General features: G+C 48.7%; 148 protein-coding genes, 9 tRNA genes, 1 rRNA gene and 2 riboswitches. Of the genes, 25 read left to right on the top strand and 133 right to left on the bottom strand.

The genetic code is table 11. From position 1 onward, the window contains the following. Positions 1-324 precede the first annotated feature (324 nt). On the bottom strand, positions 325-1,197 hold the full coding sequence (locus tag QQK89_RS03760; RefSeq protein WP_284237096.1) for a nucleotidyltransferase-like protein: 873 nt from the start codon (positions 1,195-1,197) through the stop codon (positions 325-327). A gap of 162 nt (positions 1,198-1,359) precedes the next feature. Between QQK89_RS03760 and QQK89_RS03755 the strand changes: the two genes are divergently transcribed. Next, positions 1,360-1,701 (top strand): YgzB family protein, encoded by a 342-nt coding sequence (locus QQK89_RS03755; RefSeq protein ID WP_284237104.1) that lies wholly within the window; start codon positions 1,360-1,362, stop codon positions 1,699-1,701. A 74-nt stretch (positions 1,702-1,775) separates the two neighbouring features. Here the strand turns inward: QQK89_RS03755 and QQK89_RS03750 are convergent, their stop codons facing one another. The 24 genes from QQK89_RS03750 to QQK89_RS03635 form a co-directional block, all read right to left on the bottom strand. Next, positions 1,776-3,488, bottom strand: coding sequence for a glycosyl hydrolase family 18 protein (locus QQK89_RS03750; RefSeq protein WP_284237103.1), 1,713 nt, complete (start codon positions 3,486-3,488; stop codon positions 1,776-1,778). A 237-nt stretch (positions 3,489-3,725) separates the two neighbouring features. Next, positions 3,726-4,166 carry a peroxide-responsive transcriptional repressor PerR gene (perR, locus tag QQK89_RS03745; RefSeq protein ID WP_284237095.1) on the bottom strand — a complete coding sequence of 147 codons (441 nt, stop codon included), beginning with the start codon at positions 4,164-4,166 and terminating at the stop codon, positions 3,726-3,728. A 75-nt stretch (positions 4,167-4,241) separates the two neighbouring features. Beyond that, entirely contained in the window at positions 4,242-6,065 is a 1,824-nt protein-coding gene (locus QQK89_RS03740; protein WP_284237094.1) for a DUF4097 family beta strand repeat-containing protein, read from the bottom strand. After that, the gene (locus QQK89_RS03735) at positions 6,047-6,754 is read right to left on the bottom strand and encodes an MgtC/SapB family protein (RefSeq protein WP_284237093.1); all 708 of its coding nucleotides are present in this window, start codon (positions 6,752-6,754) and stop codon (positions 6,047-6,049) included. The genes QQK89_RS03740 and QQK89_RS03735 overlap by 19 nt, the downstream gene beginning before the upstream one ends. Positions 6,755-6,868: 114 nt before the next feature. Continuing rightward, on the bottom strand, positions 6,869-8,311 hold the full coding sequence (gatB, locus tag QQK89_RS03730) for an Asp-tRNA(Asn)/Glu-tRNA(Gln) amidotransferase subunit GatB (RefSeq protein WP_284237092.1): 1,443 nt from the start codon (positions 8,309-8,311) through the stop codon (positions 6,869-6,871). Positions 8,312-8,325: 14 nt separating this feature from the next. After that, entirely contained in the window at positions 8,326-9,786 is a 1,461-nt protein-coding gene (gatA, locus tag QQK89_RS03725; RefSeq protein WP_284237091.1) for an Asp-tRNA(Asn)/Glu-tRNA(Gln) amidotransferase subunit GatA, read from the bottom strand. 32 nt (positions 9,787-9,818) lie between these two features. Beyond that, positions 9,819-10,106, bottom strand: a complete 288-nt coding sequence (gene gatC, locus QQK89_RS03720) for an Asp-tRNA(Asn)/Glu-tRNA(Gln) amidotransferase subunit GatC (RefSeq protein WP_284237090.1) — start codon at positions 10,104-10,106, stop codon at positions 9,819-9,821. Between the two features lie 144 nt (positions 10,107-10,250). Continuing rightward, on the bottom strand, positions 10,251-10,631 hold the full coding sequence (locus tag QQK89_RS03715; protein WP_284237089.1) for an ATPase: 381 nt from the start codon (positions 10,629-10,631) through the stop codon (positions 10,251-10,253). A 72-nt stretch (positions 10,632-10,703) separates the two neighbouring features. After that, positions 10,704-12,143: a PH domain-containing protein gene (locus QQK89_RS03710; RefSeq protein ID WP_284237088.1), complete on the bottom strand. Its 1,440-nt coding sequence runs from the start codon at positions 12,141-12,143 to the stop codon at positions 10,704-10,706. Beyond that, positions 12,136-12,615, bottom strand: coding sequence for a PH domain-containing protein (locus tag QQK89_RS03705; protein WP_284237087.1), 480 nt, complete (start codon positions 12,613-12,615; stop codon positions 12,136-12,138). The genes QQK89_RS03710 and QQK89_RS03705 overlap by 8 nt, the downstream gene beginning before the upstream one ends. A gap of 36 nt (positions 12,616-12,651) precedes the next feature. After that, positions 12,652-13,878: a M24 family metallopeptidase gene (locus QQK89_RS03700; protein WP_284237086.1), complete on the bottom strand. Its 1,227-nt coding sequence runs from the start codon at positions 13,876-13,878 to the stop codon at positions 12,652-12,654. A 134-nt stretch (positions 13,879-14,012) separates the two neighbouring features. Beyond that, the gene (locus tag QQK89_RS03695) at positions 14,013-14,498 is read right to left on the bottom strand and encodes a hypothetical protein (protein ID WP_284237085.1); all 486 of its coding nucleotides are present in this window, start codon (positions 14,496-14,498) and stop codon (positions 14,013-14,015) included. A gap of 21 nt (positions 14,499-14,519) precedes the next feature. Next, positions 14,520-14,945, bottom strand: a complete 426-nt coding sequence (locus QQK89_RS03690; protein ID WP_284237084.1) for a hypothetical protein — start codon at positions 14,943-14,945, stop codon at positions 14,520-14,522. Continuing rightward, on the bottom strand, positions 14,942-15,088 hold the full coding sequence (locus QQK89_RS03685) for a hypothetical protein (RefSeq protein WP_167282609.1): 147 nt from the start codon (positions 15,086-15,088) through the stop codon (positions 14,942-14,944). Before QQK89_RS03685 ends, QQK89_RS03690 begins: the two co-directional genes overlap by 4 nt. A gap of 12 nt (positions 15,089-15,100) precedes the next feature. Continuing rightward, positions 15,101-15,262 (bottom strand): hypothetical protein, encoded by a 162-nt coding sequence (locus QQK89_RS03680; RefSeq protein WP_284237083.1) that lies wholly within the window; start codon positions 15,260-15,262, stop codon positions 15,101-15,103. 47 nt (positions 15,263-15,309) lie between these two features. Next, positions 15,310-16,176 (bottom strand): hypothetical protein, encoded by an 867-nt coding sequence (locus QQK89_RS03675; protein ID WP_284237082.1) that lies wholly within the window; start codon positions 16,174-16,176, stop codon positions 15,310-15,312. Between the two features lie 16 nt (positions 16,177-16,192). Then, positions 16,193-17,137, bottom strand: coding sequence for a type II secretion system F family protein (locus tag QQK89_RS03670; RefSeq protein WP_284237081.1), 945 nt, complete (start codon positions 17,135-17,137; stop codon positions 16,193-16,195). After that, the gene (locus tag QQK89_RS03665; protein ID WP_284237080.1) at positions 17,125-18,486 is read right to left on the bottom strand and encodes an ATPase, T2SS/T4P/T4SS family; all 1,362 of its coding nucleotides are present in this window, start codon (positions 18,484-18,486) and stop codon (positions 17,125-17,127) included. Before QQK89_RS03665 ends, QQK89_RS03670 begins: the two co-directional genes overlap by 13 nt. Further along, positions 18,483-19,331 (bottom strand): hypothetical protein, encoded by an 849-nt coding sequence (locus QQK89_RS03660; RefSeq protein WP_284237079.1) that lies wholly within the window; start codon positions 19,329-19,331, stop codon positions 18,483-18,485. The genes QQK89_RS03665 and QQK89_RS03660 overlap by 4 nt, the downstream gene beginning before the upstream one ends. Then, the gene (locus QQK89_RS03655) at positions 19,328-20,044 is read right to left on the bottom strand and encodes an SAF domain-containing protein (RefSeq protein ID WP_284237078.1); all 717 of its coding nucleotides are present in this window, start codon (positions 20,042-20,044) and stop codon (positions 19,328-19,330) included. The genes QQK89_RS03660 and QQK89_RS03655 overlap by 4 nt, the downstream gene beginning before the upstream one ends. A 246-nt stretch (positions 20,045-20,290) precedes the next feature. Continuing rightward, on the bottom strand, positions 20,291-20,641 hold the full coding sequence (locus QQK89_RS03650) for a type II toxin-antitoxin system PemK/MazF family toxin (RefSeq protein WP_015842701.1): 351 nt from the start codon (positions 20,639-20,641) through the stop codon (positions 20,291-20,293). A 3-nt stretch (positions 20,642-20,644) separates the two neighbouring features. Continuing rightward, a complete protein-coding gene (locus QQK89_RS03645) occupies positions 20,645-20,926 on the bottom strand; it encodes a CopG family ribbon-helix-helix protein (protein ID WP_041613299.1) in 282 nt (93 codons plus the stop codon). A 217-nt stretch (positions 20,927-21,143) separates the two neighbouring features. Further along, the gene (gene alr / locus QQK89_RS03640) at positions 21,144-22,328 is read right to left on the bottom strand and encodes an alanine racemase (RefSeq protein WP_284237076.1); all 1,185 of its coding nucleotides are present in this window, start codon (positions 22,326-22,328) and stop codon (positions 21,144-21,146) included. A gap of 154 nt (positions 22,329-22,482) precedes the next feature. Further along, positions 22,483-23,709: a LolA family protein gene (locus tag QQK89_RS03635; RefSeq protein WP_284237075.1), complete on the bottom strand. Its 1,227-nt coding sequence runs from the start codon at positions 23,707-23,709 to the stop codon at positions 22,483-22,485. 227 nt (positions 23,710-23,936) lie between these two features. On the opposite strand from QQK89_RS03635, the gene QQK89_RS03630 reads away from it, so the two are divergent. After that, entirely contained in the window at positions 23,937-24,665 is a 729-nt protein-coding gene (locus tag QQK89_RS03630) for a YqaA family protein (RefSeq protein ID WP_284237074.1), read from the top strand. Positions 24,666-24,798: 133 nt separating this feature from the next. On the opposite strand, the gene pyk is transcribed toward QQK89_RS03630, so the two are convergent. Continuing rightward, entirely contained in the window at positions 24,799-26,220 is a 1,422-nt protein-coding gene (pyk, locus tag QQK89_RS03625) for a pyruvate kinase (protein ID WP_284237073.1), read from the bottom strand. Between the two features lie 139 nt (positions 26,221-26,359). Between pyk and QQK89_RS03620 the strand changes: the two genes are divergently transcribed. Continuing rightward, positions 26,360-27,139, top strand: a complete 780-nt coding sequence (locus QQK89_RS03620; RefSeq protein ID WP_284237072.1) for a helix-turn-helix transcriptional regulator — start codon at positions 26,360-26,362, stop codon at positions 27,137-27,139. A 365-nt stretch (positions 27,140-27,504) separates the two neighbouring features. Here QQK89_RS03620 and QQK89_RS03615 read toward each other — a convergent pair whose 3' ends face one another. The 4 genes from QQK89_RS03615 to QQK89_RS03595 all read right to left on the bottom strand — a co-directional run bounded on the left by QQK89_RS03615 (position 27,505) and on the right by QQK89_RS03595 (position 32,681). Further along, positions 27,505-29,982, bottom strand: a complete 2,478-nt coding sequence (locus QQK89_RS03615) for a bifunctional diguanylate cyclase/phosphodiesterase (RefSeq protein ID WP_284237071.1) — start codon at positions 29,980-29,982, stop codon at positions 27,505-27,507. A 252-nt stretch (positions 29,983-30,234) separates the two neighbouring features. Then, entirely contained in the window at positions 30,235-30,714 is a 480-nt protein-coding gene (locus tag QQK89_RS03610) for a hypothetical protein (RefSeq protein ID WP_284237070.1), read from the bottom strand. A 109-nt stretch (positions 30,715-30,823) separates the two neighbouring features. Continuing rightward, on the bottom strand, positions 30,824-31,810 hold the full coding sequence (locus QQK89_RS03605) for a CobW family GTP-binding protein (RefSeq protein ID WP_284237069.1): 987 nt from the start codon (positions 31,808-31,810) through the stop codon (positions 30,824-30,826). Between the two features lie 391 nt (positions 31,811-32,201). Continuing rightward, the gene (locus QQK89_RS03595) at positions 32,202-32,681 is read right to left on the bottom strand and encodes a GAF domain-containing protein (RefSeq protein WP_284237066.1); all 480 of its coding nucleotides are present in this window, start codon (positions 32,679-32,681) and stop codon (positions 32,202-32,204) included. A gap of 107 nt (positions 32,682-32,788) precedes the next feature. Between QQK89_RS03595 and QQK89_RS03590 the strand changes: the two genes are divergently transcribed. Together QQK89_RS03590 and QQK89_RS03585 are read left to right on the top strand one after the other, a co-directional pair. After that, on the top strand, positions 32,789-33,289 hold the full coding sequence (locus QQK89_RS03590) for a CAP domain-containing protein (protein ID WP_284237065.1): 501 nt from the start codon (positions 32,789-32,791) through the stop codon (positions 33,287-33,289). Positions 33,290-33,432: 143 nt separating this feature from the next. Then, the gene (locus QQK89_RS03585) at positions 33,433-34,698 is read left to right on the top strand and encodes an alkaline phosphatase (RefSeq protein WP_284237064.1); all 1,266 of its coding nucleotides are present in this window, start codon (positions 33,433-33,435) and stop codon (positions 34,696-34,698) included. A 75-nt stretch (positions 34,699-34,773) separates the two neighbouring features. Here the strand turns inward: QQK89_RS03585 and QQK89_RS03580 are convergent, their stop codons facing one another. From QQK89_RS03580 to QQK89_RS03535, 11 genes are all read right to left on the bottom strand, one after another. Further along, positions 34,774-35,496 (bottom strand): amino acid ABC transporter ATP-binding protein, encoded by a 723-nt coding sequence (locus QQK89_RS03580; protein ID WP_284237063.1) that lies wholly within the window; start codon positions 35,494-35,496, stop codon positions 34,774-34,776. Next, complete coding sequence (locus QQK89_RS03575) at positions 35,489-36,160, bottom strand: amino acid ABC transporter permease (RefSeq protein ID WP_284237062.1); 672 nt, start codon at positions 36,158-36,160, stop codon at positions 35,489-35,491. Before QQK89_RS03575 ends, QQK89_RS03580 begins: the two co-directional genes overlap by 8 nt. A gap of 71 nt (positions 36,161-36,231) precedes the next feature. Beyond that, entirely contained in the window at positions 36,232-37,098 is an 867-nt protein-coding gene (locus tag QQK89_RS03570; protein ID WP_284237061.1) for an ABC transporter substrate-binding protein, read from the bottom strand. Positions 37,099-37,288: 190 nt separating this feature from the next. Further along, positions 37,289-37,990 (bottom strand): response regulator, encoded by a 702-nt coding sequence (locus QQK89_RS03565; protein WP_284237060.1) that lies wholly within the window; start codon positions 37,988-37,990, stop codon positions 37,289-37,291. Continuing rightward, a complete protein-coding gene (locus QQK89_RS03560; protein ID WP_284237059.1) occupies positions 37,987-39,489 on the bottom strand; it encodes an ATP-binding protein in 1,503 nt (500 codons plus the stop codon). The genes QQK89_RS03565 and QQK89_RS03560 overlap by 4 nt, the downstream gene beginning before the upstream one ends. A gap of 18 nt (positions 39,490-39,507) precedes the next feature. Continuing rightward, positions 39,508-41,814 (bottom strand): histidine kinase, encoded by a 2,307-nt coding sequence (locus QQK89_RS03555; protein WP_284237058.1) that lies wholly within the window; start codon positions 41,812-41,814, stop codon positions 39,508-39,510. A 94-nt stretch (positions 41,815-41,908) separates the two neighbouring features. Beyond that, positions 41,909-42,481 (bottom strand): potassium-transporting ATPase subunit KdpC, encoded by a 573-nt coding sequence (gene kdpC, locus QQK89_RS03550; RefSeq protein WP_284237057.1) that lies wholly within the window; start codon positions 42,479-42,481, stop codon positions 41,909-41,911. 24 nt (positions 42,482-42,505) lie between these two features. After that, on the bottom strand, positions 42,506-44,533 hold the full coding sequence (kdpB, locus tag QQK89_RS03545; protein WP_284237056.1) for a potassium-transporting ATPase subunit KdpB: 2,028 nt from the start codon (positions 44,531-44,533) through the stop codon (positions 42,506-42,508). Positions 44,534-44,560: 27 nt separating this feature from the next. After that, positions 44,561-46,231, bottom strand: coding sequence for a potassium-transporting ATPase subunit KdpA (gene kdpA / locus QQK89_RS03540; protein ID WP_434481620.1), 1,671 nt, complete (start codon positions 46,229-46,231; stop codon positions 44,561-44,563). 31 nt (positions 46,232-46,262) lie between these two features. Beyond that, entirely contained in the window at positions 46,263-46,343 is an 81-nt protein-coding gene (gene kdpF / locus QQK89_RS29615; RefSeq protein ID WP_349816707.1) for a K(+)-transporting ATPase subunit F, read from the bottom strand. A gap of 129 nt (positions 46,344-46,472) precedes the next feature. Next, positions 46,473-46,892, bottom strand: a complete 420-nt coding sequence (locus QQK89_RS03535) for a hypothetical protein (protein ID WP_284237055.1) — start codon at positions 46,890-46,892, stop codon at positions 46,473-46,475. A 348-nt stretch (positions 46,893-47,240) separates the two neighbouring features. Between QQK89_RS03535 and QQK89_RS03530 the strand changes: the two genes are divergently transcribed. Further along, positions 47,241-47,702, top strand: coding sequence for a hypothetical protein (locus QQK89_RS03530; RefSeq protein WP_284237054.1), 462 nt, complete (start codon positions 47,241-47,243; stop codon positions 47,700-47,702). Positions 47,703-47,763: 61 nt separating this feature from the next. Here the strand turns inward: QQK89_RS03530 and QQK89_RS03525 are convergent, their stop codons facing one another. Continuing rightward, a complete protein-coding gene (locus QQK89_RS03525; RefSeq protein ID WP_284237053.1) occupies positions 47,764-49,035 on the bottom strand; it encodes a nucleobase:cation symporter-2 family protein in 1,272 nt (423 codons plus the stop codon). Between the two features lie 2 nt (positions 49,036-49,037). Continuing rightward, positions 49,038-49,640, bottom strand: a complete 603-nt coding sequence (locus QQK89_RS03520; protein ID WP_284237052.1) for a xanthine phosphoribosyltransferase — start codon at positions 49,638-49,640, stop codon at positions 49,038-49,040. A gap of 120 nt (positions 49,641-49,760) precedes the next feature. After that, positions 49,761-49,864, bottom strand: a riboswitch (purine riboswitch). Positions 49,865-50,007: 143 nt separating this feature from the next. On the opposite strand from QQK89_RS03520, the gene QQK89_RS03515 reads away from it, so the two are divergent. Continuing rightward, positions 50,008-50,292, top strand: coding sequence for a hypothetical protein (locus QQK89_RS03515; protein WP_284237051.1), 285 nt, complete (start codon positions 50,008-50,010; stop codon positions 50,290-50,292). A gap of 49 nt (positions 50,293-50,341) precedes the next feature. Here QQK89_RS03515 and QQK89_RS03510 read toward each other — a convergent pair whose 3' ends face one another. The 16 genes from QQK89_RS03510 to QQK89_RS03435 form a co-directional block, all read right to left on the bottom strand. Next, positions 50,342-51,106 (bottom strand): hypothetical protein, encoded by a 765-nt coding sequence (locus QQK89_RS03510; RefSeq protein WP_284237050.1) that lies wholly within the window; start codon positions 51,104-51,106, stop codon positions 50,342-50,344. Between the two features lie 3 nt (positions 51,107-51,109). Beyond that, positions 51,110-52,765, bottom strand: a complete 1,656-nt coding sequence (locus QQK89_RS03505; RefSeq protein ID WP_284237049.1) for a GNAT family N-acetyltransferase — start codon at positions 52,763-52,765, stop codon at positions 51,110-51,112. An 11-nt stretch (positions 52,766-52,776) separates the two neighbouring features. Then, positions 52,777-54,099, bottom strand: coding sequence for a sugar transferase (locus tag QQK89_RS03500; RefSeq protein WP_284237048.1), 1,323 nt, complete (start codon positions 54,097-54,099; stop codon positions 52,777-52,779). A 19-nt stretch (positions 54,100-54,118) separates the two neighbouring features. Beyond that, positions 54,119-55,000, bottom strand: a complete 882-nt coding sequence (locus QQK89_RS03495) for a glycosyltransferase family 2 protein (RefSeq protein ID WP_284237047.1) — start codon at positions 54,998-55,000, stop codon at positions 54,119-54,121. A 2-nt stretch (positions 55,001-55,002) separates the two neighbouring features. After that, entirely contained in the window at positions 55,003-56,292 is a 1,290-nt protein-coding gene (locus QQK89_RS03490; RefSeq protein WP_284237046.1) for an oligosaccharide flippase family protein, read from the bottom strand. Positions 56,293-56,325: 33 nt separating this feature from the next. Beyond that, positions 56,326-57,459, bottom strand: a complete 1,134-nt coding sequence (locus QQK89_RS03485) for a glycosyltransferase family 4 protein (RefSeq protein ID WP_284237044.1) — start codon at positions 57,457-57,459, stop codon at positions 56,326-56,328. Further along, the gene (locus QQK89_RS03480; protein ID WP_284237043.1) at positions 57,434-58,645 is read right to left on the bottom strand and encodes an O-antigen ligase family protein; all 1,212 of its coding nucleotides are present in this window, start codon (positions 58,643-58,645) and stop codon (positions 57,434-57,436) included. Before QQK89_RS03480 ends, QQK89_RS03485 begins: the two co-directional genes overlap by 26 nt. 27 nt (positions 58,646-58,672) lie before the next feature. Continuing rightward, entirely contained in the window at positions 58,673-59,401 is a 729-nt protein-coding gene (locus tag QQK89_RS03475) for a tyrosine-protein phosphatase (protein WP_284237101.1), read from the bottom strand. Between the two features lies 1 nt (position 59,402). Further along, on the bottom strand, positions 59,403-60,068 hold the full coding sequence (locus tag QQK89_RS03470; protein WP_284237042.1) for a CpsD/CapB family tyrosine-protein kinase: 666 nt from the start codon (positions 60,066-60,068) through the stop codon (positions 59,403-59,405). 7 nt (positions 60,069-60,075) lie between these two features. After that, on the bottom strand, positions 60,076-60,819 hold the full coding sequence (locus QQK89_RS03465; RefSeq protein WP_284237041.1) for a YveK family protein: 744 nt from the start codon (positions 60,817-60,819) through the stop codon (positions 60,076-60,078). A 16-nt stretch (positions 60,820-60,835) separates the two neighbouring features. Next, positions 60,836-61,855 carry a polysaccharide deacetylase family protein gene (locus tag QQK89_RS03460; protein WP_284237040.1) on the bottom strand — a complete coding sequence of 340 codons (1,020 nt, stop codon included), beginning with the start codon at positions 61,853-61,855 and terminating at the stop codon, positions 60,836-60,838. A gap of 51 nt (positions 61,856-61,906) precedes the next feature. Continuing rightward, positions 61,907-62,863, bottom strand: a complete 957-nt coding sequence (locus tag QQK89_RS03455; protein WP_284237039.1) for an NAD-dependent epimerase/dehydratase family protein — start codon at positions 62,861-62,863, stop codon at positions 61,907-61,909. A gap of 380 nt (positions 62,864-63,243) precedes the next feature. Further along, entirely contained in the window at positions 63,244-65,514 is a 2,271-nt protein-coding gene (locus QQK89_RS03450) for a right-handed parallel beta-helix repeat-containing protein (protein WP_284237038.1), read from the bottom strand. A 154-nt stretch (positions 65,515-65,668) separates the two neighbouring features. Beyond that, positions 65,669-71,455: an S-layer homology domain-containing protein gene (locus QQK89_RS03445; RefSeq protein ID WP_284237037.1), complete on the bottom strand. Its 5,787-nt coding sequence runs from the start codon at positions 71,453-71,455 to the stop codon at positions 65,669-65,671. A 145-nt stretch (positions 71,456-71,600) separates the two neighbouring features. Further along, positions 71,601-71,787, bottom strand: a riboswitch (cobalamin riboswitch). A 175-nt stretch (positions 71,788-71,962) separates the two neighbouring features. After that, entirely contained in the window at positions 71,963-72,925 is a 963-nt protein-coding gene (locus QQK89_RS03440; protein ID WP_284237036.1) for a DUF5107 domain-containing protein, read from the bottom strand. A 10-nt stretch (positions 72,926-72,935) separates the two neighbouring features. Then, positions 72,936-76,265, bottom strand: coding sequence for a DUF5107 domain-containing protein (locus tag QQK89_RS03435; RefSeq protein ID WP_284237035.1), 3,330 nt, complete (start codon positions 76,263-76,265; stop codon positions 72,936-72,938). Between the two features lie 142 nt (positions 76,266-76,407). Here QQK89_RS03435 and QQK89_RS03430 point away from each other — a divergent pair, with 142 nt between their 5' ends. After that, entirely contained in the window at positions 76,408-77,289 is an 882-nt protein-coding gene (locus QQK89_RS03430; protein WP_284237034.1) for an AraC family transcriptional regulator, read from the top strand. Positions 77,290-77,389: 100 nt separating this feature from the next. Here QQK89_RS03430 and QQK89_RS03425 read toward each other — a convergent pair whose 3' ends face one another. The 5 genes from QQK89_RS03425 to QQK89_RS03405 form a co-directional block, all read right to left on the bottom strand. Further along, positions 77,390-79,510, bottom strand: a complete 2,121-nt coding sequence (locus tag QQK89_RS03425) for an alpha-galactosidase (protein WP_434481619.1) — start codon at positions 79,508-79,510, stop codon at positions 77,390-77,392. Positions 79,511-79,697: 187 nt separating this feature from the next. Next, complete coding sequence (locus QQK89_RS03420) at positions 79,698-82,793, bottom strand: discoidin domain-containing protein (RefSeq protein ID WP_284237033.1); 3,096 nt, start codon at positions 82,791-82,793, stop codon at positions 79,698-79,700. A gap of 136 nt (positions 82,794-82,929) precedes the next feature. Continuing rightward, complete coding sequence (locus tag QQK89_RS03415; RefSeq protein ID WP_284237032.1) at positions 82,930-84,576, bottom strand: ABC transporter substrate-binding protein; 1,647 nt, start codon at positions 84,574-84,576, stop codon at positions 82,930-82,932. A gap of 157 nt (positions 84,577-84,733) precedes the next feature. Next, positions 84,734-86,470: a sensor histidine kinase gene (locus tag QQK89_RS03410; RefSeq protein WP_284237031.1), complete on the bottom strand. Its 1,737-nt coding sequence runs from the start codon at positions 86,468-86,470 to the stop codon at positions 84,734-84,736. Further along, positions 86,445-87,962, bottom strand: a complete 1,518-nt coding sequence (locus tag QQK89_RS03405; protein WP_284237030.1) for a response regulator — start codon at positions 87,960-87,962, stop codon at positions 86,445-86,447. The genes QQK89_RS03410 and QQK89_RS03405 overlap by 26 nt, the downstream gene beginning before the upstream one ends. A 121-nt stretch (positions 87,963-88,083) precedes the next feature. Here QQK89_RS03405 and QQK89_RS03400 point away from each other — a divergent pair, with 121 nt between their 5' ends. Together QQK89_RS03400 and QQK89_RS03395 are read left to right on the top strand one after the other, a co-directional pair. Beyond that, a complete protein-coding gene (locus tag QQK89_RS03400) occupies positions 88,084-89,052 on the top strand; it encodes an ABC transporter permease (protein ID WP_284237029.1) in 969 nt (322 codons plus the stop codon). 19 nt (positions 89,053-89,071) lie between these two features. Continuing rightward, positions 89,072-89,965: a carbohydrate ABC transporter permease gene (locus QQK89_RS03395; protein ID WP_284237028.1), complete on the top strand. Its 894-nt coding sequence runs from the start codon at positions 89,072-89,074 to the stop codon at positions 89,963-89,965. Positions 89,966-90,305: 340 nt separating this feature from the next. Here QQK89_RS03395 and QQK89_RS03390 read toward each other — a convergent pair whose 3' ends face one another. The 8 genes from QQK89_RS03390 to QQK89_RS03355 form a co-directional block, all read right to left on the bottom strand. Then, positions 90,306-92,375, bottom strand: a complete 2,070-nt coding sequence (locus QQK89_RS03390; protein WP_284237027.1) for a glycoside hydrolase family 65 — start codon at positions 92,373-92,375, stop codon at positions 90,306-90,308. Next, entirely contained in the window at positions 92,362-94,407 is a 2,046-nt protein-coding gene (locus QQK89_RS03385; protein WP_284237026.1) for a beta-galactosidase, read from the bottom strand. Before QQK89_RS03385 ends, QQK89_RS03390 begins: the two co-directional genes overlap by 14 nt. Positions 94,408-94,441: 34 nt before the next feature. After that, positions 94,442-95,986: a glycoside hydrolase family 43 protein gene (locus QQK89_RS03380; protein ID WP_284237025.1), complete on the bottom strand. Its 1,545-nt coding sequence runs from the start codon at positions 95,984-95,986 to the stop codon at positions 94,442-94,444. A gap of 83 nt (positions 95,987-96,069) precedes the next feature. Next, positions 96,070-97,659 carry an ABC transporter substrate-binding protein gene (locus QQK89_RS03375; protein ID WP_284237024.1) on the bottom strand — a complete coding sequence of 530 codons (1,590 nt, stop codon included), beginning with the start codon at positions 97,657-97,659 and terminating at the stop codon, positions 96,070-96,072. Positions 97,660-97,726: 67 nt separating this feature from the next. Next, on the bottom strand, positions 97,727-98,596 hold the full coding sequence (locus tag QQK89_RS03370) for a carbohydrate ABC transporter permease (protein WP_284237023.1): 870 nt from the start codon (positions 98,594-98,596) through the stop codon (positions 97,727-97,729). Positions 98,597-98,598: 2 nt separating this feature from the next. After that, entirely contained in the window at positions 98,599-99,504 is a 906-nt protein-coding gene (locus tag QQK89_RS03365; RefSeq protein WP_284237022.1) for an ABC transporter permease, read from the bottom strand. Positions 99,505-99,669: 165 nt separating this feature from the next. Further along, complete coding sequence (locus QQK89_RS03360) at positions 99,670-101,244, bottom strand: response regulator (RefSeq protein WP_284237021.1); 1,575 nt, start codon at positions 101,242-101,244, stop codon at positions 99,670-99,672. Positions 101,245-101,284: 40 nt separating this feature from the next. Next, positions 101,285-103,090 carry a cache domain-containing sensor histidine kinase gene (locus QQK89_RS03355; protein WP_284237020.1) on the bottom strand — a complete coding sequence of 602 codons (1,806 nt, stop codon included), beginning with the start codon at positions 103,088-103,090 and terminating at the stop codon, positions 101,285-101,287. A 448-nt stretch (positions 103,091-103,538) separates the two neighbouring features. Here QQK89_RS03355 and QQK89_RS03350 point away from each other — a divergent pair, with 448 nt between their 5' ends. Beyond that, positions 103,539-105,215 carry a hypothetical protein gene (locus tag QQK89_RS03350; RefSeq protein WP_284237019.1) on the top strand — a complete coding sequence of 559 codons (1,677 nt, stop codon included), beginning with the start codon at positions 103,539-103,541 and terminating at the stop codon, positions 105,213-105,215. Positions 105,216-105,445: 230 nt separating this feature from the next. Here the strand turns inward: QQK89_RS03350 and QQK89_RS03345 are convergent, their stop codons facing one another. From QQK89_RS03345 to QQK89_RS03325, 5 genes are all read right to left on the bottom strand, one after another. Next, on the bottom strand, positions 105,446-105,946 hold the full coding sequence (locus tag QQK89_RS03345; protein WP_284237018.1) for a hypothetical protein: 501 nt from the start codon (positions 105,944-105,946) through the stop codon (positions 105,446-105,448). Positions 105,947-106,100: 154 nt separating this feature from the next. Continuing rightward, positions 106,101-107,735, bottom strand: coding sequence for a chaperonin GroEL (gene groL / locus QQK89_RS03340; protein WP_284237017.1), 1,635 nt, complete (start codon positions 107,733-107,735; stop codon positions 106,101-106,103). Between the two features lie 66 nt (positions 107,736-107,801). Continuing rightward, on the bottom strand, positions 107,802-108,083 hold the full coding sequence (groES, locus tag QQK89_RS03335; protein ID WP_284237016.1) for a co-chaperone GroES: 282 nt from the start codon (positions 108,081-108,083) through the stop codon (positions 107,802-107,804). Positions 108,084-108,328: 245 nt separating this feature from the next. Next, entirely contained in the window at positions 108,329-108,919 is a 591-nt protein-coding gene (locus QQK89_RS03330; protein ID WP_284237015.1) for a TetR family transcriptional regulator, read from the bottom strand. 26 nt (positions 108,920-108,945) lie between these two features. Further along, positions 108,946-110,118: a YhgE/Pip domain-containing protein gene (locus tag QQK89_RS03325; RefSeq protein ID WP_284237014.1), complete on the bottom strand. Its 1,173-nt coding sequence runs from the start codon at positions 110,116-110,118 to the stop codon at positions 108,946-108,948. 181 nt (positions 110,119-110,299) lie between these two features. Here QQK89_RS03325 and QQK89_RS03320 point away from each other — a divergent pair, with 181 nt between their 5' ends. Continuing rightward, the gene (locus tag QQK89_RS03320; RefSeq protein WP_284237013.1) at positions 110,300-111,103 is read left to right on the top strand and encodes an SDR family oxidoreductase; all 804 of its coding nucleotides are present in this window, start codon (positions 110,300-110,302) and stop codon (positions 111,101-111,103) included. 33 nt (positions 111,104-111,136) lie between these two features. After that, on the top strand, positions 111,137-112,882 hold the full coding sequence (locus QQK89_RS03315; RefSeq protein ID WP_284237012.1) for an alpha-glycosidase: 1,746 nt from the start codon (positions 111,137-111,139) through the stop codon (positions 112,880-112,882). An 85-nt stretch (positions 112,883-112,967) separates the two neighbouring features. Here QQK89_RS03315 and glgA read toward each other — a convergent pair whose 3' ends face one another. Then, positions 112,968-114,398: a glycogen synthase GlgA gene (glgA, locus tag QQK89_RS03310; RefSeq protein ID WP_284237011.1), complete on the bottom strand. Its 1,431-nt coding sequence runs from the start codon at positions 114,396-114,398 to the stop codon at positions 112,968-112,970. Positions 114,399-114,419: 21 nt separating this feature from the next. Continuing rightward, complete coding sequence (gene glgB / locus QQK89_RS03305) at positions 114,420-116,453, bottom strand: 1,4-alpha-glucan branching protein GlgB (RefSeq protein ID WP_284237010.1); 2,034 nt, start codon at positions 116,451-116,453, stop codon at positions 114,420-114,422. Positions 116,454-116,716: 263 nt separating this feature from the next. Here glgB and QQK89_RS03300 point away from each other — a divergent pair, with 263 nt between their 5' ends. Continuing rightward, the gene (locus tag QQK89_RS03300) at positions 116,717-117,955 is read left to right on the top strand and encodes a sugar phosphate nucleotidyltransferase (RefSeq protein WP_284237009.1); all 1,239 of its coding nucleotides are present in this window, start codon (positions 116,717-116,719) and stop codon (positions 117,953-117,955) included. A gap of 52 nt (positions 117,956-118,007) precedes the next feature. Here QQK89_RS03300 and tatC read toward each other — a convergent pair whose 3' ends face one another. The 6 genes from tatC to QQK89_RS03270 all read right to left on the bottom strand — a co-directional run bounded on the left by tatC (position 118,008) and on the right by QQK89_RS03270 (position 121,758). Continuing rightward, positions 118,008-118,751, bottom strand: a complete 744-nt coding sequence (gene tatC / locus QQK89_RS03295; RefSeq protein ID WP_284237099.1) for a twin-arginine translocase subunit TatC — start codon at positions 118,749-118,751, stop codon at positions 118,008-118,010. Positions 118,752-118,856: 105 nt separating this feature from the next. Next, positions 118,857-119,078, bottom strand: coding sequence for a twin-arginine translocase TatA/TatE family subunit (locus QQK89_RS03290; protein WP_284237008.1), 222 nt, complete (start codon positions 119,076-119,078; stop codon positions 118,857-118,859). Between the two features lie 41 nt (positions 119,079-119,119). Further along, on the bottom strand, positions 119,120-120,139 hold the full coding sequence (locus QQK89_RS03285) for a molybdopterin-binding protein (protein WP_284237007.1): 1,020 nt from the start codon (positions 120,137-120,139) through the stop codon (positions 119,120-119,122). Next, positions 120,136-120,627, bottom strand: a complete 492-nt coding sequence (locus QQK89_RS03280) for a MogA/MoaB family molybdenum cofactor biosynthesis protein (RefSeq protein WP_284237006.1) — start codon at positions 120,625-120,627, stop codon at positions 120,136-120,138. The genes QQK89_RS03285 and QQK89_RS03280 overlap by 4 nt, the downstream gene beginning before the upstream one ends. A gap of 33 nt (positions 120,628-120,660) precedes the next feature. Then, a complete protein-coding gene (moaC, locus tag QQK89_RS03275) occupies positions 120,661-121,131 on the bottom strand; it encodes a cyclic pyranopterin monophosphate synthase MoaC (protein WP_284237005.1) in 471 nt (156 codons plus the stop codon). Continuing rightward, positions 121,132-121,758, bottom strand: a complete 627-nt coding sequence (locus QQK89_RS03270; RefSeq protein ID WP_284237004.1) for a 5-formyltetrahydrofolate cyclo-ligase — start codon at positions 121,756-121,758, stop codon at positions 121,132-121,134. 195 nt (positions 121,759-121,953) lie between these two features. Here QQK89_RS03270 and QQK89_RS03265 point away from each other — a divergent pair, with 195 nt between their 5' ends. Next, positions 121,954-123,885 carry an ABC-F family ATP-binding cassette domain-containing protein gene (locus QQK89_RS03265; protein WP_284237003.1) on the top strand — a complete coding sequence of 644 codons (1,932 nt, stop codon included), beginning with the start codon at positions 121,954-121,956 and terminating at the stop codon, positions 123,883-123,885. A 291-nt stretch (positions 123,886-124,176) separates the two neighbouring features. Here QQK89_RS03265 and QQK89_RS03260 read toward each other — a convergent pair whose 3' ends face one another. From QQK89_RS03260 to yyaC, 20 genes are all read right to left on the bottom strand, one after another. Next, on the bottom strand, positions 124,177-124,833 hold the full coding sequence (locus tag QQK89_RS03260; protein WP_251657210.1) for a response regulator: 657 nt from the start codon (positions 124,831-124,833) through the stop codon (positions 124,177-124,179). Continuing rightward, positions 124,811-127,204 carry an ATP-binding protein gene (locus QQK89_RS03255; protein ID WP_284237002.1) on the bottom strand — a complete coding sequence of 798 codons (2,394 nt, stop codon included), beginning with the start codon at positions 127,202-127,204 and terminating at the stop codon, positions 124,811-124,813. Before QQK89_RS03255 ends, QQK89_RS03260 begins: the two co-directional genes overlap by 23 nt. Before the next feature lie 47 nt (positions 127,205-127,251). Next, the gene (gene comX / locus QQK89_RS03250) at positions 127,252-127,425 is read right to left on the bottom strand and encodes a competence pheromone ComX (protein ID WP_175533060.1); all 174 of its coding nucleotides are present in this window, start codon (positions 127,423-127,425) and stop codon (positions 127,252-127,254) included. Positions 127,426-127,550: 125 nt separating this feature from the next. After that, positions 127,551-128,471, bottom strand: a complete 921-nt coding sequence (locus QQK89_RS03245) for a polyprenyl synthetase family protein (RefSeq protein WP_284237001.1) — start codon at positions 128,469-128,471, stop codon at positions 127,551-127,553. Positions 128,472-128,501: 30 nt separating this feature from the next. Then, on the bottom strand, positions 128,502-128,720 hold the full coding sequence (locus tag QQK89_RS03240) for a hypothetical protein (protein ID WP_284237000.1): 219 nt from the start codon (positions 128,718-128,720) through the stop codon (positions 128,502-128,504). A gap of 47 nt (positions 128,721-128,767) precedes the next feature. Then, positions 128,768-129,496 carry an ABC transporter ATP-binding protein gene (locus QQK89_RS03235; RefSeq protein WP_284236998.1) on the bottom strand — a complete coding sequence of 243 codons (729 nt, stop codon included), beginning with the start codon at positions 129,494-129,496 and terminating at the stop codon, positions 128,768-128,770. A gap of 587 nt (positions 129,497-130,083) precedes the next feature. After that, positions 130,084-131,625, bottom strand: a complete 1,542-nt coding sequence (locus QQK89_RS03230) for a 2-isopropylmalate synthase (RefSeq protein WP_284236997.1) — start codon at positions 131,623-131,625, stop codon at positions 130,084-130,086. Positions 131,626-132,509: 884 nt separating this feature from the next. After that, on the bottom strand, positions 132,510-133,556 hold the full coding sequence (tsaD, locus tag QQK89_RS03225) for a tRNA (adenosine(37)-N6)-threonylcarbamoyltransferase complex transferase subunit TsaD (RefSeq protein ID WP_284236996.1): 1,047 nt from the start codon (positions 133,554-133,556) through the stop codon (positions 132,510-132,512). After that, the gene (gene rimI / locus QQK89_RS03220) at positions 133,550-134,038 is read right to left on the bottom strand and encodes a ribosomal protein S18-alanine N-acetyltransferase (RefSeq protein WP_284236995.1); all 489 of its coding nucleotides are present in this window, start codon (positions 134,036-134,038) and stop codon (positions 133,550-133,552) included. Before rimI ends, tsaD begins: the two co-directional genes overlap by 7 nt. Next, a complete protein-coding gene (gene tsaB, locus QQK89_RS03215) occupies positions 134,038-134,853 on the bottom strand; it encodes a tRNA (adenosine(37)-N6)-threonylcarbamoyltransferase complex dimerization subunit type 1 TsaB (protein ID WP_284236994.1) in 816 nt (271 codons plus the stop codon). The genes rimI and tsaB overlap by 1 nt, the downstream gene beginning before the upstream one ends. Next, the gene (gene tsaE / locus QQK89_RS03210) at positions 134,840-135,340 is read right to left on the bottom strand and encodes a tRNA (adenosine(37)-N6)-threonylcarbamoyltransferase complex ATPase subunit type 1 TsaE (RefSeq protein ID WP_284237098.1); all 501 of its coding nucleotides are present in this window, start codon (positions 135,338-135,340) and stop codon (positions 134,840-134,842) included. Before tsaE ends, tsaB begins: the two co-directional genes overlap by 14 nt. Before the next feature lie 16 nt (positions 135,341-135,356). After that, on the bottom strand, positions 135,357-136,403 hold the full coding sequence (gene thiL, locus QQK89_RS03205) for a thiamine-phosphate kinase (protein ID WP_284236993.1): 1,047 nt from the start codon (positions 136,401-136,403) through the stop codon (positions 135,357-135,359). Between the two features lie 21 nt (positions 136,404-136,424). Beyond that, entirely contained in the window at positions 136,425-137,297 is an 873-nt protein-coding gene (locus QQK89_RS03200; RefSeq protein WP_284236992.1) for a YitT family protein, read from the bottom strand. 189 nt (positions 137,298-137,486) lie between these two features. Beyond that, a complete protein-coding gene (locus tag QQK89_RS03195) occupies positions 137,487-137,846 on the bottom strand; it encodes a hypothetical protein (protein ID WP_284236991.1) in 360 nt (119 codons plus the stop codon). A gap of 88 nt (positions 137,847-137,934) precedes the next feature. Further along, positions 137,935-139,020, bottom strand: coding sequence for an HD-GYP domain-containing protein (locus QQK89_RS03190; protein ID WP_284236990.1), 1,086 nt, complete (start codon positions 139,018-139,020; stop codon positions 137,935-137,937). 143 nt (positions 139,021-139,163) lie between these two features. Beyond that, positions 139,164-140,837, bottom strand: a complete 1,674-nt coding sequence (locus tag QQK89_RS03185; protein WP_284237097.1) for a histidine kinase N-terminal 7TM domain-containing diguanylate cyclase — start codon at positions 140,835-140,837, stop codon at positions 139,164-139,166. A gap of 97 nt (positions 140,838-140,934) precedes the next feature. Next, complete coding sequence (locus QQK89_RS03180; RefSeq protein WP_284236989.1) at positions 140,935-142,122, bottom strand: class I SAM-dependent methyltransferase; 1,188 nt, start codon at positions 142,120-142,122, stop codon at positions 140,935-140,937. A gap of 32 nt (positions 142,123-142,154) precedes the next feature. After that, complete coding sequence (locus QQK89_RS03175; protein WP_284236988.1) at positions 142,155-142,796, bottom strand: DUF6483 family protein; 642 nt, start codon at positions 142,794-142,796, stop codon at positions 142,155-142,157. A gap of 21 nt (positions 142,797-142,817) precedes the next feature. Further along, complete coding sequence (locus tag QQK89_RS03170) at positions 142,818-143,645, bottom strand: alpha/beta fold hydrolase (protein ID WP_284236987.1); 828 nt, start codon at positions 143,643-143,645, stop codon at positions 142,818-142,820. Continuing rightward, entirely contained in the window at positions 143,642-144,217 is a 576-nt protein-coding gene (yyaC, locus tag QQK89_RS03165; RefSeq protein ID WP_284236986.1) for a spore protease YyaC, read from the bottom strand. The genes QQK89_RS03170 and yyaC overlap by 4 nt, the downstream gene beginning before the upstream one ends. A gap of 154 nt (positions 144,218-144,371) precedes the next feature. On the opposite strand from yyaC, the gene QQK89_RS03160 reads away from it, so the two are divergent. Then, positions 144,372-144,599: a DUF1128 domain-containing protein gene (locus QQK89_RS03160; RefSeq protein WP_284236985.1), complete on the top strand. Its 228-nt coding sequence runs from the start codon at positions 144,372-144,374 to the stop codon at positions 144,597-144,599. A gap of 229 nt (positions 144,600-144,828) precedes the next feature. Here the strand turns inward: QQK89_RS03160 and QQK89_RS03155 are convergent, their stop codons facing one another. The 4 genes from QQK89_RS03155 to QQK89_RS03140 form a co-directional block, all read right to left on the bottom strand. Then, positions 144,829-145,293 (bottom strand): hypothetical protein, encoded by a 465-nt coding sequence (locus tag QQK89_RS03155; protein WP_284236984.1) that lies wholly within the window; start codon positions 145,291-145,293, stop codon positions 144,829-144,831. Between the two features lie 247 nt (positions 145,294-145,540). Then, positions 145,541-147,130 (bottom strand): UDP-glucose--hexose-1-phosphate uridylyltransferase, encoded by a 1,590-nt coding sequence (locus tag QQK89_RS03150; protein ID WP_284236983.1) that lies wholly within the window; start codon positions 147,128-147,130, stop codon positions 145,541-145,543. Positions 147,131-147,166: 36 nt separating this feature from the next. Next, positions 147,167-148,156 carry a UDP-glucose 4-epimerase GalE gene (gene galE, locus QQK89_RS03145; RefSeq protein ID WP_284236982.1) on the bottom strand — a complete coding sequence of 330 codons (990 nt, stop codon included), beginning with the start codon at positions 148,154-148,156 and terminating at the stop codon, positions 147,167-147,169. Positions 148,157-148,186: 30 nt separating this feature from the next. After that, positions 148,187-149,359, bottom strand: a complete 1,173-nt coding sequence (locus tag QQK89_RS03140; RefSeq protein ID WP_284236981.1) for a galactokinase — start codon at positions 149,357-149,359, stop codon at positions 148,187-148,189. Between the two features lie 189 nt (positions 149,360-149,548). On the opposite strand from QQK89_RS03140, the gene QQK89_RS03135 reads away from it, so the two are divergent. After that, positions 149,549-150,412 carry an AraC family transcriptional regulator gene (locus tag QQK89_RS03135; RefSeq protein ID WP_284236980.1) on the top strand — a complete coding sequence of 288 codons (864 nt, stop codon included), beginning with the start codon at positions 149,549-149,551 and terminating at the stop codon, positions 150,410-150,412. A 55-nt stretch (positions 150,413-150,467) separates the two neighbouring features. Continuing rightward, the gene (locus QQK89_RS03130) at positions 150,468-151,700 is read left to right on the top strand and encodes an NAD(P)/FAD-dependent oxidoreductase (RefSeq protein ID WP_284236979.1); all 1,233 of its coding nucleotides are present in this window, start codon (positions 150,468-150,470) and stop codon (positions 151,698-151,700) included. A 60-nt stretch (positions 151,701-151,760) separates the two neighbouring features. Here QQK89_RS03130 and QQK89_RS03125 read toward each other — a convergent pair whose 3' ends face one another. Continuing rightward, entirely contained in the window at positions 151,761-152,321 is a 561-nt protein-coding gene (locus QQK89_RS03125) for a general stress protein (protein ID WP_284236978.1), read from the bottom strand. A gap of 161 nt (positions 152,322-152,482) precedes the next feature. Between QQK89_RS03125 and QQK89_RS03120 the strand changes: the two genes are divergently transcribed. Together QQK89_RS03120 and QQK89_RS03115 are read left to right on the top strand one after the other, a co-directional pair. Then, positions 152,483-153,634, top strand: coding sequence for a magnesium transporter CorA family protein (locus QQK89_RS03120; RefSeq protein WP_284236977.1), 1,152 nt, complete (start codon positions 152,483-152,485; stop codon positions 153,632-153,634). Positions 153,635-153,752: 118 nt separating this feature from the next. Further along, the gene (locus QQK89_RS03115) at positions 153,753-154,598 is read left to right on the top strand and encodes a lipase family protein (protein ID WP_284236976.1); all 846 of its coding nucleotides are present in this window, start codon (positions 153,753-153,755) and stop codon (positions 154,596-154,598) included. Between the two features lie 76 nt (positions 154,599-154,674). Here the strand turns inward: QQK89_RS03115 and QQK89_RS03110 are convergent, their stop codons facing one another. From QQK89_RS03110 to efeO, 6 genes are all read right to left on the bottom strand, one after another. Next, entirely contained in the window at positions 154,675-155,379 is a 705-nt protein-coding gene (locus QQK89_RS03110) for a hypothetical protein (protein ID WP_284236975.1), read from the bottom strand. A gap of 70 nt (positions 155,380-155,449) precedes the next feature. Next, positions 155,450-156,826, bottom strand: coding sequence for a glycoside hydrolase family 26 protein (locus QQK89_RS03105; protein WP_284236974.1), 1,377 nt, complete (start codon positions 156,824-156,826; stop codon positions 155,450-155,452). 213 nt (positions 156,827-157,039) lie between these two features. Continuing rightward, positions 157,040-157,261: a hypothetical protein gene (locus tag QQK89_RS03100; protein WP_284236973.1), complete on the bottom strand. Its 222-nt coding sequence runs from the start codon at positions 157,259-157,261 to the stop codon at positions 157,040-157,042. A gap of 43 nt (positions 157,262-157,304) precedes the next feature. Beyond that, positions 157,305-159,125, bottom strand: coding sequence for an FTR1 family iron permease (locus QQK89_RS03095; protein ID WP_284236972.1), 1,821 nt, complete (start codon positions 159,123-159,125; stop codon positions 157,305-157,307). 18 nt (positions 159,126-159,143) lie between these two features. Continuing rightward, a complete protein-coding gene (gene efeB / locus QQK89_RS03090; protein WP_284236971.1) occupies positions 159,144-160,430 on the bottom strand; it encodes an iron uptake transporter deferrochelatase/peroxidase subunit in 1,287 nt (428 codons plus the stop codon). A 4-nt stretch (positions 160,431-160,434) separates the two neighbouring features. Continuing rightward, positions 160,435-161,289: an iron uptake system protein EfeO gene (gene efeO / locus QQK89_RS03085; RefSeq protein WP_284236970.1), complete on the bottom strand. Its 855-nt coding sequence runs from the start codon at positions 161,287-161,289 to the stop codon at positions 160,435-160,437. A gap of 241 nt (positions 161,290-161,530) precedes the next feature. Between efeO and QQK89_RS03080 the strand changes: the two genes are divergently transcribed. Next, complete coding sequence (locus tag QQK89_RS03080; protein WP_284236968.1) at positions 161,531-162,403, top strand: SDR family oxidoreductase; 873 nt, start codon at positions 161,531-161,533, stop codon at positions 162,401-162,403. Positions 162,404-162,427: 24 nt separating this feature from the next. Here QQK89_RS03080 and QQK89_RS03075 read toward each other — a convergent pair whose 3' ends face one another. Next, positions 162,428-162,994, bottom strand: coding sequence for a hypothetical protein (locus QQK89_RS03075; protein ID WP_284236966.1), 567 nt, complete (start codon positions 162,992-162,994; stop codon positions 162,428-162,430). 327 nt (positions 162,995-163,321) lie between these two features. On the opposite strand from QQK89_RS03075, the gene QQK89_RS03070 reads away from it, so the two are divergent. From QQK89_RS03070 to QQK89_RS03060, 3 genes are all read left to right on the top strand, one after another. Next, positions 163,322-164,023 (top strand): hypothetical protein, encoded by a 702-nt coding sequence (locus QQK89_RS03070; protein WP_284236964.1) that lies wholly within the window; start codon positions 163,322-163,324, stop codon positions 164,021-164,023. After that, the gene (locus tag QQK89_RS03065) at positions 164,007-164,963 is read left to right on the top strand and encodes a hypothetical protein (protein WP_284236962.1); all 957 of its coding nucleotides are present in this window, start codon (positions 164,007-164,009) and stop codon (positions 164,961-164,963) included. Before QQK89_RS03070 ends, QQK89_RS03065 begins: the two co-directional genes overlap by 17 nt. A 74-nt stretch (positions 164,964-165,037) precedes the next feature. Continuing rightward, positions 165,038-165,274 carry an NHLP leader peptide family RiPP precursor gene (locus QQK89_RS03060; protein ID WP_284236961.1) on the top strand — a complete coding sequence of 79 codons (237 nt, stop codon included), beginning with the start codon at positions 165,038-165,040 and terminating at the stop codon, positions 165,272-165,274. Between the two features lie 48 nt (positions 165,275-165,322). Here QQK89_RS03060 and QQK89_RS03055 read toward each other — a convergent pair whose 3' ends face one another. The 5 genes from QQK89_RS03055 to QQK89_RS03035 all read right to left on the bottom strand — a co-directional run bounded on the left by QQK89_RS03055 (position 165,323) and on the right by QQK89_RS03035 (position 170,552). Beyond that, complete coding sequence (locus tag QQK89_RS03055) at positions 165,323-167,203, bottom strand: sensor histidine kinase (protein WP_284236960.1); 1,881 nt, start codon at positions 167,201-167,203, stop codon at positions 165,323-165,325. Between the two features lie 139 nt (positions 167,204-167,342). Continuing rightward, positions 167,343-168,077 (bottom strand): metallophosphoesterase, encoded by a 735-nt coding sequence (locus QQK89_RS03050; protein ID WP_284236959.1) that lies wholly within the window; start codon positions 168,075-168,077, stop codon positions 167,343-167,345. A gap of 118 nt (positions 168,078-168,195) precedes the next feature. Next, entirely contained in the window at positions 168,196-168,819 is a 624-nt protein-coding gene (locus tag QQK89_RS03045; protein ID WP_284236958.1) for a ribonuclease H-like YkuK family protein, read from the bottom strand. Positions 168,820-168,996: 177 nt separating this feature from the next. Further along, complete coding sequence (locus QQK89_RS03040; protein ID WP_284236957.1) at positions 168,997-169,275, bottom strand: YqkE family protein; 279 nt, start codon at positions 169,273-169,275, stop codon at positions 168,997-168,999. Between the two features lie 38 nt (positions 169,276-169,313). Continuing rightward, the gene (locus tag QQK89_RS03035; protein WP_284236956.1) at positions 169,314-170,552 is read right to left on the bottom strand and encodes an aminopeptidase; all 1,239 of its coding nucleotides are present in this window, start codon (positions 170,550-170,552) and stop codon (positions 169,314-169,316) included. 185 nt (positions 170,553-170,737) lie between these two features. Between QQK89_RS03035 and QQK89_RS03030 the strand changes: the two genes are divergently transcribed. Continuing rightward, the gene (locus QQK89_RS03030) at positions 170,738-171,235 is read left to right on the top strand and encodes an SEC-C metal-binding domain-containing protein (protein ID WP_284236955.1); all 498 of its coding nucleotides are present in this window, start codon (positions 170,738-170,740) and stop codon (positions 171,233-171,235) included. A 56-nt stretch (positions 171,236-171,291) separates the two neighbouring features. On the opposite strand, the gene QQK89_RS03025 is transcribed toward QQK89_RS03030, so the two are convergent. The 11 genes from QQK89_RS03025 to QQK89_RS02975 form a co-directional block, all read right to left on the bottom strand. After that, positions 171,292-172,281 (bottom strand): Gfo/Idh/MocA family protein, encoded by a 990-nt coding sequence (locus tag QQK89_RS03025; protein WP_284236954.1) that lies wholly within the window; start codon positions 172,279-172,281, stop codon positions 171,292-171,294. A gap of 99 nt (positions 172,282-172,380) precedes the next feature. Beyond that, positions 172,381-172,457 (bottom strand) — tRNA-Pro (locus QQK89_RS03020). A 20-nt stretch (positions 172,458-172,477) separates the two neighbouring features. Next, positions 172,478-172,554 (bottom strand) — tRNA-Arg (locus tag QQK89_RS03015). 11 nt (positions 172,555-172,565) lie between these two features. Further along, positions 172,566-172,640, bottom strand: a tRNA-Gly gene (locus tag QQK89_RS03010). A gap of 3 nt (positions 172,641-172,643) precedes the next feature. Then, positions 172,644-172,730: transfer RNA gene (locus QQK89_RS03005), tRNA-Leu, on the bottom strand. Between the two features lie 21 nt (positions 172,731-172,751). Further along, a tRNA-Thr gene (locus tag QQK89_RS03000) sits at positions 172,752-172,827 on the bottom strand. An 18-nt stretch (positions 172,828-172,845) separates the two neighbouring features. Then, positions 172,846-172,922 (bottom strand) — tRNA-Asp (locus QQK89_RS02995). Positions 172,923-172,954: 32 nt separating this feature from the next. After that, positions 172,955-173,031: transfer RNA gene (locus QQK89_RS02990), tRNA-Met, on the bottom strand. Between the two features lie 17 nt (positions 173,032-173,048). Beyond that, positions 173,049-173,124 (bottom strand) — tRNA-Val (locus QQK89_RS02985). A 77-nt stretch (positions 173,125-173,201) separates the two neighbouring features. Then, positions 173,202-173,276: transfer RNA gene (locus QQK89_RS02980), tRNA-Glu, on the bottom strand. Between the two features lie 58 nt (positions 173,277-173,334). Beyond that, positions 173,335-173,536: ribosomal RNA gene (locus QQK89_RS02975) — 23S ribosomal RNA — on the bottom strand; the annotation flags it as partial.

Here is a 173,536-nt window from a genome sequence, read left to right as displayed (position 1 = left end):
TTGACTTGCTCAAACTTTGTTTTATCGCTTTTCCGTTATTTCTAACGGGGCAGTTTCGCTCGTTGTTCAGTTTTCAAAGAACAATTTCTTTTCTCGTTCATCGCCTTGTTTCTCAGCGGCGACTTTTATAATATATCACGTTTGCCTACTCAATTGCAAGTACTTTTTTTCGTCTTTCGACATTTTTTTCAATGTCGTTTTCGACTTCATTTTGTCTTGCCTCAAAAGCGGCGTGTATTAATGTACCACAGGGCTTAAAGTTAAGTCAACTCTTTTTCAAAAATAAAATACCCGCGCAAATTGGCGGGTATTTTAACGAGAGCGTTAAATGGCAGTTAGCAAATATTTGAGTTCCAAAACATCGGGATCTCCGTTAATTGGCATGACTGCAACTTCACGTACGTAAGCGCGTTTGACCAGATTCTGAACAACAAGGGAAAGATCAATATGCAATTCCTGAATAGAAGGATAATTCTGCAGTTCGCATATGGTCCAAGGTTCCTGCCTGCTGCTGATTACTTCTAACAACAAGGAACAGCAAGACTTCATTTTGTTCATTACGGTAAACTCGCTAGCAAGCATTACAAGACGGACGCGCTGCTCCAAGGATTCCGGACTTGCCGTTAATTCCTCATACAGCTTATACACACCCGGATGGACTCGGCGAATCTGTCTCCATACCGAAAGCTCCGGATGAAAGCCTTCTTCTATAAGTACAATGTGTGCCCAGTGATGAAGTGCTGCCATGACATGACTGTGCGCATCCAAAATATGATTGTCCTCTAAATCTTGCTTCGCTTGCAGGTAGGTGCGCAAGAATCCGGAAAACTCGGCGAAACGCTTCTGTTCCCGTACCATATCCGGAAATACCATCAATTGCTCACGAATATTCGCCAAGTAATTGTCGCGCTCCATCCATATCTCCCCCTGAACCATCCATTGGATCTTGCTGCCGCTTCCGCTGCCCGCAATCCACTGCTCCAAACAATCTGTGTCAATCGTCTTGACTTTAATCCGCTTACCATTCAAACATACATGCTCTGTTGATTCGTTTGCCCCACTCTTACGCACAACTAAAACCAAAACGTCCAATCCTTCAATCATCGGATTAAATGGATACGGATTCTCGATTGCTACCAGGCCAACTACATCCGGCTGCGAACGATACGTTTCAATAAAATACGGTTTGGTATCCACTTCTGCCTCCGTATAGCTAATCCAATTGGATTAAGCTATAATAATTATCTGTATAGTATTATCTTTTTCGACAAACTGTGGCGGTTTCCTGCTTCCAAATTAAGAAAACCGTTTACGTTACATACTTCAGTCGTCATGGAGAGGAATGGAATAGTGAATAAGATTTTTTTCAAATCGGCAAAAATCAATGAATTCCGTTTGTGGGGCCTCGTCTTTACTCTGGTTGGCATGGGAGTCATGATCATTGGAACGGGCGGAATCGTCTGGTGGGGCAGCGCTGGCAAAATCTTCGCCGCGATCTTTATGGTCATCGGTATGATCTCCCTACTCGTTAGCTGCGTAGTGTATTTCTGGGCTGGCATGATGTCCACAAGCGCCACTATGCTCGAATGTCCGGAATGTCACCGTCCGACGAAAATGCTTGGCAAAACTGACCGCTGCATGTATTGCAAAACGATGCTCACGCTTGATCCCGCGCAAGCCACTCACGAGCCTTCCGTTTAATAACAAACAAAGAAGCAGCCCCGGTGATGATGACCGGGGCTGCTTCTTTGTTTATCTCTACTATAATTAATTCATTATGATGGCCTTTTGTTAATCGCATCATCAATCACTGACCATATGGAGGAGGTCTGGAATGACCTGTTCCATGTGGCCACTCCTGCTAGTCCAAGATCATGCATAAGCTTCACTCGGGATTGAATGGATTTGCCATCCTCAATCCAAATCCGGTTAAGCGCGCCATTGTCCTCATACTCCACGTAATTTTGTCCTGAAGACTGATCAAAGCTAGCCGTAAGTTTCTTAGTTGAGATGATTTCTTTAATCTTGTCCATGCCTACCGCCTTGGAGGTCACTTCCCCATCCTTCTCCGTCCAGATCCGCGTATACAACGGCATACTTAATATGATTTTGTTCGGAGGCACGCCGTCTTCTTCAATAATTCGTTTAACCGCACTGGCTGTCCACCCTAAAGAGGCAACTGACCCCGCTTCCGGACTCGACGCCCAATGTTCGTCGTACGCCATCACCATCATGTAATCAACCGTTTGGCCAAGAGCTTTGCGATCCAAGAACAGGGACCACAACTCACTGTTGGATTTTGGCGTTACATCAATTGAAACAACAAGCCCTTCTTCGTGCATGAGCGGCGTAAGCTCTCGGACGAACTGCACAAGATTCGCTTTATCTGACGTGCGGACATTTTCGAAATCGATATTAATGCCTTGCAAGTCATACGTTTCGGCAAAAGCGAGAAGTTGACGAATCATTTTGAATCTAGTCTCCGCCTTGGCCAATGCCTCTGTCGTTTGCTCCGGTTCAAACCCATTGCTAAATAGCGCCCAAACCTGCATGCCTTGTTTATGAGCCCAGCGTACGTAAGCCGGATCTGCATTGCCTTTAATCGTCCCTTTCCCATCCTGAAGCTCGAACCAAGTAGGGCTTGCGACGTTGACTCCCTTGAGGTCGCCAATCGAATTAGTATCCGGATTTCTGTCGTATACGGCTTCCCAAGTCAAATTGATTTTGCTGCCGAGCACCTTCCAAGGGATAAAGGCCTCTTCTTTTGAGGCATCAGGAATTTTCTCTATGTTAGCAAGCTCCACACTCGACTTTTGCATATAACCAAGTTGCCCTTGTGGACCTTGTACGTATAACCAACCGTCTTCTTCTCCCCAAATTCGTACTAGCTCGCCTTGCGGCACTTTCTCGACGATCGGCGAATGAATCGATGTTTTCGTTCTAATGGCGCTTCCCTTTGACTTCAAAGCCTTCGCCGGCTGAATAGATTCTCCTGACTGAAGTAAAATAACGATGCCGGAATCGGCCTTGTATTCAGCCTTCAAGCCATACAGCTCTTCAAGCGGTGATATAGGGATATATACGGCATCATCTTTAGTTTGCGCCGCGATATGCAATTCATATGGCTTCTGATTCAGCTGAGCTGTCAATGCATCCGTCTTCATCTGCAGCACCTTATTGGCCGTCGTCAAAACAATAGAGCCGCTCTCCGGCTCATAATAAACGGGCTCGCCTGGCCCTAGTACCTTTTGCAAAGCCGATACGGGAACCATGACCTCGTCATTGCGAAGTACGGCTCCTTGATCCATGACTTCGCCCTTATAGGTGATCGGATGTTCCATTTTATAATCAGGAACCGTCATTTGCTGATTCGGGATAAACTTCAAATATATAAACCAAACGCCCATAGCAGCTGCAATAAAAAGCAGGAACAGCAGCGTATACCATGCTGCCCCGCCCTTCCGGCGACGTGGCGTTCTGGTGTACATCGTATTCAATTGTCCACTCTCCTAAAAAAAATTATCACACAAACAGCCAGACATGGGGCTATCTGTGATGATTCTTGCTTCGAAAGCATAAGCCTAAAGAATTATCACACAAACAGCCCGAACAAGGGCTTGTCTGCTTTTGAAAGCACAGGGTTCCCCTTAAAATAAAAGGCGTGCAAATCCGCGAATGACCGCTTCTATGCACGCCTTATCCTTCAAACTATAATCTCTGCCGGTTTAAGCCTTTACAGCAGCTGCCTCGCAACAGCTGGAGCACAAACCGTAAATCTCCATACGATGTCCTTCGACCATAAAACCGGTTTTATGGGAAGCGGCTCTCTCCACTTCCAAAAGCGGCGGATGTTCAAAGTCAACGATCTGACCGCAGCTTTTGCAAATCGCATGGTAATGATCGGATAGATCCGCATCAAATCGGCTGGAATCGTCACCGTAGGTTAATTCGCGAACTAAACCCGCTTCGACAAATAACCGTAAGTTATTATATATCGTAGCCACGCTCATACTCGGAAAGTTCGGCGACAGCGATTTGTAAATCTCATCGGCTGTCGGATGTGACATGGACCCCATCAAATAACTCAATATGGCGTGACGTTGCGGGGTCATACGGACGCCATTCATTTTTAACTGTTCAATCGCTTCGTTAACGCTGGCTCCCATTCCCCTCACGCCTTTCATCTAGTAGATAAAACTATTGTACGTTCATTCAAAATGGTTTGTCAATGAAAGCGCTCGTCAATTGGTCTCATTCCACTGTATGTAAATACTGTTAGTCGCATTCACCTGAATTCGGTAATTGCCTGAGCCAATTGTTCCCCGCACCGTCTTCTTGCTGACCGTAAGCGGCAAATCAGTCGTAATACTGCCAAACGTCACCGAACCAAATACCGAATAATCGCCAACCTGAGGGATACGCAGCTTAATTTCTCCGACCGTGCTGTCCAGATCCCAATCCCCGCCGACCGTTTTGCTCGCAAGTTCAATATTGCCATTCAGCGTAGATGCTTTGACTTCGCCAGACACTTCTTTGACGGCGACCTTGCCATTTTTGGTATCCGCTTCAACGCTGCCTGTGATCGAGCTTAAAGTCATGGCTCCGTTCCAGGTTTCCGCGGTCAGGTTGCCCCTAAGCGTGGTTGCCGTAACAGCACCGTTTTTCGTTGACAGTTCCGCATTGCCGGTTACGTTCTGAAGCTTGATTCCTCCGTTGAGACCATGGATGACAATTGGCCCTTCTATCTTTTGAACGATAATGTCACCATTGTCACTCTTCAGCTGAAGGCCGCCAGGCACGGCTAATTCGCCAGCTGAGATTGGTCCGTTATTAACATCAACGGCTATTGCCAATTGAGGAACAGTTTCCGTTTCGGATTCCGTTAGCGGGGTTTCAGCTTGGTCAGCGCCATCTATGTTTGGAGGACTGGTGCTGACTATCGGATCTGTGGTTGTTATCGCATGCTGCGGTACGGTAATGACCACGTTCATCCGAGGCTTGCGGCTCCCATTGGTGCCGTATGGCTCTCCCTTGGCCGTAATCGTCATGGAGTCCGCATCCGAGACTCTCTCGACGACGGACTTGTCCGCTATTTGCTGCGCCTCCTGCTGGTCTGTGATATCTACCCAAACTTCGGTATCGATTATGAGCTGATTGGTATCGCCGCCTCGGACGGTTACTTTACCGTTCGTATTGGCTATTTTGAGCTTGGTTATAGCCGCAGCATCAAAAGGAACCGTGTCCGTATCCTTCACAAACTTAAAGCCTTTTTCCTCGCCGTAATCAGGAGAACCGTTCAAATCGACATATTGATCAATCCAACGAAACGGCAGCTCTGCGTATTGCGTCACGGTGAACGCAACGAGGGAAATGACAATGGCAATAATAGCGCCTATAAAATCAAATCGGAGTTTTCTCGCTGCTTTCCGATAAATAATGCTGTAAATCACAATCTCCGCGCCAAGCAGAATAAATACGGCAGGCCACCACTTGCCAATCAAAGCAACGTCATTACGTCCCTGTACCTGATCCCAAAGCAGCAGTCCCCCGATAATAATGATAAAAATAGCGGACGTAATACGCCCTAATCGAAACATAGACTGATCTCCCTTCAATCGCGAGAACAATAAAATACACGACACCGCCATCAAAAATGGACCAACCGACATCTCAGCCAATTCATCCATCCATGGAGTCAACGCCATCGGCGGATCTATAAGAACAAACAATAACCCGCCCGCCGCCATAAGCAATAGTCCGATTAGCGGGGACAACTGATCCGTAGAACCCTCTTCCGCATAATCCCTTGTCTGCAGAGCATCAAACACGCTGACAAAGTAATAGACGGGCAGAGCTATTCCCAAATAAACGATAAACAGAAGATGTCTTGCCGCATTCGCGTCTGCCAGCCTGATGATCGCCGCTATGTCAAGAACTAGACCTGCGGTCAGGAGCAGCCCTCTCTGATAACGTCCCGTATATAAATGTCCGGCTCCTGGGAGCACAAATGCGAGTAATAGGGTAAGAAGTCTGCTCTTTGGCCGAACTAATCCGAACTCACGCAATGCACACCCTCCATCTGCTTGATTTGTTCCAGTAAAGCCAACAATGATTCATTCTTTGGCAACTGTACCGTCAAACGGAGCATAAGTTGCAAACCGTTCTCCAGCATCTGGCTTTCTTCGAGCGTTACTTTGCGAATAACGATCTGTTTCTCCGTCAGCAGCGTATTTAACGTCCGGACGATGGTGGATTGCTCATCCGCCTGAACGATTAATTGATGTTCCCTCTTCGTGCTTATATAGCGCTTCTCCAGTTTGTTAAATGCCCATAAGATAAGAAGCACCAATACCGTTGTTGTTACAGCAGCAAAATAAAATCCGGCGCCAACCGCAAGTCCAATTGCCGAAACGACCCACAAGGAAGCCGCCGTTGTTAGTCCTGTAATGGATTTGCCCGTGAACAAAATCGTTCCCGCTCCAAGAAAGCCTACCCCGGTAATAACGGCAGCCGCCAACCGGGCAGGATCCACCCTAACGTTCGTCTCATTCACAAAGGAGGAGAAACCGTATATCGATAAGAGCATTAGCAAACAAGAACCTATACATACCAAAATGTTCGTTCGCAGTCCTGCGGCATGATTCGATTGCTCTCGTTCAAAGCCGATTAGACCTCCAAGCAGCATAGCCAGCAGCAGCCTCAATCCCAAATGAAAATCATTTAAATACCACGGATTTGCAAGATCATGACCCATGAGGCAGCACAACCTTTCGTATCATAATTGTACCATATTAGTATGCATGAGCCTTATATGAAAAGACGCCGCTCATCGCATAGGATGAGCGGCGTCCATCAAACAGATCGGCAGTTAAGCTTTCAGACGTTCAAGCAGAAGCTTATTCACAAGAGCCGGATTCGCTTTGCCTTTTGTCTCTTTCATAATCTGGCCGACCAGGAATCCGATCGCTTTGTCTTTACCTGCTTTGAAGTCTTCGACCGATTGCGGATTGGCTTGGATGATCTGATCAACTACAGCTACAAGCGCGCCTTCGTCGCTGATTTGGACAAGACCTTGCTCTTCTACGATTTGCTGCGGCAGCTTGCCGGATTCCAGCATCGCTTTGAAGACGGTCTTGGCGATCTTGCTGCTGATCGTCCCTTTCTCAAGCAGACCAATCATCTCTCCAAGACCTTGACTCGTAATTTTCACTTCAGCGAGTTCAAGGTTGTTCGCATTCAAATAACCGAGAAGATCACCCATGATCCAGTTGGATACCGCTTTAGCATCCTTCGTATAGTTCAGGCTTTCCTCAAAGAAGTCGGCAAGTTTCTTCGAAGCCGTGATGACTTCCGCATCATAGGACGGAAGGCCGTAATCGCTAGTATAGCGGGCTTTGCGCGCATCCGGAAGCTCCGGAATCGAAGCGCGAACGCGGTCCTTCCATTCTTGGCTGATGTTCAGGTTAACGAGGTCAGGATCCGGGAAGTAACGGTAGTCATGCGATTCTTCCTTGCCGCGCATCGAGAAGGTCTTGCCTTGCGTATCGTCCCAGCGGCGTGTCTCTTGAACGACTTTACCGCCATCGTTGAGAATTTCCGCTTGACGGATTTGTTCATATTCCAGACCGCGTTGTACGCCGCGGAAGGAGTTCATGTTCTTAAGCTCGGCGCGCGTGCCAAACTTCTCTTGGCCGTATGGACGAAGACTGATGTTAGCGTCGCAACGCAGACTGCCCTCTTCCATCTTCACGTCGGATACTTCGCAGTACAGCATAATGGCTTTCAGCTTCTCGAGGTAAGCTTTCGCTTCTTCCGGCGTACGAATATCCGGTTCGGAAACGATCTCGACAAGCGGCGTGCCTACGCGGTTAAAGTCAACAAGCGATGCATAACCGCCGTCTACGTGCGTGAGCTTGCCCGCATCTTCCTCCAGATGGAGGCGAGTAATGCCAATCCGTTTGGTCTCGCCGTTTACTTCGATATCAATCCAGCCGTTCTCGCCGATTGGCTGGTCGAACTGCGAGATCTGATACGCCTTTGGCGAATCCGGATAGAAATAGTTTTTACGGTCGAATTTGCTGACGTCTGCGATTTGACAGTTCAGAGCCATTGCCGCTTTCATCGCATATTCAACCGCTTGTTTGTTCAAGACAGGCAAAACGCCAGGGTGTCCAAGACATACCGGGCATGTATGAGTATTAGCCGGAGCTCCAAAAGCCGTAGAGCAGCCACAGAAAATTTTACTGTTCGTATGCAGCTCCACGTGTACTTCGAGACCAACTACCGTTTCGTATTGAGTAGCTTCAGACATCGTTATTTCTCCCTTCACCCTAGCTGCGGCCGCGATTTGTGGAATTCGGTTTGCTGCTCAAACGCATGAGCCGCACGCAGCACAGTTGATTCATCAAATGCCTTGCCGATGATTTGCAGGCCGATTGGCATGCCATCCGCCGTACCGCAAGGAACGCTGATTGCCGGGATGCCCGCAAGGCTTACCGGAATCGTGCAAATATCGTTCAGATACATCGTCAGCGGGTCGCCAACTTGGTCGCCAATCTTAAAAGCGGTAGTCGGAGCAGTAGGCCCGATGATGATATCGTATTGGTTGAAGACATTGTCGAAGTCCTGCTTAATAAGCGTGCGGACCTTCTGCGCCTTCAGGTAATAGGCATCGTAGTAACCGGAGCTAAGCGCATAAGTACCCAGCATGATCCGGCGTTTCACTTCCGGCCCGAAGCCCTGGCTGCGCGATTTGCGGTACAAATCAATCAGATTGTCCGGGTTGTCCGCGCGAACGCCGTAACGAACGCCGTCAAAACGAGCCAGGTTGGACGAAGCTTCCGAAGAAGCAAGCAGGTAGTAAGTTGCAATCGCATACTCTGTATGCGGAAGCGATACTTCCTCCCAAGTTGCGCCCATGCTCTCGAAGGTTTTCAGCGCTTGCATAACCGCTTCCTTCACCTGCGGATCAATGCCTTCACCCAAATACTCTCTAGGCACGCCGATGCGAAGGCCTTTCACGTCGCCTGTTAGAGCGCTGGTGTAGTCCGGAATATTTACGTTTGCCGATGTCGAGTCTTTCTCATCGTAGCCGGCAATTGCCTGCAGAACATATGCGGAATCTTCAACGTTTTTCGTAAGTGGTCCGATCTGGTCAAGGGAAGATGCGAATGCAACTAGCCCAAACCGCGAAACAAGGCCGTAAGTTGGCTTCAGACCAACAATACCGCAATAAGCAGCCGGCTGACGGATTGAACCGCCCGTATCGGAACCAAGCGAGAAGTATACTTGTCCCGCGGCAACCGAAGCCGCCGAACCGCCGCTCGAACCGCCTGGAACGTATTCCGGATTCCAAGGATTCCGCGTTGGATAATAGCTGGAGTTCTCGTTCGAGCCGCCCATTGCGAACTCGTCCATGTTCAGCTTGCCGATGGTAACGGATTGCGCCGACTTGAGCTTGGAAACGGTAGTCGCGTCATAGATCGGATTATAGTTGCTCAGGAATTGGCTCGCGCAAGTCGTAAGCAGCCCTTCCGTTACAATGTTGTCCTTCACGCCTGCCGGCAGACCAAACAGAAGTCCCCGTTCGCCGCCCTCCTGAAGTTGCTTGTCCAGGTTATCCGCTTCGCGGCGGGCATTCTCTTCATTTAATGTAAGGAAAGCTTTAATGGTTTCATCTGTTTCCGTAATTCGGCGGTAAGAAGCATTCACCAAATCGGAAACCGTCAATTCTTTGTTATTGAGCTTGCTATGTACATCCTGTAGGCGTAAATCAAACAGTGACAACAGCAGTTCCTCCCTTCAAATACCTGTAGGTTCTATTCCAATACAGCCGGTACTTTAATCTGGCCGTCTTCTTCATCCGGCGCGTTAAGCAGCACTTTCTCAATCGGAAGCGATTCGCGGGTAATATCTTCCCGCATTACGTTCGTAATTGGAAGCACATGGCTTGTCGGCTCAACATTGTCCGTATCCAGACTGTTCAGCTTTTCCGCATATTTCAAAATCGCATTCAGCTGGCCAGTAAATTGTTCTTTCTCTTCATTCGAAAGTTCAAGCCGCGCCAAATTCGCAACATGCTCTACATCTTTAATCGTAATGCTCATCGATGCTTCGTCCTCCCTTGTAAACCTTGTACTCATTCCTCCTATTATAGCTTATAATCGCCATTTCACAAAGTGTTCAGGCATGCAAAATGAAAACGGAGCCTATCCCCCGCAAGGGATCAGCTCCGCCTAAGATGATTGCCGTTATATCCACGCCTTCAAATTTACCTGGCGAATAAAGTCTTCCGTCGTTTGGCTCTCGCTGGCCGCATTGTCCTGCTCTTCGGGCATTTCCTCGCCCTTCACAATCCGATTGAACAACTCTTCGTTAAACGTAGCAAGCGCATAATCGATAAGAGCTTCACGCTCAATTCGATCAGCCTCCTCCTGCAGCAGCACTTCCTCCAGTTCAACATCCTCGTCAGGAACAAGGAAATTGCGGTTGGCCGCAGGTACTCTTACCACATAGTCGAATACATTATCCGCATTGCGGTCATAAGCGATTATATAACCATACTCCCCAAGAGGGAGATTCTGCTCGAATTGGTCAGCGATTATAACGACCTTTGCCCCTAAACTCAGCATTGTCTTCACTCCTGTCTATCAAGTCGCTGTGTTTCTCTATTATCCTACTAAAAAATAATAGCGGTGTCCAATTCACATGGAAGGATTCCGGCTGTACCAGCGCCAAACCTTCTCGACATCCGATTGCTCCAGACATCCTACTTGATAAGCTTGCTGACTGCCGAGCACATGCGCCGATACGGACAGCAGTTGCCTGCGCGCTTGCCCTCTCGTCCGTCTGGCGGTCATGGATACAATTTGCGGCCTGCGCATGTAATAAGTAATACGCGCGAGATTCCTTTTGCGGAAGATGAGTTGGCCATTTTCCAGCGTTAGACCCGCCGCCGCCAGACAACTCTTGCTCCAAGCTGCGGCAAGGGGAAGCAAAGCAAGCGACCATAATCCGCGGTTATGGAAAAAATAGATAAGAACAGCAGAAATGAGACTAGCCGCAAGCAGTCCCTTCCACACGTAATCAAAATAAGCGCGCTTTGGGGCGGCTGATTGAATTTCGGCCACCGTAAATTGAGGCACGAAGCTAGCCATGACGGAAGGAATCGATGAGACGCGCGTAAAGGGATGCAGCATCAACCGTTCCATTTTATCAGAGGCAACGACTTGCAGTTGTAGCTGCGCAAAGCCGATCCATTGGTGAATAAGACCTTCCTGCACAATAACCGCTTGCACTTTGCTAGCTTCGAAATGATGAACCTTCCGCTCCAGCAGCCCGTAAGAAATCGTAATCTGGTCCTCTTGTTTGTCTGCAGCGAATCCGGTGAACTTAATGACATACAGGATAAGAGAAAGCAGCCAAGCAAGCACTAACCCGCATACGGCAATGATTGCGATAAACGTATAACTTGCATCAACGCTCGTAGACTCTTGATACAATCTGCTATATAGATTAGGCGCCAGCTCATTAATGAAATCATCTGCTAGTGAAACCGTGCCGGCGATAAAAGCAACAACCAGCCCAAAGTTAAGCGAGGTGGCTGCAGCAAGCAGCAGCTGGCCCGCATTGAGCTTCAGGTACGGCGTGTGCTTGTTTTTCTTCTCTGGCCTTTCCATATCTGCATGCGGGGTAAGCGGCGTAAGCATCAGCTTCTGCAATTGTCTCGCTTCGGCATCCGTTAAAGCAGCCAAAATCCCTTCCGCTTTCTTATTGCCGCCGGGCGTTTCGATCTTAACTTGCGTAACGCCAAACAATCTTTGGAGCAGCGGCTGCTCCAAATTAACGGAGTGAATCCTGCCGAAATAAATCGTCTTCTCGTCCCGGAACCAAACTCCTTTGCGGATAACGATCCGGTCCTCTTCCACGGTAAAATTAAATTTGCGCCAGCCCAGTAAACCAAGAAACAGCAGCAGGGTCACAGCCGCTAATATACCAAGATAGATATAGCCATTTACCCCCGACCAGTTCACGCCTTGGAGCAAGGTGATGATGATCAGCGGCAATAAGCCTTTTACCGTGTTGAAAAGAGGGAATAGCATGTAAATGGGATGCAGCCTGCGCGGTTTGTTTCTTCTAATCATCCAGATCATCTACTTTCGCAAGCTGACCGATTCGCCTCTTCAAAAAATGGGCTTCGCTTTGCTTCAGCCCGCTGATCCGGTGTGTCGTTGCCGCAGTAACAACAGCGACGCTGGCAAGCTCGTATTTGCGCATAATCGGGCCGCTTTCGAGTTCGACATGTTGAACCCGCACCATTGGAACCAGCACATTGCGAATGACGATCAAACCGGATTTGATCTCCAGCTCTTCGTCAAACAACTCATATTGGAAGCGGCGGTATTTCAGCTCGGGGAATAACCAGATGAACAGCAATGCCGATACGCTAACTGCAGCCAGACCGATAATGCCGGGTATATATGTCCAATGCTTCCAGGCGGCAAAGGTTATATAAGCAAAAACAAGCACGTATAGCACAAGATGCGCAATGAGCGAGGATAGCCGGTATACCGTAATGTAATCTCTATGAAGCCTTTTTGATAAGAGACGATCCATACCCGTAAAGCCCCCTTCGTTTCGTTTACCATCTGCTTATGGCAATTTGATTAACCCTTCTCTGGTAAACGTTAGAGCCCGAGGGCGCCCATCAGTAATTAAGTAGCTGTTCTCTATGCCAACCACGCCTTCGCATGGAAATGTAAATTTTGGTTCGACCGCAATAACCATGCCCGCTTCAAGCGGAACATCAAAACCTTTGGCAAGCACGGGCCATTCATCGATTTCGAGGCCGATTCCATGACCAAGGAACCTCGCTTGATCCGCGCCATACCCCATAAAATGAGCGGAAAGCCCCGCTTCTCCCGCTTGTTCAAGCGCTCTACCATATAAATTCGAGCAGATCGAACCTTCCACCATCCCTTGCTCTGCCTCCCGAATAATCGCTTCGGAAACCGCATAGGCATGAGATAATTTCTCCGGCAATTCGCCTATGACAGCCGTGCGGGTCTGGTCGATCACATAACCGTCTATGCAGCAGCCGATATCCATCAGTATCGGTTCGTTGCGTTCAATAGCCCGGCGGCTGACGCTTTGCGGGGACGTCGCCCCAAGCCCAAGTCCTCCTGCGGGACCATCGAAATAAGTCGGAACGGCGGCCGCCGAGCCAGCGATAAACATGCCGGTGGCAATCTCCTGATTATAACCGCGCATGCGCATAAGGCCGATGTGACCGCGTTTGCGCAGTTCAAATTCAACATGCGCCATCCATTCCAGTTCGGTTACGCCAGGCTTCAAGTAATTAAGCGCTTCGCGCAGCGATTCGTCTACAACAGCCGCCGCTGCCTCGAACCGGCTGATCTCGAAAGGGGATTTGATCATGCGTTGTCTTCTGATTATAGCGGAGCCGTCAATTAGAGAGCCGGCACCCGCTGCCTGCAGCAGCTCAGACAGCTTCAAATAGGTTAGGGCAGGCATCACATCCAGATCTGCCGCAATAACAGCTTTACGATCTGCCCGGCCTGTAAATACAAGAGGGAATTGCTTCGCCAGCGATTCCCCGAACATCCGAAAAGCGCCTAGTTCTTTGACCGCGACGCCACTCTCCAGTCTAGCTCGCTCAAGACTCCTTTTGACAAAGAAAACCGGTTCCCCATGCGACGGAATAAAAGCATATCCGTTTTGCATGGAGCCGGTGTAATAATAAAGATCTATATTTTGCGTCAGAAGAAATCCGTCCACATTGGCAGCCCGCATGGATTCCTGTAGCTTATGGATTCGATCCTTCACAACTTCCTCGGCAATATCCTTCTTAATGTCCATTCAAAGCCCCACTCCTAACTTCCATATTCCCCCTTTATTACATCAATTTTATGATGGATCGTCAACAGGAAGCGATTGGATACGCTTCGTCCCACCTCCAAAAGTTTTGATTTACAACTATTTCGCTGCATGGGTTATCTAACCGTCAGCTCGGAAATGCCTTTTATGTCCCACTCGATTGGTCCTAGCAGCGTAAATGCCCGAGGGTATACGACATGGATAATTAGAACAACGCCAGGTCTCTCCAGAGTGGCTTCATATTCATATTGCGGATTCCGGTATGTATATGGAAAGGAGCGATCATTATTAATGACTTCGAAAGCAAGCACGGTTACCCTCTCCCTGACCGGCGAGTTAGGTAGAGGATTCCCATCGGCATCAAGCTGCAGGTTCGCCTGCAAATATGCAGCCGCCGCTGCCTCGGCAGCAGCCGGATCAATGCGCAAAACGCCGTCTGCCATGGCGATAGGATCAAGCTGCTGCGAAGCAGCATGGGCCGCACGGTTCAGAGCATGTTTGGACTGGTACAGCAGCTTCATCGCCATTTCCTCATCTGTCTGCAAAAAATGGACCGATACCCATACCGTCATCATTAATACAATCAACATCAACTTATACATAGGAACCCCTCGCTTGCAATCTTACGGCATGAATTCGCTCATCTTCATTCCAAACGTCCGCATTCGGCTGTCCGGAGAGACCGGAGCGAGCCCGATTAACCGGTCGATCTGAAATAAATCCTCGTACGGATAACTCATTCTTAACATCATTCCCGTCCCTCTCGGCAACGGGGAAGCCGGATCTGATGCCGGAAGACCGTTATCCGCCGTTACTTCGAACTGAACCCGTTCAGGACGCATCCCAAATGCCGCAAGCCGACCCTTCGACTGCTCCATCATGGCATCATCAATGTAGCCATAACTCCCGCTTGCGCCAACCTCCAGCAAATAGTCCGTCTCCTGTTGCAGCACGGCTTGCCTTGCGATAAGCACATGCTTATAGATCGGAGAAAACATCATCCAGCACACCATAGCGGCAAACAGCACAAACACTAATATATTTCTCATGGGCTCATCTGCCGGATATAGGCGCCGATGGCAGACCCCGAACGCTCTACTTGCCGCTTCGTGCCGTCGTCGCCCCCGGTAATCCCCGTGTATAGCAAAATGACGGTCACCAGAAGGAGCATCGAAATAAGCAAGCTTCTCAACCCTGCTCCCCCTTAATTGGAACCTACACCTAACATAGAACTGATTTTCGTATTGGCCGAGTCCCCCTGCGACTCAATTTGTTTGCTCGTTCCGTTTGTTCCATCGGCAATAATGTTATTAAACAAAACGATCACCACAACAAGCAGCATGACGGTCATAAGAATATTGCGCATCCTCATTCACCTCCTTCGCAGCGCGTGCACCATTAGCCATTCTCTATCTATCCTAAGGATTCAAATAGCTTGCGCCCCTCCTGCACCCACGGATAAATAAAAATTTGAAAAGTATACAAAATCGGAATCCCCGCTATGACAAACAGGAAATAGGACGTAGATTCCTTCCGGCTTTCTTTGGCTAACTCAATCTTTTCCTTATAGTCCTGAATCCGCTCCCGCAACAGCTTATAATATTCCTGGCTTTCATGCAGCCGCAAAGAATCGATAGTCTCGACAAAGCTCATGCCGTCATCCGTGCCGACCCGGTGCTTGAATCTGCGCAGCGCCTGTTCGGCATCGTGATACCATTCGGCAAGCAGACGTTCCAAGTCGCCACGCAGCGTCCGGGTAAACGGAATACAACGGGTCAGCTTCGTATGAATGTGCAAAGACGACTCCGACAAATAGAGCAACTGGTTGCTCATCGCATAAATCTCTTTCGTAATCCGTTGAGACCGGAATCTTCGGAAGGAACGCAGCCATGGCAAATCCCAATTCAGGATCACAAATGCCGATAGCAGCACCGAATAAACAAGCCATGCCCCTTGCCGTATCGATAATGCCGTGTACAGCGCCGCGGCAAGGGGCAGGAATACGAGCACTACCCTCCTCGCTGCCAAATACCATGCCGCATCTGCCGTTACCCCGCAGCCCGCGAGAAGAGCGGCGCGTTCCGCATAGGAATCCTGATCGCGTGATAACCGAAGCAATCTCATCCATTTATCCGGCAATTCATTGTTCCGCCAGTTCAAGGCATCCAGATGGAACCATCGCGGCCGCCTTCTCGGCATGGACTGAAGAATCATATAGACGCCAAGGAAGCTGAACAGAAATTGTCCGGCAATGATAAAGAGACGCAAGAAAAACTCCATTGACGCAAAGCCCCCTCTACATCTTTTTGCGTGACAGCCAAAGCCCCATTAAAAAAGAAGCAAAAATCAGCACGATGGCATTCAAGAGCATGTCCCGGCCCTGCGGATCAATGAGGTAGTAGTAATACGAATTATCCCGGTTGTACCTTACATTAATGCCGATATAGAATGCCAGGAACAGGATCGGAGTGAAATTGGCAATTCGAATTTCCAACAGTTTGTTCCGTTCCTGCTCATTTGCCCGGCGCGCCTTGCGCATATCGGCCAACAGTTCTTTCAGACTGTCCGCGATTGGCGATCCTTCAGCCAAAGCCACCCGCATAATGTTCACGAAATAATCCCCCCATACATGTCCAAGTGCGGCTGAAAAAATTCGGAGACTTGCTTCGTCATCCCCTCGAACCGACAGATTCCGGTATAACTGCTCAAACACCGACTGCATCAGCCCGAGCAGCCTTCTCTCTTCCACCGTCCGCTGTAAAGCGGCCCGTACCTGACGGCCTCCCGTTACCAGATAACATTGATAAAACAGCTCGATAGCCGGCAAAAAATCCATCTGCAGCTGCATTTGCCTCTGTACAAGCATCGCCCGCAATATCGTGTATGGGAGACAACCAACCACGGCCCCGAACAGCAATGTCCCCTTGATGCTCTGGAAAAAAAGTCCCCCGACTGCAACGCCCGCCAACAGAAGAAGCAATGATCCCAGAATAAGTCCGGCTGGCTTTAACTTAAGCTGCAGCGTCTCGAGCAGCTCCGACAAATGGCGATATACCCGTTCAAAGCGTTGCAGCTTTTCCGCTAGCCGGTAGCTCAACCGGTTCCTTGCAACATAAGCTAGCCGATCCTTTCTCACTTGACGGTCGGTCCAGGCATGCAGCAAGCTGGTCAGAGAGATAAACCATAGACTAAAGAGCAGCAACGCTGCCGCCGCAATAGACAGCTTAATCAATGATGCCATCTCCCTCCCGATAGACGTGCCATTGCTTTAGGGGAAGGCTTCACCGGATAGACCCATTGCCCGCTGGTTTCATCAAATCTTGCCAAGTCCCGTACCGTTACCTCGTTATTGGACCAGCCAAGCTCGCCGATTCGCTCAATGACGCGCCTGCCGGCTACATACCGCATTTCAATGCCGATCTGGGTGACGTATTCGGCAATCCGTTTCGTCAAACGTTCCGGGTTCATGCCTCGTCCATCCAGCATACACATATCGGCGATCGCTTCAGGCACATCCTCCAGCATGTTGGCATGTACCGTTGTCATGCTGCCGGAATGCCCCCGCGTGCAGGCTCGCACATAAATATTCGCGTCCATATCCCGAATCTCCGCATGAACGATACGCTTCGGAGATTGGCGAAGCGCAAGCTTGAACGCCTGCTCCGCCCGGTGCTGCGGATCATCTTCGTCAGCTTCGTATTCAACCGTGTTTTTATTCGGAAAATCCCGCCCCAGCATCATTTCGAAACGTCCCTCAATCGTTACGATTCTCTCCTCATCCGGCAATTCGGCGATCAAGGCTTTCATGAGATGCGTCTTGCCCGAATTGGTCGGACCAATAATAACCAGATTGAACCGGGCATCCAGGATATCGAGAAGCATGTCTTTCATTGTCCGATTTAACGTGCAATACGGGTCCTCGCACAAAGTCTCCAGACTAAACCGGCGAACCGTAAAAAAACGAATCGTAAGGGTTGGCTGCGCCGTAAAGCCAAAGCCCGTCATCGTTACTCGCGAACCGTCCCGCAGCATGACCTCGGCCCATCGCTTCCGCGGATTGATGCGGTCGTTGTTGTACAGGACCAAGTTCTGTTGAATGCGCTCCACATCGCGATCATGGTCGAACCGGAAGGCGGACGGCTTCGCTTGGCCGTCCCTTACTTCATAAATCCGTGAACCAACCACCTGGATTTCCTCCAGGCCTTCTTTATGGACAAGCACCAGCTCAAGCACATTTAGTCCGATAACCTCTGCGAACAAAGCTTCGGCAAGCGTCGCGTAAGGATGTTTGTAACCGTCGAGCTGATGGATGCGAAGCCGAATCAGCCGATCGGCTATAATAGCCAACACTTGTTCACGTTCAGACGCAAACCCAAGCACCGCCCGGTTCAAGGTCTCGCTATATTGCCTTCTTTCTTCCTCGGTGAGTCCCCTCGGAGCGGCCAGATACGACCTTATCTCATCGGCAAGACGTCCGAAATCCGCGCCGCGGCTTGCGGAAAGGCCTTGATCTAATGGCTCGTGTGTCGAAGCTTGGTCCAGTCTTAGCCGCGCAGAATAATCCGACGGTGAAAATTGGCCTGGCCTCAAGAGCTTGCTCCGTTACGGTGGGCCAGCAGCTTGCGGTACCAGGGCTGAACGGCTATCGTTGGCGTAATGCGCCTGATTTGATGCCGATCCATAAGCTGCTCTGCGCTCTCTTGCATCGCCGTCTTCCCTGCCGGATCTTCCTTCAGCCAGTGATCGTAATGACCGCTGTCCAGCTGCGCATAAAAAGAATGCCCATACCGTATTTCCCCGAGCTTCGCAGTACCCATTTCTTTGCAAATGTCCTTCATTCGATATCCTCCTGTGCTCCATGGCGGGTAGATGACAACGGTGTCGTATTGTTCCGTTGATAGTCCAAACAGCGGTGATACTTGTGAAATCCATCTCTTCCCGTCTTCTTGAAAATGAGACAACGCATCCGTCGTGACGATAATACGCGAGTCTGACTCGCGCAGGGCACAAATCGTAGCCGCATTATCCCAATATGCTCCAACATCGATGACAACGATCGAAAAAGTCTGTCCGGCAATCCGGATCAGATGCTCGACCTCCTCCGGCGTAAAAAATTCAGCTTGATCACGCAGCATATTGCCGAATAAAACATGCAAATTAGGCATTCCTCTAACCGTCTGCACCGCACGCGACAGCTTATCCGGCGTTAACGAACCGGACGCAAGTTCCGGTCTAAGCTTGTCCAGCGTAACTGCCGGCTCGGCTATCCCCAAATAACGGTGAAGCTTCGCGCTTTTGAGATGCAGACATAAGTAACCGACCTGCCTGCCGCTTGCTTCCGCGATCCGAAAGGCCGTCGCAAAAGCAGTTGCGGTCGTTCCTATATTCGGTGTCGTTCCTACAAAGGCGATGAACGGTGCCGATATCGCATTCACGAATGATCCTCCTCTTCCAGCTGCAGCGATTCCGGACTATAGGCGATCACCAGCTGATGAAGGCCGTCCTTGCAATAACCGTCGATCGCAAGCCACTGCGACTCCGTCAAATTCAAGTTGATATATTCAATCATGCCGTTCGCATCGCGGCGCGAAGCGTACATCCGTTCCTTATCCCCCTCTGCAAGGGATAACAGATTCGGATCCTTCATATTATCGATTTCTACGTTGCTCGATGATTTGACCGAGGCCACCGTTACAAGTGGCTCAAACATCCTTTTTGACGACTCGCTTCCGCCAGATAGATAAATGGATACTTTATCGCCGGCTCTTATTCCGTTAGAGATTGATCGAATATAATCCCGCGGGATTTGAAAAGTTGCTTCCGCCCGAGACGGAAGCAGATGGAACCGATCGATTTTCCAACCTAGAATCGGTTCGTTTGTCCCGAGCGGAACAACGGTCTCCATGCCTACCGCCTGCCCGATATCGATAATCATCTCCTTCTCGTAACCTTCGCGTGAAATTCGCTTATACGTCATATCCGCTTCCGACAGCCGCCTGCCTGCCTCAATGAATTGCTTGGCTACAACAACTTCCACCGTCTCCTCGCGGGTGACTTGCAGCTTCTGTAACTGGAACAAACCATATACAAGCAAACCAGACAACATAGCAGCGAGTAAGCCAATTCCCGCATTCCTTCTCCTGTTCAACGTCTCCCCCCTCTCCCGTCCACCGGCGAAAAAAAAAGAACGCAGCAGTAGCCTTATTAAGGCTAACCTGCTAGCGTTCTTCGCTAAGCCGTGCACATATTTGTAATTTACATCCAATTGACCATATAATAGCAAAACCACTAAATAGTTGTCTATATATTTTTTCAAATTGCGCAAAATTTCGCTATAATGCGACGACAAGCAAACAAAAAAACAAGGACGACGGCGCCCTTGTTTTTCTTGTGGTTAAAAATCAATTAATCCAACGCTAATCAGCAGAGCATCGTCCACTTTACGCATCGTTTCATCGTCCAGATGGGTGATCTTGTCGGTTAAACGCTGCTTGTCAATCGTCCGAATCTGCTCAAGCAGCACGACGGAGTCTCTGTCGAAGCCGTGCGCCGCCGCTTCCATCTCAACGTGCGTAGGCAATTTGGCTTTCTGGATTTGCGCCGTAATGGCCGCGACGATGACCGTCGGACTAAAGCGGTTGCCAATGTCATTCTGAATGACAAGCACTGGTCTTACTCCGCCCTGTTCTGATCCGACGACCGGTGACAAATCCGCAAAAAACACATCTCCGCGTTTTACGATCAACCTCTACACCCCGCTTACGAGACGGCCTAACGTATGATCGGCTTCTTCCTCCGCTTGAAAAGCTTCGGAGGCCATGTTCAAGTTGATCTTCGCCATTTCCAGATAACCACGCTGCATGGACTCGCGGATCTGCCGTTTTTTACGTTCCACAAGATACAGCTTCATTGCCTGACGAATAAACTCGCTGCGATTGGAGTTTTCCTTGGCGACGATTCCGTCGACCTCCTCCAGCAATTGATCCGGCAAGCTGATCATGATCCTCTTGGTGTTCTGCATATTGGCCACCGAACTAGCACCCCCAAAACTTTTCCAAAACCATTAATATTCATTATTGCATAAATACGCCGGTACTATACTTTAACATAGCTATGTTACGCGTATATCAAATATGCTGCATGATTTAGCTGCATTTCCGAGCATATCCCAATTTGCTTTAACTAATTCGCGATCGACAGCAGAAATCCTCTATTTTTCGCGAAAAGTTGATAATAGTAAATAATTCCTACCCTAAAACGAGCGGATTCGATACCGCGATTACCTGTCCGTCTCTTACGTAGACACGGGGTACGCGGGCCGCAACCATGCAGGTCACTTCGTAATTAATCGTTCCGAGCTGCGAAGCGAGCTCTCCGGCCGTAATCTCCTGCTGGCCTTGACGTCCGATCAGCACAACCTCTTCACCCGGCTCAACGGCCGTTTCCGCGGAGGCCGCGTCCAGAGCAATCATGCATTGGTCCATGCAGATCGTACCGAGTACAGGCACTTTAACTCCTCTGACAAGCACGTTTGCCTTGCCGGTCAGCATTCTGCTGAAGCCATCGGCATAACCGATCGGAAGCGTACCGATCTTCTCTTCCTGCTTAGTCACATAACGAGTGCCATAGCTGATCCCCCATCCCGGAGGCGCATCCTTCACCATAACCACTTCCGTCTTAAGCGACAGGACAGGATCAAGCTTGATCTTCTCCCTGCTCACTTCATCGGAAGGATATAAGCCGTACATGCTGATGCCAAGACGGACCATGTCGCCGCCATATTCCGGCGTATCAATACCGGCTGCGCTATTGGCCGCATGAATAATACGGATCGGAAGCTTGTGGCTTCGAATATATTCAGCTACTTCGTAGAAGCGTTCATACTGCTGACCGGTGTAGCTTTTGTCCGTTTCGTCCGCTTTGGCGTAATGGGTAAACAAGCCTTCTACCTCAAGCTGCGACGCAGCGAGCGCTTTGTGAATAAAAGCGATGGCTTGCTCCTTGCCAATGATGCCAAGACGGCCCATACCGGTGTCAATCTTAATATGAACTTTCAGCTTCTTGCCATCCGCATGAGCAGGAAGCGCTGCCGCTGCTTCCAACGTATCTGCGCGGAATAACGCAATCGTTATATCCTCGTCGCGGGCAATCTCAAGAGCATCTGCCGGTACAAATCCCAGTACCAGAATCGGTGTCGCAATACCCGCCTGCCGAAGCTGCAACGCTTCGTCCAGAAATGCGACGCCCAAATAATCAACGCCGAACCGCTCTGCCTCGCGAGCGACTTCCACCGCGCCATGCCCGTACGCGTTCGCCTTGACCGAAGCCATGAGCAAGCGCCCTTCGGGCATAGCGCTGCGGAACGCACGCAGGTTGCGGTTCAGCGCATCAAGCGAAATTTCTACCCGTGTCGGGCGATAATACGATACCAAGTCGGTTCACCTTCTCCTCATTCGGCAGCCACGAGCAATCCCGAGCAACTTTAAACATCAATAGGATTAATGTTATACGCTGTCGCTTGGGCTGTCAATGAAATGGCGTCCGTAATCGGATAGTACCTCTTGGAAAAACTCTCTTACAGGCACATTATTTGCTGGCATCCGCTTCAACGGATTGGGCAATGCGGATCATTTCGGTCTCCGGAAGCGTCGCGCTGGTCAAACGAAGCTGGTTGCCGTCCACAATCCAAGTTAATGTCTTCTGGTCGTCTCCGCCAGACAGTTCGCCAATCGTAAATCCGAGATCCAGGAAAGTGCCGCCCGTATACGATGCAGCCATGTCTTTTGGTTGTGTCTGGATCAGCGAGAAGTCGTAGGCGCCTGTATAGCGGGTTACAACGCCTGGCAATCCGCCGAATTGGACATCCATTGTATCTTTTAAGGTTACGCCATTTGGAAGTGCTGTCGGTACCATGACCTGCATAATGTTGGCTGCATCCGCTTCCGGATTAGCCGCGGTATCGTCGGCATCCTCTTCATCTTCCGAAGTTGCGTTTTTGTCGCCATCCTTGGTCGCTTGATCTTTGCCGTTTGTTTGGCTGTTATCTTTCGAATCCGTGGATTTATCCGGCGTTACGGCATCTTTGCTGCCTTCTTCCGTAGTTGCGTTTGTGCTGCCATCCACAGCGGAGTCATCCGGATTCGCAATCGTTGGCTCATCGCTTGTTCCGCCGCTCGAAGGCGACGACTTCATATTAGCTTCCGTCTGGAATGTCGCTGCGTCGAATTTCGGTCCGAACTCAAAGTTCGAGAAGTCGACTTGAACCATCAGAGCGTTGTTCGCATCATTGACTTCCACATGAGTCGGCTTGTAGTCCGATTTGTTGAGCCAAATTTTTTGTCTAGCAAGCGTACCGTTGTTGTAGTTAGCCATTACGTCAAAAACATAAGATTTATCGTCAACCGCGAACTGGCGCGAGTTGTCTGTCACAATGCTCTGAATGAGCGTTTGATAGAGATAGACTTGCCCTTGATTTTGCGGCCAATCGCTTTGGAAACGGAACACTTTGTTCAGGCGAGGCGTAAGGACAAACACGCCGTCATCATTGCGCAATACAATTTGTGTAATATCCTTCTCTGCATTCGTCAATTTAATGCGGTAATAATGGGGCTTCTGGTAAGAAACTTCAACATTATAGGTTAACTCCTGCTGACCGGTGTGAAGCTTCATAGTGCCTGTCCCTTGGTAGCTCTCCATGCTGTTTACGACTTTGTCGAGCTCCTTGACAACGGACTCGGCGTCCTTCTTCCCGCATGCGCTTAGTACGAGTGAAAACACTAACAAGATTGCCGCTGCCCATGTCATGCGACGCATTACAATCATCCCCTCTTCACATTGTTTTTCCGACTGGTAACATGTCTATGAGGGAACTTGGACAATTATGCGGACTAGTTTGACAAGCTGGGGCTTGTATTTATTTCTTTCATCATCTAAATAGGCGCGCTATAAATATTTAGCAGTAAAAAAAGTGAAACCTAAGTCCTAAACTATCGTATAATTAACTACGGCTTTCCATGCGTAGAGAGGTGTGTGCCATTTTCATGCTCCATGACGTTGTAGACTTCCTAATGAAATTTGGCCCCTGGGGTTTGTTCGTTCATTCTATGATTGATGCAATCATCTTTCCAATACCCGCCTTATTCCTCCAGGTTCCATTAAGCCTAGTAAATCCGCATGATGCATTGATGCTGGCTACCGTAGGATATATCGGTTGTTTGATAGGCACCCCAATCGGCTATTTAATCGGCAAATTGTTAGGCAACTCCATCCTATATCGCATTCTTAAGAAGGAATGGATTGAATCTGCCACAAACATGTTTAAGAAAAACGGCGATACTGCCGTATTAATTGGTTCTTTCACCCCTATTCCGTTCAAAGTATTTACGATTCTATCAGGCGCTCTTAACTTTCCGCTCTGGCGTCTCCTTGCTTATGCGGCAATAGGCAGAGCAGCAAAGTTTTATCTGGTTGGCGGACTGATCTACTTCTACGGTCAAGCGGCCGAAAAGATGGTTCACAACGCATCGTATTATTTGTTCGCCGGCGCCGTCCCTTTAATCGTCTTATTCCTGTTCTTCCGGAGAAGAAACCGCAAGAAAAAAGCGGCTAAAGCAGCGGCTGCGGCAGAAGCTGCGGCAGCGGTTAGCAGCGAAAACGATGGAACCGTACAAGAGCATGCGGCAGTTGCTGCCGCTGAAGAAGAAACATCAGCTTCAACAACGAAACCAAGCGATGTCAACATCTCCACAACTCCCGTCAGCCATACTTAAGCGGACATTCAAAAGCCCTTTCCCAATTGTTTGGGAAGGGGCTTTGTCAGCTATGCCGGCTTCAAATAATCAAATAAACGCCCCTCGGAGTCATCTGGCTGAGATGATCCAAGGGGCGTACTTCGACGCTATATTAGACGCCGTATTGCGCGATTTTCACAAGATTGGTAGCGCCCGCTTTGCCTGTAGGCGTACCTGCCGTAATGACAACATAGTCGCCTTTCTCAAGCAGGCCCGTGCTGCCGCCGTTCGTTAATGCCGATTCGAAAATATCGTCGGTCGAATTAGGCTTGCCGCCTTTAACCGGGATTACTCCCCACATCACTGCCAGGCGAGGCAACACTTTCTCATCCGAAGCTACCGCGATAATCGGCGATTTCGGGCGGTATTTCGAAACCATGCGTGCTGTAAAGCCGCTCTCCGTTGGCGTTACGATCGCTTTCGCGTTCAGCTCCAGAGAAGAACTCACGACCGCTTGGCTGATTACTTCCGTAATCGTTGTTGGCTGAACGTCTCTGCGCTGTTGGAACTCGTCGAAATAATTCAGCATGGATTCGGCCTTAACCGCGATGGAAGCCATCATGTTCACCGATTCTATCGGATATTTGCCTGCAGCCGTTTCGCCGGAAAGCATAATCGCGTCCGTTCCTTGGAGCACGGCGTTCGCCACGTCGCTTACTTCCGCGCGGGACGGACGAGGGTTCACCTGCATGGAATCGAGCATTTGCGTCGCAACAATAACGACTTTGCCCGCCGTATTACATTTCGAAATCATTTCGCGCTGAATCATAGGCACGTCCCAAGCCGGAACTTCTACGCCAAGGTCGCCGCGGGCAACCATGATGCCATCGGAAGCTTCGATAATCGAATCCAGGTTATTAACGCCTTCTTCATTCTCGATCTTCGAAATAATCTGGATATGTCCTGCGCCGTTCTCATGCAGCAATTCGCGAATTTGCAAAATATCTTCCGCTCTTCTTACAAAGGATGGAGCGATAATATCGATTTGCTGTTCAATGCCAAACAGGATGTGGCGGATATCGCGATCGGTTACGCCAGGAAGAGTCGTGCGGATACCCGGCAGATTGACGCCTTTTCTCGCTTTGATGACGCCGCCGTTCAGAATAACGCATTCGATTTCCGTGCCGTTAACTTCCGCAACTTCCAACTCAATCAAGCCGTCGTCCAGCAAAATTTTATTGCCCGGATTTACCACTTGCGGCAGCTCAGCATAATTGACGTGAATCCGTTCACCGGTGCCGATTATTTCTTCCGTCGTCAAAGTCAGTTTCTCTCCTACCTTCAGCAGGTAAGAAGCTTCTTCCAGCTTGCCGATCCGAACTTCCGGGCCTTTAATATCAAGCAAAATCGCGACAACACTATTCGTAGCCGCAGCAGCTTCCCGAATGCGCGCAATACGTGCCGCATGATCCTCCAGCTCTCCGTGTGCCATATTCAAACGGGCAACGTTCATTCCCGCTTTAATCATGTCGATTAATACCTCTGTCGATTCGCAAGCTGGTCCCATGGTACATACAATTTTTGTTTTGCGCATAATGTCTCTGATTCCTCCTGATTGTACGAGTCTGTTGAACATGAATAGCCTTATTGTAGCTCCTTTCTTCCCAACCGACCATGAAATATAGTACTCTTATAGAAATATAGTACGATAATTAGAGAGGAGAAGAGGCACCATGCTGCGGCTCATGCAAGTAAGACAAGACCGGGGAACCGACTGGTTTGACAACGGGGATCGGCCAGAAGGCGCGTCCACACTCGTGTTGGCAAGCTACGGCAAGGCGGTATACTGGATCGAGAATGAGAAAATCATTCTAGAAAAAGGCGATTTATTGTACATCCCCGCAAGCAAAGCCTATTATGGCAAATGTGTGCCAACCGTATTTCATGAGAAATACGTTATTGAATTCACTGCGGACACTCCGCCTCTCCCGCTTCTGCAAAATAACGAATGGGTGAAATCCAGAGCCGGCGCCTATGAACTCATCCTTGAACGGATCAAGACGATGCACACGGAATGGACGGAGAAGCACCTGTACGCCGAGGTGTTAGGTCTTGCTATCCTGTATGAATGTCTGGCTCTATGGAACCGGGAGCTGAATGAGGGACCGGCTACCTCTCTTGCCCATCAGCAGGTAGAGAGAATGAAAAACTATATCATGAATTACTATCAGCAGAAGATTACAAAAGAGGAGCTTGGCGAGCACATTCATAAAAGCCCAAACTATGCCGCTACGTTATTCCGGCGGGTGACAGGACAAACCATCAGCGAATATGTCCATAAAGCGCGGGTTAAAAAAGCCATTTACCTGCTTATTGACTCCACCCTTACGGTAGGAGAAATTTCTGAAGCCGTCGGCTATCGCGACTTGTCTTACTTCCAGCGTATATTCAAACGCGAAACCGGCAAAACGCCAACCGCCTATATGAAGGACCGTCCAACGCCAATCCCATAAAAAAGGATTTCTTCAGCAAATTATGGGCAATCGAAAGCCACCCGACTTCGAGGTTAACTTTCGGTAAGCATCGAAGCAGGAACCTGCGGAAGGTGGGTGGTACCTCCATTTTAACAAGGGGGGCTTCTTTTATTTGAGCATTTTATGAACAGGTTAAGGGTAGACGGAGCATTAAATGATTCTGGAGAAGCGTCAGCGTTCGCTTTTGTGAAGGGATGCCAACCATACCTCGTTGATTCAAGGAATCCCTGAGCAATGGCGATCGGAAGAACATTTAATGCGCAGGCTGCTGTTTAACTTAGATAAAAAAGGGTGTCCTTCCGCCATTTTCATGACTTATGGGACACCCCTCTTGTTCATATCCGTTATTCACCTGAAGCTTTGGAAGTACGGAATAGCTCTGCGAACCGATCCGGAGCAACTGGCGGACTAAACAGATAACCTTGCATCAGATCGCACTTATGCTCTTTAATAATTTGCAATTCTTCCGTCGTCTCGACGCCTTCGGTGACGACCTTCATGTTAAGGTTATGGGCAATCACGACAAGCGATTTGAAAATCTTCTGCTTGCGGATATCCGTCACGATTCCCCGAATAAAAGATTTGTCGAGCTTCAAATAATGAATCGGGATATTCTGCAAATAACTTAGCGAGGAGTAACCGGTACCGAAATCATCCAAGGAAAGTTTAAGCCCAAGCGACTGAAGTTCGTGCAGGATTTGCAGCGTTTGCTCCGGATTTTCCATAAAAATCGATTCGGTAAGCTCAAGCTCAATCTGCTCAGGACGAACGCCGGCTTCGGCGATAATCGACTGGATGCTGGCAACAATGTCTCTTTGCTGGAACTGGATCATCGACATGTTCACGCTGACCAGAATCGAATCCATCCCCATTTGCTCCCATACTTTCACTTGCCGGCATGCAGTCTTAAGTACCCATTCCCCAAGCAAAATAATAAACCCGGTCTTCTCCGCTATCGGAATAAATTCAAGCGGGGAAACCATGCCAAACTCCGGATGTTTCCAGCGCAAAAGCGCCTCAACGCCATGAATCCGGCCCGTTCCGATCTCCAGCTTCGGCTGATAATGGAGCATGAACTGATTCGACTCCAGCGCCTCAAACATGCTGCTCTCGAGTACAATCTCTTTCGTTGGCACATTGTTCATCATCGGTAAATACAGCTTGTATGTATTCCGCCGCTTCTTCGCGACATACAAAGCAATATCGGCTTCCTTCACAAGCCTGTCGCCCGTCTCCCTTGTCCATTCCTGCCGCGTGCTTATCCCGATGCTTGCCGTCAAATACATAAGCCGCCCTCTCATCTTGATTGGTTCGGCAATGACGCTTAGAATCCGCGTGGCAATCGCAGACGCTTCCTCCGAATGGCCGATCTCGTCAAGCAGGACCATAAATTCATCACCGCCAAAGCGGTATACTTGGCCAGCATGGCCGGTCGCTTCGACAATCCGCTTGCCAAGCTGCTTAAGAAGCAAATCCCCCATCGTATAATCGAGTGTTTCATTAATAATCTTAAACCGATCCACGTCAATATACAGCAAAGTGACATGCCCCTTGCTTCCCGCTTTCGTCCCCATATACCGCGTATAGCCATACCGGTTGGGAAGCCCCGTCACAAGATCATGCGTAGCCTGATGCTGAATCAAATGCTCTGCTTCCGCGCGGAATTCGACCATCCGGTTAAAATGATGGGCCATCGTCTCAAACTCGTCATTGGTCCGGATATCCAGCCTTAGCTTCTCATGTCCAACGGCAGAGGTCGCTTGAATGACTTTGTTAATATTCTCGAGTACAATCTTCCGCAGCAGGAGCAAAGCCAATAAAGACATGATCAGGAGCATAGCGACGCCGATCAGAATCGAACTCCACAGGGAAGAGTAGAACTGCGTAAGCATGTTGCTCTTCGGGATAACCATTTCGAAATGCCAGGTAGAATCCTGAATGGCGATCGGAATGAGCATACGAAGCATTTGCCCCGGCGCATAACGATCGAGCGTATATTGAATGGTCGTAAAGTTTTGTTTGTAATCGCTGATGGAACCTCCGCCTGGCCACATTTCATAAGGCTTCCTAACCAGATCCGGATAGGCGCCGTTTGCAAGGTATGCGTTATTAGAGGTAATGATGCTGGCATGTCCGTTCAAAGGACGGATTTTACGGATTTTGTCCTGCACGGTCTGGAGTGAAATATCGCCGCCAACAATGCCGAGAAACCGTCCGTTATCATCGATTAAGGGTAAAATAAAGGACGTTACAATAATCTCCTTGCCGTCCAGCTCGTATGGATAGGGATCCAGCAAAGTAAACTTTCCCGATTGCTTGGCAATCCGGTAAAAGTCCCCATCATTGTCTTGCTTGTTATAATCAACGGTCGCAATCGTCTTCAAACCGTCATTGTGACGCAGGACATAAGGAATAAACCGGCCGGTATCGTCATCATAACTGCCGGCGCTCCTGTGCTCCGCATCCTTATGGTCAAACGCATCCGGCTCCCATACCGTGTATGCGCCAATCAGATCGGGATTATGCCGGACGACCGATTCCAGCATATGTACGGCATAAGAACGGTTTTGCACGGAATCCGTCCGCATTTGAAGCAACGCGTCCTTGACGGTTGTTAATGAAGCCAGACTTTTATTAATAGATTGGGTGAATTCGTCGATATAGGATATAGATTGTTTTTGCGCTAGCAGCTCGCCATTTTGCAGGCTACTATCGTAGAGCTTGTTCAAGTAGAAAGTAACCATTAAAGAATAAGACAACAGCATTAGTGCTCCCAATGCGGTAATAAGTTTCTGTGCGATGCTGAGCCTTATGTTCCTCAAAGCGCTACCCCCTCTGACTTAAGACCTACGTTTCTTTGTTTTTCCAAATTATGATATGGTTCTAGTATACTTGACAAATAAAGATAAATACAACGAAAACCTAGCTAATTATATGACAAAATAATCAATCATTCGACATATTCTTGTCGAATGATGTTGTTTTCCACTACAAAAGAAATAAAAGAGGCTGCCAGGGCAACCAATCGCTCCTGCGCAACCTCTTTTCTTCTAATGCTATGGTCCCGGTGTCGTTTAGCCCTGCTTAACGTCCCGTTGTGGTTCCTGAGACAGATCGCCTTTATGGTGCATACGGTGAAGCTTATGAAGCTCCTCGCGAAGCTGCTCCGCCGTTTTCCCCTCTGTTGCGATGCCGTTTTCTTTTGCTTTCTCGCGCAGATGCTCCAAAATTTTCGCTTTATGCTCCGTTTTGAAAGCTTCCCATTTCGCTTTATCTTTTTGCTTCGCTGCTTCCAGCTCTTTCTTCAGCTGGTCCGCCGACTTGCCATCCGTCTTAATGCCGAAATAATCGGCCATATAACGGAGCTTCTCCATCCGGTGCTCTTCTCTGTTCTTGCCGAGCATCCCGTCATGATGATGACCATGCTTGCCGCCATCCTCCATGCGGTTATCTTGAGCTGCAGGTGCCTTCTCCTCCGGCTGCGCCGCGTAGACCGGAGCCGATAGCAGCAGCATAGTCGCTGCGAATGCACCGATGATCCATTTTCTATTCATGCCTTGCCACACCTTCCTATCCAATTCGTGATGCAGAGCTTTATTGCTCCTCATGGATTATTTTTCCCAAGCATTCGAATGGATAGACATGCAGATGTCGGCAGATCGGCTATTCTGTCGAATGAAGCACTCCTTGCTCAAGCTTCCGGAGCTCCTCCTGCAAACTCTCCTTCGAGAAATGCTCCCCGATAAACACGGCAACATCATTCACTTCGCCTTGCGGCGTTATTCGGATAAAATCGGTCTCCCGGTAAGCGTATTGGAAAAGAAACCGGCTTGCCGTATCCGAGAACGTCACGATTCCTTTCGCCCGGTACACATCGTCCGGCAGCCGCTTCAGAAATTCTTCGAATGCCTCGCTGTCAACCGCTCCGTTCATGTAATAGGTCATCACCATCACATGGTCGTGCGTATGGTGATGACCATCATGATGGGCCTGTCCGCTGTCTTCCTTATGGACAACGGATAGCTGGGCGGCATCTTCCGCATTGCGGTCAAGGAACGACCAGTCGTCTATTTCGCAGCGGATGGTTGCCTTTATAGGGGCGATTTCATTCATTTCCCTAATCAGCTGCTGCGCTTCTACCAACTCGCCAAGCTCCAGCTTGTCCGCCTTGTTAAGCAGCAGTCTTGTCGCGCACCGGATTTGTTCGCGCATCAGCTTATACGTTTTGCCTATGCCGCTTCGGCTGCGCTGCAAGAGCTCCGGACCGTCCACGACCGTAATGACGCCCTGCAGCTCAATCCGGCAGTACATAGCCGCTTCCGTCACGCCGTCCATAATCTCCATCGGATTAGCCGCGCCAGTTGATTCAATAACAATAATATCGGGTTGATGCGTATCGACCAGTGTCTTGATCTCCAGGCTAAGGTCGCTTCGGATGGTGCAGCAGATACAGCCGCTCAGCATTTCCGACATCGGAACATCCTCGCCGACCATCTGGCCATCCAGGTTAATATCGCCAAGTTCATTCATAATGACCGCCGCTTTAAGTCCTTGCGCTTGCCAGCGGTTAAGCAATCCGGTCAACAAGGTTGTTTTACCGCTGCCAAGAAAACCGGACAGCAAATAAATCGGTACAATCGTTTTGTTCATTTGTGCAATCCCTTCCTTCTGTCATTCTTTTCATTATATCGCAAAACAAAAGAAACTGCCCTCGGCCATTGGGATGGCGAGGGCAGCTTCTTTTATTTAAGAACTTATAACCATACGGATCTGATTATGATAACTAGCAGTATGAAGAGGACAAGAACGAATCCAAAAGAACTGCCGCCACCACCATACGGGTATCCACAACCAGTACCAGCACCTGCAACAGGACTTACTCCGTAGCTCATTTGTTCATCTCCTTTAACTAATGTACAGTATCCTATGATCATTAACCCAATTGAGTATAGGCATTAACCAAAATTGTGCGTTTGCTCATTTTTGGCTGGAGGATGCACATGGTTAAAGGAAATGAGCATGTATCCTTTTTACAATCGTTCTACAGATATTCGCCCAAACGCTCGTTAAACGAAGTCAGATAACGCAGATCCGTCTCGTCGAACCGGCTGAAGGAAGGACTGTCAATATCGAGCACGCCAATGATCTGGCCGCCGCTATAGAGCGGAATAACAAGTTCGGAATTCGAAGCGCTGTCACAAGCAATATGTCCGGGGAATTGATGAACGTCCTCCACCAGAACAGCTTCTTCCCGCGCAACTGCCGTTCCGCATACCCCTCTGCCTACCTTGATCCGCGTACAAGCCGGCTTTCCTTGGAAAGGACCAAGCACCAGCTCGCCTTCTTCCAATAAATAAAAACCAACCCAATTAATATCGTCCAGAAACTGTCCGAGAAGGGCCGACGCATTCGCCAAATTGGCGATCCGGCTGCGCTCGTCCTCTACCAGTCCCGTCAACTGTTTAATAAGAAGCGTATAATTCTCTTCTCTTGTGCCCGTATATAAGCTTTCATTAAACATAAAACTCACTCCTACTCTATCAACCTGACCAACCATCCAAACCTTACTTGATCGTATGAATAGAATATCATATTCCAGCGGCATGAGCGATTAGGGGGATAATTTGGGTGACGAAGAAGAAAACCACCGTAAATAAGAAGACGATTACGAAAAACGCAGGCGCGAAATCTACGGGAGCCAAAAGTACGAAAGCAGATCTTCTCTATCCTTTGCAAGAAAGCTTTGAAGATGAAGTATTTGCCCTTGTCAATCAAGAGAGAGAAGCAGCCGGCTTGCCTCCTCTTGCGAGATTGGAAGTACTCTTCGAAGCAGCCGAAGCAAAAGCGCAAGATATGCGCGATAATAATTACTTCGACCATATATCCCCTACGTACGGCACGCCGGGGCAAATGTTGACGCAATTTGGCGTGGAATGGACGGCTTACGGCGAGAATATCGCCGCGGGGCAGCGGACGCCGGCCTTGGTAATGGAAGCATGGATGAACAGTCCGGGCCACCGGGCCAATATTTTATCGCCTAAATTCACGCATATGGGAGTCGGTTATGCCCCCGGGACAACGGATAGCCGATACCGGACTTATTGGGTACAGGAGTTTGTAAGACTTTAGGTCTGTTTTCGAGAAAACCTCTATCTTTATTCCTAGTTATGTCATTTTTTTACACAAGCTTCACTTGTTCGATACATTCTCCTAATAGAAGCTCTGTAAGATGCAATTGAACCAGAGAGATTCAAATAGGAGGAGATGTTAGAATGAAAGGCGCAAAAGTTTGGAAAACGGCATTATTCGGCACCGCTGCTGCCGCCCTTGTTGTTACAGGTTATGCGGGTGTTCAGAAGAGTAATCAAGCAGATGCAGCTACGCAAAAAGCAAAAAACGTTGTATTGTTCGTAGGAGACGGCATGGGCACTGCTCAACGCGACGCTATTCGCCTTGCCACGGTAGGCGAGAGCGGCCAGCTGGCGATGGATGCCATGCCTTATGTCGGCCTTATTCATACAAGCTCCACGACGGCCATTACGGATTCGGCTGCTTCTGCTACCGCTTACGCAAGCGGGGTTAAAACGTACAACGGCGCAGTTGGCGTTGACGCTAACAAAAAGAACGTAAAAACGATCATGGAATATGCCAAGGATAAAGGCATGTCTACCGGCCTTGTCACAACAAGCCAAATTACCGATGCAACGCCGGCCGCTTTTGCTTCCCATGTTCTCGACCGTTCCAAACAAAGCGACATCGCCCTGCAATATTTGACAAAGTCCAAAGTGGATGTTCTGCTCGGCGGCGGCGAAGACTTCTGGTATCCGGCCGGCAAAGCCGGTGCTTTCAAGGATGAGACGCCTGCTGACCCGTCCGAGAAAAGCAAAGGGACGCAAGGCGATCTGGTAGCAAAAGCTAAGTCGCTTGGCTATACGTACGTAACGAACAAAACGGACATGACCAAAGCAAAAGGCAAAGTGCTTGGCCTGTTCGCTAACGAAGAAATGTTCCAGCAAAAGCCGGAAGGCCAAGGCGACGTATACAATCCAATCGTCTCCTTGCCCGATATGACCAAAAAAGCGCTGGACACTCTCTCCGCAAACAAAAAAGGCTTCTTCCTGATGGTTGAAGAAGAAGCCACGGATGAAATGGCCCATAACAATAACGCCAAGCTGACGATCAAAGCCGGCCAGGAATTGGACAAGTCCGTCAAAGTAGCGAAAGACTTTGCGAAGCAACATCCGGACACGCTGGTGCTTGTCCTTGCCGACCATGAGACAGGCGGCTTCTCGGTAGAAGAGGTTGATGCAACGGACGAGTCCACGGACGGTCAAACAATCTCCGGAGAAGACGGCCCGTTTGCGATCGCGAACTCCAAGATGAGCTTTATCGTTGACTGGACAACTTCCGGCCATACTGGCGTAGACGTACCGGTAACGGCAACAGGCGCCGGTTCGGAGCTGTTCACCGGCATTTATGAGAACACTTCAATCTTCAACAAGCTTGCGCAAGCGCTTGGCATCACGGTTAAGAAATAAGCTATACGGGTATAAAAAAGAGGCTTCCATGGCCAATCAGCCATTGGAAGCCTCTTTGCTGTATGGTGCGGTTCCTTACAGCACTTTGCTGAGGAACTCTTTCGTTCTAGGATGCTGCGGGTTGCCGAATATTTCGCGAGGAGCTCCTTGCTCCACGATCTGACCGCCGTCGATAAAGAACAACCGGTCGCCAACTTCGCGGGCAAAGCCCATCTCGTGGGTTACGATGACCATCGTCATCCCTTCCTTCGCGAGCGACTTCATAACATCCAATACCTCGCCGACCATTTCCGGGTCAAGCGCCGAGGTCGGCTCGTCGAACAACATGACGTGAGGACGCATCGCAAGCGCGCGAGCGATCGCTACACGCTGCTTCTGTCCGCCGGACAAACGATTCGGATAAGCATCCCGCTTATCCTCCAGACCTACGCGGCGGAGCAGCTCGAGGCCAATTTTCTCCGCTTCTTCCTTCGATTTCTTCTGCACTTTGATCGGAGCAAGCGTGATGTTCTGCAGCACCGTCTTGTGCGGGAACAGGTTGAACTGCTGGAACACCATGCCCATGCTTTGACGCAGCCCGTTAATGTTTACGTTACGGTCCGTAAGGCGTTTGCCTTCGTATTCGATTACGCCGTCCGTTGGCGTCTCGAGCAAATTCAGACAACGAAGGAACGTGCTTTTTCCGGATCCGCTTGGCCCGATGACAACAACAACCTCGCCTTGGGCGATCTCCGCATCAATGCCGGTCAGAATGTTTGCTTTGCCGAATGATTTTTTAAGTCCCGTTACTTTAATCACTTGTATTCAACCTCCGCTCGCCAATGCCAAGCAGCTTGGACATCGTAAAGATCAAGACGAAATAGATAAGCGCCGACACGAGCATCGGCTCCAGGGAAATAAAGGTTGCCCCGCGAATCGCGTTCGCTTGATAAGTCAATTCGCCATATCCGATAACGGACAGGATCGAAGACTCTTTAACAACAACAACAAACTCATTGCCAAGCGCCGGCAATACGTTCTTGAAAGCTTGAGGAAGAATAATTTGGCGCATCGCCAAACCTTTCGACATCCCAAGCGACCGTGCCGCTTCCATTTGTCCCTTATCAACCGCTTGGATGCCGGCTCTCATAATTTCCGCGATATACGCGCCGCTGTTCACGGTAAGCGTCAGATAGGCTGCCGTAAAGATTCCGATATCAAAGCCGAGAAATATCGGAAGTCCGTAATAGAACAGGAATAACTGGACGAGAAGCGGTGTCCCGCGAATAATTTCAACAAATACCGAACCGACAAAACGGAAAATCCATAGCCCGGAAAGGCGAAGAAGCGATACAAGGGTACCCAATACAAGACCGCTAAGCACGGCAAGCAAAGCTACCTCGAGCGTCTTCTTAATGCCTGTCCAGTAGTATGAACCATAGTCGTTCAGAAAAGAAAAATCAAAATGGTAAGCTAACTCCATGTTGTTCAACCCTGCCTTTTCTATTTAAAAAGGGAAATAGCGGCTTTATCCCCTATTTCCCCAACACGTTCTTATTGCTCTGCGACTTGCGTCATTTCCGAAACCCATTGATCAATCTTCTTGTCCGCGATCAGATGGTCAAGCGTTTTTTGAATTGCAGCCAGAAGATCGGCTTCGCCTTTGTTAACCGCAACCGCAGAACCGCCAGCTTCATACTCAGGAGCAATAGCCGTCAACGCAAGATCCTTGTTCGTGTTTGCATAACCTTGAGCTACGGGAGCTTCGGCAATGAGAGCATCTACTTTTTTCGATTTCAGCTCAAGAACAAGATCCGTTGTTTTGCCCAACGACTTCAGCTTGGCGCCTTTGATGCCTTGTCCGATTTTCTCTTGCGTAGAACCCATTTGAACGCCAATCGCTTTGCCTTCCAGGTCAGCCATTGTCATAAACTTGTCTTTATCTGCAGCGCGCACAAGAACAGCTTGTTTCGCGTCATAATAAATTTTGGAGAAGTCTACCGCTTTCGAACGCTCTTCGTCCGGAGTCATGCCCGCGATCACGAAGTCGATCTTGCCCAGCTTCAGCTCTGCGAGCAGGTTGCCGAAGTCCATATCTTTAATTTCAAGTTCAACGCCAAGATCCTTTGCGACCTCTTTCGCAATCTCGATGTCAAAGCCTACGATTGTATCTTTACCGTCAACGTTCTTATGGAACTCGTACGGTGCATATTCGGCGCTTGTGCCAAGAACGATTTTGCCGGCTTTTTTAATGTCCGCCAGCTTGCCTGTCGCTTCTGCCGCACCGTTATCCGCGGAAGCAGCCGGGCTCTCGGAAGCGTTTGAAGAAGAGTTATTTCCTTTGTTGTTCCCGCCGCATGCCGCCAGCGTGAACACAACAACTAAAGTCAAAATAAGAACTAAACTTTTTTTCAACGTCATGTCATTCCACTCCTGATGTGTGTTGATAATTAGAAAACCAGTTGATTATAATTCATATTTACGTATAAAGATACAGGTTTTTTCTCCCAAAATTTTCAGTTTCTCTGCTCTTCCCTCCATTCCTAAAAACAGCCTTCTATGGAAGGATACCCAATTTCATGTCAATCCTACCCCGGTTCTTGCCATTAAGTTATTCTTGGGCGACAAACCGGTAACCGATCCCGGGTTCCGTTGTAATATACTTCGGACTTGTAGGATCTTCTTCCAGCTTTTTGCGCAAATGGCCGACGTATACCCGCAAGTATTGGCCGCCGGATTCCGTAAGATGACTTCCCCAAACTTGCTGCAATAATTGTTTCTGGGTTAATACTTTCCCCGCATTCGAAGCAAGCAGTTTAAGCAGATCGTACTCCGTAGGGGTCAACTTGATCCGCTCGCCATTCAGCTCTACGTTTCTCTGTGCCAGATCGATGAGCAAGTTCCCGAATTGCAAAACCGGTTCGCTTGTCGTCTTGGTTACATGCCGAAGCGCAACCCGAATTCGGGCAACGAGCTCCCCCATGCCAAATGGTTTGGTGACGTAATCATCCGCGCCGCTGTCGAGCGCCAATATTTTATCCTCTTCGCGTTCCTTGGCCGTCAGTACGATAATCGGAATGCCGGACCACTCGCGCACGCGCTCTAGAACGTCCATTCCCGACATATCCGGCAAGCCCAAATCGAGTACGATCAGTTCAGGATGCTCAACCGAAGCTTTCATAATCCCTTCTCCCCCGCTCCCCGCTTCATGAACTTCAAAATGATGGGCTTGCAACGCAACTTTCAGAAGCTTCCGAATTTGGGGCTCGTCGTCAATAATAAGAATTCGGGCTCCTTTCTCAGGCGTAATCATATCGTCTTCCAGTCCTCCTCTGCTTCATTTAACGGGAGTGAAATCGTAATAATCGTCCCTCTCTCCGGGTTGGGCTTAGCCGAAATGGTTCCCCCGTGCAATTCCACAATGCCTTTGCAGATCGCAAGCCCGAGGCCCGTTCCCGGAACGTGTTTGGTTTGGTCCGCACGATAAAATTTATCAAAAATTCGTTCCCCATCCGTTTCTTCGAGACCTATTCCCGCGTCGGCAACGGAGAGCGATACGGTCGCTCCTCCTACTTGCGCTTCAATAATAATCTCGCTGAAATCCGGCGAATACTTAATCGAATTGCTCACCACGTTCACCAATACCTGCTCGAGCAACACTTCATCGCCTAGAATCAACGGCATTTGCTCCGGTAGCCGTACGCGTATTTTGCGATGCTGCTGGTAATCCTTCACCTGCTTCAGCACGACTCCAATGATATCTTCCACATCACACCATCTCTTGCGAAGGCGCAACATCCCGCTCTCCAATTGAACCATGCCAAGGAGATTGGAAACGAGGCGATTCATGCGAAGCGCTCCATCCCTGATCGTGATCAGCAGATCATGTTTATCCTCCGGCGAAAAAAGTCCGTCTTCTTCAATCATCGCGGTAGCGGAGCCTATAACCGTGGCCAGCGGCGTCCGCAGTTCATGCGACACGGAATCGAGAATCGCCGTGCGAAGTCTTTCCGATTCTGCCGTCAAATGGGCAAGTTTGGCTTCTTCGCTTAGCTTGACTCGGGCAATTGCGCTTGCGGCAAGTCCCCCCAGCGCCTCCAGCCACCGAAGCGTCTCATCGGATAGTTCGCTGTCTTCGAGAATGACCGCGAGTACGCCGTACGTTCGATCTTCCGCTTGCAGCGGGATGTACAGCCCTTGCGATTCTCTAAGAACATCGGTCCCGCGGCCGGCCATCTTCCCGTTCCGGTACACCCATTCCGAGATAACCATCTCGCTCTGCCCCAGCTTGGAAGACTCGGGGGAGTGCGCGGCAATCTCCAATTCATTCTTCTGGTTAGGCAAGCAAAATGCAGTCTGCGCATGCACCGTCCGCGACACTTTCAAAGAAACATTCTCCAGCAGCAAATGGAGATCCGTTATAGCCCCGATCTCCTTGCTTATCTCATATAACGAAGCGGTATAGGCTTCGCGTTGTCTCGCGAATTGGAGCTGTTGCTTTAATTGGGCAGCCAAGCTCGCGGTAAGGGCAGCAACAATCAGAAAGATAACGAATGAAAACAAGTAACGAATATCCTCAACGGAAAAACTTATAAACGGCGGCACGAAAAAGAAGTCAAACGCCAAAACACCAATGCCGGCAGCATAAAACGAAGGCCATTTGCCTCCGTACATCGCGCTTAGGATAACGGGCAGCAAAAAGATAAGAGCGATATTGACCAGATCCGGCGTCATCCAGCTGATGCTTTTTAATATAATAACGAGAACTACCGTCGACGCGGTAATCCAAAGATACGCCTGCTTTTGCTTCAACCTCTGCACATCCTGTCCTTAATCAGCCACAACCAAAACATCCAAATGCCGGACAAGTCGGATCAAGTCCTTCACGATCGAGCCCTGCCGCCACTCCTTCCATAAGGATGCTCTGGATTGACCGATAATCATTTGCGTCGCTTGGCATTCCTTCGCCTTCGCAACCAGAACGCTAGGAATATCCTTCCGCCTTAGCGCCGATTGAACCTCGAATATGCCTCCGAGCCGCTCCGTAAGTTTCCGAAGGGTCTCCAGCTGCTTCATCTGTTCCTCGGCTCCCCGCAAGCTTTCCGTCTGAACGCAGGTGACATACCAACAAGCCTTAAGGCGGTAAGCGATTCGAAACCCTCTTCGGATCAGCCTTTCCGCCTGATGCGTATTGTTCACGCAGACAAAGATGACTTCCTTGCGTCGCCACGGCCCTCTTAATGAAGTGCTGCGCTGCCAAGCTTCTAGTCTCTCATCCACGTCATCGGCAATTTCACGGAGCGCAAGCTCCCGTAACGCAATCAAATTCCCGGTCTTGAAAAAGTTGCTCAGCGCTTGAGGGACTTTGTCCATCGCGTATATCTTCCCTGCCCTCATGCGTTCCTGAAGCGATTGGGACGTAACATCGATCAGCTGAACCTCATCGGCCAATCGCAAAATATGATCCGGCACCGTTTCCCTAACCCGTACGCCGGTAATTTGCTCTACGGCATCGTTTAAGCTTTCCAAATGCTGAACGTTAACCGTTGTTATAACCGAAATCCCCGCTGCCAAGAGCCGCAAAATATCCTCGTAACGTTTCTTGTTCAAACTTCCGGGCACGTTGTTGTGAGCCAATTCGTCTACTAATACAACTTCGGGATTGCGGCGGATGATTTCATCGGTATCCATTTCTTCAAGGATGTTCCCCCGATAGTCAATTTGCCTTCTTGGCAATACTTCCAAGTCGCCGGTTTGCGACTGCGTGTCTTTGCGTCCATGCGTCTCAAGCAAGCCGACAAACACATCGATCCCTTTGCGCAGCAGGTCGTTGCCTTCCCGCAGCATCGTGTAAGTTTTCCCTACCCCCGGGGCAGCGCCGATATAGATTTTGAACTGCCCGCGCCGAATTTGTTTTATTTTGTTCTCCAGCTCATCCGAACTTAAGCGGCGGAACAAATCCGCCTCTTCCTCGGGCCTGGCTATCTTCGCGGGCAGAATTCGTTCGCCTTCATGTTCCGCGCGGTCCGCGACGATAAAGATGTCAACCTTACGAGTCAACTTCAGCATATCATGAACGATTGATCCCTGCCAAAACTCCTGCCAAACCGTTTGCTTGGAATGGCCTAACACGATTCGGGTAACGTTGTTCTTCAGTGCATAGCTGACAAGGGCGGCCGGCAAAGCTTTTCTCGAACGTAACGGAAGCTCCTCGAATTCTGCGCGAATATGCTCAACAAGCTTAATGATGGAACGTTTAAAAGCTGCCGCTTCTTTGCCAAGCTCATGATTCGGCTTCACAAACGTTACGACAACCAAGTCGCCGTTTAACCGTTTGGCAATCTGCTGCCCGCGGCGTACATAGATGGAGCCGTTCCAATGGTATTGCGTGGAGACCAGAATCCGCTCCGCTACTCCCGAGGAACCAAGCAAACCTAATTCTTCCCGGTATTTCACGAGCGAATCGTTTACGCCTTCCGCCACAAGCCGAAGAGACAACTCGCGCAAAATGGCCAAATTGCCTCTTTCCAGTACCTTTTTGTTATGGCCTTGCAAATTCCCCTCTGCCACCCGGTTGATCAGCGTTTCGGGCGTCACGTCAATAAGCACGACTTCATCGGCAAGCTCCAATGTATCTCCGGGAACCGTCTCCGGCACTTCAATGCCCGTAAGTTTGCTCGCTACCGCCCGGACATCCTCCAGCTCATACACATTGGCAGTAACAATAATGCCGATTCCTTTATTCAGCAGAAACTTGATATCCTCCAGCCGCGTGCCGAATTGGCCGTTATGCCGGTTCCGGTGAGCCAATCCGTCAACGAGCACCACCTCCGGATTTCTCGCGAGTATGGCCTCCAGATTCAAATCCTTCTTCTCCACGCCTTCCTCCCGCCAATGGATGCTCGGAATCCGTTCCAAATCTCCGATCTGCTCAAGCGTCTCCGGACGCTGCATCGTAGATACGGCGCAGATGACAACATCGATCCCTTGCGCCTTCAGGGAATGGCCTTCCCGCAGCATATGATACGTTTTCCCTGATCCGCTAACGGCGCCGATATAAACCTTCAACCTACCGAAATGAAGTTTGGAAATAGACTTTAAAATTTGTTCCGGCGTTTTTCGATGAAAGCTTTCCATAGCTGTCCCCGCTTCCTTAAGTGATCAAAGTGAATGGAATGGCTTGAAAACGGAAGATCCCCGCCCGTAAAGCTTGACAGGCAGGGAGGTCCAACTATTTGGCGATCCGCTCATGCAAAGCGAGGTTCAACTGCAGAACATTGACGACCGGCTCGCCCAGAAAACCAAGCTCCCTTGGTTTGGTGTTGTCTTCAACCAGCGCTTGCAGCTCCTGTGCAGGAATGCCGGTCAACTTGCTGATTCTAGGAATTTGGGTGCTCGCCGCCTTCGGACTGATATTCGGATCAAGGCCCGATCCCGAGTTCGTGATAAGGTCAATCGGGAGCTCGCTTACGGGAACATCCGGATTATCCTTCTTCCATTGTTCAACCGCCTCTGCCGTGCGTTTAATCATATCCTCGTTCGATGGCGCATAGTTTGGCGTTCCGGAGCCCTCCGCATTATAGTCAATACTCGATACTCTGCCTTGGAAATCGTTCAAATCCTTAAAGTTCTGGCCGATTAATTCGGAACCGATAATTTCTCCGTCGTCTCCTTTAATGAGACTGCCACTTGCTTGATGCGGCATCATCGCTTGGGCGATCCCCGTCACCGCAAGATTGTATAAAAGTCCGCATACCAGCATCAGAACCAAGCTCGTGCGGATGATTGTCGCTAACATTCTCATTGTATTCAGCAACCTTTCTTCTATTTAAACCCATAAATGAACAAGAAGATCAATTAATTTGATGCCGATAAAAGGTACGACCACGCCTCCCAAGCCGTAAATAAGAAGATTTTGTCTCAACAAATGCGAGGAGCTCATCGGCTTATAGGCAACGCCTTTCATCGCAAGCGGAATAAGGAGCGGAATAATGAGAGCATTAAAGATGAGCGCGGACAAAATCGCCGACATCGGCGAACCCAGCCTCATCACGTTCAAAGCATCCATCTGAGGAATCGCGAGCATAAACATCGCCGGAATGATTGCGAAATATTTGGCGATATCGTTAGCAATGCTGAATGTCGTAAGCGCGCCCCTTGTCATGAGCAGCTGCTTGCCGATTGACACTACTTCAATGATTTTTGAAGGATCGGAGTCCAGATCAACCATGTTCGCAGCTTCTTTCGCCGCCACCGTACCGCTATTCATCGCAATCCCGACGTCTGCCTGCGCAAGGGCTGGGGCATCATTGGTTCCGTCGCCGGTCATCGCCACTAATTTGCCTTCCGCTTGCTCTTTGCGGATTACCGCAATCTTATCCTCCGGTTTGCTCTCGGCAATAAAATCGTCAACGCCCGCTTCAAAAGCAATCGTTGCGGCGGTAAGCGGATTGTCGCCCGTACACATAATCGTCTTGATGCCCATCCGGCGCATTTGCTCGAAACGTTCTTTCATCCCGGGTTTTACGGTATCTTTCAAATAAATAACGCCATAGATGCGGTTATCCACCGCAACGGCCAGCGGCGTTCCGCCTTGCTTGGCGACCGCATCGCCTTTGGGGCTCAAATCCGAAGGAATAACGCCGCCTTGTGCCTCGACCCATCTTTTTACGGCATCTACCGCGCCTTTGCGAACTTTGCGGCCGTCTTTCAAATCGATTCCGCTCATGCGGGTCTCGGCTTTGAATTCGATGAACTCTCCGCCTTCAGCTATAGACTCTTCATAGGACAAACCTTGTTTTTTCATCAGCTCAAGCACGGAACGCCCTTCCGGAGTCTCGTCCTTCATGGAACTTACGGCCGCCCATTCCGCAACGGAACCGACGGTTTCCTTGCCGACCGGAATGAATTCGCTTGCCATCCGGTTACCGTAGGTGATAGTCCCGGTTTTGTCCAGGATAATCGTATTAATATCGCCGGCTGCTTCAACCGCCTTACCCGACATCGCCAGCACGTTAAATTGCGTAACCCTGTCCATGCCCGCTATGCCGATCGCGGATAACAAACCGCCGATTGTTGTAGGAATCAAACAGACAAGCAAGGCGATTAATACCGGCACCTCAATTTCCACGTTCAAATAATTGCCGAAAAACGGGAGCGTTACAACAACGATCAGAAAAATAATAGTCAAGCTCATCAGTACCGTATTAAGCGCGATCTCGTTAGGCGTCTTTTGCCGTTTGGCGCCTTCGACCAACGCGATCATTTTATCCAGGAAAGACTCGCCCGGATCGCTTGTAATTCTAACTCTAATGCTATCGCTGATGACGCGCGTGCCCCCCGTCACCGAGCTGAAATCGCCGCCGGCCTCTTTGATTACCGGAGCCGATTCCCCCGTAATCGCGGACTCGTCGACCGAAGCCAGCCCTTCGATCACTTCGCCGTCGCCTGGAATCATCTCGCCTTGCGAGACAATGACGATATCTCCTTTGCGGAGTTCCGTAGAAGGCACTTGCTTGATACCCGTGCCGGTCCATTTGTTAGCCGTAATATCGGTTTTCGACTTCTTGAGCGAGTCGGCCTGCGCTTTGCCTCTTCCTTCGGCCAACGCCTCCGCAAAATTCGCAAATAAGATGGTAATAAGCAAAATGAGCGCAACGATTAGGTTAAACCATACCGGAACCTCGCCCCCAAAGGCATGGGGATCAAAGCATAGATATAAGGTGATGATAAAACCTACTTCGACTACAAACATGATCGGGTTACGGATCATCACCCGGGGATCCAGCTTGAGAAAAGCTTCTTTGACCGCATTGCGTACAATCGTTCCATCCATCATGGATTTTCTCTGACTCATGACAAGCTCCTCCAATTCCCTCTATGCTTAAGGCTTTAAGGTCAAATATTCAGCGATAGGTCCAAGTACAACAGCCGGGAAGAACGTCAATGCCCCAACGATAATGACCGAACCAAGGAATACGGCGCCAAACAATCCCGTATCCGTACGGAATGTCCCGGTCGTCTCGGGAACCGTCTTCTTCGCGAGCAAAGAGCCAGCTACCGCTAACAAGGTGACCATGGAGAAGAAACGGCCGAGATACATGACGATACCGGTAGATATATTCCAAAACGTCGTATTGTCGCCTAATCCTTCAAATCCGGAGCCGTTATTGGCAGCAGATGAAGTGAACTCGTACAAGGCTTGCGTCAAGCCATGGAAACCGGGATTGGAGATGGTCTCCGGATATACCGCCAGAGCAATGGCTGTCGGAGCAAGAATGAGCAGCGGTTGGATCAGCATCGTGACGGCAATCAGCTTCATTTCTTTGCCTTCGATCTTTTTGCCCAAAAACTCCGGCGTCCTGCCGACCATTAATCCGGATAAGAAAACGCCGATAATCGCGTACATTAATACGTTCATGAATCCTGCGCCGATCCCGCCAAACACGGTGTTCAGCATCATGTTGCCGATCGTTATCAAACCGCCGATTGGCGTTAGCGTATCGTGCATCGTATTGACCGCGCCTGTCTCCGAAGCCGTTGTAACAACTGAATACAAGGAAGATTGCGCGACGCCAAACCGTACTTCCTTCCCTTCCATGGAGCCTTGGTGATGATCGATGCCAAGCGCGTTCAGCACCGGATTACCCGCATATTCGGAAGTAAGGGAAATACCAAGCGTGACGATAAACATCATCAGCATCGATACGAACAAGATCCGTCCTTGCTTGGCATTGCCCGCCATTTTGCCATACGTAAAAGGAAGTGCCGTCGTCACCAGCATCATCAAAATCATTTGCAGCATATTGCTGATGTTGTCCGGATTCTCAAACGGATGCGCCGAGTTGACGCCAAAAAATCCGCCTCCGTTATTCCCCAGCTCTTTGATAGACAAGAAAGAGCCAACGGGTCCGCGCGCAATAATCTGCTCTGCGCCTTCAACGGTCTTCGCCACAACCGATGGCTCCAGCGTCTGCGGTACGCCAACCGCAATAAAGACAAAGGCTGCTACAAAGGCGATCGGCAGCAAAATCCGCGTGATGGAACGAATGAGATCCACAAAGAAATTGCCAAGCGGCCTGCCTGTTAAACCGCGGATAAAAGCAATCGCTATCGCAAGCGAAGTAGCAGGAGCCGTAAACATCATAAATACGATGGCAATCATTTGAGAAAGATAAGACAAACCGCTTTCCCCGCTGTAATGCTGCAGGTTGGTGTTGGCCATGAAGCTAATCGCCGTATTAAAAGCGAGTGTAGGCTCCATGTTGGCGACATGGCTTGGATTAAGCGGCAGATACGCCTGAATTCGGAATATCAGATACACCAGCCCGATCATGACGGCATTGGTCAGCACAAGCGAACCCGCGTATTGCTTCCAGTTCTGATTGTCTTGGCGTATTCCCCCAGCCTTGTATATAAGTCTTTCGACGGGACCAAACACCTTGTCTAATCCGGTTCGTTCATATTTAAAGGCTTTGGCAACATAGAGTCCTGTTGGCCGCGCCAGCAGGATGACGATAAGTACGGGCACAATAATGGCTAAAAAGTTAATCATGCGTTAAACCTTCCCTTCTGAGGATCAGCTGTCAAAATTTTTCCGGATTGATCAGAACATAAGCTAAGTAAACAAACATAGCCGCAACAATTGCTGCAAGAACCCAAATCATGGTTTCCCACTTCCTTCATCTATAACATGGCCCGCCCAGGCCGAAAGTCCGACCATTAATACCGTCATAAAAACAACCAATGCCACCATCCCAACATCCCACATATCCATTTCTCCTTTAATAGAAACTTTACTGTTTAATTGAATCAAGCGAATCGGAAACCAAAAACGACAAATTGTCGCTTTTCGAATAAATAACTTCATTTGCTCCCAACCCTTTGTAGATCCCTCTTGGATTCATCCTCCCCGTAATCACAATCAATCGCTTAGATGACCAGCCGCGGCAAATTTGAATGTACCGGCAGCATAACGGCAGCGTGTTCTCAAAAAGATAAATGTTGCCGATCGGGAAATCGGGAATCATCCATGGTTCACGCGATTTGGTGTCGAGGAGTATAAATTGCTCTACACCCAATAAAGCCAGACGGTTCTTCTCTTCTGCGTTATTCACCAATGCGGCAAACGGAATTCCTTTGAGCAGCAGCAATTTGATAAAGTTCTCGCCTGCTGCAGTTGGGGCGGAGACAAGGGTAACCTCCCGATGATTCATGCGATCCGTTTCACTCCCCCGTACCTGCTTCGTTATAGGGTTATGATAATACGACCCCGCATAAAAAAAGGGTAAAGATCTCGCTATGAAGCATAAAAAAAACATAAAAATCGCTTTCGGTTAAATAGAGAGCCGTTGGCATTTTTTTCAGAAGAGGAGTAAATAGAAGAAACATAGGCGCAAATGGATGAAATGGTTGTTTTGCGTGGTTTAAATACTTGGATTATAGCCGGAGGACCGGTATTTCGGATTTTTCCCGCGAAGATGCCGGTTTACGAAGGAGATTGCGAGGCGTAACATACTTCTCAGCAACTTCTGGTTGCCAAATAAAAGAGGAGTGTGTCTTTCATGCTGAAATATACCGATCCTGAACTTCAAAAAGCGGCAAGCCTAACCATAAACGATAGCATCCGGTTGATTGAAATTTACCGGTTTGACAATAAACAAATCCAAAAACAAACGCCGTGGATCGATAGCGACTGCGTCTGCGGCGTGTTGAAACTATCGTGCAACGGATACCATGGTTGGGCTGAATATTTATTGCACGGCGTACATAAAGAGTTCGACTTGATCCGCTGGGCTAACGTATTTATTCAATTAAAAGGAATTTCTATATCCGAGGCGGTAGTAAGGGTTAAAGGCATGGAGGAAGAGTGGGGAGCAGAACGGCAAGCTCTTATCGAGACGGCGGTCCTGGATCTGGAATGGAACATTCAACATCCCTTTGCGGTCAAACGGCAAAATAGGGAGGATGCACAGCGGGAACGCGCCCAGTTGATCGAGCAATCCCAGTCTTATTTCTCGTTTTAAAATAAAAAAAGGATGTAACCCTGCTGCGTAAGGTTACATCCTTTTTTAGGTATTAAGATTTTTAAGATTCCGAGCTGTTTTTGCTCGTCAATAGCAGGTTCATAAGAATAGCCGTAACAGAGCCCGTTACGATGCCGTTCTGAAGCAGCATTTTCGCAAAATCCGGCAACTGGTCGAATACTTGGGGTACCGCCGAAGAGCCAAGGCCAACGGCAATGCTGCAAGCAACAATTAGAAGGTTCCGTTCTTCGCGCAAGTTAACTTCGGACAAGATCGAAATTCCGGACGCCGCAACGGAGCCGAACATAACGAGCATCGCTCCTCCGAGCACTCCATTCGGAATGACGGTCGTAATAGCGGCAAGCTTCGGCAGAAGGCCAAGAACAACCATGATACCGCCCGCCGCGACAATAACGTCACGGGTTTTGACGCGAGTCAGCGTGATTAACCCGACGTTTTGCGAAAAAGCCGTATATGGAAAAGCGTTAAATAAACCGCCAAGCATAATCGCCGCGCCTTCCGAACGCAAGCCGTTAATGATCTGCTTCTGTTCCACCTTCTGATCCGTGGCGCGACCGACAGCCAAGTAGACGCCCGTCGATTCCACCATGCTTACAATGTTGACGATAATCATCGTAAAGACGGCGGTTAAACTAAATTGCGGCGTGCCGAAGTAGAAAGGCTGAACAATGTTGAACCAGGACGCCTCCGTTACGGGCGTAAAGCTGACGATTCCCATTGCGTATCCTATAACGGTACCAACGGCAAGACCCACTAAGACGGAGATGGACCGCAAGAAACCTCTCGCGAACCGATTCACGAGCAAGATGACAACAAGCGTGCAAAGCGCCAATAGGAGATTGCGCGGCATTCCGAAATCCGCGCTGCCTTGACCGCCGGCAACGTTATTCATCGCAACGGGAATCAAAGACAATCCAATGATGGTAACAACCGAACCCGTAACGATAACGGGGAAAAACTTCAACAGCTTCCCGTATAGCGGCGCTGCCAATACGACAAACAAACCGGATAAAATAATGGCCCCATAGGCGGTGGCCAAATTCGATGCGGATGCAATCGCAATAATCGGCCCCACTGCCGTAAACGTACAGCCGAGAATAACCGGCAGTCTGCTACCGAAATATTTAGTGCCGAGTACCTGCAGGATCGTTGCCAGACCGCAAGTGAACAAATCGGCTGCGATCAGATACGCCATCTGCGCGCTGTTCAAATGGAGCGCTCCTCCAACGATTAACGGTACAACAACCGCACCTGCGTACATCGCCAAGACATGCTGAAATCCTAAAGTAATTGCTCTACGTTTGCCCAGCATCTCTATACCGTCTCCTCTACCAGCTCTTTGACAGGTTCCGCAAATTCGATTTCCCCCGGCGCCATTCTGGTAATGGTCGCAAGCGACTGCACGCTAACGTTCATTTGCTCCAGCAAACCCCGTCCTTCTTGGAATCCCTTTTCAATCACGCAGCTAACGCCAACCAGCTCAGCTCCGGATTCATTCACGATCTGAACCAAACCAACAAGCGCTGCGCCGGTTGCCAGAAAATCGTCCACGATCAGAACCTTATCGCCTGGTCCAAGGTAACTTTTCGATACGGTCACCTGATACGTTTCTTGTTTGGTAAAAGAATGAACAGACGCGGAATAAGCCTGCTCCGATTGCGTAATCGCCTTTTTCTTCTTGGCATAAACAAACGGAACGTTCAGCGCAATGCCGGCGGCCATTGCAAATTGAATGCCGCTTGCTTCGATCGTAAGCACCTTGGTAATCGGCTTGTCCGCAAACCGCCCCGCCAATTCCTTGCCAATCTCCAGCGCCAGCGCCGTGTCCACCTGATGATTCAGGAAGGAGTCCACCTTCAGCACCGTGTCAGACAATATCAATCCTTGTTCGCGAATTCGATCTTCCAGCATTCTCATCTCTCTATACCGCTCCCTCTAGTTGAATAAAAAAAAGGACAAGCCGCTTGAGCCGATGCTCAAGAATGACCTGTCCCTACGATAACGCTATTCGTGTACGCTAAACTACATTTATCCCTTGTAACAAAGCGAATCACTCATAGTCGGATAGTTGCAATGGTTATCCGGTAGAAACTTATGGGCCATATTCCCAAGATTATATGAGTCTGTCTTTTAGAAAAAGCATTTCTAATATTACAAGGAAGGGAAGATAGATGACAAGAGGAAAAAACTTACATGGAAGCCGCGCAAAATAAAAACTTCATCCTTAAGTCAAAATAACGAGTATAATAAACTTTACCCAATCCGATAATGAGGTGCTTCTTGTATGTCCATTAGTTTCACGTCGTCGATTATTAGCCGTTTGAAAAGAGAGATAACCGAAATCGAACAACAAATTTCAACCCATAAAAACAAAATTTCCAAAATCTCCGCTAAAGTCAAACAACTGCAAAAAAATCCGCAAGACCACACGGACTTAATTTCCACCCAAATCAAAAAACTGACCGCGCAAGCCGAGCAACTCACGGACAAACAGGCCGAACTCACCAAGCAGCTTTCCGTAAAAAATGCCGAGCTCAGACTTCAGACTTCCAAGTCCAGCCTTAAATAACAAAGCGGCCGAAGGTTGTATCCGTTCGGCCGCTTTTATTAACTTCATCTTATTTCCTTGCCAGCCTCCACTTCCGAGCTTGAAGCGCTGCCCTTCCGAGCAGTGTATTGGGTACATAACCGGAATACTCGGTAACGATCTCCCCACCGAATTCAAGCTTGAAATTCCTTACATTGGGATCATCGGTCAAGCCGCCGGAATCTAGTATTTGATAGCCATTATTTTTAAACCAAAGGATATCTTCCCACTGGAGCAAGCGATGCGCTTTGCTGACTAATCGCTTATATTCATTGTCATCCGACTGTCTGAAATGAGACGCCGAATATAAGGCCATCGCTCTGCTTCCATCAGCCGTGTACACCCTGTAGCATAATGGTTGTTGCTGTTGATCTACCGTTTTTGTAATGATTAATGCTTTTTTGTCCCTTACAAGCTTCAAAGTTTCCAGGTTAAATGCGTTACAAGGATACGTCTTTTTTGCTTCCGCTAACTGATTATAGAAATCCCGAAACCGGAAAATCTCTTCATCCGCCGGTTCCGTTTGGATAACAACTTGAATGTCGGGATCATTTTCCGCCTGCCTGATTTGTTTTCTTGTAGATTTGGAGATATTCATGAATAATTCATCCGCGCTTTTAGTCAAATCCTTATGCAAGGTCTCAATGGGATTTAAACCTTTTAGGGGGACGGATGATTGCGTGATGCCGACAAGATCGGCAGAAGAATACATTGAAACGCTTCTTTCTCTTGGAAAATAGATTTGCGCAATATTAATGCCCCATAATTTTCTACTCACGGTTAACACGCAGATCACTCCTCAATTGATTTGAAAATCCCTCTTTTTAAAAAAGCTGAATCCAAAAAACGTTTGTTTCATGATCCTGTGAACCTTTGAAAAGCCTTGATCATCAAAAAGCTTTTTATCTTTGCTCTTACTAGAGGCGGCTACATAAATGGAATTGAGTTTCTTATTTTTCTTGAATAGTTCCGCAATGGCATTTACGTCAAATTCAGCCCAATCATAAACAAAAAGTGAATTTTCAGAAATCGGATTGGCGAAATCAACGTGGTCTATCCGAACCTCAGCTTCATTAACCCAATAGTAATTGGCTAACTGCCCGTTATGAATCAAACAATAACCCTGCTCTTTTTTGAACAGCCGCTTAACGATTTGGTCCATGTTCTCTTGAAAAACAGACGGGTACTCATAGAGTTCTTTTACGGTTAACATTTGGAAGTTCCCGCTCTTTGATTGTTTTTCAAACATCTCCCGATCCATTTGATAGATCTCATACACATAATTTTGGAACAGGAACCCTTTTATTGCCTTTCCTATTCTCTTCAAAGAAGTGGCATCCATTCCATATAAATAACTTTTGAGCCGGCCTAACGTATTTCTCTTAAAATGAACCAGTCTTCTGTTCATCTTCATATTGTGAATGAGAGTATCTTTGAAGACGATATACCAGAAAATAAGACGGGATAACATTCCTTTCCCTGGCATCATTACTTTGTTCGACTGATCCATTCCCGTATTCCAATCTAACTTATAGGATTCATAACCAATACTTAAATCAAAGTTCTGAACTTGGTTGGAGTACCGGTCCTTTATCGCTTCCTTTAATAAGATCCTCCCGGGACTAAACACTCCAAAATCATCATCATGGGCAAGGACGTACAAGACGTAACGGTCTCTGCACACAAAGCCATAAAAAAAGGCAACTAATTGCTCTTCGATATATAGTCCGTCTAATTTGGTTTCGATTACTTCGTTCTTAAGAGTAGATAAGCTTTTATAAAATTCATGCGTTTGGCCTTTCGTAAAGCCGCTTGTATCCATTTTGGCGTGCCAGCGCTTTTCATGCAGGTGAAACATCGCTTCAAGCTGTTCTTTGTCCACGGAACGGAAATCGACATGGCCCAGCTTTTTTAATCGTTTTTCCTTACGGTCCCCCCCATGCCTCTTCATTCTTTTCTCAATATAATCATTAAAATTGTCCATACTTAAATCAATATACGGAGCAACGGTTTGTGAGCCATGAAAGGAAATCCGGTGATCCGTGCAGTAACGTTTGATCGCATCGGCCGTCCCCGTGCTATCCAGTAATCCGTGAAGAATAAAGACCGATCTCTTCAGACGAAGCAATTCGCCCATTACCAGCTGGATAGCCTGTACCTCCCACTCTTTCTGTACAACGATATCCATGTAATTCGCCTGGCCGAAACCAACAAAATAGATGAAATTGTTAAATAATCGCTTCTTTTTAATAAACGGGAAGAAAGCAATTATTTCTTGCTCATGCCAAACGGCGTAGATCAGAATATCATAAGACTCATGAAAGCAAAGCAGCCATTGGCGGATCCATTCAAATTCGATAAAAGGGTTATTGTTCTGATTCCGTTGCAGGATGTTGTCCCAATCATCCCGATAATTCATTAACTCTTCTATACTAGTAATTTTCTTGATATTCAAGGTTATCCCACCTACATCCAAATCTGATTCTTGTCTATACGGTCAATTTTCTCACCATTCTTAATGCCACTCGCTTGCTCTTTATGCAGAACGGTATGAACGGTCTGGATCATAATTTTGATGTCCATCAACAAGGAGTACTTCTGAATGTACATAAGATCAAACCTTAACTTCTCTTCAGGCATGGAAACGTAATTGCCCATGACCTGTGCCAAGCCTGTAATTCCGGGCCGCACTGCAAATCTGTAGCTGTAATTAGGATTGTCCGCTTCAAATTGCGTGACAAAAAATTGTCTTTCCGGCCGAGGCCCGATCAAACTCATGTCTCCGGCTAAGACATTCAATAGCTGCGGGATTTCGTCCAGTCTCGAGGCTCTCATGAATCTCCCTAATTTCGTAATCCGCGGGTCCCTCTCGAGAGCTAATACGGGACCCGTATATTTCTCCGCATCTGCTACCATGCTTCGGAATTTATAGACTTGTATAGGCACCTGGTCTTTTCCAAGACGTTCTTGTTTGAACAATGCGGGACCTTTGGAAGTCAGCGGGATAAGCAGCCAGAGCAGCAGGAAGAAGGGACTTAACACAACAAGCAACAGACCTGCTGCCATAAGGTCAATGATCCGTTTGGCTACACGCTGAGGTCCGTTTAGTCCCAATGGACGAAGTGCCAGAAGCATGACATCATCCATTTGCCTGATTCGCGAACTCCATATAAATAAATCAGTGGAATCCGGCACAATTCTAACTTCCTTGCCTTCGCTCATGGCCATCTTAATAATTCCGTTTTTGTTTGTAACCGCAGAAGGAATCATGACGATATCCACATCGGAAAGTTTGGAAAGCAGCTGATCCAACTTATCGAGCGGAAGAATATGTTTAATCCGGTACCACTGGCTTTGCCAAAGTTTTTCTATCATTAAAGAGGAGACTTGCTCTTTTGCCTCGATCAATAATATTTGCTTTTGCCCATGGAGTTTGCGTTGCCAAAATTGGAACAGGGAATGGGAGACTGCTATCGTCACGATAAGGAATAAACCTGTCTTCCACCAATTCTGAATATAGATGTTGCCCGTTTGAAGATAGGCTGCTATTCCTGCAATAACAAGCATAGATACCACCGCTAAAACGGTGCTGATCACAATTCCCCCCGCTTTCTGCTCCAATCGCTGCTCGTATAGTCCAAACAATTGAAAGAGAGCAGCCGATAGGATAATTAAACTCAAATAAACCAAAAATCCCCCCGTATCAAAAAAGTCTGGAATAAAAGCTAGAAATCCCGCAGTAACCAGAATAAGATCAAATGCATAACTTGCGAATTTTAAAAGTCTCATAGGATATACGGTCTCCCCTTTAAGCTCTGGTTTCCTTATTGATCGGAAGTTCTACGCGATGTACAGTCGCTAGTGTACTTAATGCCGCCATCCGATCCTTGTCGGGCATAGCTTCTAGTTTCTTTTTCCATTTCAGATGATCGGTGCCAGAAAGATGCAACAACCGATAGATTAGACCTTTTAGATGGGATTTGGCGATTAATGTCCTAACCTTCCACTTCCCAATAATGGACGGTCCATAATTTCTATATATTTTTCGATCGGTTTTATAGGTTAATAGATAGTTTCGCAAATTCATCGTACTGTTTCTTCTATAATATAGAAGAGGAATTTCAATTCTCGAGAATGTGGAATGACCCACCGTTCTTACCCATAACTCATGGTCTTCCGACCTGACATAAATTTCATCATACGGATTATTACGAAACCACTCGCTATGGCCAAGTACGGATGGATGGCTCATAAGCGATTTCGTCAGTACGTTCCTATGGTCGGTATCAATCGGACGCAGCGCGCTCCAGCCTTGCACATCATTATTCTCGTCGATGATATAAACGGCTGTTCCAACTACATCCACTTCTTGATTTTGTTCCATATAATCGACTTGCCGTTCAATTCGTTCCGGGTGCATCACATCGTCTGCATCCATTCTCGCCAGGTATTTGCCCCTGGCCAGCTTGGCCATTTGGTTTAATCGATACGGCAGCCCCTTATTGTCGCCATCACTCAAAATCTTGACTCTAGGGTCTTCGATGGATCTGGCAATGGTTAGAGAATCATCACTTGATCCGTCGTCTAGCAGAATTAACTCCCAATCGTTATACGTTTGAGCAAACACAGACTTTATAGCATCCATAAGAGTGGATCCCGCATTATAGAATGGAATTCCTATCGTTACCATCATCATATGGCTCCCTCTACGACTGTTTTTGGATTTGATTCTGCTGCGCTTTTCTTCAATTTCAGAATGGCATAAGCGACTACTCCAAATCCTCCTATTGCTTGCACCGTTAACGCCGCAAGGATCGCCCAAGCAGCACCCGCTAGACCGTGATGCGGAATCCATGCGATAGAAGCAATTAAGCTTGTTATGTTGACCAGCGCAAATAGCGGTATTTGTATATAAAACAACCTGGCGGCATTCATTCCGTATCCCAGAAATGATGTTGTGAATGTAAGCAAGGTTGCAACTGTCAGCCAAATGAAAACCGTATTCTCAGCCGCGATCTCTTGACTAAAAATAATGGACAACAACGGTTTGCCTGCAAATATCGCTATAATAACTCCAAGGCTGCTAATTCCAATACCGGTTAGAATTAAACGTTGAATTAATTTCGCAAAATTCATGTATTCTTGTTCGGAATAACATACCGTCATTCGATAGAAGGCTGCTTCCCCCATAGCGTTAATAATGACAGTAGAGGCGATTATGACATAAGAAAGGGAAGCGAATATGCCCAGTTGCTGTTCACCTAGCTTATTTTCAATAACATATTGCGGGATATTGGAGTTCAGCGACATGAGCAGCATGATGATGCCCAATGGAAAACTGGTTTTTAAGAGAGAATAAACTTTTACGCGCTCAACAACCGGTTTAATAAATTCAAACGTCTTAGCCTTTCTAAGATCGTAAAAATATAAAATGACAAACCAGCCAATAACCATTCCCACCAATGCAATAACCAAGTCATGAGTACTTATATAAAGGACAGAAAAACTAATCACTGTAATCAAACCCTTAAGGACTCTCGAATACGTGATATACTCCAGTCTTTCTTTCTTCTGATATAATCCAAATACGATATCGCTGATCGCATCAATGAATTTGGATATGCTGATCAGAATAATGACCATGGTCAATGTTTCCCCGTAATTGCCGACGAGAGCCAAGACCGTTGTAATGACAAAAGCTATAATTGTCGTTAGAATCCGCAAGCCCAAAAAATGGCCAAATGTATAGTCACGGGTTGTATTTGAGATGTAAAGCGACCGAAGCTGTAAAAAAGACAACAAATAAACAGGGGTTGTGATGGCCAAACCGAAAGCATATTGACCTACATCAACGGAGTTTCCAAACTTAGACATGATAAAAATAATAAAGAACTGTGAAATTGCAAAAAATACATTCCCTATCAGCATCTTTAGCGTATTTAGCATAAGAGATATTTTATTATTGCGTAGAAATGTAAACAATCTGCGCTCATCACCTCTCGCTGGACTTAACCGTTAGGCTTCCGACAATCTCTTCTTCACTCTGTTTTTATGCAGAGTTATGGCATCCCTATAGATGGCCATGTTGGAATCAATCATCTTAGAAATTTCAAACTTTTGTTCATACAGCTCTCTTGAGGCTTTTCCCATCTCCCGGCGCAGTTCAGGCCTTTGGAGCAAATGCAACAATTGCAACCGCAGTTGTTCAACGTTTCCTTTATCGGTTAGGAACCCATTGCACCCTTCTATCACGGTTTCGGGCACTCCGCCAACTTTGGAAGCAATTACGGGCAAGCCCGCTCGCATCGCTTCTAATATACTTAAAGGAAGCCCTTCCCAATCCGAAATTAAAATAAAAATATCAGATTCGGCTAACAGCTGGTGAACGTCCTTACGTTCTCCCAATAGACGGATTCTTGAAGTTAAATTCAGATCTACTACCTGTTTGCTTATAGCTTCCCGCAATGGACCATCGCCAACAATGTCTAGCTCCCACCGTTCATCCGCAAGCCCAGACAAAGCTTCGATTAGAAATCTATGATTTTTAGGTTCATCCAATCTGGCAACCATGATGAGACGAGGCGAAGATTCTCCCTCTGTTCTTCTGATCGGTTGAATATCCGGAATGCCATTATGTACCGTTGTCGCCTTGTTAACGGGAATGACACCATCACGTACGCACAAGTTAAAATCATAGTGAGATACCGTGATGATCTTCGAAGCAAGTTTTCCGGCCGCTTTTTCAGCCCACTTATAAACCATTCTTTTCCGCTCGGAGACGCCTTCCGTAAATGCCCAGCCATGCGCCGTAAATACGCACGGAATTCCGGTTAACTTGGCTGCTAGCCGCCCGAGCCATCCTGCCTTGGAGGAGTGGGTCGCCACTAAGTCTGGTTTAAGCTTCCTTAATACCGCAACCATCTCTAGCAATGCCATTGCATCCGAGTGAGGACGAATGGACCGAATGAGATGTTTTAGAGGTTGGGTTCGGATTCCAAGCGCTTCGGCTTCCGTTAGAAAATGTCCGTTGCCGCCTGCTAATAAATGCACGTCATGGCCTCGTTTGAGCAACTCTACGCATAAGTCGCGGACATGGATTTGGGCACCGCCTATAGAATCAGATCTAGTAATGATCTGTACGATTCTCATGTTTCAATCCTCCTTCCGTGATCCATGGCAGGGCAAGCAGCAACCAAAAATGCCGCCAGTGTAAAGTATCAACGAAGAAGCTATTAAACAGCACCCCTAATAGCGATGCGGTTACGATGATGTTATAGGAACGATATCTCAGTTCTTTATTGAAAATATTTTTTATAGATTTTACGGTAGTCAATGCAATAAACAATAGGAAAGTCGTCATTCCTGCAACGCCGTATTCTGCCAAAATCCGTACATATAAACTGTGAATGGAATAGTTGAAGAAATATTCGGATTGTCCGGGTCCAATGCCGATAGGTCTCTGCATAACTTCTTTCAGAGCCATAATCTGCGTTCCGAATCTGTCATTGTCATAATTCTGATAACTGAGTCGGTTAGATAACAAATCCATCACACTGGACTGGTTGATAAACCAAAATAAAGCGGGCAAGAGGAGGGCGAGGAGTATAGACCAGGTTGACCACCTTTGTTTACGGGTACTTGATGGCAACATCAAATACAAAAAGATTGCAATCAAGTAATTCCCCCAGGCTGCTCTTGAGAAACTTAGCAAGATTCCGATTGTTATAACACTAAAAACAATTAGCCATAACTGCTTCGCGCGACCGCTATTTTTCTCAAATCCATAAAGCGCAAATAACGCTGCAGGAACGAGAAAGGGTCCAAAAACATTAGGGTCCTTGAAAAAACCCATTACTCGGCCAAACATTAACAAGGAATCGCTATTAGGAAGCAATCCAAAGTAGGCAAATATACCCGGGATCGTTGTTATTAACGCGGCTGCGACGTACCCATTAAAAATAACCTTTAATGCTTTCTCCTGGAATCTCACAACTAGTCCAGCTATTCCGAGCCATAGAACGGTCAGATATACCGTAATGAGAACAAACTGGATGGAGCTTCCTTCATTGTCGGTTACCCCTGCCATAGCAATAAAATTCGTGTCCAGGAACAAACCAACGAGTAGGATCGGAAGAATAAGATTCTTAGGGATCACAATGATATTGGACATGAATCCTATCGCTATCGTTAAGATGATTAGCAGATCGAAGGGAGACGGTTCAAAGAAAACAATAGAAGAGCTTGCCATTGTAAATCCCAATAATTTGAAGTAAAACGCAGGCTCTTCTCTCCCTAGCATTCTCCCTGCCATTCTTGCTTTTAATTCAGCGAGCATTGCTAGTCATCCCTTCTTCCATAAAGTTCAAATCAATTGTCCCATTTCTTCGCCCGAAAGAATGACGCTAGCATTATGCTGATACCGCTGCACCGTGTTCATGCTGGTCCAACTCTTCAATATTTGATAACCTTCGGAGAGTTGGATCTTCCGCCCCCGGGAACGATGTCCATCCGATGCCAACAGATGCACAAGACCCTTCTGAACCATCGCTTTTGCGGTTTGACAAGCTTTTTTCCCCATATCACCCATAAGGCTTCCCGCCGTTATCTGAGCAAAACATCCCATCTCAATCCAAGTTTTCAGATGAACCATGTTTTTTTGAAGAGCTAAATTTCTCTCCGGATGCGCAATAATAGGGGTATAGCCGCTTGCTAACAACTCGCTCAAGATTTCTTCCGTAAAAATGGGAATATTCGATGGCGGAAGCTCCAGGAGGAGATATTTCCTTGAGTTATTAAGCCCCATGATTTCATTGGATTGCAACAAACTTACGATATCCGTGTGCATATGCACTTCCATGCCTGGATGGACTTTGACCGGTATACCGTACTGTACTAAAGCTTCTTGAAGCCGTTTTACGGACTCCAATACTTGAGTAGCAGGATTATGATAAATACCGTTCAGACTATGAGGAGTAGCGATTAGATCCGTAATCCCGTCACGAAACGCGTTTTGAGCCATTGAAACAGCTTCTGTCATGGAGGTTGCGCCGTCGTCAACGAAGGGCAAAATATGGCAATGAATATCGATCATATCATTGGTAATAGAGAAGTTTTTTCGATTTGTCTTGATTGAGAACCGCGCCATAAATGTTGGCACCGATTAAATCCAGTTGATTTTTTGCTTTTTTCACATGCTCTTGGAGCGTTTTCCCGGCATGGATAACCAGAACGACGCCATCCGCGTATTTCGCCAGTATTTTCCCGTCGGTAACCGGAAGAAGCGGCGGGCTATCTACAATGACCAAATCGTAGAGACTGCTAACATGCATCATGAAATCCTTCATCTCGTCCATTTCAAGCAGTTCGGCGGGACTATCCTGCGACATACCGCTCGTAAGTATAAACAGATTAGGTTGAACGGTTTCCAGAACGACTTCTTCCAGTTCTTTTCTCTTCATTAAGATGTCCGTCAGGCCAACTTCGTTGCTCTCGCCAAAAATTTTATGAATGTTAGGCTTTCGCAAATCGCAGTCTACCAATAATACGCTTTTGCCGGATTGGGCAAACGCCACAGCTAAATTGGAAACCGTGGTGCTCTTTCCCTCTTCAGGCAAAGAACTTGTAACGAGAATAACTTTAGCGTCCTCTTTCATCTGAATATATTGGAGATTGGTACGCAATGCTTTGTAGCTTTCGGAGACGGGGGATTTAGGGTCATCTAAGCAAAATAACTGACTTCTTCTCCTTGATCTTCTCATGTACGACCTAACCTCCTATCACTTCTGTAGCTTTCGTATTATGGGAACCCGTCCGTTTAATATTGATAGAACTATTGCTCGCGGTTGATTTGTATTTGCTAATCGATCCTAACACCGTCAGCCCTAATACCTGCTCCACCGTTTCTTCCGTCTTAAACGTCTTGTCGATCATTTCGAGGAACAAGGCAACGCCTATGCCGATACAAATGGATAAAGCTAAGGCTACCCCCATAATAAAGTAGGGACTTGGCGAAATCGTTCCTTGTACATATTCGGTATTCGCTTCATCAAGTATCGAAATATTTTCGATTTTCATTATGGTTGGAAGAATGTTGCGGAAGGATTGGGCAAATGCGTTAGCAATCATAGCAGCCCTCTCAGGATCGGAGTCGGTAACGGAAATAGCCGTGACAAGGGAGTTTTTTACGCCTTCCGTTTGAACGCTTTGCAGTAAATGATCGACGTTCATCTTTAAATTCAATTGCTGAATAACATCTAGAGCAATCTTCTTGCTCTTAATAATTTCTCCATACGTAGAGATGAGCTTTTCATTGGTAATAACATCATTGTAATCAATGCTATTGCCTAGATTTTGCGGCTGAACCAATAGTGTGGTTGTTCCTTCGTATTGGGGGGAGAGGGCAAAATAGCTAATCCCTCCGGACACTAAGAGTGAGATGAGCGCAAAAAGAATCAGCATTCGCACTCGCTTTTTTAGGATCTCCAATATATCCATTTTTTCAATTTCCATTAGAATCCTATCTCCTTTATCCGTAAGTCAAACTATTGTTGTACTTATATTGCTCAGCTAAATCCGCTGCTTCCCGCATACTGAGCGATTGCATGCCATATTCTTTTTTGCAATGGCTCACACAGGCCAGAACGTCTCTTAGTTGTGCTAAATTATCTTCTATTTCTCCCCCAAAATTATGGGGATGCCACCAAAGATGATAAATACGGCTCGACCTTGCGGCTTCCTTAATAGATCTGGTCATTCTGGCTACTTTCAATTTCTCGAAGATAGCACCTTGCTTCATATAAGGCCTAAAAAACCGGCTTGCAGGAATGTTGCAAAGGCCCGATGGCTCTACCACATCCTCCCAACGGATTAGGTGATTTCCCGTCAAGTTTAAATAACTGTCCGCCAATCGGTATGCTTTATCGCGGTAAGCTTGCTCGCTCCCGCTTCGCGGACGATAAATCCGATGTTGTTCGTTGCCTCGGAAGCACTGAACCCCGTGTTTAATCAGGAGCTCGTCATATTCCGGATTATGCTGGTTGCGAGGAAACACGATCGACTTCAGCTGAATCCCTTGCTTTTGAGCGATTTGAATGGCACTAATCAGATCAGCTTCAAAAGCCTGGCTGTTCTGCCCCTTCTCAAGACAGTAGTAATGCGAATAGGTATGGGTTGCAATCTCTTGACGCGGGGTATTACGGATCTGCTTAATTAATAAAGGAGCATAATGTAACGGATCATCCCCTTCCCCTTCGCCCATTTCCTCTTGGTAGGGATTCAAAGCATTGTTCAAATACTGCGGCTTTATCGTAGGAGCATACTGAAGAAATTCGCTCCGGGATCGTGCAAACAACATACCTACCGTAGCCCAGGTAGCTGAAATCTCGTATTCCTCAAACAGTTCAAGCATTCTTGGAATAACGATCTTTTCATTTCGCATGCGCTCTGCATACGGGCTGTCCTTGGTAATTATATCCCTCATTCCCCAAAGTAGTTCAAAGTCTATGGAGATTACGAAAGCTCCAAAATCGGGAACACGGCTCAACAAGAGTCACCTCATTTTTTCAACTGATCTCAATGGCTATCCGTTGCCATTCTTTTAAGTATGCGCTGCGGATTTAGCCATTTGCTTCATTTGGGACAAACGGTGGGAATACGTCTTCCATAGCCCTTCTTCAAGCCTTACTTTGGGCTCCCAGCCTAGTTGGATAATGGCCTGTTGATTATCAAGGCAGCTATGCATAATGTCTCCTGCGCGGGCAGGACGGTACTCGACTCTTGTTTTCACCTCGCAGCAATCCTGCAAGCTGGACACAAGCCTATTGATACTGGAAGGCTGCGAGGTGCCTATATTCACAATGACGTTATGCTCTGACAGAATGGCAGCGATATTGGCATCCGCAATATCTTCTACGAAGATGAAATCTCTCGTTTGTTCCCCGTCTCCAAAAATGATCAGCTTCTCTCCGCGCAGCAGACGGTCAACAAAAACGGCAACTACACCGCCTTCTCCGTCACTTGCCTGACGGGGACCATACACATTGGCGTACCGTAAAATACCGTATTTCAATCCGTACAGCTTGGCATATGTGCTTATATACAACTCAGGTACATATTTGGACACCCCATAACCGGACATCGGATGTTTGGGGTGGGATTCATTAATCAAAACCTCTTCAGGCGTGCCATAAATAGCAGCGGATGAAGCATAGACAAACTTTTGAACCCCGTACTTTACAGCCAGTTCAAGTATCCGAATAGTGGACAAGATATTGGCTGAAGCATCTTCAAGAGGTTCGTTAATAGAGTACTGGACATCCGTTTGCGCAGCCTGATGAACAATCACATCCGGTTGTTCCTTTGCTATAATCATCTCCATCTCATGCGATCGGATATCGGCATGATAGAATTTGGCGCCAATCGGAATGTTCTCAACTTCCCCTTTAGACAAATTATCAACGACAATCGTTTCCCAACCTTTCAAGAGACAACGATCAACAATATGGGAACCAATAAAACCAGCACCACCGGTAACAATGACTTTTTTAGGATGCATAGGAATTCAATCCTCTCTACATTTATAATTCCAATAATGAAACAGCGGCAGTGCCTGAATTCTTAATCGGACCTATGCTCAGCTGCACACAACATTAGATACAATATGTATCTACATAGTCAAAAAATGACTCAATCGCATCGGTTTGACCGGAATCAAACGAGAAGCAATTGTTAGGGGAAGCACCTTTCCTTCCTCCTTTAACCGATATCATAGATACACTTCGTATCCGATTTATACTTCTAAATTTAAGCTACATTTTGTAACAAGTCAATAAAAATTTCTATGAACACAAATGTAAAAAAGAAGCTTTCCATAAGTTTAGACAACTCGTGGAAAGCTTCTTTTTCAATTTTTTTCAGGCACATTGGACATACCGCTTACGTGATCAGGTAGTTATCCCATCTTGCCGCAGCTGCAGGTGAACCGCCGGTCAATAGCCTTACCCCCGTAACTCCGTTCGTTCCAAATATAGTCTGATTAGCTGAAGAGAGAGTATGCGAAATCTTTTGCGCGCCATCTACGCTAATCATTATTGTACTTGCGGTAACCGATACAGAAATGCGATAAGTCGTTTTGCTCGCCGTTGTTGCGCTTGCTGACGCTAATACTACATTGTTGTTCGCAATCAATGCCTCGAGCCTTAAGAAGCCGGACTGCAAATAGATTTTCATATGGTTATTGCTATCAACATATCGAATCATCAATTGAGGTACGGAGTAGTTGGTATTGTTGTCGAGCGTGCCAAGAACGTCCGCCGTAAGCGTGTAGTCACCTGTTACGGCAGGCAAGGTTAACTTTTCAGTATTTCCATTGCTTGCAGAGTAAAGCTGGTTGTTTGATATTCCCCATTTGCCGTTTTGCGCAACCCATGTTCCGCCAACTGTCGCTGCTCCTGCCGAGGTTGTAGAGTTTGCGCGGGTAAAAGTGTCGTACGCTTTCCCCGCAAACGCCCATGTCACCACTCCCCCATCGGATACGCTTGGCTTGAAAGGGATGCCTGACGGGGAATAAATCGTGCTGTTGGAAGTGCTGACACCGCTTTTACCCACGGCTTGCCAATCCGCTGAAGCCGCTCCTGAACCCGTAGCTACATAAGCCAGTTTTGAAGCTGTGTCCACATAAGTCTGGCCAATAAAATCACTGTTTACGGCTGGTTGTCCGCTCCCCTGCCTCCAAACGGCCCCAGCTTGATTCATGCCGGTTGAACCGTTCGCAGACAGCTGCGCCGGTGTTGTGCCTGTTTTGAAATAATTGGCTTCAGTTACTGGACTTGTGCAATTTTCTACCTGCAAAAGCCTTGACGTTGTTGCTGTATTTAGAAAACGATTGTATCGGATCATCACGTTCTGGCTGTAATAGAACCCTACGACCGCGTTACCGATAAACGTGTTATGCTCAACCACTAGATTATCCAGGATCGACGAAGCGACATTTGCCGTCCGGCACTCCATAATATTGCCCGTTAAAGTTCCAATGCTGCTGGAAGCCGATCCGTCCGATTTAAATCCTTGATTATAGTTGCGAATGCTGTTGTTGGCGATATGGATATGGCTATCGCCGCCATAGGAAACTTTGCCGATCCCATTCGTTGCGGTTGTGCCCGCCGTATCAATAAGCTGGTTTGCTGTTAGCCGAATGTTGCTAACGCCGCCATCAATGAGGATGCCGTGGCGTTTGGGGGAAATGATGTTGTTGCTGCTGAACGTAATGCCTTGGCTGTTCCAAACCCAAGCCGCCGCACCGTTGGTAGCGTTATCCGTTAGATCCAAACTTGTTGAATCTACCGTGTTTCCAACAAAGGAGATCTGCTCGTTTAATCCTTCTGCTGTACCCGAGCAGATCAACGCCGAACACCAGTTATTTGAAACGGTTCCATAAGAGCTGTTTTCGATGCGAATTTTTCCTTTTACCGCGTTGCTGGAAAATGTAAAGTTGCTCGATCCCCAAATATAAACGTCTTTAATGACGTTATTCCCGGTTATCGTTACGCGGCCCCCGCCATTGACTGGATTGTTGTAAGCAATCGCTCCGGCAATATTGCCGACTACATTAACATCATTAACTCCGAGTTCTTCTGCTTCAATATCTAGCTGGCCATCCATGACGTTTCCAATCATGCTGATTTGATCGCCCATAACAAGAGCGATAGACTGCCGGCCCGCATTAGAAATATAGCAATCCCGTATCATGATATTTTTCGATAAATAAGCCGGGTTCGCCATAGATCCGCCTGCTATCCATATCCCGTCTCCGCAAGTGTTTTTAATAGTAACGTTCTCAACGGTAATGTTGGCTGTTTCGCTATCCAAGCCTATACCGTGCATTTGATTGTCGGCCAAACCGATTGCGCCGCGATTACCGTCGATGGTAAGGTTGGAGATTTTGACGTTGCTGCAACGAATTAGCCGGATAACCATGTCCCAATCCACCGATGAAGGATGCAGCTTTAACACGCTGCCGGCACCCGCTCCAATGAGAGAGATATTAGACGGAATGGATATGTTTTTTACAACGTACGACCCTTTCGGAACATAAACCTGCCCAGCTCCTGCATTAATCGCAGCTTGGAACGCCGCCGTATCGTCTGACACTCCATCCCCAATCGCTCCGAAGTCCGTCACAACGGACGTATTCTTGTCAACTGCCAACTCCACCAACTCCTTGATAGAATTAATTTCTATTAATCTATTATATGTTGGGATACGGATACGGTGAGAGAGGATTTATGAATGAGAAAAAGAGACATCCCATAAGTTCGACGAACTTGTGAGATGCCTCTTTGGCTGTGTTTGCGTTAATATCTTAACCTTCCATGTGTAGATAAGCCCTCATGATAACAACAAACGCCATCTCTCTGGTTGCTGTACCTTTAGGATTGAATTGACCGTTGTAGCCTTCCATAATGCTTGAAGCTAAGAGTGAATCTACTTCAACTTGAGCCCATGGGGCGATCTGATCATGATCCTTGTAGAATGAATTGGCTACGTTTGATCCGCCCTTCAGCGCTCTTGCAATCATTACCGCCATTTCTTCTCTCGTAATCGTATCCTGAGGCTTGAATTGATCGTTATACCCTGTAATAATTCCTGCCGCATAAGCGGCATTTACATACGGATAGAACCATTTTGACGATTCAACATCATGGAAAGGGCTAATCTTATCGGTCTGCAGATTAAATACCTCAACCAAGAGCTTGGCAAATTCCGCTCTCGTTACCTCTTTTTTCGGATCCAACCTTCCGTTAAAACCTTCAATGAATCCTTTTTTTGTCGCTTGCAGAACAAGATCCTTTGCCCAGGAAGAAACATCTCCGCTATCCTTATAATAGTCTGCGAGTGTCTTAGCCCCATTCTCCGTTTCTTCCGTGCCTGGCTCTTCCCCTCCTCCGGGAACAACCTGTCCAAGATCGGCACCAAGATCTGTCGTATAACGCCACTGCACGACATCGCCTTGTTTCAGCTTATAGTTGCTTGCTCCATAATTCGGATAGACCCCGTTTACATTATACATCCAGCCGCTATTGTCGCCGTGATCGAATTCTCCGTCGCCGGCTATAGATTCCACATAGACACTGTTATATTTATTGGAGTAAGAGTATTCATATAGGATGCCGCGTTTATCTAGTTCTCGTTTAAATACATCCCAAGCGGTCTCGCCAGGCGTAAATTCTACCGTTGTTGGAGACAGAACATAACCTTTATTAATCGTCAGCTTGTCTATCGACAGCAGAGCGGTTGATTTGCCAGGCTCCGGTCCAACCACGCCTCCGTCGTCTTTGTTTTTAACCGAATAAACGGCAAAGTCCGTAAAATGATTCGTTTTGACGATAAGATCATTGCCATCTTCATACGCATATTCAGATGCGCCGCTCGCCAAACCCGCTTCATTGCTAGCAAACTTGTGAATAGCGATTGGTTGGCCATTGCGAATATAAACAACATGATTGCCCTTCATGCCTGCAAAGGTGATCGCAACAAAACCGTTCGTAAAGTTAATCGATTCCTCCCCGCCGACCGTAAAGTATTCCGTAATTGCATCTATTTGCTGATTTACGTCAATCAAACCCATTAAGCTTGTCTTAAATGCAACATCCTCTTTATTATTAGGCGAGATTAACTCAAGCTGTTTAGAGGAGCCGCTGCCATCCATAACTATTCCTTGAGGGAAGCTCAGAGAGACATGGCCTCTTGTAATCGACAACTGCGGTAGCGCTGCATTTGACGGCAATTCTATGAAGGTTTGCGACGTCGCTGGTACTGGCAGATCAATAGAAACATCCTTAGCCTGATCGGATTCATTCACGCGAATGGTGTAGTTACTTCCATCGTTAGGAATAACAAGCGAAGGTTCTTCAGCCGGAAGCGGTACGGTTATATTCGGCTTTGCGTCCTTAATGTCCACATCCGTCATATCATACAGGCTGGTTTTTCCCTGTAGGAAGCGATTGTACGCAACAAGCGCATAAGTCCCCTGGTCTGTCGCCATTCCATCCACATGACCGCCTTTTGGATGGACAAACCCTCCTGTTGGCGCAGCAAACGATAGTAAATTGTCGATCGCGGAATTCCCGTTCTTCATAAATCGCTTGTCCGTATGCGGATCAATCCCAAGACTCGTTAAGGCAACGATGACTTGCGCGACGCTTTGAACATTCTCATTGCCGGCGCTCGAGTAACCTCCGGATCCGTTCTGAGCCGCGGAAAGCCAGTTAAGAGCACGGTCTACAGCTGCCTTAACCTCTTCCTTGTTCTCATAATAAGGAGCCAGTGCTTGAATCGCCATCGCTGTCATATCAGGATCGGCCGTACCGGACAAGCTCCAGCCTCCACCCGCTACTTCTTTGCCAAGAATATAAGCAATGAGCTTGTCACGCGTTGTCTGATTCGCCGTAGTCTCTACTGTCGGGATATCATATTGATGACTGTCAAACGCGATTAACGCAAAGATTGGTCCGTTAATGCCTTGCTTGATGACATAATTAAAATCGGCTAAGGCCGCACTCATGTCATAGCCGGCTACATCCCGTATGTCTTGACCAATTGCCGTAAGAGCCAGAATAAGTCTGGAATGCTCCGTCCCCTTATTTCTATCCAATAATCCTTCCGGCTTGCTTGAGGTTTCGGGCATTAAGCCTTTAACTTCACGAACCATGTTGTAATAATACTTCGCGAAGTAGTTCTCCGGAACATCATAACCCGCGCGTGCAAGGGAAAGGACGCTCCATTCTCCCCCAGATGTGCCAAAGGTGGGATTGCTTACGTTTTCCGCTAGATATGCCAGCTGCTTGTCTAGTAATTCCTTAATAGGAAGCCAACGTCCCTGCTGTTTTGCACTGCTAAATAATGAATAGGATTGCTCCAGCGCGAGCACCTTGGCATTTACGGCCTCCTGGCTGGCGCTTTCATCGGCAACTAAAGCTTGCGCTTCCTCAATTAATGCCGAATACTGGCTGAATACTTCCTCCGTCACCCAATACTCGCTTTGCGGAATATCATTTCCGTCCGTACTTGCCTGAACAGAAGCCAATAGTTCCTTAGCGTCGTCAACAGCGAAGAGCAGTGTGGTCTTGTCTGCGGCTTTGGGCTCCGTCCCCTGAACAATAACAATTTCCGGAAAAATACTATAATAGCCTTCTTTGGCCGTTGCCGTGAAATTAGGGTTAGCTCCTGTAAGCGGATCAATCTCACGGTGAGCACCAATCGGGCTACCGAAAAAGCCTAATTTTATTCGCCCGTCCTTAAGACTATAGCTGCCTTCCAAATCCGCAGGCACCTGAAATACATTCAAGCTTTTGGCAAGGCTGTATTGACTTGCACCTGAAGTAACCAGTGCTTGCTCCGGCCCTGCACTAAAAATAATCTGTCCATTAAAATTATAGATGCCTGATAGCTTGTTGGCTGGGAATGATAGCTGATTGAAGCTTACTTTGACCTGATCTCCCGGACCAACCTTCTCACCGGGACGAGTCACATTGTCAATCGTTACAGTCAGCGGTCTAGCCGTCATCACCTGGTATTCAGCCAGACCGTCCTTTTCGACCTTCACGATGTTTCTGCCTTCCGTCAGCAGCACGCTGAAGGACCCGTCCGAGTTGCGCATGACATTCCTGGTAGAGAAGTTGCCGTCTCCGTAAGATGCCGTCCCCAATGCATGATCAATCTCCGGCCGAAGCACGCTCACTTCACTGCCGGCGGTAGGCGTAAACGTAAAGACCGCTCCCGGCTGCGTATCCAGGTAATACACACTGTCAATATCTGAATCAAATGCGCCATTCTGTAGATTATTGACACTATTGCCTGTCTTGCCTTCATTAGCCTTCTGATTACGTTCCTTGTTGCTCTCAATGCCGGTCGTGATCCCCGTCTCTCCTTGACCTACGGTAACCACAAACAAACCTACATTTTCCGGCCAAATGGCGCTAAATGCATTATTGGCTTCTTTAATATAGGTCGACCCATTCACCTTTAGCGCATCATAGGTTACTTTAACTATGGCCGTTCCATTCGCTTTTGCCCGAATTGTTGAATAGCCTCCAGGTTGCCCTTCAACAATGTCAATTACATTATCACCCGTTATGATTTCATAATGATAATCCGGTTCGAAGAAGTAGTTGTTTATGCCCTCGATTAATGCCTGCCAGCTCCGTAAAGGCATTAGCTTAAACTCTTCGCCAGGCGCTGCCAGCTTCAGATGATTTTGTTCATTAATATTGAGATAAATGTTGCCTTCCAAATAAGTATTCCGGTTTAAAATGGCATTGGGAGGAAGTACGTTTAATTGCTCCTGGGTAATCTCCATCGAGGCATTGGCTTCTGTCGCTTTGAACGTCCCGGTGTTGGTCAGCTTGCCTTCCTGACTTACCCGATAGTTGTATTCCTGGTTATTAACCAGCTTATAGTTAAACTTTTGTTTGCCGTCCACAACTGTTGTCGCCACTGGCTCTATCTCGGTAAAAGCAATAAAATGCTTAGTTTTACTTCCTACAAATAACGACGCGCCTTCCGGTACAGTAAAGCTAATTTCACGCGATAACGGAACACTTGCGCTAATCGTTTGTGCGGAGGACGATAAGGTAACCGTAACGCTATTGGCTAGCTCAATGTATCCTTCAGCCGTACGCGCTTCGCTTGGGGAGAAAGAATAATAATACGTATGCCCCGTAGCAACAAGTACAGGAGCTTGACCAGTGGCCGTTATGGCTCCAACTGTCAGTGAAGTGTCGTTTGGACTATCCTGCCCCACCTTGACCATATAGTCTTGGTTCACGATCCATCCCGAATTGCTCGCCTTCAAATTTAATTGGCGAAGTTCAAAGATTTGATCCTGTTGCGTCGTAACGGTCACCTTGCCGCCGCCAACACCATTTCCGTTAGCATCAAAGCCTCTATAGCTATAGTCGCCTGCAGGCAGCGCGGTATTATAGATGTTATATGTCCCTGCTTCGGCCGCGCCGATGTCTACACGCTGATCTTTCGCATTATAGAGCTCTAGCGTGGCGGTTTTTGGCGCTACCTTAAACGACACATTAAACTTAGCGCTTTCTTCAAGCAAACCTTTTTGTTTCGCTTCATTTAAGATCGTTATCGCCTGATTAAGTGCCAGTACCTTGGCATCTACGGCTTCTTGAGAAGCAGTGGAATCCGCAATTAATTGTTGGGCGGACACGATAACTTCTGTCAGTGCATGAAGAACCGTATCGTCTACCCAGTACTCGGTTGTTCTGACATCCGAACCGTCTGTACTCGCTTTCACGGAATCTTTGGTTAACTCCGCTTGTTGAATAGCTGCTTCTAATTCAGACTTATCCAACTCCTTGTTATCATCCATAGCTTTCGATAGATCTGCTAAAGCCGTATTAACGACAGACTGATCGCTCCCCAAGTCCGTAAGGGCATCATAGGCGTGATCGTAAGCAGCTTGCACCACAGTATCAGCTAAAATATCGGATTTATTTGGACTGCTGTTAATCTCAGCCACTTTCTCCGTTAAGGCATCCTTGTTCGCAGTTTGGATAAGGGCGTTACCGCCATCTTCGTTGCTACCCAAATCTCGTCCTAATCCATAGACGGTATATTGCCAGCGAATAACATCTCCATCCATCACATAAGCGTCCGATGACCCTACATTCGGAAACGAATTATTTACCGCATACATCCAGCCAGATTCTTGAGTATAGTCAAATTCGCTTAACCAATCCGCATTCGCCCTTGAACCGATCTTTCCGGCTCCACCTATGGCTTGCTGGATGTAGGCAGGTATTTCGACTTGTCCGGCATCAGGATCATATACGCCCGACAGGTAGAATCTGTTGTCTACGCTGCCTACACTGCGGTAACTTCCTTCCCCCAAAACCTCAGTTACAACATCGGATACCCTGTCTCCCTCATGATAAGGGACACGAACCGGATCCAAGATGTAGCCTTGTCCAAGCGTAAATTTCTCAACCGTTATCGTGACATACCCATTTGTACTTTCAACCTTAGAAGTTGCTTCAGCAGCCCATACAGCTGATGGACTGAATAAGGTCATGAGCATCATAATGGCGAGACATGCTGCTATGTACTTTTTTTCTATCTTCCGCTTCAACATGATAAATCTATCTCCTCTTTAGCTTCATTTTGCCGAACAAAAAAACACCTCTCACAAGTTAAGGTGAAAGGTGTTCTACAGACGCAAACAGCCATGCTTAAAAAAAAGCATAGTAACCCCCTCTCTTTTCATCCGCGTGAAACGATGGAAATAACGATAAATGGCATGTATCCTGGCTAGGCTTCATCGTATGGCTAACTCCTTCCCGTATATTTAATACAGTGGAAACACGTTAGCATACTCAGCGTTACAGTGGCGGGACCGCGTCAGATTTGCACTGATCTTCCATATTAAGCTGTGTATAACACAGCACCATTAATCTCTTTGATATGAAATTATAGTTGTGGCATTCCTTGAAGAATAACCCATTCGTCTACTAAGCGCAAGCGTTATTTACTAGATCTTTGACAACTTCGCTTCAAATAGAAAACTGACAATTTCGAGTAAAAAAGCTTCGCTTAAGTTATTACAACTCATGCGAAGCTTCTTATGTCTATAACGTTAAAACTAATTTCCTTTGATTCTACTAATCCCCAGCTCCACGCGAAGCGCCCATCTGTTTGTGCCTCCGGGCAGAACTTGTTTCACCTTGCCAAGCTCATGCGCGCGGTGAACGCTGTCCATATAGCCGGTTGCCGGCTCCACGGCGAACGTATAATCGCCGAAAGCTCCGTAATGCGCCCAGATCGCCAGGTACGGCACCTCGCCCGGAGCGAACCGGTACATCATACTTTCGCCCGACATGGGATCGGTTAATCGAACATTACCTTCTTGCAGCTTTCCGGTGAAATAATACTTCTCGCCTGCGTTCTTGTCTTTCTCCTCCAAGATAGACAAATCGACCGTTTCGCCATTTCGTCCTTCCGCTAATGGAAATCTATTTAGATCGGAAAGGCGGCCTAGTCTCTCGCCATGCGAATAGGCGATTTCGATCTCATTCAAGGAAGGCGGCACCTCTAACTTCATCCCTGCCCGGATGTTTAACAATGGATGGGCTGCCCACAAATAAGAGAACAAGTGCCGAGTCGGATTTTCCACCTCATATTCTAGCAGCAATTCACTGCCTGAGAGAGAAATCCTTTTTCCGAAGCGATATGGGATTTGCCTGCCTTCGACTTGCAAGAATAGACTCTCGCCCTCTATGGCATAAGTCCACGGCATGCACCAAACCTCGCCATGATCGGGAAACCGCTTATCCTGCCACGGCTCATCCGGACAAGAACAAGCCTCAATCGTCGGAAACATTTCGTCCCAGCCGCCTTGATCTCCGTCATCCCAATTCATTCCATTACGAAGGGCCGTCCAGGGACGCTCCGTTCGGTGAATCCATTCGGTTCCCGTTCGCTTGTTGACAAGCGAGATTATTTTCCCGCCACGCTCGGGAACGAGGCGCACGCAAATAAACGCATTTTCTCCCTGCAGCACCTCATAGCCCTGTTCCTCCGTCTTGCTCCACTTTGTTATGCTCATAAGTCCTCCCTTATCCTTTATGGATAAGAGCTCCCAGGTGACTTGGCTCGGATTGCAGCACTTCATCCAACCGCATGCTTGCTTCCGCAATACGGCCAAGTCCAAGAAGCCCAAGTCCCATCATATAGAGGCAATGAATTCGATTGCGTTTGTTCAGATCGTCCTCGAATACGAGGAAGTCAGGCAGCGAAACCGCGAAGTAATCGATCTTCACTTCATCGAACAGATGCTTCTCGGCATAGTCGATCAGCTTGTTGAATCTGCGCTTCGCTTCCTTCTCGTTGCCAAGTTGCAGCCAAGCCATACCCTGGTAGAAGATCATATCCGGCGGCTGGTCATTGTAATACATGGCGCTTGCGGGTTCTTCCAATCCTTGTGAAGCAATCGCCCAATGGAAGGCCGCTTGTTCGGCGTCTTTAAGCTCATTATACGCACAACCCAGACCATAATAAATGTTGTTTTCCTGCGCGCCGTCAAGCTTGCCCTCGCCCAGATTCTCCGGATATTTGAGTGCTCGGTTAAACAGAGTGATTGCTTCTTGGCCGTTTCCTTGTTGCAGGGCACGCTTGCCAAGCTCCACGAGTGCAAGTACATATTGACCTGTCACCTTGCCTTCGCCGCCTTCCCACGGATGGAATTGACGGGTGAGAATGGCTTCCAGCGCTTCTTCATGCCGCTCGAGAATATTAAGGAGCGATACGAATTCAATGTATAGATCATCCCGTTTGTCTACAAGCTGCTTATGCTGCTCTAAGCGCGACAAGCGTTCCTGTACGGACATGCCGATTTTCTTGTACAGCTGATCCAGTTCATAGAAGACGCGCGCGTCTGTCTCATTGTTGGCAAAAGCCTTCTCCAACGATTGGCGCGCAGCCTCCGGATTGTTCTGCTTATTGAAGTAAGCGAGCGCCAGATTACGGTGGACGGTAGGGAATTGATCCTGCAGTTCCGCTGAAGCCTCCCAATGCCGGATCGCTTCTTCATTCCGTTTCTTATCGTAGAGCAGATTGCCCAGATAATAGTGTGCTTTATCGTCAGACGGGTTGTTATTTATCGCGCTTGTTAGAATTTGAAGCTCAAACAGGCTGTTCGGGAAGCAGTAATCCGGTGGCGCGGCTTGACCCGCTTGACGCTCAGCGTTAGCCTCTTCGCTTCTGCCTTCCTGCTCGTAGACATAGGCAAGCGCATAATGGACCATCGGGTACACTCGCTGACCGCTCAGCTGCTCCAGCACTTCTCCCGCCTCTTGATAGAGACCGGCTCCAGCGTAATCGGCTGCCAGATTCATATAATTATGAACATCGCCACGCAGCAAACCGAGCACTTTACTCAGCGCCTCGGCATATTCTTGTCCTCTGCCGAGCTCTCTTAAGATCAGACCGCGCTCATAAGCCGCTCCGAAGTCGGCAACGTCAAGCTTGAGAGTCTCTTCTGCAAAAGCTAGCGCATCCGCCAATCGCCCGGTCTTGCGCAGCAGCGCCGTCTTCAGATGTCTGGCTTTGTAGTTGCGGCTGTTGCGGATCAATGAACGCTCCGCAAGCTCTAATGCTTCAAGCTTATCCGGCGCAATTTGAGCTAGGGAGAAATAGCCGCTATCCTGCCATTGCGCCGACCATACCGACTTGTAAAACGCAGCGAATGCTTCCTTGTTCTTCTCCTGAAGTTTAAGCGCCACGCCAAGTTGGTAATAGGCCTCGCTGTCATAAGGATTCGGATTGCGCCAGGTAAGCGATGCAATCGCCGTGCGGAAATGAACTTCCGCTGCCTGGAATTGTCCTCTGCGCAGCAACAACGTTCCATAAGCGACATTAATCCGAATGTCCGCGTTATCCCGTTTGAGCCCTTCGAGGTAATACGCTTCCGGTTCAAATGTAGCATGCCGGTATTGCTCCAGATGAAGGCCGGCCAAATAAAGCTGCTCGTTTGTCTTCAACTCCTCCGGCAGAGGAAGTGGTTTCGCCGCATCCGGAACCTGCTCAATCGACGGCTCAGCCGGTCTGTAGGAAATAAGGCAACGGCCAGCCGAATCGTAGACGGTAACTTTCAGGTTATGCGGCTGATCGTCCTCATCAAGAGTAAGGATCGTCTTGTACGTCGATTCAGGAGAGAGTTGAACCGTCTCCTTCATATAAGTACGTTTTTTCCCCTTCAGCTCAATTACCGCTTCTTCAAAGACGGAAGTGGCGTAAGCCATGACAACCGCTGTGCGAGCCGATTCATCAACCTCGAGATTTACGGCTGCGTCTATGGATGCGTTTTTCACGACGCCGATGTTTTTATATGGCATAAAATATTGCTTGAACGTCTTCTCCTCATAAGGCTGGAGCCATGTAAAGTCGGGCTGGTTATCCGTAAACACGCCGGTCATCAACTCGATGTACGGACCGTCCTCATCCGTCAGATTGCGGTCCCATGCCTGGCCGAATTCTCCGTTGCCCCATGTCCATTGCTTTTTACCGGGCGATACATGGTGGTTTGCCACATGCAGCAACCCGGCTTGAACGCCATGGTCGTAACCGCCGACAAAGTTGTAATCCGACTTGTATGCCATATACGAGGTTGGTACGGGAATATTCTTGTAACGGGAAATATCGACGCCTTCGGAATAATCCATTTTGTAATAAGTGCCCGTCGCAATCGGGAACCGGGACACGTCGCGCTTGCCGTGATCGAATACGGCCGTTACATCCGGAGGGAATACGGACTGCGTATGATCATTAACCGCAACCGCGGGATTCGCCCACCACAGGAACGTTTGCGGTTCAGGCGTACGGTTGTACAGCTGAGCCGAAATTTCCAGATACGCTTTGCCCGGATACAGGGTAAAGCCCGTTGTCACTTTCGTTCCGTACATCCGGTCGATCTCGCTGACCCATACGGTAGCGCTGCCGTCTTCATTTTGCGTAAACAGATGCTCAACGGGTCCATAGGTATTCGGACGATGATGCTGCGGCCAGTTGAACTCAATACCGCCGGAAATCCAAGGTCCGGCCAAGCCAACCAGCGCGGGCTTAATGACGCGGTTGTAATAAACGAAATCGTAATTGTTTGTTTTATCCAAAGCGCGGTAGATCCGGCCGCCAATCTCCGGCATGACTTCAATTCGAACATATTCATTCTCAAGAATAACCATCCGGTACGGCTTTGCTTGCTTCTCGTCTAGAATTTTATCAATAACAGGATGCGGATATACGCGTCCCGAACTTCCTTGATATACGCGTTTCTCGAGGAACATTGGATTTTTATCCGGTTCACCGGTTTCATAAGTCGGAATTTCTACAGTTTCTTCCCACACGCGAACGGCTGTTTCAGCGGATGATGCGGCTTGCTGTATATTCATTGATTACTCCTCCTTTGACTACTTACCTCCAATTTACAGCCGATTGGCATGAATTCCAATTGACGAAACTCGGCTATTGATGGATGATATTCTTATTGCTTCGAAATGGAATGCAGCTTGCCTTATAAAGGAGAAGTAACGAATGGAAGAGACCCGAAAAAAAGATGGTTTTGAATCCGAGAAGCTGTTTATTCAGCCTGACTATATAGTAGACGAGCTTACCGCCAATGAACTGACCAGCACGCTGTATGTCAGCGATATCGGTTGTTTTCCCAGAGCCCAATATCATTACCGGGAGAGAATGAAAGGCTGCGATTCCCATATTCTTATTTACTGCGCCGAGGGGGAAGGCTGGCTTGAAATCGGAAGCAAGATGACTATTTCGCCGCGGCAGCTTGTTGTCATCCCGGCGGGAACCCCACACCGGTACGGTGCTTCCGAGGACAAGCCATGGACGATTTATTGGATGCACTTGCACGGAAGGCATGTATTGGAGTTTATTCAAACCTATGGCATGGATACCGGTCTGTTCCTTCCTGCCGCTACCCATGCCAAATGGTTGGAGGATTTTCAGCAATGCTTCTCCCTTCTGTCTGACAAGCCCTACTCCATGCCTGCCCAGATTCACGTCTCCCAGACCATCAGACATCTACTGAGCCACGTAGGCTTAAGTACGGGAGGAACGATTCAAGACAAAAAAAGAGAGGATTACATGGAGCTGGCGATGCGGTACATGACCAGCCGTCTGACCGACTCCATCACCCTCCCGCAATTAGCCAAACATACCGGATTATCCAAACAGCATCTTATCTACTTGTTTAATAAAGAAACTGGCTGCCCGCCTATCGAGTTTTTCCTTCGTTTGAAGATGCAGCGCGCCGGAGAGATGTTGGCACTTACTAGCCTAAACATCAAAGAAATCTGTACCGAGTTTGGCATATCCGATCCCTATTACTTCTCTCGGTTATTCAAGAAATACATGGGCGTATCGCCTACTCAATTTCGTAATACCCCGAAGGGGTAGGAAAAAGGAAAAAGGAAAAAGGGTGCTCCGCAGCAAGACGTTTCGTCTGCCGCGGGGCACCCTTCTGTGCGGTATGCGATTGCCAGATAAGAGAATCGGATTATTGTTGCTCCCGAATATGGTACATCAAGCTGTCGAAATCGCCCTTCAGCGGAAGCTCTACGCCGATCCGCATAAGCGCAAGTCCGCTATGCGAACCTTCGATACCGTCAATGATATAGCGCTTGTCCGGATTCAGGCCTTGCAAGAGCAAGCGAGGGAAACGGTCTCCAAGTTTCTGCGAGTGCAAGAATGCAAACAACACGCTCTCTTCTTCTCCGCTATCGCCAACGCCGACGTATTGCACCGCCTCCACGCCTTTGTGCTTCAGCATGCTTAACCGATATTGCCGGCCTTCCTGCACGAGCGGGCGAACCGTCTTATACTGCGCGACCAGATTGGCCGCTTCCTCAAGCTGTTCCTCGCTCCAATGGTTCAGGTTGGCGCCGATGCCAAGCGTACCGGTCATTGCGCTGTGGAATCGATAAGGAATCGAGGTAACGCGTTTGTTCATGCCGCTAACTTCTTCCGTCACCCAGCAAGTCATCAGCTTAGGCGCGTAAACATACGAGAAACCTTCTTGGATGCTTAACCGGTCGAAAGCGTCCGTGTTGTCGCTCGGCCAAGCCTGGTCGGCGTAACGCAGCATGCCGAAGTCGATGCGCGAGCCGCCGCCCGCGCAAGTCTCGAATGCGACATGCGGGAATTTCTCGCGCAGCTCCGACCAGATCTCGTACAAGCTGCGCACATGGCGTACCCACAGCTCCTTCTGCCGGTTCAGCGGATGATTCTGCATGCCCGGCTCGGTTATCGTCCGGTTCATATCCCATTTGACGAACGAAATGTCATGCCGTTCAAGCAGATCCGACATAAAGTTTATAATGTAGCTCTTCACTTCGGGCATGGATATATTAAGGACAAGCTGATTGCGCAGCTCCGTCCTCGAACGGGTCGGGAAATGGTACACCCAATCCGGATGCTGACGGTATAAGTCGCTATCCGGGTTAACGGCTTCCGGCTCGACCCAGATCCCAAACTCCATGCCGTAACTCCGCACCTTGTCGATCAGCTCGCCAAGCCCGTTCGGGAATTTCTCGGGATTGACAGTCCAGTCCCCAAGACCCGCGCGATCATGGTTGCGCTGTCCGAACCAGCCGTCGTCGATGACGAACAGCTCTACCCCAAGCTTGGCCGCACGTTCGGCGAGAGCAGACTGATCCTGAACATTAACGTCGAAGTAGGTCGCTTCCCACGAATTGTATAGCACCTTGCGCAGTTCCCGGCCCGGAGCTACAACTTCGTACTGATACTTGTGCAGCAAACGGCTCATGGAGCCGAAGCCGCCGGAGACGTATCCCCCGGTGAACGTAGGCGTCTCAAAGCTTTCGCCCGGAGCTAGCGTCCATTCGCTGTCAAAGTCGTTAATGCCGCCCGTTACCCGGACAAGGTCAAACGCCGTCTTCTCCGCGACGATTTTCCAGTTGCCGCTCCAGGCAAGAGCTCCGAACCATACCTCACCGGATTCCTCCGCCGCTCTTCCGTTGTCGATTGCAAACCAAGGGTTCGCGTGTCCGTCTGTGAAGCCGCGCCGGGACTCGAGCACCTTCTTGCCTTCCGACAGCACGGTCTCCCTGAGCTGGAATTCGCCGGCCCACTTGCCCGTTACATGCGTCAGGCGGTAGTCCTCAAGCATTGGCATTGTCCAAGCGGCGGATTGAGCGCTCTCCAGCACAACATCGTGGTCCCCGGTATTGGCAATCGTGACATGCCGCTCAATCAGATCGAGCCCCGGCATGATCGCGTAGGTCAGGCGTACTTCGATCGGATACGTCTCGTCTTTCAGCGTAATGGTCAATATCTCTTTCTTGCCTGTCTCCTCTATTCGATAGCCGTCATAGACAAGGCGCAAATCGCGTACGCCATCATGCAAGCGAACCTTAAGCGACGGTTCCATATACGACAGTCCGCCCCAGAAGGCGTATTCTTCCGCTTCACGGTCTAGTGCGGCGTCGAACGAGCTGTGCGAACGGGAGCCCATAAGAGGGGCGCAATCGGCAGCATCGATAGGGGCTCCCCAATACAAATGCTGCAGAATGCCCTTGTCATTGATGCCGAATACGTAAGAACTGTTCTCCGTTGAAAGCGAGAATAGCTTCAAATTAGAATCCATTTGTATAGTCAAGAGAATCACCTCGTGTATTTGTTTGATGCGCTAATCGTACGGAAAATCTAGGCTTGAAGCAATTAACGATATGCGGATAATGATGGACGATATGCGGAATGGACAAATCGGGCAATGCAAGCGGCGGCCGATGCAAGGCATCGACCNNGGGCCCCCCCCCCCGCCCCCCCCCCCCCCCGGCAACGCTCTAGTTCCCGTTGCCGCTCGTATATACCGTAAAGATTAAGTCGCGCTTTCCGTTATTTTCGGTCGTCCACGTCTTGCCGCCGTCCAACGACAGACGTTCATAACCGTCCGCGTAAGAATTGGCATCGTTGTAGGCGAAGCCGTAATTGTTATTCGTCGATTCGGTCATGGCCGATTTCGGCGACCGCAGAATCAAACCGTATTTTTTCGTCGTATCGAGATTGGTCAGCCGCGGATAGATCGAATACGGGCTTACGCTTCCCGGGATGTTATAAGGCGGCAGCGACGCGGTGAAAAGCGTCTCCTTCGGATTGTCCTGTTCATCAAGGACCACGATGTCGAAGAAGTAGGCGTCGGCAGGAACGGTGTTCACGTAGCTCTCATAAATATACAGGTCCAGCTTCGGCAAGCTGCTGTCGTTCAGCTTGAACACCTGCATCCGCTGTACGCCGGCGCGAATGTCCGAATAGCTGTCGTATGGCGAATTGCTGTTGTCCTGGTCGATCACCGGTCCGCCGTTTCCTTCGACGTAATAGGCCTCGATTTCTTCTACGGACGGGATGAAGTAGCTTGTTTTCATGTACAGCCTTATTTTGGACGTCGTCACCGTATCGAAGTTGATGACCTTGTTGTCGCCGACCGTAAACCCCTTCGTCAGATCGGCGTATTTCGTGCCATCCCAATATTGAAGCGCATAGTTGGCAATTTGGAAGTAATCGCCCTTATGTTCCTTGATTACAACGCGGTTGACCTTAGTCTCGCCGCCGAGATCGATTTCCGCCCACTGGTCATTCTGCTGCCCGCTAGCGGCGCTCCATCTGGTGGACAGCAAGCCGTCCGTCAATTTATCCGCCTCGTACCCCGGATCGCTCCAAGTTGACGATACCGTCGCCTTCTTGCCAAGGGCGAGATTAACCGGCCCTTTACCGTTGGCGTTGCCCGGGCCGCCATTCGACACTTTAATAATAGCTGTTCCGCTGCGCGGCAGCGTATAGGTGAACTTCCCGGACGCCTTGCCCAGCGAATTGCCCGAGTATAACTCCTTCATCGTATACTTGGCGTTCGCATTCAAGCCAAGATCGGAGAAGTTAACCGTTATTGGCTGCTCTTCCTTCGTGTTCCAATTCGACAGGCCGACAAATACGTCGCCGTTGCCCGCGGTCAAATAAACAACGGAAGGAGGACGCTCCCCTTTGTGGTACACGTTTGGCAGATCGACCGGCTTTGCGGCTTTTCCACCCTGAACGAGCGCGAGCAGCTCCTTATTCTCGAGGACGGCCATTCGCTCCTCCGTCAGGAACGGGAAATTGTCGCCCGCGAGCCAGTGTCCGCCGCCCATCGCTACGGTCGTTGCCAGCAGCTTGCCTTCGCTTTGGCTGTATTTGTACCAGAAGCCTTGGGCGAAATTTTCCGGCATGATCATGTCCGCGTCATTATACTCGTACAAAGTGCCGTTCGTCCACCAAGACGCGGCCGTATTAAACGCCTGCCGTTCGATGCCGGAATAGCCGTTTACGCCAATCGTCGTGTCGCATGCCGAACGTCTGCCATGGGCGAAAGCGGCCGGAAGCAGCGGCGCAATGGATTCGTTAATATAAATCGGACGGCCGGCGGCAAGTACCGCGTCGCGGATAATGCCCATGCCGATCCGGTAAGCCTGAACGCCGTTTACCGAAGGATCGTACCGTTTCCCGTCATACATGCCCATATCGATAAAATCCAGCTTCAAATAGTCGAAGCCCCAATCGATATACTTCTGGATCGCGTTCTTCAGCGCCACCTTGGCCGCGGGATGCGTAATGTCCATCGCGTAAGTGCCAAGGTAGGTTCGGATGAGATTCCCGTTCTCGTCCCTCAGCACAATATCCCGGTGAGTATATTCCGTGCCCGGGATAGGCAGGTCAAGCCAACCGTCATAAATGGTGAACGGCGTCTGGTAACCGCCGACCTTAAGGCCCTTGCCGTGCACGTAATCCGCGAAAGCCTTCATCCCGTCATCGAACGGCATATCCGAGACCGGCTGGAAGCCGCCGTCCAGGTTGAAATATTCGTACCCAAGCGACTTCAGATGCTCTGCCATGTAGTCGACCTGCGGATACATCGCCTCCGCCGATGCGTAATTGTAGTGGGAATAATAAGTGTTATAGCCCATTGGTACGGAGCCTTTCCATTCCATCCGCGGCTCGCCGATGTTATACACGGAGCCATACTCCTCGAGTCCGGCCTGGTAATCATCGTAGAAACCTAGGAAGAATCGGTCGGACGCGACCGACTTCCCGCTCTGCGTGCCGCCCCAATTGTAGAGGCTGAACGCGGATAGCGGCCCGTTAGCCTGCTTGGCTTCCCCAAGCTTCTGGCTGCTCTTCCAATTTTTCACCGTCGCCGCGCCGGCCACGAACCCTTGCTTCGCCGAATCATCGAACATTGCGGCAACCCAGTAGCTAATGCCGTTGAACGGCTCCCATTTCAGTTGCTCGCCTTCGAAACGGTCCGCGCCGTTCTGGCTTTTGCCGAAGTCATTGACAGGCGCAACGCCGAAGTCAAAGTTATTGGTGTAAGGCGTCGTGAAGATGCGCTTGTCGGAGCCCGGCCCGATATCGAGGTAGGAAGAAGAGACCGGCTCGAGCTTCTCGATTGTTAAAGAGGTCTCGTTCTCAACGCTCATATCGGTCAGAAAGTACGATTTACTCGGATAAAAGTAGAACCGCGCTACGATTGTGGATCCGCTCGCCAAGGCGCTTGTAACCGTCAGCTTCACGCCGTCCGAGCCGTAGCCATCCTTCGCGATGGAATTCCATTTGGCTGTTCGAGCAGCCCGATCGGAGGAACGGAAGTCCTCGTCCCGGCCGGCCAGCTTATAGCCGGAATGAAAGTTTTGCAATACCTGCCGATTGCCCCAGCTTGCGTTCCCGAGGCCGGTCGACAGATCGTAAGTAAAGACATATTGACCATTCGAGGCCGTTACGATTCCGTTCTTCTGTTCGACTTGCATTTTGCGGGACATAGACATTGCGGAACTATCGTAAGGCAGCATAACAACTCCTATCGCAATGATCAATAAAAAGGCAATCGCTTTTCTTAAAGCCATTCTGCTCATCGTTTACCTCCATCAGCTTCCTATTGGGATCAATCCGGACAAAAAAAGGCGGGCACTATCAAGCGCCGCGCCTTCTCGCTTCAAGCTTGTCATCAGAAACGATAATCGGTGCTTCAGTCACCTCATTCAATAATCGTTAATTCCAAAGCTCTTTGCGTTTGTTGTAGTTGTCCGTGTATATTTTCTCAAGCGCCGGAAGGCCAGCCGCATCCAGCTCCTTCATCATTGTGTCATAGAGCTTGACCGCTTCCGCTTCGGAAGACGCCATAATCATTCTCGGGAAATATTTGCCGGTCGTCTCTCCGACCTTTGTCTGCTTGATTGCTTCCGGCGTGCCGCCGCTTGGGCCAAGATTGTCATACATAGCGGTATCGAACGACGAATCCGCCAAGTTCTTGATCGCAAGCGCCGATACCGGATCCGTCTCGTACCTGCCAATCAGGTCGTACGGCGTTCCGTCCGAACCCGGACCGTTCTTGATCGTCCACGTCCATTTGCGGATGCCGGTTTCCTTCGAGTAGGCGCCCCAGTCCTTCTTGAAGCCATCCAGAACTTCCTGTCTCGGCACGTGTTTGCCGTCCTTCATGTCCCAGTGAACGCCTTCCACGCCCCACATCATCAAATATTGGCCTTCCTCGCTCGCGAGGTAATCGAGGAATTTGATCGCGCGAACCGGATCGGCGTTCTTCGTCGTAATGCCGATGCCGTCCCAACCGAGCGAACTTTTTGGCCCATAGGTCGTCTTAGCGGGATCGACGCCCGGCGCGATGACCTTATACGGGTAAAATTGGCTTTCGTCCTTCTTGGACGGATCCGCCGCTTCCTCTTTCAGCACCGTGTTTGGCTTGCCCAGGTTCCAGAAAGCGTCAGTCGAGGCGAAGATCGTTCCCGAAGCGAGCTTCTGCTCGTATTGCTGCGTCTTGATCGTTGCCCATTCCGGATCGATGAGACCTTGCGTATACAACGAATTGATGAATTTGATCATTTCCAAATATTTCGGATCTCTTACATCGCTTTTCAGTTCGCCGTTCGTTTCGTAATAAGGCATAATTCCGAACATACCCTTGAACGTGCCGGATATCGCGCCCATGTTCTCGCCGTTTAGGGTCATGGCGTATGTCTGCTTGCCGTCGATAGACGGGAATTTTTCCTTATAGTTTTTGAGTAGCGCAACAAACTCCTCCGCCGTGAACGGCTCGCCGTTCGATGCTTTGTCGCCCGCTCCGAGCTCCTTCATCACGTCCATGCGCATCATGAAGCCGAATACCGGGTATTGCTCAAGGCCGTACCAGTTGGCCAAATAATAGTTTTTGCCGTCCGCGCTCCGCGTCTTGTTAAGCGTATCGCCATACATTTCCTTAATGTGCGGACCGTATTTGTCTATCAAATCATTCAGCGGAATAAGCGCGCCTGCCGCAATGTATTTGTCGAGATTGTCACCACGCGAGATCGCCATCATATCCGGCAGATCGTTGCTGGCGAGCATCAGGTTCAGCTTCTCCGAAGGATTGCCGGTCGGCTGCTGGATTTCCAGGGTAACGCCGGTCTTCTCCGTAATTTTCTTCGCAACCGGATTATCGAACGAATCGCCAACATTGCCGTCAAAAAAAGTGAATTTGATCGGATCGTTGCTAACTGCCACCTCTTCGCCACTTGTCTCGGCCGGTGCGTTCGATGCATTCCCGCTTGCCGGCGTGTTCGCACCGTTATTGCCGCAGCCCGCTAGAACCGCCGTAAGCAACACAAGCGTTGAAGCAATTTTAAAAATCCCCTTTTCTCTCATGCTTTTCTGTCCTCCTTATTCGATTGCAAACGGGCCGGCTAACCGGCTCCCGCTGTGCTTAGGTTAATTGTAGTCAGCCGATGGGGCTCGATTCCATATCACATTGTTACTAAACATAACGGAAAACGACTATCATGAAAGTCGGAATTTATAAATGCTATTGCGGCGAGAACACAAACGTCTTGGGGATCCTGATCCGCACCGAAGTGCCGATGCCGAGACGGCTATACACCATTACGCCGTATTGCTCGCCGTACGCTAGCTTAATCCGCTTGTCTACGTTATATATCCCATATCCATTCGCTTTGTCGGATGCTTGCCGAAACCGCTCTAGCGAAGCCCGCGTCATTCCCATGCCGTCGTCGATAACGGAGAAGACGACATCTTCCCCTTCGGCATGCAGCTTGACGATAATCGCAATGCCGCAGTCATCGTCCCATATCGCGTGATTGATGCAGTTCTCTATGAAGGGTTGTACGATCAGCTTCAGTGTCGTGTACTTGAGCAGCGTTTCGTCAAGGTCGTAATAAACCCGGAACAGCCCTTGAAATCTTGTCTCCTGGATGGAGATATAATGCTCGGTCAGCTTGATCTCCTGCCCGATCGTAATCGTCTTTTTGCCCTTGTTTAGTGAAATTCGGTAAAACCTAGCCAAAGCGTCTGCCATCAAATGAACCTGCTCGTTATTGCTCTTGATGGCTAGCGCCGAGATGGAAGCAAGCGTGTTATATAGAAAATGCGGCGTGATTTGCGCCTGCAAACTGCTCATCTCCGCCTCGTTCTTCAGCACTTCCTTCCGGGCCACGTCCTGTATGAGCTCCTCGATCTTGGAAGCCATCTTCTTAAGGGCGAACGAAAGCTGGCCGACCTCGTCATGCCCCATCGGAGGAAATCTCAAATCGAAGTTGCCCCGTTCCACCTTGCGGATTTGCTGAAGCAATATTTCGAATCGCTTCGTCATAAGCTGGCTCGTGGCGTAAATAAGAATAATGGCCGCAAACACGCACGCCAGCGATATCGTCAGCATTTTACCCGAAGCCTTCCACGCTTCCTTGAGCAGTTCCTTGTACGGTAAAATGACAATCGTCCGCCAGCCGTTGCTAAGCGGCTTCTCGATGACAAGCGAGCTGTCGCTTTTTCCCGCCAACAGCTCGGCCGTATTCCGGACGGACGCCATCGACTGATCGGATGTGATAATGCGGCCGTCCTGGTCCGCCACGACAACCGTCTTGTTCTTCCCTTCCTTCTCGATGAGCGAATAAATCTCCCTCTCTGAAATATCCATCGTCAAGATCCCGTAAGGATAATTGAGGCTTAAATAATTGAGTGATCGCGCAAGCGTGAAGATCTTGCCCCGCTCATCTCCGTCACCCGGATAGAAGTGGGTGATATAACCTTCCGCGCGCAGCGACTGCTGGGCCATCTTCTCCGGAAGTTCGTCCATATGCTTAATAAACAAGCCGTCCGAATGAAGCGTAAGATTATCGATATAGATTGTGATGGCCTTCAAATTCGGATTCATCGCGAGAATCTTGTACAACGTCTGGTTAATGTAGTCGTATGCGTCCAGCTTGCCAATATCGCCCTTCTCGTAGTGGCTCATCAAATAGTCGCGAAGCTGCGTGTCCAAATAAATAAGGCTGGCGTTCTGCGCGTACATGTCGAGCTTATTCTCGATATTGTTATTGATCTGGTCAATCGAAGCGTCAACGTTCTCGACCGCCTGCCGGATGAGCTGGTCTTTAATCGTTTCGTACGAATAGTAGACCAAAAAAGCGATCGGCAAAATCGCGACAAGCGCGTAGACGATAAACAGCTTGCTGCGGAATCGCCTGTTCGTCATGTTGCGCCGAAAGAGACCGTTTAGACTAAAGATATTTTTTACGGTATTCATTCGGCGTAACTCCTTTCGTTTTATAAAAAAACGAACAAAAATACGAAGTATTATCGTAGCCGACCTTATTTGCCACGTCATGTATTTTGAGCGTGCGGTCCGCGAGCAGCTCCACCGCCTTAGAAAGCCTGACATTCGTCAAATATTCATGGATCGTGCATCCCTGCTTCTCCTTGAACAAAGCCCTTAAATAGTTCGGGGAAATATATACCTTGGCCGCTAGCTGATCGATCGTCAGCGCTTCGGCGTACGCTTTATCGATATGCTCGGCAACTTCCCGCACGAGCAGCAAATGCCGGTCTTGCCCGCGCTCCTCGAAGTAACGGCCGATACGGGCAGCGAGCTCAAGCAGGAACGACATGATGTTCGGAACGGTGTCCAGCTCCAGCATCTCCCTGTTCCATTCGTGCTGCTCGCCGATCTCTATCTTTGCCTGATCCTCCAGCTTCGCGCAGGCGGTTCCGATCACCTTCAGCACGTCCAATGCGACCTCCTGCACCTTCTGACGGCTTGCCCGCATCCGGACAAGCGTCTCGAAATAATGCTCGACGCGACTCAAGAACGCGGGCCGGTCATGGGCATACAATTCCTTCAGCAGTAGTGCATCCTCGGAGGCGAAGACGGTGTCGGTTCCCTCGCGCGCTTGACCGGAATGAATCATATGGCCATAACCGATATAAAAGCTTTCCTCCGCTGCCCGCCTTGCTTCCCCCAACATCTCGCGCGCCCGATTCAGCGCGGCTGCCGTATCCGCGATGCCAATTATCACGCTCCGGTCATGGGCAAGCTTGATCGCTGATATTAGCTCGTGCCAATTACATTCGTAATCGGCGCCTGCCTCGAACGGTACCGCAAGCAGCCATTCCCGTTCATTCAGCTTGATGACGAAACCTTCGATCGCATTCGCGCTTAACAGCGAGCGTAACGTTGGCTGAATATCGGCTGCGCAGCTGCGATCTCCACGAATTAAAGCGGTTACATATTTCTTGAGCTCAAATCGCGGATCGATCCGGATTAAGTCCAACCATGATTGCTCTCTGCCTTCGCCGCCCGAGCGGTACAACTCCTCGACCCGCTTCTCGATCAGGACATGCCTCGAGATGCGAAGCAGGTTCTCTTTCTCGACCTCGTCTCTCACCTTCGCCATAACGTCGGATAGCTCCGCGCGGTTAATCGGCTTCAGCAAATAACCGATGGCCCCTGTCTGAAGAGCGGATTTCACGTAGCCAAACTCATCATGCCCGCTAAGAAACACGATCTTCATCCATTCAAAATTCGCCTGCACAAGCGAAGCGAGCTGCAAGCCGTCCATGATCGGCATGCGAACGTCGGTTAAGACGATATCCGGCTTCAGCAGTTGGATCTGCTCCCACGCTTTTCGGCCGTTTTTGGCCGTGCCGGCTACCTGAATGCCCATGCCGGCCCAATCGATATGGTCCCTCAACAGGGATAACTCGATCATTTCGTCCTCTACCAAAAAAATAGTCAACATGCCGCGTCACTCCTCTGATCATGAAAGTCGTTTTCCCGTATGTTTCTTCACATTGTTTTATTGCCCGGCAGAAACGGCGGATCTTATAATTTTTTACAATACCAAGGAACGAGGTGCTGGCATGGCAACGGCCGTCAATTCATTAAATAAACAAGAATTACGCAAGAAAAAAGGGTTAAAGCTACGGTTCATCGAGCAGCGTTATCTTCTCCTGCTGCTAGTGCCCGCGATCGTCTGGGCCATCTTCTTCGCCTACTTGCCGATGGCGGGACTTTATATGGCGTTCGTCAATTACCAGCCATCGCTCGGCAACTTCTGGAGCAGCATGTTCCGAAGCGAATTCATCGGGCTGGATTGGTTCAACTACTTTTTCAGTAACGGCGATTTCCTGATCATTATGCGGAACACGCTGGCATCAACGATGCTGACGCTCGTCATTTCCTTTCCTGCGCCAATCCTCATCGCGATCGCATTGAACGAGATCAAAGGGGCGATGTTCAAAAAAACGGTTCAAACCGTCTCCTACTTGCCCCATTTCATTTCATGGGTTATTGCAGCGAACATCATCGTCACCGTGTTGTCCTCGGACGGCATCGTCAACAAGCTGCTGCAATGGCTGCATTTGACGGACGAGAGCATCCTGTTCCTGCAGGAGGGCCGCTATTTCTGGTGGATTGTAGCCATCGGCAACACGTGGAAGGAAATGGGTTATAGCGCGATCATGTATCTCGCGGCGATTTCCTCCATCAATCCGGAACTTTACGAAGCGGCGAAGGTCGACGGCGCCGGACGTTTCAAGCAGATTGTGTACGTGACGCTTCCCCATTTGAAACCAACGATCGTCATCCTGCTCATCTTCTCGCTCGGCGGGGTGCTTAACGCGGGCTTCGACCAGCATTACCTGCTTGGCAACGGGCTTAATCAAGGGTATTCCGACGTGTTGTCAACCTACTCCTTCCGATACGGGCTGCAGAACTCCATGTTCTCGTACGCCTCTGCCGTTGGGTTGTTTAATTCCGTCGTTGCATTCATCCTGGTCGTCATCGTCAATTACTCATCCAAAAAACTAAACAACCAGTCGTTATTCTAACAGAAGGAGCGAGTGAACCATGGGCAAAATATCGTCCCTGTCCGAAAAGCTGTTCGAACTGTCGATTTACCTTTTTCTCAGCGTCATCTTTGTTGTGACGTTCTACCCCTTCTGGAATATCCTTGTCGTGTCGCTCAACGACGCAACCGATTCGGTGCGCGGGGGATTGTACCTATGGCCGCGGGAGTTCACGCTCGAGAGCTATGCGTCGATCTTCCGGAACGGCGAGCTCATTAATTCGGTGAAGGTGACCGTTCTGCGGACCGTCATCGGTACGCCGCTCTCCGTACTCGCCATCAGCATGATGGCCTACTCGCTCAGCAAACGCGAGCTGATCGCCTGGCGGGCACTTACGCTGTTCTTCATCTTCACCATGTACTTTGGCGGAGGACTCATTCCGACTTACATGATCATCAAATCGCTTGGGCTGATAGATTCGTTCTGGGTATTCATTTTTCCCGGCCTGATCGGAGTATTCCTCATGATTCTGGTCCGTACGTATATCGAGCAGTTGCCTTCCGAGCTGGAGGAATCCGCCAAGATTGACGGGGCGAACGACCTGCAAATTTTCACCTGGATCGTTCTGCCGCTTTGTGTACCCGTGCTCGCCACCATTGCTCTCTTCATCGGCATCGGACATTGGAACTCCTGGTACGACTCGTACATTTACACGTATAAGCCGGAGCTTAAGACGCTTCAGGCCGTTCTGGTCAAAATATTAAATCAGTTCCAGACCGGCGCCATGGTGTCGGAAGCGGAGCAACTGGCTAACAGCTCGAAGCGGACTCCGGTATCCGGCGAGAGCATCCGGATGGCGGTCACGATGGTCGCGACCCTTCCAATCATTTTTGTGTATCCGTTCCTGCAGCGGTTTTTCGTCAAAGGCATCATGATGGGCGCCATTAAGAGTTAAGCATGGTTTTATTTCAACTATAACGATGAACCCAGACAATTCCAATTGACGATATGATGAGAATGATGGATGATATTCGCATCAAAATTCGTTGCAGAGAGCGGCTAGAGCAAGCTCAGTAACACGAAACCAAAAAAAAGAAGCTTTCCACAAGTTCAGCGAACTCGTGGAAAGCTTCTTTTCTATTTAACGTTATGTGCTGATTTCCGCATTGGACGTTCTCTGTCCAATCGGCGATTTAATTTACCGCTTATGCGCGGCCCTTCCTCATCGAATTGCTTCGATAAGGAATTAAATCACTTCATGCCGCCCATGCTTCTGGGCGGTTTATTGTATTAATTTAAAGCATTTTATTTAATCCCTCGAACCGTACAGTCCACGAGCCATCCTGCGGGAAACCCGGAGCGGCTGTATCGGGACCTCCGAGCCAGCCGCCGGCCATCATGGCAACGGCAGTCAATAGACCTCCATTGCCTGGCAGATAGATCGGCAGCCTGCTGGTCTGAAAGTTATGGCCGTTCGGCAAATAGGTATTTTTCGTCCGATCGATCAGGAGCAGGTCTACAGCAAGCTGTCCTTCCCCTAGTCTCGCTGCGGTCATCGCCATCATTGGATAGTCCCAGCCCCATGTATCCTTCCACTTCCACAAGCGCATGACCTCGTGAAGCGTCCGCCTCATCGTTTCCGTATCCGTCATCAAGCCGGGCAAAATACCTAACGGAGCCAGCATCGTCGGATGGTCGTCGATACCGGTGCCGCCGCTGAATGTATCCATTGCCGTTTCGGCGGCCACGTACAGACCCTCCGACACAGGCAGCGGAGATAAATGTTCCAAGACTTGATCCCATTTTTCCACTCTCGGTAGCCCCAGTCGTTCTCTCCACTGGATGGCGACAGACAATCCGAACGCCCAGTAAGCAAGCTCGAAGGCCGGATTCATCGTAACCGCATGATCAAAAATTTCCTGGGCAGGGGCAAGCGGCGGACCTAGAACATAGCGTTTGCTTTGGTTATCCCAGTCTGCGAAGGAGGCCATAAACTCCGCGCTTTGAAACACGATCTCGCTATACCGTTCCAGCGTTTCACGATCTTGGCCGATGGAGTAGAGCAACTCAGCGAAATATATCGGGTGTGGCTGCTGCCAGATGAGAAACGGCTCGATAAAGCAAGGGGCATTAATCCCCTCTTCCGTTACGCACTTTGGCCAGCGGGCGCCTTCATATCCTTGTGAATGTGCCAGCTCCTGAGCCTTATGAAGAATCTCGCCATACCAGCCTAAATTATTCGCTAGCAGCTCAGGCCGGTTCCACAGCGCAAAATGTACAGAATGCCACCAATGCATCTCCAGATGGAATTTCCCTGCCCAGCTATTCATCGTCAATCCCGTCTCCTGGGGCGGAAGCGATCCGGATGACTGCACAGCAGTTAAATATTGCGATAGTATAATGCGGCGTTCCAACTCAAGGGCTCGTTCATCTTGGCTCTCCGCCAGTTCTACCGCAGCACCACTATTCCAGAAATTCGACCAGTATTTGGCCGAGCACGAAATCACTTCTGCCATATCGGGCAATGGATCGGCACATTCGGCCTTCGTAAAACGAATGACTAGCTCTATCTCATCTTTATCTGAACTAAGGGTAAAAAGATGCGGATCTGCCGAATCGCATGCAATAGTCCCATTCGACCACTCGGCAGTGACGAAATAACGATCCTGATCTAACGTTCGGCTGAAACGAGCGAAGGCATCTCTTAATTCAATAACCTCCGTCTGATGTGCTTCCGCGCGGTCCCATACTGCGCCTGCTCCGCCAAAATCGGCAGATCCATAAGGGAAACGCAAAGCCAATTTAAGCTGACCCGACACGAGAAGACTAGACTTCACCGAAATGGCAAGGATGTCTTCATCAGGATGACAGCATGTCAGAACCGAGGCTGTTTCACCTGATAAAGAGAAGCTGCTGAATATAGTACCTGTCCACATATCCAGCGTTTGCTCGATACCCTGCAAGTCCTCCGGCATGGCTGGTTCACCTGAAGGAAGCGCAGGAAGAAACTGAACCGCCCCCAAATGCAGGCGATGGGGGTTCATGCGCAGCCATCTATACTCCTCGCTAGCCTCTTCACGCGGCATATAGGGAAAGCCAATCTCTCTTCCATTAAACGTTTTATAGTAGGTTTTCGGAAACTTGTCTACTTCGTAGCCCATTGGATTCGGAGACGTGTGCCAAGCCCAATTGGATTGGTGGCCAAGCTCAACCCCGCCATTTTCGTAAAGCCGGGGAAATGTCTGCAGACCAGTGGGATCAACGGTGAACGCGTAATTCCCATTACCCACGGTCAGAGAGGAAAATTTATCAAAGCCCCGAACGACAGGGTTGTGACGACGCACTAATGCTTCACGATTGATCATTTCCATACGCTCCCTCTATGTCCCTTGCAATAACTTCTACCCCGTAAGGATCCAACGACAAAATGGTCTCGTACTGACGACCTGAAATCTTGCCAACTCCCGATTTAGGTAAAGTGACATGCTGCTCCGACGAAGTCGTATTTACATACATCACACTGTCTCCGACTCGCCGTGCTGCTACGCCTTGCGGCGTTTGTGGTCCTTTTTTAATACCAAGCTCTGCGTAGAACTGGTTCAATAAGGCTTGAATTAGGCCAAGCTGAGCAGGCACAGCTACATAGACTGCTTTCCCTTTGCCGTAAATATTGACGCTAACCGCAGGAAGCTCGCTATCAAGGCCGGTGAATGCAGCCAGTACTTCCGCCGTCGCAGGCTCCACGATTTCATAGTAATCAATGGGGAAATCAATCAGCTGATCATGCAGCTTAATTTTCGGTGTCTCCCGCCGAATATTCATTTTCTGCTTTTGAAGACCACCCTCATTCGAGTCCGAATAATGATAGACAGGGCGTTCGAAAGCGTTAGCGCGTATACCGAACACGTCGCTAAGCCTGCCAGGCATTGTTGTGCCGAATACCGTATTGTGCTCATCCACTTTAGCGGAATAGGCGGTCATAATGACCGTTCCGCCGTTCTCGACGAACTCCCTGATCGTCTGAGCAGAGGCTTCGTCCATGATGCAGTGGCCAGGAACCAGCAGCAGCTTGTAGTTCTTCTCGATCTGGCGAAGATTTACGACATTGCAGTCCACATTATCCTCGCAAAGCGCTTGGAATGTCTGCATGACTTGATCCAGATAGGCCGTCTTGTAGTATCCTTTTTGATTCTCCGACACTTTGAACGATTCGAAGGAATAGGCCAATGCAATCTCCGGTTCGGGGAGATACGGCAGCCCAATCGCTTTAAGCGTCTCCATCTCCTGCGTGAATTGACGGAACTCGTCCAATTTCCTTCCAGGCAGTCCATCGTGATCCAACAGTCCGAATAAATACTGCTCTTCTCCGCCCAGCATCGATCTCCATGTCCAGGCGCAGATAGCCTCCGAACGGAACAGCAAGGATAAATAGGCATACATTCGAAGCGCACCTCTAGGAGGCGCATTAGCACCAAAGGAACCCGTCTGGAATTCCAAACACCAAATCGGCTCTTCCTTCTCGCTAATTCGATGATTCATCGTAAAGCACGCGCCAAATAACGCGTTTCGGTCTTCCGGATTAACTCCCGGATAGAATCCGATTCCCGGCAAATCAAAGATTTGGTTATAAGCTTTCAAATAATCGAAGCCAAGCACTGGGTTTTCTCCCCAATGGTTCGTTGTTTCCCGTGCATTCGGAGCATATTGACGTACAAGGTCACTTAAGCCTTGCAGATAGGATAGCTGTTCATCGGAGAAGAAGCGCCTCATATCCAGCATTCTTTCTGGTGCTCCGTTAATATCACCAGCAACCGGGAATTCCGCATCCTCGAAGCTGGTAAGCTTGCGAGACCATCTTTGCGCGGCCCAGGCTGTATTTAATTCCTCCACGCTTCCGTACTTTGCTCTCAGCCATTGAACATAACGGTTGCGTGCTTCTCCCGAAAAAGTGGGTATCCCGCTTCCTACCTCATTGCACAAACCAAATGCGTAAAGGGCTGGATGTCCGGCATATCGCTTAGTCAGCGTCTCAGCGAAACGGTACGCGTATTCCTGAAAAATCGGATTACCTACATCCTCCATATAACGATGTACCGCCAGAAGCGGATTCCGATTCCGGTCGGCTAACTGGATAGCCGGATATTTCTTGTGCAGCCAAGTTGGCGCCGGGCGAGTTGCTATATCGAGAACGACCTTGAACCCTGCCTCTGCGAACAGATCCATGACCTCATCAAACCACTCGAAGCTGTAATTCCCCTCCGAAGGCTCGAAGCTGTCCCAGCATAAATGCCCAAGACGAACCAGATTGAATCCTGACTCCTTCATTAATCGAATATCCTCCGGCCATCGCTCGCGCGGCCAATCATGGGGGTGGTAATTTGCTCCAACGTAAATCATTAAAAATTCACCTCTATAATGTATGTTTTTAGGTTTAAAAGATTTGATAATCAAAGTAATCGAAATAGGCTGGACCTTTGCATACATGACCATTTCCCGACGCGTACATCCCAAAATAAACGCCTGTATAGCCGCCGGCAACTTCTGTTGAAAGGTAAAAAACCTCCCCTGTCCCGATTTCGATTTCTTCTTCGCCTGGTATAGCATAGGAATATCGGTACTCGGTCATATCCGCATTGATAGCTAAAATGATATGGTCAGACACAATTTCATTGCGATGCTCAATCTTCCATAATGAACCAATACGGCGGCGGAATATAATCTGCCGTTTTCCGTTCGTTACAGTTACGGCTATGTCATAATGACTGTTCTCATTCATGAATGTCGTTAAGCCCGCTTCTTCCCCTTCTTCCATTAGAGAGAAATCGAGCAGAGTCTTGACTCGACAACAATAATCCTGCTGTCTTCGTCCAACAAAAGCTTTAACATCTATATCATCCAAGCTGAATTCCGTTCCATATAAGGCCAACCAGCCTGGCCTATCGTTAAGAGAACATATCCCTTCTATCGAGTTGCGAATACTGTTCCATTCGCACCTTAATTTTCCAGGGGAGAAATCCTCTCGATCATGCAAAGACGGAATTTCAGCATACCCATCAAAAAACGAAGGGGCTTCCATTTCTAAATGTATACGGCCATGATCACCTAAGACAGGCCAACCATCATTTGTCCACTTCACAGGAAGCAAAAAAGTTTCTCTTCCTAAGTTATGATGAAACGGATAACCATAAGGCCGGATCCCCAGGCAAACAGCCCACCAACTGTCATCATGTGCCTGGACTAGATCAACATGACCGGTTGCTTGTATGGGAAGATTCGTATTTCTGTGACTAAGAATTGGATTGTGAGGACAGCTTTCGAACGGGCCATAGGGATTATCACTTCGAGCAATTGTTGCCATATGACCATATTCCGTTCCCCCTTCAGCAATTAATAAGTAGTAAAGATTCCCGATTCGATAGAGATGAGGCCCTTCTGGATATGAACCACCCGTTCCTTCCCAGATTAACCTGCGTTCAGAGACTAATTCCCCTGTCTTCAGGTCGATCTCGGCTTGATAGATTCCATCAGGCTCGTCATGTCCAGAACGGGTTCCGGTAATATAAACTTTACCGTCATCATCAAATAAGAGCGACGGATCAATTCCCCCCCATTCTAAATCAACCGGATCGGACCAAGGTCCTTCCGGTTGATCGGCCGACACGACAAAATTGCGATAATGGGCCTGATTGGTAGTGACCATATAGAACCTGCCATTGTGATGCCTAAGTGTAGGAGCATAGATACCTGTCTTGCCAACAAGTCGTTTAGGAGACGCATGACTTTGAAATAATGGCAACTGGCTTTCCCTAGTTAAGCAATAGCCGATCATTGTCCAGTTCACCATGTCTTTACTATGAAATATTGGAACCCCCGGATAATAGCCAAATGAACTGGTTACTAAGTAATAATCTTCATTGACCCTGCAAATACTTGGATCAGGATAAAATCCTTTTAAAATTGGATTTGTATATTTCATGCTCTAGTTCTCCTATTATGAAAAATAATTGGAGCAGCTTATTGCAACAGCTGCTCCAAACTTTCATACTTTTTTTCCGGTTATTATTTATGCACCTTCGCATACCAATCTCTAGCACGCTGTGTGACCTCTTCACCGCCTGATTTATTCCACTTGTCTACGAATTCATCAAATTTGCTGATCGGGTACTGGCCAAGAATAATTTTGCTGGCATATTCCACATAGAGAGTACGATTGTTAATATCTGCGTAATCTTCATAGACGCTAGCCGGCATACCGTCACCTGCGATGTCTTTGAAGTATGGCTGCGCATCTGTAATATTGCGGATACCTTGATCCACGGCCCATTTTCTATCATCAGGAGTATTGTTTTTGTACAGATTAATGGAGAAGTCCGCTGTCGCTACATTCAGATAGGGTGAAAGAGCAAGATTCTGTTGCGTACTCTTGTCGTCCGGCAGCTTAGTAGCTTTGCCATCCTGCATAGTATAGTGCATGCCCTCCACGCCTAAGTACAAGTCATTCCAATTGTTTTTGTCATACATGTTATTCAATAGCTTTAACGTAGCCATAAGCTTCGTCTGATCTTTGGTGTTCTTTACAACCCAAGCAGGGGTCTGCATTTTCTTCAACGTATAGAAGCCTTTGTAGCCTGGAACTTCAAGAATCGGGAGAACGGAGTAATCGCCCTTCACGCCTTTGTTTTTGTTGATATTTTCTAAGCGTTCATTGACCGACTCTTCCCAATGGAAGTAGTTGCCGACGAGGTTGGAATCAATCTTTCCTTCCCATTTGGCCTTATTGTTCAGAAGCGATTCCTTATCCATTAATCCTTCTTTATACAACTTAGCGGCAAACTCCAGCGCAGCTTTCATGTTTGGCGTCACGGCAGAATACGTCAGCTTGCCATCGTAAATATCCCAATCCGGCTTGCCTTCAACCATGGCTACTCCGTACATTGCGAATAATTGATCCATCCAAGCCGCCTGTTCCCGGCCGCCGGTAGGGATTTCATCCTTAATTCCATTTCCATTTGGATCCTTGTCGCGGAAAGCTTCAAGCACCTTCACGTAATCATCTTGTGTCTTCGGCATTTCCAGTCCCAGCTTATCGAGCCAATCCTTGCGAATCAGACCCGTTTCTCTGCCATAGTTCAATACACTCGGGATATAATAAATTTTCCCTTGTCCGGTAGGATCGTTAGCTTTAACGACATCCCACACTTCCTGCGGAATAGCCTGCATAACGTTTGGAGCGTACTTCGGCAAGAGATCTGTTAAATCGGCGATAGCTCCGTTCTTAGCCAAGTTGTCTTCGATACCCTGCAGCGGCAAGAACAAGTCCGGCATTTCGTTCGCTGCAATCTTAATATTCAGCTGATTGAGGTAATTGGTGCCTCCGTTCCATTCCACATATGGTTGAATAACGCCGACGCCAAGCTTTTCTTTATAAAAATTATAAAGCGGGCTGTCTTTGGTGATCGGTTTAAAGCCGTTATTTCCATTCCATACTTCAAGATCAACGACTTCCTCTGATTTCGGAGCAACACTCTGTCCTGGAGCAGGAGGTGAAGAAGCAGAGGAGTTGTCCGAATTATTGCTGCTGCACCCGGTAAATACTGCAGCGGCAAGAGCGCCTGTTAGTGCCAATACCCCGATTTTGTTGATAGCCATGCCATGTTTCCCCCTTGAAATGGACTTTATATATGTTTTAGGCACAATGCCTTAAAACCAATGTGAATTATCCTTTGATAGAACCAATCATCGCGCCTTTGACAAAATACCTTTGCAAGAACGGATACACAGCTATGATAGGAATCATCGCGAATATGACAGTCGCTGATCTTAACGTTCTTTCGTTATAGTTCAAATCAACTGTTGAAGCGGCACCCGGCATAATAATGTTATCATCCGTAATAAATTGACGGATTTTCATCTGTAATGGGAACCAATCTGTATTCTGGAGAAATAATAACGGTGTCTGGAATTGATTCCATATGACCACCGCGTAGAACAGCGCAAGTGTAGCCAGCACAGCCTTAGACAACGGAAGGACGAATTGGAATAACATTCGGAAGTAACCGCTGCCTTCCAAGAATGCCGCTTCCTCGAGCTCCTTAGGAAACTCCTTGAAGAAGGATCTCATAATAATGAGATTAAATGGGTTCAGAATATGCGGCAAAATCAGAACCAACGGATTATTATACAAGCCAATCCCTCGTACAGTTAGGAAATAGGGGATGATCGGTGCTTTAAAAATCATCGCGATAACCACACCAACCATGATGACCCCGCCCCAGCGGAATTCAACCTTCGAAAGCGGATAGGCTAGCAAGGCGGTAATAAGCAAGGCCAAGGCCGTACCAATGACAGTTGAACCTAACGTGAGGAAGAATGACTTCCATAAATCCGGGCGATCTAAAATGTAGCTCCAAGAATCTAAGGTGAACTGCTTCGGCCAGATGGACACTAGATTTTGTACAACAGCACTCTTCGAGCTAAAAGAAATCGAGATGACGGACAACAGCGGCACGATCGCAATAAACGAGAACAGCAGAAGAAGGGTCGTGATAGCTGCTACGAAGGTTTTCTCTCCTCTGGTCTTTAACATATCTACCACACACCCCCATCTGAAACTTTTTTCGATAACCGGTTAAAAATATACACCAGAATAAATCCGATAATCGACTGGAACAAGCCAACCGCTGTTGCGAAGCTATACTGCGCTTGCTCAATACCTGTCCGATAAACGTAAGTATCGAGGATATCCCCTACGCTGTAAGTCATCGGAGTCAAGAGATTGAACACTTGATCGAAGCCCAGATCCAAGAAGTTTCCGATTTCCAGTAGAAATAGCACCAGTACCGTAGGAAGAAGCAGCGGGAACGTAATATGACGAATCTGTTTGAATCGGGAGGCTCCATCCATCATGGCCGATTCATATAATTGCGGATCGATGGCACTGATTGCCGCCATATATACTACCGTGCCCCAGCCAGCATCGCGCCATATGGAAGTCAGCACATAAACCGGCCTGAAATAGGCGCTGTCTTGCATAGCCAAAATCGGTTCATGGCCGAACCATCCCAATACTATGTTGAACAATCCGCTCAAGGAGAAAATGTCAAACACAATGCCGGATACGATAACCCATGATAAAAAGTGAGGGATATATAGAGCAGTCTGGACGCCTTTCTTTAGCGCAGATTTGCGAATTTCATTAATCATCAGCGCCAGCAGAACCGGAATCGGGAATACCAGTACAATTCTCAATAATCCTAATAACAACGTATTTCCAAACACCCGGACAAAATCCGGATAATCAAACAACTTATGAAAATACTTGAACCCTACCCATGGACTATCAATAAACCCTTTAAACACCGAATAATCCTTAAAGGCAATCACCGAACCTGCCAGCGGAATATACTTGAAAATAATTAGAAATAGGATGCCCGGAATGGCCATCGCATATAGCGGCCAGTAAACTTTCATTCTCTGAAGATTGACTCTTCCCACTTGTTCTCCCCCCGCGTCTAGTAGTAGTTGTATTCGCTTACATAACTATAAGCTGAAGGGTATATTCCCTCAATTAGTCGTTTTTAAGTTTCTACAAGGTCATTTTTAAGTATGACACAACTAAAAAACCACTCTGCCATAGAGTGGTTTCCATTCTTATCCCAATTATGCGCGAGGCAAGTTTTTGCGGTAATCACTAGGTCTGGAGCCTGTTAGTTTCTCAAATAAACGGGCGAAGTACTGCTTATCCGAGTATCCGACCTTTTGGCAGATTTCGTACACCTTCAAATCCGTTTTTTCCAGCAGTTCCTTCGCTTTGCCTATTCGGCATTGCGCCAAATAGTTGATATAGGTATCCCCCGTCTTTTGTTTGAACAACTGGCTTAAATAATAAGGGCTGATGAAAAAACGAGCAGCTAGGTCAGCAAGACTAATAGGCTCATCGTAATGCGTTGACACATAGTCCTTGATCTCGGCAATGATATCTTTTTTCTTGGGAATATTATGCTCTAATTTGAACGCAATAATCTCCTGAATGACTTGAACCATCCATTCTTCCAAGCTTCCTAATGTCCGAAATCGCGATATCCCCTCCAGGGACAGAATATTTCGCCCGAGCAAATCATTCTGCTCCAGCTTCTGAAAGGACATCTTCCTCACGCTTAATAGAAGAATATTTAGACACTGCAGCTGGAGATCCATTGGACTTGCCGCTTCCATCCCGCGGAAAATCTCACGGATGATGCCTACACATTCCACTTGGTCCATGTTGTCAATGCCTGATTCTAATTTGGCAATCAGGTCTTCTGGAACCCGATTACGATATCGATTAATACTACTGATCTCATGGAAAGGGATTACGGCATCGATCCCCTTAATAATCTTGTAGCTTAATGCATATCGAGCTTCTTCGAAGGACTGGCTAAGATCCGATACTTTATGTTGCACTGTGCCTATTCCGACAGTCATGGACAACTTCGATTCTTGGAATACTGCCTCCTTCATGCGCTGTACCGCAAGTACCAGATTCCCATACTCGATTCCTTCACCATGCGCAATCACCACAGCTGCCTGCGATCCGGAATAGCGGAATCGATACACAGTCCCGTACCGGCCAAAAGCCCGGTCAACATGTCGAAACACTGGAGCAAGGCCAAGCTCCTTCATGTGACCCAAGTGGTTATCAAATTCTAATAAAGCACATACAAAACTCTTGCCCTCCGTAGGTATTCCGGCGATCTGAAGCAGTTCTTCCACTTGGACTGTATTATCGTTGCCTAGATCAAGAATATCCCGCAAGGCACTTTCCTGAATACGGCTGTGAATCTCTTGCCTCAAATCATCCACTTCCTGAAGCTTGGATCTGCTTTCGCGAAGTTCCGCTATGACTTGGCATACACAGTCACGAAGCTCAAGTTCCTCCACCGGCTTATTTAAATAGAATTTAACGCCTAATTGCATGCCTTTCCGAGCGTATTCGAAGTCAGCATAGCCGCTCAGCAGAATAAATTTTGTCTGACAGTCTGCGTCTATAAGCATATTGATCATATCTAATCCGTCTGCCTGAGGCATCCGAATATCCGTAATGACAATGTCCGGCTTCCGTTTTTGAATAAGTTTGTACCCTTCTAGACCGTTATAAGCAACACCAATAACCTCGCATTCGGGAATATAACGTTCTATTATCTTTTTGAGTCCGTCCACGATCACTTTCTCGTCGTCCACCAAGATCACTTTCATCGATGCACCTGTCCTCTCTCTTTTGCGTCACCCCATCTGCTCAAACCTTGGGGATTAGAATCTCTACTGTAGTTCCGTTCTCGAATCCAGGCATAATTCTCAGATAGTACTGATCCCCATAGTGGAGCTTGATACGTTCAGCTATATTTTTCAGGCCAAGCCCTGTACCCACCTTATCTTCCATATCTTCCAGCTTGTATTTATCTGATTCGACCGTTTCTAAAAGCGCGCAAAGCTCCTCATATTTGTCCACGGACATTCCTGCCCCGCCATCCTTAATCCGAATCAGGATCTCTCCCTCTTCCGTCCAGGCACCTGTAATCTCGATATCCATACTTTGGCTATAATCTTGGAATCCATGGTTGATGCTGTTCTCTACAATAGGCTGGAATACGAGTGGGATAATACTGCACTGCAGCATCTCCTCGGGAATTCTAATATCCAATCGGAATTTATTATCGAATCGAATATTTTGAATTTGCAAATAATTGGCCGTATACTCTAATTCATGCTTCACAGAATGATGTTTGCCTTCCTTACCTAGGACAAGCCGAAACATTCTTGCCAAAATCTTAATCATGCTGGAAGTTTCCTCATCATCCTTCATAAGCGCCTTCATCCGAATGGATTCCAAGGTATTGTATAACATGTGGGGATTGATCTGATTCTGAAGCGCAAGAAATTTCGCTTTACGGTGCTTGATCTCCGCGATGTATACATCCTCAATCAATGATCGAATTGTAACGATCATCTTGTTGTAGCTGTGAACCAGGCTTCCGATTTCGTCGTTTGCCTGTTCCGTTTCTATGGGCAGATATTGCCCTATTTCCGCCTGCTTCATGCTCCTGCGCAGTGCCTTGATAGGTTTGGTTATTCGATAGCTTAAAGCTAGTGAAATGAGGGCGATGACCAGACAGCTCGTGAGGATCACGATTATCGTAACACCCTTAATCTCATTAATTTTTTGGAATAGGTTATCTCGTGGAATTTCCGTTCGGATAGATAGATCTCCCGATTCGGTGCTGCCCATTAAAGTAATTTGGTCCTTATTGTCGGTATTCTTAACGCTTTCGTCACCTAACTCCAAAACCTTCGTCCAAGACATACGTCCGCTGGCTGCATCGGAATGATAGACGATTTCCCCTTGACGATTACTTAGAATGACGCGCATGCCATACTTATCCCTAGCCAAAACAAAAGCATTATCAAGCTGTAGCAAGGTGAATGGGTCAAGGTCTATAAGAAGCATCCCTGAATATGCCCCATCAGAGCTATACAGTACCCTTCCTATCGTAACAATTGCACCTTCCCCTTTATCATCGTAATAGGAGCGATCATGCAACCCGGAAATAAAAAAAGTATCGTCCGTACCGCGGAGCTGCTTGTACCACTCTTGCGACAATAAAGCCTTCTCGTCCACCGTACTAGTCCCCGTACTATACTGAAATACACTATTATCACGGCTGATCAACATCACCGTACTAATCTCTGGTTTGAGCAAAGCTACCCTCATCAGCAGCTTCTGAACCGCAACCTTCTGGGTAACCAACTCACCTATAGACTTCTTCGTATTATCTCCAACCTGATAAATCAACTCGTTCTCGACAAGCACAGACTTCGTAACCGTATCATATTCCTTCACAAATTCATTTAAAGAAGTCCTGATCTGCGAGGTATAAAGACTAGCAAAATCTTCGGAGAAGTTCTCTAATCCCGATGTTGAACGCTGAAAAATGATTGCGCTTACAACTAACAAAGGAATTATGCAGGCGAGAAGGTATCCAGCCATTAATTTATTTTGTAATTTCATATTTCTTAACTTTAGAAAAAACCTGCTTTTCTCCATATCCAGCTTTTCCTCGTTTCAGCGTCTTTTTCTATCCATTCTACATGTCTTAAAGAAACGATGCTACCGCAGTAAAGTGGAAAAAAGCCCCGCAGCCATATGTTTTGTATCTACTTTCAACTACTGTATGTTAAGTGCTCTATGAATAAAAAGGGTCATTTTTAAGTTTATAGTAGGCTATTTTTAAGTATTTTTATAGCATCCAATCACAGGGCAGCAGCTTAAAAATGTCCCTGATGAAACTTAAATTTGACCCATTGAGAAATCATTTTCAACATTATATATTTTCCCCAGAGAGTACAGCTTAGAGATTCTTTGCATCCAAAATCTATGAAGATAAGTATTGGAGGTGTTATTGAATCATCTAAGCTTGCATTTGCTAATTTTTTTCACACCAATCAGAAAGCGCTTACAAATTATCGAGAACTATGGGAGGGTTAAAATCTTCATGAAAAAAAGAATATTGTCCGTTCTAGTTATGTTAAGCCTCATCTTATCCTTGGCAACGCCAACATTAGCCGCCAGCGCGTCCTCAGACAAGAACAACGAGAAGTACGGTGAAGGAATCGGAAGAGTTCGCGTTAGCACGATTCCATTGCCAAGTGATATTATTTTGCAGGATGCGACTTACACCTATTCCGGCAAAGTCTTTGTGTCGTATAAAACAGTAAACGATCTCAATACGAAAGATTTTTTCAACTTCGCTATCCTCAATGATGACGGGACGAAGTTCAAGACCATCTTCTCAGGTGTCATTCCGTTAAAGGACAGAACAGGCGGCATCCGGTATATGCCATTCCAAGACAACAAACGTATTTTGCTTGGGGATTATGTGCTCGAGTGCATGCCCAATCTGGATAAATGCAATAGCACGAATTTAGTTCCAATCGTTTATCCGGCTGGCCTTGATGAGAATAACCCCAATTTAACTACACGCTGGTCTGAAATTATCATTGCCCCTGACAACAAACATATGGCTTGGTCGATGTTCTCCTCCAATTCTGCCGGCGGTCAAGCTGTAGGCGTACTGTCACGTAAAACAGACAGCTATGTGCTCGAGAATGTTCAGCTTATTAGTGTCACCGAGCCCTTTGTAGCTGACCCGAATAACCCGGGCTTTATTATCCCGCCTGCCGCAGGACGCGGTGGAGAAGTGAAACAATTTATTCATGGAGGGAACGCACTTTCCGTTGTTGGCGCCAAAAATAACGTGACAACCGATTCCGTTATCGAGGATTTGACGTCTACCAATGTAACGCAAATCACGCATACGCCTGGCTACGACGAGACCACCATCTTCTCCCCTGATGAGCGGCTTGGAATGGTTATGAGTACACGGTTTTCCGCACAAACAGACCCCGCTATCTTCGGAATAATGCCTAGACCTATTTATATTGCCGGAGGTATAAACGGGATTCTGTACTATTATTCAGTAGCTGGCGTACGTACTTTCCGCAGCGGCGACATCGGCCCTGCATTAGTTGACATCAATCGTTCGATGAACGACCCCGGGTATAAAGGCATCCAGCTATCCACGGATCCGGATTGGGTCTATCATTCTCCCATGTCCTGGCATCCGGATGGCAAACATGCGATGTGGATCGAAGGGCGTAGAGGATTGGATGATGATCTGCACAAGCGGCTTCAGAAAGTTACTTTGCTTGATTACAAACCGCATAAAACTGTACCGGTTAAAGTTACTTCCGATCATATCCCAGGCGCTACGACAGATTTAACAAAACTAAATTCCAGCTCTTCTCCAAATGTACAAGGGAAAATTGCAGGCAAACATTCAGGATACATCGATTATAGCTCAAGCTCGACTTCCCCTATTTCGGGCATCTCGGAAGCGCAATACGTCAACTATAGTGATGACGGTATAAATTTCTACAATGGCTCTGAAAAGTATAATTATAATTATCTCGGTGAATCCGTTTACGAAACGCACCTTCAATTGACCGGCAATCAGCCAGGAGAAATGAATTTGCGGGCAACCTTCTCCTCTATTCTAGGGGATACTCCGGCTAGGTTGTTGTTTGATCCAGCTGCTGACGGTCAACCTAAGAGCTACGGATATGCGACATTTAATGGTATCACGCTGCATGTTGAAGATCTTATAGAATAATAAATTGTATCTTATTAAATAAATATATTTTTACATTTATAGTTACTCCCCCCCTGCCCCAATCCGCAATAAAAAAAGAGGCTTCGCACAAGTTTTCTCAACTCATGCAAAGCCTCTGATTTCAATAATTTTCCGTTTTTATCACTTCAATCAGTTGAATAAATGCAGAAACAAAAAAACGATGCCATTTCAAGCGTCGTTTTTTGTTTCTTATTCCATTAATACACATTCTATTTAATACTGATGGAAGTTTTAGCACTAGGATATTCTTTATCTTTCACAAGAAATATACTAGGAGAAGGTAGTGTTATTTTCACATCATATATACCGCGTGGCGCGCGCTTCTTTCCGTACTTCGGTTTGAACTCCAACTCTGCTTCAACTGACTGATTCGGTTCTAAGTGTGATATATGTAAATCTGTCGTGCAACTGCTATGGGTTTTAGTCGCAAGATTTAAGGATTTATTCGACTCTTGATTAACAATCCCTATCCATAAAGGAACTGGACAAGATGAATTTCCAGAATTATAAGACAGTGTTTCATTTCCAATATTTTTAATTTTCGCATAAACCTTTATCTTATCGTTTAGTGTAAATTCATTCTTATTCACTTTTATTTCATATGCAAAATTCCCTATAGTTTCTTGATAATGAACGGGAACACTATTACTAGTTTCTGCTGAACATCCCATAATAACAATTAATAAGATTAAAATAGTAGCTCTTTTCATTTCTGCCATCTCCCCTGATGAAAACGGTTGAGGTATTAAGAGGTTTTATCCTGTAAAATGTCTGCAGAATATGTGATTTTTTCGTGATTTTAATAGAAAAAGGGCTCCCGAAGGAGCCCTTAAACCTTGATATTACAGGGTTTTATACCCCGATTTACATCATGCCGCCCATACCGCCCATGCCGCCCATATCCGGCATGCCAGCGCCTGCGCCCTTCGGCTCAGGTTTGTCGGCAACAACCGCTTCGGTAGTCAGGAACATAGCCGCTACGGAAGCTGCGTTTTGCAGTGCGGAACGAGTTACTTTCGCAGGGTCAACGATACCCGCTTCGAACATGTTCACCCATTCGCCAGTTGCGGCATTGTAACCAACGCCAACTTTTTCGTTTTTCAGACGCTCAACGATTACGGAACCTTCTTGGCCAGCGTTCGCAGCGATTGTGCGAAGCGGCTCTTCGAGGGAGCGCAATACGATGTTAACGCCTGTTTGCTCGTCGCCAGTTGTTTGAACAGCCGCAACAGCTTTGTATACGTTGATCAGAGCCGTACCGCCACCGGATACGATACCTTCTTCAACCGCTGCGCGAGTCGAGTTCAGGGCATCTTCGATGCGGAGTTTACGCTCTTTCAGTTCTGTTTCAGTAGCCGCGCCGACTTTGATTACCGCTACGCCGCCAGCCAGTTTAGCCAGACGCTCTTGCAGCTTCTCACGGTCGAACTCGGAAGTTGTTTCTTCCAGTTGCACGCGGATTTGGTTAACGCGAGCTTGGATGTCGTCAGGATTGCCACTGCCGTCAACGATGATCGTGTTTTCTTTTGTAATACGAACTTGGCGAGCGGAACCGAGTTGGTCCACAGTAGCCGATTTCAGCTCAAGGCCGAGCTCTTCAGTAACAACTTGAGCGCCAGTTAGAGCAGCGATATCAGCCAGCATAGCTTTGCGGCGGTCGCCGAAGCCTGGAGCTTTAACGCCTACGCAAGTGAATGTGCCGCGAAGTTTGTTCAGTACGAGAGTAGCTTGAGCTTCGCCTTCGATATCTTCGGCGATGATCAGAAGCTGCTTGCCGGATTGAACCACTTTCTCGAGAACAGGCAGGATCTCTTGAATGTTGGAAATCTTTTTATCCGTGATCAGGATGTATGGATTGTCGAGGACAGCTTCCATTTTATCCGTGTCAGTGATCATGTAAGGGGAAACGTAACCGCGGTCGAATTGCATGCCTTCAACCACTTCAAGCTCAGTTACGAAGCCTTTCGATTCTTCAACCGTGATAACACCGTCGTTGCCCACTTTTTCCATTGCTTCAGCGATCAGTTGGCCAACTTCTTCGTCAGCAGAGGAGATCGATGCAACTTGTGCGATCGATTGCTTGCCTTCGATTGGTTTAGCGATTACTTTAAGCTCTTCGATAGCCGCTTTAACCGCTTTTTCGATGCCTTTGCGGATAACCATTGGGTTAGCGCCAGCCGTAACGTTTTTCAGACCTTCGCGAATCATCGCTTGAGCCAGAACCGTTGCAGTAGTAGTACCGTCACCGGCAACGTCGTTTGTTTTTGTCGCTACTTCTTTAACCAGTTGAGCACCCATGTTCTCGAATGCGTCTTCCAGTTCGATTTCTTTCGCGATGGAAACGCCGTCGTTTGTGATGAGCGGGCTGCCGAATTTCTTCTCCAGTACCACGTTGCGGCCTTTAGGACCAAGCGTTACTTTAACCGCGTTTGCAAGTTGATCAACACCGCGCAGCATTGCGCGGCGAGCATCTTCGCTAAATTTAATTTCTTTTGCCATTACCAGTTACCTCCCAAAAAGTATAATAAGTATCTTTTACCTTGCCCTCTATGTTAAGAAACGGGCTTATCCAAAGATCGCGTGAATGTCGCTTTCCTTCATAATCAAATACTCTTTGCCGTCGTATTTGATTTCTGTTCCCGCATATTTCGAGAAAAGGACGCGGTCGCCAACTTGAACTTCAAGCGCAACGCGAGCTCCGTCTTTCAGAGTTCCGCTGCCAATTGCCACCACTTTGCCTTCTTGTGGTTTTTCTTTAGCCGTGTCCGGCAAAACGATGCCGCTTGCAGTCGTTTCTTCTTTTTCGATCGGTTCGATCAATACGCGTTCACCTAAAGGTCTGATCATTGAAAATAGCCTCCTTAAAAAATTTGTCGCTTATTGTTTTATATTAGCACTCGTAAGCTTGAAGTGCTAACAACCATTTTTATCATACTTTTTTTTGGGCCTGATTTCAAGTGTCTTGAATCATTTTTGCAGTTAATTAACATCCGGTTACAAGGCACCTTCACCATTATAGCCCTAGCCAAAAGACGGCATACGCAAAGCTTTCGCGCATACCGTCTCTGTTCACTGCATCAATAGAGGTTTTCTCACAGCTTAGCTTGCAAGCCGTTCATTACAAAATGGGTCAACTCTTCTATTGTAAATTCCAGCGTAGGTTGTCCCTCGCTCCGAATGGCCTGCCAGTACTCGGACTGGCGGTTAAGCAGCAACACGCCCGCGATCGAATACAAAGCGAGGTCAACCGAGCGGAACTGAAAGATCCCTTTCTCTCTCCCCGCTTCCAGCCACTCGCGTAATGCTTGCCAGAGCGGCATCACATAATAACGAATTTTGTCGATACGCGAAGTATTGAGCAGAATCTCGTGTTGGATTATCTGAACAAGCTCCGGGTCGTTATATCGGAACTTCGTCACTTCCGCTATGATTAGCTTCACGCCTTCTACAGGCGGCAAATTCTTGTTTACTTCGGCAAATTGGCGGCTCGGAAAAAAAGCATCAAACAAAGCGCCAAACATATTTTCTTTTCCGCCAAAATGATACGAGATAAGAGCGACATTAGCCCCTCCCGCTTCCTCGCATATTTGCCTTACCGTCGTCCCTTCGAAGCCTTGATTGGCAAACAGCTTTCTCGCCGCAAGCAGGATCCGCCCTTTCACGTCGCTCTCGCTTGTTATCATTTGGTCTAATCCCCCAATTGGTATAGTTATTTCGACTGGTTGACCTGTACGGCAGCCGCAGCACCATGTTTTCTGCCAGCGCTTTTCTTCAGCCCCGTTGCAGCAGCGCTCACCGCTACGGCCACCGCCGTAATCAGCAGAAGGGCCGCGACTTCACGGCCTACGCCAGTTCCGCCAAACAGCAAATTCATATTGCCTTCTACCGCATAAGTTGCAGGCAGAACGGCGCCAAGTCCGGTATAGAAGCCGGACAACAGTTCCCGCGGTACAATCGTGCCCGACGATACAAGCTGCGCAGACAGCAGCATGATATTAAACAACATCCCCGCCATGCCAAACAGATACAGGAACATTTGAGATACGAACATAAACGTAAGCAGGAACAGCATCTCGAATAACCACAAGTGAATAAAACCTTGCTCAATCTGGCCGCCAAGCGAATACAGCAAAGTCGAGCCTACCAAAGAAACCGCTACGGCTGCCGCGACATTAATGACGCTTCTTGCCGCGAATCTTCTCCATCGGCTGACGCTTGCCTGGATCATCATCGCCGACTGCTCCAGATTCATGCCCATAATCATGGCACCTACATAAGAAGCAAGTACCATCATCATCGGCACCATCTGATTATTCATGCCATGGATGGCATTTGTGGATTGAATGTCCGCCGTCACCCGTTCAGCCAAACTTAGCGCGGCCGCCGCAGCCTGTTCTTCCGGCATTTTGGCAGCTTCGCCTAACGTTGACTTCACTCCCGCGGCTACCGCCTGCTTGTTAACCTCGGCCGTCACCTGCCCGGCAACCCCGCTCATCATGCTTTTAATTAAAGCAGGATTCGATTCATTAATCCAATATTGAATATTGGCGTGTCCTTCCGGAGAGGCCGTCTGCTGCGTAAAGTCTTCCGGCAAATAAATAACCATTTGAAGCTTTCTGTCGTCTAGCTGCTGCTTAGCCTGCTCCAAGCTATCGAGTTGCGACATCTGAAAAGGAAGCTCCTTCACCAAATTGGAAGCAACCTGAGAACCAAGCTGCTGGTCCTTATTCACAATCGCAATGTGCAACTGATTGGCGCGGTCCGTCACGCCGTCATAGCCTGTCATCCAGATTAAAGAGAATACAATTTGGAACGTTAATGCCGTAATGATTCCAATCCATGTGGTTGGACGCTTCATAAATGCTTGCAGTGCTTGTTTCAATGACTCCACTCCTCTATCTGTCTCTTTTTATTTAAACAATTGTTTAAAACAACTGTTTAATAAAATACCAAGGAAGCATCCACTTGTCAATGGGAAAGAAAAGGGCACTTCTACCGGCACCTGTTTAACGACGAGCGACATCCGTGTACTAGATTACAAATGAGTCTAAGGAGAGATGTCTATGTCCCGCCATTCATCCGCCAAACGCATTGAAGGAAAAGTCGCCCTAATAACCGGCGCCGCCTCCGGCATCGGACGCGCTGCCGCCATCCGCTTTGCGGAAGAAGGAGCGAATCTTGTGCTGCTCGACCGCGACCGGCAAACGCTTGCCGTTGTCTGCCGCGAGGCCGAAGCTTTTGGGGCTAAAACCATAGCCGTTGAAGCGGATATCACGGACGAGCAGTCCCTTGCGGAAGTTTACCGCAAAACAAACTCGGCTTATGGAAAGCTTGATATTGTTTTTGCCAATGCGGGCATTAACGGTACGTTATCCCCTATTGAGCATATGAGCAAAGAAGAATGGGAAATGACCATCGGCGTTAACCTGACGGGTACGTTCCTGACCGTAAAGCACGCGATTCCTCTTCTGAAGGAGAACGGCGGCAGCGTCATCGTTACGAGCTCCATCAATGGCAATCGCGTCTTTTCCAACATTGGTTTTAGCGCCTACAGCAGCTCCAAAGCAGGAGAAAGTGCTTTTACCCGTATGGCTGCCCTGGAGCTTGCGGATTACGGCATCCGCGTCAATGCGGTATGTCCGGGCGCGATTGCAACCCATATCGATCAGTCTAGCAAGCCAAAGCCGGAGCTTAAGGAAGTAGAAATTCCCGTTGAATATCCGGAAGGCAGCCATCCGCTTGAAAAAGGACCGGGGGAACCTGAACAGGTCGCCAGCCTGGTACTGTTTCTGGCATCCGACGAGTCCAGCCACATTACCGGAACCTCGGTTTATATCGATGGGGCGGAATCCTTGCTTCGCGGTTAAGCACGAGTGTAAATAAAAGGAGATGAACCCGTTTTGCAAAAAGAAAGCATCTATCATTCCCCTAGCCACAGATGGGCTTACGCTTATGACACTGAAACCTTCCATCTGCGCCTCAAAACCAAACGCGACGATGTAGAGCGGGTTTTCGCTATTGCAGGAGATAAATACGATTGGGAGACTTATTGCCAGGAGATTGAAATGGACCACATCGCCTCTGACAGCCTGCATGATTACTGGGAGGCGGTGATCCGTCCTGAATTCAAACGGTTCAGCTACGGCTTCCGGCTGCAAAGCGGAGAGGAAACGCTTTGGCTGACGGAAGACGGATTTTCGGAGGAGCAACCGCCGCCGGCAGGAGGTTATTTCGAAGGGCATTATATTCATGCCATCGATTTGTTTGAAGCTCCGGAATGGGCGAAGGAAGCGGTCTTCTATCAAATCCTGCCCGACCGCTTCGAGAATGGAGATCCCGCAAGCGATCCGGAAGGTACGCTGCCTTGGGGGGAACCTCCGGAAGGCGATTCCTTCTTTGGCGGAGATCTGCAGGGCATCATTAACCGTATCGGCCATTTGACTGAGTTAGGCGTAAACGCGGTTTATTTGACGCCCATCTTCCGATCTCCATCCAACCATAAATACGATACGGTAGATTACCGTGAGGTTGATCCTGCGTTTGGCGACAAGGAATTGCTTACAAAGCTGGTTCAAGTATGTCATGACAATGGTATTCGCGTTGTGCTGGACGCCGTGTTCAACCATGCTAGCGAACAGTTCCCGCCGTTTCAGGACGTGCTGGAGAAAGGGGAGCAGTCGGAATATAAAGACTGGTTCCATCTAAACGGCTTTCCGGTTGAAGTACGGGACGGTGTACCGAACTACGACACTTTTGGCTTCTACGGCAATATGCCAAAGCTGAATACGGCGAACCCCGATGTGAAGAAATATTTGATCGATACCGCCGTGAACTGGATGAAAGAGACCGGGATCGACGGCTGGCGATTGGATGTTGCCAATGAAGTGGACCATCATTTCTGGCGCGACTTCCGGATTGCGGTCAAGAGCGTTAATAAGGAAGCTTTTATCGTGGGCGAGGTTTGGAGCGATTCGCTACGCTGGTTGCTTGGCGACCAGTTTGATTCCGTGATGAACTATCCGTTTACGCAGCTTGCTCTCAGCTTTTTCGCCGAGCGGTCTATCTCGTCCGCCCGTTTTGCGGAGGAAATCAATCGCCTGCTGATGCGTTATCCGCAGCAGACGAACGAAACGTTGTTTAACCTGCTCTCAAGTCACGACATTCCGCGCGTCATGACAAGGTGCGGCGGCGATACGGGACGGCTAAAGCTGGCTGTCGTATATCTGATGACTACAATGGGCTTGCCTTGCGTCTATTACGGCGATGAGTTTGGTCTGGAAGGCGGGGATGATCCGGATTGCCGCAGATGCATGACGTGGAACGAGGAAGACCAGAATTGGGAGTTGTTTGATTTCTATAAGCTGCTCATCGCGCTTCGCAAAGAGCATGCCGCTCTTCGCAGCGGCCGTTACCGCGTGTTGTCGGCCGGTGAAGGCGGCTCGCTCATCTATGAGCGGCTGGACGGACAGGAGCATTTCACGGTATGGATGAACCGCTCCGATGAACCTGCCGAGCTGTCGCACCCCATGATTGAGGGGGGCTGGCGCGATGCCCTGAGCGGAGAAGAAATCGACAATCCTGACGGCAAGCTGGTCATCCAGCTTGAGCCAAGCGGTTACCGGATTGTTTGGCGCAAGATTGAATAGAATAGCTGCGCATTCACAAGATGGGCGGTCCCGTAACTACGGGACNNACGCCCCCCCCCCCCCCCCCCCCCCCCCCCCCTCGCTCTTATATAACTTCCTGATATAAGTCCAAATATTGTTGTGCCGAATGTTTCCAGCTGTAATCGCCTTGCAAAGCGCGCCGCATGAGCTTATCGCGAACCTCCGTGTTTCTCCATACGGATAATGCGCGACGAACCGTATACAGCATGTCTCCGCTGTTATAAGGCCCAAACGAAAAGCCGTTGCCTTCCCCCGTCGAATCCTGATAACTGTGTACCGTATCCCTAAGACCGCCCGTCTCGCGGACAATGGGCAGGCTGCCGTACCGCAGCGCGAGCAGCTGGCTGATTCCGCAAGGCTCGAATTGCGACGGCATTAGAAACAAGTCCGATCCGGCATAAATGCGGCGGGCAAGGCCGTCGTCAAAGCCAATATAAGAGACCATTGCGCCTGTGTGACGATGCTCCGCTTCACGGAATAAATACTCCAAATACGGATCTCCCGTACCAAGCAGAGCAAGCTGGACATTCTCCGTATGCATCAGCTCGTCTAGCCGCTCCAGCACAAGCGGAAGTCCTTTCTGATCCATTAGCCTGCCAACCATGCCGATGATCGGTACGTCGGCATCTTCGTTCAAGCCAAGCTCCCACTGCAGCGCCGTTTTGCAGACCAGCTTGGCTTCCGGCGATACGGCCGAATAGCGGGCTTGCAACTGCGAATCGGATGCCGGATCGTACAGGGCATCGTCGATGCCGTTTACGATGCCGACCAGACTCTCGCCACGGCTTCGCAACACGCCTTCCATTCCGCACCCATATTCAGTCGTCGTAATTTCCCGCGCATAAGACGGACTTACGGTTGTAACCCGGTCGGAGAGCTGAATGCCTGCTTTCATAAAACTAACCGAACCGCGAAACTCCACATGATCATAACTCAAATAATGAGGTGGCAATCCAAACAAATCCCCAAGCACCTGCGGAGAATAATTGCCTTGATATTGCAAGTTATGAATTGTAAACACCGTCTTTATATGTGCGTATTCCTGCCGCCAGCTATAATGATGGCGCAGCAGCGCCGGAATCATGCCGGTATGCCAGTCATGCCCGTGGATGATGTCCGGCCAGTAACCGATTGCATACAAGGATTCCAGCGCAGCCCGGCATAAGAACGCAAACCGCTCGCCATCGTCGTCTTGTCCGTACGCGGAACCTCTATTGAAATACTGCTCGTTATCTAGAAAATAATAAATAACTCCTTCTTGCTCAAGCTCCTTAATTCCGCAATACGCGTAACGCCAGCCGACCTGAACCCGGATCTCCGCAATCGTCTTCATCTCCGTTCGATAACGATCCGGTATGGATGTATAGAGCGGCAACATAACGCGTACTTCTGCCCCAAGCTGCTTAATCTCGCCCGGCAAGGCGCCCAGCACGTCGCCAAGTCCGCCTGTCTTCAGAAACGGGGCGCATTCCGCCCCTACGAATAATATTTTCAATTGCGTTCTCTCCTTTGCAGCTTAAGCTTCCACTGTGGCAATCCGTTCCCTCTGCCGGCCGCGGCGCTTACCAGGCAATTCCAGTTCCGCCTCCTTGTGCAAGGTCAACGGCTCAGTCTCTACACGTACCGAAGCCCGGGACTCCTTCTCCCGCTTCACAATAACGACCGATAGCGGAGGAAGCGGAATCTCAATGCTATGTTTCCGGCCATGCCAGATCACGGGCTCCGACCCCACGACTGTTCCTTCAGCGGCTGCAAGCTCCATAAATCCGGCGCCTCCGTAAGAAGGACTGTCGCTGTTGAGCAATATTTTATACCCGCCTTGGCTTGGAACGCCAACCCGGTAACCGGCATGGGCATGCGTATGAAAATTACAAAGAACAATTAGCGATTCTCCATTTGCCCTGCCTTTGCGCCTATACACAATAACGCTTTGCCCCTCGTCGCGGAAGTCGATCCATTCAAACCCTTTTGGCGAGGAATCAAGCTGCCATAACGAGCGCTGCTCGAGATAAAGCCGATTAAGCGTACGCACATAGCTTTGCAGCTTGCCGTGCTGCTCGTAGGCGAGCAGCAGCCAGTCCAGCTCCGCCTCGTCACGCCATTCGATGAACTGGCCAAACTCGCCGCCCATGAACAGCAGCTTTTTGCCCGGATGCGTCATCATATAGCCAAACAGCAGGCGGAGCCCCGCGAATTTCTCTTCATAACTACCGGGCATTTTATCGAGCAATGACTTCTTGCCATGGACAACTTCATCATGAGATAACGGCAACGCATACCTCTCGTCAAACGCATACCAAATCGGAAACGTGAGCAGTCCGTGTTTGCCGCTCCTTGCCTCCGGCGGCAGGGCAAAATAGTTGAGCGTGTCGTTCATCCAGCCCATGTTCCATTTGTGGGTGAAGCCAAGTCCTCCCTGCTCGGCCGGCGTAGTCACGCCGGGGAACGCATGGGATTCCTCAGCCATCATAAGCGCATTAGGAAAACGATCCAGAACTGCCGCATTCAGCTTCCGCAAGAAAGCAGCCGCCTCCAAATTTTCTCTGCCGCCATGGCGGTTCGGCCGCCAACGTCCTTCGGGACGGTCGAAATCCCGGAATAACATGCTCGTAACCGCATCTACCCGCAAACCGTCAATATGGTACGCGTCCATCCAAAAGAGAGCATTCGATATTAAATACCCGGTCACTTCCGGCTTCTCATAATCAAAAGCAAGCGTCCCCCATTGTTCCTTCTCCGCAATCAGCGGATCCGCATGTTCAAATAACGGACTACCGTCAAATTGACGAAGACCAGGCGCATCCTTCGCGAAATGGCCAGGCACCCAGTCCAATATGACGCCAATTCCGAGACCGTGACAGCGGTCTACAAAAGCCATCAGTTGCTGAGGTTCTCCATACCGGCTTGTCGCCGCATAAAAGCCCGTCCCCTGATAGCCCCAGGAACGGTCATACGGATGTTCCGCAAGCGGCATCAGCTCGATATGGGTGTAGCCCATATCCGCCGCGTATGCGGGCAGCTCCTCCGCCAGCTCTTCGTACGTATACAGCCTACCGTCCGCATGTCGTCTCCAAGTGCCGGCATGTACTTCATAAATATTGAGAGGCTGATTAAATAGAGGCTTTTGCCTACGTCGCCACAATTTATCCTGCCATTCGTAACCTTCAAGCGAGCCGACGACCGAAGCCGTACGCGGCCGAACTTCAGCCTTAATCGCATACGGATCCGCCTTCAATTGCCGACTTCCCGTCTTTGTTTCTATATCGTATTTATATAAATCTCCCTCTTTAAAACCTTCAAGAAAACCGCTCCACAGGCCGAATTGACCGATCCTTTCCAATTCAAAGCCGACTTCCTTGAACCCGTTCCAGCTATTGCAGTTGGAAGCAATCGCCATACGCCTGGCATTTGGCGCCCATACGTTGAAGCGCACGCCGGACCTACCTTTCTCTTCGGTAAGATGCGCGCCCATTTTCCGGTAGCTTTCCAACCATGTTCCTTCATGGAATTGATAAATATCGTCTGCGTTTAGCTTTATGCTTCGTTTCAATATCTTCAACCTCCTCAAAAGAATTACCGCGCTTTTTGCGGTAATTCTTACTTCGTAAGCGTTACGTTTGCGGAAATTTACTTCGTAAGCAGTCACTTTAAATTTCCACGTACCCGCCATAAACACATTTCAGAATGTTTAATACCCGCTGCCATTTTTATTGAAACAGCTGTTTCAAAGGCTGAAACCTTCGTGTAAGCAATGGTACAAGGACATCCGATGATGGACACTAACCTAACTTGAGAAGCTTGGAGGAATATAAAATGCCACAGATGAATTGTATGGCTATGCTACTTGCGGGGGGCGAAGGCAAACGACTTGCCCCACTTACCGCTGCCCTTGCCAAACCGGTTGTACCGTTCGGAGAACGTTATCGCATGATTGATTTCCCGCTTAGCAATTGCATGAACTCCGGTATTCGCCATATCGGAGTTTTGACCCAATATCGCGCCGACACCGTTCATAACCATATCGGCGACGGCGGCGCTTGGTTAGATGCCGTACAAGCCAAACAGCTTGGCGAGATTGCCCTTCTGCCCGCTTCCGATACTTCTCCGGACAACTGCTATTCAGGAACGGCCGATGCGATCTACCGCAACCTCTCTTTTATCGAACAGCATAATCCGGAACATGTTCTGATCTTGTCCGGCGATCATATTTACCAAATGGACTATCGCCCGATGCTAGAGGCGCATATTCATAGCGGCGCGACAGCTACAATTGCCGTTAAGCGCGTACCGTGGCATGAAGCAAGCCGCTTTGGCATCCTAAATACGAATGAAGACTACAGTGTCGTTGAATTTGAGGAAAAACCGTCCCGCCCTAGAAGCAACCTGGCTTCAATGGGTATTTATATGTTCCGTACCGACAAGCTTAAGGAAGTATTGGCTAACGATGCTCGCAATCCTTCTTCCTCTCACGACTTTGGTAAAGATATTATACCAATGCTGCTGCAAGAAGGGGCAAATCTTACAGCTTATCCTTACGAAGGCTACTGGCGCGATGTCGGTACGGTTGATAGCTTGTGGGAAGCGCACATGGAACTGCTTGACGGCACGCTCCGGTTGGCCAAGCCAGAGTGGCCGCTTCAATCCGGTTATGTTCCGGCATTAAACCGCCAGCCTTATCGCCTTAATACCTCTGCGATCCCCCACGATTGTATCGTCGATCGGCAATGCCGATTTGAAGGAGTAGCTCAGCGCTCAGTTGTTTGCGCCGGAGCGGAGGTCGGCAGTGGCAGTCTCGTATACGAGAGCGTCATTATGCCCGGCGCTCGGATTGGCCGCAACGTCCGCATTCATAAGGCGATTATCGGCGAGAACGCTATTGTTGAAGACGGTGCCGTTATTGGCGCACCGCAAGCAGAGCGGATTGCCGTTATCGGTCCAGGCGAGCGTGTCGCCGCAGAGCGCAAGACGGTGTCCGCAAGCCGCGAGACTCTAGCCGCTTTGCTGACTGGAACCGGATCAAACCGTCTCGAACGCAAAGTTCTCAGCTATTAAATAGAACAAAGATAAACCCTTGGGGAATCCCCAAGGGTTTATCTTTGTTCACCTATGATTGCGCTGCCCACTCGGCTTCACGCTTAGCTTCGGCAGCAAGCTGTTTTCTATAGACGGTTCCGGACAGTAGGACGCTGATCTCATATAGAATAATAAGTGGGATCGCAACGAGACTATCTGACACGAAATCCGGCGGCGTTACGACAACCCCAATAAAAATCATTAAGAAATAAGCGATTCTCCTCATCTTGCGGAGCCGCAGCGGATTGAGAATCCGGATCGCCGTCAGAAACATAATAACAAGCGGCAGCTCAAACAAAAGGGATATCGGAATCAAAATATTAAACATAAACGAGAAGTATTGCGTGATCCCAATCGTCTCTTCCAAATTCAGATTGGCGGAGATTTTACGCGTGAAATGAAAGGCCAGCGGAAACACGACAAAATACGAAAACGAAAGGCCAATCAAAAACATAATCAGCGCAAAAGGGATGTATTTCAACGTTGCCCGCTGCTCGTTTGGTCTTAAGGCCGGCTTAACAAAGGCCCACAACTGGTATGCCGTAAACGGAATGGCGAGCAATAGGGCAATAACAAGAGCAAATTTCATATAGATGCCGATGCCGTCCCATAACGAGAAAGCATGCAATTGTAAACCTTTCGCCGGCTCCTGCTCCATAAGGAAGTTATATGCGGGCTCGGCGATAACGAGGCCAATAATAAGGCCGGTAACGATAACGATCAGCATGTAAATAATGCGCTTTCGCAGCTCGCCAAGATGTTCAAACAGCGGCATTAAGCCTTCTTCCCGAATTCGAGCCCGATCAAACGGCTGTTTGGAAGCTTCGTTTTGCGATGTGCTCACCTATAAGGGCCCCTTTCAGCAAAAAAGCGGGCCCGGTTAGTCCGGAAGCCGCTTCGTATCTACTTCGATATTTTCCGCACGGGTGACTTCAACCCGTTTGTTGTCTTTCTCGTCGTCCATTATATCTCTTGCCCCTGCTTTAAACTCTTTGAGCGTGCGTCCAAATGCACGGCCCAATTCAGGAAGCTTGTTTGGTCCAAACAATAGCAAAGCGACAATTGCGAGCAGTATAAATCCTGTTGCGCCTATACCTGACATCCTTGATCTTCCTCCTATTCATTATACGCATATGTATTTTACTAACAGTTGTTCAAACCACCATATCCCATACGAATAATGTCTTCTCTTTCGATCGTTTGACCAGCTAAAATACGAGGCAGCAGTACATCGAAGGAAGTGTACGGATCATGCATCACGCAACCCGGCAGTCCCATAATCGGCACGCCGTTCAGATAACCCATAAGTAACATCGAGCCGGGCAGCATCGGTGTGCCATAGCTGACGATTTCCGCTCCGGATGCTTTAATGGCGCCTGGTGTCCGGTCATCCGGATCAACAGACATTCCGCCAGTCACTAGTATCATATCATAACGTTGCTCTAGCAAATAGTGTATTTCCTTGACAATTATTTGTCGGTCATCGGGGGCGAATCGCTGCTCTCCAACCTCCGACCCAAACGCCTCGAGCTTAGCCCGCACGGCCGGTCCGAATTTATCTTGAATACGTCCGCCGTACACTTCGCCGCCGGTCGTAAGCAATCCCGCGCGAAGCTTGCGGAACGGAAGCACCCGAAGAGGAGCTTGACCTAGATGCGCTGCGCGATAAGCCTCGGCAAGCCTCTCTACTTCCTCTACCTTCGACCTTGCCACCGTAAGCGGAATGGCTCTAGTTGCGGCAAGCGGCCTTCCTTCTTGCACAACGCTATGCGTTTGCACGGTAGCCAAGGCAATCTCGCCTAATCCGTTAATCGCCTCTACCAGCGCCCGGTCAACTTCCGCAAGACCTAGCATCCGGGACTTCAAGCTGACTTTGCCTTCATGCGGCTCGGACAGCGATATTCCGTCTCCCGCGAGCGCTTTGGCCATGCGGATCGCCGCATCATCCTCATGCAGCTCGCTTTCGCCAAGCTCCATGATATAAATATGTTCCTTGCCGATATCCAGTAGGTTTGGAATATCTTCTTCCGTAATGACATGGCCTCTTTTGAATAAACGCCCTTTGAATTGTCCCGGTATAATCCGAGTCAGATCATGGGCAAGCCGTAAGCCAATCGCTTCCCGGACTGGCACTTCCTTTAGAATCGTCTCCGCTCCGCTCATTCATGATCACCATGCGTGCCTGTAATAATCTCGAGCGCATGCGGAAGCTGGTCCATTATAGCCATCAAACTCTCGTGTACGCCTTTAGGGCTGCCTGGCAAGTTAATGATCAGCGCTTGTCCGCGAATGCCGCATACCGCGCGTGATAACATCGCACGGCGGGTCTTCTGCAGCGCGCCGATTCGCATCGCCTCCGTAATGCCCGGCACCAGACGGTCAACAACCTTAAGCGTCGCTTCCGGCGTGACGTCTCTTGGCGCAAGCCCCGTACCGCCGGTTGTCAACACAAGATCGGCCTGATAATATTCCGTCATCTCAATCATGGCTGCGATAATCTCGTCTTGTTCGTCAGGCACGATCCGGTAGTCAACAATTTCCCCGCCGAGTTCTTCTTCAACCAGCTCGCGAATAACCTGTGCGCTAGTATCCTCACGCTCTCCGCGCGAGCCCTTGTCACTTGCCGTTAATATCGCTACTTTCCACCGCATCTATAATTCCTCCCATCCCTTATTGTTCATGGGTTATTCCATTTGATAGTCTCCGTTTTTGCCGCCGGTCTTCTGGGTCAAATACGTAGGACCAATGACCATATCCTTCTGCAGCGCCTTGCACATGTCGTACACGGTAAGTGCCGCAGCCGAAACAGCCGTTAAAGCTTCCATTTCCACGCCTGTCTTTCCGGTCGTTTTTACGGTTGCTTCAATATATAACTCATCGTTTCCGTTGTCCCCAAAAGTAACGTTGACACCGGTTAACGGGAGCGGATGGCACATCGGAATCCAGTCGGATGTTTTTTTCGCCGCCATAATCGCGGCAACCTGCGAGACTGCCAGCACATCGCCTTTGCCGATATTGCCTTCCTTAATCCGGGCTAGCGTTCCCGGATTCATCTTCACTTGCGTACGCGCGGTGGCTGTTCGTGCCGTAACTTCTTTGTCGCTAACATCAACCATCCGTGCCCGGCCTTGCTCATTGAAATGCGTTAGTTCCATCTATGAATCACCCCAAATTCTAGGTAAAAGTTCCGTTATCATGCCGTCCATCCGTTTGTCATGGGCTTGCATCGGAATCTCTTCCACCAGCTGATCCTCAAACGCGATGCCAAACCACATCACTTGCTTCGAATTGTCCTTCTGCTCAAGTTGAAGCCGCTCTGCGAAGCGGTCATAATAACCGCCGCCATAACCAAGCCGTCCGCCTTTGCGGTCAAAAGCAATGCCTGGCGTCACAACGAGCTCCGGCCTGTACGATTCCGGAAGCGTCCCGCATACATCGGGATCAGGTTCCAATATGCCGTATGCACCGGCTTTCAGTCCACCCCAGCTGCTTAACTTGTGAAGAGTCATCGAATGGTCCGCGGGATAACACTTCGGCACCGCAATCGCAATGCCTCTCTTCCAGCACCACTCAACAAGCGGCCGCGTATCCAGCTCGGAGCGAAAAGGAACATAACACATCACGCTTTTCACGCCATGCTTCTTGATCCAATCCGTTAAATGGCGGCAGGCCGCCAAAGACCGTCTTGAACGTTCATCCGGCGCAATGCCGTCACGAAGCTTCGTCATGGCTTTACGCAGCGACGTTTTATCGAAATCCATCGCATTTGACTGCTCATTCATTGTTTACGGCTCCCACGCATGCATATCGTATAAGTCAGTTATATTATAAAGTTATTATTCGTATCTCGTCACCAACTGTTGACGCAGTTATCACCTTGAATGTAGTTTACCATTGTTATGCAACTTTCGCCAATGTCGACAGCGGTTTGTGGTAATATATAATGAACGAGTCATTATTTGTTGGAGGTATTATTTATGCTGCTTCAAGTATCCAATATCAGTAAAAATTATGGCATAGACGTCATCTTATCCGATATAACGATGCAAGTTCTCGAACGGGAGCGGATTGGACTTGTTGGCGTTAACGGCGCCGGCAAATCCACGCTGCTCAAAATCATTGCCGGCGAGTTGTCTTATGACTCCGGGGCCATTCACAAAGCAAAAGAAACGCGTATCGGTTATCTGGCCCAAAACAGCGGCTTGCAATCGAACCGCACGATTGAACAGGAAATGCGCGCTGTCTTCTCCCATCTTACCGATGCCGAGAAAGAACTTCGCGACCTGGAGCAGCAAATTGCCGATCCGGCGCTGCATGACAATCCGAAACGTTACGAGGAAATACTTGACCGTTATTCCCGTAAATCCGACTGGTTCCGCGAACAAGGCGGTTTCGAGATCAACACCCGAATCAACAGCGTCCTTCACGGGATGGGATTTGGCCAGTTCCCGGCCGATACGATGATCAACACCTTAAGCGGCGGCCAAAAAACGCGTCTAGCGCTTGCCCGCATTTTGCTGCAGGCACCGGATTTGCTCATGCTCGACGAACCGACCAACTATTTGGACATTCCAACGCTGACTTGGCTCGAAGGTTATCTCCGCGGCTATTCCGGCGCTATTCTGGTTGTCTCCCATGACCGTTACTTCCTTGATGCGCTTGCAACGACGATCATAGAGATCGAGCGCCGAGCAGCCAAGCGTTATACGGGCAACTATAGCCGTTACATTGAACTGAAAGCGGCCGAATACGAATCCGATATGAAGCAATTCGAGAAGCAGCAAGACGAAATCGCCAAGATGGAGCAATTCATTCAGCGCAACATCGTCCGCGCCTCAACGACGAAACGGGCGCAAAGCCGCCGCAAGGCGCTTGAGAAGATGGACGTGCTGGATAGACCGCTTGGCGATCTGAAGAAAGCGCGTTTCTCTTTTGAAATCGAACGGCAAACGGGCAAAGACGTCCTCGACGTTGCCGACCTGTCCGTCAAGTTTCCGGAGAAGGACCGTCAGTTGTTCCAGCATGTATCCTTCCAACTGAGCCGTGGAGAAACCGTAGCCTTGATCGGTCCAAACGGGATCGGCAAATCAACACTGCTTAAAGTATTGGTTGGACAACGTGAACCTCAAACGGGCACAGTCCGCTGGGGATCCAACGTCAAGCTGGGTTACTATGATCAGGAGCAGACCGGACTTACTCCTTCCAACACCGTGCTGGAAGAAGTATGGGGTACTTACCCGCATATGGAGGAAGCCCGGATCCGCACGGTGCTTGGCAATTTCCTGTTCAGCGGAGAAGATGTTCTGAAACGCATCTCTTCCTTAAGCGGCGGGGAAAAAGCACGCGTATCCCTTGCCAAGCTGATGCTCGAGCAAGCAAACGTCCTCATTCTTGACGAACCTACCAACCATTTGGACTTGTTCAGCAAAGAGGTGCTTGAGTCTGCTCTGCTTGATTATGACGGAACGTTGCTCTTTATTTCCCATGACCGTTACTTCCTTAACAAAATGGCCGAACGGATTGTCGAATTAACTCCCGCAGGAACCGAGCATTTCCTAGGAAATTATGATGACATGATGGAAAAGAAAACCGAACTCGAGGAAGCGAAGCTGGAAGCTGCCGCCAAGCTAGCCAGCAAATCAAGCGGTCAGCCCGTTGTCGAAGCGCCTACTTCCTACGAATTGGATAAGCAAGCCAAGCGGGAAGAACGAAACCGCATTCGCAAGCTGGAACAGCTCGAACAAGAGATTGCGTCTCATGAAGAACAGATTGCCGAACTCGAAGTCCAATTAACGGATCCAGCTATCTTCAACGACTATATGGCCATTCAAGAGATTCAAGCCAAGATAGAAGGCAAACGCGCCTTGCTGAGCACGGCTTATGAGCAGTGGGAACAATTAAGCGAATAAGCATAACATCGTCCCGGTACAAGTCTAATCTTGTACCGGGACGTTTTTATTTAAATAGTTCTTCGGGCAACTGCCCCCTTCCCGAAACCACAATAGAAAAAAAAGATGCTTACACCATATAGGCGTAAGCATTGAGAGGGAAACCAAAAGTTAGGTGGTCTTGCATGGTCTTGCTTGGTCTTGCATGTGAATCGGGGGATTCGATTCTGCAGCAGAAGCGGCAGTAATCCCAATATAGGAAGACTTTCGTTCCTCGCCACAGGCGAGTCACGAGAAGTCGGGGTAAGCCTATTAAGTTAAAAATTGCTCCATGCGAATGAGTCCAAGCCGTTTGGCTTCTACAATCGCTTCCGATCTCGATCGGACACTTAGCTTCTCGAAAATGCGCGTAAGGTTATACTCAACCGTTCGCTGGCTCATATGAAGCTTGGCGGCAATATCCTTATTACTGCTGCCGTTGGCCACTTCCTGCAAAATATCCTGGTCCCGCTCATTAATGGAGACTTCTTCGATTGCTTTCTCCGCGCGGGTAATCTTCACTTCGTTCCGGCGGAGCTGCTTAAGCAGCGTAATTGGAATAACCGCTTCCCCGCGCATCGCGCAACGGATGTTGTTATGCAGCTGCTCCCTTGATACCGTCTTGGAAATAAAGCCGGATACGCCGCATTCAATCAGCAGGTTATAGTGGGTACTAATCTCATAACCGGTATAAATAAGAACTCTGCGGTCGGGATCCTGCTGAATGAGCCGTTTAGCGAGCTCGAGCCCGCTAATCCCCGGCATATTAAGGTCGCATAATATAATATCAAAAGGATCATGGTTAACGGCATCCAGCGCTTCCATGGCGGATAACACAACCGTCACTTTCATTTCGGGATCCTGTTCAATCATTGTTTTTGTTCCTTCGCCCACGGAAGGATGATCATCAACTAATAAGATACGAATCACGTAATAATCCCCTCTCCGAACGACCGGTCGTCATCGTCTCCGGCAAGTTGATTACAACTTCCAGCCCGCTTCCGCGCTTCGACCGGAACGTAATATCTCCTTCGAGACTCGCTACCCGCTCTTTAATGCCGGATAACCCCATATGTTCGAAGGATGCCTTCATATAATCAACATCCATCCCGATACCGTCATCCTTGTAACGGAAATAAATCTTGCCTTTCCGCTGTTCAAGTTCCAGAGTGACCCGATTCGCCTGCGCATGTTTGGCGGCGTTGCGGAGCAGCTCCTGGACGATCCGGTAAATGGCTGTAATTTGTTCCTCATTAAGCGGGTTATTGAACGGCCTAGGACGGAAATCAACGGCAAAGTTATCCCGCATCTGCGAATGTTCAACGATGGATTCGACCGCTTCAATGACTCCCATCTCTTTCAGGAGCGGCGGCCTGAGCTCATTGCAAGTCTCGCGGATCTGATGGATAACGTCGAGAAGACCTTCCTTAATTTCGTTCAGTTCATCGCCCAGCTTGTCCGATATGGGATAATCGTTCGTAACGCCTTCCAATTTGCGGTACCAGATCAATTGATCCTGAAGGGCAGAATCATGGAGATCGGCAGCAAGCTTCCTGCGTTCATTTTCCGACAAGCAGAACAACAACCGCAGAACCCAAGGCGCCGTTGTTTGTTCCTTGCGCACTTCCGATTCCAGGTCCTCGATCAGACCTTCAATCAAATACAGATTCTCGAAGACGATACTGGAGTAGTTAGCCAGCGTCTTCAGCCAACGCAGCTCGTCCGAGTTGAACCTCGTATGGTTGGTCTTTGAACCAATCCAAACGACATGGTACTTGGAACGCTGGCGGCCGATGACAAGTCCAATGCCATGAGGCAACTCCACCATCTCGCCGACCTGCAGCGATTCCGCCACCTGAAGAAGGAATAAGGAGGTTCCTTTCTCCTCATCGGATTCACCAAGCTTATGTACGGCACCGTCCGCTTGATCAACGAGTACAAAATCGATGCGGTTCACCGGAAGGAGTTCGCTGATCTCCTGCTTAAGCACGGCTTCCAAATCCGTGCTCTTCATCACGGTTGCAACCTTGCGGGAGAAGCGGTCCAGACTGTCCTGATAGCTATACATGGCCTTGAACAGCCTTGGACGGAACTTATGGTCGATTTGCTCCTTGGTGTACAGGAACAGCGTCATCAGGACATAGGACGACAAGAAAATCTGGGTGTAACCGATCCACGAAATGTCAGCCTTTCCGTTCAACACGCCGATAATGGCAAGCGTCAGCAGCAAAGCCGGCACCGCAGACAAAAGCGTATAATATTTAAACCTTGTTAGGATAAAGTCAATGTCAAAGAGCTGATTGGAAGTTAACAGGTAAAAATAAACGATCGGCAGTACAAACAAAAACAAAGACGTAAAAGCTGCCGGTAAAATTTGCCCTCCGCCAATAAATAGCGGCAACAAGTTCATCGCCGTAAACGGCGTAAAAGCAACGATATGCGAAACAAGCGTAATTTTGAATAACGAATTAAACTTTGTATTTCGGTATTGCAAGTACTTGCGGACTAACTGATAGATACAAATAAAATTACCGACAATCAAAGTTCCGTAATAGAGCATCCGTATGTACACAAATGCGTCGTTGGAAATAAGATCCGTCCATACATACAACAGCATGCCGAGTTCAACTACGCCAAATGCGCTTAACATCGAGATTAATCCGGACTTGCTTATAAACACGACATTGTACCGTTTCATATACTGATTCATGAATTGAAGGAAAATGATAGGTACGGATGGCAATACAAAATATATAATCGAAAATCCAACGGGATCGCTTCGATAGGACGCTGCGGAAGAATAGTAGCATAGTCCAATCGTTGCAAAAAACAGCATTAACATCAAAGCAGCAATGTCATTTTTCCTTTTCGAATAAAGAAAAGAAGAAAACCCTGCGAACAGGATCAGCGAGATAAGCGGTATGTATAGCTGAATAAACAGTTCCCAACTGGAATGATCGCCGTACCAGCCCCGGTTAAACACTATCAACTGTTGCTCCTTGCTGCTATGCTCCACAAGCACGGAATCGGATTTCTCGATGGAGAAAAACTTCTTCACATTGCTATATTCACCTGCCGGCGCACCATTTACGGAAATGATTTTGTCGCCGACCATTATGCCCTTGCTTACTGCTTGTCCGGCAGGCTCGAGAGCTTTCACGAGATAATCTCCCTTTGAACCTTCTACCAATTCAACGCCTATGAAAGGCTCCTTGATAATCGTGAGGGTCAAATAGAGCAAAATGACGAGAAATGCAATCAGGAAGAGAGGTGCTGAAATTCTATATGATCGGTTTGCCATCGTCTAGTCTCCTCCTGCACGCCCATGAAGTCGTTTACTGACTACAATTAGCCCCAAACAGCCAGCGTGTAATTGCCTTTTTTCTCGTCCTGATTCTTCAACGCGTCTTGGAGTGCTTTGTGCTCAGCTGCGGATACGCCAGCCAGTTGAAGCTGTCCACCCATCACCATCGACATTTTTTCTTTGCTTGCGGCAAGCGTACGGATAGCATCTTTTAACATTTGAAATCCTCCTCTGCTATATTAGAATCAAATCTGATTCTAATATAGCAGGAAATCTTTCGACAGCAAACGCCAATCTCTCCCGTATTTCCCGCAACTCTCATTGCGGTCTGTGTAACAAGACTCTAGCTAGAGAAGATTTGCAGGAGTTTTTCCTTAGCTGATGCGGCCTCCGGCACCTCATCCAGCAGCTCTTGGAACCGGTTGAAGTGCATCCTCATGCGCACCGATCCATATAGCGCCGCCCCGCTCCTGTCGAATGCTTCCTCCAGCATCCGCTGCCTGCCCGCGATGTCTTCCGATTGCTGCCTGCCTTCGAAATAGTCCTTAATCCATAGATCCTGCTCCGCTATTTCCTCCAACAGAAACAAGGTCAGGAGGGTCTTTTTGCGCAGAAGGAAATCATTCTTATCATCCCAACGGACCAGGTCTCGAATATCATTTTTAATTTGAGCCGCCATACCTACTTCTTCGGCATATTGCGCGACGATAGGATGCCACTCCTTGCCCGCAAGCATGACTCCGGTCATGCAAGCCATTACAATTAGCGCAGCCGATTTATGCTGAACCATGAACATGTAAGAATCTTCATCCGTTACCGCATTCATTAAGTCGAGCATCTGCCCGTTGGCTGCTTTGAGCAACTGGCCGTTCATCATATGAGCAACCCTGATCAGGGCAGCTTGTCCAAACTCCAGTTCGAGCATCGCCTGCTGCGAAAGAACTAGAAAGGAAGCAGCGGTGTGCATCGCAGCGGCCGCCGGCACTTGAGACCAAACCTGGTGCGGCGCATCTCCGTCTTGCAAATCATCCAATATGTCAGACGCGAGAATAAACAACTCAATTGCTGCCGCAGCCTGATAAATCTGTTCAGAGCTTCCCCCGAACATCCGGTAATGGAGCACGGTCAAAAGGCCGAATCTCATCGATTCGGCCTGCTTTTCCCGTATAAAATTACGGGCATAGCCGCAAAGCGGCTCCGTAGTAAAATATTTATCCGAAATCCGCATCATTTCTTGCCCGATCATAGGCACTAAGTCTTCCATCGTCTGACCTCCGTCATGGTAGTGTCATCCCTATCTTATACGATGGAAGAAAATGCCGGCAACTATTCGCACCAGCTTGTCGTTATTTCGCCCCTTTCGCTTATGAGATATTTGTTTGGATTGTGGTTGTTGAACAATCTCCTCCCCATTTAATTTATCGAGCAGCATAGCAATCATCTCCATGCGCTTCTCTATCACCTGGCTTCGATGAATTGACGGACTTTCGTTGATGTCGTCTCTGGGATCCATATGTACAAAAGTCCTCCTTCAAACTAGGCCGGATCATTCAGGTAAGGTTACATTTCCGCATAAGCGAAATGCACGTATACGCCTTCCATGGAAAAACAGCCTTCTGGAATTTGGGAGATAAGCTGCTGAGGGGAGTCGCATTTGACAATGTCTCCTTTGCGAAGCACGGCAATACGATCGCAATTACGCTGCATTTCCCCCATGTCATGGGATGCCATCACGATGGTTTTGCCCTGACTCTTCAGCTTCATGAGCAAAGACCAATAATCCGCTCTGGCCTGTTTGTCGAGACCTGTTGTCGGCTCGTCCAGAAATATAATCTCCGGATCATTCACCAGGGCAAAAGCAAGCGCGATGCGTTGCTGCCAGCCGCCAGACAAACGCTTAACCGGCTTGTTGACATAGGGCTCCAGTTCCAGATCCTCGATAATGCGGTCAATATCATTTTGTCTCAAATAAAACGATTGAAATAGTTCCAGCGATTCACGGACCGTCAAGTTGTCTACGAGTGAATTACTGTACATATGCATGCCGATATATTCTTTCAGCTGCTTGGCTTCCATTGTCGCATCCATGCCAAGTACTTCTATTGTGCCTTGATCCGGTCTGCGGAGTCCCATAAGCATTTCCAGCAAGGTTGTTTTGCCTGAACCGCTTGTACCGATAATACCAAACAACTCACCCTTGTTTACTTCAAAGGAAACTTCGTTTAACGCGTTATATGGACCGTAGCATTTGCAGATCGAGCTTACTTGAATAACCGTCTGAGCGTTCACTGTAGTTCTCCTCCATTCAGGCCGGAATGCCTATACGCCGGAACATGATCTAGTAATTTAACCTTAACCGATGTTGTAAGTGTTTTCACCGAAAACCGTATTGCAGTATCACGCAATTTTATTGCGGTAGCGCAAAAGACCCACAACCGAAAGTAACTCAAATGCCCGAGAGCGCAAAATACGTTTCACGAAGCAAAAAAATGCCCGAAAGCGCAAAATACGCTTCAAGAAGCAAAAAATGCCCGAAAGCGCAAAATACGCTTCAAGAAGCAAAAATGCCCGAAATCGCAAAATACGCGCTTTCGGGCTAACTGTCCACGTTTTCCACAGATTTATCCACATAAATCCTCGAATTGTTAGTTAATTCTGTCGATAACAAAGTGTTATTTGTAAAGGTTAATGTCACTAATTACTTACAAAAGCTTCCTACTCCCATATTCTATCCACGTTATCCACATTATCCACAGGGGGCTGTGCAAAAACTATCCACTACTTGCACGCAATTTTATTCACAGGAAGAATGTTGGTTTTATCCGGTTTTTTCCTCTTATGCACAACCATCGTTTTTTTGTGGATAAGCTTTCCAACTAGACGGCGTTGTTCTCGGCTACGCGTTTCCTGCCCGTCATAACCGCCTGATTGCAAGCTCCGACATACGCTTGAGCTGCCGCATAAATGATGTCCTTATGGATAGACGTACCGCGGAACCGTTCGCCGTCTATAATGATGCTCACCACGGCTTCGCCATGTGCGTCCTCTCCCGTTGATAACGAATGCAGCTCGAGATCTTCGAATTGCGCAGCCACCGGGATCGCTTGTTGAATACAATGGATAACGGCCTCGAGCGGCCCTTCTCCCATACCTGAATAGGATCGTTCCATACCGTCCTCGCCGTCACGGATCGTTACGGAAGCAATACGCGACTTCTGGCTGCCGGCCAATACTTGCAGATCCACCAGCTTGTAAGGGTCCGGCTGTGTCTCCGTCATTTCGCCGGCAATGCGGATCAACTCATCATCGGTCACGATTTTTTTCTCGTCGGCCACTTGCTTGAAGCGGTTGTAGACATCCACGAGTTCATGATCCGCTACCGTGATGCCATATTCGGACAAGCGGTGTTTAATCGCGTGACGTCCCGAGTGACGGCCCAGAATGATCATGCTGCGGGAGATCCCCATCGCTTCAGGATCCATAATCTCGTAAGTATTCCGGTTCTTCAGCAAGCCGTCCTGATGGATGCCGGATTCATGTTGGAACGCATTGCGGCCTACGATCGGCTTGTTGTAAGCAATCGGATAATGCATTGCACGGCTGACCATATGGGAAGTTGTATAAATCTCGCTCTGCTGGATATTGGTCTCGATTTGCAACGCGGATTTACGAGTCTCGATCAGCATCGCCAGCTCCTCGAGCGAGCAGTTGCCGGCCCGTTCCCCAACACCGTTGACCGTTACCTCTACTTGCGTCGCCCCGGCTTCCACGGCTGCCAGGCTATTCGCAACCGCCATGCCCAAATCGTTATGGTTATGCGTGCTGTAACGAACCTTGTCTCCGCCACGCGCCCCATTGCGCACCGACGTGAACAGCTGAGCCATCTCGATAGGCAAAGCGTAACCTAATGTGTCCGGCAGATTAATAATGGTAGCACCGGATTCAATCGCAGCTTCGGCCAACTCAATAACATAATCCCGGTCCGAGCGGGTAGAATCCATTAACGCGAATTGGATTTCGTCTACAAACTGCTTCGCATAAGAGATCATATCCTTCGCAATCTGAACAACTTCCGCGCGGGTTTTGCGGATCTGATGGCTCAGATGAATATCCGAAGAAGAGATAAACAGGTGGAGACGCCGCTTTGCCGCATCTTCGGTAGCCTTAACGGCCGCATCGATATCGACTTTCACCGCGCGCGCAAAACCGCAAATCTCTACGTTCTGCAGCTCGCGTGAAATTTGCTGAATAGCCGCGAACTCGCCTGGACTCGAAATCGCAAAACCCGGCTCAATAACGTCAATGCCAAGCTTCGCCAGCTGGCGGGCAATAATAATTTTGCGTTCCGGTTCGATCGATGCGCCAGGCGACTGCTCGCCGTCACGTAATGTTGTATCAAAAATTTGAATTTTTCTCATGGGAAACCCCTCCGTTTTTAAGGTGATTGGACAATAGAAAAAGCCTGTCGTCTCTTGTAATCAAGAGACGACAGGCTTCATAGTGAGCTGCCGTGGTACCACTCTCATTGGCCGGATCCATTCATGAAGCGGCCGCTAGCGCGCAAGGCACAGGCTAAGCTATTGCTTCATGCGGGTCCGACCCGCTTGAACACCCGATGACGGAGGTATGCCGTAACGATGTACTTGCCTGTCGTCGATTGCTGCGCATGAGCAATTGACCGGCCTCCACCATTCCGCTCCCAGGCGAGTTCAAGCATAAGCTTCGACTGCGTCGCACCACCCCGCAGCTCTCTGCAGCGCCGATTGTTCTAACGAACTTCCAACCGCGCTGTGTTTCCGCTATCCTGCTTTACTATTCCTGATCTAAGCGTTTTGTATATGAATTATCGTTTGTTAATTCGTAAGTAAACACGCTGCCAAACCTAGTTCAAAAACCAAAAAAGCCTGTCGTCTCTTGAAATCAAGAGACGACAGGCTATCATAAACCTGCGCGGTACCACCCTTGTTGACATCTTCTTCTGATTAACTTCCTCAGCTTCGAATGTCCACCTTAGGCACATTGCCAATTCCGGATGTTGACAATGCGCACCCTGTTACGGGGGTTAACCGTAGCGTCGTACATACGGGCTATCCATGGCCAGCCGCATATTTCCGACGTTCCGCTCCCAGGCGAGTTTCAGGTATCCTTCGACTGCGTTGCACCTTCCCGCAGCTCTCTTAACCCGGATGATCCTTACTACTCCTGTTCTTTGCGTTTGCACAGTATGGAGTTTGAACTATTGGTACCCATTATATGCCTCGATAAATATTCTGTCAATTCCATCAAAAAATATTCTTGCGATTTAAGAAACGGACGGCTTCGCCCAGCCTTCCAGCGAGAAGTTCGGCTCGGCTTTCATGTCGAGCGATGTAAATTCGCCTTGCTGCCATTTCAAGAAAGCCGCAGCGCCAATCATTGCAGCGTTATCCGTACACAACTTGTGGGGAGGAACTAGCAGCGGTACGCCTTCTTTGTCGCAGCGGGCGGCAAGAGCCGCGCGGAGGCCGCGGTTAGCCGCCACGCCGCCGCATAATAGCAATTGCTTGGCGTCAAAGGCACGGACGGCGCGAAGCGCTTTTTCGACAAGCACTTCGGTGACCGATTCCTGGAAACCCCTTGCGAGCGCGCCTGCGTCCAAGGTCTCGCCTTTCATATTTGTCTGATTGATTACAGCCAGAACCGCTGATTTCAGACCGCTGAAGCTGAAGTCATAAGAACCTGGTTCCAGCCATGCGCGGGGCAATTCGATGACAGTCTCCGACTCCGAAGCTAATTTGTCGATATGTGGTCCACCGGGATATGGGAACTTCAGAGCCCGGGCCACTTTGTCGTAAGCCTCGCCAACCGCATCGTCCCGCGTACGTCCGATCATGCGGAAGTTGCCTTCGCTCTCCAGCAGGACAAGCTCCGTGTGGCCGCCGGATACAACTAGCGCCATGCACGGATACTCCAGCTCGTGAACAAGCTGGTTTGCATAGATATGGCCGGCGATATGATGCGTCCCAATAAACGGCAAATCCAGCGCCATGGCCAGGCTTTTGGCCGCTACGATGCCAACCAGAAGGGCGCCTACAAGTCCCGGCCCTTGCGTAACGGCTACTGCCGACATGTCTTTTAGCGTCAATCCCGACTCTTCTATTGCCTGCTCAATCATGAGCGTAATCACTTCAACATGCTTGCGCGACGCAATCTCAGGAACGACTCCGCCGAATTGTTTATGGACTTCGATTTGACTCGAAATAACATTTGATAATATATGTTTGCCGCCGCGAACGACTGCAACCGATGTTTCATCGCAGCTTGTTTCGATCGCCAAAATGACGGCATCTTGATTTGTTGTACTCACCATTCCTGCTCCTCTGCCGTAGGCCGGTAGACATTCAGATCCGCCCACATAATTAACGCGTCCTCGTTGTTATCCGAATAATAAGCCGGGCGAATACCGGCAGGCTTGAAGCCAAGCTTCCGGTACAAGCCTTGTGCAATCTCATTGGATACGCGTACCTCCAGCGTCATCTTGTTCGCGCCGAAATAAGCAGCCGTTCGCTGCAATTCTGTTAATAGACGCTCGCCAAGTCCAAGCCCCCGATGATCTGCACGTACGGCAATGTTAGTGACATGCGCTTCGTCCACGATAATCCACATGCCGCCGTAGCCGATAATTTGGCCTTCATTTTCCATGACCATGTAACGCGCAAACATATTGCTCGTCAGTTCGTTTTTGAAAGCTTCCGGCGTCCATGGGGTTGCAAAAGCCTCATGTTCAATAGCGACAATAGCGGGTACATCGTCCATTGTCATGGAACGGAATACAAGATCAGTCAACAACATCAGGACTTCGCCTCCCCCTGCTGCTTGGCCCGAAGATTCACTTCCGCTTCCGCCAGTTGCGTATAATTCGGCGTCAATCCGTGCGTATCGGCAATCTTGCCCTCATGTAGCCTAATACGTCCAAGCCACGCCACGGCTCGTCCTTCGAGTTCATAAGATAACAGGTGGACTTGAACCCCCATCTCTTCGCCCAATGATTTCAATCGCTCCGCTTCTTCGGCGTGAAGGGTCAAATCGCCGACTATCCAAATCCGTTTTAATTGCCCTTGCCGTTCAGCCGCTTCCCCGGCAATCCGATCGACCCAGTCATGCATCAGCCTTACGCCGTCTGCAGCAAAACAACTCCACTCGCCTTGAGCGGACAAGGCATAACCGCTTGTGTAGACTTGTCCCCGCCGGGCATCCATAATCGGGAGGATCCAATCCAATCCCGAATCCGCTTCATCCTTGGCAACCGCTCCGAACGAAGCGCCTGTAGCGTGATGCCAACCGCCATATGCAATAGCCTCTAAGCTTGATATGCTGATCAACGGTTTGTCCCATACCCATGCCAGCGTCTTGGCAGCCGCAACGGCAATTCGCATGCCCGTATAAGACCCGGGCCCACTCCCGACGGCAATCGCCCCGATATCGCTAGCCGTTACGCCGCATTGCTCCATCAGCTGTTTGACATGGGTAATCACGTGAACGGAATGGTTTCTTTCCGCCAACGACTGCATGTCCCCCAGGATGTTGTCTTTAGCCAATATCGCCGCCGCAAACGCGGCAGTGGATGTATCAAAAGCCAATAATGGTCCTTCGTTAAACTTGGTCATCGTCATTCCCTGCTCCCATCTCATTCCAAACCTCGCACCACGACCTGTACGGCTCGCCAATTCCGGTGATCCGAACAACCCGCTCTTCGCCGCCTTCATGCGAAATGTACATTTCGAGCCGATCCGGCGGCAGAAGTTCCTTAATTAAACTTGCCCACTCCACAATCGTTACGCCTTGGCCAAAGAAATAATCGTCAAGCCCCAGCTCGTCCGCTTCTTCCATTGACAGACGGTATACATCCATATGATAAAAGGGCATGGAAGCCCCATCGTATTCTTTAATAATGGTAAATGTCGGACTGTTAACCACACCCTCTACTCCAATCGCTTTTGCGAATTTTTGAGAGAAAGTTGTTTTGCCCGCCCCTAGATCTCCGTCTAGCGCAAGTACGGTACCCGGTTTCGCAAGTTTTGCGATACGCCTTGCTAATAAAGCTGTTTCTTGCTCGTTGCGAATAGTTAGAACAACTTGTCCTTGAATCGTCATCTTCTTCACCTGCTTGCTACTCAAAATGATTATAACCCTTCTTGGCCAGCCGCTGCCGCAGCTCGCCCTTCACCGTCTTGCGGATTAATTCCACTGCCGGAGTTCCGGCCGCTGTTTCCCCAATGATGTAAAAGGGCAGCCCTTCCGAATGGAAAGCCACCTGTGCCGCTGCTGCATCACCTAATTCCATCGAGCCCAGCAAGACGTAATCTTCGCCGCCGTATAACATCCATTCCAGCGGATCTATTCCTGCAGCTCCTGCATAAGCCGTCATACTGCCACTGCGCGGAAGCTGTTCTTCGAATAACGAAACGGCAAGTCCCGACGCTTCAGCAATCTCCCAAGCTTCGCTGGCTAGTCCATCGCTTACGTCATTAAGCGAATGGCAGGTTTCGCGCGCAAGAAGCAGCCGGCCGGCACGCACCGATGGCGCAGGGCGCTGGTGCGCCTGCACAAGCTGCGCCACGCGCTCCCCGGCAAGCGCGTCCGCGCCGCGTTCCCGCTGCGCGAGCAGGAAGTGCAAGCCGGCCGCGGACATGCCCACGGGGCCGGTCAGCACAACAGCGTCGCCGGGCTGAGCTCCCGAACGGCGCAGCGCTTTGCCCGCTTCGACGGCACCTGTCACCGTCACCGCGACAACAAGATGCTGGGGCGACGAGGTCGTGTCGCCGCCAATAATCGCTACGCCGTACTGGTCCGCGCACGCGTAGAGCCCGTCATAGAGCCGGCGCATTAGCTCCGGCCCAAGCTGGCGCGGCACGCTCACCGAGACGAGCGCCTGCAGAGGAACACCGCCCATTGCAGCGATATCGCTAATATTCGAAGCGAGCGCTTTGTAGCCGATATCCTCATAGGACATCGTGGTCTCATTGAAATGTACCGTCTCTACCATCGTGTCCATCGCCAAGACATATTCATACGGAGGAGTTACTCCGGCAATGGGAGCGGCAGGATCAATAAGCGCGGCATCGTCGCCTATGCCAAGCCGGACTCCGCGTTCCCGCTGCCATTCTTCGCTTTGCCGCCCCGAAGTCCAATGGCGGATGCTTGCAAATTCGTCCACTGCGAAAGTCTCCTTATCCTTCTAGTGAATATCCCGCTTCTTGAACCTGCCGCCCTTCACGTCGTGAATGTTGCCAACGGCTAGAAACGCAACCGGGTCCAGCTCCTGAACAATGGATTTCATCTTCGCTTCCTCAAGACGGGTAATAACGCAAAAAATAATTCGTTTTTGCCCGCCGGAGAAGCCGCCTTCCCCGTGAAGATAGGTGACGCCGCGCCCAAGCCGGTCCATGATGGCGGAGCCGATCTCTCTCGACTCCTCGCTGATGATCCAGACGGCTTTGGATTCTTCGAAGCCTTCCATCGTAATATCGATCATTTTGTAGGCAATATAATAGGCAACAAGCGAATACATCGCGCGGTCCCAGCCGAATACAAAACCCGCGCTGCCAAGAATAAATAAATTAAAAAACATAACAATCTCGCCAACTGAAAAAGGAAGGCGCTTGTTGAATAAAATCGCGATAATCTCCGTTCCGTCGAGCGAGCCTCCGAACCGGATTACTATGCCTACCCCAATCCCTAATATAACTCCTCCAAATATCGATGCGAGGAAATATTCTTCCGTCAGAGGCGGAACCGGATGAAGCAAAAACGTGCCAAGCGACATGACGCTTACCCCGTACAGGGTAGACATTGCAAATGTTTTGCCAATCTGTTTGTACCCCAGTACCAGAAAAGGCAAGTTAAGAAGGAATAAGAAAATACCCAGTGGCAGGCCAGTCAAATGGGATACCATGATTGAAATCCCGACGATCCCGCCATCAATAATGTGATTTGGGACCAAAAAAATCTCAAGTCCCACTGAAACGAGCACCGCCCCTAGCGTAATAAACAACGCCCGGCGCAACAACTCCAGCTTAGGCAGCTTTAAATGCTGTGCATGTCCCGTCATATGTAAGCTTGTTCCTCCCCTCGAACACGCTGATTATAATTATTTTACCTTAATAAACAAGATATTCAAAGACCAGACCGTGCAGAATATAGCAACTTGCCGGAGTTCCCGCCAACTAAATATGTAAATGTCCTTCCATCGCACAAAAAAGCGGCTGTGCGAATTTATGCGCACAGCCGCTTTTAACGATTAGCCGATTACTGCAAATGTCTCTACGCCGGATGGAATGGTTCTTGTACGGAACAAAGCTCCGTCAAAGCTGCGGAAAATCCGGATCGTATACACGACTGTCGTTAAAGTAGTAATGTTGTTGAAACGAACGACGCCAAAACGGTCGAAGTTTGCGGTAGATACAACGGTATTTCCTCTGAAAAGCCTTGCAAAAAATCCAGTCGTATTAAAAGGAATCCCTTCATCCGTAACCCACACAACCGTTAAGCGGCTAAAGATTGGACCGGATTGCTGAGGAGCTAATTGAGCCGCTCTTTTCACAACTCTCGCTTTTCCGCCAGAAGGACTTTTAAGAGTCGGTTTGATTCTTTTCGCCATATAATCACTCTCCCTCCTAATTCTTTATTAGGATATTCAGAGAGTGATAGGTTGGTATAGATAGAATCCTATTCGCGGAAGTCCAAAATCATAATTCCTTCACGATGGTCAAATGGAGTTCATCCTTTAATTCCAAGTCATACGGTGATGCCGGCTCGCGGCCGTCAGCTTCCCGGATAATTCGAACCCTCGGCCGATGCAGGGCAAGCTCGCTGTTAAGCGACACTACGCCAACCTGGCCGGAGCTAAGAAGCACCGTCGTAGACACCGGATAGATCGAAATATGTTTGCAGAACAGCTTAATCAAATCAAAGTCGAAATAAGTATTGCCGGCAGCAAACAGGAACTCAATCGCCTCCGAAGGCGTATGCCGCTTGCGGTGCGGTCTTGGCGAAGTGAGCGCGTCGTATACATCCGCAATCCCGACGATTTGGGCATACATATGGATATCATCCCGTTTGAGCCTGCGCGGATACCCCGAGCCATCGTAACGTTCATGATGCTGGAGCGCGCAATGCGCCGATACGATGGAAATATCGTGGTACTTCCGCAAGATATCAAAGCCTTCCTTCGTATGGCTCTCCATAACAACCCGTTCATCCGCCGTCAGAGGCCCCACCTTCTCGATCAGCTTCTGCGGGATCTTGGTCATGCCGATATCGAACAGCAATGCACCAATGCCCAGCTCCTCCAATTGATTCCGGTTATAGCCCTTTGCAATTCCGAGCACCCCGGCAAGCATCGCCACATTCACGGAATGATGGAACAAATACGCGTCAGCAACGTGGATATTCGTCAAATTAACCATCATGTTAGGTCTCGCCGTCAAATCGGTCATAATCTGACCAAATACGTTTCGGAAGGTCCGCCCCAAATCCGGAGCGATTGCCCGGCCTTTCATGATAACGGACTGATCCTTAAAAGTATTCATCGTCTTGTAGATCGCTTCTACCGCCTGCCTGCGGGTCTCGTCCCGGAGCGTCTCTTCGGGAATAAGATCCTCTGTCTTGCCATCTTCAATGTAAACAACGTCGACGCCTAAATTCTGCAGCCGGTTTATATAACGATCATTTAATTCTACACCTTCACCTAGCAAAACCCGTCCATTATCTTGAAAAATAGGTTTTGCCAGCTTGTCCCCAGGTTTGACCGATCCAATTTGCAATTTTCTCATCGCCCATACCTCTTTCAGTCCATACTAGTACGAAGCTATTTTATCAGATATATGGAGGGCTGACTATCATGGAAGATAATGTCCCATTGGCAGAAAAAACTCGGCTTACCAAGTTCGATTTCCCTTAGTTGCCGAGTTTCTCTTCATGCAAGCTTCCGCTTCACGATTCGGTTGCGTCCGCTGTATTTCGCTTCGTATAGTGCGGAATCCGCCTGTGTCAATAGCTCTCTCAAAAAGGCTTTCGGTTCGTCCAGCGCCCGCTGATCGAACTGCTCCACCGACACAACGCCCATGCTGATCGTTACTTTGACCGACTGACTGCCATACTTGACGGCATTGTGCTCGACGGATTCCTTGACCATCTCGGCAATAATGTCCGCTTGCTCCCGATTGGTATGCGGCAAATAGACCGTAAACTCTTCTCCGCCATACCGGGCCAGGAGATCGGCGGTGCGCAGCGTTGCTCTAACCGCATCCACCGTAGCGCATAACACTTCATCGCCGACAAGGTGGCCATATTGATCGTTAATCGATTTGAAGAAGTCGATATCAAACAGGAAGATCGAAAAAGGAATGCCGTACCGGACATTTACGGCTAGTTCATGCTCAAGCTGCTGCAGCAAATACCGTCTGTTATAGCAGCCCGTTAATCCATCGGTTATCGCCATGTATTCCAGCTTCTTATTGGCTTGGAACAACTCGTCCTGCATCGCCAGCAGCTCGCGGTTCCGGTCATGCAGCAGCTCATTTTGCAAGTTGGTCTCATCGACCAGCATGCGAAGCTCGGTGACATCATGGAAGGTCAATAATCTGCCAAGCCGTTCTTTTTTCTTATGGCTCAATATAGGAGCGGATTGTACAACGATATAGCGATAGTGTCCGTCGCTTTGGAGAGCGATCTCCAGCTCCTGCCGATCCATCGGCCGCTCTTTCGAACCTTCCAGAAATTCATCGAATTCCCTTCGGATCGGATTGGGAAGATGGACCGCCAGCGCCTCCGGCGTAAATCTATCGCCAATTCTAGACTTCAGAATCGGCTTCATCACTTTATTGAATTCCAGTACAAACCCGTTCTCATCCAGCACGATAATGCCGGTCGAGATGGTATTCATAACGTCACGCTGCACAATTTGAATGATGTCGAAAACACGGTGTCTGGTGATGGCGTGTACGAGGTATACAGCAGACAAAGCAATGCCCACTGAGAAGATGGAGAAATAAGCGGAAAAATAATTGATGAAGATAATATTGACCAAAAAATCGCCTAGTCCAAACAAAACAAGAACAAATACGCCGTTCATGGCGGTCCGGACAAGCATCTGATGCCGGACGGAAACTCCCCTGCGTATCGTATACCCCATCACGAATAACGAAACAAGAATATATGAGAACAGCTGGACGATCATGTACCAGAATAGCGGTCCGCTTTGAAGCGACTTGACCCCCAGCTGTTCGTCAATGGAGAGAAACAGATGATTCGGATTTATGACGACGCACAATACGGATAGGAGAGCCGGCACGGATAGCAAAACGATTCTGCGCGTGCGGATCACCTTGGCTTGTCCCGTCATAAACACGACAAATATAAACCAGCCTACGCCAACGAGCGACAATCCGACGTAAGAGCCCGAAAGATAAAAAAGCCTGTAAGAAGATCCAGGCATTGTTTGAGCTATAAATTGAGTAAGCGGCCAAACCATCAGTACGAGATGAAGCGCGAAATAAATTTTGTGCAGCACGGTTATGGCGCCTACAGCAAACACGTAAACAAACAAACCGAGCAATACGAGGAACATGCTAAAATCCAGCCACATCATCGATTCCAATACGGTTCACCCATCCATTGACTATCCATCTATTGCCATTGTAGCAAATGTTATTTCAATCGACAATTACTTCCATAGGACTAAATTATTAATTTTTGGAAGTAGTAGGCCAAAGGTCCGATAACATCTGTTCCAAGGACGGCGAAATATGAAGGAAGTTCTTGAACTGCTCATATTGCTCCCATTTCTCCCTAGAAGCTCCCTGCCCGCCGCGAACGGCACGAATCAGCAAGTTTTTAGGCGTATGCTCTGGATCAACAAACTCCAGCATTTGAACTTTATAGCCAAGCACTTCAAGCAGATTGCCGCGTGCCGCGTCCGTCGCCAGTGCGGAGAAACGTTCCTTCAGAAGGCCTTGCGACAGAATCGGCGACAATACTTCGCTCTCAACCTGTCTAAACAGTTCATGCTGGCAGCAAGGAACCGACATAATAACCGAAGCTCCCCATTTCACCGCTTTGGCAAGCGCCGCATCCGTCGCTGTGTCGCAAGCATGAAGCGTAACAACCATGTCTGCTTCATTTAATTCCTCGTAATCGGCGATATCCCCAACGAGGAATTTAAGGTTGCCATACCCAAGCCGATCGGCTAATTCCTGGCAAAACGCAATAACGTCCGCCTTCAAATCCAGTCCGATAATGGAAATCTCCCGCTTTTGTTCTACGGCAAGCAGATGGTATAAAGCAAAGGTCAAATACGATTTGCCGCAGCCAAAATCAACGATGGTAAGCGGCTTGTCCGCAGGAAGGGCGGGAAGCACGTCCGTCACCATCTCTAGGAAACGGTTGATCTGCCTGTACTTGTCTTGTTTCTTCGCATGCACGGCGCCATCCTTGGTCATGATGCCCAGCTCTACAAGAAACGGCGCGGCCGTCCCTTCTGCGAGAATCCGGTTTTTCTGGCGGTTATGCTGCAATTCCGCACCGGCTTTAGCCGCGCCGGTTGGCGCTTTGCTAAGAACAGTTGCTTTTCCTTTTTTGTTAAACAGCAATTGAATATCTGCCGTAGGCGTCTTGAACAAAGCCTGTTTATAATCGTTCTCCAGCAATTCCGTAATTCTCTCCGCTGCCAGCTCGGGCTTGACGTTATCATGAGTCACCTTGTTGCTGTAATGGTACTCGAACTGCAGATGAAGCCCGTTCTTCAGTTGCACCGGCCGTACCACGGTCTTAGGTGCAGCCGCTCCGTCTTTGCGGCGGAGCTGGCTAAGCGTCCCCTGCAGCAGTTCTCCCGCTTCTACGATCGTTTGTAATTGCTGCTGCCATTGTTCTGTCATTCGTCATGTCACTCCTATAGATCTTTGCTTTCTTATGCTTGCAGCGATTCAAGCCCATACTGGACTTCCTCGCGCGGCAATCCGCCAGCTTCCAGCCGCTCGTCTTCGCAGAACAAAATTCGGCGGTAAAAGGCTTCCACTTCCTCTTTGGCAATAACCTCGTCTTCCAGCAGCTCGTATAGCACGTCTTCCGCACGCGCGAATTGGCCTTCTCCCTCAAGCCATTCCGCTTGAAGCTGCTTTGCGTGAGCGGGAAGCTCATACGCTTTCAGTTGCTCCAGAAGTTGTTCTGCTTCCTTTGTTGGATTTACAATCGTTGGCTCTGCGCCAACTAGCGACAACCGCATGAAGAGCTGCACGGCTTTCAATCCCGACACAAAACTCGCGTCCTCATTGCCCAGCTCGGCATGCAACTCCGACTCCTGCTTGAAGGTAACGGCGATCGCCTGGATTTTGTCCGTCTCAATAATTCCGTTAGTGGTCAATACGGCCATCAAATCTTTATCGGACAAGGAACGGATCAGCTTGCCGCTTAATCCGAACCTTTTGTCCAAGAGCTCATCGATCACTAGCAAGGCTTCCTGATGTTTGAGCTCCCGCTTCAACTGCAGTATCTGTCCGATCGCTTCCGTCATCTGCTCAATCATATTCATTAGATAATCGCGGCGAAACATCCCGGTTCCCTCCCCTCAAGATTAACCAAGCTTAGAGATAAAACGCTGTACGGCTTCAACAAAAGCTTCCGGCTGTTCAACCATGCTCATATGGCCGGCATTCATAATCTTCTCCTGATTGACCTCTGGACCGTCAACAACAAACGTTTTTTCCGCCGGAATAATCTGATCCTGCTCCCCGGCCAGAAGAAGCAACGGCAACGAAGTTCTCTTCAGCACCTCCGTGCGGTCCGGGCGGACCTTCATCCCTTTAGCCGCGCCAACCGCGCCGCTTGCGCTTGTCCCTCTGCCAATTGCAATGGATCGCTCAACCGATTCCGTCATCGTCAATTTATTGTCCGGGGAATAAAGCTTTGGTACAAGCCCTTCCACAAAAGCGGAGACACCGTCCTTCTTGATGGCTGCTACCGCGTTATCCCGATTGTCCTTGGCTGGCTCGCTGTCCGGCAGCGGCGTCGAATGGACAAGACCAAAGGCAGTAAGCTTATCCTCGTAACGTTCGGCGAAAGCAAGCGCGATGTATCCGCCAAGCGAATGGCCAAGCACGCAGGCCTTGTTTATATTCAGCTGATCCAGCATGGCCGCCAGATCGTCCGCATACAATTCCATAACATTCGTCTCATCCGGACCGGTCTCTTCGGAAGAACCCCCATGTCCGCGCAGATCAAGAGCAATAATGCGGGCTGCGGCTCCAAGCGGCTCGACTACCCGTTCCCAGTAAGCCGAGCTTCCGCAATAACCGTGCAAGAGCACAACTACCGGCAATTGACCGGCTCTGGAATCGTAATAAGCTAATGACGTGCCGCTAGGCAGCGTAAGTGTTTGGTTAGCGATGGACAATTGAGTCATGGATTGACCTCCTGGAATGAAAGTTGTTGTTGCGCGTTCCAAGCTTGATCCACTTGCTCGGCTACCGTGTCCGCCATCTGCAGCACGGCATACAAGGAAGTGGTTTGAAGCGTCATATACGGTTTATGGCTGCTGGCATTCACGACGCCGGCGATGCTGTAATGGCCAACTGCCGGTAATCTGGCGCCCGTCGCCTGACCCGGTGTCAGTGGCCCCTCCGCCGCAATATATCCTCCAACGGACTGCGGTTTGCCCAAACAGGCATCTACCGCAATCACTACCGCGTGCGGAACGGATTGCTGAATGGCCGCCATTGCTTCCGCGAACCGCAACGCGTCGCAAGGCCGCCGTAACGTCCCGAAGACATGGGGCCAACCGCGCTCTTCGAGCTTGGTGCCTACCAAAGGGCCGAAGCAATCCCCCGTCGAACGGTCCGTACCAATACATACAAATACGACTTGGCTGCGGTCTGGATGCCTGGCCGCGACTTGTGCGAGAAAAATCCGCAGGTTATCCGCCCCCGTACCCGTAACCTTTCCCGTACCCGAAATATCGCTTGTTTGCCCTAACATGTATACACCTGCTTTATGTCGTTCAAATGTTCTGATTCTCTCATTGTACCCGAATTCAGGCAAACGGTTCAATTTGCGGGCATGGGATAAGCGAAATATGTTACAATGACGAGAACTGCGAAAGACTAATGAAAGACAGGAGAGGGGAATTAACATGGTCAATCTCGAAGAGCAAACCCAGCAAAACGTAGAATTTATGATTGAAACCATTAAAACAAAGCTTAGAATGGCGACTGCTGCAGCAATGCAGGCTTCCCACTTCAACGTTGATCAATACGAGGATATCCGCGACTTGTATGAGGTTGTTGCTTCAAAAGATAAATTCAGCATCAGCGAAGTTGAAGCGCTTGTATCGGAGCTCGGCAAGCTGCGCGTCAAGTAAGTTTTACTCAAAAGCACCGGCCGTTTGATTGGCCGGTGCTTATTAATGGCCGGACTTCCGAACGAAGCCGCTAGTCCTAGCTTCATGCTACCCATTATTAAAAAGCAATAATTATAATCACAATATTTACCACAAAAAGACATTATCTAGCATTAATCGACACAAGCGTTAAAATCCCATTAAAAAGAGGAGTGCTGTCTCCCAGTTCAGCACTCCTCTTTGCTTGTTGTTATTCGTTTGATTCTTCCGATCCGGACGCCGGCTCAGCAGACTCGATCGACAAGCTGATCTGTACCTGCTTCTGCTCGCCCTTCAGGAAGAACGCCAGACGTTCCAGCTTCTCCGCCAGTTCTGAGCCGGTCAGCGTTGTATTCAACTGATAGTTGAAACGGTCCGCAGGCTGCTCTTCCTGTTGAACATATCCCGTCTGGCCGCGCCATGAACGTTCTTTGACGCCGCCTTGCTGCAAAGGCAATTGATCCTGCATCGGATAAAACTTGTCCGATTTATTTACAACACGCTCGTAAATACGCAACTTCTTAAGCAGCATATAATATTGCGCGGAATGCTTGAAATTCCATGCTTCCCGAATATCCTTCAGCGTGTAATCCATCTTCCAGCGCTTCAGCTTCTCAATCTGCTCCTCGCTGCTAAGCTGCAAGAAATCATCTAAAGGCATAATTGCTTCCGGCATCTTGACCCCTCCGTTAACCTGAAATAAAGTCCAGATAAGCGTTGACTTTCCCCTTTATCAAGAAGAACACGTATCTTTCATAAAAATATAACAATACGAATAGTTTATATTTTCATATAAAAAATACCATAATTTTTTACGATTTACAAATTAATTTCTTTACAGATTTCATATTTTGCACAATCCTCATATTGAAAAATCCGCCATATTTGTCCAGTAAGACAAATATGGCGGATTTTTATAGTTATTACGCCTGTTTCAAGCCAAAATAAGTCAGGAAACGGTGGAATGCCGCATTTCCTTCTTCGTTTTGTTTGAACACGCCGGCGTCCTTCAATACCTCGGAGAACTTGGCGCCTGTCTCGTTCTCAACAAGGGCCTGCGCTTCTTCTTGCGAGTTGGCTGTGCCGTAACGGGCTACGAGCGATTCAATCCACTCCGCATGAAGACGAAGCGGATGCTCCTGGCTGTGCAGCTCGCCATGGCGCGCTTCCGTTTGGCCAGTCAAATACGAAGCAATCTGCTCTAGCTCGGATTTCAACCGTCCCGGCAATACCGCCAGACCCATTACCTCGATCAAGCCGATATTTTCCTTCTTGATATGATGCAAATGCTGATGCGGATGGAAAATCCCCATCGGATGCTCTTCGCTGGTCCGGTTGTTCCGAAGCACGAGATCCACTTCATAAGCGCCGTCGTCAAGCAGTCTCGCAATCGGAGTAATCGTATTATGCGGCGTGCGGGTACCATCTCTGCCATTAGTGAACGCAAGCACATCTACGGCTTCATCGCTGTATTCGCGCCAAATATCGAGCATGCGGCTAGCGGCATTCAGCACATCTTCCTTGGAAGAGCCGTTCACGCGCACAACCGACATCGGCCAGTTCACAATGTTGAACCGCACTCCAGGAACGGAGGGATCGGTATAGGTAGCTGTCGTGTTCGCTTTCTCCATCGGGAACGTATGGCGTCCTGCCTGGAAGTGGTCATGGCTCAGAATCGAGCCGCCCACGATCGGCAGATCGGCATTGGAACCGATGAAGTAATGCGGGAACTGTTCAACGAAATCAAGCAAGCGCTTGAAAGTGCCATGCGAGATTACCATTGGTTCATGAACGCCTTTGAACACGATGCTGTGCTCGTTGTAATACACATAAGGCGAATACTGGAAGTACCATTGCTGGTTATCAAGCGTAAGCGGCAAAACGCGCAGGTTCTGGCGTGCCGGATGATCGGCGCGGCCGGCATAGCCGACGTTTTGCTCGCATAGCAGACATTTCGGATAATGGGCCTGCGGCAAAGTTTTGAGCAGCGCGATTTCCTTAGGATCCTTCTCCGGCTTGGAGAGATTGATTGTAATCTCCAGCGCGCCGTGCTCGGTCTCATGCTGCCAGTATTTATTTTTGTTGATGCGGTCCATCCGGATGTAGTTCGAGTCAATGCTCAGCTTGTAGAAGGCATCCGTTGCGGCCTTAATGCCTTCTTCTGCCGTAGTCCGGCGGAAAGCCGCAGCGGCTTCGGAAGGACGCGGCATAAGCAAGCCCATAATGCGGGCATCCAGCAGATCGCGGTAGGTCAGAATATTGTCTTCAATAAGTCCGATCGAATAGCCGTAATCAAGCAGCGGCTCCAGAAGCGATACCGGGCTGTCCAGTTGTTCTTCCGGAATGTCGCCTTCGTGCGGTTCCGTGAACTTGAACAGATCCAGCAGCGCATTACGCGAGAAATTAACATCAAGCGGTTCAATCATACCTTGGCGAAGGGCGAATTGGACAAGCCTGTCGATGAGGACCAGCGCTTCCGCTGCGGTAACGGTCGTGTTTTCTTTAACTGTCATGGTGTAAAAAGCTCCTTTCCGCTCCAACGCGGTTCCTTACTCGATGTAACCGTTAGGATGATTGACATGCCAATTCCAAGCGCTGAGGATAATAGCCTCCAGGTTAGCGCGCGACGGGTTCCAGCCGAGTTCCTTGCGGGCACGGTCCGAAGATGCGACCAGCGTAGCCGGATCGCCTGCGCGGCGCGGCTCGATAACGGCCTTGATCTCGCGTTCGGTTACTTTGCGGGCAATCTCAATCACTTCTTTGACGGAGAAGCCTTGGCCGTTGCCGAGGTTGTAGATCGCGCTTTCCGCGCCTTCTTGGCGGAGCTTATCAACCGCAAGGACATGGGCATCCGCCAGATCGCTCACATGGATGTAGTCGCGGATGCAAGTACCGTCCGGCGTCGCGTAATCGTCGCCGAATACAGAGATATGCGGACGTTGACCAAGGGCTGCCTGAAGCACGATAGGAATCAGATGCGTCTCCGGGCTGTGGTCTTCGCCGATTTTGCCGCTGGCATGCGCGCCTGCCGCATTGAAGTAACGGAGCGACACGTATTTGAGTCCGTGTGCCACGTCAAACCATTTCATCATTTTTTCCATCGCCAGCTTCGTTTCGCCGTATGTGTTCGTTGGAAGCGTGCGGTCGAATTCGTCAATCGGCACGTTCTCAGGCTCGCCATACGTTGCAGCCGTCGAGGAGAAGACGATTTTCTTCACGTCATGCTCGATCATTTTCTCAAGCAGGCAAAGCGTTCCGTATACGTTGTTGTGGTAATATTTCGCAGGGTTTGTCATGCTCTCGCCAACCAGCGAGTTCGCTGCGAAGTGGATCACCGCATCAATGCTGTTTTCTTTAAAGACGGTATCCATAAATTCCGCGTCGCGAAGGTCGCCAACGTATAGCTTGCCTTCCACAACCGCTTCCTTGTGACCTTGCTGCAAATTATCGACGATTACGATTTCCTCTCCGCGTTCTGCCAGTGCAGCCACGGCGTGCGAACCGATATAGCCCGCTCCTCCGGTTACTAATACTGCCATACTCCTCATCCCACTTTCTCTATATGTTTATTATTGAAGCTGTTCTACGCCGTTGCCGATGCTGCATACGTAGAAGTCAGGCGTAAGTCCCGTTGCTTCTGTATATTTGCGTCCTACTTCTTCTTTGAAGCGTTCGATGCTGTCTTCGTGAACCAGCGACACGGTGCAACCGCCGAAGCCCGCGCCAGTCATGCGCGAACCAAGTACGCCCGGCACTTGGCGAGCAGCCGCAACCATCGCGTCAAGCTCAGGACCGGTTACTTCGTACAAATCGCGGAGCGAATCATGCGAACCGTTCATGTATTGGCCAAAAGCCTCAAGATCGTTCGCCTTCAGCGCGTCCATGGAGCGAAGCACGCGGTCGATCTCTTCCACGACGTGCTGCGCGCGGTTGCGAACCACTTCGTCCTTGATCAGATGTTTGTTCGCATTGAACTGCTCCAGGTTGATTTGACCGAGAAGCTTCAATGCAGGGAATGCTGCCTGCAGGTCCACAACGGCCTGTTCGCATTGCTGGCGGCGTTCGTTGTAAGCGGAATCGACGAGACCGCGGCGTTTGTTCGTATTGCCGATCACCAGCTTGTAAGCGCCGGATTGGAACGGAACCAGTTCATATTCAAGCGTATCGCACATAAGCAGAATCGCATGGTCCTTCTTGCCGTTAGCAACCGCGAATTGGTCCATGATCCCGCATTGCACGCCATTAAATTCGTTCTCCGATTTTTGGGACAGAAGCGCGATTTCAACCGTGTCGGTCGGTTGGCCTTCCATAGTCAGAAGCGCGTAAGCCGTTACGACTTCAATCGAAGCGGAGGAGGACAAGCCTGCGCCGTTCGGAATCTCGCCATGGAAGAGCAGGTCATAACCGCTGCTGAATTTAATGCCTTTTTGCTCAAGCTCGAACACGATCCCTTTCGGATAGTTCATCCAGTCATCGGCTTCATCGTAAGCGATGTTGTCGATATCAAGCGACTTGGAAGAAGGGAAGTTTGTTGTTGCCAGACCCAGCTTACGGTCATCGCGCTTGCGGATCAGGAGCGTAGTGCCAAATGTCAGTGCTGCCGGGAATACATAACCGCCGTTGTAGTCCGTGTGTTCGCCAATCAGGTTAACGCGGCCCGGTGCGTGGAATGCTTTGATCTCAGCGGCTTCTCCGCCGAATTGTTGTATAAATTGTTGTGTAAGCTGCTGTGTAGATGCCATGCTTGCAACAGTCCTTTTTTGTATAATTTTAGAAGCCCTTTGTTCTATTTCAGTATAACCCAAGCAAGTACCGGAGCAAAATGGCTCAAAATGCTTTCAGCATGGATTTATGTGACTTTTAGCTTTGTGATTTGGCATGTTATGATGGATATTACCAACCCCACACCTTTAAGGCAGGTGCCGTTATCCATGAGGCAAGACACGTATAAAGTGGCTTCCAATCCCGTCATCACGTACAACGAACATATGAATGTATTGTTTGCAGGCGAGAGCCAAACCAAACCGTCCCACCAGCGCGGACCCAAAGTATATGATTTCTATCTCATGCATACCGTGCTTGAAGGCAAAGGAGAATTCACTTGCGGCGGCAAAAGCTATTCGCTGCGGGCGGGCAACACCTTTCTAATCGAACCGGAGCAACTCGTCAGTTATTCGTCCGACGCGGATGAGCCATGGCTATACCGCTGGGTAGCTTTTAACGGTCCGCAAGCCGTTGAACTTGTGCAGGCCGCCGGCTTTTCGGTTGCCACGCCGGTTAACGAGTCGGCCCGGATCAGACGCATTGCGGCGTTGTATCATCATATTTTCAGCGTGTTCCGCAAAAGCCAACCTGCGGCCCACATACAGGCGGCAGGTTATTTGCAGCTTCTGCTTGCCGAATTTTGCAGCGTCCACCAGCTGTCGGAAGATAATGCGGCACTTACTCATTTGGACGACACCGAGAAACTGATGCAGCAAATGATTCATTATTTGTCCACCCAATATGCCCAGCCTGTTTCCATTGAGCAGATGGCCGAATCCTTCGGTTATAACCGAGCTTATCTTTCTCGGATTTTCAAACGGTATACGGGGGAAACCCCGATTACTTTCCTGCTCAAGCTTCGCATCGACAAGGCCCGGCAAATGATACGCGAGCGGGAAGGGCTCACGATCGAGCAGATCGCCGCATCCGTCGGGCTGCAGGATTCCTTGTATTTCTCCAAACAATTCCGCCGCTTGTACGGTCAATCTCCTTCGGCTTACCGGGAGTCCGTGCGTCAAATGAAAACCTGACGGGTAATTAAAGGATAGTCCGTTTGGGGCATATTAACCGGTGAGGTGGTCTTATATGAAGGAGCTGCATAGCGGTCACTTGTTCTGGCCAGTTACTTTAGAGCAGCATAATAACTATCCTGCCGTTTCGGAGGGGCTGAAGGTACAGGTCGCGATTATCGGAGGCGGAATGTCCGGTTCCATATGCGCTTATGTATTGCAGAAAAACGGGCTTTCAACCGCCGTCTTCGAAAGAGATACGGTAGCCGGCGGGAGCACGTCCGCCAATACGGGTTTATTGCAATTCTCAAACGATATTATGCTATGCGATCTGATTGATCAGATTGGCGAGCAGGCGGCGGTGAAGTTCTACTCCGCTTGCGCAGACGCGGTCAAGCAAATCGGAAAGATAGCCGGCGAGTTGCCGCTTGACCCCCATTTCCTGCCGCGCAGCAGCCTTTATTACGCCAGCTCCGAGCAGGATAGGCCAAAGCTTCTGAAGGAATACGAGGCGCTTAAGCGAAACGGCTTCGACGTCAGCTTCTGGGAAGCGGACATGATCTTGAAGCATTTTCCGTTTAGCCGTCCGGGAGCCATTATTACGAATGGAGATGCCGAAGTGAATCCGTTCCGGTTCGTCCACGGTCTTGCGGATGCAGCCGCTTCATTCGGGGCTCGTATTTACGAACATACCGATATCGTATCGCATGAAAGCACGGCAGGCGGCAAACATCATCTAACCACTGCTTCCGGTCATGCCATTGAAGCCGATCACGTCATTTACGCGATTGGTTACGAACCGGAAGAGCTTCGCGGACAATTGATCAAGCCCCTCTTGAACCGTTCCTTTGCCGCGGTCACCGCCGTACAAGACAAGGAGAAATTGCTTCACTGGCATAACAAGATGTTTATTTGGGAAACCGCAAGGCCGTATTTATATATGAGGACAACGGTCGATGACCGCATCGTTATCGGCGGTCTTGACGAGAACACCCAGCATCCGGTCGACGGCGAACAGGCGCGAGGCAAGCGAATTGACAAGCTGTATGACAAGTTGACCGCTCATTTTCCGATGCTCGATGTCCCGTTTGAATACGAATGGAGCGCGACATTCGGAGAGTCCGTTGACAACCTCCCGTTTATCGGGGAAGATCCCGCGTTGCCAGGCGTTTATTATTGTCTCGGCTATGGAGGCAACGGAACAATATACAGCATGATGGCGAGCCATATCCTGCTTGATCTGATTAATAAGAAACAAAATCCGCTGGCTGATATCGTCGGACTAGGACGGCCAACGCTCCAATCTTGACAAACAAGCGGCTATGCAGGATGAGTCCTGCATAGCCGCTTGTTGCATTCCTTCGTGATATCAGGTGCCCGAGAAAATCCGTGTTGCCCCATTTTGCCTGTAGATTCCTTCGGCAATGCCTAGACGCGATAAGTTCGGACCGCCATCTTTGTCCAGAATCGATTTGCTTTCATCCGTATTCACAACAACGATAATTGCGCCTTCCCGAATGGAATCGCGACAAGAAGCCGCTTCCTGTTCGTCCAGTCCAAGCGCCCTCATGGCGCTCTCCATTGAATCCTCGTCACCGAAGGTATCATCGCCCGTATAGCTGCCGCCAAGGGCTGTAAATCCCGCTGCTGCGAAGCCGGAATTCCACGATCCGCCGCCGTTTAGTCCAATCGCCGGGATAAATGCCGCTCCTGTCCAGGCTTTATTGTGATCCCCATCTGCTTCGTTTGTTGATGCCAGCTCTGAGAGTTCATCTACATGAACATCACTTTCCGATTCAATACGCCGGGAGTGCTCGCTGTTCTTCGCGAGAATTTTCAATTCTCCTTGAACGAAGCCTGCCTGCTCCAGGCTATTGACCGTATCGATCACCTGTTGCTGTGATGCAAATGCGCCGATTAACTTTGCCATCGCTATCATCCTCCTCATCGTCTTTCTAGGTAGTTATACCCTTAATTTGCGGCAATCAATCTCGGCAGCAGGAAGGTTGTGTAAGTAAGCGGTTCAGGGTATGATGAAGAGTAAGCGACATGGTTTTCGGAGTTTAGACAAGAACAAGCAGGAGGTACATAATGATTCATCGGATGCTGCGCTATCCTGATGCGCAATGGGAATGGCATGTGCTGCAGCAGGAATGGCTTCCTCTGGAGACGGCCCAAGAGCTTCCAAGTCGCAAGGACAATCGAAAAAAAGACGAGACGTCAAAAGCATCTATGACATTAATGACACCTCCTGGATCAGAAGAAGACGCGCTCGAGCTGATGGCTTGCAAACGGCTTCTTCCGGAATGCGCTAGCTGGCTGGACGACTGCTGGGGACGCAAAATGAACCAAATCTCGGTTGCCCATTCGGCAAACCTCGGTACAATCGTATCGGGAACAATCATGCTCCAAGCTTCCGAGCAGCAGAGCGATGTGCAGCCGTTCCACTTCTGGCTGACAAACGAGAGGATCGTTACTTTGCATAGCGACCTGCGCCTAATGGTTCGTCTGCAGTCCGAATCGGTAACCACCCGCATAACGGACTGCAAATCCGCGCCCGAGGCTATGTTTGTTATGCTGGGGCATCTGCTCGAGCCTTTTCATGAAGGGCTGGACGGCTTCGAGAAGCGGCTTGGTGAGCTAGAACAATCCATGCGCATATCGAACCGTACGGGACTGCTCGATGTCATTTTTGAACGGCGTTATGATTTATTGCACTGGAGTCATCTGTTTATCCCCATTCGGGAAATCTATGGCGCCGCGCAGGAAGCTTTCATGGATACCCTCACGGAAACGGACGAGTTCAAACGGACAACCTACAAGCTGGACCGGATTGAAGGGTTGCTGAAGCATTATGCTTTGGAGATTGACACCCTTATTTCCATGGACGACGCCCTATCGAGCTTCCGCGGCAACGATATTATGAAGACGCTGACGATCTTCACCGTTATTTTCACGCCTGCAACGGTAATCGGCGCTTTGTGGGGAACCAACTTCTCCCCGCTCCCGTGGGATACCCATCAACTTGGATTTATAGGCATGTGTGTCGTTATCTTCTTTATTACGGTCCTCATCTATGTATGGCTGTGGCAAAAAGGATGGACCGGAGACCTTCTGACCGGCCGGGATTCCAACAAGAAAAAGCAGGCGCGTATCTTTATGATTGAGGAAGCGCAGCCCGAAAGCGTTACGGAACCTGATCTATCCAGAATGTCTCGCAAGAAACGATCCAAGACGATATAACAACTAAGTATATACATAAAGCAAAGCCGGGCATCCAATGCCCGGCTTTTTTTGCACCCCTCCAATAGCCCCTACATAGAATACATAATCAGCCCATGGAAAGAGCGGAGGGATCCGTATGGCAAGGACAACTAGAAGGTCCAATGTAACAACGACTTTACCAAGGCCTATGCGACAAGGCCAACCGCAACAATTCGATCTCCGCATTGCTCTATTTCTTGCCGGTATTGCTGGACAGACCTACTCGCAATTTGAGAATAAGGACGGCCTTTTTCTTGTTCCGCGTGGTTATCAGATGACCGGAGCCTTCTCTGCCAAAGCTTATGATAACAGCGAAGAACGCTTTGGCTTTGTTTTGCAATCGGAACGTTCTTCCGTTCTCGCCTTCCGCGGATCAGGCTCTGCCGTGGACTGGGTATCGGACTTTATTGCCCAGCAAACCACCTACCGTCCGGTCAAAAATGCCGGCCAAACGCATAAAGGGTTCACCGATATTTACAATTCAACCCGGGGTCAAGTGCTTGAATTAATCGGACAACTGCCGGTAGAGAAGCCATTGTTCATTACGGGGCATAGCCTTGGCGGAGCGCTTGCTACCTTGGCTGCACTCGACATCGCCGCTAATACGGCATTTACCGCTCCCATCGTCTACACCTTTGGCGCTCCGCGAGTTGGTGATCCAAGATTCGTCAAGCTGTACAACAACACCGTCGAAACGCATTGGCGGCTTCAAAATGAAAACGATATTGTTCCCCATCTGCCGCCGCTCGTTTACCAGTCGCCGGATACCAAAAAGACTTATTTCTATATGCATGTAAAAGGCGAAGTCAAACGTTCCTTCCGAATGGGTTCCGTCTCGGGCAATCATATCTTAAGCAGCTATTTTGCCGATTTATGCACAGACGAACCCGAATTCGCCGAAGCCGTTTGCTCTGAACCTCCTGGCTGGTGCCCGTTAACCTAGCCTAGTCTAACCTAACCGAACCCGCACCAGATAAACAAAACTCCGCAGCGATGCGGAGTTTTGTATTGTTCGTTTATTAAGACCAAGATTGAAGAAGCCAGTTACGCACCCGATTAATCGTTTTATCCAAATTACATACCGAGTCCTGATCGACATAAGGCGTTTGATGACAGAAATAATGAGCATGTCCGCCGATTAACGGAATCCCTTCAACGATCGACGGCGAATATTTGAACCGGTTCCAGCGCGGAACCGCGGAGCCAGCCGCTGACCATCCTCCCCAGGTTCCAATCCGGCTGATGGGATCGCTTAACTTCCCTTCCTGATCAACTGAATGGAGAAAACACACTTTATCCCTCAGCTCCGGATGAATCGGGATACGCGGCGAACCGACCTGAACGATGCGGAAATTACGGTTCAAACGCTGCTGATGAAGCATTTTCCCCGCTTGGTAAGCCGCTGCTCCTCCCCCGCTATGCCCGATAAAAAGCATGGGCTCATTATCGCTTTGCATCGTTTCGCTGATTTGGCGAAATGCCGCGCGACCGCCAATACGCCCCATTGACATGCGGTTGGTCAGATCGGTTCCTACTTCAACAATTTGCCTGTACAGATTTCGGCTAACATCCCCATAAGGGTGCAGAACATGAATAATCGGTTCCCGCCCATCCGCCCGGAACAACCGGTCGAGCTGGTTCCGGCATTCATCGAAATAAACTTTAGTTGTAGCAACGCCAGCCATCAGATATATCTGTATCGTTGAACTGCTGATCGCTGTCATAAATTCATCCCTCCGTTCATGCTGTCTAAATGGAATTGTGTACTTTCATTATGCGGGGGGAATAGCGGTTTCATTCCTGAATATAGATGTCAATTCCATTCCAGTTCATCTGGTAGCCAAGTTCCTCCGTTACCATGTCAAGGGGAAGAGCGTTAATATCCCGCCATAGCGGGAACAAACCGTTCACTTTGTATCCGCTCCATATTTTATGCGGCAGAAAAGGAACCCGCGCCACTCTAGGCATAACGCCGTCCCGCCTCGTTAATTGAACCGTACCATCCTCCAGCGTTTCTACGTCCACTTGCAGTATCCGGCTGAAAAACTCTTCATCCGCATAAAGCTCCCCATCTTGTTCAAAAATGTGCCCCCGGTACGTGAATATTTGATTCACGGCACCCTGAGTATTGCCTTCCGCAGGGAGATCTTCTATTCGGCTCAAATAGTAGGGACTAGCGGTAGCCTGCTTGTAAGCTCCTATAAGCTGCCGCTCGCCCGTGATGGAATAATCATTGATACGGCGTACTTCGTTATATTCCTCGATATTGTTCACGTCGAAGTAGTATACGGCCTTCACTCTCGGGTATAACTCTTGAAGATTCATGTATAAGCGGTTGATCTTGGAGATAGCAAACGCATTGTCCCGCTTGTCATCCGTAACCGTGTAGTGGGTTGCTCCGTACTCGGACAGTTGAATCGGCTTTGACCGGCTGAAACGGTTATATACATAATCCATCATTTGAAGCGGATCTTCAAATGCAGACCGCTCCTTCAAATTGCCGTTATGGTATTTTACGTTATAGATATTGATTCCAACCCAATCTACGTAAGCATCTCCCGGATAATAATCCTCAATGGGCCGCTCCGGAACATTCAGCACCGTCCACACCATTGCAATTTTGGGAGCTCTTTGCTCAAAAATGCGATAAACCATTCTCCAAGTCTCAATGTATCGCTCGGGATCACCGCTATAATTCGTCCAGGTTCCGTTCATTTCGGAAGCAAACCGAACAAAAATCGGTACATCCGCTTCTCTAGCCGCATCGGCAAACCCTCTCAAATAAGCATCGTCCTTGACCTCGTCAAGTCCATGGTTAGGCTCCCAAGCAATTTGGGGAAAAGCGCCCTCCGCCTTGACTTCGCGAACCCATTCGGACGGGAACGGCTCTCCGTAACCCACATATTTAAAGAAGCTGGCATGCCGTTTCCCTGCGATTTGATTAAATTCAGCCATACTGTAATGAATGGTTGGATTCTGAAGCACATACGCGCCCAAATAGACCCCGTTCACCGGCTCCCATTTGGCTAGTTTGTAATTGGGATGCGAGGAGTTTACATGAATCGTCCACTGCGAATAACGGGCTTCTTCTCCATCCAGGGCAGAAGCATAGGCGCTTATTTCGGCAGGCGGAATATGTTTTCTAGCAGCGCTTTCCGCGCCCTCAAGCATAATAAAGAGAGCGCAAACCAGCATCAGGCCGGGTAGCGTGCGGCGATGCCTTAACCAATTATTCAGCAGGGAGATCCCTCCTCTTCTCTATTCCAAGGATGAAACAAAGAAGAGGCATTTATACGTAGCTGAGCAGAGAGTCTGCCATATGAAAAAGACTGCCTCTATCTAGTCTTGGAATAGACTAGTTAAAGACAGCCTTTGCAGCATTCATTAAACACCCATTTTTTTACGTTGGTTGTTTACTTTTTTTGTATTTTGGCTCTTCATAGCCTGCGTAGCGGTCGATTGATGCTGCTGACCGTTTCCGTTTTGCCCTTGCTTCTTCTGAGCAAGAAGCTGCTTCGCGCGTTCTGCTTGCGTAAGCGGCTTAGCTTGTGCTTGTGCCGGCGCTTCAGCCTCAGCTTGAGCTTCGTTATGTTCATTGGCGGACATATGATCACCTCGCTTTAATGTACTCAGCATATCAAGTCACACGTCAATCGGCAAGCCCCCTGGCCGGGACTTTGCGAAGTTGTACGACACTGACTCTCGCCAGAATGGCTACAAGTACCAAAAGCTGCGGAATCGTTGTCTCCCAAGTCGGGTATACGCCAAGGAAACCAATGGTTGCAAGCGACTCTGAAGAATGCGCCGGGAGCCAGGAAGCTACCTGAAGCGAGTGAATGCTTTCGCCAAGGAAACGGACGACCAGGTAGTAAATCAAAGCCGACGCCGTTAGGAAAAACGGCCGGATCGGCAGCTTCGCGCTGAACCGGATAATCGCAAAGCCGATCAGAAGGAGAAGGAGAAAGGTCACCGCAATGCCAATGATCATCTGAACGGGATCAATGGATCCTGCCATCCCGACATAGAAGATCGTCGTCTCCGCTCCTTCCCGCAATATGGCAAGACCCGAAACGATAAACAAGGACCACAAACTTCCTTTTGCAAGCGCGCTGCCCATCCGGTCATCGATATATTTGTTCCATGCTTGCAAGTTGGATTTTTTATGAAGCCAGTTGCCAACGGATAACATCAACAGGACGGATACAAGACCCGTTATCCCTTCCATCGCTTCGCGCGCGCTGCCTGCCGTCGCCTCGGCTATTACCGTGGTCAGCAATACGGCTAACCCAAGGCTCAGGAGGAGGCCGGTCCAAACCCCTGACCACACCCATACATTTTTTGATTGGTTATTGGTGCGTTTCAAATAAGCAAGCAACGCGGCCAAGACGAGAATCGCCTCGAGCCCTTCGCGCAGCAGTATCATCCCGGCATCCCATGCCGTATATTTGGCCACCGAAGTCATCGGCTGGAGCTGGCTTCGAATCTGCTCGATTACCGCTTCCGCACGGTCCGGTGAAGGCGTGGCTGCCAGTAAATATTTGGACACATCGGTCATCTTGATCTCGATATCCTGATAAGCCGCGGCCGACCGGATTTGAACCTGGCCTTCAACAGCTGGCCAATTACTGATGAAGGACTGCATCTGACTGTCTGCTTCCTCGTAACGGCCCGCTTCAATGTCGCCGGAAGCTTGATTCAGCGTCGCAATTAAATCCGCAATGGTTAACTCGTTTGATCCACCTGTTGCGGCTGCCGCTATCTTCCCATCCTTATAGTCTTGAATGATGGCAATGAAAGCTGCCGTATGGGTATCGGCATCCTCAGCCCGCGGAGGTTCGGCTTGAAGAGCAATCCGAATCATGCTCATGCTTGTTTCCAATTTGCCATAGACCGTAAAATTATCGCCGCGTATCGACTTCTCAATTGGCGGCCAGCTGTCATTGATTTGCTTATAAACGGCATTCGCCATTTCCCATTGCCCGCTCTGAATGCTGCTATGCAGCTTCTCCGCAAGCGGCAGAAGACCCGCTGCAGCCTCTTTCCCCGAGAGTGCCGGATTTTCGGCTGTTTTCTCGCTTTTTACAAACGTATTCACCGCTTTGGCGAGCGCAGATAGAGCTGCCTTCGACTCGTCAGGTTGATCCGCCGCTTGCTCGAGTGCCTCCGTCGCATGCGCCAACGCTGCTGTGACATCGGAAGTATCCGCCTTCGTCTGCGTCTTCAACTGCTCCCAGCTTTCGCTCGCTTGCCGGATATGCTCCTTCGCATCTTGCCAATCTCCTTCGCCGGCCGCTGCTAATGCTCCGCCAACCAACGGGAGAAGCTTATCAAGCTGTCCGGACGAATTGGCCTCCGCAGCAGAGACTGTCTGGATAAGGCCGATAGACGGGGCGGCCGATACAATCCATACAGCAAGGAAAAGCAGCGATAATCGGGAGAGCCAGGCTCTAGGTTGAGGTTGTTTAACCATCTCTTGAGAAACTCCCTTCTACAATAACGTATCGCCGATATAACCGCCCTCGCGTACGCCGGGGAAGCAGGCAAATACGGCGCTTCCGTTATGGACGATATATTCGTTAAGGGCATCCATTTGCCCAAGCTTTTGCTGCATCGGTATAAATTGCTTGCGCGTATCGCGGTTATAACAAATAAATAAGAGCCCTGCGTCGAATTGTCCCGTCCGGTTATCCATGCCGCTTGAGTAAGAATAGGAACGCCGCAAAATTTTGACCGAACCGTTTCCGCGAGCGAGCGCGACATGAGAATTGACTGGGATTAACGGTTTCCCTTTCCCATCCTTCCGGCTGAGGTCAACCGGGTCGAATTCCTTCTTGGAGCCGATTGGCGCTCCGCTGTCGCGATGGCGTCCGAACGTCGCTTCCTGATCGCCAAGAGTGGACCGGTCCCATACTTCAACGCGAATTCGGATACGGCGGACAATCATATAACTCCCGCCTGCCATCCATGGCGTACCGTCTCCGCTCTGTGCCCATACAACCTCGTTCATGACCGCTTCGTCTTTCGTATCCGGATTTCCCGTTCCGTCTTTAAATCCCATCAGGTTGCGGGGAGTAGCCCCTGCAGAATCGGCGCCGCCGGTACGCTGAAAGCCCTCTTGCGTCCAGCGCAGCACCGCCTTGCCTCTTGCGATGCGGGCCAGATTGCGTATCGCATGAAAGGCAATTTGCATGTCGTTCGCACTCACCTGAACGCCGATATCTCCGCCGCACCATTCTTCTCGCAGCTCGTCTCCGCCAAAAGCCGGCAAATCCGCAAGTACGGCGGGCCGTTTGGAGGCCAGGCCAAATCTAGCATCAAAGAACGAAGGTCCAACGCCAAACGTAATGGTTGTTTTTGAAGGGTTCAGTCCAGCAGCCTCTCCTGTATCCGTAGGAGGAAGATTCGGATTATCGTTAACCTCCCCGATCATGACCCCTTTCGCCATTGCTGCGGAAGCTTCGGTCCAGCTCTTAAACAGCTTGCGAACGTCGTCTATCGAGTTAGTTGTTAGATCAAAACTAGCGAACATCAGAAAATCCTGGGGCGGTGTCGTAATTCCGGCTTGATGTTTGCCGTAAAAATCAATCTGGTCTTCGCTGCTCGGCTTGGCTGCACCAAGGGCGGTGCTGCCTTTTGCTCCAAATATCGCCCCAACGCCTGAAGCGCCAAGCAGTAGCCCGGCGCCTCCAACACCGGCAAGCCGCAACAAATCTCTACGGCTGACCGGTTTCTCCAATATGCTATCTCCAGCATGTTTCTTGTCGTCTGTCGTCATTTCATTACGCTCCCAGAATCGTTCCCATTTGCGACAACGGCTCGGCAAGCGCATCAAGCAACTGACTCAGCTTCTTCGTATCTTCCTCTTTCAGATCGGTATACGAAACATATCCGTCTCCGCTCTTATACGTTGCAAGAGCCTGTTCCAGATTGTCAAAGCTAGTGCCGATTTGCCCTTCCAATTCTGCATCCTGCTTATTCAGTTCCGCTTTAAGCAGTTCGTAGATTTTTCTCGCGCCTTCCACGTTAGCTGCGAAATCATAAAGATCCGTATGCGAGTACCGCTCTTCTTCACCGGTTACTTTCGAGGAAGATACTTCGTTAAGGAGCTCTACCGCTCCTGTTACGAGCAAGCTTGGCTCTACTTCAACCGTCTCAATCAAGGCACGAAGCGTCTTTGTATCGTCAAGCAGCTGGGAGGCATAGTCCTCGGCCCCGGCGGTTGTGTTGTTCACCCACAAAGACTGCTCGATGCGGTGGAAGCCTCTCCAGTCTTTCTCCTCCACATCGTTCTCGCGCGCATCAATATTCGGGTCCAGATCGCCAAGCGCTTCCGCGATTGGTTCGATTCGTTCATAATACATGCGAGTTGGCGCGTACAACGACTTCGCCGTCTCCACATCCCCGGATTTTACCGCTTGAACAAATTTATCCGTCTCGGCAACCAGTTTATCCGTCTGATCAAGGGCGAAATCACGGTATTGCCCGGTAATCTCGTCCCAATTCTCCACCTTAGAAGCGGATTGCTCCGTATTCGTTGAAGCTTCCTTCGCTTGATCCGCTCCGTTATTGTTTGAGCCGCATCCCGCAAACACGACCGCGCTTGCGAGCATAACTGCCGCTAATTTCGTTTTCATGTATCCTTAACCCCTCACCCATTAATATGTAATTCGGCAATGAACTACCAATGAGTATATTTATAATGATAATCATTGTCAATTAGTTTTTTTACTTCTAAGGCTTTCCTTGCCATCGTGCCCCTTAGGGCCAGTCATCCGCCTAATCCTCCTCCTCCGCTCCTGCATAGTGTATAGCAGACCTTCCAACATCCCACACTAATAAGCAAGAATGGATATCCAAAAAAGGAGGATTTACCCTGTGTCACAATCGTCCAGCAATAAAAGCGTGGTGTTCCCGCCACAGCACCAGAATAAGCAACCGGGAATTGAATCCGAGATGAACCCGCTTCCCGTGTACAAATCCGATCAATATAAAGCAGCTGACAAGCTGGCGAACAAGGCAGCGATCATAACGGGCGGAGACAGCGGAATTGGCCGAGCGGTCGCCATAGCGTTTGCCCAAGAAGGCTGCGACGTTGCCATCGTGTATTTGAACGAACATGAGGATGCGAAGCTGGTTCAGCAGGAAATCGAGCACATCGGAAGACGTTGCCTGCTCATTCCCGGCGATATCGGAGATGAGACCTTTTGCCGCAATGTCGTTGATCAAACGGTCATGACCTTTGGCAAGCTCGACATTATCGTAAATAACGCCGCCGAGCAGCATGTGCAGCAGCGGCTTGAAGATATTACGGCGAAGCAGCTGGAGAAAACGTTCCGGACCAACGTATTTGCCATGTTTTATTTGACGAGAGCTGCTCTGCCCCATTTGAAGCAAGGCTCATCCGTCATTAATACGGCATCTATTACAGCCTATAAAGGCAACCCGACATTAATTGATTACTCGTCAACCAAAGGCGCAATCGTTTCTTTCACAAGAGCGCTTGCAACCAATCTGGCTGACCGGGGCATCCGGGTTAACGGCGTTGCTCCGGGACCGATCTGGACACCTCTGATCCCTTCCACCTTCGACGAGAAAGCCGTGTCTACTTTTGGTTCGGATACGCCAATGAAGCGTGCCGGCCAGCCTTATGAGCTTGCTCCGGCGTACGTATATCTTGCTTCCGAAGATTCCGGTTACGTGACGGGTCAATTCCTTCACATTAACGGCGGCGAAGTTGTAAACGGTTAAACATGACAAAACGCCTTGCGGCTGTTACGCAAGGCGTTTCTCTATGTCTTCTTGTATGCATGTATTCAACAAGTCCTGCAAACGACCCTCATAGACAAGCTCCAGCTTTGGCGTATTCTCCAGATCGCCGGGCGTTACGAGAAAAGAAGATTTATTGACAAGCTCGACACCGCTCTTCTCGAATACCGAAGCTACGAACTCTGAACAGAAGTAAGCATACTCTCTCTTGATCAATTGCGTATTAAACAACAAGCCGATAACCCCAATCAAATTGTACCGGTACAGCTCCCTGTTATGCTCCATTTCGGCAATGACGCTCCGCATCTTGGTATATGCGGCAGGTTGCATTCGGCAACGGTACAACGCGCAAGTTGCTTCAGCGAACAGCTGGCCGCGCATATTTTCCTTTACGAAACCTGCGAAAAAGGGATTTTGCGGATTTTTCCGGCCAAAACTGTACACCTCATTTAATCCGCTGTCAAACGCGATAGATGCATGATTAAGTTGATCCTTCGTAAACCACTTAATCGTTCTCGTGAATAACGTTCCCGTATCTGTCAGTACAACATAAACCTCCAGCTCGCTTGTCATGCCTGATAACCTCCACATTAAAGAAGTAACGCTTCTGATCTAACTTTAATGCAGGAGCCATGGGTTGTTTAACCTGCTGAGGTATGGTCCGTTCCACGACCTTGGTCGTGTTATGGATGAGAATGTTAGCTTTCTCCTATTTTACTGGAATTAAAAGGTTCTCTCAACAAGAAATTAACATTTTACTGGTAAAGTGTTGATTAGAAAAGACTAGTGCCACCGTTCGACACGCTAAGCAATTAGAACTAGATCCGTTTCTAGTATTCTCCTTTTATATGGTATAATAAGCCACATGACAACAAGGATATGAAGGAGATTTTAATAGAGATGGAATTCAAAAAAGTAAGCACGCCCCTGCGGTTAGTAGGTATTCACAAGTACAAAACGAAAGACGGCAAGACCTGGATCAAGTATCCGGGAAGATCAAGGAAACCGCTCAACAAAAGCACGGTCATCTGGACAAGACTTCTGACCATAATAGCTGTCGTTGTCGTAGTGGGGTTCGCCGGTTACAAGATCGGCTTTCACTATTTAGCCAATAAGATGATGAATGAAATGGCCGACCAAATCCTGTCCACGGACGAAGTCGAAACGTTAAAGAAGGATCCTGCCGTTCAGAAGATCATTGCCGATAACTCCAAATATTTTGATAAAAAAGCCGTAGCAGCCATTCAAGGATCGTTAACGCCCGATGCCGTCGGCAGCAACAGCGGTTCAACAGGTTCGGACGCTTCCGGTACGAAGACAGACGGTAAAACAACCGGTACCAAAGCCGAAGCTTCTGACAAACCAGTCACGGCAGAGGATAAGCTTGTCGTGAAGACTAAGGATGAAGCAGCTGATTTGCTGTTAAGCAAATTTTCGATGAAGGAACTGACGGGATTAGCCGATAAAGCGAAGGACGGCTTGACGCCAGAAGAGAAGCAAACGATCAAAGCTACGTTGCTCTCCAAACTATCGCCTGAAGAATATAATTCGGTCAAGATTATCGCTTTGATGGAGATGATGTCGCGTGGTGAATCCAACTAACGGCGGGGACGATTTAGTGGCTCCTTATGCTTCCGAATTGCAGCTCGTCTTCTCTGAAGCCAAGCGGCGAATTACCGATTTCCCTGAACCGTTCGCACAAGCCGGATTAGCTTATCTGCAAAAGTTTGACGTTTTTGAACGGGCAAGCTCCAAAAACTATATTTGTTATTTATTGCCTTACTGGATCAATGAAGTAGCACCGATTCCGATCAGCCAATGCCGGGAGCTTGCTATCGCGAATGTTTTCAACATGCTCTACTATTTCCTGCAAGATGACGTGATGGACGAGTCTCCTGCTGCCTGGAAAGAGCAGCTTGCCCTCGCACACTTATGCCACGCAGAGCTAGAAGCCATTCTGCGTGGCCTTTTTACCGCTGAATCCTCTTTTTGGCATCATGGCCAGCAATATGTACAAGAATGGGCCTCCGCCGTTGTCCATGAGGACAAGCATGATTTTTTCAAGACCGACTTCATCAAGGTAGCGAAAAAAGCTTCGCCTCTCAAATTGGCCAGTACCGGCGTACTCCTGCTCGCTGACCGGCAAGAACTGATCGCTCAAGTAGACCAACTGGTTGATCTCGCGCTTGTTCTGCTCCAAATGGCTGACGATTTGGCAGATTGGGAAGAAGATTTGCAGGAAGGCAATTACAACTGTCTGATTGCCATTATTCATGACAAACGGCATTCTACTCTCCCGCTTCAAGCTCATGAGATAGAATCCTATATCTATGATCGCGGGTTATTAATTGATTTTTGTGCTCGCGGCAAGACCATTCTAGACACTCTTAATCATAGTCAATTTCACGTAAGACCTATCTTTTCGTTTGGCGTCTCGATTTATGATGGCTTAGCATCCTTCAGCGAGAAAGTTGAACACACAAAAAGGACTATATTATTAGGCGGATTTGATTATATTTTGTCGAATAATCAGAAAAATTAGTATAATATATCCAACATTTATGCTATACTCATAGTACTCAAGTGGTATCATTTAGCATATTTGGAGGGGTTATTTTGTCGAATCTAATTACTCGGGATCAAATTATTCAGAAAGCTTGGGAAGATGATGCATTCAAACAGCAATTGCTCCAAGATCCTAAAGCGGCAATTAAAGACGCATTTGGCGTAGAGATCCCAGATAACATCGAGGTTACTGCAGTGGAAGAGACACCAGACCACGCCTACCTGGTCATCCCGCCTAAACCCTCCACATTGAAAACTTCTTCTGCAGTCGAGTTCCCTACTTGGTAGTCTATTAAATGAATAAAAACCACTCCAAATTGGAGTGGTTTTTTTGAACTAAATAGCAGGAAAGCTAATAGTAACCTCTGTTCCTATCCCCTTGCTGCTGTTAAACACAATATCCCCTTGCATGACTTCAATGATGCTGAAAGTAACCATAAGACCAAGCCCCGTACCTTTGGTCTTATTAGAATAGTATGGTTCGCCCAGTTTGGCTAACTCGCTCTCAGTCATTCCTTCACCATTATCCTTAATACAAATATTAACTCGATTATCTTCCTTGTAGCCTCTTATTTCTATTACCCCGTCTCCGTTAAGGGCTTCAATACTATTTTTTATCATGTTAATAAAAGCTTGCTTAAACTTCGATGAATTCCCCTGAATTTGCAAGGATTCTGGAACATCCAATTTAATCTGACCACCTTGTAAGTTAGCCAGCGGAATAAGAATACTACCTATGTGTTTGAATTCTTGTGCAATATTTAATATAGTAACATGCTCCAACTGTGGTTTCGCAAAGGTTAAGAAGTCCGTAATAATCTCAGAAGCACGATCCAACTCATTAATGGCGAGCAACATATAATTTTTTTCTTTATTACTGGCGCTTTTCTCTTCAAGAAGCTGTAAAAACCCCCGCGTAACCTGCAGTGGATTGCGAACCTCATGAGCAACGGAGGCAGCTAATTGACTAATCATATCCATCTTTTCTGAGCGCTGAAGCTCATTATTATAAATTTCAAGCTGCCTGGAATAAGTTATAACCTTCTCAAAGCTAATTACAATTTGCCTTCCCAAAATTACAACTAGTGAAAATACGAAGCAAACGATGCCCCATTTCCAGTATGTAAATTCATAAGTTTTGGATTGCACATAATATTGAATCATATCTGCGGCTGTAAAAATAATAAAGAGACCAAGCCCTGACGAAAGGATAATGGCATCATTCTGTTTCTTAAAACTGTGTACAACTAAGATCCCAACCACAATTAAACTTCCGCAAACAACGCCAAAAGCAAACAACATTGTTGAAATCAAATAATAAGCAGAATAGAATGAATTGTTCGTAAGAATATTTAAGAATAAACCTATTGTAGAAAGAATTACGGCACATAAGGCATAGTACTTAAAAATCTTAATAACAGAATATTTTCCTTTTCCAAAAAATGTTTCTAAGAAAAAGAATAAAGCCGGAAGGAATAAATTCGAGAGCAAATCAAAAGATGTTGCATAAATCAAACCATACTTTCCACTAACAATGTATAAGAAAGGGGAATAAAAAATGAGCAAGCCACCAATAGAAAGTATGATTAAACTAAGCGATTTCCAACCGGTTACATGAACCTTTTTCAAGAAAATCATACATATAAACATAAGTACAGCAATAAAAACAAAAGAGGTTCCCAAAATTATTTCATCCAGATCGCCTACCAGCATCGACCTGTACAACGTGGTGAAATCCCCTAGTATCACTCCACTTAAACTCAATTTTTCCTGATTATGATTGAGATGTATATACACTGTATGATCTTGATTTGAAGCATCTAGCGGCAGAACAAAGCGATTAATACTATAATTGTAATCCCTTACTGACTCATAGACTTTATTTCCATCTATATAAGCATAAACATCCTGTGCATACGCCTTATCAATTAATAACCCAGCATGTGAAAGAGAAATAGCGGGAAGCTCAATCTTTACCCACAACGAGCTTGTCCCTTTCGGAATAGCCGTGTCCGCTTCATTTTCCTTCACCGTAATCCAACCTTCAGCCGGCGGGGTTGTACTATCCTCATCCTTGCCCGGATGAATTTGCCACTCCGTGATTCGAATCTCTTGTTTACCCTCTTCTGTATTCGCGAATATAATTGTCGGGCGAAATGAAGTAAAGATGGCTATAATTACCAAAATAAATAAGATAGACCTCAGTATGGCCTTCATCTGCACACCTCAAATACTGGAAAATAGTTCTGAATACTCATAGGTTCGACATCATTCGATTGAATCCTGCAATATTCTTACTCATGCAAAGAATTTTCTTCCAAATAAAAAAGAGCGGACAATCCGCTCCTCAACCGCCTTACATCGCTGCTCGTCTCGCCGGTACCGAAATGGCACGAACTTGTTCGCCGCCGATGATCTCAAGCGCATTCAGCTGCAGTCCGCTCGCACAGCCTCCGTCGATCCCAATCTTCCCTTTACCGTACCATACATCTGCTCTACCGTGCAGATCAACGGTTTTCGTATGGCCAAATACGACCACTTTGCTAACGACCGTATCCGCTTTATGGAAAGAGTCTTTAATATATAGGAAATCCCGTTTGGGCTGATCTTTCCAGTTCGGATATTTAGGATTAAGTCCTGCGTGAACGTAAATAAAGCGCTGATCCTCGAAATAATACGGGAGCTGCTCCAGAAACTCCGCATGATGCGGGTACTGCTCAAGAACCGTCATTCTAAGCCGCGTCAACAAGTCTTCTTCGCTTCCCGTCATGTCACTGCCCTGTAGATAGCTGTACACGGTTTGACGGCCGCCATGGCGGAAGAACTTCTCCCTCGCCTCTCTCGTTTTGTTACGGATTATATCAACGAAACGCTCATCGTGGTTGCCCTGTATAGCAACTGCTCCATGCTCGCGTACCAGGCTAGCGGCTTGTTCTACTACCCGTCTGCTGTCTGGCCCTTTGCTAACGAAATCTCCAAGCAAGATCAGCTGATCGCTTGCCGGCTCGTAATTGATCCGCTCCAGCAGCCGGTTAAATGCGTCATAACAGCCATGAATATCGCTGATTACAAGCGTTCTTTCCTTTCCCATAACATCCCTTCCTTCCCCTATACGTATGAATTCTACGGGAATAGGAAAAAAACCTTCCAACAGCAAAAAACCGCAGCCACCTTAGCTGCGGTTCTCCTCTTAAATTGAAACCCATTTCTCAAACAAGCTCTTGGCGCTTTTTAAATCGGACAGGTTTCTTCGTGTGCCGGTTCGCATAAGCCGATGCCGCGTAGGAATCAGGCTTCACCCTTGCCGCATATGTCCCCATCCCTTTTACCCGGTCGATCATTTCTTCCACGTACAGCGAGGTCTTATTAATCGTTGGCTCTGTACCTGCATCAATATCGATAAACAAATCAAGCGATGCTCCCTGGTATACAAAAGGAAGCAACAGCTCCTCCATCCGCTGGATCGCGCCTTCCACGAAGTAATAAGCTACCTCCTGAGACAGGGCAGTCTCCATCGTCAGCTTTTCCTTCAGCGATGTCAGTTCGCGCGGGACAACGACCTGCCTGTAACAAGCCCAAGCGCCTTTTCCCATCCGCCGGATAATAATCCCCGTCACGAATTTCGTATATCCATTAAACCCTTGGCTGTCTGTTCCAATGACAAAATGATATGCCGCCCTTGGATCACTCGCCATAAAATTCAAAATGCGGTCGTACACCTCTTGAATCGTCAGCCTGCTCTCCGTCACGTTCTGGAACCTCAGCTCTTCTGGTAGAAGGAGCCGTTTCATCGATTGATTTTTTCTCATCATCGTCACCTGTACAATGTACATTTCAGCCCTTTCTTATCAGCAATCGCCTAAATCCAGTCCTTCTATACCCATGCCTATGCGAAAGGAGTTGTATATTATTATTAATAGTTATATGTTGACAAGCACGATTGTGTTATCGCAGCACGAAAAAAGCCTCTGGACTGCATCATCTGCAGCCCAGAGGCTTCTCAAAAATTGTTATTTATATTTCCGCCAATCCTGCTTGCTGTTCTCCAGAAGGTAGCCCATATCGTTCTCCAGTCGCTTCTGTTCCTTCTTGCGGGCTTCATCGGCTTCTGTCTTGACCTTCAGCTTCCGCTGCTCCTCAGCGGCCTTCATCTCGTCAGACTGCGCTTTAAGCTTTTGCAAAACATCCGCGCTCAGCATATCTTTTAGCGTTGTTCCTTGCTCCTGCTGCGGGCTTGCGCTAGCAGATCTGTGATTAGAAGGTGGTGCTTGCCGTTTCTTTTTTGCCATAACTTCTCATCCCCTTAACATCCGGGCCCATTCTATTCTTAAAATGCCCAGTTTCCTTTGCGGAAGATCGGCACTACCGAACCATCGGCCTTAACCCCGTCGATATCCATTTCCGCAGAACCAATCATAAAATCAACATGCGTAATACTTGCGTTTACGCCGTTACTAGCAAGCTCCTCAGGAGACATTTGTTTGCCGCCTTCGACATTAAATGCATAACCGCTACCAATCGCAAAGTGGTTCGAAGCATTCTCGTCAAAGAGCGTATTGTAGAACAAAATGTTCGATTGCGAAATCGGCGATTCATGCGGTACAAGGGCAACCTCGCCCAAGTAATGCGATCCTTCATCCGTATCGACAAGCTTCTGAAGAGTCTCTTGGCCTTGCTCCGCTTCAACCTTCACAATTCGGCCTTCTTCAAACGTTAGCTTGAAGTTATCAATAATGTTGCCGCCATAGCTAAGAGGCTTTGTGCTGGAGACATAGCCGCTTACTCCAGTCTTTTGCGGTACCGTGAATACTTCCTCTGTTGGCATATTCGCCATAAAGGAAACATGGTTCTGATTCTCGCTGCCCGCCGCTACCCAAATATGTTTCTCGGCTAGTCCAACTGTCAGATCCGTTCCCGGAGCCGTATAATGCAGCTTTACAAAACGGTGCTGGTTCAGAATCTCAGCTTTCGAATGCAGCGTTGTATTGTGATCGGCCCAATCTTTGACCGGATCCTCCGAATGAAGTCTTACCGCCTTGAAGATCGCATCCCACAGCTGGTTGACCGCTTCTTCTTCGCTTACGTTCGGGAATACTTTCCCAGCCCACGCTTTGCCTGCAGCGGCTACAACGGTCCAGCTCACTTTATCCGATTGCGTCGCTCTGCGGAATGCTTGCAGACCTTGGCCTGCTGCCTTTTGGAAGTTCGCAATGCGCTGCGAATCAATGCCGGAGAGCAGATCCGGACTAGAGGAAACGATCGAGATAAACACGGCATTACGCTCTACAAAAGAATTCCGTTTTGCGGTTTCCCACTCCGGATACTGCGTAAAGATTTCGTCGGCTGCTTTTTCGTATTTCAAACGGGACAATCTGTCATCCGTCCAATCTACGTGTACATTGCTTGCTCCGGCCAAATAAGCCTGCTCGGCAACAAGACGTACGAGTTCTGCTTGATCGACAGCCCCCGTAATAAATACCTCTTGGTTCTCCTGTACGTTAACGCCTACTCTGATGATCAGTTCCGCGTATTTGGTTAATTGGTTCTGGAATGCAACGTTTGTCATTGCTCATTCACACCTTTCTAATATGTATAAGACTTATTGTTTGCTACCTGCCTCAGGTGTATGAAAAATTATACCCTAGACGAAAAGATTGGAAAAGGAAGGTTTTTCGTACTTTCAACCCTCTTTTTATGTTATTATATAGGAATGTACTCTTGCATAAAAGATTTTCGCACGAAGGAGCTCATATGTCTAAACTAGGTAGTAATGAACAATGTCACTGCGGCAGCGGCTTGAAATATAAAAAGTGCTGCATGTCGAAGGACGAACAATCGGCTAGAACAAGCAAAGCATCGAATGCTATTCGTCATTTTAATGAAGCAGAACTGGTTCACTTGGTTGACCACGAATCCACGTGGGCTAATCCGCAATATGCAGAACTCGCGCATGAACTTATTGCTTCCATGAAACAGGATTATAAGCCGAACCATATCGCAATGGCGATTATGATCTGGCATGATTTCACGAATATGACGAAACCAACTTATCGTAAATCGGGCGCATTTTGTGCCGCGCTTGAATTTATGGTGTGTGAAGTTACCGAATCCGGTAAGAGCAAAAATGATCTTGCCGAAAAATACGAAGTATCCGCATCGACGATCACAAAGCGTTATCAAGAGCTTTCTGCATTCCTTATGCAGCAGCTCGAGCAAAACGAGCAAACCCCAGAATTGGTTGCTCAATAATAGGACAGGCTGTATCCGGACATCGCTTTCGGAAACAGCCTGCTTTTTTTATCGGTTTACTTCGAGTCAGCAGGATATACGAGCCCGATTTGGCGGCGTGCCTCGTCCATAATCTCCATAACAGCCAATGAATTCGCGTACGAGTTAACCGGAGATTCCAGTTCTCCCCGTTGCACCAATTCGGCAAAAGCCCGAATTTCATAGACCATCGAATTATTTGCTTGCGGTCTGCTTACATTTTCTTCAGCGCGTCCGTCGCGGTATTGGATTCTAACGCTGGCAGGCTGACTGATTCTCTCGATAATCATATTGCCTTCCTCGCCTTGAATCTCAGCAGGCATGCTGGAGTTCGAGATCTTAGAATGAAGCAGAACCGCTTCCATATCCCCATAATTGAGCACCAGGCTTCCTTTGCCGTCTACACCGGATTCCAGCATAACCGCACTTGCCTTGACGCTATCCGGCCTGCCAAACAGCACAACAAGCGGATAGATGCAATAAGTTCCGATATCCATAAGGGAACCGTTAGACAGTTCCGGTAGGAAAGCATTAAGCACTTCGCCTTCTTTGTACTTATCATATCGGGAGGAGTACTGACAGAACGATGCAAAATAGGTCCGCACCTTGCCGATCTTGTGCAAATTATCGCGAACCGCTTCAAAATTCGGCATAACCGTGGACTTCATTGCTTCCATAAGAAGCACCTTATTTTCTTGCGCGGCTTTAATCATAGCTTGAATTTCCGCAACGTTTGAAGCGAGAGGTTTCTCGCACAATACATGCTTGCCATGGTTCATGAAAGTAATGGCATAGTTAGCATGCAGAGAGTTTGGACTTGCTATATAAATCGCATCAAACAGATCGCTTTGCGCCATCGTCTCAATATCCGTAAACGTATTCGGGATACCTTGCGCAGCTGCATAAGCCTTAGCTCGCTCCTCCGTACGGGAGTAAATAGCAGTTACCTCAACCTGATCAACCTGTCGTGCCGCATCCATAAACGTTTCTGTAATAAAGTTAGAACCAATAATACCAATTCGGAGCATTCTTGTTCACCTCATCTGTATGTTATCCCAAATAGTCCATAAACTAAAAAAAGCCCGCCATACGTATCAAATACGTCTGCTGACTTCTAACAATTGAAATGGTCGGGATGACACGATTTGAACATGCGACCCCCTGGTCCCAAACCAGGTGCTCTACCAAGCTGAGCTACATCCCGTTATTCAATTTAGGAAAATATGGCGCGGCCTAAGAGATTCGAACTCCTGACCTTTTGATTCGTAGTCAAACGCTCTATCCAGCTGAGCTAAGGCCGCAAAAACTATTATGGAGCGGAAGACGGGAATCGAACCCGCGACCCTCGCCTTGGCAAGGCGATGCTCTACCGCTGAGCCACTTCCGCATATGGTGCGGTCGAGAGGACTCGAACCTCCACGGCTGTTACACCACTAGAACCTGAATCTAGCGCGTCTGCCAATTCCGCCACGACCGCATGCATATTGTTTTGTAAAGATGGTGCCGGCGATAGGAGTCGAACCCACGACCTACTGATTACAAGTCAGTTGCTCTACCAACTGAGCTACACCGGCGTATTGATTTTAAAAAAATGGCGGAGCTGACGGGATTCGAACCCGCGGTCTCCTGCGTGACAGGCAGGCATGTTAGGCCTCTACACCACAGCTCCATGCTACTTTCGGATCTTGTCCGAAAAAAAATTGGTTGCGAAGACAGGATTTGAACCTGTGACCTTCGGGTTATGAGCCCGACGAGCTACCGGACTGCTCCACCTCGCGGCATTACAAAACGTATATGGTGGAAGCTGAGGGGATCGAACCCCCGACCCTCTGCTTGTAAGGCAGATGCTCTCCCAGCTGAGCTAAGCTTCCAAATATATTAACCCCGGGGTCCCCGAAAAGTAATCGGAATAACCTGCGAAGCTTTGCTTCACTTTTTGGGGTAAAATTGGTGACCCGTAGGGGATTCGAACCCCTGTTACCTCCGTGAAAGGGAGGTGTCTTAACCCCTTGACCAACGGGCCTTATCTTCAAGATTTGCGCCTTGAAAACTGGATGCGAAAGTGTAACTCTTTAAGACTTTAGGATAAGCCCTCGACCGATTAGTATTCGTCAGCTCCACACATTGCTGTGCTTCCACCCCGAACCTATCAACCTCGTCGTCTTCAAGGGGTCTTACTTGTTGGGCAATCTCATCTTGAGGGGGGCTTCACGCTTAGATGCTTTCAGCGCTTATCCCGTCCGTACTTGGCTACCCAGCGGTGCTCCTGGCGGAACAACTGGT

The organism is Paenibacillus glycanilyticus (assembly GCF_030161375.1).
Lineage (GTDB): Bacteria > Bacillota > Bacilli > Paenibacillales > Paenibacillaceae > Pristimantibacillus > Pristimantibacillus glycanilyticus_B.
Note: the sequence above shows the minus strand (reverse complement) of the source record. Positions and strands in the feature narration are given on the sequence as shown.

Excerpts from the sequence above, each read along its gene's own strand:
- QQK89_RS03265 (WP_284237003.1), top strand. The coding sequence starts at position 121,954 with ATGCTGCTTCAAGTATCCAATATCAGTAAAAATTATGGCATAGACGTC.
- QQK89_RS03585 (WP_284237064.1), top strand. The coding sequence starts at position 33,433 with ATGAAAGGCGCAAAAGTTTGGAAAACGGCATTATTCGGCACCGCTGCT.
- QQK89_RS03750 (WP_284237103.1), bottom strand. The coding sequence starts at position 3,488 with ATGTACACCAGAACGCCACGTCGCCGGAAGGGCGGGGCAGCATGGTAT.
- QQK89_RS03700 (WP_284237086.1), bottom strand. The coding sequence starts at position 13,878 with ATGGACATTAAGAAGGATATTGCCGAGGAAGTTGTGAAGGATCGAATC.
- QQK89_RS03290 (WP_284237008.1), bottom strand. The coding sequence starts at position 119,078 with ATGTCAGGTATAGGCGCAACAGGATTTATACTGCTCGCAATTGTCGCT.
- QQK89_RS03040 (WP_284236957.1), bottom strand. The coding sequence starts at position 169,275 with ATGGCAAAAAAGAAACGGCAAGCACCACCTTCTAATCACAGATCTGCT.
- QQK89_RS03475 (WP_284237101.1), bottom strand. The coding sequence starts at position 59,401 with ATGATCGATATTCATTGCCATATTTTGCCCTTCGTTGACGACGGCGCA.
- gatC (WP_284237090.1), bottom strand. The coding sequence starts at position 10,106 with ATGAGCATTACGATTAAAGATGTAGAGCATGTTGCGAATTTGGCGCGG.
- QQK89_RS03695 (WP_284237085.1), bottom strand. The coding sequence starts at position 14,498 with ATGTATAAGTTGATGTTGATTGTATTAATGATGACGGTATGGGTATCG.
- QQK89_RS03245 (WP_284237001.1), bottom strand. The coding sequence starts at position 128,471 with ATGGAAGACTTAGTGCCTATGATCGGGCAAGAAATGATGCGGATTTCG.
- QQK89_RS03690 (WP_284237084.1), bottom strand. The coding sequence starts at position 14,945 with ATGAGAAATATATTAGTGTTTGTGCTGTTTGCCGCTATGGTGTGCTGG.
- perR (WP_284237095.1), bottom strand. The coding sequence starts at position 4,166 with ATGGGAGCCAGCGTTAACGAAGCGATTGAACAGTTAAAAATGAATGGC.
- comX (WP_175533060.1), bottom strand. The coding sequence starts at position 127,425 with ATGTTAAAAGATGCTATCCGTACGCTTGCCGCAAGCAAAGAAAAAATG.
- QQK89_RS03395 (WP_284237028.1), top strand. The coding sequence starts at position 89,072 with ATGGGCAAAATATCGTCCCTGTCCGAAAAGCTGTTCGAACTGTCGATT.
- QQK89_RS03420 (WP_284237033.1), bottom strand. The coding sequence starts at position 82,793 with ATGAGCAGAATGGCTTTAAGAAAAGCGATTGCCTTTTTATTGATCATT.
- QQK89_RS03330 (WP_284237015.1), bottom strand. The coding sequence starts at position 108,919 with ATGATAACAAGCGAGAGCGACGTGAAAGGGCGGATCCTGCTTGCGGCG.
- QQK89_RS03670 (WP_284237081.1), bottom strand. The coding sequence starts at position 17,137 with ATGGCATCATTGATTAAGCTGTCTATTGCGGCGGCAGCGTTGCTGCTC.
- QQK89_RS03320 (WP_284237013.1), top strand. The coding sequence starts at position 110,300 with ATGTCCCGCCATTCATCCGCCAAACGCATTGAAGGAAAAGTCGCCCTA.
- QQK89_RS03050 (WP_284236959.1), bottom strand. The coding sequence starts at position 168,077 with ATGGGAAAGGAAAGAACGCTTGTAATCAGCGATATTCATGGCTGTTAT.
- QQK89_RS03400 (WP_284237029.1), top strand. The coding sequence starts at position 88,084 with ATGGCAACGGCCGTCAATTCATTAAATAAACAAGAATTACGCAAGAAA.
- QQK89_RS03380 (WP_284237025.1), bottom strand. The coding sequence starts at position 95,986 with ATGAAATATACAAATCCAATTTTAAAAGGATTTTATCCTGATCCAAGT.
- QQK89_RS03155 (WP_284236984.1), bottom strand. The coding sequence starts at position 145,293 with ATGCCGGAAGCAATTATGCCTTTAGATGATTTCTTGCAGCTTAGCAGC.
- rimI (WP_284236995.1), bottom strand. The coding sequence starts at position 134,038 with ATGTTGTTGACTGATCTTGTATTCCGTTCCATGACAATGGACGATGTA.
- QQK89_RS03405 (WP_284237030.1), bottom strand. The coding sequence starts at position 87,962 with ATGTTGACTATTTTTTTGGTAGAGGACGAAATGATCGAGTTATCCCTG.
- QQK89_RS03045 (WP_284236958.1), bottom strand. The coding sequence starts at position 168,819 with ATGTACATTGTACAGGTGACGATGATGAGAAAAAATCAATCGATGAAA.
- QQK89_RS03385 (WP_284237026.1), bottom strand. The coding sequence starts at position 94,407 with ATGATTTACGTTGGAGCAAATTACCACCCCCATGATTGGCCGCGCGAG.
- QQK89_RS03570 (WP_284237061.1), bottom strand. The coding sequence starts at position 37,098 with ATGACGTTGAAAAAAAGTTTAGTTCTTATTTTGACTTTAGTTGTTGTG.
- QQK89_RS03410 (WP_284237031.1), bottom strand. The coding sequence starts at position 86,470 with ATGAATACCGTAAAAAATATCTTTAGTCTAAACGGTCTCTTTCGGCGC.
- QQK89_RS03350 (WP_284237019.1), top strand. The coding sequence starts at position 103,539 with ATGAAAAAAAGAATATTGTCCGTTCTAGTTATGTTAAGCCTCATCTTA.
- efeO (WP_284236970.1), bottom strand. The coding sequence starts at position 161,289 with ATGAAAACGAAATTAGCGGCAGTTATGCTCGCAAGCGCGGTCGTGTTT.
- QQK89_RS03150 (WP_284236983.1), bottom strand. The coding sequence starts at position 147,130 with ATGACAGTTAAAGAAAACACGACCGTTACCGCAGCGGAAGCGCTGGTC.
- efeB (WP_284236971.1), bottom strand. The coding sequence starts at position 160,430 with ATGACGACAGACGACAAGAAACATGCTGGAGATAGCATATTGGAGAAA.
- QQK89_RS03105 (WP_284236974.1), bottom strand. The coding sequence starts at position 156,826 with ATGCTTGAGGGCGCGGAAAGCGCTGCTAGAAAACATATTCCGCCTGCC.
- QQK89_RS03370 (WP_284237023.1), bottom strand. The coding sequence starts at position 98,596 with ATGTTAAAGACCAGAGGAGAGAAAACCTTCGTAGCAGCTATCACGACC.
- galE (WP_284236982.1), bottom strand. The coding sequence starts at position 148,156 with ATGGCAGTATTAGTAACCGGAGGAGCGGGCTATATCGGTTCGCACGCC.
- QQK89_RS03680 (WP_284237083.1), bottom strand. The coding sequence starts at position 15,262 with ATGCGCAATATTCTTATGACCGTCATGCTGCTTGTTGTGGTGATCGTT.
- QQK89_RS03445 (WP_284237037.1), bottom strand. The coding sequence starts at position 71,455 with ATGTTGAAGCGGAAGATAGAAAAAAAGTACATAGCAGCATGTCTCGCC.
- QQK89_RS03170 (WP_284236987.1), bottom strand. The coding sequence starts at position 143,645 with ATGACTCAATTGTCCATCGCTAACCAAACACTTACGCTGCCTAGCGGC.
- QQK89_RS03620 (WP_284237072.1), top strand. The coding sequence starts at position 26,360 with ATGCTGCGGCTCATGCAAGTAAGACAAGACCGGGGAACCGACTGGTTT.
- QQK89_RS03070 (WP_284236964.1), top strand. The coding sequence starts at position 163,322 with ATGGAATTCAAAAAAGTAAGCACGCCCCTGCGGTTAGTAGGTATTCAC.
- pyk (WP_284237073.1), bottom strand. The coding sequence starts at position 26,220 with ATGCGCAAAACAAAAATTGTATGTACCATGGGACCAGCTTGCGAATCG.
- QQK89_RS03715 (WP_284237089.1), bottom strand. The coding sequence starts at position 10,631 with ATGCTGAGTTTAGGGGCAAAGGTCGTTATAATCGCTGACCAATTCGAG.
- QQK89_RS03360 (WP_284237021.1), bottom strand. The coding sequence starts at position 101,244 with ATGAAAGTGATCTTGGTGGACGACGAGAAAGTGATCGTGGACGGACTC.
- QQK89_RS03140 (WP_284236981.1), bottom strand. The coding sequence starts at position 149,359 with ATGGCATCTACACAGCAGCTTACACAACAATTTATACAACAATTCGGC.
- QQK89_RS03190 (WP_284236990.1), bottom strand. The coding sequence starts at position 139,020 with ATGAGAAAATTGCAAATTGGATCGGTCAAACCTGGGGACAAGCTGGCA.
- QQK89_RS03735 (WP_284237093.1), bottom strand. The coding sequence starts at position 6,754 with ATGGGTCATGATCTTGCAAATCCGTGGTATTTAAATGATTTTCATTTG.
- QQK89_RS03185 (WP_284237097.1), bottom strand. The coding sequence starts at position 140,837 with ATGATGTGGCTGGATTTTAGCATGTTCCTCGTATTGCTCGGTTTGTTT.
- QQK89_RS03485 (WP_284237044.1), bottom strand. The coding sequence starts at position 57,459 with ATGAGAATCGTACAGATCATTACTAGATCTGATTCTATAGGCGGTGCC.
- QQK89_RS03230 (WP_284236997.1), bottom strand. The coding sequence starts at position 131,625 with ATGAGAAAAATTCAAATTTTTGATACAACATTACGTGACGGCGAGCAG.
- QQK89_RS03610 (WP_284237070.1), bottom strand. The coding sequence starts at position 30,714 with ATGAATAGAAAATGGATCATCGGTGCATTCGCAGCGACTATGCTGCTG.
- groES (WP_284237016.1), bottom strand. The coding sequence starts at position 108,083 with ATGATCAGACCTTTAGGTGAACGCGTATTGATCGAACCGATCGAAAAA.
- QQK89_RS03515 (WP_284237051.1), top strand. The coding sequence starts at position 50,008 with ATGTCCATTAGTTTCACGTCGTCGATTATTAGCCGTTTGAAAAGAGAG.
- QQK89_RS03710 (WP_284237088.1), bottom strand. The coding sequence starts at position 12,143 with ATGATTAGAAGAAACAAACCGCGCAGGCTGCATCCCATTTACATGCTA.
- QQK89_RS03200 (WP_284236992.1), bottom strand. The coding sequence starts at position 137,297 with ATGACGGGACATGCACAGCATTTAAAGCTGCCTAAGCTGGAGTTGTTG.
- QQK89_RS03100 (WP_284236973.1), bottom strand. The coding sequence starts at position 157,261 with ATGTCCGCCAATGAACATAACGAAGCTCAAGCTGAGGCTGAAGCGCCG.
- QQK89_RS03500 (WP_284237048.1), bottom strand. The coding sequence starts at position 54,099 with ATGAGACTTTTAAAATTCGCAAGTTATGCATTTGATCTTATTCTGGTT.
- QQK89_RS03160 (WP_284236985.1), top strand. The coding sequence starts at position 144,372 with ATGGTCAATCTCGAAGAGCAAACCCAGCAAAACGTAGAATTTATGATT.
- QQK89_RS03030 (WP_284236955.1), top strand. The coding sequence starts at position 170,738 with ATGTCTAAACTAGGTAGTAATGAACAATGTCACTGCGGCAGCGGCTTG.
- QQK89_RS03240 (WP_284237000.1), bottom strand. The coding sequence starts at position 128,720 with ATGGATCCCAGAGACGACATCAACGAAAGTCCGTCAATTCATCGAAGC.
- QQK89_RS03355 (WP_284237020.1), bottom strand. The coding sequence starts at position 103,090 with ATGGAGAAAAGCAGGTTTTTTCTAAAGTTAAGAAATATGAAATTACAA.
- kdpB (WP_284237056.1), bottom strand. The coding sequence starts at position 44,533 with ATGAGTCAGAGAAAATCCATGATGGATGGAACGATTGTACGCAATGCG.
- QQK89_RS03300 (WP_284237009.1), top strand. The coding sequence starts at position 116,717 with ATGCCACAGATGAATTGTATGGCTATGCTACTTGCGGGGGGCGAAGGC.
- QQK89_RS03125 (WP_284236978.1), bottom strand. The coding sequence starts at position 152,321 with ATGGCAAAGTTAATCGGCGCATTTGCATCACAGCAACAGGTGATCGAT.
- QQK89_RS03455 (WP_284237039.1), bottom strand. The coding sequence starts at position 62,863 with ATGCATCCTAAAAAAGTCATTGTTACCGGTGGTGCTGGTTTTATTGGT.
- QQK89_RS03630 (WP_284237074.1), top strand. The coding sequence starts at position 23,937 with ATGCTCCATGACGTTGTAGACTTCCTAATGAAATTTGGCCCCTGGGGT.
- tsaE (WP_284237098.1), bottom strand. The coding sequence starts at position 135,340 with ATGACGATTCAAGGACAAGTTGTTCTAACTATTCGCAACGAGCAAGAA.
- QQK89_RS03675 (WP_284237082.1), bottom strand. The coding sequence starts at position 16,176 with ATGGAGTTTTTCTTGCGTCTCTTTATCATTGCCGGACAATTTCTGTTC.
- QQK89_RS03075 (WP_284236966.1), bottom strand. The coding sequence starts at position 162,994 with ATGACAAGCGAGCTGGAGGTTTATGTTGTACTGACAGATACGGGAACG.
- gatB (WP_284237092.1), bottom strand. The coding sequence starts at position 8,311 with ATGTCTGAAGCTACTCAATACGAAACGGTAGTTGGTCTCGAAGTACAC.
- QQK89_RS03095 (WP_284236972.1), bottom strand. The coding sequence starts at position 159,125 with ATGGTTAAACAACCTCAACCTAGAGCCTGGCTCTCCCGATTATCGCTG.
- QQK89_RS03635 (WP_284237075.1), bottom strand. The coding sequence starts at position 23,709 with ATGCGTCGCATGACATGGGCAGCGGCAATCTTGTTAGTGTTTTCACTC.
- QQK89_RS03025 (WP_284236954.1), bottom strand. The coding sequence starts at position 172,281 with ATGCTCCGAATTGGTATTATTGGTTCTAACTTTATTACAGAAACGTTT.
- QQK89_RS03035 (WP_284236956.1), bottom strand. The coding sequence starts at position 170,552 with ATGACAAACGTTGCATTCCAGAACCAATTAACCAAATACGCGGAACTG.
- QQK89_RS03280 (WP_284237006.1), bottom strand. The coding sequence starts at position 120,627 with ATGCGGTGGAAAGTAGCGATATTAACGGCAAGTGACAAGGGCTCGCGC.
- QQK89_RS03435 (WP_284237035.1), bottom strand. The coding sequence starts at position 76,265 with ATGAATATACAGCAAGCCGCATCATCCGCTGAAACAGCCGTTCGCGTG.
- QQK89_RS03375 (WP_284237024.1), bottom strand. The coding sequence starts at position 97,659 with ATGGCTATCAACAAAATCGGGGTATTGGCACTAACAGGCGCTCTTGCC.
- kdpA (WP_434481620.1), bottom strand. The coding sequence starts at position 46,231 with ATGATTAACTTTTTAGCCATTATTGTGCCCGTACTTATCGTCATCCTG.
- QQK89_RS03110 (WP_284236975.1), bottom strand. The coding sequence starts at position 155,379 with ATGACAGCGATCAGCAGTTCAACGATACAGATATATCTGATGGCTGGC.
- QQK89_RS03575 (WP_284237062.1), bottom strand. The coding sequence starts at position 36,160 with ATGGAGTTAGCTTACCATTTTGATTTTTCTTTTCTGAACGACTATGGT.
- QQK89_RS03535 (WP_284237055.1), bottom strand. The coding sequence starts at position 46,892 with ATGAATCATCGGGAGGTTACCCTTGTCTCCGCCCCAACTGCAGCAGGC.
- QQK89_RS03495 (WP_284237047.1), bottom strand. The coding sequence starts at position 55,000 with ATGGTAACGATAGGAATTCCATTCTATAATGCGGGATCCACTCTTATG.
- moaC (WP_284237005.1), bottom strand. The coding sequence starts at position 121,131 with ATGGAACTAACGCATTTCAATGAGCAAGGCCGGGCACGGATGGTTGAT.
- QQK89_RS03555 (WP_284237058.1), bottom strand. The coding sequence starts at position 41,814 with ATGGAAAGCTTTCATCGAAAAACGCCGGAACAAATTTTAAAGTCTATT.
- QQK89_RS03520 (WP_284237052.1), bottom strand. The coding sequence starts at position 49,640 with ATGAGAATGCTGGAAGATCGAATTCGCGAACAAGGATTGATATTGTCT.
- QQK89_RS03480 (WP_284237043.1), bottom strand. The coding sequence starts at position 58,645 with ATGCTCGCTGAATTAAAAGCAAGAATGGCAGGGAGAATGCTAGGGAGA.
- QQK89_RS03135 (WP_284236980.1), top strand. The coding sequence starts at position 149,549 with ATGAGGCAAGACACGTATAAAGTGGCTTCCAATCCCGTCATCACGTAC.
- QQK89_RS03440 (WP_284237036.1), bottom strand. The coding sequence starts at position 72,925 with ATGAGCATAACAAAGTGGAGCAAGACGGAGGAACAGGGCTATGAGGTG.
- QQK89_RS03345 (WP_284237018.1), bottom strand. The coding sequence starts at position 105,946 with ATGAAAAGAGCTACTATTTTAATCTTATTAATTGTTATTATGGGATGT.
- tsaD (WP_284236996.1), bottom strand. The coding sequence starts at position 133,556 with ATGGTGAGTACAACAAATCAAGATGCCGTCATTTTGGCGATCGAAACA.
- QQK89_RS03285 (WP_284237007.1), bottom strand. The coding sequence starts at position 120,139 with ATGAGCGGAGCGGAGACGATTCTAAAGGAAGTGCCAGTCCGGGAAGCG.
- QQK89_RS03130 (WP_284236979.1), top strand. The coding sequence starts at position 150,468 with ATGAAGGAGCTGCATAGCGGTCACTTGTTCTGGCCAGTTACTTTAGAG.
- kdpF (WP_349816707.1), bottom strand. The coding sequence starts at position 46,343 with ATGATTTGGGTTCTTGCAGCAATTGTTGCGGCTATGTTTGTTTACTTA.
- QQK89_RS03390 (WP_284237027.1), bottom strand. The coding sequence starts at position 92,375 with ATGATCAATCGTGAAGCATTAGTGCGTCGTCACAACCCTGTCGTTCGG.
- QQK89_RS03565 (WP_284237060.1), bottom strand. The coding sequence starts at position 37,990 with ATGATTACGCCTGAGAAAGGAGCCCGAATTCTTATTATTGACGACGAG.
- QQK89_RS03530 (WP_284237054.1), top strand. The coding sequence starts at position 47,241 with ATGCTGAAATATACCGATCCTGAACTTCAAAAAGCGGCAAGCCTAACC.
- QQK89_RS03195 (WP_284236991.1), bottom strand. The coding sequence starts at position 137,846 with ATGGCGAAAAGAATCAAACCGACTCTTAAAAGTCCTTCTGGCGGAAAA.
- QQK89_RS03605 (WP_284237069.1), bottom strand. The coding sequence starts at position 31,810 with ATGAACAAAACGATTGTACCGATTTATTTGCTGTCCGGTTTTCTTGGC.
- QQK89_RS03175 (WP_284236988.1), bottom strand. The coding sequence starts at position 142,796 with ATGTTTCGCCGCGATTATCTAATGAATATGATTGAGCAGATGACGGAA.
- QQK89_RS03705 (WP_284237087.1), bottom strand. The coding sequence starts at position 12,615 with ATGGATCGTCTCTTATCAAAAAGGCTTCATAGAGATTACATTACGGTA.
- QQK89_RS03595 (WP_284237066.1), bottom strand. The coding sequence starts at position 32,681 with ATGTTTAATGAAAGCTTATATACGGGCACAAGAGAAGAGAATTATACG.
- QQK89_RS03115 (WP_284236976.1), top strand. The coding sequence starts at position 153,753 with ATGGCAAGGACAACTAGAAGGTCCAATGTAACAACGACTTTACCAAGG.
- QQK89_RS03430 (WP_284237034.1), top strand. The coding sequence starts at position 76,408 with ATGGAAGAGACCCGAAAAAAAGATGGTTTTGAATCCGAGAAGCTGTTT.
- QQK89_RS03180 (WP_284236989.1), bottom strand. The coding sequence starts at position 142,122 with ATGACAGAACAATGGCAGCAGCAATTACAAACGATCGTAGAAGCGGGA.
- QQK89_RS03465 (WP_284237041.1), bottom strand. The coding sequence starts at position 60,819 with ATGGAAATTGAAAAAATGGATATATTGGAGATCCTAAAAAAGCGAGTG.
- yyaC (WP_284236986.1), bottom strand. The coding sequence starts at position 144,217 with ATGTTAGGGCAAACAAGCGATATTTCGGGTACGGGAAAGGTTACGGGT.
- groL (WP_284237017.1), bottom strand. The coding sequence starts at position 107,735 with ATGGCAAAAGAAATTAAATTTAGCGAAGATGCTCGCCGCGCAATGCTG.
- tatC (WP_284237099.1), bottom strand. The coding sequence starts at position 118,751 with ATGCCGCTGTTTGAACATCTTGGCGAGCTGCGAAAGCGCATTATTTAC.
- QQK89_RS03270 (WP_284237004.1), bottom strand. The coding sequence starts at position 121,758 with ATGAATGAGCAGTCAAATGCGATGGATTTCGATAAAACGTCGCTGCGT.
- QQK89_RS03055 (WP_284236960.1), bottom strand. The coding sequence starts at position 167,203 with ATGAAGGCCATACTGAGGTCTATCTTATTTATTTTGGTAATTATAGCC.
- tsaB (WP_284236994.1), bottom strand. The coding sequence starts at position 134,853 with ATGACCAAGTTTAACGAAGGACCATTATTGGCTTTTGATACATCCACT.
- QQK89_RS03120 (WP_284236977.1), top strand. The coding sequence starts at position 152,483 with ATGATTCATCGGATGCTGCGCTATCCTGATGCGCAATGGGAATGGCAT.
- QQK89_RS03255 (WP_284237002.1), bottom strand. The coding sequence starts at position 127,204 with ATGGCAAACCGATCATATAGAATTTCAGCACCTCTCTTCCTGATTGCA.
- QQK89_RS03525 (WP_284237053.1), bottom strand. The coding sequence starts at position 49,035 with ATGCTGGGCAAACGTAGAGCAATTACTTTAGGATTTCAGCATGTCTTG.
- kdpC (WP_284237057.1), bottom strand. The coding sequence starts at position 42,481 with ATGAGAATGTTAGCGACAATCATCCGCACGAGCTTGGTTCTGATGCTG.
- QQK89_RS03470 (WP_284237042.1), bottom strand. The coding sequence starts at position 60,068 with ATGAGAAGATCAAGGAGAAGAAGTCAGTTATTTTGCTTAGATGACCCT.
- QQK89_RS03415 (WP_284237032.1), bottom strand. The coding sequence starts at position 84,576 with ATGAGAGAAAAGGGGATTTTTAAAATTGCTTCAACGCTTGTGTTGCTT.